Annotated in this window: 211 protein-coding genes and 9 pseudogenes (2 of these 220 only partly in view); 126 read left to right on the top strand and 94 right to left on the bottom strand. The window is 70.7% G+C overall.

The genetic code is table 11. From position 1 onward, the window contains the following. On the bottom strand, window positions 1–610 hold the 5' portion of the coding sequence (locus tag AB5J51_RS03465; protein ID WP_136226590.1) for a dienelactone hydrolase family protein. Its footprint begins 113 nt before the window's first position; 610 of the gene's 723 nt are visible here — the first part of the coding sequence; it begins with the start codon at window positions 608–610; the stop codon falls past the left edge of the window. A 253-nt stretch (window positions 611–863) separates the two neighbouring features. On the opposite strand from AB5J51_RS03465, the gene AB5J51_RS03460 reads away from it, so the two are divergent. The 5 genes from AB5J51_RS03460 to AB5J51_RS03440 all read left to right on the top strand — a co-directional run bounded on the left by AB5J51_RS03460 (window position 864) and on the right by AB5J51_RS03440 (window position 6,163). Beyond that, window positions 864–1,406: a GNAT family N-acetyltransferase gene (locus tag AB5J51_RS03460; protein ID WP_133895638.1), complete on the top strand. Its 543-nt coding sequence runs from the start codon at window positions 864–866 to the stop codon at window positions 1,404–1,406. A 294-nt stretch (window positions 1,407–1,700) separates the two neighbouring features. Next, complete coding sequence (locus AB5J51_RS03455) at window positions 1,701–3,059, top strand: discoidin domain-containing protein (protein WP_369776778.1); 1,359 nt, start codon at window positions 1,701–1,703, stop codon at window positions 3,057–3,059. Then, entirely contained in the window at window positions 3,059–4,303 is a 1,245-nt protein-coding gene (locus AB5J51_RS03450) for an MFS transporter (RefSeq protein WP_369776776.1), read from the top strand. The genes AB5J51_RS03455 and AB5J51_RS03450 overlap by 1 nt, the downstream gene beginning before the upstream one ends. Further along, complete coding sequence (locus tag AB5J51_RS03445; protein ID WP_369776775.1) at window positions 4,300–5,286, top strand: TolB family protein; 987 nt, start codon at window positions 4,300–4,302, stop codon at window positions 5,284–5,286. Before AB5J51_RS03450 ends, AB5J51_RS03445 begins: the two co-directional genes overlap by 4 nt. A 262-nt stretch (window positions 5,287–5,548) precedes the next feature. Then, window positions 5,549–6,163 carry an RICIN domain-containing protein gene (locus AB5J51_RS03440; RefSeq protein ID WP_136226595.1) on the top strand — a complete coding sequence of 205 codons (615 nt, stop codon included), beginning with the start codon at window positions 5,549–5,551 and terminating at the stop codon, window positions 6,161–6,163. A 76-nt stretch (window positions 6,164–6,239) separates the two neighbouring features. Here AB5J51_RS03440 and AB5J51_RS03435 read toward each other — a convergent pair whose 3' ends face one another. Continuing rightward, window positions 6,240–7,235 carry a hypothetical protein gene (locus tag AB5J51_RS03435; RefSeq protein WP_369776774.1) on the bottom strand — a complete coding sequence of 332 codons (996 nt, stop codon included), beginning with the start codon at window positions 7,233–7,235 and terminating at the stop codon, window positions 6,240–6,242. A gap of 207 nt (window positions 7,236–7,442) precedes the next feature. Between AB5J51_RS03435 and AB5J51_RS03430 the strand changes: the two genes are divergently transcribed. Then, complete coding sequence (locus AB5J51_RS03430) at window positions 7,443–8,177, top strand: M4 family metallopeptidase (RefSeq protein WP_369776773.1); 735 nt, start codon at window positions 7,443–7,445, stop codon at window positions 8,175–8,177. A gap of 228 nt (window positions 8,178–8,405) precedes the next feature. Further along, window positions 8,406–9,872 (top strand): multicopper oxidase family protein, encoded by a 1,467-nt coding sequence (locus AB5J51_RS03425; protein WP_369776772.1) that lies wholly within the window; start codon window positions 8,406–8,408, stop codon window positions 9,870–9,872. A gap of 30 nt (window positions 9,873–9,902) precedes the next feature. Here the strand turns inward: AB5J51_RS03425 and AB5J51_RS03420 are convergent, their stop codons facing one another. After that, on the bottom strand, window positions 9,903–10,805 hold the full coding sequence (locus AB5J51_RS03420; RefSeq protein WP_136226599.1) for an NAD-dependent protein deacetylase: 903 nt from the start codon (window positions 10,803–10,805) through the stop codon (window positions 9,903–9,905). Window positions 10,806–11,028: 223 nt separating this feature from the next. Here AB5J51_RS03420 and AB5J51_RS03415 point away from each other — a divergent pair, with 223 nt between their 5' ends. Beyond that, window positions 11,029–11,418 carry a hypothetical protein gene (locus tag AB5J51_RS03415; protein ID WP_369776771.1) on the top strand — a complete coding sequence of 130 codons (390 nt, stop codon included), beginning with the start codon at window positions 11,029–11,031 and terminating at the stop codon, window positions 11,416–11,418. A 211-nt stretch (window positions 11,419–11,629) separates the two neighbouring features. On the opposite strand, the gene AB5J51_RS03410 is transcribed toward AB5J51_RS03415, so the two are convergent. After that, a complete protein-coding gene (locus AB5J51_RS03410) occupies window positions 11,630–12,001 on the bottom strand; it encodes a peptidoglycan-binding protein (protein WP_053787969.1) in 372 nt (123 codons plus the stop codon). A 259-nt stretch (window positions 12,002–12,260) separates the two neighbouring features. Here AB5J51_RS03410 and AB5J51_RS03405 point away from each other — a divergent pair, with 259 nt between their 5' ends. The 4 genes from AB5J51_RS03405 to AB5J51_RS03390 all read left to right on the top strand — a co-directional run bounded on the left by AB5J51_RS03405 (window position 12,261) and on the right by AB5J51_RS03390 (window position 16,345). After that, a complete protein-coding gene (locus AB5J51_RS03405) occupies window positions 12,261–13,460 on the top strand; it encodes a sensor histidine kinase (protein ID WP_133895628.1) in 1,200 nt (399 codons plus the stop codon). A gap of 20 nt (window positions 13,461–13,480) precedes the next feature. Then, complete coding sequence (locus AB5J51_RS03400) at window positions 13,481–14,158, top strand: response regulator (RefSeq protein WP_369780211.1); 678 nt, start codon at window positions 13,481–13,483, stop codon at window positions 14,156–14,158. A gap of 204 nt (window positions 14,159–14,362) precedes the next feature. Beyond that, the gene (locus AB5J51_RS03395; protein WP_369776769.1) at window positions 14,363–14,719 is read left to right on the top strand and encodes a VOC family protein; all 357 of its coding nucleotides are present in this window, start codon (window positions 14,363–14,365) and stop codon (window positions 14,717–14,719) included. A 198-nt stretch (window positions 14,720–14,917) separates the two neighbouring features. Next, entirely contained in the window at window positions 14,918–16,345 is a 1,428-nt protein-coding gene (locus AB5J51_RS03390) for a DUF2079 domain-containing protein (protein WP_369780210.1), read from the top strand. Window positions 16,346–16,382: 37 nt separating this feature from the next. On the opposite strand, the gene AB5J51_RS03385 is transcribed toward AB5J51_RS03390, so the two are convergent. The 4 genes from AB5J51_RS03385 to AB5J51_RS03370 form a co-directional block, all read right to left on the bottom strand. Beyond that, window positions 16,383–18,224 carry a hypothetical protein gene (locus AB5J51_RS03385; RefSeq protein WP_369776768.1) on the bottom strand — a complete coding sequence of 614 codons (1,842 nt, stop codon included), beginning with the start codon at window positions 18,222–18,224 and terminating at the stop codon, window positions 16,383–16,385. Between the two features lie 173 nt (window positions 18,225–18,397). After that, window positions 18,398–19,561: a PIG-L family deacetylase gene (locus AB5J51_RS03380; protein ID WP_053787974.1), complete on the bottom strand. Its 1,164-nt coding sequence runs from the start codon at window positions 19,559–19,561 to the stop codon at window positions 18,398–18,400. Window positions 19,562–20,227: 666 nt separating this feature from the next. Then, window positions 20,228–20,863, bottom strand: a complete 636-nt coding sequence (locus tag AB5J51_RS03375) for a TetR family transcriptional regulator (protein WP_369776766.1) — start codon at window positions 20,861–20,863, stop codon at window positions 20,228–20,230. Continuing rightward, complete coding sequence (locus AB5J51_RS03370) at window positions 20,860–22,389, bottom strand: MFS transporter (protein WP_369776765.1); 1,530 nt, start codon at window positions 22,387–22,389, stop codon at window positions 20,860–20,862. The genes AB5J51_RS03375 and AB5J51_RS03370 overlap by 4 nt, the downstream gene beginning before the upstream one ends. 260 nt (window positions 22,390–22,649) lie before the next feature. On the opposite strand from AB5J51_RS03370, the pseudogene AB5J51_RS03365 reads away from it, so the two are divergent. The 9 genes and pseudogenes from AB5J51_RS03365 to AB5J51_RS03325 form a co-directional block, all read left to right on the top strand. After that, window positions 22,650–23,165: pseudogene (locus AB5J51_RS03365) on the top strand (carbohydrate binding domain-containing protein); the annotation flags it as partial. A 42-nt stretch (window positions 23,166–23,207) separates the two neighbouring features. Beyond that, window positions 23,208–24,305: a chitinase gene (locus AB5J51_RS03360; protein ID WP_369780209.1), complete on the top strand. Its 1,098-nt coding sequence runs from the start codon at window positions 23,208–23,210 to the stop codon at window positions 24,303–24,305. Window positions 24,306–24,586: 281 nt separating this feature from the next. Beyond that, window positions 24,587–26,419, top strand: a complete 1,833-nt coding sequence (locus AB5J51_RS03355; protein ID WP_369776764.1) for an IPT/TIG domain-containing protein — start codon at window positions 24,587–24,589, stop codon at window positions 26,417–26,419. 788 nt (window positions 26,420–27,207) lie between these two features. Further along, a complete protein-coding gene (locus AB5J51_RS03350; protein ID WP_369776762.1) occupies window positions 27,208–28,041 on the top strand; it encodes a PIG-L family deacetylase in 834 nt (277 codons plus the stop codon). Window positions 28,042–28,312: 271 nt separating this feature from the next. Beyond that, window positions 28,313–29,356: pseudogene (locus AB5J51_RS03345) on the top strand (type III polyketide synthase); the annotation flags it as partial. Beyond that, window positions 29,333–30,712: a cytochrome P450 gene (locus AB5J51_RS03340; RefSeq protein ID WP_369780208.1), complete on the top strand. Its 1,380-nt coding sequence runs from the start codon at window positions 29,333–29,335 to the stop codon at window positions 30,710–30,712. The pseudogene AB5J51_RS03345 and the gene AB5J51_RS03340, both read left to right, overlap by 24 nt. Before the next feature lie 35 nt (window positions 30,713–30,747). Then, entirely contained in the window at window positions 30,748–32,622 is a 1,875-nt protein-coding gene (locus tag AB5J51_RS03335; RefSeq protein ID WP_369776760.1) for a cytochrome P450, read from the top strand. Between the two features lie 156 nt (window positions 32,623–32,778). Further along, window positions 32,779–33,318 (top strand): transcriptional regulator, encoded by a 540-nt coding sequence (locus AB5J51_RS03330; RefSeq protein ID WP_053787979.1) that lies wholly within the window; start codon window positions 32,779–32,781, stop codon window positions 33,316–33,318. Beyond that, a complete protein-coding gene (locus AB5J51_RS03325; protein WP_369776759.1) occupies window positions 33,315–34,601 on the top strand; it encodes an MFS transporter in 1,287 nt (428 codons plus the stop codon). Before AB5J51_RS03330 ends, AB5J51_RS03325 begins: the two co-directional genes overlap by 4 nt. A 107-nt stretch (window positions 34,602–34,708) precedes the next feature. Here the strand turns inward: AB5J51_RS03325 and AB5J51_RS03320 are convergent, their stop codons facing one another. Next, the gene (locus tag AB5J51_RS03320) at window positions 34,709–35,227 is read right to left on the bottom strand and encodes a cupin domain-containing protein (protein WP_369776758.1); all 519 of its coding nucleotides are present in this window, start codon (window positions 35,225–35,227) and stop codon (window positions 34,709–34,711) included. 82 nt (window positions 35,228–35,309) lie between these two features. On the opposite strand from AB5J51_RS03320, the gene AB5J51_RS03315 reads away from it, so the two are divergent. Further along, window positions 35,310–35,972, top strand: a complete 663-nt coding sequence (locus tag AB5J51_RS03315; RefSeq protein WP_369776757.1) for a TetR/AcrR family transcriptional regulator — start codon at window positions 35,310–35,312, stop codon at window positions 35,970–35,972. Here the strand turns inward: AB5J51_RS03315 and AB5J51_RS03310 are convergent. Next, window positions 35,884–36,297, bottom strand: a complete 414-nt coding sequence (locus AB5J51_RS03310; RefSeq protein ID WP_369776756.1) for a hypothetical protein — start codon at window positions 36,295–36,297, stop codon at window positions 35,884–35,886. The two genes, AB5J51_RS03315 and AB5J51_RS03310, sit on opposite strands and share 89 nt — an antisense overlap. 70 nt (window positions 36,298–36,367) lie before the next feature. On the opposite strand from AB5J51_RS03310, the gene AB5J51_RS03305 reads away from it, so the two are divergent. Continuing rightward, the gene (locus tag AB5J51_RS03305; RefSeq protein ID WP_369776755.1) at window positions 36,368–36,940 is read left to right on the top strand and encodes a hypothetical protein; all 573 of its coding nucleotides are present in this window, start codon (window positions 36,368–36,370) and stop codon (window positions 36,938–36,940) included. A gap of 130 nt (window positions 36,941–37,070) precedes the next feature. Here the strand turns inward: AB5J51_RS03305 and AB5J51_RS03300 are convergent, their stop codons facing one another. Then, entirely contained in the window at window positions 37,071–37,571 is a 501-nt protein-coding gene (locus tag AB5J51_RS03300) for a GNAT family N-acetyltransferase (protein ID WP_369776754.1), read from the bottom strand. Window positions 37,572–37,745: 174 nt separating this feature from the next. Here AB5J51_RS03300 and AB5J51_RS03295 point away from each other — a divergent pair, with 174 nt between their 5' ends. After that, complete coding sequence (locus tag AB5J51_RS03295) at window positions 37,746–38,219, top strand: hypothetical protein (RefSeq protein ID WP_369776753.1); 474 nt, start codon at window positions 37,746–37,748, stop codon at window positions 38,217–38,219. Window positions 38,220–38,343: 124 nt separating this feature from the next. Here AB5J51_RS03295 and AB5J51_RS03290 read toward each other — a convergent pair whose 3' ends face one another. Then, complete coding sequence (locus AB5J51_RS03290; RefSeq protein WP_136226610.1) at window positions 38,344–38,901, bottom strand: DUF3291 domain-containing protein; 558 nt, start codon at window positions 38,899–38,901, stop codon at window positions 38,344–38,346. A gap of 669 nt (window positions 38,902–39,570) precedes the next feature. On the opposite strand from AB5J51_RS03290, the gene AB5J51_RS03285 reads away from it, so the two are divergent. Beyond that, window positions 39,571–40,896, top strand: a complete 1,326-nt coding sequence (locus tag AB5J51_RS03285; RefSeq protein ID WP_369776752.1) for a cation:proton antiporter — start codon at window positions 39,571–39,573, stop codon at window positions 40,894–40,896. Between the two features lie 531 nt (window positions 40,897–41,427). On the opposite strand, the gene AB5J51_RS03280 is transcribed toward AB5J51_RS03285, so the two are convergent. The 4 genes from AB5J51_RS03280 to AB5J51_RS03265 form a co-directional block, all read right to left on the bottom strand. Then, window positions 41,428–41,802, bottom strand: coding sequence for a hypothetical protein (locus AB5J51_RS03280; protein WP_369776751.1), 375 nt, complete (start codon window positions 41,800–41,802; stop codon window positions 41,428–41,430). Window positions 41,803–41,916: 114 nt separating this feature from the next. Further along, on the bottom strand, window positions 41,917–42,342 hold the full coding sequence (locus tag AB5J51_RS03275; RefSeq protein ID WP_369776749.1) for a hypothetical protein: 426 nt from the start codon (window positions 42,340–42,342) through the stop codon (window positions 41,917–41,919). A gap of 784 nt (window positions 42,343–43,126) precedes the next feature. Then, entirely contained in the window at window positions 43,127–43,558 is a 432-nt protein-coding gene (locus AB5J51_RS03270) for a DUF4232 domain-containing protein (protein WP_369780207.1), read from the bottom strand. Window positions 43,559–43,574: 16 nt separating this feature from the next. Next, window positions 43,575–44,483 (bottom strand): hypothetical protein, encoded by a 909-nt coding sequence (locus tag AB5J51_RS03265; protein WP_369776748.1) that lies wholly within the window; start codon window positions 44,481–44,483, stop codon window positions 43,575–43,577. A gap of 427 nt (window positions 44,484–44,910) precedes the next feature. On the opposite strand from AB5J51_RS03265, the gene AB5J51_RS03260 reads away from it, so the two are divergent. Further along, on the top strand, window positions 44,911–46,656 hold the full coding sequence (locus tag AB5J51_RS03260) for a SpoIIE family protein phosphatase (RefSeq protein ID WP_369776747.1): 1,746 nt from the start codon (window positions 44,911–44,913) through the stop codon (window positions 46,654–46,656). Window positions 46,657–46,665: 9 nt separating this feature from the next. Here AB5J51_RS03260 and AB5J51_RS03255 read toward each other — a convergent pair whose 3' ends face one another. Together AB5J51_RS03255 and AB5J51_RS03250 are read right to left on the bottom strand one after the other, a co-directional pair. Beyond that, window positions 46,666–46,971: a hypothetical protein gene (locus AB5J51_RS03255; protein ID WP_369780206.1), complete on the bottom strand. Its 306-nt coding sequence runs from the start codon at window positions 46,969–46,971 to the stop codon at window positions 46,666–46,668. A gap of 11 nt (window positions 46,972–46,982) precedes the next feature. After that, window positions 46,983–47,882: a carboxylesterase family protein gene (locus AB5J51_RS03250; protein WP_369776746.1), complete on the bottom strand. Its 900-nt coding sequence runs from the start codon at window positions 47,880–47,882 to the stop codon at window positions 46,983–46,985. Between the two features lie 81 nt (window positions 47,883–47,963). On the opposite strand from AB5J51_RS03250, the gene AB5J51_RS03245 reads away from it, so the two are divergent. From AB5J51_RS03245 to AB5J51_RS03230, 4 genes are all read left to right on the top strand, one after another. Further along, window positions 47,964–48,857 carry a LysR family transcriptional regulator gene (locus AB5J51_RS03245; protein ID WP_369776745.1) on the top strand — a complete coding sequence of 298 codons (894 nt, stop codon included), beginning with the start codon at window positions 47,964–47,966 and terminating at the stop codon, window positions 48,855–48,857. Window positions 48,858–48,914: 57 nt separating this feature from the next. Further along, entirely contained in the window at window positions 48,915–49,970 is a 1,056-nt protein-coding gene (locus tag AB5J51_RS03240) for a tartrate dehydrogenase (RefSeq protein WP_369776744.1), read from the top strand. 107 nt (window positions 49,971–50,077) lie between these two features. Next, the gene (locus AB5J51_RS03235) at window positions 50,078–51,265 is read left to right on the top strand and encodes an MFS transporter (protein WP_136226618.1); all 1,188 of its coding nucleotides are present in this window, start codon (window positions 50,078–50,080) and stop codon (window positions 51,263–51,265) included. A 91-nt stretch (window positions 51,266–51,356) separates the two neighbouring features. After that, window positions 51,357–51,581: a hypothetical protein gene (locus AB5J51_RS03230; RefSeq protein WP_199828077.1), complete on the top strand. Its 225-nt coding sequence runs from the start codon at window positions 51,357–51,359 to the stop codon at window positions 51,579–51,581. Window positions 51,582–51,684: 103 nt separating this feature from the next. Here the strand turns inward: AB5J51_RS03230 and AB5J51_RS03225 are convergent. Beyond that, window positions 51,685–52,092, bottom strand: a pseudogene (locus AB5J51_RS03225) (transcriptional regulator); the annotation flags it as partial. On the opposite strand from AB5J51_RS03225, the pseudogene AB5J51_RS03220 reads away from it, so the two are divergent. Next, window positions 52,007–52,786 (top strand): annotated as a pseudogene (locus AB5J51_RS03220) (SDR family NAD(P)-dependent oxidoreductase); the annotation flags it as partial. The pseudogenes AB5J51_RS03225 and AB5J51_RS03220 overlap by 86 nt on opposite strands. Before the next feature lie 65 nt (window positions 52,787–52,851). On the opposite strand, the gene AB5J51_RS03215 reads toward AB5J51_RS03220, so the two are convergent. Then, window positions 52,852–54,558, bottom strand: coding sequence for a CocE/NonD family hydrolase (locus AB5J51_RS03215; protein ID WP_369776742.1), 1,707 nt, complete (start codon window positions 54,556–54,558; stop codon window positions 52,852–52,854). Window positions 54,559–54,652: 94 nt separating this feature from the next. Between AB5J51_RS03215 and AB5J51_RS03210 the strand changes: the two genes are divergently transcribed. Next, window positions 54,653–55,369: a TetR/AcrR family transcriptional regulator C-terminal domain-containing protein gene (locus AB5J51_RS03210; protein WP_053787993.1), complete on the top strand. Its 717-nt coding sequence runs from the start codon at window positions 54,653–54,655 to the stop codon at window positions 55,367–55,369. 110 nt (window positions 55,370–55,479) lie between these two features. On the opposite strand, the gene AB5J51_RS03205 is transcribed toward AB5J51_RS03210, so the two are convergent. Beyond that, entirely contained in the window at window positions 55,480–56,322 is an 843-nt protein-coding gene (locus tag AB5J51_RS03205) for a hypothetical protein (protein ID WP_369776740.1), read from the bottom strand. A gap of 316 nt (window positions 56,323–56,638) precedes the next feature. On the opposite strand from AB5J51_RS03205, the gene AB5J51_RS03200 reads away from it, so the two are divergent. From AB5J51_RS03200 to AB5J51_RS03175, 6 genes and pseudogenes are all read left to right on the top strand, one after another. Next, window positions 56,639–58,522 carry an APC family permease gene (locus tag AB5J51_RS03200; protein WP_369776739.1) on the top strand — a complete coding sequence of 628 codons (1,884 nt, stop codon included), beginning with the start codon at window positions 56,639–56,641 and terminating at the stop codon, window positions 58,520–58,522. Window positions 58,523–58,629: 107 nt separating this feature from the next. Then, window positions 58,630–58,884, top strand: a pseudogene (locus AB5J51_RS03195) (potassium-transporting ATPase subunit B); the annotation flags it as partial. A gap of 402 nt (window positions 58,885–59,286) precedes the next feature. Then, on the top strand, window positions 59,287–61,224 hold the full coding sequence (locus AB5J51_RS03190; protein WP_369780205.1) for an amino acid transporter: 1,938 nt from the start codon (window positions 59,287–59,289) through the stop codon (window positions 61,222–61,224). Between the two features lie 74 nt (window positions 61,225–61,298). After that, window positions 61,299–61,472 carry a hypothetical protein gene (locus tag AB5J51_RS03185; RefSeq protein ID WP_369776738.1) on the top strand — a complete coding sequence of 58 codons (174 nt, stop codon included), beginning with the start codon at window positions 61,299–61,301 and terminating at the stop codon, window positions 61,470–61,472. 228 nt (window positions 61,473–61,700) lie between these two features. Continuing rightward, the gene (locus AB5J51_RS03180) at window positions 61,701–62,135 is read left to right on the top strand and encodes a hypothetical protein (RefSeq protein ID WP_369776736.1); all 435 of its coding nucleotides are present in this window, start codon (window positions 61,701–61,703) and stop codon (window positions 62,133–62,135) included. Between the two features lie 93 nt (window positions 62,136–62,228). Next, a complete protein-coding gene (locus AB5J51_RS03175; RefSeq protein WP_136226626.1) occupies window positions 62,229–62,801 on the top strand; it encodes a YceI family protein in 573 nt (190 codons plus the stop codon). A gap of 224 nt (window positions 62,802–63,025) precedes the next feature. On the opposite strand, the gene AB5J51_RS03170 is transcribed toward AB5J51_RS03175, so the two are convergent. Further along, window positions 63,026–63,925: a GNAT family N-acetyltransferase gene (locus tag AB5J51_RS03170; RefSeq protein WP_369776735.1), complete on the bottom strand. Its 900-nt coding sequence runs from the start codon at window positions 63,923–63,925 to the stop codon at window positions 63,026–63,028. 237 nt (window positions 63,926–64,162) lie between these two features. Between AB5J51_RS03170 and AB5J51_RS03165 the strand changes: the two are divergent. Then, window positions 64,163–64,290, top strand: a pseudogene (locus tag AB5J51_RS03165) (IS701 family transposase); the annotation flags it as partial. A 96-nt stretch (window positions 64,291–64,386) separates the two neighbouring features. Continuing rightward, entirely contained in the window at window positions 64,387–65,151 is a 765-nt protein-coding gene (locus tag AB5J51_RS03160) for an alpha/beta fold hydrolase (protein WP_369780204.1), read from the top strand. A 271-nt stretch (window positions 65,152–65,422) separates the two neighbouring features. On the opposite strand, the gene AB5J51_RS03155 is transcribed toward AB5J51_RS03160, so the two are convergent. The 6 genes from AB5J51_RS03155 to rpmG form a co-directional block, all read right to left on the bottom strand. Continuing rightward, a complete protein-coding gene (locus AB5J51_RS03155) occupies window positions 65,423–66,049 on the bottom strand; it encodes an ATP-binding protein (protein ID WP_369776734.1) in 627 nt (208 codons plus the stop codon). A gap of 112 nt (window positions 66,050–66,161) precedes the next feature. After that, window positions 66,162–66,575: an SgcJ/EcaC family oxidoreductase gene (locus AB5J51_RS03150; RefSeq protein WP_369776733.1), complete on the bottom strand. Its 414-nt coding sequence runs from the start codon at window positions 66,573–66,575 to the stop codon at window positions 66,162–66,164. 349 nt (window positions 66,576–66,924) lie between these two features. Continuing rightward, the gene (gene rpsR, locus AB5J51_RS03145) at window positions 66,925–67,161 is read right to left on the bottom strand and encodes a 30S ribosomal protein S18 (protein ID WP_053788000.1); all 237 of its coding nucleotides are present in this window, start codon (window positions 67,159–67,161) and stop codon (window positions 66,925–66,927) included. A 44-nt stretch (window positions 67,162–67,205) separates the two neighbouring features. Further along, the gene (locus AB5J51_RS03140) at window positions 67,206–68,348 is read right to left on the bottom strand and encodes a GTP-binding protein (RefSeq protein ID WP_053788001.1); all 1,143 of its coding nucleotides are present in this window, start codon (window positions 68,346–68,348) and stop codon (window positions 67,206–67,208) included. Further along, window positions 68,345–68,593: a type B 50S ribosomal protein L31 gene (locus AB5J51_RS03135; protein WP_369776731.1), complete on the bottom strand. Its 249-nt coding sequence runs from the start codon at window positions 68,591–68,593 to the stop codon at window positions 68,345–68,347. The genes AB5J51_RS03140 and AB5J51_RS03135 overlap by 4 nt, the downstream gene beginning before the upstream one ends. A gap of 29 nt (window positions 68,594–68,622) precedes the next feature. After that, entirely contained in the window at window positions 68,623–68,787 is a 165-nt protein-coding gene (gene rpmG, locus AB5J51_RS03130; protein ID WP_133895600.1) for a 50S ribosomal protein L33, read from the bottom strand. A 69-nt stretch (window positions 68,788–68,856) separates the two neighbouring features. Between rpmG and rpmB the strand changes: the two genes are divergently transcribed. Continuing rightward, window positions 68,857–69,093 (top strand): 50S ribosomal protein L28, encoded by a 237-nt coding sequence (gene rpmB, locus AB5J51_RS03125; protein ID WP_369776729.1) that lies wholly within the window; start codon window positions 68,857–68,859, stop codon window positions 69,091–69,093. Beyond that, window positions 69,093–69,398 carry a 30S ribosomal protein S14 gene (gene rpsN, locus AB5J51_RS03120; protein ID WP_369776728.1) on the top strand — a complete coding sequence of 102 codons (306 nt, stop codon included), beginning with the start codon at window positions 69,093–69,095 and terminating at the stop codon, window positions 69,396–69,398. The genes rpmB and rpsN overlap by 1 nt, the downstream gene beginning before the upstream one ends. A gap of 92 nt (window positions 69,399–69,490) precedes the next feature. On the opposite strand, the gene AB5J51_RS03115 is transcribed toward rpsN, so the two are convergent. The 8 genes from AB5J51_RS03115 to AB5J51_RS03080 all read right to left on the bottom strand — a co-directional run bounded on the left by AB5J51_RS03115 (window position 69,491) and on the right by AB5J51_RS03080 (window position 77,372). Further along, window positions 69,491–70,417: a formylglycine-generating enzyme family protein gene (locus AB5J51_RS03115; protein WP_369776727.1), complete on the bottom strand. Its 927-nt coding sequence runs from the start codon at window positions 70,415–70,417 to the stop codon at window positions 69,491–69,493. Window positions 70,418–70,493: 76 nt separating this feature from the next. After that, window positions 70,494–71,897: a sulfatase gene (locus AB5J51_RS03110; RefSeq protein WP_369776726.1), complete on the bottom strand. Its 1,404-nt coding sequence runs from the start codon at window positions 71,895–71,897 to the stop codon at window positions 70,494–70,496. 368 nt (window positions 71,898–72,265) lie between these two features. Beyond that, entirely contained in the window at window positions 72,266–73,162 is an 897-nt protein-coding gene (locus tag AB5J51_RS03105; RefSeq protein ID WP_369776725.1) for an ABC transporter permease, read from the bottom strand. Continuing rightward, a complete protein-coding gene (locus AB5J51_RS03100; RefSeq protein WP_369776723.1) occupies window positions 73,149–73,946 on the bottom strand; it encodes an ABC transporter ATP-binding protein in 798 nt (265 codons plus the stop codon). The genes AB5J51_RS03105 and AB5J51_RS03100 overlap by 14 nt, the downstream gene beginning before the upstream one ends. A gap of 25 nt (window positions 73,947–73,971) precedes the next feature. Then, the gene (locus AB5J51_RS03095) at window positions 73,972–75,084 is read right to left on the bottom strand and encodes an aliphatic sulfonate ABC transporter substrate-binding protein (protein WP_369776722.1); all 1,113 of its coding nucleotides are present in this window, start codon (window positions 75,082–75,084) and stop codon (window positions 73,972–73,974) included. Between the two features lie 262 nt (window positions 75,085–75,346). After that, entirely contained in the window at window positions 75,347–75,418 is a 72-nt protein-coding gene (locus AB5J51_RS03090; protein WP_353962829.1) for a putative leader peptide, read from the bottom strand. Window positions 75,419–75,580: 162 nt separating this feature from the next. After that, window positions 75,581–76,039, bottom strand: a complete 459-nt coding sequence (locus AB5J51_RS03085) for an Rrf2 family transcriptional regulator (RefSeq protein WP_053787727.1) — start codon at window positions 76,037–76,039, stop codon at window positions 75,581–75,583. Window positions 76,040–76,169: 130 nt separating this feature from the next. After that, window positions 76,170–77,372, bottom strand: coding sequence for an acyl-CoA dehydrogenase (locus AB5J51_RS03080; protein WP_369776721.1), 1,203 nt, complete (start codon window positions 77,370–77,372; stop codon window positions 76,170–76,172). 687 nt (window positions 77,373–78,059) lie between these two features. Between AB5J51_RS03080 and AB5J51_RS03075 the strand changes: the two genes are divergently transcribed. Next, a complete protein-coding gene (locus AB5J51_RS03075; RefSeq protein WP_369776720.1) occupies window positions 78,060–78,611 on the top strand; it encodes a winged helix-turn-helix domain-containing protein in 552 nt (183 codons plus the stop codon). Window positions 78,612–78,662: 51 nt separating this feature from the next. Here AB5J51_RS03075 and AB5J51_RS03070 read toward each other — a convergent pair whose 3' ends face one another. Then, on the bottom strand, window positions 78,663–79,232 hold the full coding sequence (locus tag AB5J51_RS03070) for a helix-turn-helix domain-containing protein (RefSeq protein ID WP_136226238.1): 570 nt from the start codon (window positions 79,230–79,232) through the stop codon (window positions 78,663–78,665). A gap of 136 nt (window positions 79,233–79,368) precedes the next feature. Here AB5J51_RS03070 and AB5J51_RS03065 point away from each other — a divergent pair, with 136 nt between their 5' ends. From AB5J51_RS03065 to AB5J51_RS03005, 13 genes are all read left to right on the top strand, one after another. Then, a complete protein-coding gene (locus tag AB5J51_RS03065) occupies window positions 79,369–80,148 on the top strand; it encodes an ABC transporter permease (RefSeq protein WP_369776719.1) in 780 nt (259 codons plus the stop codon). Next, window positions 80,145–80,861 (top strand): ABC transporter ATP-binding protein, encoded by a 717-nt coding sequence (locus tag AB5J51_RS03060; RefSeq protein ID WP_369776718.1) that lies wholly within the window; start codon window positions 80,145–80,147, stop codon window positions 80,859–80,861. Before AB5J51_RS03065 ends, AB5J51_RS03060 begins: the two co-directional genes overlap by 4 nt. 53 nt (window positions 80,862–80,914) lie before the next feature. Further along, complete coding sequence (locus AB5J51_RS03055; protein WP_136226240.1) at window positions 80,915–81,910, top strand: ABC transporter substrate-binding protein; 996 nt, start codon at window positions 80,915–80,917, stop codon at window positions 81,908–81,910. Between the two features lie 29 nt (window positions 81,911–81,939). Continuing rightward, on the top strand, window positions 81,940–83,049 hold the full coding sequence (locus AB5J51_RS03050; protein WP_053787721.1) for an aryl-sulfate sulfotransferase: 1,110 nt from the start codon (window positions 81,940–81,942) through the stop codon (window positions 83,047–83,049). Window positions 83,050–83,208: 159 nt separating this feature from the next. Beyond that, window positions 83,209–84,213, top strand: coding sequence for an amino acid ABC transporter permease (locus AB5J51_RS03045; RefSeq protein WP_136226242.1), 1,005 nt, complete (start codon window positions 83,209–83,211; stop codon window positions 84,211–84,213). After that, window positions 84,210–84,986 (top strand): amino acid ABC transporter ATP-binding protein, encoded by a 777-nt coding sequence (locus AB5J51_RS03040; RefSeq protein WP_369776717.1) that lies wholly within the window; start codon window positions 84,210–84,212, stop codon window positions 84,984–84,986. The genes AB5J51_RS03045 and AB5J51_RS03040 overlap by 4 nt, the downstream gene beginning before the upstream one ends. 75 nt (window positions 84,987–85,061) lie before the next feature. Then, a complete protein-coding gene (locus AB5J51_RS03035) occupies window positions 85,062–86,078 on the top strand; it encodes an ABC transporter substrate-binding protein (RefSeq protein ID WP_369776716.1) in 1,017 nt (338 codons plus the stop codon). Then, on the top strand, window positions 86,078–86,803 hold the full coding sequence (locus AB5J51_RS03030) for a GNAT family N-acetyltransferase (protein WP_369776715.1): 726 nt from the start codon (window positions 86,078–86,080) through the stop codon (window positions 86,801–86,803). The genes AB5J51_RS03035 and AB5J51_RS03030 overlap by 1 nt, the downstream gene beginning before the upstream one ends. Before the next feature lie 154 nt (window positions 86,804–86,957). Then, window positions 86,958–88,175, top strand: coding sequence for an LLM class flavin-dependent oxidoreductase (locus tag AB5J51_RS03025; RefSeq protein WP_369776713.1), 1,218 nt, complete (start codon window positions 86,958–86,960; stop codon window positions 88,173–88,175). A gap of 23 nt (window positions 88,176–88,198) precedes the next feature. Beyond that, window positions 88,199–89,593 carry an NtaA/DmoA family FMN-dependent monooxygenase gene (locus AB5J51_RS03020; protein ID WP_369776712.1) on the top strand — a complete coding sequence of 465 codons (1,395 nt, stop codon included), beginning with the start codon at window positions 88,199–88,201 and terminating at the stop codon, window positions 89,591–89,593. Further along, the gene (locus AB5J51_RS03015) at window positions 89,590–90,681 is read left to right on the top strand and encodes an LLM class flavin-dependent oxidoreductase (RefSeq protein WP_369776711.1); all 1,092 of its coding nucleotides are present in this window, start codon (window positions 89,590–89,592) and stop codon (window positions 90,679–90,681) included. The genes AB5J51_RS03020 and AB5J51_RS03015 overlap by 4 nt, the downstream gene beginning before the upstream one ends. 11 nt (window positions 90,682–90,692) lie before the next feature. Further along, window positions 90,693–91,838, top strand: a complete 1,146-nt coding sequence (locus tag AB5J51_RS03010) for an LLM class flavin-dependent oxidoreductase (protein WP_369776709.1) — start codon at window positions 90,693–90,695, stop codon at window positions 91,836–91,838. 75 nt (window positions 91,839–91,913) lie between these two features. Further along, a complete protein-coding gene (locus tag AB5J51_RS03005; protein WP_369776708.1) occupies window positions 91,914–94,139 on the top strand; it encodes a sulfatase-like hydrolase/transferase in 2,226 nt (741 codons plus the stop codon). A 94-nt stretch (window positions 94,140–94,233) separates the two neighbouring features. Here AB5J51_RS03005 and AB5J51_RS03000 read toward each other — a convergent pair whose 3' ends face one another. Beyond that, a complete protein-coding gene (locus AB5J51_RS03000) occupies window positions 94,234–94,797 on the bottom strand; it encodes a hypothetical protein (protein WP_369776707.1) in 564 nt (187 codons plus the stop codon). A gap of 339 nt (window positions 94,798–95,136) precedes the next feature. Between AB5J51_RS03000 and AB5J51_RS02995 the strand changes: the two genes are divergently transcribed. Then, entirely contained in the window at window positions 95,137–95,991 is an 855-nt protein-coding gene (locus tag AB5J51_RS02995; protein ID WP_199828069.1) for an alpha/beta fold hydrolase, read from the top strand. Between the two features lie 40 nt (window positions 95,992–96,031). Here AB5J51_RS02995 and AB5J51_RS02990 read toward each other — a convergent pair whose 3' ends face one another. Next, on the bottom strand, window positions 96,032–97,306 hold the full coding sequence (locus tag AB5J51_RS02990) for a PucR family transcriptional regulator (protein WP_369776706.1): 1,275 nt from the start codon (window positions 97,304–97,306) through the stop codon (window positions 96,032–96,034). 242 nt (window positions 97,307–97,548) lie between these two features. Here AB5J51_RS02990 and AB5J51_RS02985 point away from each other — a divergent pair, with 242 nt between their 5' ends. After that, window positions 97,549–98,892, top strand: coding sequence for a lipase family protein (locus AB5J51_RS02985; RefSeq protein ID WP_369776705.1), 1,344 nt, complete (start codon window positions 97,549–97,551; stop codon window positions 98,890–98,892). 141 nt (window positions 98,893–99,033) lie between these two features. On the opposite strand, the gene AB5J51_RS02980 is transcribed toward AB5J51_RS02985, so the two are convergent. Then, window positions 99,034–100,074 carry a VWA domain-containing protein gene (locus tag AB5J51_RS02980; RefSeq protein WP_369776704.1) on the bottom strand — a complete coding sequence of 347 codons (1,041 nt, stop codon included), beginning with the start codon at window positions 100,072–100,074 and terminating at the stop codon, window positions 99,034–99,036. 398 nt (window positions 100,075–100,472) lie between these two features. Between AB5J51_RS02980 and AB5J51_RS02975 the strand changes: the two genes are divergently transcribed. After that, on the top strand, window positions 100,473–100,628 hold the full coding sequence (locus AB5J51_RS02975) for a DUF6131 family protein (RefSeq protein WP_168724340.1): 156 nt from the start codon (window positions 100,473–100,475) through the stop codon (window positions 100,626–100,628). Between the two features lie 56 nt (window positions 100,629–100,684). Here the strand turns inward: AB5J51_RS02975 and AB5J51_RS02970 are convergent, their stop codons facing one another. Continuing rightward, window positions 100,685–100,906, bottom strand: coding sequence for a hypothetical protein (locus tag AB5J51_RS02970; protein WP_369776702.1), 222 nt, complete (start codon window positions 100,904–100,906; stop codon window positions 100,685–100,687). A 331-nt stretch (window positions 100,907–101,237) separates the two neighbouring features. On the opposite strand from AB5J51_RS02970, the gene AB5J51_RS02965 reads away from it, so the two are divergent. Beyond that, entirely contained in the window at window positions 101,238–101,606 is a 369-nt protein-coding gene (locus AB5J51_RS02965) for a PRC-barrel domain-containing protein (RefSeq protein WP_053787706.1), read from the top strand. A gap of 312 nt (window positions 101,607–101,918) precedes the next feature. Beyond that, window positions 101,919–102,404, top strand: coding sequence for a DUF6328 family protein (locus AB5J51_RS02960; RefSeq protein WP_369776701.1), 486 nt, complete (start codon window positions 101,919–101,921; stop codon window positions 102,402–102,404). Window positions 102,405–102,475: 71 nt separating this feature from the next. On the opposite strand, the gene AB5J51_RS02955 is transcribed toward AB5J51_RS02960, so the two are convergent. Further along, a complete protein-coding gene (locus AB5J51_RS02955) occupies window positions 102,476–104,908 on the bottom strand; it encodes a SpoIIE family protein phosphatase (RefSeq protein WP_369776700.1) in 2,433 nt (810 codons plus the stop codon). 234 nt (window positions 104,909–105,142) lie between these two features. On the opposite strand from AB5J51_RS02955, the gene AB5J51_RS02950 reads away from it, so the two are divergent. Then, the gene (locus tag AB5J51_RS02950; RefSeq protein WP_136226255.1) at window positions 105,143–105,646 is read left to right on the top strand and encodes a hemerythrin domain-containing protein; all 504 of its coding nucleotides are present in this window, start codon (window positions 105,143–105,145) and stop codon (window positions 105,644–105,646) included. A 110-nt stretch (window positions 105,647–105,756) separates the two neighbouring features. After that, window positions 105,757–105,990, top strand: coding sequence for a hypothetical protein (locus AB5J51_RS02945; RefSeq protein WP_136226256.1), 234 nt, complete (start codon window positions 105,757–105,759; stop codon window positions 105,988–105,990). A 33-nt stretch (window positions 105,991–106,023) separates the two neighbouring features. Here AB5J51_RS02945 and AB5J51_RS02940 read toward each other — a convergent pair whose 3' ends face one another. Further along, window positions 106,024–106,752 carry a VOC family protein gene (locus AB5J51_RS02940; RefSeq protein ID WP_369780203.1) on the bottom strand — a complete coding sequence of 243 codons (729 nt, stop codon included), beginning with the start codon at window positions 106,750–106,752 and terminating at the stop codon, window positions 106,024–106,026. 221 nt (window positions 106,753–106,973) lie between these two features. On the opposite strand from AB5J51_RS02940, the gene AB5J51_RS02935 reads away from it, so the two are divergent. Continuing rightward, window positions 106,974–107,207 (top strand): DUF6479 family protein, encoded by a 234-nt coding sequence (locus AB5J51_RS02935; RefSeq protein ID WP_136226257.1) that lies wholly within the window; start codon window positions 106,974–106,976, stop codon window positions 107,205–107,207. A gap of 99 nt (window positions 107,208–107,306) precedes the next feature. Here the strand turns inward: AB5J51_RS02935 and AB5J51_RS02930 are convergent, their stop codons facing one another. Together AB5J51_RS02930 and AB5J51_RS02925 are read right to left on the bottom strand one after the other, a co-directional pair. Beyond that, window positions 107,307–107,888, bottom strand: coding sequence for a DUF2231 domain-containing protein (locus tag AB5J51_RS02930; RefSeq protein WP_053787701.1), 582 nt, complete (start codon window positions 107,886–107,888; stop codon window positions 107,307–107,309). 131 nt (window positions 107,889–108,019) lie between these two features. Continuing rightward, window positions 108,020–109,780 (bottom strand): SpoIIE family protein phosphatase, encoded by a 1,761-nt coding sequence (locus AB5J51_RS02925; RefSeq protein ID WP_369776697.1) that lies wholly within the window; start codon window positions 109,778–109,780, stop codon window positions 108,020–108,022. A gap of 528 nt (window positions 109,781–110,308) precedes the next feature. Between AB5J51_RS02925 and AB5J51_RS02920 the strand changes: the two are divergent. After that, window positions 110,309–111,279: pseudogene (locus AB5J51_RS02920) on the top strand (phytoene desaturase family protein); the annotation flags it as partial. 46 nt (window positions 111,280–111,325) lie between these two features. Here AB5J51_RS02920 and AB5J51_RS02915 read toward each other — a convergent pair. Next, entirely contained in the window at window positions 111,326–112,450 is a 1,125-nt protein-coding gene (locus AB5J51_RS02915; RefSeq protein WP_369776696.1) for a glutamate--cysteine ligase, read from the bottom strand. A 234-nt stretch (window positions 112,451–112,684) separates the two neighbouring features. Next, window positions 112,685–112,858, bottom strand: coding sequence for a CsbD family protein (locus AB5J51_RS02910; protein WP_078987478.1), 174 nt, complete (start codon window positions 112,856–112,858; stop codon window positions 112,685–112,687). A gap of 459 nt (window positions 112,859–113,317) precedes the next feature. On the opposite strand from AB5J51_RS02910, the gene AB5J51_RS02905 reads away from it, so the two are divergent. The 3 genes from AB5J51_RS02905 to AB5J51_RS02895 all read left to right on the top strand — a co-directional run bounded on the left by AB5J51_RS02905 (window position 113,318) and on the right by AB5J51_RS02895 (window position 116,352). Continuing rightward, a complete protein-coding gene (locus AB5J51_RS02905) occupies window positions 113,318–114,856 on the top strand; it encodes a flavin-containing monooxygenase (RefSeq protein WP_369776695.1) in 1,539 nt (512 codons plus the stop codon). Between the two features lie 633 nt (window positions 114,857–115,489). Continuing rightward, window positions 115,490–115,714 carry a hypothetical protein gene (locus AB5J51_RS02900; protein ID WP_053787698.1) on the top strand — a complete coding sequence of 75 codons (225 nt, stop codon included), beginning with the start codon at window positions 115,490–115,492 and terminating at the stop codon, window positions 115,712–115,714. A 194-nt stretch (window positions 115,715–115,908) separates the two neighbouring features. Further along, complete coding sequence (locus tag AB5J51_RS02895; protein ID WP_053787693.1) at window positions 115,909–116,352, top strand: hypothetical protein; 444 nt, start codon at window positions 115,909–115,911, stop codon at window positions 116,350–116,352. A 118-nt stretch (window positions 116,353–116,470) separates the two neighbouring features. Here the strand turns inward: AB5J51_RS02895 and AB5J51_RS02890 are convergent, their stop codons facing one another. Together AB5J51_RS02890 and AB5J51_RS02885 are read right to left on the bottom strand one after the other, a co-directional pair. Beyond that, window positions 116,471–118,705 (bottom strand): catalase, encoded by a 2,235-nt coding sequence (locus AB5J51_RS02890; protein WP_369776694.1) that lies wholly within the window; start codon window positions 118,703–118,705, stop codon window positions 116,471–116,473. Window positions 118,706–118,762: 57 nt separating this feature from the next. Then, window positions 118,763–119,386 carry a flavodoxin family protein gene (locus AB5J51_RS02885; RefSeq protein ID WP_136226261.1) on the bottom strand — a complete coding sequence of 208 codons (624 nt, stop codon included), beginning with the start codon at window positions 119,384–119,386 and terminating at the stop codon, window positions 118,763–118,765. A gap of 160 nt (window positions 119,387–119,546) precedes the next feature. Here AB5J51_RS02885 and AB5J51_RS02880 point away from each other — a divergent pair, with 160 nt between their 5' ends. From AB5J51_RS02880 to AB5J51_RS02860, 5 genes are all read left to right on the top strand, one after another. Then, on the top strand, window positions 119,547–120,542 hold the full coding sequence (locus AB5J51_RS02880) for a magnesium and cobalt transport protein CorA (protein ID WP_369776693.1): 996 nt from the start codon (window positions 119,547–119,549) through the stop codon (window positions 120,540–120,542). Window positions 120,543–121,014: 472 nt separating this feature from the next. Further along, on the top strand, window positions 121,015–121,428 hold the full coding sequence (locus AB5J51_RS02875) for a phage holin family protein (RefSeq protein WP_053787688.1): 414 nt from the start codon (window positions 121,015–121,017) through the stop codon (window positions 121,426–121,428). Then, window positions 121,425–121,802 (top strand): DUF3618 domain-containing protein, encoded by a 378-nt coding sequence (locus AB5J51_RS02870; RefSeq protein WP_369776692.1) that lies wholly within the window; start codon window positions 121,425–121,427, stop codon window positions 121,800–121,802. Before AB5J51_RS02875 ends, AB5J51_RS02870 begins: the two co-directional genes overlap by 4 nt. Continuing rightward, a complete protein-coding gene (locus AB5J51_RS02865) occupies window positions 121,799–121,957 on the top strand; it encodes a hypothetical protein (RefSeq protein WP_159047219.1) in 159 nt (52 codons plus the stop codon). The genes AB5J51_RS02870 and AB5J51_RS02865 overlap by 4 nt, the downstream gene beginning before the upstream one ends. A 272-nt stretch (window positions 121,958–122,229) precedes the next feature. Further along, the gene (locus AB5J51_RS02860; RefSeq protein ID WP_369776690.1) at window positions 122,230–122,385 is read left to right on the top strand and encodes a hypothetical protein; all 156 of its coding nucleotides are present in this window, start codon (window positions 122,230–122,232) and stop codon (window positions 122,383–122,385) included. A 76-nt stretch (window positions 122,386–122,461) separates the two neighbouring features. Here AB5J51_RS02860 and AB5J51_RS02855 read toward each other — a convergent pair whose 3' ends face one another. The 11 genes from AB5J51_RS02855 to AB5J51_RS02805 all read right to left on the bottom strand — a co-directional run bounded on the left by AB5J51_RS02855 (window position 122,462) and on the right by AB5J51_RS02805 (window position 130,699). Then, window positions 122,462–122,917 carry a GNAT family N-acetyltransferase gene (locus AB5J51_RS02855; RefSeq protein ID WP_053787686.1) on the bottom strand — a complete coding sequence of 152 codons (456 nt, stop codon included), beginning with the start codon at window positions 122,915–122,917 and terminating at the stop codon, window positions 122,462–122,464. A gap of 172 nt (window positions 122,918–123,089) precedes the next feature. Beyond that, window positions 123,090–123,746, bottom strand: coding sequence for an ATP/GTP-binding protein (locus AB5J51_RS02850; protein WP_369776688.1), 657 nt, complete (start codon window positions 123,744–123,746; stop codon window positions 123,090–123,092). Further along, on the bottom strand, window positions 123,733–124,107 hold the full coding sequence (locus tag AB5J51_RS02845; RefSeq protein WP_136226264.1) for a DUF742 domain-containing protein: 375 nt from the start codon (window positions 124,105–124,107) through the stop codon (window positions 123,733–123,735). The genes AB5J51_RS02850 and AB5J51_RS02845 overlap by 14 nt, the downstream gene beginning before the upstream one ends. Beyond that, complete coding sequence (locus tag AB5J51_RS02840) at window positions 124,107–124,523, bottom strand: roadblock/LC7 domain-containing protein (RefSeq protein ID WP_053787683.1); 417 nt, start codon at window positions 124,521–124,523, stop codon at window positions 124,107–124,109. Before AB5J51_RS02840 ends, AB5J51_RS02845 begins: the two co-directional genes overlap by 1 nt. After that, window positions 124,520–126,790, bottom strand: coding sequence for a nitrate- and nitrite sensing domain-containing protein (locus tag AB5J51_RS02835; RefSeq protein WP_369776687.1), 2,271 nt, complete (start codon window positions 126,788–126,790; stop codon window positions 124,520–124,522). Before AB5J51_RS02835 ends, AB5J51_RS02840 begins: the two co-directional genes overlap by 4 nt. A 321-nt stretch (window positions 126,791–127,111) precedes the next feature. After that, entirely contained in the window at window positions 127,112–128,611 is a 1,500-nt protein-coding gene (locus tag AB5J51_RS02830) for a UDP-N-acetylmuramoyl-L-alanyl-D-glutamate--2,6-diaminopimelate ligase (protein ID WP_136226266.1), read from the bottom strand. Window positions 128,612–128,857: 246 nt separating this feature from the next. Then, entirely contained in the window at window positions 128,858–129,010 is a 153-nt protein-coding gene (locus AB5J51_RS02825; protein ID WP_369776686.1) for a hypothetical protein, read from the bottom strand. Between the two features lie 212 nt (window positions 129,011–129,222). Further along, window positions 129,223–129,495, bottom strand: a complete 273-nt coding sequence (locus AB5J51_RS02820; RefSeq protein ID WP_053787680.1) for a hypothetical protein — start codon at window positions 129,493–129,495, stop codon at window positions 129,223–129,225. Between the two features lie 51 nt (window positions 129,496–129,546). Then, window positions 129,547–129,813, bottom strand: a complete 267-nt coding sequence (locus AB5J51_RS02815) for a hypothetical protein (RefSeq protein WP_206310780.1) — start codon at window positions 129,811–129,813, stop codon at window positions 129,547–129,549. 116 nt (window positions 129,814–129,929) lie between these two features. Further along, window positions 129,930–130,118, bottom strand: coding sequence for a hypothetical protein (locus AB5J51_RS02810; protein ID WP_136226267.1), 189 nt, complete (start codon window positions 130,116–130,118; stop codon window positions 129,930–129,932). Window positions 130,119–130,123: 5 nt separating this feature from the next. Next, window positions 130,124–130,699, bottom strand: a complete 576-nt coding sequence (locus AB5J51_RS02805) for a DUF5994 family protein (protein WP_369776685.1) — start codon at window positions 130,697–130,699, stop codon at window positions 130,124–130,126. A gap of 221 nt (window positions 130,700–130,920) precedes the next feature. Here AB5J51_RS02805 and AB5J51_RS02800 point away from each other — a divergent pair, with 221 nt between their 5' ends. Beyond that, window positions 130,921–131,178 carry a DUF5994 family protein gene (locus AB5J51_RS02800; protein WP_369780202.1) on the top strand — a complete coding sequence of 86 codons (258 nt, stop codon included), beginning with the start codon at window positions 130,921–130,923 and terminating at the stop codon, window positions 131,176–131,178. 107 nt (window positions 131,179–131,285) lie between these two features. On the opposite strand, the gene AB5J51_RS02795 is transcribed toward AB5J51_RS02800, so the two are convergent. Beyond that, window positions 131,286–131,486 (bottom strand): hypothetical protein, encoded by a 201-nt coding sequence (locus tag AB5J51_RS02795; RefSeq protein WP_369776684.1) that lies wholly within the window; start codon window positions 131,484–131,486, stop codon window positions 131,286–131,288. 199 nt (window positions 131,487–131,685) lie between these two features. Further along, the gene (locus AB5J51_RS02790) at window positions 131,686–134,112 is read right to left on the bottom strand and encodes a molybdopterin oxidoreductase family protein (RefSeq protein WP_369776683.1); all 2,427 of its coding nucleotides are present in this window, start codon (window positions 134,110–134,112) and stop codon (window positions 131,686–131,688) included. A 287-nt stretch (window positions 134,113–134,399) separates the two neighbouring features. Between AB5J51_RS02790 and AB5J51_RS02785 the strand changes: the two genes are divergently transcribed. From AB5J51_RS02785 to AB5J51_RS02770, 4 genes are all read left to right on the top strand, one after another. Next, a complete protein-coding gene (locus AB5J51_RS02785) occupies window positions 134,400–134,810 on the top strand; it encodes a DUF5133 domain-containing protein (RefSeq protein ID WP_234382295.1) in 411 nt (136 codons plus the stop codon). 11 nt (window positions 134,811–134,821) lie between these two features. Beyond that, complete coding sequence (locus tag AB5J51_RS02780) at window positions 134,822–135,568, top strand: NAD(P)-binding domain-containing protein (protein WP_369776682.1); 747 nt, start codon at window positions 134,822–134,824, stop codon at window positions 135,566–135,568. A gap of 110 nt (window positions 135,569–135,678) precedes the next feature. Continuing rightward, window positions 135,679–135,942, top strand: a complete 264-nt coding sequence (locus AB5J51_RS02775; protein WP_369776681.1) for a hypothetical protein — start codon at window positions 135,679–135,681, stop codon at window positions 135,940–135,942. Continuing rightward, window positions 135,939–137,141 (top strand): enoyl-[acyl-carrier-protein] reductase FabV, encoded by a 1,203-nt coding sequence (locus AB5J51_RS02770; protein WP_369776680.1) that lies wholly within the window; start codon window positions 135,939–135,941, stop codon window positions 137,139–137,141. Before AB5J51_RS02775 ends, AB5J51_RS02770 begins: the two co-directional genes overlap by 4 nt. Before the next feature lie 301 nt (window positions 137,142–137,442). Here AB5J51_RS02770 and AB5J51_RS02765 read toward each other — a convergent pair whose 3' ends face one another. From AB5J51_RS02765 to AB5J51_RS02740, 6 genes and pseudogenes are all read right to left on the bottom strand, one after another. Next, the gene (locus AB5J51_RS02765; protein ID WP_369776678.1) at window positions 137,443–138,831 is read right to left on the bottom strand and encodes a hypothetical protein; all 1,389 of its coding nucleotides are present in this window, start codon (window positions 138,829–138,831) and stop codon (window positions 137,443–137,445) included. Between the two features lie 245 nt (window positions 138,832–139,076). Beyond that, window positions 139,077–140,825 (bottom strand): protein kinase, encoded by a 1,749-nt coding sequence (locus AB5J51_RS02760; RefSeq protein ID WP_369776677.1) that lies wholly within the window; start codon window positions 140,823–140,825, stop codon window positions 139,077–139,079. 199 nt (window positions 140,826–141,024) lie between these two features. After that, window positions 141,025–141,345 (bottom strand): annotated as a pseudogene (locus AB5J51_RS02755) (hypothetical protein); the annotation flags it as partial. An 81-nt stretch (window positions 141,346–141,426) separates the two neighbouring features. Further along, the gene (gene xdhC / locus AB5J51_RS02750; RefSeq protein WP_369776675.1) at window positions 141,427–142,293 is read right to left on the bottom strand and encodes a xanthine dehydrogenase accessory protein XdhC; all 867 of its coding nucleotides are present in this window, start codon (window positions 142,291–142,293) and stop codon (window positions 141,427–141,429) included. Between the two features lies 1 nt (window position 142,294). Beyond that, a complete protein-coding gene (gene xdhB / locus AB5J51_RS02745) occupies window positions 142,295–144,694 on the bottom strand; it encodes a xanthine dehydrogenase molybdopterin binding subunit (protein ID WP_369776674.1) in 2,400 nt (799 codons plus the stop codon). Next, a complete protein-coding gene (locus AB5J51_RS02740; protein WP_369776673.1) occupies window positions 144,691–146,187 on the bottom strand; it encodes a xanthine dehydrogenase small subunit in 1,497 nt (498 codons plus the stop codon). Before AB5J51_RS02740 ends, xdhB begins: the two co-directional genes overlap by 4 nt. Window positions 146,188–146,818: 631 nt before the next feature. On the opposite strand from AB5J51_RS02740, the gene AB5J51_RS02735 reads away from it, so the two are divergent. The 3 genes from AB5J51_RS02735 (at window position 146,819) to AB5J51_RS02725 (ending at window position 154,405) form a co-directional block, all read left to right on the top strand. Further along, entirely contained in the window at window positions 146,819–150,550 is a 3,732-nt protein-coding gene (locus AB5J51_RS02735; protein ID WP_369776672.1) for a S8 family serine peptidase, read from the top strand. Window positions 150,551–150,687: 137 nt separating this feature from the next. Next, window positions 150,688–151,686 carry a TrmB family transcriptional regulator gene (locus AB5J51_RS02730; RefSeq protein ID WP_053787664.1) on the top strand — a complete coding sequence of 333 codons (999 nt, stop codon included), beginning with the start codon at window positions 150,688–150,690 and terminating at the stop codon, window positions 151,684–151,686. A 238-nt stretch (window positions 151,687–151,924) separates the two neighbouring features. Then, window positions 151,925–154,405, top strand: coding sequence for a SpoIIE family protein phosphatase (locus AB5J51_RS02725; RefSeq protein WP_369776670.1), 2,481 nt, complete (start codon window positions 151,925–151,927; stop codon window positions 154,403–154,405). Between the two features lie 112 nt (window positions 154,406–154,517). Here AB5J51_RS02725 and AB5J51_RS02720 read toward each other — a convergent pair whose 3' ends face one another. Both AB5J51_RS02720 and AB5J51_RS02715 read right to left on the bottom strand, forming a co-directional pair. Beyond that, window positions 154,518–155,267, bottom strand: coding sequence for a restriction endonuclease (locus AB5J51_RS02720; RefSeq protein ID WP_369776669.1), 750 nt, complete (start codon window positions 155,265–155,267; stop codon window positions 154,518–154,520). Between the two features lie 4 nt (window positions 155,268–155,271). Next, the gene (locus tag AB5J51_RS02715; protein ID WP_133895542.1) at window positions 155,272–155,460 is read right to left on the bottom strand and encodes a hypothetical protein; all 189 of its coding nucleotides are present in this window, start codon (window positions 155,458–155,460) and stop codon (window positions 155,272–155,274) included. 182 nt (window positions 155,461–155,642) lie between these two features. On the opposite strand from AB5J51_RS02715, the gene AB5J51_RS02710 reads away from it, so the two are divergent. From AB5J51_RS02710 to AB5J51_RS02700, 3 genes are all read left to right on the top strand, one after another. After that, entirely contained in the window at window positions 155,643–156,758 is a 1,116-nt protein-coding gene (locus AB5J51_RS02710; RefSeq protein ID WP_136226278.1) for a mechanosensitive ion channel family protein, read from the top strand. Between the two features lie 89 nt (window positions 156,759–156,847). Beyond that, window positions 156,848–158,431 (top strand): FMN-binding glutamate synthase family protein, encoded by a 1,584-nt coding sequence (locus AB5J51_RS02705; RefSeq protein WP_369776668.1) that lies wholly within the window; start codon window positions 156,848–156,850, stop codon window positions 158,429–158,431. A 47-nt stretch (window positions 158,432–158,478) separates the two neighbouring features. Then, complete coding sequence (locus tag AB5J51_RS02700) at window positions 158,479–160,206, top strand: thiamine pyrophosphate-dependent enzyme (protein WP_053787660.1); 1,728 nt, start codon at window positions 158,479–158,481, stop codon at window positions 160,204–160,206. Between the two features lie 66 nt (window positions 160,207–160,272). On the opposite strand, the gene AB5J51_RS02695 is transcribed toward AB5J51_RS02700, so the two are convergent. Continuing rightward, window positions 160,273–160,536, bottom strand: coding sequence for a hypothetical protein (locus AB5J51_RS02695; protein ID WP_053787659.1), 264 nt, complete (start codon window positions 160,534–160,536; stop codon window positions 160,273–160,275). A 378-nt stretch (window positions 160,537–160,914) separates the two neighbouring features. Here AB5J51_RS02695 and AB5J51_RS02690 point away from each other — a divergent pair, with 378 nt between their 5' ends. From AB5J51_RS02690 to AB5J51_RS02675, 4 genes are all read left to right on the top strand, one after another. Next, window positions 160,915–161,496, top strand: a complete 582-nt coding sequence (locus AB5J51_RS02690) for a ribosome-inactivating family protein (protein WP_240805515.1) — start codon at window positions 160,915–160,917, stop codon at window positions 161,494–161,496. 484 nt (window positions 161,497–161,980) lie between these two features. Beyond that, window positions 161,981–162,634, top strand: a complete 654-nt coding sequence (locus AB5J51_RS02685; RefSeq protein WP_136226279.1) for a 2Fe-2S iron-sulfur cluster-binding protein — start codon at window positions 161,981–161,983, stop codon at window positions 162,632–162,634. Further along, window positions 162,631–163,641 (top strand): xanthine dehydrogenase family protein subunit M, encoded by a 1,011-nt coding sequence (locus tag AB5J51_RS02680; RefSeq protein WP_136226280.1) that lies wholly within the window; start codon window positions 162,631–162,633, stop codon window positions 163,639–163,641. Before AB5J51_RS02685 ends, AB5J51_RS02680 begins: the two co-directional genes overlap by 4 nt. 29 nt (window positions 163,642–163,670) lie before the next feature. Continuing rightward, a complete protein-coding gene (locus AB5J51_RS02675; RefSeq protein WP_053787655.1) occupies window positions 163,671–165,824 on the top strand; it encodes a xanthine dehydrogenase family protein molybdopterin-binding subunit in 2,154 nt (717 codons plus the stop codon). Window positions 165,825–165,894: 70 nt separating this feature from the next. Here the strand turns inward: AB5J51_RS02675 and AB5J51_RS02670 are convergent, their stop codons facing one another. Both AB5J51_RS02670 and AB5J51_RS02665 read right to left on the bottom strand, forming a co-directional pair. Beyond that, on the bottom strand, window positions 165,895–166,353 hold the full coding sequence (locus tag AB5J51_RS02670; protein ID WP_136226282.1) for a hypothetical protein: 459 nt from the start codon (window positions 166,351–166,353) through the stop codon (window positions 165,895–165,897). Window positions 166,354–166,423: 70 nt separating this feature from the next. Continuing rightward, window positions 166,424–167,287, bottom strand: a complete 864-nt coding sequence (locus tag AB5J51_RS02665) for an alpha/beta fold hydrolase (RefSeq protein ID WP_136226283.1) — start codon at window positions 167,285–167,287, stop codon at window positions 166,424–166,426. Between the two features lie 364 nt (window positions 167,288–167,651). On the opposite strand from AB5J51_RS02665, the gene AB5J51_RS02660 reads away from it, so the two are divergent. From AB5J51_RS02660 to AB5J51_RS02650, 3 genes are all read left to right on the top strand, one after another. Further along, window positions 167,652–168,548: a LysR family transcriptional regulator gene (locus AB5J51_RS02660; protein ID WP_369776665.1), complete on the top strand. Its 897-nt coding sequence runs from the start codon at window positions 167,652–167,654 to the stop codon at window positions 168,546–168,548. 115 nt (window positions 168,549–168,663) lie between these two features. After that, window positions 168,664–168,846, top strand: coding sequence for a 4-oxalocrotonate tautomerase DmpI (dmpI, locus tag AB5J51_RS02655; RefSeq protein ID WP_053787651.1), 183 nt, complete (start codon window positions 168,664–168,666; stop codon window positions 168,844–168,846). Between the two features lie 173 nt (window positions 168,847–169,019). Continuing rightward, a complete protein-coding gene (locus AB5J51_RS02650) occupies window positions 169,020–169,400 on the top strand; it encodes a nuclear transport factor 2 family protein (RefSeq protein ID WP_369776664.1) in 381 nt (126 codons plus the stop codon). A gap of 266 nt (window positions 169,401–169,666) precedes the next feature. Here the strand turns inward: AB5J51_RS02650 and AB5J51_RS02645 are convergent, their stop codons facing one another. Further along, the gene (locus AB5J51_RS02645; protein WP_053787649.1) at window positions 169,667–170,005 is read right to left on the bottom strand and encodes a hypothetical protein; all 339 of its coding nucleotides are present in this window, start codon (window positions 170,003–170,005) and stop codon (window positions 169,667–169,669) included. Window positions 170,006–170,394: 389 nt separating this feature from the next. Between AB5J51_RS02645 and AB5J51_RS02640 the strand changes: the two genes are divergently transcribed. The 7 genes from AB5J51_RS02640 to AB5J51_RS02610 all read left to right on the top strand — a co-directional run bounded on the left by AB5J51_RS02640 (window position 170,395) and on the right by AB5J51_RS02610 (window position 178,093). Further along, window positions 170,395–170,700 carry a DUF6247 family protein gene (locus AB5J51_RS02640; protein ID WP_369776662.1) on the top strand — a complete coding sequence of 102 codons (306 nt, stop codon included), beginning with the start codon at window positions 170,395–170,397 and terminating at the stop codon, window positions 170,698–170,700. After that, window positions 170,697–170,957 (top strand): hypothetical protein, encoded by a 261-nt coding sequence (locus AB5J51_RS02635; RefSeq protein WP_053790949.1) that lies wholly within the window; start codon window positions 170,697–170,699, stop codon window positions 170,955–170,957. Before AB5J51_RS02640 ends, AB5J51_RS02635 begins: the two co-directional genes overlap by 4 nt. Before the next feature lie 437 nt (window positions 170,958–171,394). Then, window positions 171,395–171,766: a hypothetical protein gene (locus AB5J51_RS02630; protein ID WP_234382973.1), complete on the top strand. Its 372-nt coding sequence runs from the start codon at window positions 171,395–171,397 to the stop codon at window positions 171,764–171,766. Window positions 171,767–172,651: 885 nt separating this feature from the next. After that, entirely contained in the window at window positions 172,652–174,184 is a 1,533-nt protein-coding gene (locus tag AB5J51_RS02625; RefSeq protein WP_053790947.1) for an APC family permease, read from the top strand. A gap of 15 nt (window positions 174,185–174,199) precedes the next feature. Then, window positions 174,200–175,837: a flavin monoamine oxidase family protein gene (locus AB5J51_RS02620; RefSeq protein WP_369776660.1), complete on the top strand. Its 1,638-nt coding sequence runs from the start codon at window positions 174,200–174,202 to the stop codon at window positions 175,835–175,837. A gap of 881 nt (window positions 175,838–176,718) precedes the next feature. Beyond that, on the top strand, window positions 176,719–177,381 hold the full coding sequence (locus AB5J51_RS02615; protein WP_369776658.1) for a lysophospholipid acyltransferase family protein: 663 nt from the start codon (window positions 176,719–176,721) through the stop codon (window positions 177,379–177,381). A gap of 280 nt (window positions 177,382–177,661) precedes the next feature. Beyond that, entirely contained in the window at window positions 177,662–178,093 is a 432-nt protein-coding gene (locus AB5J51_RS02610; RefSeq protein WP_369776657.1) for a DUF732 domain-containing protein, read from the top strand. 212 nt (window positions 178,094–178,305) lie between these two features. On the opposite strand, the gene AB5J51_RS02605 is transcribed toward AB5J51_RS02610, so the two are convergent. Then, window positions 178,306–179,337, bottom strand: coding sequence for a hypothetical protein (locus tag AB5J51_RS02605; protein WP_369776655.1), 1,032 nt, complete (start codon window positions 179,335–179,337; stop codon window positions 178,306–178,308). 329 nt (window positions 179,338–179,666) lie between these two features. Continuing rightward, the gene (locus tag AB5J51_RS02600) at window positions 179,667–180,698 is read right to left on the bottom strand and encodes a sulfotransferase (RefSeq protein WP_369776654.1); all 1,032 of its coding nucleotides are present in this window, start codon (window positions 180,696–180,698) and stop codon (window positions 179,667–179,669) included. 366 nt (window positions 180,699–181,064) lie between these two features. Here AB5J51_RS02600 and AB5J51_RS02595 point away from each other — a divergent pair, with 366 nt between their 5' ends. Further along, complete coding sequence (locus AB5J51_RS02595; protein WP_369776653.1) at window positions 181,065–181,514, top strand: nuclear transport factor 2 family protein; 450 nt, start codon at window positions 181,065–181,067, stop codon at window positions 181,512–181,514. A gap of 48 nt (window positions 181,515–181,562) precedes the next feature. Here the strand turns inward: AB5J51_RS02595 and AB5J51_RS02590 are convergent, their stop codons facing one another. Beyond that, window positions 181,563–181,865, bottom strand: coding sequence for a putative quinol monooxygenase (locus AB5J51_RS02590; protein WP_053790941.1), 303 nt, complete (start codon window positions 181,863–181,865; stop codon window positions 181,563–181,565). A gap of 165 nt (window positions 181,866–182,030) precedes the next feature. On the opposite strand from AB5J51_RS02590, the gene AB5J51_RS02585 reads away from it, so the two are divergent. The 4 genes from AB5J51_RS02585 to AB5J51_RS02570 all read left to right on the top strand — a co-directional run bounded on the left by AB5J51_RS02585 (window position 182,031) and on the right by AB5J51_RS02570 (window position 185,918). Further along, window positions 182,031–182,528, top strand: coding sequence for a hypothetical protein (locus AB5J51_RS02585; protein ID WP_369776652.1), 498 nt, complete (start codon window positions 182,031–182,033; stop codon window positions 182,526–182,528). A gap of 598 nt (window positions 182,529–183,126) precedes the next feature. Beyond that, a complete protein-coding gene (locus AB5J51_RS02580; RefSeq protein ID WP_369776650.1) occupies window positions 183,127–183,663 on the top strand; it encodes a hypothetical protein in 537 nt (178 codons plus the stop codon). Window positions 183,664–184,015: 352 nt separating this feature from the next. Next, a complete protein-coding gene (locus AB5J51_RS02575; protein ID WP_053790938.1) occupies window positions 184,016–184,246 on the top strand; it encodes a DUF5133 domain-containing protein in 231 nt (76 codons plus the stop codon). A 391-nt stretch (window positions 184,247–184,637) separates the two neighbouring features. Then, entirely contained in the window at window positions 184,638–185,918 is a 1,281-nt protein-coding gene (locus AB5J51_RS02570; protein WP_369776648.1) for a peptide ligase PGM1-related protein, read from the top strand. A gap of 230 nt (window positions 185,919–186,148) precedes the next feature. Here the strand turns inward: AB5J51_RS02570 and AB5J51_RS02565 are convergent, their stop codons facing one another. Continuing rightward, window positions 186,149–186,310 carry a hypothetical protein gene (locus AB5J51_RS02565; protein ID WP_053790953.1) on the bottom strand — a complete coding sequence of 54 codons (162 nt, stop codon included), beginning with the start codon at window positions 186,308–186,310 and terminating at the stop codon, window positions 186,149–186,151. Window positions 186,311–186,776: 466 nt separating this feature from the next. On the opposite strand from AB5J51_RS02565, the gene AB5J51_RS02560 reads away from it, so the two are divergent. Then, window positions 186,777–188,243: an aminotransferase class I/II-fold pyridoxal phosphate-dependent enzyme gene (locus tag AB5J51_RS02560; RefSeq protein WP_369776647.1), complete on the top strand. Its 1,467-nt coding sequence runs from the start codon at window positions 186,777–186,779 to the stop codon at window positions 188,241–188,243. Between the two features lie 379 nt (window positions 188,244–188,622). On the opposite strand, the gene AB5J51_RS02555 is transcribed toward AB5J51_RS02560, so the two are convergent. After that, window positions 188,623–189,036 (bottom strand): ATP-binding protein, encoded by a 414-nt coding sequence (locus AB5J51_RS02555; protein ID WP_053790935.1) that lies wholly within the window; start codon window positions 189,034–189,036, stop codon window positions 188,623–188,625. 289 nt (window positions 189,037–189,325) lie between these two features. Between AB5J51_RS02555 and AB5J51_RS02550 the strand changes: the two genes are divergently transcribed. From AB5J51_RS02550 to AB5J51_RS02525, 6 genes and pseudogenes are all read left to right on the top strand, one after another. Further along, window positions 189,326–189,670, top strand: a complete 345-nt coding sequence (locus AB5J51_RS02550; protein WP_369776644.1) for an STAS domain-containing protein — start codon at window positions 189,326–189,328, stop codon at window positions 189,668–189,670. Beyond that, a complete protein-coding gene (locus AB5J51_RS02545; protein WP_136226295.1) occupies window positions 189,670–190,353 on the top strand; it encodes a response regulator transcription factor in 684 nt (227 codons plus the stop codon). Before AB5J51_RS02550 ends, AB5J51_RS02545 begins: the two co-directional genes overlap by 1 nt. After that, window positions 190,350–191,492 (top strand): PAS domain S-box protein, encoded by a 1,143-nt coding sequence (locus AB5J51_RS02540; RefSeq protein ID WP_369776643.1) that lies wholly within the window; start codon window positions 190,350–190,352, stop codon window positions 191,490–191,492. The genes AB5J51_RS02545 and AB5J51_RS02540 overlap by 4 nt, the downstream gene beginning before the upstream one ends. After that, complete coding sequence (locus tag AB5J51_RS02535; RefSeq protein WP_369776640.1) at window positions 191,489–191,923, top strand: response regulator transcription factor; 435 nt, start codon at window positions 191,489–191,491, stop codon at window positions 191,921–191,923. The genes AB5J51_RS02540 and AB5J51_RS02535 overlap by 4 nt, the downstream gene beginning before the upstream one ends. A 1,101-nt stretch (window positions 191,924–193,024) precedes the next feature. Then, complete coding sequence (locus tag AB5J51_RS02530) at window positions 193,025–193,429, top strand: DUF5133 domain-containing protein (RefSeq protein ID WP_159047416.1); 405 nt, start codon at window positions 193,025–193,027, stop codon at window positions 193,427–193,429. A gap of 7 nt (window positions 193,430–193,436) precedes the next feature. Beyond that, window positions 193,437–193,759 (top strand): annotated as a pseudogene (locus AB5J51_RS02525) (PRC-barrel domain-containing protein); the annotation flags it as partial. 191 nt (window positions 193,760–193,950) lie between these two features. On the opposite strand, the gene AB5J51_RS02520 reads toward AB5J51_RS02525, so the two are convergent. Together AB5J51_RS02520 and AB5J51_RS02515 are read right to left on the bottom strand one after the other, a co-directional pair. Further along, window positions 193,951–194,352, bottom strand: coding sequence for an STAS domain-containing protein (locus AB5J51_RS02520; RefSeq protein WP_369776638.1), 402 nt, complete (start codon window positions 194,350–194,352; stop codon window positions 193,951–193,953). A 78-nt stretch (window positions 194,353–194,430) separates the two neighbouring features. Further along, entirely contained in the window at window positions 194,431–195,120 is a 690-nt protein-coding gene (locus AB5J51_RS02515; protein WP_133895509.1) for an HSP18 transcriptional regulator, read from the bottom strand. 106 nt (window positions 195,121–195,226) lie between these two features. Here AB5J51_RS02515 and AB5J51_RS02510 point away from each other — a divergent pair, with 106 nt between their 5' ends. From AB5J51_RS02510 to AB5J51_RS02495, 4 genes are all read left to right on the top strand, one after another. Beyond that, window positions 195,227–195,661: an Hsp20/alpha crystallin family protein gene (locus tag AB5J51_RS02510; protein WP_030226840.1), complete on the top strand. Its 435-nt coding sequence runs from the start codon at window positions 195,227–195,229 to the stop codon at window positions 195,659–195,661. Between the two features lie 89 nt (window positions 195,662–195,750). After that, a complete protein-coding gene (locus tag AB5J51_RS02505; RefSeq protein ID WP_053790927.1) occupies window positions 195,751–196,146 on the top strand; it encodes a DUF2267 domain-containing protein in 396 nt (131 codons plus the stop codon). A 69-nt stretch (window positions 196,147–196,215) separates the two neighbouring features. After that, window positions 196,216–196,656, top strand: coding sequence for a DUF2267 domain-containing protein (locus tag AB5J51_RS02500; protein ID WP_136226300.1), 441 nt, complete (start codon window positions 196,216–196,218; stop codon window positions 196,654–196,656). A gap of 187 nt (window positions 196,657–196,843) precedes the next feature. Next, entirely contained in the window at window positions 196,844–197,278 is a 435-nt protein-coding gene (locus AB5J51_RS02495) for an ester cyclase (RefSeq protein WP_053790925.1), read from the top strand. An 83-nt stretch (window positions 197,279–197,361) separates the two neighbouring features. On the opposite strand, the gene AB5J51_RS02490 is transcribed toward AB5J51_RS02495, so the two are convergent. Further along, window positions 197,362–197,967 (bottom strand): sigma-70 family RNA polymerase sigma factor, encoded by a 606-nt coding sequence (locus tag AB5J51_RS02490; protein ID WP_369776634.1) that lies wholly within the window; start codon window positions 197,965–197,967, stop codon window positions 197,362–197,364. 76 nt (window positions 197,968–198,043) lie between these two features. On the opposite strand from AB5J51_RS02490, the gene AB5J51_RS02485 reads away from it, so the two are divergent. Together AB5J51_RS02485 and AB5J51_RS02480 are read left to right on the top strand one after the other, a co-directional pair. After that, entirely contained in the window at window positions 198,044–198,874 is an 831-nt protein-coding gene (locus AB5J51_RS02485; protein ID WP_369776632.1) for an alpha/beta fold hydrolase, read from the top strand. Window positions 198,875–199,300: 426 nt separating this feature from the next. Beyond that, on the top strand, window positions 199,301–199,507 hold the full coding sequence (locus AB5J51_RS02480) for a hypothetical protein (protein ID WP_369776631.1): 207 nt from the start codon (window positions 199,301–199,303) through the stop codon (window positions 199,505–199,507). A 797-nt stretch (window positions 199,508–200,304) separates the two neighbouring features. On the opposite strand, the gene gyrB is transcribed toward AB5J51_RS02480, so the two are convergent. The 3 genes from gyrB to AB5J51_RS02465 form a co-directional block, all read right to left on the bottom strand. Beyond that, window positions 200,305–202,356, bottom strand: a complete 2,052-nt coding sequence (gyrB, locus tag AB5J51_RS02475; protein ID WP_369776629.1) for a DNA topoisomerase (ATP-hydrolyzing) subunit B — start codon at window positions 202,354–202,356, stop codon at window positions 200,305–200,307. A gap of 927 nt (window positions 202,357–203,283) precedes the next feature. Then, on the bottom strand, window positions 203,284–204,243 hold the full coding sequence (locus AB5J51_RS02470; protein ID WP_369776628.1) for a hypothetical protein: 960 nt from the start codon (window positions 204,241–204,243) through the stop codon (window positions 203,284–203,286). Window positions 204,244–204,453: 210 nt separating this feature from the next. Then, window positions 204,454–204,921 (bottom strand): hypothetical protein, encoded by a 468-nt coding sequence (locus AB5J51_RS02465; protein ID WP_369776626.1) that lies wholly within the window; start codon window positions 204,919–204,921, stop codon window positions 204,454–204,456. Between the two features lie 673 nt (window positions 204,922–205,594). Here AB5J51_RS02465 and AB5J51_RS02460 point away from each other — a divergent pair. Further along, window positions 205,595–206,332, top strand: coding sequence for a hypothetical protein (locus AB5J51_RS02460; protein ID WP_136227071.1), 738 nt, complete (start codon window positions 205,595–205,597; stop codon window positions 206,330–206,332). Window positions 206,333–206,828: 496 nt separating this feature from the next. On the opposite strand, the gene AB5J51_RS02455 is transcribed toward AB5J51_RS02460, so the two are convergent. The 3 genes from AB5J51_RS02455 to AB5J51_RS02445 all read right to left on the bottom strand — a co-directional run bounded on the left by AB5J51_RS02455 (window position 206,829) and on the right by AB5J51_RS02445 (window position 209,841). Further along, entirely contained in the window at window positions 206,829–207,221 is a 393-nt protein-coding gene (locus AB5J51_RS02455) for a hypothetical protein (RefSeq protein ID WP_369776625.1), read from the bottom strand. Between the two features lie 351 nt (window positions 207,222–207,572). Next, a complete protein-coding gene (locus tag AB5J51_RS02450) occupies window positions 207,573–209,342 on the bottom strand; it encodes a protein kinase (RefSeq protein WP_369776622.1) in 1,770 nt (589 codons plus the stop codon). Window positions 209,343–209,568: 226 nt separating this feature from the next. Beyond that, a complete protein-coding gene (locus AB5J51_RS02445) occupies window positions 209,569–209,841 on the bottom strand; it encodes a hypothetical protein (protein ID WP_369776620.1) in 273 nt (90 codons plus the stop codon). A gap of 148 nt (window positions 209,842–209,989) precedes the next feature. Between AB5J51_RS02445 and AB5J51_RS02440 the strand changes: the two genes are divergently transcribed. The 3 genes from AB5J51_RS02440 to AB5J51_RS02430 all read left to right on the top strand — a co-directional run bounded on the left by AB5J51_RS02440 (window position 209,990) and on the right by AB5J51_RS02430 (window position 212,853). Continuing rightward, window positions 209,990–210,673, top strand: a complete 684-nt coding sequence (locus AB5J51_RS02440) for a hypothetical protein (protein ID WP_369776619.1) — start codon at window positions 209,990–209,992, stop codon at window positions 210,671–210,673. An 840-nt stretch (window positions 210,674–211,513) separates the two neighbouring features. Beyond that, window positions 211,514–212,143: a triacylglycerol lipase gene (locus AB5J51_RS02435; RefSeq protein WP_078988198.1), complete on the top strand. Its 630-nt coding sequence runs from the start codon at window positions 211,514–211,516 to the stop codon at window positions 212,141–212,143. Window positions 212,144–212,466: 323 nt separating this feature from the next. Beyond that, on the top strand, window positions 212,467–212,853 hold the full coding sequence (locus AB5J51_RS02430) for a hypothetical protein (protein WP_053791159.1): 387 nt from the start codon (window positions 212,467–212,469) through the stop codon (window positions 212,851–212,853). 70 nt (window positions 212,854–212,923) lie between these two features. Here the strand turns inward: AB5J51_RS02430 and AB5J51_RS02425 are convergent, their stop codons facing one another. Then, the gene (locus AB5J51_RS02425) at window positions 212,924–213,421 is read right to left on the bottom strand and encodes a GNAT family N-acetyltransferase (protein WP_369776616.1); all 498 of its coding nucleotides are present in this window, start codon (window positions 213,419–213,421) and stop codon (window positions 212,924–212,926) included. 755 nt (window positions 213,422–214,176) lie between these two features. On the opposite strand from AB5J51_RS02425, the gene AB5J51_RS02420 reads away from it, so the two are divergent. Next, window positions 214,177–215,019, top strand: a complete 843-nt coding sequence (locus tag AB5J51_RS02420; RefSeq protein WP_369776615.1) for a cyclopropane-fatty-acyl-phospholipid synthase family protein — start codon at window positions 214,177–214,179, stop codon at window positions 215,017–215,019. A 394-nt stretch (window positions 215,020–215,413) separates the two neighbouring features. On the opposite strand, the gene AB5J51_RS02415 is transcribed toward AB5J51_RS02420, so the two are convergent. Both AB5J51_RS02415 and AB5J51_RS02410 read right to left on the bottom strand, forming a co-directional pair. Next, window positions 215,414–216,601: a hypothetical protein gene (locus AB5J51_RS02415; RefSeq protein WP_369776614.1), complete on the bottom strand. Its 1,188-nt coding sequence runs from the start codon at window positions 216,599–216,601 to the stop codon at window positions 215,414–215,416. Between the two features lie 197 nt (window positions 216,602–216,798). Beyond that, complete coding sequence (locus tag AB5J51_RS02410; protein ID WP_053791163.1) at window positions 216,799–217,743, bottom strand: LysR family transcriptional regulator; 945 nt, start codon at window positions 217,741–217,743, stop codon at window positions 216,799–216,801. A 116-nt stretch (window positions 217,744–217,859) separates the two neighbouring features. On the opposite strand from AB5J51_RS02410, the gene AB5J51_RS02405 reads away from it, so the two are divergent. Together AB5J51_RS02405 and AB5J51_RS02400 are read left to right on the top strand one after the other, a co-directional pair. Then, the gene (locus AB5J51_RS02405; RefSeq protein WP_053791164.1) at window positions 217,860–218,672 is read left to right on the top strand and encodes an inositol monophosphatase family protein; all 813 of its coding nucleotides are present in this window, start codon (window positions 217,860–217,862) and stop codon (window positions 218,670–218,672) included. 48 nt (window positions 218,673–218,720) lie between these two features. Continuing rightward, a complete protein-coding gene (locus tag AB5J51_RS02400; RefSeq protein WP_369776612.1) occupies window positions 218,721–219,365 on the top strand; it encodes an NADPH-dependent F420 reductase in 645 nt (214 codons plus the stop codon). A 1,163-nt stretch (window positions 219,366–220,528) separates the two neighbouring features. Here the strand turns inward: AB5J51_RS02400 and AB5J51_RS02395 are convergent. After that, a complete protein-coding gene (locus tag AB5J51_RS02395) occupies window positions 220,529–220,969 on the bottom strand; it encodes a hypothetical protein (protein WP_369776610.1) in 441 nt (146 codons plus the stop codon). A gap of 130 nt (window positions 220,970–221,099) precedes the next feature. Between AB5J51_RS02395 and AB5J51_RS02390 the strand changes: the two genes are divergently transcribed. Beyond that, the gene (locus tag AB5J51_RS02390; RefSeq protein ID WP_369776608.1) at window positions 221,100–221,255 is read left to right on the top strand and encodes a hypothetical protein; all 156 of its coding nucleotides are present in this window, start codon (window positions 221,100–221,102) and stop codon (window positions 221,253–221,255) included. Window positions 221,256–221,267: 12 nt separating this feature from the next. Here the strand turns inward: AB5J51_RS02390 and AB5J51_RS02385 are convergent, their stop codons facing one another. Both AB5J51_RS02385 and AB5J51_RS02380 read right to left on the bottom strand, forming a co-directional pair. Continuing rightward, on the bottom strand, window positions 221,268–222,389 hold the full coding sequence (locus AB5J51_RS02385) for a sensor histidine kinase (RefSeq protein WP_369780201.1): 1,122 nt from the start codon (window positions 222,387–222,389) through the stop codon (window positions 221,268–221,270). A 5-nt stretch (window positions 222,390–222,394) separates the two neighbouring features. Continuing rightward, entirely contained in the window at window positions 222,395–223,123 is a 729-nt protein-coding gene (locus AB5J51_RS02380; protein WP_136227082.1) for a response regulator transcription factor, read from the bottom strand. Window positions 223,124–223,463: 340 nt separating this feature from the next. Here AB5J51_RS02380 and AB5J51_RS02375 point away from each other — a divergent pair, with 340 nt between their 5' ends. Next, on the top strand, window positions 223,464–224,111 hold the full coding sequence (locus AB5J51_RS02375; protein WP_369776606.1) for a LuxR C-terminal-related transcriptional regulator: 648 nt from the start codon (window positions 223,464–223,466) through the stop codon (window positions 224,109–224,111). 181 nt (window positions 224,112–224,292) lie between these two features. Further along, window positions 224,293–224,324 carry the start of a DUF4255 domain-containing protein gene (locus tag AB5J51_RS02370; RefSeq protein ID WP_369776605.1) on the top strand. Its footprint extends 625 nt past the window's final position, so only the first 32 of its 657 coding nucleotides appear in the window; its start codon is at window positions 224,293–224,295; its stop codon lies beyond the right edge, outside the window.

Raw genomic sequence — 224,324 nt, 5'->3', positions numbered from 1 at the left:
CGAACAGGTCGAGGGCCCGCTGACGGGGGTTCCCTTCGTCGTCCCACTGCAGCAGGAACAGCAGCGGAATGGTGACCTGTCGGGCTTCCTCGCGCTGGGCGCGGGGCACGTAACCTCCGGCGAAGAAGCCGGCGGCCGCGATGCGCGGCTCGACCACCGCCAGCCGAATGCCGACGGCTGTCCACCCCGAGTACCCGACCGGGCCGCCGATCTCGGGCAGGGCAAGGAGGGCGTCCAGGGTGGTCCGCCAATCCGGGACCGCCTTTTCGACCAGCGGGCCGATGAAGGACTCGAAGATCTCGTCGACCGGCTCGCCGGCCTGCATCGCCCGGCGGAGGTCGGCGCGGGCCTGCTCATCGGCGGCGGAACGGGGCCGGTCACCGCACCCGGCGGCGTCGATGGCGGCCACCGCGTAGCCGAACGCCGCGGTTTTCCGGGCCCGGGCCACCAGCCGGGATGCCGCCTTGGGCAGGCCGTTGTTGTGGGCCATGAGGATCAGCGGGGCCGGTGCGGCGGATTCGGGCGTCCACAGGGTGCCGGGGATCTCGCCGAGGGTGAATTCGCGTTCGAGGACGCCGTCGTCGAGGCGCTGCTCGGAAGTGAACTGCATGGTCGTGCCTTTCGGGAGTGCTCTGAACGGCGCTCCCGGACGACCTATCGCCCGACCGTGACCCCGGAGGGGAGCACCCATGTCGATACTGCGTTCACGGGTACCACCTCCTCGTTCTCTCGCACGGCCTCCGGAAAAGTAGCAGTGGTCGCCGTGGTCCGCCAACAGGTTTGCGGAGCCCGGAGCAGAGCGGAGCCGATTGCTCCGCGGATATCCTGCCCAGTCGGCAATCGACCAGGGAGGCCACCCCGCCATGAGCAGCACCACGTCGTCCTTTCCCGATCGCATGGAACTGGCCGGAGAGGGCCTCGTCCTGCGCGACTGGACGGAAGGGGACCTGGCCGCCATGCCCGCGCTGTTCGACGACCCCGACGTCGCGTACTGGACGCCCATCGTCTCGCCCTTCGACGAAGCGGCAGCCCGGGCACGGCTGGAACGGGACCGGAGGATGCGGGCCGAAGGCGCGGTCATCCTGCTCGCCATCACCGTCGACGGTCACGAACCCCTCGGCGAGGTGATGCTGCGGCGCGCCCCCGAGGGCACGGAACTCGGCTACGCGGTCGGACCGGCCCACCGCGGCCGGGGACTGGCCCCACGGGCAGTGCGCGTGATGGCCGCGTATGCCTTCGAGCAGCTGGGCGTGGACCAGGTGATCCTCGAGCTGGAGGCCGAAAACGCCGCCAGCGTTGCGGTCGCCGTGAAGGCTGGCTTCCGCCTGCTCGACCTCCCGTTGATCGAAGGCGACGAGAAGGGGCGGCCCTACGCCTTGCAGACCTGGGCCTTGGACCGCCCCTGACCTCACGGGTGGTCCCGGTCGGACACCGACCGGGGGAGGCCCCCGCCCGTGCCGCCGTGGCCCCCATCCACGCCTGCCGACAGTCGCGTTGAACCACTGGTAGGAAACTTTCCTATCCGCTACGCTCCCCGACGGCGGCTTGGCGCGGTGTTCGATGTCATGGACATGACGTGCTCAGCGAGAGTTCTGACCCGGCCGCCGTGACGCTGTCCCCTGTTCGCCCCCATGGTCCGGGGGCGGCGCTCTCCGCACCGGTGTCCAGCTCTCGCCGTTTCCCAGCCAAGGAGTCCAGGCATGCACCTGTACGCCTCCACCCCACCCCCCACATCAAGCGGCCGACTTCGACCTGCCCTCCTCCTCGCGGCCGTGGTCGCCGTACTCTCGCTCGTCGCCGGCCTCCTCCTCGCCTGGCCCGGCCGGGCCGGGGCCGCCGCCGACCCGCTCATCTCGCGCGGCAAGCCCGCCACCGCCTCCTCCACGGAGAGCTCCTCCCTCGGCGCCGCCAACGCCTTCGACGGCTCCGCCTCGACCCGCTGGGCCAGCGTCGAGGGCAAGGACCCGCAGTGGATCCGCGTCGACCTGGGGGCCGCCGCCACCGTCTCCCGCGTCAAGCTGACCTGGGAGGCCGCCTACGCCAAGGCTTACCGCGTCGAGGTCTCCGCCGACGGCACGAACTGGACCGGGATCGCCGAGGAGAAGGCCGGCAACGGCGGCACCGACGACCTCGCCGGGCTCTCCGGCAAGGGCAGGTACCTGCGCGTGTACGGCACCGCGCGCGGCACGGCGTACGGCTACTCCCTCTTCGAAGCCGAGGTGTACGGCACCGTGGAGGGCGGTCCGCCCCCCGGCGGTGGCGCCTTCACGGTCGTTGCCGCCGGTGACATCGCCGCCCAGTGCACGGCGTCCGACAGCGGCTGCGCGCACCCGAAGACCGCCGCCCTGGCCCGGCAGATCGACCCGAAGTTCTACCTGACGATGGGCGACAACCAGTACGACGACGCCCGGATCGCCGACTTCCGCGCCTACTACGACAAGAGCTGGGGCGCCTTCAAGGCCAAGACCCACCCCGTACCCGGCAACCACGAGACGTACGACCCGGCCGGCTCCCTCGCCGGATACAAGGCGTACTTCGGGAACATCGCCTACCCGCAGGGCAAGAGCTACTACAGCTTCGACGAGGGCAACTGGCACTTCGTCGCCCTCGACTCCAACGCCTTCGACCAAGCCGCCCAGATCGACTGGCTCAAGGCCGACCTCGCCGCCAACGGCAAGAAGTGCATCGCCGCCTACTGGCACCACCCGCTGTACTCCTCGGGCGGACACGGCAACGACCCCGTCTCCAAGCCCGTGTGGAAGATCCTCTACGGCGCCAAGGCCGACCTGGTCCTGAACGGACACGACCACCACTACGAACGGTTCGCCCCGCAGAACCCCGACGGCAAGGCGGCCGCCGACGGGATCGTCGAGATCGTCGGCGGCATGGGAGGCGCCGAGCCCTACCCGATCGAGCAGGTGCAGCCCAACAGCCAGAAGCGCATCAGCGGCCAGTACGGGGTCCTCAAGCTCGACTTCACGGACTCGGGCTACAGCTGGACCTACGTCGCCGCGGACGGGTCGGTCAAGGACACCGGCCCGAAGTACAGCTGCCACTGATGTACCTGGCCAACACCGGCCGCCCGGACGCGCCGCCCCGCCCCCACGGGGCCCGGCGGCGCGTCCCCGCCACCGTCATCGCGCTGGGCGCCGTCAGCCTCGTCACCGACGTCTCCTCCGAGATGGTCACGGCCGTGCTGCCGCTCTACCTCGTCCTGGGGCTCGGCCTCTCGCCGCTCCAATTCGGTTTCCTGGACGGTGTGTTCAACGGAGCCACCGCCCTCGTGCGGCTCCTCGGCGGCCGGCTCGCCGACCGCGGCGGCCGCCACAAGAGGGTCGCCGGCGCGGGCTACCTGCTCTCCGCCCTCTCCCGGCTCGGGCTGCTCCTCGCCGGCGGCGCCACCGCGGGGATCGCCGCCTCGCTCGCCGCCGACCGTCTCGGCAAGGGCGTGCGCACCGCCCCGCGCGACGCGCTGATCTCGCTCAGCGGCCCGCCGGAGTCACCGGGCCGGGCGTTCGGCGTGCACCGCGCCATGGACACCACCGGCGCGCTGCTGGGCCCCCTCGCCGCGTTCGCCGTGCTCTGGGCGACCGCCGACGCCTACGACGCGGTGTTCGCCGTCAGCTTCTGCACGGGCCTGCTCGGCGTGCTCCTGCTCGTCCTGTACGTCCCCTCGGCCGCTCCCGCCCCACGGCTCCGGCCGAGACCACTCCAGCACGCGGCACTTCGTGATCCCGCCTTCCGCCGGATCCTGTACGCCGCCTCCCTGCTCGGAGCCGCCACCATCGGCGACTCCTTCCTCTACCTGCTCCTGCAGCGCGGCCTCGACCTGCCGCCCGCCCTGTTCCCGCTGCTGCCGCTCGGCGCCGCCGCCGGATACCTGCTGCTCGCCGTCCCGGCCGGCCGGATCGCCGACCGCGTCGGGCGCCGGCTGCCGTTCCTGGCCGGACACGCCGCGCTGCTCGGCGCGTACGCCGTCCTGTTGCTCCCGGTGGCCTGGCCGGCCGTGGCCGCGGTGCTGGCACTCCTCGCCGTCTTCTACGCCTCCACCGACGGGGTACTGATGGCGCTGGCCGGCCCCCTACTGCCTGCGCACCGCCGCGCCGGCGGGCTCGCGGTGCTCCAGACCGGCCAGGCGCTGGCCCGGCTGCTGGGCGCCGCGGGTTTCGGGGCCGCCTGGACGTTCTGGGGGCAGGAGCCCGCCCTGTGGGCAGCGGCGCTCACCCTGGCGGGGGCGCTCGCGGCCGCCTGGCGCATTCTGCCCGCCGCCGCACCCGCCCTCGACACACCGGAGGCACCGTGAACCACCGCCCCTCTCAGCTCCGCCGGCTCGCCCTCGTCGTGTTCGCCGTCCTGCTGCTCGGGGGCGGCTCCCTGGGCTACGTACTGCACGCCAGGCACCGCGATCTGCCGCCTGCCGCCGCAGACGGATCGTTCAGCCTGGCCGAACCCGGGCTCTACTACCGGGACTCGGCCACCGGGCGGATCGCCCGCCGCAGCGGCACCGGCGGGCCGCCCGCCACGGGGGGCCCGGCCTGCGAGCGCTTCTACGCCGCGGGGGAGCGCGCCCTGTGCCTGCGCAAGCTGCCCGGCATCCCGGCCCGCACCCAGGCCCTCGTACTGGACCGGCAGCTGCGCGAGGTCGAACGCCTGACGGTACCCGGCATCCCCAACCGGGCCCGCGTCTCGGCCTCGGGCAACGTGCTGTCCTGGACGGCCTTCGCGATCGGCGACTCGTACGCCACGACCGGCTTCTCCACCCGGACCTCGATCCTCGACCTGCGCACCGGCTACCTGATCAAGTCGATGGAGGAGATCCCGCTGACCATCGACGGGACCCGCTACCACGCGCCCGACGTCAACTACTGGGGAGTGACCTTCGCCCGGGACGACAACCGCTTCTACGCCACGGTCTCGACCAAGAGCCGCACCCACCTCGTCGAGGGGGACCTGCACGCCTGGTCGGCGAAGGCTCTGCGCGAGAACGTCGAATGCCCGTCCCTGTCACCGGACAACACCCGCATCGCCTTCAAGAAGAAGGTCTCCGACGACCCCGCCGCACCCTGGCGGCTGTACGTCCTGGACCTGGCGGACCTGCGCGAACACCCGCTCGCGGAGATGCACAGCGTCGACGACCAGGCGGCCTGGCTGGACGACGGGACCGTCGGCTACGCCCTCCCGGGAGGCGAAGGACGCGCCGCCGGTATCTGGTCGGTCCCGGCGGACGGCACGGGCGAACCCCGCCTCCTGGTACCCGGTGGCTCCTCTCCGGCCGCCGCGAGCTGAAAGGAGGCGGCCGGCTGCCGAGTCGGCCGCTCCGGCAGCTCCCGACCGGCTGCGGGCACGCCCCCCCGTGCCCGGCGGTCATGCCGATCAGGTCGAGGGGGGCGGTGCGCACGCCCGCTGGCCGGATCGGCACTCTGACGCGACCGCGCCGGGCTGTGTTGAGCTACGTCCCGGCACGGCCACGCACCGGCACGCACTTCACCGGTGCGTCTTCGGTGTGCCGCCGCACGGCCCTTGTACGCCCGATGAGGTAGGAGAGGTCATGCCCCGTATCACACGATGGACCGCGGTCACTGCTGTCGCCTTCGCCACCGTACTGGCGGCAACGCCCGGTGCCGGCGCGGCCGAAGGACCCGCCGCCGCCGGGGCCGAGGCGGCGCCCCGCCCGGTGTACTGGACCGCGCAGCCGCAGGGTGCGACGGCCGCGGCGCCGCAGCGATTGCTGAACCAGGCCGTTCGGATCACCAACGACTTCGCCAAACGTCCCACCACCCAGTGCCTGGACGTCGACGCGAACGGCGGCGGCAACGGCACGGTCGTCCAGGTCTGGCAGTGCAACGGCTCCAACCAGCAACGCTGGTACCTCTGGAACAACGGCGCGCTCGAGAGCTACCGCTTCCCCGGCAAGTGCCTGGACGCGGACCTCAACGGGGGTGGCAACAACGGCACCAAGGTGCAGATCTGGGACTGCAACAACACCCCGCAGCAGAGCTGGTCGCACCCCTCGGGCGACCGTGCCCTCTACAACGCCCGCTTCTACGGCGGCGGCAACATCGTCATGGACCGTGACGCGAACGTCCTGGGGAACGGCGCCCGCGTCCAGTTGTGGCAGAAGAACTTCCAGTCACAGCAGTGGTGGGACGTGTGGACCGACTGACCCGGTCGCGGGGCGGGGCAGCCCTGCACGGCGTCCGGACGTACGGCGCAGCGCGTCGTCCCGGCCGGGTCGGCGGTCACGGGCTCGGTGGGCCGGGCCGTCGGCGGTGGGGGAGCGGGCGGGTGTAGCGGCGGTGCAGCGCCGCGCGCGCGGCCTCGAAGGCGGTTTCGCCGCAGGAGGCCGGTCCCGCGGCGACGTCGGAGAGGGCATGGATCCGGGTGCGCTCCTCGGCGGCGATGGTTTCGCAGGCCCGCAGTATGTCCAGGGTCGGGGCTCCCGCGTTGACCAGGAGGACGGGCGCGTCGGGTGCGGCGGGCATCTTGAGGGGGAAGGTGACCAGCGACAGAACGGCGAGTCGGTCGCGGCTCTCGGCCCGGGCCCTGACCATGCCGGTGGTGGCGGCCAGGTGCCCGCCGGCCGCCGTCACGTCGTGGAGCAGCCGCAGTGGGCCGGTCTCGGCCGACCGGCGGGAGCGCCGGGGCGTCACGAGCGGGTCCCGGGTGGCGATTTCGTTGCAGGCGAGCTCCAGGCGGCGGGCCACGTGTGGGTCCCGGAGGCCGGAGGCGAGGGCGAGGGCGTGCGGGGCCAGGCGGCCGTCGATCAGCTCGTCGAGCGACAGCAGTTTGAGGGTGCGGGCCCGCAGCAGCCAGGCCACCTCCACCCGGTAGCGGCCGTTGGGGTCGACGGCCTCCAGCTCGAGTCCGCTGTGCCAGCTGACGATGACCCGGTCATGGCGGTCATCCGTGGGGGAAACCTCGACCTGCACGTCCGCCACGGACCAGCGGCGGTTCCCGTACTCGACGAGCGGCAGGCACAACTCCCCACCGGGGGCCAGGGCGCCGGACCGTGCCAGGCCGCTCAGGGTGGTGGTACCGGAGGGACATGAGTGCAGCACGGCGCCGTGGAGGCGAACCGGCAGGAGGCCGCCGGCGAACGTCAGCACCGCCTCCCGGGGCAACCCGGATCCGCATCGGCCGTCATCGGGCTTCCCGAGGCGCAGGGTACTGGTACCGGAGCGGTCCATGGTCTCGGTGTCCGACTCTGCCCGAGCCATCAGGTGCGTGAGATCCATGACGGACCCATACCAGGGCCGAGGCGCTCGCGCAGGACGCCACGCCGGTGCGGGTCGGCCGGCAGGCGCGACGTCGACTTGACGGATCGAGCAGGTGACGGTGCCGCCGCGGCCGGGTCGCCTGTCAGCATGCCGATCATGACTGAGAGTGCATCTGTACGTCCGGTTCGCAGAATATTGGACGGCCGGAACGATCCCGACAGTCCGGTGTCGGCCCGCGAGGAGGGGGGAGCCCCGAGCGGCGACGCGGTGGTGGACGGCGCCTATGACGCCCTCGGCGTCACCTGGGACTTCTTCCGCACGGTGTACGGCCGCAACTCGATCGACGGCAGGGGCGGTCCCGTGGAGGCGGTCGTCCGCACCGGGGAGCCGGGTATGGCCTGGCAGCGGTCGCGCATCCTCCTCGGTGACGGCGGGGTCCCGCCAGTGGAGGCGTTCGCCGAGCAGTTCACGGCCGGCATCATCCACCACACCGCCGAGCTGGAGTCGTACGGTGAGCCCGGCGCGCTCGCCGTCTCGCTCGGGAACGTCTTCGGTGTCCTGGCCAAGCAGTACGGCCTGCAGCACACGGTGCAGGAAGCGGACTGGCTGTTCGGCCGGGGCGTCGCGTCCTCCGACGGAGCCGGCGGCTCACTCAAGGATCCCGCCCGGTTCCACCAGGCGGCCCACATGACCGAGTACGACGACACCTCCGGCGACGACGGGGGTGTTCACGCCAACGCGGGGATCCCGGGCCACGCGTTCTACCTCGTCGCCACCGAGCTGGGCGGCCACGCCTGGGACCGGGCCGGGCGCATCTGGTACAAGGCGCTGATGGAGTACGCCGCCAGGACCACGAACTTCTCCGCATTCCGCTACGCGACCATCGGTGCCGCCCGGGACCTCGACTGGTCGACGGACGTGGTGGCCAAGGCGTGGAGCGCGGTCGGCGTGGAGCGCTGACCGCACTCCACTGGCTCGGGCCCCGGCAGCCGCGTACGGCTGCCGGGGCCCACGTCGTGTTGCCGGTCGTGCCGGTCGTGCCGCTCGGCCGCCCCGATTCGCGGCGTGATACCTGACATTCTCCCGCTTTGGGCAGAGGCCACCCTGCGTGCAGTCAGGATCATGAGGGAGGGCGTTCGACGTGCGAACGCCAGTGCGCACTCCCATCGTTCGCAGGAGGACATTCGCATGGTCACCAGACGTCGCGTGCTCGTCGGCACGCTGGCCACGACGGGCGCGGGCCTGATCACCGGTGCCGGCCTGCTGCCCGTACTGCGCACCGCCACCGCGCAGGCCGCCGACGACGCGGGCCCGGCGGTCGCGCCTGCGCCGTTCACGGTGAAGCTGCCGCCGCTGCCCGTGCTCACCCCGTACTCCACCGAGGGCGGGCAGGACGCGTACCGCATCACCGTCAAGGAGGTCTCGCGGGAGATCCTGCCCGGGGTGCAGACCAAGGTGCTGACCTACGACGGCCACTTCCCGGGGCCGGTGCTGCGGGCGCGCAGCGGCCGACCGGTGTCCATCCGGCACCGGAACACCCTGCAGATGCCGATGGCCGTGCACCTGCACGGCGCGAGCGTTTCCCCCGAGAACGACGGCGCCCCGATGGACACCGTCGCTCCGGGCACCGCACGCACGTACACCTACCCGAACCAGCAGCCCAACGCCACGCTGTGGTTCCACGACCACGCCCACCACATGGAGGCCGAGCACGTCTACCGGGGGCTGTCGGCGGCGTACATCCTCACCGACGACACGGAGCGGGCCCTTCCGCTGCCCTCCGGCAAGTACGAGATACCGATCGCGCTGCGCGACGCCCGTTTCGACGAGAACGGGCAACTGGTCTACGTGATGGACGACTTCCGGGGCCGCACCACGCTGCTCGCCAACGGCCGCCCGAGCCCGTACCTGGAGGTCGCGGCCCGCAAGTACCGCTTCCGCCTGCTCAACACCTCCAACCTGCGCTTCTTCAAGCTGCGTCTCGCCGACGGCGGGCAGTTTGTGCAGATCGGCTCCGACGGCGGCCTGCTGGAGCGCCCCTTCACCACCGACACCGTTTCGCTGTCCCCGGCGGAACGGGCCGACGTGGTCATCGACTTCTCCCGCTACCCGGTCGGCACGAAGATCGTCCTGGAGACCACGATGGGCGGAGGAGCACCCGGCCAGGTCGGCAACGTGCTCCGGTTCGACGTGGTCCGCACCGCCCCCGACCCGAGCCGGGTCCCGGACGTGCTGCGCACCCTGCCCCCGCTGGACGCGCTGCCCAAGCCCGCCGTCGAGCGGAGCATCGTCTTCAGCATGGACGAGGACGGCCGCACCGAGCCGCGCGGGCTGATCGACGGGCTCCAGTGGGACCCGGACCGGATCGACCAGAGCGTCACGTTCGGGACCTCGGAGATCTGGACGGTGACCAACGCCAACAAGCTCATCCCGCACAACTTCCACATGCACCTGGTCCAGTTCCGGGTACTGGAGCGGGGCGGCGTCCCCGTCGGACCGGCCGAGGCGGGCCTGAAGGACACGGTCCAGCTCCTTCCCGGCGAGACGGTGAAGCTGCACGCCACCTTCGACGCGTACCGGGGCACGTACGTCTACCACTGCCACCTGCTGGACCACTCGGCGATGGGCATGATGGCCAACTTCCGCGTGCGGTAGCCGGACCAGGGCCGGGCGGTGACGCCCGCCCTATTCGGCCACCGATCGGTCGTCGACGGGGATGTCCAGGCGGTCGGCCAGGGTGGTGAGGGTCCTCCCCAGGGGGAGCGCGACCCGGGTGACGGCGTGCCGGTCGCCGCGGGTCGGATCGCGGTTGACGATCAGTACGGGTTTCCCGGCCTGGGCTGCCTGCCGGACGAACCGGAGCCCGGACATCACTGTCAGTGAGGAGCCCAGGACCAGCAGCGAGGTCGCCTCACCGACCAGTTCGCGGCAGCGCTCGACCCTTCCCGGCGGAACGGCTTCGCCGAAGAACACCACGTCCGGTTTGAGGATGCCCCCGCACCGCGAGCAGGGCACCACGCGGAAGTCGCGGACCTGGTCGTCGGTGAGGTCGGCGTCACCGTCCGGGTTCAGGCCGGCGGCCACCGGTTCGAAGCCCGCATTGGCCTCCTCGAGCCGCCTGGCGAGCTCACGGCGGGAGCTGGAGACGCCGCAGGAAAGGCACACGACCCGATCCAGCCCGCCATGGAGTTCCACCACGCCCTGGCTGCCGGCGGCCTGATGCAGGCCGTCGACGTTCTGGGTGATCACACCCGAGAGCAAGCCGTGCCGCCCGAACGCCGCCACAGCCCTGTGTCCGGGGTTGGGGCGGGCGCGGCCGAACGTGCGCCAGCCGAGGTGACTGCGCGCCCAGTACCGGCGCCGGGCCGGGGCGCTGGCGGTGAATTCCTGGTAGGTCATCGGGGTATGCCGACTCAGGCTCCCGCCCTTCCCCCGGTAGTCGGGGATCCCTGATTCAGTGGACATGCCCGCCCCGCTGAGCACCAGCACGCCGCCGGTCCTCAGCGCATCGGCGACCGGCTCCGGATCCGTGGTGCCGGGCCGGAGGTCCTCGGTGGGCGTCCAGCTCAGAGTGGGGCGCATGCGCATGCCCCCAGCGTACGGAACGGGCAGGACACCGGCACAGGACCCTGACGTCCGGGTCGGTCTCCGGAGCCGGTAGGACTCGGTGCCGGTCCGGATCAGGGTGCAGCAGAAGCTCAGCGCTCCGCAGCGTCGTCGCGTTCCTCACCCGCCCGCGCGAGGGGCTGCGCCGGGCGTCGGTGATGCGCCGGACAATCGCTGGTCCCCGCTGATCTCGGTGCTCGCGCACATGACGGCCCAGCACAGGCGCAGCCTTCCTTCCCGGCGCCGGGCCATCGGATTCCACTTCCTCGACTACGTGGTCCACACCTGCGACGTCGCCCGTGCCCTCGATCTGCCCTTCGCTCCGGACCCCGACATCCTGGACGCCGCCCTCCCCATCGCGCTGGCCGTCCCCAACGGAGCCGACCGCACGCGGCCGGGCGCCGCCTTCGCCCCGAGCCACCCCGAGCCCACCGACTCCGACACCCTGACCCGAATCCTCCTGCACCTGGGCCGCTCCCTCTCAAGGGGCCCGTCTCTGCGATCACGTGCTTCGCCGGACATGGCGCCGGCCCACGACGGCCCCCAGACGCAGAGCGTGAGACCGGCTTCTTCGACGGCATCGGCTCGTCCGTGAACAACCTGCCGGTTCCAGCAGCGACTCCAGCTCTCCCGCGCAGTTCGGCCAGCGCGGTGCCGTGTGCACCGGCGGCGACAACCCCAACGCAGGCCTGTAGCGGCTGAACCACAGCACGGCCGGGCCCCGGTCCGCGCGCGTCGTACGACGACCGCGCGGACCGGGGCCCGGTCCGTGTCCCCGGGGCCCGGCCGTGACCGGGACCCCCGGATCAGCAGCCCGGGTTCTTCAGTGCGCTCCAGGTCTTGGGGCCGACGATGCCGTCGACGGGCATGTGGCACATGTCCTTCACCCGGCGCTGGAACTCGCGCACGGCGCGGTCGGTGTCGGGACCGAAGTCGCCGTCGACGCCGGAGGAGCCGATGTACACGTTCCAGGTCTTCAGCAGACACTGGGCCTGCCTGACCGCAGCGCCCTTGGCACCCCTGCTGATGGTGGGCTGGGAGTCGGTGTAGTTGCAGCCGCGCGAACCGGTCACCGACGTACCGGAGTTGGTGGCCGCCACGGCCGACGGGGCCAGGGCGACACCGGTGCACAAGGCAGTGGAGGCGACGAGGAGCGCAAGACGCTTGCTGACGATCATGGCTGTTCCGTCCTTCGATCGGCGCGGGCCGTTCCCCCGTAGGTGTCCCCCGAGTGACCCGCTGTCCTGGTGTGCGGGACCGGTGGTCGGCCGGCCCCGTGCTGCCGGGACATGAAGCTACGGGCCGGGACCCGGGCCCGTCGTCCCGTGCCGGATGGATCTCCGCGCCAACCTCCGGCGCAGCGCCACTCCTTCTCCCACTCAGGGTTGAGTACGGGAGTGGGAGGTCGGCCTGCGCCGTCCGGGCTAGGCTGCGGCGATGCGGATCCGCCCCTCCTCCATGGACGCGCTGACAGCCCTCGCGCAGACGGGTGTGGCCGTGCTGCTGGGCCGGGAGGCGGTCGCCCAGGGCTGGCCTCCCCTGGACCTCGCCGCGTACCTGCTCGTCGGGCTGGTGACGGTGCCGGTGGCCGTGCGGACCAAGGCACCGGTGGCGGTCTGCCTGTTCACCCAGCTGATGTGGGTCGTGTACATCACCGCCGGGTACTGGCCGGTGGTCACCTGCTTCGGTCCCATGCTCGCGGTGTACACGGTGGCCGCGCTCTGCCCGGTCCGCACCTCGGCGGCCTGCGCTGCCCTGATGGCGGCGGTCTGGGTCTACGCGGGACTGCTGGGCAACGGCCCCGGCGGTTCCATGGCGACCGTGCTCGCGCAGGCCGTGGTCTTCCCGGCCGTGCTGTGGCGGTTCGGGCTGGTGGCCCGCCGGTCGGCCGAACTGGCCCGCCAGCTGCGGCGCGAGCGCGACGAACGGGCACGCCGCGATGTCGCCGAGGAACGCGCGCGCATCGCGCGGGAACTGCACGACATCGTGGCCCACCACATGTCCGTGATCTCGGTCCAGGCGGGCCTGGCCGGGTACGCGTTCGACTCGGCGCCCCACACGGCCCGGGCGGCCCTGTCCACCATCGAGGACACCAGCGCCGAGGCGCTGGACGAACTCCGCCGCATGCTCAGCCTGTTGCGGGACACCGACCGGGAGCAGCCCGACGGCGGGGCCGGCCCGCAGGCCCCGGACCGGGACGCCCCGATGCCGGGCCTGTCACGGCTGGCGGAGATGACCGAACGGGTCCGGGCCGCCGGCGTTCCGGTGAACCTGCAGGTCACGGGCGATGCGCGCGCCCTGGCCCCTGGCGTGGAGCTGTGTGCGTACCGGGTGACGCAGGAGGCGCTGACCAACGTCCTCAAGCACGCCCCGGGCTCCCGCGTGACCGTGACCCTCGACTACCGGCCCACGCACCTCTCGGTCACTGTGACCGACGACGGCGCGGGCGGGGGCCCCGTTCCGGCCAAGTTGGTACGAGGGAGCGGGAACGGGTTGATCGGCATGCGCGAGCGGGCCAAGCTCTACGGAGGAACGATCAGCACCGGGCCACGCAGCGAAGGGGGCTACGCCGTGTGCCTCACCCTGCCGACCTCCGCCCGGACCGTACCGCCACGCGGGGACGGCCGCCCGGCGTGACGGGATCCGGACCCTTGAGGGTGCTCGTGGCCGACGACCAGTTCCTCATCCGGGCCGGGCTCGTGGGCCTGCTCGAGGTGGCGGAGGGCTTCGAGGTCGTCGGCGAGGCCACGGACGGCGCCGAGGCGGTCGAGCTCGCCGCCCGTACCCGCCCCGACGTGATCCTGATGGACATCCGGATGCCGCGCATGGACGGGATCGACGCCACGGAGAAGATCCTCGCGCAGACCCCGACCCCGGCGCCCCGCGTGCTGATCCTGACCACCTTCGACCTGGACGAGTACGTGTACGGGGCGCTGAAGGCCGGAGCCTCCGGCTTCCTGCTGAAGGACTCCGGCCCCCAGCGGCTACTCGCCGCCATCACCGCCGTGGGCAGCGGGGACGCCCTCTTCGCGCCGACGGTGACCCGGCGGCTCGTGGAGGCCTTCGCCACCCGAGCGGGCCGCGAAGGGGCCGGCGACGCCGGCCGGGCCGGGGCGGCCGGACTGGACGCGCTGACGGGCCGCGAGATCGAGGTGCTGGAGCTGGTCGGGCAGGGCCTGGCCAACGCCGAGATCGCCTGGCGGCTGTTCATCACCGAGGCCACGGTCAAGAGCCACCTCAGCCGGACGATGACGAAGCTGGGCCTGGAGAGCCGGGCCCAGGCGGTGGTGACGGCGTACGAGAGCGGGTTGGTGGTCCCCGGCCGGAACACCTGAGGAGGCGGCTCGTTCGGCGCTTCCCGCGACGGCCGGGGTCAGGCGGGGTTGAGGGTGATCGCGAGCCTCTCGACCTGCGTGTACACGTCCGCCTTCGCGCGCGCCGTGCCTCGGCCAGGCCGGCGGCCAGATCCGCGGTGCCACTCGGTTGCTTCTTCGGCGAGTAGCGGCGGGGCGGCTCAACCGGACTGCTAGCTTGAGCAAATGATCACTGGTGCACACACGATCATCTACGCAGGATATGCCGAGGCGGCACGCGCATTCTTCCGCGATGTGCTCGAGTTCCCGCACGTCGACGCCGGAGCCGGCTGGCTCATCTTCAAGTCCCCACCCGCCGAACTGGCCGTGCACCCGGCCGACCCGCACGCCGACGGCGTCACCGAACTGTTCCTCATGTGCGACGACCTCGCCGCCACGGTCACACAGCTGAAAGCCAAGGGCGTCGAGTTCACCACCGACATCACCGAGCAGCGCTGGGGCTCGGTCACCACCCTGGCCGTGCCGGGCGCGGGCACGATCGGGCTGTATCAGCCGAAGCACGACACCGCCTACGACCTCTGACCCGCACTCCGTAGTTCTGCGGCGCGCTGCATCAGTCGCGAGAACAGGTCGTTACGACGGGGCCACACACAAAGATGCGTTCCCTCGATCCGTACGGGGCGCCTCGATGCGTATGGCTTCGACTTTCAGATGATTGCACCTGTGCAGCCACGAGAACTGAAGCGGGCTCAGGCCCGTCCCCTCATGCTGGTGAAATCGATGGAAAGGGCCTGGCGCAACTGCCCACGAGTTTCCGGGCCGGCGCTGCCGTGGGCCCTGGCAGCGGGATTCTTCGTGGTCTATGCGGCTCTGTCGGTGCGGCAGCACCAGCGGATGCTGACCACCGGCTACGACCTCGGGATCTTCGAGCAGGCCGTGCGTTCCTACGCCGAGGGCCATCTGCCGGTCTCCGCTTTGAAGGGACCCGGCTTCAGCCTGCTGGGTGATCACTTCGCTCCGGTCCTCGCCACCCTGGCCCCCTTCTACCGGCTCTTTCCTACTCCGCTGACGCTTCTGGTCGCCCAGGCGGCGCTTTTCGCGGTGGCCGTGGTGCCGCTGAGCCGCTGGGCCCACCAGGCCCACGGCACGACGGCTGCCCTGGTCGTCGGTCTGGGGTACGGGGCGTCTTGGGGCATTGCTTCGGCTGTGGGCTTCGATTTCCACGAGATCTGCTTCGCCGTCCCGCTGATCGCCTTTTCGGTCACCGCCCTGGGCAACGAACGATGGCGGGCTGCCGCCCTGTGGGCCGCACCTTTGCTTCTGGTCAAGGAAGACCTCGGCATCACGGTCGCGGCGATCGGTACCTACATCGCCTGGAAGGGCCCCCGCCTCCTCGGCCTGGCCACCGCCGCAGCGGGGATCGCCGGCACCCTGCTGGAAATCCTGGTCGTCATCCCGGCCTTCAACCCCGACCACACCTACGCCTACTCGGGCTTCCTGGACCAGACAGCCGGTGGAGGCTCCATGGCCGGCCTCCTGCACCTGCCGCTCGACCTCATCACCCCCCAAGCCAAGGCCACCACTCTGGTCCTCCTGCTGGCCCCCACGGCGTTCATGGCGCTGCGCTCACCCCTGATCGCCCTGGCGCTGCCGACATTGGCCTGGCGCTTCCTGTCCAGCAACCCGGCCTACTGGGGCACCGACTACCACTACAGCGCCATCCTCATGCCCATCGTCTTCGGGGCCTTCATCCACGCTCTCAGCCGGTGGGCACCCGGACAGTCGGCCAACGACCGCCTCACCGTGCGAGCCGCGCTGGCCATCAGCGCCGCCACCACCCTTCTGCTCGTGCCCCAGTTTCCGCTTTCCAGGATCATCGATGCGGCGGCCTGGCGGACACCTGCACGCGCAGCCGCCGCACACCGTCTCATGGCCCGGATCCCCGACGGAGCGACGGTCGCCGCATCCAACCGCTTGGTCCCCCAGCTCACCGACCGGTGCACGGTCGCCGTGTTCGGCTTCCCCGGCATCCCCCTGACCTCCGACTGGATCATCGACGACACCCACGCCCCCATGGGTTGGCCCCTGTCCCCCGAGGACGAAACCCAGACCCTCCAGGCCGCGCGCGACGCCGGCTACCGCACCGTCGACCAGCGCGAGGGATACGTCCTTCTCCACCGCCCCAGCACCGGACGAAGCGATCCCTGAGCTGCACCGGCCCACCGCGGACCGCGAAACAGGCGCGCTACCGGAGCGGCGGAGTGGGCAGAGGGGTACCTTGTCGGGCGCGCAGCGTCATGACTGCCAGGGCGTCCGTCCAGCCGAGCGGCGCGACGGACGAGGGGTTTCCCGCGCCGTTGACCGTCTCGGGGAACTCGCCGAGCTCGTTGCGCTTGGCGAGGACCCAGTCCAGCACCGCGTCCGCCCGGCTCGTGTCGCCCAGCTGCGCCCAGGCCAGCGCGAAGAAGCCGGTACTGGCGGTCCAGGCGTACGAACCCCAGGGCGCATCAGGGTCATTGCCCGGGACCAGGCCGCCGTTCGGCAGGAGCAGGGCGCGGTAGGTGGAGACCAGGGCGGCGGGCAGATCGGCCGGGGCCTCGTTGAAGGGCGGCGCCATGAAGGCTGCCGCGCTGTCCCTGCCGTGGTCGCCGTCGATGGTGCGCGGGTAGCCCAGCGGCGCGAAGTACCGGGCGATCGCGGTCGAGAGCTTCTGGGCCGCGGCGGTCCACTTCGCCCGGTCGGCGTCCTGCCCGAGGAGTCCGGCGAGGTCGGCGGCTGCGTTGAGTCCGGCGAGGAGCGGCGCCGCGGTACCGATGTTGGTGGTGCCGGTGGGCAGTTCCCAGTAGTCGGGGGAGGCCGGCGGGAGCCCGTTGGAGCCGAGGGAGGCAGCGGACCGGTCCGCTGCCTTGCGCACCATCGGGTAGAGGGCGTTCAGCCGCGCGTTCCGGTCGGCAGCGGGCGCTGCCCGGTACCACTGCCAGGTGGCCCAGGGCACCCAGCCGTTGGAGTCGAGCTGCCAGGGGCGTGCGTCCGGCGGGCCGCTGCCGTCCAGTTTCGTCCGGGCCTCCCACGTCCCGTCGGCCCGTTGCGTGCGGGCGTCGTACTGGAGGATGCGGTACGCCTCTTCGTCGTGGCCGGTGGCCGCGAAGGCCGTCGCCACGAACGCACCGTCCCGGGGCCAGGAGTACTCCCAGGGCGGGGACCAGGCTGCCGCCGAGGCCCCGTTGGGCTGGAGGAGGGCGCGCATGGACAGCAGTGCACGTCGTGCGGCGCCCCGTTGGGTGTCCGTAGTGCCGGGGATCGTACCCGCGGCCAGCCAGCGCTCGCTCTCGGCGATCTGGGAGAGTGCTCCCGGGTCGTTCGCGGGGACCACGACGGAGGTCCGTGCCCCGGCGGGCAGGTACCGCCAGCGGCCGGACGGCAGGCGCAGCACGTTGCTGCCACCCACATAGGACGCTCCGACGGCGAAGGCGGGCAGCACGGCCTCGGTGGAGCTGAGGTTGCCCAGCAGTCCCGAGGTCCGGGCCGCGAGTGCCGTGGTGGGGACGTAGCACTGCTCCGTCTCGCCGCACCGCTCGCTGCCGGTGGGCTCGACGTAGAACGCGAGCCGGGAGGCGTAGGCGTGCCAGCCACCCCAGTACGTCTTGTCGTAGTTCCAGCTGGTGAGGGAGCCCGGCACCGAGGAAACGGTTCCGTACCAGGCGATCGGCTTGTTCTCCGTCGTGGTCGCCTGGAGGTGGAGGTAGTAAGTGGCTCCCGGGGTGACGGCGGCGTCCACGGGGAACTCCAGCCACCCTGCGCCGGCTCCTCCCAGGGAGGCCAGGTTGATGGTCCTGCTCGCGATGGAGGAGGCGCCGTCCGCCTTGTTCCTGCGGATCTGCGCTGTGATCTGACCGGTGGCGGCGCCGCTGGCCACGTACGCGCTCACCCGGGTGATGCGGCTGTTCCCGGTGGTGAAGGCCTGGGCTGCCGCGTTGTTCGTCGCCTTGACGCTGAACAACGCCGTGCCGTGCAGAGACTGCCCGTCGTACGACGCGGCCGCGACGGCCCCGGGCGCCGCTCCCCCCAGTACTGCCACGGCCATCACGGGCGCCAGCATCCCAGCCACCGGAATGATCAATGCCTGTGCCCTTCCGAAGACGTGAGGCACGGAAGAGCCGCACCATCGGAACAGCATGTCATCGGGCGACCGCCACGACGGTGAGCGCTCGGCGCTCCCACCCGGATGGCTCAATCATCCAGCCGTGCGGGCGTCCCGGGTTACCAGAGCCAGCGCAGCTCGGGCTGATGGGGGAAGCATGCCTGCAGGGTGAGGCGGGGTGAGAGTTCCGCCAGGTCGTCCTGGTGGAGGCAGCGCTCGCCCGACCCGATCCTGCCGTCGGCGTCGCGCCACCAGGTCTGGCCGCTCGAGCCGTTGCAGGGTGCCACGCCCAGAGCGGCGGTGAGGCAGCCGTCGGACGCGGCGGCCTTGATGCTGCCATCGACGAAGGTCCACCGCTGGGCGGGGCTGCCGTCACAGTCCTCCGTCGTCACGGCGGCCTTGGGCCGCCCGACGCCGAGCGTCAGGCACCGCTCGACGGCGACCCGTTCTGCGGTGCGGCCGATGACCGACATGACCTCCCCGGGACCGGGCTGCCGGTGCATCCTGCGGTGCTCCCTTTCCATCCACTGCTGATGGCTCCGGCTCAGTGTGATGCGGGACGGGCAGGGCAGTGTGATGCATCCCGCGTACGCGGCGTAGGCCTCGTACGCGGCCTTCTTGTCGCGTCGCTGCCGCGGTGTCAGGTTCGCCGGCAGCAGCGGCAGACCGTAGCCGACGTACGGCGTGACGGCAGGACGGGCGGGGGATCGGAAGGCAGCCCTCCGAAACAGCCGTCCGGTGATCTCGTGATCGCTGTGATCGGCCGGATTCGGCGGGCCGACCCCGAACGTAGCGCTGTCGTAGTCCAGCGTCAGAACGTGTTCCGCCTTGCGTAGGGTGAGCACCCCGGACAGGACGGAGGCCAGCTCAGCCTCCGTGTAGGGCCTGGTCCCGTCCACCGGTCTCATGGCGGCGGACTGCCCCCGGAACAGCTTCAGCAGGCTCTGCCGCCCGTACCGCGGACTGCCGACACCCCTCGGGAACCCGTCGGGCAGTCGCAGGAAGACCAGCCGTACGTCGGGGCGGCCGGCCAGGACGTAGGACACCAGGTCACGCCCACGCACCGTGAGATCCGCCCGGAACCAGTGGTCCGCGGCGCCTGCCATACGTGCGTATGCCGCCCGCAGACCCCGCTCCCGACGGCGTACGTAGGAGTCGCCGCCGGTGAACGGGCGCCCGGCGTCCCCAGCCGTCAGATAGACGGTGCCGACGAAACACCGGGCGCGTATGAGCCGTTGAACCTCTGGGCTGATGAAGAGGAGGTCGTCGTCCTGGTGTGCCACTCCCGCCAGCGTGGGCCGACACCCCGCGTCCGGCTCCACGCCCCGGCGGACCCCGGCGCTTGCCGCGCCGTGCGCATGCCCGTTCCCGACCGGCAGGGTCGAAGCGATCGCGCCGAGGGCCAGCCCCAGAGCGACCAGACGCGCCCGCGAGCGATACCGCTGGACCCCTCGCGGTGCCGAGCAGGGGGAGCGGCCCGACCCCGCACGCCTCCTGCTGTCGAGCGGCTCAGACCTCACCTCGGATCCCTTCGGCTGACGCGTGGCACGCCGTGCCGCGAGCGGCACCTCGAGCCTGCCGGGCCGCCTGCGCCCGATCCTACGAATGAGCGTGCGATGGCTGCGACACGAGTGGGCCGACCGGTGGACGAGGCGGAACACGGCCCGTGCCCTCCCGCGTCACTCCTCGACCACGTCGGCGGCGGTTTCGAATGCGCGTGGTACGCGGTGGCCGCGACCACCGGTCAACGGCGTACTCCACGTCGGCTGTGAGGACGGCCTGGACGCAGTATCGGTCTGAGCTCGACCATGTCGGGGATCTTTCAACCGTCGAGGTGGGCCGCTGACGGCCCGTCAGGACTTCAGCCGAGGACTCCCATGCTGGTCCACGCCTCCGTCGGCGCGTACGTCGGCGCGCCGATGGGGCCGACCGCGGGAGGCGGGGCCGTCTCAGGGGCCGTCGATGAGCCGCTGGAGGCCGGGGGCGTAGAGGTCCGCCAGGCGTTCGGCGCCGGCGTGCGAGCCGGCGCCGTCGGGGCGGTGCAGGCTCAGGGTGGCGCCGAGGCCCAGCAGCTGGCCGGCGATCAGCTCGGCCCGCAGCTGTGTGTCCGGGCCGGTCAGGGCGGCGGCCAGGCGGTCGGTGACCTGTTCGCGGAAACGCGCGCGGAGCAGGGTGCGCTCGTCCTCGATGCCCAGCGAGAACACGACGCGCAGCAGCGGGTCCCCGCGGAGGCGGTCCCGTAGCGCGACCATCGTCAGGACCAGGTGCCGGCCGAGGGCGGGGGGCGCGGCAGCGAACAGTTCGTCGGCGGCCGCCCGGAAGTCGGCGACCGTGTTGAACAGGGCTTCCTTGCTGCCGAAGCGTTTGACGATCAGCGACGGGCTCACCCCGGCGTCGGCCGCGATGCCGCGCATCGTGACCTCGGCGTACGGCCGCAGCGTGAACGCGCGGCGGGCGGCGCGGACGATGGCCTCGCGTCCGGTCTCGGCACTTGCCTCCCCGCCTGCCTCCCCGCCCGTCTCCGCGCCGGCCTCCGCGCCGGCCCTGGCGGACGCGGTGGTGAGGGAGTCCTCGGTGCTGTTCATGCGCTCTCCCGGGCGGCGGTCACGGACGCTGACACCGTGACCGTACCGTCCACGCGGCTGCGCAGCGGACCCCGGCCGGCTCCCGTACCGTCCGACGGCAGGAACAGTGTGGCGACGAGGGCGGCGAGCGCCGTCCCCGCGGCGATCAGGAAGATGAGCAGGTAGGCGTGCAGGGTCGGTGCGGTGCGCCCGCCGACGACGAAGGTCACGTGGGCCAGGACGGCGGCGACCACGGCGCTGCAACAGGCCTGGCCGACGGAGCGCATGAGGGTGTTGAGGCCGTTGGCCGCGGCCGTCTCGCTCACCGGTACGGCCCGCAGGACGAGGGCGGGCAGCGCCGAGTACGCGATGGCGGTGCCGGAGGCCACCACGGTGGCACCGGCCACGATCAGCCAGAGACTGTGGCTGGTGAAGAAGCGGACCACGTAGCCGACGGCCATGACGACGGCGGCCAGCGCGAGTGCGGTGCGCGGCCCGTAGGCGGCCGAGATCCGTGCCGAGACGGGGGAGAGGACCACCATGGCCAGGCCGCCGGGCAGCAGGCACAGGCCGCTCACCACGATGGATGCGCCGAGGCCGTACCCGGTGTTGGTGGGCTCCTGCACCATCTGCCCGGTGACCAGGGAGTTCGCGTAGAACGCGAAGCCGATCAGCAGGGCCGCCACGTTGGTGAGCAGCACGGCGGGCCGGGCGGAGACCCGCAGGTCGACCATGGGGGAGACGGTCCGCAGCTCGAACCAGCCCCACAGCAGGCCCACGGCCACGGAGGCGCCGACCAGGCCGAGCGTGCGCGGGGAGGTCCAACCCCAGTCCGGGCCCTGGGTGATGGCGAGGAGCAGTCCGACGAGGGTTGCGGCCAGTCCCAGGGTGCCGGGCAGGTCGAAGCGGCCGTGCGAACGCACCGGCGACTCGGGGACGATCCACAGCACCAGCAGCAGATCGAGGAGACCGAGCGCCGCCGAAGCCCAGAACATGGTGTGCCAGTCGAAGTTCTCCATGACCACCGCGGCAACGGGCAAGCCGATCGCCGCACCGATGCCGAGCGTCGAGCTCATGAGGGCTATCGCGGAGAGCACCCGGTCGGCGGGCAGCTCGTCGCGGATGATGCTGATGCCCAGGGGGATCACCGCGAGCGCCGCTCCCTGGAGGGCCCGGCCGGTGATCAGCACACCGATGTCGGAGCTGACCCCGCAGAGCGCGGATCCGAGGGTGAGTACGCCCAGTGAGGCCAGCAGGACACGCCGCTTTCCGTACATGTCGCCGACGCGGCCGAGTACGGGAGTGAAGACGGCGCCGGTCAGCAGCGTGATGGTGACCAGCCAGCCCGCGGCGCCCGGGCTCGCCCCCGTCAGGTCGGGAACGTGCGGCAGCAGCGGGACCACGAGGGTCTGCATGACGGCGACGACCATGCCGCAGAAGGCGAGGACGGGCATGACGAGCCCGGGGTGACGGCTGTGGGGGGCGGTCGGCGCGGGGGAGGGGACGGCGCCTGGGGTCGGACCGGATGCGGGTATCGCGGCGGGCATGGTGCTCCAAGGGCGCGAAGGGAGCGGGACACACGGGGTGCACACTCGTTCACCCCCAGGGTAAACGATTGTGCACCCCCGGGTCCGCCGCCTTCGGGGTCCGGCTGTCCGGGGCAATGGTCCAGACCTATTGACGGGACTTGTCGACGCTCCTACGATCCGGTCCGGCGCAGCCCCACATGTCCCCACCTCACCCAGGCCGGGCGTCACGCCCCCACGCGTCGTCATGCCCATGACACCCGGCGGGAAGGGAGCACAGCATGTTCCGTCGAAGGTCGCGTACTTCACGTACTTCACGTACATCGGACGGTCTCCCCCCTCGTCCCGATCCCGGCGCGGCCGTCCTGAGGCGCGTTCTCGCCGCGGTCAGCGCCACTGCCGTCATCGCTACCGGCCTTGCCGTGGCCGGCTCCGTCACGGCCGGGGCCGCCACCACCAACCTGGTGGCCAACTCAGGCTTCGAGAACGGGCTGACCGGCTGGACGTGCCCTGGCGGTGCCGCCGCGGCCGTCGGCAGTCCGGTCCGCTCCGGCACCTCCGCACTCAGGGCGGCACCGACCGGTCAGGACACGGCCCAGTGCACCCAGACCATCAGCGTGCAGCCCAACTCCTCGTACGACCTGAGCGCCTACGTCCAAGGCAGCTACGTCTACCTGGGCGTCACCGGAACCGGCATCACCGGCGCCCCGTCCACGTGGACGCCGAACAGCCCGGCGTACAGCCGGCTCGGCGTCGCCTTCACCACCGGGCCGAACGCCACCTCCGTGACCGTCTACCTGCACGGCTGGTACGGGCAGCCCGCGTACCACGCGGACGACGTGTCGCTCAGCGGCCCCGGCGGCCCCGACCCCACGCCGACCGCCACGCCGCCGACCGCCACCCCACCGACCAGCGCCCCGCCGACCACCGCCCCGCCCACCACCCCACCGACCAGCGCCCCGCCCACCACCCCGCCGGGTGACACCTGCCCCACCAAGCCCAGGCCGTCAGGAAAGGTCCTCCAGGGCTACTGGGAGAACTGGGACGGCGCCTCCAACGGCGTCCACCCCGGCATGGGATGGATCCCCATCACGGACAGCCGGATCGCCGCGCACGGGTACAACGTCATCAATGCCGCCTTCCCGGTGATCCTCTCGGACGGCACCGTCCTGTGGCAGGACGGTATGGACGCCGGCGTCAAGGTCTCGACCCCGGCCGAGATGTGCCAGGCCAAGGCGGCCGGGGCGACCCTGCTGATGTCGATCGGCGGCGCCACCGCAGGGATCGACCTGAGCTCAAGTGCCGTCGCCGACAAGTTCGTGGCGACCGTCGTGCCGATCCTCAAGAAGTACAACTTCGACGGCATCGACATCGACATCGAGACCGGCCTGTCCGGAAGCGGCAACATCAACACGCTGTCCGCTTCCCAGTCCAACCTGATCCGCATCATCGACGGCGTCCTCGAGCAGATGCCGGCCGGCTTCGGTCTCACCATGGCCCCCGAAACCGCGTACGTCACCGGCGGAAGCGTCACCTACGGATCGATCTGGGGCGCCTACCTGCCGATCATCAAGAAGTACGCCGACAACGGCCGTCTGTGGTGGCTGAACATGCAGTACTACAACGGCAGCATGTACGGCTGCACCGGCGACTCCTACCAGGCCGGCACCGTCCAGGGCTTCACCGCCCAGACCACCTGCCTGAACAACGGCCTGACCATCCAGGGCACCACCATCAAGGTGCCCTACGACAAGCAGGTGCCCGGCCTGCCCGCCCAGCCCGGCGCGGGCGGCGGCTACATGGCGCCGAGCCTCGTCAGCCAGTCGTGGAACGCCTACGGCGGCTCGTTGAAAGGACTCATGACCTGGTCGCTCAACTGGGACGGCTCACAGGGCTGGACCTTCGGCGACAACGTCAAGACGCTGCAGGGTCGTTGATGTCCAGCTGACTCCCCGCGGCCCGTCACCTGCCTCTCGCGGCACCGGAAAGGACGCGATTCCCCATTTCTCCCGCGCCCCGCGCCGCCCGCTGCCATGCTTCGGCCGGTATCGCCGGGCCCCGCTCCGCGAGCGGAGCGGCCAGGCGGCGATACCGGCGAACGCCTGTGGCGCCACGGGGAACGGCGCGCCGGTTCGTCGTGCCGGAGTGCCCGGCAGCGGCTTCCCGGGAGACTTCGCCTCCGGCCGCCGCCGGGTGGAACTGAGAGGGGGAGACGTCGATGTCATCGAGAGCGGTACTCCAGGGACCGAGATCCCGCTGGCGCGACCGGCTGCTGGTCGTGGCCGCGTCGTCCGTGCTCGCCGCGGGCGGCCTGACCGCCCTGGCGCTTCCGGCGGAGGCCGAAGGGGTGTGCGCCGCCCCGGTCGTCGCGGACGGCCTCACCACGATCACCTGCACGGCAGGCGGTTCCGGAAGCCTCACCGTGCCCGAGGGTGCCACCGGCGCCGTGGTCACCCTCGACGGCGCCGGAGGCGGCAACGCCTACGACGGCACACCCGGTGGCAAGGGCGCGCACCTCGTGGCGAAGCTCCCCACGACCCCCGGGCAGACGTTCAACGTCACCGTCGGCCGACGCGGCGCCAACGCCGCGGCGAACCCGCAGTTCGGTGCGCCCGGCTCGGGCGGCGCCCTCGTCGCGGTGACCACCGCCTCCAACGCCCCCTTGCTGACTGCGGGTTCAGGCGGCGGCGCGGGCGGCCCCGGCATCGGCTCCCCGTCCTACCGGGGCGGAGCCGGCGGGGACAGCGGCGGCGCGGGAGCCGACGGCAACGGCCTGGTCCCGGACGCACAGGGCGGTACGGGCGGCGGCCCGGGCACCGCCACCGCCGGCGGAGCGGCGGGTACCGGAGGGCCGGGCACGGACAACGAGGGCGCGAACGGCTCTCCCGGCGCCTACCCGAACGGCTCGGGCGGCTCCGCCGCACAGGGCGTCTACAACCCGACGGGCGCCGGAGGGCGCGGCGGCGCCGGGTACGGCGGCGGCGGTCGGGGCGGAGCCGGCGGCCGGTACGGAACCACCGGCGGAGGAGGCGGCGGTGGGGGAGGCGGATCCAGCCTGGTCTCCGGCACCGTTCCCGGCTCGCCGGTCACCCTGACCGAGGGAGCCAACGCCGGGGACGGCCGGATCGTGTTCACCTTCCTCCCGGACGCGCCCACGGTCACCGGCATCAGCCCGGACACCGGCCTCGCCGCGGGCGGCACGCCGGTCACGCTCACCGGCACCAACCTGACCGGCGCCACCCTCGCCTTCGGCCCGGGCAACCCCGCCACCGACGTCACGTGCACCCCGAGCTCCTGTACAGCCACGGCCCCGGCCGGCACCGGCACGGTCGACGTCCGAGCCACCACGCCCGGTGGCACCAGCGCCGCATCCCCGGCCGCCCGGTACGTCTACCTCCCCGTACCCGTGGTGACCTCGCTCAGCCCCACCTCGGGCACCACGGACGGCGGAACAGTCGTCACAGTCCACGGCACCGGCCTCGGCGGGGCCACCGCGCTCATCTTCGGCCCCGGCAACCCGGCCGGCGCCCTGTCCTGCACCGCCACCACCTGTACCGCCACTGCACCCGCACACGCCGCAGGTCCCGTCGACGTGCAGGTCACCACTCCCGGCGGCACCAGTGCCGCGTCCCCCGCGGTCCGCTACACCTACCAGCTCCCGCCCGCCGACATCGACGTGGACCTGGCCGCGCAGCCGGGCCTGAGCCTCCTCGTCCCGTACCTCACCTACACCCTGACCGCCCACAACACCGGCCCGGGCACGCTCACTTCGGCCACCCTCACCGCGACCCTGCCGCCGGGCTCCTCGGCCACCTCCCTCCCGTCGGGGTGTACCGCCATGGGGGCCACCGTGACCTGCGCCTACGGAACCATCGCCGCCGGCGCCGCCTCGGCCAAGACCTTCCGGGTACCGCTGAGCCTGCTCTCGCTGGGCCGCGTCTCGGTCACCGCCACCCGCACGGTGTCCGCCCCGGCCGACCCCAACCCGCTCAACGACAGCGCGACCGCCACCTGCACGGTCGTCTCCGTCCTCCTGGCCACCTGCCCCTGACGCGCCACGGACCCGGGCACGGCGCCGGAGGCGAACGACGCTCCGCGCGGTCGTGCCCGGGAGGCGGGGCTGCGGGGCCGGGTCCCGCCGCCCGGTGGGACCCGCCCCATCCCGACTGAGCGCCCCCCCGACCGGGGACTGCACCCGGCTCCTGGGCTCCGGCAGCGGCCAGGGAGGCGGAATGAGGCCGTGCCGGGCGATCCGCCCGCTCGGACGGCTCAGCGGGTGAGGATGACACGCCGACGGACCCAAGGGCCGCTGATCGCGGCGGAAAGCAGGAAATCCGCGACATCGGCACGGTTGATCCTTCCGCTGATGCGTCCGCCATGAGCGCGCCCATCACCAGCTTCGACGCCCCGGCCTGGAAGAGGGACTGGCGCCGGGCGGTGCCGCCCGAGCCGAGGGCCGAGAGCCAGACGAGACGCTCCACGCCGGCTGCGGCCATGGCTTCCAGGACGGGACCGGCGTGCGGGTGGCGAGAGTGGACTTGAAGTCCCTGCCCGGTTCGAGGGCAGGGGACCGGCACACCGGATCGTTTCGCCGCTGCACAACGTCTGGCGCTGGCCCTGTGCGGTTCTCCGCGCCCAGGCGAGCCAGGTGGGGGTGCACGGGCCGAAGCAGCCGCGCCGGGAATAGCCCGTCCGGCCGGCATCGTTGCATCGACCGGGGGTCTGGCGCTGCACGGGTGGGAACAATGTCATCCGCCCCGGCAGGATCCGGCCTCCCGGGATCGCGGAACGCCCGCCGCGCACTCGGACCAACACACGTCTCTGCAGGAGGACTCCTTCATGACCGACCGGCCCCTGACACTCATGGCCGTGCATGCCCACCCCGACGACGAGGCCACCGGAACCGGAGGAGTCCTCGCGCGGTACGCGGCAGAGGGCATCCGCACGGTTCTCGTGACCTGTACCGACGGCGGTTGCGGTGACGGGCCGGGGGGTGTCAAGCCGGGTGATCCCGGGCACGATCCGGCGGCCGTGGCCTTGATGCGCCGACAAGAACTCGAGGCGAGCTGTGCCGTCCTGAACGTCAGTGACCTGGAGATGCTGGACTATGCCGACTCCGGGATGATGGGCTGGCCGAGCAACGACGCCCCCGGATCCTTCTGGCAGACCCCCGTGGAGGAAGGCGCCGCCCGGCTCGCGGCCCTCATGCAGCACTACCGGCCCGATGTGGTCGTCACCTATGACGAGAACGGCTTCTACGGCCACCCCGACCACATCCAGGCCCACCGCATCACGATGGCGGCGCTCGAGATGACCGCGCTGACACCGAAGGTGTACTGGACGACGATGCCGCGCTCGGCGATGGAGCGGTTCGGCAAGATCATGCGCGAGTTCCAGGAGGACATGCCGGAGCCGGATCCTGCCGAGGCTGCCGCGCTGGCCGAGATCGGCCTCCCCGACGATGAGATCACCACGTGGGTGGACACCACCGCATTCAGCGGTCAGAAGTTCGACGCGCTGGCCGCACATGCCAGCCAGGGCGAGAACATCTTCTTCCTCAGGATGGGCAGGGAGAGGTTCGGCGAGTTGATGGGCGTGGAGACCTTCGTACGGGTCAAGGACGCCACCGGCGCGGCCGTGCCCGAGAACGACCTCTTCACCGGCCTGCGCTGACCCGACGGGGAAGTCGCGGGCGGCCAGAAGGCCGAGGTGCTTGAGCGTCCAGGAGCCGCACGTGCGGAACCCGGGAACGCCGGGGTGACCCGGTCGGACGGGTGTCTGTGAACAGCGGCGTTCTCCTGATGACACTTTTGTGTACTGCTGAACACTATCGGACCGGTTCGCGCTCACGGGCTGCGACGATGGGTCGAGGCTGTTCGGCCGCCCGCCCGGAACGCGTCACACACGCCGGGGCGTCTCTTCATCACCGCTGGGATGCGTGTTCATGGCTGTCTTATGCCGTCCTGCCGTCGCCGTGCCCGAGTACGTCATCACCGCAGAGGAGACGCTCGGCCTGGTGCGCACCGTGCACCAGGGCCATCCCCAACTGGGGCTCGCCCTGCGGTTGATCGAGAACACCGGCGTGGGTAAACGGCATCTCGTGCAGCCGCTCGAGGACACCCTGCGCCACCCGGGATTCGAGGCCCGCAACAAGCTGTACGAGGCGCAGGCGAAAGCCCGGGTCCCGCAGGTGGTGCGGGAGGCGCTGGCGAGCGCCGGGCTGTCGGCACGTGACATCGATCTGATCGTCTACGTATCGTGCACCGGCTTCATGATGCCCTCCCTCACGGCGTGGTTGATCAACAGCATGGATTTCCGGCCGGATACCCGGCAGGTGCCGATCGCCCAGCTCGGCTGCGCTGCGGGAGGCGCGGCCGTCAACCGTGCTCACGACTTCTGTGCGGCCTATCCGGGTGCCAACGTGCTGATCGTGGCGTGCGAGTTCTGTTCGCTGAGCTACCAGCCGACCGACCTGGGCGTCGGCACGCTGCTGTCCAACGGTCTGTTCGGCGACGCCGTCGCCGCGGCCGTGGTGCGGGGCGAGGGCGGCACGGGAATCCGGCTGGAGCGCAACGGCTCCCACTTGGTGCCGGGGACCGAGGACTGGATCGCGTACGCGGTGCGCGACACCGGATTCCATTTCCTCCTCGACAAACGGGTTCCGGGAACGATGGAGGCGCTGGCTCCGGTCCTGGCCGGCATGGCGGGGCAGCACGGCTGGGACGTTTCCCGGCTCGGCTTCTACATCGTGCACGCGGGTGGCCCCCGCATCCTCGACGACCTCTCCACGTTCCTGGGCGTCGCGCCGGAAGCCTTCCGTTTCAGCCGCGCCACGCTCACCGAGTACGGGAACGTCGCCAGCGTCGTCGTGCTGGACGCCCTGGCCCGCCTGTTCGACGAGGGCGGTGTGGAGGAAGGCGCCCAGGGCCTCCTCGCGGGCTTCGGCCCGGGCATCACGGCGGAGATGGCGCTCGGCCACTGGACGTCGGCGAAGCAACCGGTGCTCGTGGGGGCGGCGGCCGGCGGTGCCCGGGCCGTGGAAGGGCGGGCCCCCGCCGTCCCAAGGGCACGGCAGGGTGGCAGAGCCGCACTGCCGACGCCCGCTCCCGCCCGCGCTCCCGCGTCCGTTCTGCCGGCGGCCCGGACGGCCGATGCGCAGCGCGTGCACTTCTGGTCCCCGCCGGACCTGCCGGGGCTCACCTTCGACCCGCTGCTCGCGCGCCTGCTGCACGAGGAACCGGTGGCCCGGGTGAAGCTGCCCCACGGCGACGGCCACGCCTGGCTGGTGACCCGGTACGACGACGTACGGTTCGTGTCCATCGACCCCCGCTTCGGCCGCCGGGCCGTCATGGGCCGCGACGTCACACGCCTGGCACCGCACTTCATCCCGATGGACGGGGCGGTCGGCGTCTGCGATCCGCCGGAGCACACACGGATGCGGCGCGTCGTCGCCCGCGCGTTCACCTCCCGGTCGCTGGGTCGGCTCCGCGCGTACGGGCAGCACGTGATGGACGCTCTGCTGGACCGCATGGAGGAGCACGGCGGCCCGCTCGACCTGGTGGAGTACCTGAACCGGCCCTTCCCGCTGGCCATGGTGGGTGCGTTGATGGGGGTGCCGGAGGAGGACCGCCCGCAGATGGCGCAGTGGACGGACACCATCCTGTCCGCCGCGCGGGGGCGGGAGGCGAGCGAGCGGGCGAAAGCGGACATGGCCGCGTACTTCCGCCGCATGTCGTCCGGCCGCACGACCGGCCGGGATGACGACCTCGGGGGCGCGCTGGCGGAGGCCGTCGGCGAAGGCGTGCTGAGCGCGGACGAGGCCGCCGGACTCGCCGTCCTGGTCCAGATCGGCGGCGCGCACGCCGTACGCAACAACAGCGCCAACATGGTGTACGCGCTGCTCACACACCCGGCGCACCTGGCCCGGCTGCGCACGGAGCCGGAGCTCGTCCCCCAGGCCGTGGAGGAACTGCTGCGCTACATCCCGCACCGCAACGCGGTCGGTCTGGCACGCATCGCCCTGGAGGCCGTGGAGGTGGGCGGCGTGCTGATCCGCGCGGGCGAGCCGGTCTACGTCTCGTACCTCACCGCCAACCGCGACCCGGACGTGTTCGCCGATCCGGACCGGCTCGACTTCGACCGGGTGAACAACCCGCACGTCTCCTTCGGGTACGGCCCGCACTTCTGCCCCGCCTCCACACTGGCACGGATGGAGTCGGAGATCCTGCTCCGGTCGCTGTGGGACCGCTTCCCCCGCCTGCGCCTCGCCGTACCGGAGGGCGAACTGGCGTGGGAGCAGGGGGCATTGATCCGCGGCCCCGAGAAGCTGCCGGTGACGTGGTGACCCGGCGACCGGACCGATACCCGAGGGAGACAACCGTGTACGAGTGCGACACCGTCCGCACCGAGGGCCTGATCGTGCCGCCCGGCGGTGGCCGGACCATCAAGACAGCCGCGCAGGAAGTGACGTTCAAGGTGACGGGCGCCCACTCGGCCGTCGCGTCCACCTTCGAGGTGACGGTGCCACCCGGCTTCGACGTCGGTGCCCACGCCCACAGCCGCAGTGAGGAACTCTTCTACCTCATCGAAGGCGAACTCGATGTGATGGCGTTCGAGCCGAAGGTCCGGACCCGGGACGACTGGCGGGAGTGGGAGTCCCCCTCCGGCAGGCGACACGTACGGGCCACGGCCGGCACGATGATCCTGGTGCCGCCCGGATGCCCGCACGCCTTCGCCAACCCGACCGGCAGCCCCGCCAGGATGCTGCTCCAGGCAGCTCCACCCCCGGACCACGAGCGCTACTTCGAGGAGCTGCTCGAGCTGCTGAACAGCGGCGGCGAGATCGACCAGTCGGCCGTGGAGAGGCTCCGGATCCGCTACGACATCGAACAGCTCACCCCCTTGCGGCACATCCCGCCACAGGCTGTTCCGGCACCGGCCGTCCCCGCGTCGGCGGCCTCGCAGGAGGCCGCCCCGGTGAAGGAAGCCGTACGCCCGCCGACCGCCGAAACGGCCGCTGCGCTGCCGCACGCGAGGAGCGGGGAACCCCTTGGCCCCGCCGGCCCGACGACCGTGCACTACTGGCCGGTGGAACACCTCGACGCCCTCGACTTCGACCCCCTCCTGCACCGGCTCGTCCGTGAAGAGCCCGTCGCGCTGGTCCGGATGCGGTACGGCGAAGGCCACGCCTGGCTGGTGACCCGCTACGAGTACGTCAAGGAGGTGACCTCCGATCCGCGGTTCAGCCGTGCGCTCACCGTCGACCGTCCGGTGACCGGCATGACACCCCACAACGTCGCTCCCGCCCGGGGCATCGGCCGCACCGACGCCCCCGACCACACGCGGCTGCGCCGCCTCGTCGCGCAAGCGTTCAACCGCAAGCGTGCGGCCGCCCTGCGGGCCGAGACCGAGGCGACCGTGGAACGGCTGGTCGACACCATGATGAGCCGCCCGGCACCGGCGGACCTTGCCGAGTACGTGAGCGGACCCCTGCCCGAACGGGTCATCGGCAAGCTGCTGGGCGTCCCGCGCGCGGACCTCGGACGACTCCAGCAGTGGCGGGCGGTCATCCTGTCCACCGATGTCCCCGTGACGCAGACCAGCACGGTCAAGTCCGATATCGCCGCCTACTTCCGGCAGTTGGCCGACCACCGGCTCCGAGAACCGGGCGACGACCTGTTCAGCGAACTCGCGGCCGCCGAGGCCCGCGGAGACCTGAGCAGGGCCGAGCTGGTCTCCCTGTCGGTCATGATCGTGCTCAACGCGCTCGACCAGGTCCGCAACCAGTGCACGAGCATGGTCTACGCCCTGCTCACGCACCCGGAGCAGCTGGCGGCGTTGCAGGCGGACCCCGGGCTGCTCCCCTCGGCGGTCGAGGAGCTGCTCCGGTTCATCCCGCAGCGGTGCGGTGTCGGCATGCCGCGGATCGCCACGGAGGACGTGACGGTCGGTGGCGTCACCATCCCGGCAGGGGACGCCGTATACGTGTCCTACCTGGCCGCCGACCGCGACCCGGCGGTCTTCACCCATCCCGACCGGCTCGACCTCACTCGTACCGAGGCACCGAACCTCGCCTTCGGCCACGGTCCGCACTACTGTCTCGGCGCTGCGCTCACCAGGATCCAGTGCCACGCGGTGCTGTCGACGCTGCTGCGCAAGGCGCCGGGGCTGCGGCTTGCGGTGCCGCCCGAAGAGGTGCGCTGGCGTCGGGGCACCATCAACCGGGGCCCGGAGGCGCTCCCGCTGGCCTGGTGAGGCCAGAGCCCGGCGGTCACCACGCTCTGTTCCGGAGCGCCTCACGTCCTTTTCCGGCCCGTACGGCGCCGGTTCCCACGCCTGGGGGCCGGCGCTTCGGCATGAGAAGCGAAAATCCCCTTGCCCAATGGTCAAGAGTCGTTGACCATTGGGGGCATGCCTACCGATGATCTTCCCGAGACGTTCCACGTCACCACCGACGAGCAGCTGCGCGCCGTTTCGAATCTCACGCGGCACCGGATCATGGCCGTCCTCCGCTTCGAGCCCGCGACGATCACGCAGATCGCCGAGCGGGTGGGCCTTGCGAAGGGGAGTTCCAGCTACCACGTACGGCTGCTGGAGCGGGCCGGCCTGGTGAAGGTGGTACGGACGCGGAAGGTCCGGGGGGTCACCGAGCGGTACTACGCAATGGCCGCGCGGGCCCTTGTACTGCCGGATCCGGGCGAGGGAGGGCCGGATGTGCTGATGCGGCATGCGGTGGCGGACCTGGAGGCAGCGCCGGCCGATGGCGAGCGGCACGTGCGGATGGCGCACCTGCGGCTCACCGAGGAGCAGTTCGCGGAGCTGGGGGCGCGGCTGCAGGCGCTGGCGGACGAGTACCGAGAGCTGTCCGATCCGTCGCTGCCGGACGCGTCTCTCGTCTTCGCACTGTTCCACCCGGCATCGCGCGCGCAGGCCGAAGGGGACGCCAAGTGACTTCAGACGTTCGGAAGGTGCCGACCGGTTTCGGGCGGCTGTGGACTGCGCAGACGGTGTCCTCGCTCGGTGACGGGGTGACGCATGCAGCGCTGCCGCTGCTCGCGTTGACGTTGACGCGGGATCCCATGGCGCTCGCCGTCGTCACGGCCGCCGGGACGCTGCCGTGGCTGCTCTTCGGGGTGCTCGGCGGCGCGCTGGTGGACCGCTGGGACCGTCGGCGCACGATGTGGGTCACGGACGCGGCGCGTGCGGTGCTGCTCGCGATGCCGGTGGCAGCGGCCGCGCTCGACGTGCTGAGCATTCCGCTGCTCGCGGCCGTCGCCTTCCTCCTCGCTCTCGGCGGACTCTTCTTCGACACGGCCGCCACGGCCTATCTGCCGGATCTGCTCGGCCGCGACCCCGCGCTCCTGGAGCGCGCCAACTCCCGCCTGCGCGGCACCCAGACCGCCGCGTCCGGGTTCGCCGGGCCGCCTGCGGGCAGTGCCCTGCTCGCGCTCGGGCGGGCGGTCCCGCTGCTCGCCGACGCGGTCTCGTTCGCGCTCTCCGCACTGCTCGTTCGGTCGCTGCCTGCCGCACCCCGGCCCGTACCGCAGGCCCGTGAGTCGCTGTTGCGGCAGGCGCGGGCCGGCGCCTCGTACGTATTGCGGGATCAGTTGCTGCTCGGGCTCGCGCTGCGTCCCGCGGTCGGGAACATCGCCTTCCTCGCGGTGGAGACCGTACTCGCCCTCTTCGCGCACGACCGTCTCGGCATCGACACCTTCGGCTTCGGCCTGCTCCTCACGGCGGAGGCCACCGGCGGTCTGCTCGGCGCGGGCATCGCCTCCTTCCTCGGCCGACGACTCGGCACCGGCGCCGCGCTGACCTGCACGGCCGCGGTCGAGGGACTCGCCATCCTGGGCCTGGCCGCCGCCCCGAACCCGTACGTCGCCGGCCTCGCGCTCGCCATCTGCGGAGCGGGCATGGGCGCCACGATGGTGCTCGGCCCCTCCCTCAGGCAGGCGATCGTCCCCGCCCGTCTGATGGGCCGGGTCGCCTCCACGTCCCGCATGCTCGGCATGTGCGCCGCCCCCTTCGGCGCCTTCCTCGGCGGCTGGCTGGCCACCACCTACGACGTGCGCACCCCGCTCTACACCGCAGCCGGCCTCCTCCTCACCATGACCGCCGTCACGTCGACCATGACCAGGAACCGCCGGGTCGAGGCGGCGCTGCGTGCCGCCGCTGCGGCCGACGATCGAGATCACCGGGAATCCCGCGATACCGTTCAGGAGCGTGCCATGTAGGGCTCCGTGAGGTCGTTGAGCCGGTGCTGAGCCCGGCTCGGCGTTCCTGGCCTCGACCGCGAGCAAGGGACGTCGGCCGCCTGGTCCCGTGGAGCCCCGCGCCTCGGTCAGAGGCCTGGCGGGGGCGTCAGGCCGAACCTGGAGATGACGTCGGGCAGCCAGGCGGGCCGCCCGAGCACGAGCCCGTACTTGGCGGCGAGCACCGGTATCGCGTCCTCGGCCGGCGGCTGCCCGTCGGCGAGCATCTCGGCCACCTCGCGGAAGAAGTGTTCGAATCCGGCCGGGCTGATGATCTCGATCATTCGGGCGGGGACGGACCCGGCGTTCCACATCGTGTGCAGTTCCCCGCGCGGCTTGGTGATGTAGCCGCCGGCGCCCAGAACGGTTTCACGGTCGCCGGAACGGAACCCGATCTCGCCTTCGGTGACGATCGAGTACTCGTCCTCTCGGGTGTGCAGGTGCGGCGGCACCAGTGCCCCGACCGGGAAGGGGTGCTCAACGACGGAGACTGCGCCGCCGGTGTCTTCCCCCCATAGCTTGAAGGCGACGCCGATCGAGCCGAGGAAACCCTCGGAGCCCTCTCCCGGGTGAACGATGGTGAGCGGCGGGGCCAGCGGCTCTGTCATGGCGATCACTCCTCGACAGAATTTGGAGATACACTGGTGTTCTCTTAAAAAGTCTCCACCGCATACGCCAGGACGTCAACAATTGGGTGATCAGCAGCGTTCGACGACACCGCGTGGCTATGAGATGCGCAAACGCGCCGAGGATGTCGGCCGGACGCGGCAGCGCATCATCGAAGCCGCCGTGCATCTGCACGGCACGGCCGGCCCGGCGTCGACGAGCATCGCAGCGATCGCCGAGCGTGCCGGCGTCACCCGGCTGACCGTGTACCGGCATTTTCCGGATGAGAAGGCCCTGTTCGAGGCGTGTTCAGGGCACTGGCTGTCGCGGCAGCAGTTGCCCCGGCCCGAACGGTGGAGTGCGTTCGAGAGTCCGCTCGAGCGGCTGACGGCCGGGCTCGCCGACCTCTACCGCTTCTATCGCGCGGGCGAGCAGATGCTGACGCTGGTCATCCGCGACCAGCACGCCGTACCCGAGTCGGTCCGCGACGCTCGAGCGGAGATGGGCCGAAAGTACGTCGAGGTGCTGGCCGGTGCCTGGTCTGAGGCCGACGCCCCGCTCCGGCGGGCGGTGATCGGGCATGCCGCTTCGTTCTCGACGTGGCGCTCTCTGTGCCGGGAGCAAGGGCTCACGGACGACGAGGCGGTCGAGGCCATGGTCACGCTGGTGGAAGCGGTCGACGCAAAGGTTGGTTGGCCTCCCCCAGGTAGCTCAGGGCTTGGCGGAAGTCCTCGAGGGCGGGCTTGAACTCGCTGGTGGCGGTGTGGAAGGTCGATCGGTCGATCAGGATGGCGGCCAGTGTTCGCGTTCCTTCCGCCGGGTCGTGCTGAGACAGTCGGCGGGCCAGGCTCACTCCGTCGTCGAACAGGGAGCGCACTTGATCCGCGAACAGGTGGGTGCGGTTCTCCCAGTAGCCGGCGGAGCGGATGGTGAGGACCCGATGCAGGCGGACCAGTTCGGCCAGGTGTTGGTCCGGATCTTCGGCGGCTCGCGGAGCGAGGGCGTCCACCTCTTCGCGGAGGGCATGACGGCTGTCCAAGTAGCGCTGCCTGACATCGGGCGACCACTGCATGGGCGCAGCCCCCGAGGGCGGACGCGGTCCATCGGGCGCAGGCCGATCGCTTCCGGCGCCGGAGAAGGCCGTGGGCGTCGAGCATCTGTGCGTACCCGATGAGCGAGTTGAGATGGCAGGCTGCCGGGTCGCCGTCGTGCGCGGCTTCGGCCGCTTCCATGTTGACGAGTGTCTCGAACGCGGCGAGTGCTTCGCCGGAGCGACCGGCGTCATGGAGAGCGGCGATCCACGCCAGGAGCGACCAGGCGAGAGCCCCGCTGCGGGGCGCGTCGGGCAGGATCGCTGCGACCAACGCGAACATGGCATCGGCGGCCTCGGCATACCGGCCTTCCTCGGAGAGTCCGGCAGCCCACTCATGCAGCCCCATGACCACGGGATCTCCGGACAGTTCGGCCTGTGCACGGCTGATGGCGAGCATCTCGGCGCGCATGGCGAGTCCGTCGGCGCGTCGGCCTATTGTGTACAGCTCTCTCTGGCACGTGTTAAGGGCGTCGTACAGAACGTCCGCGCGGGCCGGTTCGGCCGGATCGATGGACCGCGCCGCGGCCACCGCTTCCTCGCACAGCGCCAGAGCGGATGCATGCCTTTTCCCGGAGCCGGTGTCGTAGCTCAGACGTTGCAGGGCCTTGGCCAAGAGCGGTAGGTACGCGGCGGGGCTGACCTGAGCGAGCACGCGGTAGGCATCGGCTTCCTCGCGCGGCGTGCGGCGTCCCGAGGCGAGCAGCACATTCCGCGCTCGCACGATGTCGTCCTGATCGACTTTCCCCAGTGATTCACAACGGGGATTCTGGGTGCCCCGGAGAGGGCCGAACAAGGCTGGCTCCCTGTGCTGTTCCTCCTACGAAAACATCATCTGACCTGTCATGATGGTGTGACATCACTTTCCCTCGGAGTGTCGCCGTGAAGGCGGCTGAGGACGACGGGCTGCACTCGCCACTGCACACCACCCGTCCCGCCGAGATCGGACGAGCCGCACACCACGATCCGCCGCCGCCGGTCGATGACCCGGCCGTTCTCGAAGTCGCCCCCGGCATCCGGAGCGGTCGCCGACACCACCAGGTGCGAAGGGCGCCATGCCGTTCGTAGAAGGCGATGGCGCGGGTGTTGGCGCGCAGCACTTCCAGGTAGACCGGCCTGGCGGGGTGCTCCTCGGCGGCCCAGGCCAGGGCGTGCACCAAGAGCCGGCCGCCGGTCCCGAACCCGGTGCGCCAACTTCCGGCGCGCAGCGTCGCAACCTCGATGGCATCGCCCTTCTGGCCCTTTCTGATCTCCATGCGCCCAGCCTCGCCCATGACCAAGATCGAGGCCGTAAGTGGGATGTGCCAGGGCAACTCGGGTGAACCTCCGACCGTGCCACCGCAAGGTCCCGCTCTCGGGCAAGGCGTACTCCTAGGCTCCGGATGGGTGTCAGCCGACCGGCATCCACAACACGGAAGAATGGAATCCCCATGCGTATTCGTACCGCAGCCGTCGCCCTCGCCGGAGCCCTCGCGCTCACTCTCCCCGTCGGCGCCCAGGCGTTCGCCGACGACGGTCAGTCCTTCAACTATGTCTTCCTCAAGGACGGAGAGAGCCAGCAGGCGCAGATCAGCGACTTGACCGAGGGCACGTGTCACGAGCTGGCGGTCACCGACGGCGCCGTCCAGGAGATTGCCAACGACTCCGACATGGTCGCCCTGCTCTTCGACAACGCCACGTGCAGCGGTGAGCCGGTCGTAGCCGCCGGCCCGGGTGAGAAGGTCGGCGACATCAAGGCTGTCGCCGTGGCCTTCGAGCGCGCCGAGCGCGCCGAGCCGGCCGAGCCCGCCGAGCACTCCGAGCACGCCGAGCACGCCGAGCACGCCGACGGGGCAGTGATGCCCGGAAGCGACGAGGATGAGGACGAAGACCTCTTCACGAGGATCTTCTCCGCCAAGGGCTGACGCCGCCCGCAGTGCCGGCCCGGAACCCACGGGGTTCCGGGCCGGACGTGCAACGAGCGCCGTAACAGCACGCGGAAGAGATCCTCAGCGCCTTGGTGCTCGGCTCCGTCATCAGGCTTCCCTGTCAGCGAACCTCGTCGCTCTTCGGCCCGATGCCTTTGATCCTGGTCGGAGTTCCCTCCGGGGCGAACGAGTGGTGGAAGGTGAAGGCGTGCGGCGCGGGGCCGTGGTCATGGAGGTGTTCCAGCCTGGAAACCCCGTCCTGCCAGGTGGGTATCACGCCGTCGGAGACCCACCAGCACACGTAATTCGGGAGCCCTGTCCTCTCGAACCAGTCGTAACGCCTGTTCAGCGCCTCACGGTGCAGACCGGTGTAGATGGCGTCGAAGGCGGGGCGCAGGCCGGTCCAGAGTGAGAGCGTCGCGGCCAGGGCGGTGGTTTCCACCGTACGGCCCTTGCCGTACCAGGTCGGTACGGCGAACTCTCCCCATGCACCCCAGTCCGCCTCGAAGAGCATGCCCCGGTCACCGCCTGCCGCTTCAGCACGCGCGAGGTATCCGGGGTGCTCACTGATCTTCCGGTAGACGGACTCACCAATGTCGTAGAACTCGCGCGTGAGAGGTGCGGGATCGGCGAGAGGTGACTTCAGGACGCCGAATGTGTACAGCGCAAGATGGGGCAAGTGTCTCTCCCTGGCTGGGGGTGGCTGGTGTGGACCCGGTTCGGCGGCTTGCCCATGGGGACGAGGATTCGTGGGGCGTGACCACTCATGCCGTCGCGGGTGGCTCAGCGTGAAGGAACTCCTGTGCGACCGTGGGCGGTCGGCGAAGACCAGGTAAACGTAGCCGCCTCTGCGGGCCATGTCGAAGTTGCGTTTTCCCCGTCCAAGTGGCCTTCTTGCACCGGTCATCGCCCGGGAGACGGGGCTGCATGCGGACGCCGTGCGCCGCTCATCACCATCACCATCACCATCCCCGGCCCGGCCCGGCCCCGGCTTCCGGCTGACGGCCACCTGGGTGATGGACCTCTACGCCCACCTGGCAGGGCGAACAGCTCGGCGATGATGAGTACGTGATCAGCGCGGACGAGAAGACCTGCATCCAGGCCCGCCGCCGCTGCCACCCCACCCTCGCCCCGGCAAAGCCAGGGATCCTCGAGTCATCCTCCGGTGGCAGTGCAGCGTGGCTCTTCGTGGAAGGCGCACAGTTTCTGAGAAGCCCCGTGAACCGCAACCCGGTTCACGTACCCCCCACCACCCGGTGACCGCACCAGGCCCTCGCCGGGCACCTGACTACCCGCACACGCTGCCCCAACGGGTCGAAGGACAGCCCGCCTTACGGAGACGGACCGTATGAACACCCATCAGACCACCTCACTCCTCCTCGGCCTCGCCGCCATCGTGATCCTGGCACGCGTACTCGGCGCGTTGGCCCGGCGGCTCGGACAGCCGGCGGTGATCGGTGAGGTCCTCGCCGGCATCGCGCTGGGACCCACCCTGTTCCACGGCGCCATCTCCGACGCCCTCTTCCCCGTGTCCATCCGGCCACTGCTCAGCGCGCTGGCCGCGGTCGGAGTCGCGGTCTTCATGTTCATCGTCGGCCTCGAGTGGGACGCCAAGCTGATACGCGGCAGCGGAAGCCTTGCCGTCGGAATCTCGTTCAGCTCCATCGTGGTGCCCTTCGGCCTCGGTACGGTCCTGGCCCTCTACTTGATGAACGACTACGGCACCGACAACCAGACGGCGTTCATGCTGTTCATGGGCATCGCCATGTCGATCACCGCGTTCCCGGTACTGGCCCGCATCCTCACCGACCGGAACATGACACGCACCCCGCTGGGCGTGGTGGCCCTGGCCTGCGCCTCCATCGACGACGTCCTGGCATGGTCGGTCCTCGCCGCCGTGGTCGCCATCAGCGGCTCCGCAGACGGCGACCAGTGGCGCATCCTGCTCGCGATCCCCTACCTGCTCGGCATGCTCTTCGTCCTGCGCCCGCTGCTGCAGCGCTACGTCGCCCGCCGGCCCGCGCTGCGGCTCACCCCGACCGTGTTCGGGTGCATCATCGCGGGCCTGCTGCTGTCCGCCGCTGCCACCGAGTGGGTGGGTCTGCACTACATCTTCGGCGCGTTCCTCTTCGGCGTGATCCTCCCGCGCACCGGCACCGAGCAGCTCCGGTCGAAGGTGCACGAGCGCCTGGGGGAGATGAACGGCACGCTGCTGCTGCCGGTGTTCTTCCTCGTCGCCGGCCTCAAGGTCGATCTGTCGGGGCTCAACATGGACGGGCTGGGCGCTCTGGCGCTGATCCTCCTGGTGGCCGTCGGCGGCAAGTTCATCGGCGCGTTCACGGCCGCCCGGCTGAACCGGATGCCGGTACGGCAGTCCGCTGCCCTCGCCACGCTGATGAACACCCGGGGCCTGACCGAGCTCATCGTCCTCAACGTGGGCCTGCAACTGGGCTTCCTCGACAAGGGGCTCTACTCGCTCATGGTCGTCATGGCCGTGGTCACGACCGCGATGGCCGGTCCGCTGCTGAGCTGGCTCCTCGGCAAGCCGTCGCGCAACAACCTGACCGAGACGCCCGAAAATCCCGAGGCATCCGAGGCATCCGAGGCACCCGGAGCACCCGAGAAACTCGAGGCATCCGAGCGCACGGCCGCAGCGGTACGCACGAGCGTCTAGAGGGGCCGGCCCGAGCCGACACGGTACTCGGACCCTGTGGCAGGAGCCACTGACCGGCGCAGCAGTGCAGGCCGCCACCCTCGCCGGGTGGCGGCCCGCACTGCTGCACTGCTGCTGCACTGCTAAGCGTTCTGGCCGTCAGCGACGGTGCGCTGAGCACGGAAGTTCTCCCGGTAGGCGTCGTGCACCGCCGGTCCTGGTATTTGAGCAGCGCCTCGTCGTTGCTGACGAGCCCGCTCACCGTGCAGGGGTGGCTGCCGGTGAAGACGATCTTCTGGTCGGGGAGGCCCTTGTAAGTCCGCTCGATCAGCAGGTACTTGGAGTGCGTCGCCGTACGGCCTTGCGCGTCGTCGTCCAGCTTGTGACGTGTGATCCCGCCGAACTCGGTCGGCTTGGCGAGCTGGTCGGCGATTGCGGTGCCGCTGTTGTCGAGCTTGCGGTACACGATTTCGACGTAGCAGCCCGCTTCGTCGAGCTCCCACAGCTCCTCGGTCACCTCGGCGCGAGTGATCTGGTGCATGGCGATCCGGATCACCGTGCGGCCGTCAGCCGTGCCGTAGTAGCCCGCCGAGTTTCCGTGGCATACCGGCTGGCCGCTGACGGGATCGTCCACCGTGTTGTTGAGGACGACGTCCGAGCCGGACCGGGGGAAGGAGTACGCCTTCGCCTTCCCGGCCTGCCCGCATGATGCTTGAGGCTCTCGCTGTCCAGGATCACCTCGACGTTCACCCCGCGCAGGTGCGCCGCACTCAGCCGCCCCGCGAGCCAATCCGATCCGAGGACGTACATCGAAACCTTGATGCTCGACCCGGGTACGGCGCCGTCGATCAGGCGGGAGATGTGCGTGAACACCGCTTCCTGCCGGGCCGGGTCGGTCGGGTCGTTGAAGGTGGCACCGGTGGTCACGAGTGGCGCCGTGCAGGGCGTGCGGGCGCCGGAGAGGTGGTGGGCCTCTCCGGCGTCTGCTGTGTCGGGCGGCTCCCGGGGAGTGTTCCCCGGGGGCTGTGGGGTTGTGGGGTCTCACTTGCCGAGCTTGGCCTTGAGTTCGTCCTTGAGCTGGTCCGTGATGGTCTGCTTGTTCACCTGGCCGCCCGTGCCGGTGCCGTTGCCGCCGACGGCGGTGGCGTCGCCGGTGTTGATGGCGTCGGCGCTGGCGTCACCGCCGGTGGCGTTGCCGGTGGTGACCTCGCACCCGCCCTCGCAGTTGCCGACGCCGGTGCTGGCGTTGCCGCCCGTGGCCTCGCCGCCGACCGTGGTGTTCTCGGCGTTGGCGTCGCCGCCGGTACCGATGCCGTCGGCGCTGTCGTCCTGGAGGAGGTTGACGGCCTGCTGCGGGGCGGCGGTGGGCGCGGCCATGGCGGTCGCGGGGAGGGCGATGCCGCCGCCGACCAGTGCCAGGGAAGCTCCGGCCAGAACGATACGACGGGTCGGGAAACGCTCGAACATGGGAAATCTCCATTCGGCATGAATAAGGTTTGGTGAGCCGCCCCGCAGAATAGGCCGGGGAAATTCCTGGGCCTGTTGTTTCTCCGGTGCTTTCCCGTGGGGGCGTACTTCAAATAAACCCTGCCTGGGAGCGTGCGTCATGCCCCTTGAGTACGTGGCTTGACGCCAAGAGTCGATCTTGATAGAAGAGCGGACGGCCGGTGCTGCCTCGCCCGGATGCATACCGGCGGCGCGGCGGCCGTCGGCCGTCGCCGCGGTGAGTCGACGTGTCATGGGGCTGTCCCGCCACCGCCTGCAGCCGCCCGGCCATGCCACCCGGTTCCGAGGGCCATCAGCCCCCGGGGTCCACGTACGGAGCGGGGCCGTGCCGCGGCCGCCGTTCCGTAGCTCGGCGGACCTCCCGAAATCCGGGGTTGCGCCACGAACGGCCATCCCGGAGCCGGGACCGTAATCGCACATGCGTACGATAAGCGGCCTCGCCGTCATAGTGGGATCTTGTGCCACTCACGTTCTTGGCTGCGGGACGGCTGGCGCATGATCTGTATGCCGCCGCGAGCCAGAACACGGGGCCCGGCCTGGTAGGCGCCGGGATCTCCCGGGTCCTCGCCCCCCTCCTGTCCCATGACGGGCTCAGCCTGGTGGCCACCGACCCGGCAACGGGACTCGGTCCTCCGGAGATCCCCGCACAGGCATGCGTGCGGACGCCTACACCGGCGTGTTCGCCGGCATCGTCGAGGTCTACCCCGTCACCGATAAGCCCGTCATGGGAGGCGCGGTCATGGCATCACGAGGGTTTCGTCGTCGAATAGGCCGTGACCGTGGCCTTGTTGTCGCACAGGGCGAAGACTCCGTCGTCGAGGCCGGTCTGGTGCGCGCCCGCGCCCGGGACCCCGACGACGAGCGTGGGGTACGAGGCGGGCGTCGCGCCGGACTCGCAGTACCCGTCGGCCTCGCCCTGCACGTTGACGAAGGTGAGCTTGGTCCAGGCGCGGGCACCCGGGGCCAGGGACACCGTGGCCGCCGAGCCGCTGTGGGTCGTGGCGAGCGGTGTGTTCTTGTCGGGGGACCCGTTGCCCGCACCCGCGACGGTGGGGAATCCCTTCAGCGTGCAGGCGCTCTTCGAGACGTTGGTGACGGCGACGGCGGCGGCGCCGGTTCCCGTACCCGGCGGCCGGACGGCAGCCTGGCGGGCTTCCGTGACCTTCACATCGTCGATTGCGCAGGGCTTTGCCTTACCACCGGACGCGGTGGGGGAGACCGAGACGGCGGGCTTCGCCGAACCGGTGCCGCCGGAACTGCTGCCGCCCGAGGCGGCCCCGGGAGCCGGTGACTGCACGGACTGCGTAGGCCCGTCGGCCGCCTCGGCCTCGCCGGACGGCGTGCAGCCCGTCATCAGGGCGGTGGCCGTCGCTGCGACCACCAGCGCGGCCGCGGCCCGTCGGACACCTGCTGTGTACTGCATGGGGAACCTCCCAAGGATCGCCACCGGTCCCGCGCCGGCCCGCACGCCGAGGGACACGGCGAAGCGCCCGGCAGGAGTTCCCGCGGGTACAGCGCTGTGCCGCTCCGGTGACACAACCATGACGTACCGGACCCGCCGCCGCCCGGAGCCGAGCGGTGAGCAGCAGTTCCGTCATGCGTTCGTACGTGGGATCACCGGTTTCCTTGCGCAGTGGCTCGATCCAGCGCAGGTAGACGGTCAGCGCGTCGGCCGGTTGCCCGTCCCGGATCCGGTCGGCCAGGGCCAGCCACTGATGCCGGTCCGCGTATCCGTCGGCGGCGGCATGCCAGGCGGCCTCGAGGTCGGCATCGTCCATGAGCGCGTCCACCAGCACCGAGCCGCCGTACCAGCGGTCCTTCATCGGCTGGTCGGAGGCCCTCAGTGCCTCCAGGGCGGCCGCGCGCTCGGTGCCCTCCCAGGTTCCGGCCGTGCGGGCCGCGGTACGAAGATGCCGGTAGGCGGCCAGGGACGGACGGGCCCGCAGCGCATCCCTGCGGACCGTCACCGCATCGGCCAGGCGGCCGGCCCGCGCGTACCGGTCGCAGACGAAGGCGACCAGCTCGTCATCCGGCCCCCAGTCGGACTCGGCCTCCCGTATCCCGCGTTCGGCCCACTCCAGGGCCTCGGCCGTGCGGCCCACCCCCTCCAGCTCCCGGGCAGGGCCACGGGTCCCCGGACGAGGACCCGGGTCGCCGGGCCTCTGCTCGGGGAAGATACTGAAGGTCACGGTGCGTGGAGGCGACATGCGTGAACCCGAGCATCGTGGCCCGAGGCCGGCCTCGGTGCCCGTCAGCGAAACGGCAGCGGTCGTACTGGACGACGCAGGCGTGGTCGTCGCCTGTTCTCAAGGGGCTGTGACGCTGCTCGACTGCTCGCCGGGTCAGACCTGTGCGCCCCTTCTGGGGCTGGTGCCGCGAGCCGGAACGGACGGGGGACCGGCCGGGCGCCTGGTGACCATTCCGGATGGTGATCATGCGGGCCAAAAGGTCGCCCTGACCTGCACCGTTGTCCGGCTTGCAGCTCGCAGCCCAGGCGATCTCGGCGCTGACGCGCAGTGGCTCGTCCTGGTGACGCCGGCGCAAACTGCGGCGCAGGCAGCCGAGCGAGATGCGGGGCGACGCCGGACGGGGCTGTCCCACGCCGCCGCCGAGGGCATCGGCGCCTCGCTGGACGTGATCGAGATGGCCCAGACCCTCGTGAATCTGCTCGTGCCTGATTTCGCCGACCTGGCGACCGTGGACATAGCCGAGCAGGTGCTGGTGGGCGACGAGCCCCCGCACCTTGACACCAGCGGCGACGTGCGCCTGCGCCGGACCGCTGCCGCGCAGAGCCCGGAGATATCCGCCGAGGACCTCCTGGCGGTGGGGGAAGCGCTTCCCCCTGTAACGGACGGTACGTTGATGCGTCCCCTCATGAAGGGGCTTCCCGTGGTGGTGCCGGACGTCGCCATCCTGCACGCCGAGCTCGGCGTGGATCCGGAGAGCCTGGCGCTGTTCGTCCCGAGCGGGGCTCACTCCTCCATCGCGGTACCGCTCTACGCGCGAGGTCTGATCCTCGGCTGCGTTACGGTCTGGCGCAGCCAGTTGCCTTCCGCGTTCGGCGACGAGGACGCCGCCCTGCTGCAGGACGTCGTCTCCAGGGCCGCGCTCGGCGTGGACAACGCGCGCCGCTACACCAAGGAGCACCTGTCGGCGGTCGCCCTGCAGCGAAGCCTGCTGCCTCGCTCGGCCCTGGACTCCGCCGCCGCGGAGACGGCGGGCGTCTACCAGCCGGCGGGCGGCGGCCTGGGAGTGGGCGGGGACTGGTTCGACGTGATCCCCCTGCCGTCGTTGCGCGTGGCGTTCGTCGTCGGGGACGTAGTCGGCCATGGCCTCGATGCCACCGCGGCCATGGCGCGGCTGCGGACCGCGGTGCAGACCCTCGCCGACCTCGATCTGGATCCGGGTGAGCTCCTCACGCACCTGGACGACCTGGTGCTCGGTCTCTCCGGCGAGGAGATGACCGGCGCCTCCCGCTCCGAGACGGCTGTGCTCGGAGCGACGTGCCTGTACGCCGTCTACGATCCGGTGACAAGGGGGTGTGTCGCTGCCACGGCGGGACATCCGCCGCCGGCCATGGTGTCGCCTGGTGAGGAGCCGGTCTTCGTAGGCTTGGTGCCGGGACCGCCTCTGGGAGTCGGCGGAATGCCCTTCGAGGTCACGGAGTTCGGTGTACGGCCCGGCAGCATGCTCGCGTTCTTCACGGACGGACTCGTCGGGAGCCGCGGCGGCGACATCGAGGAAGGAATGGGCAGGCTGAGGAGTGCGCTCGCCGGCGCGAACTCGAGCCGGCCCCTGGGCGAGATCGGCCAGAGCGTCTTCGACAGCGTGCTTCCTCAAGAGCCCTCCGACGACGTCGCCCTGCTGCTCGCCCGCACCCACGCCCTCTCGTCCGACCAGGTCGCCGAGTGGGAACTCGAGGCCGACCTGTCCCTCGTCGCGTACGCCCGTGAGCTGGTGGTGGGCCAGCTGTCCAGCTGGCAGTTGGACGAATTGAGCTTCGTGACGGAGCTCATCGCCAGCGAGCTCGTCACGAACGCGATCCGTTACGCAGGGGGACCGGTCAGGCTCCGGCTGATCCGCGACCGGGTGCTCGTCTGCGAGGTGTCCGACCCCAGCAGCACGCAGCCGCGCCTGCGCCGTGCACGGGACACGGACGAGGGCGGGCGTGGCCTGTTCCTCGTCGCCCAGCTCACCGAACGTTGGGGCTGCCGGTTCACCCGTACCGGGAAGACCATCTGGACGGAGCAGCCCATGGACGGGCCCCTCGGCTAGGTTCCTCCGTCAGTTCGGGGCGAGATGGGAAACGGCCGCGGTGACGGCGTCGAAGCGCATCGTGGTGCGGGACTGTCGGTGGTACCGGTCCCAGCGCGGCATGGTGGGATGGTTGGGGTCGCCGGTGCGTATGAACGAGATCCATGCCTGGTGCACGGTCCTGGCGAGGCCGTCCCTGATCCTCGTGTCCATTCCCGCCAGGAACGGCGCGTGCGACCACTTGTCGAAGTTGTCGAAGACGAACTCGTACGCCCAGACCGGACGTCCCCGCGCCGCCCGCGACTCCGCGAACGCCAGGGTGGGCTTCCTGAACAGCTCGTCGGTGGTCAGGTCGATGAGGACGTCGACGGGCCGTGCGCCCGGGCGGGCGGCCTCATACGCCGCGTAGGCATCGCCGCGCCGTCGCCGAAGCTGTCCCGCGCCCGGTGGAGCACCTGTTCCTTGGTCGCCGACGCGTACGTCTCGCCCAGCGCGAAAGTGAAAGCCGACTCTTCCCCGGTCCAGCCGATGAGGACGTCGATGTCGGCGCCGGGACCGTCGAGCAGGTTGTCCACGGGTTGCCGCGCCGCCGTCCCGCTGTCGAGGACCGGCATGAACGGCGCCGTCCAGTGTCCCCATTGCATGGTGGCCGCGAGGAGTCCGGCCGTGGCCTCGACCAGCCGTGGCCACGGCACCGTCCGTAGCTCGTCCACGTCCTTCGCACCGACGGTATCCAGAGAGGCGGCGGTGCGGGCACGGGACTCGTCAGGTGTGGCCAGGGGCATGGAGAGCGGGACGCTCTGGAGGATGGCCCGGCGGAACAGAGGGCCGTCACCGCCGTGGCCGGCGAGTGCCGCGGTGGAAACGGCACCGGCGGACTGGCCGGCGACGGTGACGTTGTCGGGATCGCCTCCGAAGGCGGCGATGTTGTCCTGGACCCACCGCAGCGCGGCGAGTTGGTCGGTCAGCCAGACGTTGTGGTGCTCCGCGCCGTCGTCCGATGCGCAGGACACGAGGCCGAGCGGTCCGAGCCGGTAGTTGAGGTTCACCACGACCAGGTCGCGGTCGTGGTCGAGTCCGGCGGGGACCGTGGCGTGATCACCGGTGACCACGTGCACCACCCGGTGCAGTTCATCGAACCGGACGCGGCGTGCCTCTCCGACGCCGACGGTGTGCAGGCCGCTGCCACTCGGCGGGCATTCGTCGAGCGGTACGCCGACACGGGAACGCTCGTGATCGGCACGCACTTCCCCGCCCCCACGGCCGGCCTGCTCCGGCGCGGCGGGGAAGGAGCCGTGCGTTTCGTCGCGGACGGCCTACGCTGAACCGTGGACTTCCGGCAGCTGACGTACTTCCTCGCCATCGTGGACCAGGGTGGTTTCAATCGCGCCGCTGCGGTGCTCTACGTGTCGCAGCCGTCCCTGTCACAGGCCATCCAGGGCCTGGAACGCGACCTGGGCAGCCCACTTTTCCACCGGATCGGCAGGAGGGTGGTCCTCACCGACTCCGGTGCCGCCCTGGTTCCGCGGGCACGGGAAGCCCTGCACGCCCTGGAGCTCGCCAGGGCCAGCGTCGGTGCCGTCCGTGAACTGCGCAGCGGGCGCCTGGAGATCGCCGCGATGGCCTCACCCACGATCGAACCCCTCAGCACCATGGTCCAGCGCTTCACCGAGCGCCATCCGGCGGTGTCGCTCGGCCTGCGCGTGGCCCTCACCCGCGAGGACGTGGTCGAGATGGTGCGCACGGGACGCTGTGAACTCGGACTGCTGACGACCTCGTCGCCGCTGCCGAGTCGGGACGTCGTCCCGCACCATGTCGGAGAGGACCGGCTCGTCCTGGTCACCCCGATGGACGGCCCCTTCCCGGCCGGACAGGCAGTTCAACGCGAACAGCTCGAAGGGCATCGGCTGATCGTCGGGCAGCGGGGGACCGGGATCCGCGCCTACGTCGACGACCTGCAGGCGCAGGGCATCGACGTCCGCATCGCGGTGGAGACCGAACACCGCATGGCCTTCCTGCCGCTCGTGCTCGGGGGCGTGGGGCTGGCGGTGGTGACGGAATCCTGGGCCGACCTGTCCCAACGGGCCGGAGCCCTCGTCCTCGACCTGGAACCGACCTCCCTTCAGCACAACATCCTGGTCAGCCGCAAGACGCAGCCGACCCCGGCTGCCAGCGCCTTCCTGGACATCGCCGTCCCGCCGGCTCATAGGGGCAGCCTATGAGGGACATCGGCCATACGTGTTGGACCCGGACCAGGTGCGATTGCTGGAATTCGAGCCATGACGAACCACAGCATCGCCCTCATCCCCGGTGACGGCATCGGCACCGAAGTCCTCCCGGCGGCACGCGAGGTACTCGACACCGTAGGGAAGCGCCACGGAATCACGTTCAGCTACGAGGAGTTCGACTGGTCCTGCGAACGCCACCTGCGCCTCGGCTCGATGATGCCCGAGGACGGGCTGGAGCAACTGCGCCGTCACGACGCGATCCTCCTCGGCGCCGTCGGCTACCCCGGTGTGCCGGACCACGTCTCCCTGTGGGGGCTGCTCATCCCGATCCGCCGGGCGTTCGGCCAGTACGTCAACCTCCGCCCCATCCGCGTTTTCGACGGTCTTCCCAGCCCCGTCCGCGCGGCCGTGCCCGGCGAGGTGGACTTCGTGGTCGTCCGGGAGAACACCGAAGGCGAGTACAGCGAGATCGGCGGGCGGATGAACCGCGGGTGTCCCGATGAAATGGCAGTGCAGCAAGCGGTGTTCACCCGGGCGGGAGTGACCCGGCTCCTCGACTTCGCCTTCGGGCTCGCCGAACGGCGTGGCGGTCCCCTCACGTCTGCGACGAAGTCCAACGGGATCGTGCACACCATGCCGTTCTGGGACGAGCTCGTGGCCGAGCGCTCCGCCGAGCACCCCACCGTCGAGTGGAACCAGGAGCACATCGACGCGCTGGCAGCGAAGTTCGTCCTCGACCCCGCCCGCTTCGACGTCGTCGTCGCGTCCAACCTCTTCGGGGACATCCTCAGCGACCTGGCGGCGGCCGTGGCCGGCGGCATCGGTATCGCTCCGTCCGCCAACCTCAACCCGGAGGGCGAGTACCCGTCCATGTTCGAGCCGGTCCACGGATCAGCCCCCGACATCGCCGGACAGGGCATCGCCAATCCGATCGGCGCGATCTGGTCCGCCGCCATGATGCTCGACCACCTCGGCCACCCCGGGGCCGCGGCGGACATCACCGACGCCATCGCCCGCGTCCTGGCCACCACCCCGGTGCGCACACGTGACCTCGGCGGTTCCGCCTCCACCGCCGAGTTCACGTCCACCCTTCTGCGCCACCTCTGACGGGGCGCGGAGGGCAAGCGCCGCGGACGGGGCCGGAGCCGTCCTGGACGCCGCACCGTCGGCATGCCGCGCCGCCCGCGATGCCGGGCGCCGTTACCGTCGACGCCATGGACGGTGATCGCGGGCGCTGGCGCCAGTGCTACCTCGGCGGGGTGGTGTTCGCCGTGTGCATGGCCGGCACCACCCTGCCCACCCCCCTCTACGGCCTCTACCAGGAGAAGTTCGGGTTCTCCGAGCTGCAGGTGACGGTCGTGTACGCCGTGTACGCCTTCGGCGTCATGGGGGTCCTGCTGCTCGCGGGCAACGCCTCGGACGTCGTGGGCCGGCGGCCGGTCCTGCTGACGGGCCTCGGACTCGCGGCGGCGAGCGCCGGCTGCTTCCTGTGTGCCACCGGGCTGGGCTGGCTGTACGCGGGCCGGCTGCTGTCGGGCCTGTCCGCGGGTCTGTTCACCGGGGCCGCCACGGCCTACGTCATCGAACTGGCACCGCGGGACGGCTCCTCCCGCGCCACGTTCGTGGCGACGGCCGCCAACATGGGCGGGCTGGGCTGTGGTCCCCTGCTCGCCGGTGTGCTCGCCCAGTACGCTCCCTGGCCGCTGTACCTGCCGTTCGTGGTGCACCTCGTCCTCGTGGCCGGTTCGGCCGCCGTCTTGCTGCGACTTCCCGAGACGGTACGGGAGCGGCAGTCGCTCGCGGCAGTACGGCCGCAGCGGCCCGCTCTGCCCGCGTCGGTGCGGCAGGTGTTCGTGCCCGCCGCGACCGCCTCGTTCGTGGGGTTCGCGCTGTTCGGAGTGTTCACGTCGGTCAGCCCGGCGTTCCTCGTCGAATCCCTGGGCGTGCACAACCGGGCCGTGAGCGGGCTGATCGTCGCGCTGGCCTTCTTCGCGTCGACCGCCGGGCAGCTGGCCGTCGGCCGCATCGGGGTCGGCCGGTCCCTGCCGCTGGGCTGCGCGGCACTCCTCGCCGGGCTGGTGCTGCTCGCGGGCGCCCTGTACTGGGACCTGCTGGCGCTGGTGGTGCTCAGCGCGCTCGTCGGCGGCAGTGGACAGGGCCTGGCCTTCCGCGGGGCGCTCTCCGCGGTGGCCGGGGCGTCTCCGGCCGACCAGCGCGCTGCGGTCATCTCGATGCTGTTCGTGGTGGCGTACGCGGGCATCTCGGTACCGGTGATCGGCGTGGGCGTACTGACGGGCCCTGTCGGCCTGGAGGGCGCCGGACTGGTGTTCCTCGCCTGTATGACCGTCCTGGTTTCGACCGCGGCCGTCTATCTGCTCCGCCATCCCGTGCGCGAGGCGTAGCGCACCGCCGCCCCGTCCGCCACGCCGGGCCCGGACGGAAAAGTCGAACACAGACCCCACGGGGCGGTGCCGTCGCCCCTACAATCGGCCGGTGAGCGAAGTGAGGTGCACGTACTGCGGCACGATCGGCCTTGAGCAGGGCTTCGTCGAGGACAACGGCGAGGGCTCCCGCGGCTATGCACGCTGGATCGCCGGGCCGCTCGAGCGCGGTCTGTTCGGCGGCGCGAAGAGAATGGGCCGCCCCCGCCGCCAGATCGATGCGTACCGCTGCCCGAACTGCGGTCACCTGGAGCTCTTCGCCACCCAGTCCGTCTGAGTCGGCGGGAGTCAGAGCGTACGGAGCGCGGCCTCGGAAGGTGAGCCGGTTCGACGGGGTACAGGCCGAGGGTCTGTTCCGGGGCGCCGGACGGGGTGAACGCCTCGAATCCCGGTGTGAGTTCGCCGGCGAGCGGGTGGCGGTGGCGCTTGGCTCCGTACGCGGGGCGGTACACGTCCTGGTCCGCCCAGAGGCGGCGGAAATCGGGGTCGGCGGTCAGGCCCTCGACGATGCGGGCGAGCCGGGGGTGCTGCGGGTGGCGTCCCGCGTACAGGCGCAGCATGCCGACGTTCTCGCGGGCGGTCGCGGGCCACTCCACGTACAGCTCGCGGGCCGCCGGGTCCAGGAACATGAAGGAGGCCATGTTCCACTCGCCCGCCGGTACCTCGTCGAAGCCCGGGTAGGAGGCGCGGGCCAGCCGGTTCATGGCCAGCACGTCGAGGCGGTGGTCGAGGATCAGCGCGGGGTTGCCGGAGATGTTGTCCAGGACGTGCAGCAGGCCGGGGCGCACCGACTCGGGGGCCGCGCGGGACCGCGGCCTGGCGGGCTTTGCGAGGGCGCAGACCGGGGACGCGGCGTACGCCGGGCGGGCGGGGCAGGCCCGCCGCCTCCGGGGTGATGCGGGCGCGGCGGGAGCGCAGGAAGGCCCGGAGATCGTTCTCGGTCATGGGCCGGACCCTGGCCGACGGGGTCGGCGTGAGGGGGTACGCCGTACCCCCCGTACGCCGTGCCGGGGGTACGGTTCCCGTCTGTCTGCCACGGGCTTCGCGGCGCTGGGAGTAAGACGCCGAGATGCTCGACCGGATGATCGCCACCAACACCGCGGCGCGTTCCTGTCGATGAAGCGCGAACTCCGGCACATGGTCACGCAGGGGTCCGGCGTCATCGTCAACATGGCCTCGGGCGCGGGACTGGTCGGCGTCACCGGCTTCTCCGGGTACACCGCCACCAAGGCGGCCGTGATCTCCATGACCAAGAGCACGGCGCTGGAGGCCGCGCAGCACGGCATCCGCGTCAACGCGGTGGCACCCGGCCTGGTCGAGACCCCGATGATCGCCTCGATGGACCCGGACACCGAGCCCATGAAGTCGATCGTCGCCGCCCACCCACTGGGCCGGATCGCCAGGGCGGAGGAGATCGCCGACGCCGTGGTGTGGCTCGGCTCCGACCGGGCGAGCTTCGTCACCGGCGCGGTGATCCCGGTCGACGGCGGCTACTGCGGTGGCCCGGCTCTCCCCTCTCGAGGGAGCCGGGCCGCCGGTCCGGCTGGTCAGCCGCTGTCCGCAGGGCCGGGCCCGGAACTGTGGGCATGCACGGTCAGCATCAGCACCGAGTCCGCGTGGAGCGTGATGTGCACCGGTGTGAAGGTGGTGGCGTCCACCGCCGACTCCCCGTTGCCGGGATTGCGGGCGTATCGCGGATGGGCGCCTCCGCTGATCTGCCAGCGCATGCGGTGGCCGACGGCGACGCGGTGGGCGGTCGAGCTCATCGGCACGGTGATCTGCGACGGCTCCTGCCCGTCCGTCCGCAGGCGGCCCAGCCCGTCGCAGATGTTGACGGAGCGGCCCTGCGCGTCCACGTCGCACAGGCGGGTGAAGACGTCGGCGTGACCGGTGTCCGTGGAGATGCTCAACCGCGCGGAGATCGGGCCGAGGACGTCCACGGGCTCGGTCAGCGGGGGACCGGTGAACGTCAGTACGTCATCCCGGGCCTCCAGGGTCCTGTTGTCGCGCGGACCGGCGGTACGGGAGAGGAGAGGGCCGCCGAGGGAGGGGGTCGGGTCCTCCGGGTCGTAGCGGAACGACGTCAGCGGTGCGGAGTCCGTAGGAGACTGCCGGGTGAGATGGCCCTGCGCGGTGGGGAACCACGGGCTGACCTCCGCGGCCGGCGGCCAGTCGTCGAGGTTCCTCCAGGCGTTCTCGCCGCCGATGTGCAAGCGCACCCGCGTGGGACGCAGGCCGGAGGGATCGGCACACAGGTGGGCGCGCAGCCAGGCGAGGCTCTCGGCGAACACCTCGGGCCAGCCCTGTTGCAGGGCTGAGGTGTGGGTCCAGGGGCCGACGAGCAGGGAGGTCTCGCAGCCGGCGGCACGCAGCCGGTCGTACTGCTCGAAGGTCTGGTCGGCCAGCGCGTCGTGCCATCCGGTGATCAGACTCGTGGGCACGCGGAGCCGCCGTGCCGTCTCCGCCAGCGACGCGCCCCGCCAGTACGGGTGCTCGGCGTCCGGGTGTGTCATCACCTCGTCCAGCCAGGGCACCCGCCCGAGGGCCGAGGCGTACGCCCCGCGCAGTGGCTTCGCGGTGGTGACCTCGCGCAGCCGGCGCTGCAGTCGCAGAGTCGCCTTCAGGAACGGTCCCGTGCCCTGGTGCTGGTAGGTCATGCCCACGCCGACGGCGAGGGCGGTCTCCAGGTGCAGCGCACCGTCGGTGTGGAACAGGGCGTGGGGGTCGTGCAGGCCCACCTGCACCACCATTGCCTTCAGCTCCGGCGGCGGGTCCAGGGCGAGGGCCCACTGTACGTAGCCCAGGTAACTGGGGCCGATGGTCCCGAGCGTTCCGTTGAACCAGGGCTGCTCGCGCAGCCAGGACACCGTGGCACGGCCGTCGACGGCCTCGTTGCGCCACAGGTCGAACGCACCCCCCGAACCGCCGGTGCCGCGGCAGCTCTGCAGGACCACGTGGAAGCCCTGTTCGGCGAAGAGCATGCCGTACATGGGGGACCACGGCAGGCCCCTGCCGTACGGCGAGCGCACCAGGAGGGTGGGGAAGTCGCCCTCGGTGCGCGGGAAGTAGTGGTCCGTGATCAGCGGGCTGCCGTCGGCGGCCGGCACCACCAGCCCGGGCTCCCAGCCGACATCGTGCAGTTTGGCCGGGAGACGGCGCCATGTCGCCCTCATCATCCGTGCGGACAGCGGCGGTTTCCCGGCAGGCGGTGCCCAGGTCGGCCTCGCCTCAGGACCGTGCGTGGGTGACGTCATCGTTCCCCTCCTTGATTTACGTACAGTGTACGAGAATAGAGCATGCTTGACTGGGGTCCGCAAGGGCCGCCGATCAAGGAGAGGAGCGTGGACCGTGCCCCTAGAAGGCAGTGCCACCGCCCCGGGTGTCGACCCGCAGCAGCTCTGGCTGGGCTCTGACCAGCCCCGTAGGGGCCGCAAGCCCGCCTACAGCCGAGAGGCGATCACCGCGGCGGCCGTGGCCCTGGCGGACTCGGAGGGGCTCGAAGCGGTCACCATGCGGAAAGTCGCCGAACGGGTCGGAGCCGGAGTCATGTCGCTCTACAGCTACGCGCCCGACAAGGAGACGCTGCTGAACCTGATGGTCGACCACGTCAGCGGCGAACTGCCCACCGCACACACGCTCACCGGCGACTGGCGCGCCGACCTGAAGTCGATCGCCCACCTCCAGCGCGCCCACATGCTGCGGCACCCCTGGCTGCCCGCCGCCCTGACCACCCGCCGCGTCCCCGGCCCCCACACCCTGGCCTTCCTGGAGCACGCGCTCGCCGCCCTGCGGCCCGCCGGACTGGACGGTGCGGCGAAGCTGGAGGTCTTCGCCCAGCTCACGGCGTTCGTGGCCGGCCACGTCGCTCACGAGATGGCGCAGGCCGCGCTGGCGCAGTCCCCGGACCGGGCCGCAGCCGAAGCCCGCTACCTCGCGGTCGTCGCCGCAGACGGCCACCACCCGGAACTCGCCGAGGCCCTCGCGGCCCCTGGCCGCCCCCTCGCTCCGGAAGCCACCTTCAGCCGGTTCCTGAACCGCCTGATCGACGGCCTCGACACCGACTGACTCCCGCGACGCGGCCCGCGAAATCTCGGCCCTTCTCAGCCCCTGACCCGCCGTGTCTTGGGCGCTTGCGCCATCCCGCCGTCCGGCTGACCGCAAGGCGTCGCTAGGTGTCAGTACGCGCCGAAGGACCAGAAGACCCCGACCTCGTCGCCGGACACGGCAATGAGGCCAAGTTCTTCGAACAGGTCGATGCCGTTGATGTACTCGCCTGTGATGAACCCGTGGACCCTCGTCCCTTTGAGGCCGGCCTGGACGAAGTCCGGGGCGGGGTCCGAGGCCGCGTCCCGGGCGTTCGTCCAGAATTGGGGGGCCGGGCCGTAGCGGTCCAGCAGGAACCGTGCGTCGGCCAGCAGGGCGTCGCGCTCCGGCCGGCTCCGGACGGGCCGGTCGTCTTCCCACTCCTCCGCCATGACGGCGAGCGCGGTGACGGCCCCCGCCGGCTCCAGCTCGTGCAGGCGGTCCTGGAACCCGGCGGCGGGCGGCGGCTCGAAGGGGTATGCCGGCACGGCGTGGCGGGCATTGTTGGTGCGGTCGGAGTCGATCCGCAGCCAGCCGCGCGGGTCGGGGACCTCGCGGTGCATCAGGGCCAGCACGTCCTCGGCCCAGTCGTCGTGCCGGCGTGGACCGGTGGCGAGGAAGACGTACGGGTCCTCCAGCAGGCGCAGGGCCGCCGCGTTCCAGGGGCTGCGGCGCCGCCGCAGCTCCATGAGGGTGTTGCCGGCGCTGCGGGCGAACACGTCGGCCGGTGAGCGCGGGATGCGGGCCAGCTCCGCGTACCCCCACCTCAGGAGTTCCGCAGCCGCACCGTCCGCAGTGGCCCCGGCCGGCTCGCGCGGTACCTCGGGGACGACGGCCCGGTTTCCCCGCTGGAGTTCGCCGGCTGCCCGCCACAGGTCTTCCAGGTGGGCGTCGAGGAGGTCGAGGGCGATGCGGTCGTCGTCTGCCGTGCTCATGGGGCAACCCTAGGTCGTCTCTACCGGATCTTGCCCCCCCCAGCGGTAGTTGCGGGAGACGCGGGCTCGACCGGCGAGATCCGAAAGAGACGGCCCAGCCGTCCGAGAGGGCCGCGAGGCGCTGCCCCCACAGGCCCCGATGACCGCCTCCGGCGAGCGGCCGCCCTCGGTCAGGCGGGCGGTTCCCGGGAGGCTCGACGTCAAAGGCGCGTGAATACTGGAGCGGCGGCCGTATGGAAACCGCCAAGAGCACTGGCAATCCAGCCATGGCATTCCGATGCTGTCCTCACTTTGTCCAACGGAGGAACAGCGAAAGATGTCCATAGACATGGGAAAGCCGAGCACGGCAGGACGGGCCCCGGGCACGGAGGAGCCTCCTGATACCGGCGTACGGGCGCCCGCGGCAGACGATCGCCACCGGCTGACCGCCCTCCAGGGCCTGGCCGCGCTGTCGCTGGACGCGATGGCGTCCGTGGCGTACGGGCCGGAATCGATCGTGCTCGTCCTGGCCGCGGCCGGTGCGTACGGCATGGGCTTCACCCTCCCCGTCACCCTGGCGATCGCCGCCTTGCTGGCGGTGCTCGTGGCTTCGTACCGGCAGGTCATCGCCGCGTTCCCGGCCGGCGGCGGCTCGTACGCCGTGGCCAAGAAGCACCTCGGCCGGCGCACGAGTCTGGTCGCCGCGGCTTCGCTGATCCTGGACTACGTGCTGAACGTCGCCGTGTCCGTCACGGCCGGAGTGGCTGCCCTGACCTCGGCGTTCCCCGAGCTGTACGGGGAACGGGTGTGGATCTGCCTGGGCGTCCTCGTTCTGGTCACCGCGGTGAACCTGCGTGGGGTCGTGGAATCCGCCAAGGCGTTCCTCGTGCCCACCGCCGTGTTCGTCGGGTCGATCCTCGCGATGGTCGCCGTCGGGCTCTTCCGCGACGGTCCCGTCAGCACCGTCACCGCTGCCGGGCACGCCTCCGCGCTCGGCGAGGGCGCGACCACCATCGGCGCGCTCCTGCTGCTGAAGGCCTTCGCCGCCGGCTGTTCGGCACTGACGGGCGTCGAGGCCGTCGCCAACGCCGTACCGTCCTTCCGGGCGCCGGCCGCCCGCCGCGCCCAGCGCACCGAGGTCGCCCTCGGCGCCCTGCTCGGCGTCATGCTCATCGGCCTGTCGATCCTGATCGGGCGCTTCCATCTCCAGCCGGTCGAGGGCGTGACCGTGCTCGCCCAGCTCGCGGACGCCTCCTTCGGGCACAACGTGGCCTTCTACGTGGTCCAGTTCGCCACGATGGTGCTGCTCGCGCTGGCCGCGAACACCTCCTTCGGCGGTCTGCCGGTGCTCATGAGCCTGCTGGCCCGCGACAACCACCTGCCGCACGTCTTTGCGCTCAAGGCCGACCGCCAGGTCCACCGCCACGGCGTACTCGCCCTGGCCGTCGTGTCCGCCATCCTGCTGGTGTTCTCCGGCGGTGACACCAACACCCTGGTCCCGCTCTTCGCGATCGGCGTCTTCGTCGGCTTCACCATCTGCCAGGTCGGCATGGTCCGCCACTGGTACGGGGAACGGCCGCGCGGCTGGCAGGCGAAGGCGGCCCTCAACGGCTTCGGCGCCCTCCTGACCGGTGCCTCGGCCGTCGTCGTCACCGCCACCAAGTTCACCGAGGGCGCCTGGCTGGTCGTCGTCGCCCTGCCGCTGCTCGTTCTCGGCTTCGAGAAGATCCACCGTGCATACACCGAGATCGGCGAACGTCTGGAGCTCGGCCGGATTCCCCGGGCCCCGCAGCGCTCCCGCTCCGTGGTCGTGGTTCCCGTCTCCGGTCTGTCCCGCCTGACCAGCCAGGCCCTCACCGCTGCCGGCTCGCTGGGCGATGAGGTTCTCGCCGTGACCGTCACCCACCCGGCCCCCGAGGACCGCCAGACCACTGAAGCCCTCAGACGGGACTGGGAGTTGTGGAAGCCCGGCGTCGAGCTGATCGAGCTCTCCTCGGAAACCCGCTCGCTCGGCCGCCCCCTGGCGGCGTACGTGCGGAAGCTGGCGCAGATCCACCCGGACGCCCAGGTGACCGTCCTGATCCCGGAGACCGAGCCGGCCCACCTGTGGCAGCGGCTGCTTCAGAACCAGCGCGGCTCCGTCGTCGCCCACGCGGTCCGCCGCGACACCGACGCCGTGATCTGCCGGCTGCGCTTCCGCATCACGGCAGACGCACGCTGACGTGCCTTGACGCACCTCTGACGGCGGCTTGACACCTCTCGTGCGCCGACGTCAAGAAGGTGCCAATTCCCGCGCCCACATGCGCACTTCCAGCGGAACGGGCCGCAATGGTGGACGAGTCGGCCGTCACCGGTGAATCGGCGCCCGTGTCGAGGGAGTCGGGTGGCGACCGGTCCGGCGTCACGGGCGGTATGACGGTGCTGTCCGACGCGATCGTCGTACGGGTCACCTCGCGCCCGGGGCACAGCTTCATCGACCGGATGATCGCCCTGGTCGAGGGCGCCACCCGGCAGAAGACCCCGAACGAGATCGCGGTCCTGTTCGCCCTCCTCGTCACTCTCATCCCCACCACGATCGGCGCCCTCCTGTCGGCGATCGGCATCGCGGGCATGGACCGGCTCGTCCAGCGCAACGTCCATCCCGCTGCCGGGCGTCACCACATCAAGCCGGCGGACGCCGCCCAACTGTCCTCGCTCGCCGACGAAGCGCCCGAGGGCAGATCCCTCGTCGCCCTCTACGGCCTCGGCGGCCCGGTCCTGCCCTTCGTCGGCATCAAGCTCATCGACCTGCTGGTGTCCACCGTCCCCGGCCTCGGCTGCGCTGCCTCGGGTGAGCTGCTACCCACTACGCCACAGGTGGCACTGTGTGCGTTAAGGACGCGTCAGGGTTTGCCCGCTCGCGTGCATGAGCGATCAGCCTGCGTACGCTGGCTCAGCCGTCGATGTCGACGGCTGATTCTTTGCGTACGACAGGAGCACCCCACGATGGCCACCCCTGCCCGCTCCTCGCGCCTGCGCGCGTGGATGCTGGAAGGCTTGACCGCCCAGACGAGTTCGCCCGCCGCCAAGGAGGCGGCGGCCCAGCCCCACGGCCGGCCGTGGTGGCGCGTCATGTGCCTGACCGGTCTCGACTACTTCTCCACCCTCGGCTACCAACCCGGTATCGCGTTCCTCGCGGCCGGCCTGCTGTCGCCGCTGGCGACCATCGTGCTCGTGCTGCTGACACTGTTCGGCGCGCTCCCCGTCTACCGGCGGGTCGCCGAGGAGAGCCCGCACGGCGAGGGTTCGATCGCCATGCTGGAGCGGCTGCTCACCTTCTGGAAGGGGAAGCTGTTCGTCCTGACCCTCCTCGGGTTCGCGGCGACCGACTTCCTCATCACCATCACCCTCTCCGCGGCGGACGCGACCGCGCACATGGTGGAGAACCCGCACCTCACCAGCACCCTGCACGGCCACGAGGTACTGATCACCCTGATCCTGATCGCGCTCCTGGGCGGGGTGTTCCTGAAGGGGTTCAGCGAGGCCATCGGCGTGGCGGTGGTCCTGGTCTTCGCGTATCTCGGCCTGAACGTCGTCGTGGTGGCGGTCGGGCTGTGGAACGTGTTCACCGAACCCCAGGTCATCACCGACTGGACGACCGCGCTGACCGCCGAACACGGCAACCCCTTCATGATGATCGCCATCGCGCTCGTCGTGTTCCCGAAGCTCGCGCTGGGCCTGTCCGGCTTCGAGACCGGTGTGGCGGTCATGCCGCACGTCCGAGGCGAGCCCGACGACACCGAAGCCAAGCCCGCCGGCCGAATCCGCGGTGCCAAGAAGCTGCTGACCACGGCCGCCGTGATCATGAGCATCTTCCTGATCTGCTCCAGCCTCATCACCACCCTGCTGATCCCGGCCGACCAGTTCCAGCCGGGCGGCGAGGCCAACGGCCGCGCCCTCGCCTACCTCGCCCACGAATACCTGGGCTCCGCGTTCGGCACCGTCTACGACATCTCGACCATCCTGATCCTCTGGTTCGCCGGCGCCTCCGCGATGGCCGGCCTGCTGAACCTGATGCCGCGCTACCTGCCCCGGTACGGCATGGCCCCGCACTGGGCCCGCGCCCTGCGCCCCATGGTCATCGTGTTCACGCTGATCGCGTTCCTCGTGACCTGGATCTTCAACGCCGACGTGGACGCGCAGGGCGGTGCGTACGCCACCGGTGTCCTCGTACTGATCACCTCGGCCGCGGTCGCCGTGACCATCGCGGCGCGCCGGGCGGGGGAGCGCGGCTGGACGATCGGCTTCGGCATCATCTCGGCCGTCTTCATCTACACGACGGCCGTCAACGTCGTGGAGCGGCCGGACGGCGTGAAGATCGGCGCCTGCTTCATCGGCGGCATCATGGCGCTCTCCCTCTTGTCCCGACTCGCCCGGGTATTCGAGCTGCGCGTCACGGACATCGAGTTCGACGACATGGCGCAGCGGTTCATCCGCGACACCGCCAACCGCACGATCCGGTTCATCGCGAACGAGCCCGACAACCGGGACTTCGAGGAGTACCGGCAGAAGAAGGCGCAGATCCGCGCGGACAACGACATCCCGGCCGAGGACGACGTGATGTTCGTCGAGGTCACCGTCCTGGACGCGTCCGAGTTCGAATCCGGCATGCGCGTACGCGGCGAGGTCCTGCACGACCGCTACCGCGTCCTGACCCTGGAGAGCTCCAGCATCCCCAACGCCCTCGCCGCCCTCCTCCTCCACGTCCGCGACGAGACCGGCCAGCGGCCGCACATCTACTTCGAGTGGACCGAGGGCAACCCGATGGCCAACTTCTTCCGCTTCTTCCTCTTCGGACAGGGTGAGGTGGCCCCCGTGACCCGCGAGGTCATTCGCGAAGCCGAACCGGACCGCGCCCGCCGCCCCCACGTCCACGCCGGCTGACGCGGCGCAGGGACCCCGACAGGAATCCCGCCGGACCCTCGCCATGGCGAAGGTCCGGCGGGATTCTCACTACTGTGCACACGCGCTCGCGCCCAGACCGCCAAATCCGTCAGACCGTACTGGCCCTCGGGGCGGCCGGACTGACCGTCATCGCCACCGGCGCCGCCCTGGACGCCCTGTGGCTGCTCGGGATCGGGGTCTGGGGCGTCATCGCAGCGATGGCCACCGAGCTCGTCTACCGGCCGTAGCCGAGCACTCCACAGGATCCGCTGGATCTACGAGGTCGGCCCTAAGGCCCCGCACGGTGCTGGTCACGCTCTAGGCCGGCGTCGAGGCTCTGGAGGTCATCGGCCCCGTGGCCGTACTGGCCGGGGCCCGGGCTCCGGAGGCAGCGGGTGGGGGAGAACCGGCCCCCGTTTGACATGCTTCGAACGGATGGCAAGGTGGTATCCGGGGCCAATGTTGGGAGGCTCGGCATGGCATCCGGTTGGGCACGATGTTCCGCAGCACGGCAGCTTCCACTCAGGCTCACGGTCGGCGCGTTCTTCCTGAACTCCGGCTTCTCGAAAATCGGTGCGGACGAGGCCACCGCCGAGGGTCTGCAGCAGTTCGCCGCCACGACCTACCCGTTCCTGGGCAAGCAAGACGCCCAGAAGTTCGTCCGGCTGCTCTCCGCAGGGGAGCTCGCGATCGCTACGGCACTGCTCCTGCCGGTCGTTCCAGCTGCTGTTGCCGGGGTTGCGGTGACCGCCTTCTCCGTCGGCACCCTCGGGCTCTACCTGCGTACGCCGGGGATGCGGGAGGAAGGCAGCCTGCGCCCGACCGAGCAGGGAATCGCGCTGGCCAAGGACGTATGGATGCTGGGTATCGGCGTCTCCCTCATCGCCGAGGGCGTGAACGAACACCGGTGACGCACCACGCGCAGCCGGCCCCCACGACTGCCGTACGCGCTCCGTGACCGCCATTGGACCCGTCCTGGTTGCAGGGGTGAGACAGGGGCGCACATGGCCATGAGCAAATGGTTCTTCGAGCCCGGTCATACCGCGGCGGAGTTCCGCGCCAGGCACATGATGGTCACCTACGTGCGCGGGCATCTCAAGAACGTGCACGGCTCGCTGGAAGTCGATCCCGACGAGCCGGAGACGGCGCGCGTCGAGGCGACGATCGACGCGACCCAGGTGTACACCGGGCAGCCCCAGCGCGACGCCCACCTCCGCAGTGCCGATTTCTTCGACGTCGAGCACCACCCGACCTGGACGTTCGTCGGGTCGCGTATTCATCAGGTGAGCGGAACCGAGTTCGAGGTCACCGGCGACCTCACGGTACGTGGCGTGACGCGCTCCGTAACCTTCGACGTCACCTACTTGGGACAGTGGGATACCCCTTGGTGGGAGGAAGGGCGGGACCTCGGGCCCAGGCGCCGCGCCGGATTCACCGCCACGACACGTATCAACCGGCATGACTTCGGTGTGAGTTGGAACGATGTGGTCGACCGTGGCGGAGTGGTCGTCAGCCCCATGGTCGATGTCACGGTCGACCTCGAGGCCGTCCTTGAGCCCATCGAACCGGCCGCCTGAGCACGACCGGTCGGGCTGCGAGCCGAACGGCTCTATGGCGGGCGGCTATCGCTGAAGCCGGTAGCGGGTCTTGGACGATGGTGCGTGAGGTTCCGCGTAGGGACCGAACCCCAGCTCCGCCTCCCGCGCCCGCTGTCGATCACACTGTTGGCCGGCATGCCGCCGGGCGCCGGCAAGCGGTGCGGACCTGCCCTCGGACCGGACCACTCACCGCGTGACACCCCCTAGGCCGCTTGGCCCGCCGGGTGGAAGTTGATGCACTCACTGATGACGGGGAAGCCGGCCTTGGCAAAGTTCGCGGCCATGGGGAAGCTTCCCTGGTTCGTCGCTCCGCTGATGAACTCCGCGCCCTGCTCGACGAGGAGGTGGGTGCACTCCGCGAGGAGGTCGTATGCGTAGCCGCGGCCGCGCTGTTCCGGGACGATTCCGATGAAGCCGATGGCCGGGCCGGATGGGTTGTGGGCCGGGATGTGGATGCCGGCCAGGTCGCCCTCCGGCGTGCGTGCGATCTGCCACCACTCCCGCGGGGAGGGGCACCAGCGGAAGAAGTCGAGCTCCTCCTGGGCGGCCTGGTCGAGGCCGCCCTCCGCGATGGCCCTGAACGCGTGGGCGTCCAGGGTGACGGAGTGGATGCGGCGCAACGCGTCGAAGAACACGGTGTCGTCGGGTTCGGCGCTGAAGCGCAGGCGTCCGGGCCGCTCGGGCAGACCTCGCTCCGGGGTCCAGCGGTACAGGAAGCGTTCCACCAGGAGTTCGTACCCCGCGGCTCGTGCGGCGGCGAAGCGCGCCTCGGCGCAGGCGCGCAGGTCGGTCTTTTCCCGCCAGCCGCCGGGCAGGTTGATCTCGAGTTCGACCTGCCAGGGAGCGGAGCGCAGGAGCTCGGCCCCGGCCTCCTCCTCGCCCCCGGCCACGTCGAACCAGTTGATGTTGACGGGCTCCGAGTCGTCGGGGCCGCCCCACCATGCGCCGCGTGCGACGACCTCGCCGTCGCGCAGGGCGACGCGCTTCCAGTCGGGGCGGAACCGGGTACGCCGATGGCCTTCACGGGCGCCCAGGGGGTCGGGGTGTGCGTCGAAGAGATGAGCGTCGCTCGCGGAAAGCGCGCGGACGACCGGATCGGTCATGGATTCCTCCGGGATACAGGCTGCTTGGAGCGCTCCCGGTCAGAACAGACGAACCACGCCGGGACAGCGGAAGAGGGAGCGCTGGAAAGGTGTGAACTGCACGGCACTCGCCTCCTCCCGTCTTGTCAGGGCGTGAAGCCACACGGTACGTGGTCTTCCGCGGGGCCGTCCACGGATTGTCGATCGCGGACTGGGCCGGGGGCCAGCCGGCACGGCATACAGCATCTGCTGTGCCGTTACGCCGGCGCCCGGGGACACGCGGCGGTGGACCGGGAGCTGTACGTCCCGCGCTGCTGGACGCGCGCCCGGACCGCTGCCGGGCGGCAGGGCTCAACGAGGAAACCGTCTTCGCGACCAAGCCGGAGCCACGTCCTGGCGGTGGCCCGCTCGGCCAAAGCGTGCCGCATCCCAGACACGAAGGTCACGATCCACAGCTGGGGTACTGGCCTAGGGTCTGTCGCATGACTCTTGCTTACGATGCATCCGGAGACGGCCCCGCGCTGGTACTTCTGCACTCCGCGGTATGCGACCGGAGGATGTGGGACTCACAGTGGTCGGCACTGGTCGAGGCCGGATACCGGGTGGTGCGTTGCGACTTCCGGGGCTTTGGCCAGTCTCCCTTGCCGGACCGGCGCCACAACGATGCCGAAGATGTACTGGACCTGCTGGACTCCCTCGGCGTCGAGCAAGCGGCGCTGATCGCCTCCTCGTACGGTGGACGTGTTGCCGTGGAGATCGCCGCGCGCCGTCCGGACCGGGTCTCCGCCATGGTGCTGTTGGCTTCCGGGCTGCCCGGGCATGAACCCACCGATGAGCTGCGCGCGTTCGGCGAGCGGGAGGACTCGCTGCTCGAGGCGGGTGACATCGCGGGGGCGGTGGAGCTGAACGTGGACACATGGCTGGGGCCGGATGCCGAGGAGGCGGTCCGGGACGCGGTGCGTGAGATGCAGCGGCGTGCCTTCGAGGTGCAACTGGCCGCCCCCGAGGGAGCCGGGCGGAGTGGGGTGGAGATCGACCTGTCAGCGGTCAAGGCACCGTGTCTCGCTCTTTCGGGCGGCCTCGACCTGGCGGACTTCCGGCAGATCGCGGCCCGACTGCCGAGGCTGTTCCCCAACACCCGGCACATTGAACTGCCCTGGGCCGGCCATCTTCCCAGCCTGGAGCGGCCTGGCGCTGTGACGGACTTGCTGATCGGCTTCCTGCGCGAGACGGTTCCCGCCGGCTGAGCGGGCGCCGCCTGGCCAGGCTCATCGAGTTGTCGGTACGTCGGCTGTTCTGCGACAACAGCGGCTGCGCGCGGGTGACGTTCGCCCGAGCAGGCCGCTCGCGCGGTGGCCGGCTGGGGCTGTGCTGGGCATCGTGGTCAGCCGGATGGCGGTGCTGCGCGTGGTGATGGCGCTGCCCGCCGCCCGCTGCCCGCCGCCGACCACAGACCGCGTCGGTCGTCACAGCAAGCTGATCACTGTGGTGAGAGGCCGGTCACCATCGCCGAATCCGTCAGTCATTGCGCCGGTCATCCACCCGAACCTCCAGATGTGGCCAGACCGTGGCCAGGCGCGAAAGGTCGCGGGCCGCCGGCACGGTCACCGAACCCAACGACCCGTCCGGCCTGAAATGGACCAGCGTTCCGGTCGTGCCGTCGACCTCGACGGGCTCAAGATCGGTGACGGGGACGCCGTTTTCGTAGCGCTGAGTCCAGGCCCCGTTGAGGCGGCGGTTGGTGTGGGCGAGCCACTCGCTGAGCGCTGCAACCACGGACATGCCGCGCCGAGGATGGCCGTCAGGCAGCACCTCGACCCGCGGGAAATCGAAGAACCGGAGATCCTTCGTGGCCATGACCGGCTTCTTCACACTCCGGCCGTTCTCGTCCACCCGGGTGTCAGTGCCCCGTCCGTCATCCTGGACGGACACGGAACCGTCGGGATGGAGAACGACGACGCTGTGTCCCCCACCCTTGCTTGACGCTTCGTCGGCGGCATAGGCAAGTACCTCAAGGACGAGGTGCCAAGGTCCATCCGGAGCGAACTCCGCGGGACTGCGTCGGATCTGTGCCAGGTGATCCGCATCAATCACGCCGGACCAATCGTGCGTCGTGTTGACCCAGGAAGCCCTCGATATGTCCATCAGGCAAGTATCCCGCTGCTGAGACGTCCGCGTCTTCGGCATCTCGGTCGACTACGGCGAACCGCAATTCCGGGCTGCGCCACGACACGCTGCGACGGTCTTCCGGTACGCCCTAGCCGGCGACGACCCCCGTGTTCTGGCAGGCGGTCAGCAGCCAGCGGCCGTCGGCTTGCTTCGAGATCACGTACAGCGGGGCGCCCTCGCTCTCCTCGTCCGGTGCCAGGTAACGCTGTCGGACCTTGACCGCCGCGACGTCGGGACGAATGAAGAGCACGTGGGCCACCTCGTAGGTGACCTCGCCGTCCCAGCTCGCCGCGGGGAGGACCTTGCGGGTGAACTCCGCGATCGCGTCGAGGCCGATGAGGACCTTGCCGTGGGCGGTCGTCCAGATCGCGTCCGGGTGGAAGAGGCCGAGGAACTCCTCGGGGTCCTTGTTCTGCTGGGAGTGCTCGACGGTGGCGACGAGCCGCCTGATCGCTTCGATGTCTGCCGCGTGCGATGTGGATTCCGTGGTCATGTGGATCATCGTCACACCTCAGGCATGATTGAGGTCAAGCGTTTGTGATGGGGATTCTTGACAACGGCGGTGACCGCGCTTCCCTGATGACCGCGCCACAAGCCATCTGCTGTCCGGCTGGACCGGCGAAATGGAGTGCGACGCGCCTCAGCCGATCCACGGGTTCGCCCAGTTCATCGCCGTGCGGCTGGTCGGCCGAGCGGGGGGCCAGGGGCGCTGGCCCGCGCCGGCCGGCGGGAGGAGGCCCGGCTCGCCTTCGAGAAGGTGCTCACCTACGGCGGTCGACCGCACTGGGCTGACGCGGCATCGCAGCCGGGACGGCGGCCCGAAGACCGCCGACGCGCGCATCGGCCAAGCCTCACCTGCTCCCGTACGGGAGCAAGGCCATCTCGCGGGCGTTCTTGATCGCGGTGGCGAGCTGCCGCTGCTGCTGGGCGGTGACGCGGGTGACCCGACGGCTGCGGATCTTGCCGCGGTCGGAGACGAACTTCCGCAGGAGATCGGTGTCCTTGTAGTCGATGTACGTGATCTTTGACGCGTCCAGTGGGTTCGGGCGGGACTTGAGTGGCTTGTGGGGGGTCTGGCGGCGAGCCATGTGCGTTCCTCAGGGGGTGGTCGGGTTGTCGGGTTGCCGGTTGGTCAGGAGACGGGGTCGAGGAGGGGGCCGAAGGCGGCCGGGAGTCTGCGCCATGCCTCGGGTCCCGCCGCGTACTCGGCGTCGGTGAGGAGGCAGGACTCGAGGAGTCGCTCCAAGCCGTGGCGGTCGAGGCCGGGGGAGGTGAAGACGAGGTGCTGGCAGCAGTCGCCGTGTTCGGGATGCCAGTCGAGTGAGGCCGCCGCCCTGCGCATCGGGGGGACCAGTTCCCAGGCGGCGTCCGGCAGGGACGCCAGCCAGGGGCCGGCGTTCTCCACGCACAGGGCGCCACCCGCAGCGTCCCAGGCGAGCAGGGTGTCGGGGCGGTCGGCGAGCCAGAAACGGCCGCGGCTGCGGGCGGCTGCGCAACAGAGGTCTTCCAGCGCCTCGTAGAGGCGTTCGGGGTGAAAGGGCCGACGGCGGTGCCACACGAAGGTGGTGACTCCCGCCTCGTCGGCTTCCTGGGGGAGCAGCGCGCAGGCCGGGTGCTGGGCGGCGGCCGCCGTCTCCGCGTCGAAACCGGCGAAGGCCAGTCGGGCGAGTTCGCCGGACGAGGCGGGTACCTGCCGGGCGGTGGGATGGAGCTGGGTGAGGAGGGCCCGATCCTCCTCATCGGCCTCTTCGCTGTCGACGAGGGCGAGCACGGGTGCGTACTCCAGCTGCCGGGCCCAGGTGTCTCCGACGGTGCGCTGGTCGGTGGCGGCTGCCGCGAGGCCCACCTCTGCCAGGTCATCGCCGTTGACGAGGTACGGGAGTACGAGCGCGGGGTCGACCGCGGTGATCACGGCGGTGAGGTCGAGTACGCCGGCGCCGTGCGCGGTGACGACCTCGGCCGTCGCCTTGGGCTCCACGGAGTCCCAGAGCTCGACGACGGCCAGCCGGGTCAGGCCGCTGTCGGCCAGTCGTGCCAGTTCGGGGACGAGGTCCTCGCGCAGCGCGCAGCAGGCACAGTCGTTCACGAGGGGTGCCGTGCCCCGGGACAGCTCGCCCGAGGCGTCGCGCACCACGCGCCGCACTGTGCCCTGTGCTGCGGTGGACAGGTCGTGGTGGAGGGCGACGCTGTCGGGGACGGCGTGCAGCAGCCGGTCCACGACTTCCCTGCGGGCGTCGCAGTGGAGCCCGCCGACGATGACGACGGGCAGGGTCATGCCGCGCTCCCGTAGCGGCGCTGGAAGCGCTCGACGCGCCCGGCGGTGTCCAGGACGCGGGCGGTGCCGGTGTAGAAGGGGTGGCTCTGCGAGGAGATCTCCACGTCGATGACGGGGTAGGTGTTGCCGTCTTCCCACTCGACGGTGTTGGTACTGGTCGCCGTGGACCGGGTGAGGAAGGCGAAGCCGGCGGCCTTGTCGCGGAAGACGACGGGGCCGTAGGCGGGGTGGATTCCGGGCTTCATGACGGTGTCCTTCAGGCAGGGAGCGGGGGTCAGCGTTCTTCGCGGAAGTCGACGTGCCGGCGCACCACCGGGTCGAACTTGCGCAGCACCATGCGGTCCGGGTCGCTGCGCCGGTTCTTGCGGGTGACGTACGTGTAGCCGGTGCCCGCGGTGGAGCGCAGCTTGACGATCGGGCGTACCTCGTTGCGTGCCATGCCGCTACTATACGGGAATGGAAATCGTTTCCAATAACCGTTTCGGTTCAGAGAGAGGCAGGTACCACCGTGTCCGCCCATTGCCAGCTCACCGGCGCCCAGCCGGGCTTCGGCAACAACGTCTCCCACTCGCACCGGCGCACCTCCCGCCGCTTCGACCCCAACATCCAGGCCAAGCGCTACTGGCTGCCGAGTGAAGGCCGTCATGTCCGCCTGACGCTGAGCGCGAAGGCGATCAAGACCATCGACACCATCGGCATCGAGGCCGCGGTGGCCCGGATCCGCGCGCGCGGGGTGAAGGTCTGATGGCGAAGAAGAGCAAGATCGCGCAGAACGAGAAGCGCAAGGCGACCGTTGCGCGGTACGCAGCCCGGCGTGCCGAGTTGAGGGAAGCCCTGCGGCGGCCGTCGTCGACCGAGGCCGAACGGCGCGCGGCGCTGGAGGAACTGCGCAAGCAGCCCCGCAACGCGAGCGCCACCCGCGTGCGCAACCGGGACTGCGTCGACGGCCGGCCCCGCGGCCATCTGCGGAAGTTCGGCCTCTCCCGCGTCCGCATGCGAGAACAGGCGCACGCCGGCTTCCTCCCCGGAGTAACCAAGTCCTCCTGGTAGCGCCCGCACGTCCGGCGCCGGCGCGTGGCCCCGTCTCCCGTGGGATGCGGGGCCTTCGCGTTGTGTCCCCTGCCTCAATCGGCTTGAGGTCGTCAGGACTGCCGTGTCGGCCCGGCGGCCTTGCCACTGTCCGCGGCCACGCGGAAGCCGATGTTGCCGGTGGAGCTGTCGGGCGTGTTGGAGCTGCGGGCAGCGACGCGGTAGCGGTTGCAGTACGAGTCGTGGCAGAGGTACGAGCCGCCGCGCATCACACGGCTGGTTCCGGGCGCGAACCAGTCGGCGCACCACTCCCATACGTTGCCGACGACGTTGTAGAGCCCGAAGCCGTTGGGGCGGAAGGACTTCGCCGGTGCCGTGGCCTCGTAGCCGTCCTCCGCGGTGTTGCGGGTGGGGAAGTCGCCCTGCCAGATGTTGCACATGTGCCGGCCGCCGGGGGTGAGGTCGTCGCCCCACGGGTAGCGCCGCTGCTCGAGCCCGCCGCGGGCCGCGTACTCCCATTCGGCCTCGGTGGGCAGGCGGGTGCCGGACCACGCGCAGTACGCCTGCGCGTCGTTCCAGGAGACGTGGATGACGGGGTGGTTCTGGCGCGCGGTGACCGACGAACCGGTGCCCTCGGGGTGCCGCCAGCTCGCGCCGGGGACGGCCCGCCACCAGGGGACGGCCGCCACGTGCGCAGACATGGCGGCGACGTCTTCGGTCAGGAAGCCGCCGAAGACGAAGGAGAAGCCGAAGTGTTCGGCTTCGGTGACGTGGCCGGTGGCTTTGACGAAGGTGGCGAACTGGGCGTTGGTCACCGTCGTGGGCGCGATGCGGAAAGGGTCGACGGCGACCTCGCGTACCGGGCCTTCGCCGTCGGCCGGGAAGGAGTCCGGATCGTCGGTCCCCATGAGGAAGCGCCCGCCCGGCAGGTCGATCAGCCGGCGGGCGGCCCGCTCGCCGGCCGCGACAGGTGGCCGCGGCGCCAGGGAGAGCGCGACGGGGGCGGCGTCGCCGTGTCCGGGGGTGCAGCAGGAAAGCATGACGGCTCCGTCGGTATGAGGTGGGGGGGGGCGGGTGCCCCGCGGGTGATGCCGCGGGGCACCCGGCCGGGTACCGCTAGGCGGTGCGGTCGGCGGCGAGTTGCGCCGCCAGGGCGGGGATGCCCAGGTTCTGCTCGTCCGCCGGGGTGGCCTGGTACAGCTTGTTCGTCAGCTGGTACGGGTCGTCCGCCAGGTCGTAGTACTCGCGGAACTTCACCTGCCCCGTGCCGGACACGGTGCCGTTGCCGTCGGTGGTGAGGTCGTAGTACTCCGTGTACTGCTCGTTCTGGGACACGTACGAGGCCCAGGTGGGCGGGCCGCCCGCGGTCGTGCCCTGCTGCCACCACTCGACGAGCAGGTGGTCGCGGCTGTACGAGGAGAGCAAGGACCTGCCGTCCACCGAGTGGCCGGGCGTGATGCCGGCCGCGTCGAGGACCGTGGGGGCGATGTCGATGTTCGCGGTGATGCGGCTGTCGGTGGTTCCCGCGTCCAGGCCGCCGGCCGGCCAGGAGAGGTAGAACGGCACCTCGTGCGCAGGGCGGTAGGGCACCGACTTCTTGGTCCAACCGTGGTCGGCCCAGGTGAAACCGTTGTCGGCGATGTAGATGACCAGGGTGTTGTCGAGCTGTCCGAGCGCCTGGAGCTTGTTCTTGAACGCCTGGACCGTGTCGTCGACGGTGAGCAGCGTGCGCAGCTGTTCCTCGCGGACCTGCTTCCCGTCGGCCAGGGTCCCGGTCGCGTTCCGGATGTACGCCGGCTTGTCACTGCGGTCGTTCTCCGGGACGGAGGGCCTGCCGTTCCAGTCCGGGACGGCCGTGCCGGCGTACTTCGCCTCGGGGGTCCGCGGGCCGTGGGAGGCGTACGGGGTGACGTACGCGAACCAGGGCCGGGAGTCGGCGGCAGCCTTGTCGAGGAAGCTCAGCGTGCGGTTCTTGATGATGTTGGTCGTGTAGCCGTTGATCGTCTGAACCGTGCCGTTGACGTTCCACTGCGCGTCGACGTAGCCCGGCTGGAGCAGGGCGAATTCCTCGAAGTGCGGCGGATTGTCGGACAGCGTCCAGGAGTTGAGCCACTTGCCGAACAGGCCGGTGCGGTAGCCGGCCTCCTTCAGGTACCGGGGCAGCGTGGTGCCCTGGTCCAGCCGGTACGAGGCCTTGTTGTTGCGGACACCGTGGTGGTGGGCGTAGCGGCCGGTGAGGACCGACGACCGGGAGGGCGAGCAGAGCGGGGTGGTGACGTGCCCGTTGGTGAACTTGACGCCCTGGTCGGCCAGCCAGGCCGTGGTCTTCGGCAGCGCCCATTCGGTGTGCTTGGGCTGGTCGTCCGTGACGATGAGCAGGATGTTCGGACGGGTCGCGGCAGCGGCGGGAGGGGCGGCCGCCACCTGGGCGATCGCCGGAACCGCCGCGGCGGCCGCGGCGGCCGCCGTGCCGGCGAGGAATCCGCGGCGGCTCACCCGCGGTCTGCTGTTGTCGCTCATGGGATGTCTTCTCCTGGTTCCGCAGCTCGTACGGGTACGGCAGATCAACTGCCGTGAAGGGATGGAAGAGAGACGAGGATCAGGCATCGACCGGCCGGCCCCTTCGGGGTGGACCGGTGCGCAATGCCAGGTGGGGATCCCGTGCGAAGAGGCGACGTGTGGTTACCGTCGCGCCCGGGCGATCGGACACAGTGCGCTCGCCAGCCTGCCCAGATCGAACGGCTCTCCCGGGGTGACCCGGCCGTGCTCGTGCAGGCACCAGCACGGCCAGGCGCCGGGCTGCCGGTCGATGAGCTGCTCGCGGCGCAGCACCCTCCGGCGCCTGCCGGAGGGTGCTGCGGCCGGTCAGTGCCGAGCGCGACCGCTGATCAGCTCTTGACCAGCAGGCCGCGGCTGCGCAGTACGTACCGCTCGACCGGGCTGAAGATGAGCAGGTCGATGGCGATGCCGACGACGAGGATGAGGATGATGGCGAGGAAGACGCCGGGCAGGTCGATGTTGTTGCGGCCGTTCTCGAGGAGCTGGCCGAGGCCCAGGCCCAGGTCGGGGGAGCTGGCGATGATCTCGGCGGCCATCAGGGAGCGCCAGGAGAAGGCCCAGCCCTGCTTGAGGCCGGCGAGGTAGCCGGGGAGTGCGGCCGGCATGACCACGTGCCGGGCGCCGCTGAGGCCGGTGGCGCCCAGGGTGCGGCCGGCCCGCAGGAACAGCGGCGGGATCTGGTCGATGCCGGAGACGAGGCCGTTGGCGATGGACGGGACGGCGCCGAGCAGGATGACGGTGTACATCATCGCGTCGTTGAGTCCGAACCAGAGCACGGCCGGCGGCACCCAGGCGACCGAGGGCAGCGACTGCAGGCCCTGGAGGATCGGGCCGATCGCGGCGCGGACGAACTTCACCCGGGCGACCAGGAGTCCGAGGGGGGTGCCGATGGCCAGGGCCAGCAGGAAGCCGAGCAGACCGCGCGAGACGCTGGTCCAGATGACCTCCAGCAGCGTGCCCTTGAGCCACATCTCGGACAGGCTGTCCCACACCGAGGACAGTGCGGGGAGCTTGGTCTCGTCGGTGATCTTCAGCGAGACCAGGACCTGCCAGACCAGCAGGACCAGGCCGACGGCGAGGAACGGCGGCAGGACCTTCTTGACGAGGACCTCGCGGACCGGGGTGCGGTGGGTCTGGACGGCGTCGAGCGCGTCGAGGCCCGCCTCCAGGCCCGCCAGATCGTCATGCTTGGCCGTGGCCTTGGGTGTGGTGTCAGTGCTGGCCATGGCGGCGGATCTCCCCACGCAGGTGTTCGGTGATCTCAAGGGACAGTTCCGCGACGTCCGCGTCCTCGATGCGGCGCGGCTGCGGGATGCCCACGGTCCATTCCTTGGCGACCCGGCCGGGCCGTGAGGAGAGCAGGACCACGCGCTGGGCGAGGCGGACGGCCTCGCGGACGTTGTGCGTGACGAAGAGGACGGACACGTTTGTTTCGGCCCAGATGCGGGTGAGTTCGCCGTGCAGGACGTCCCGGGTGATGGCGTCGAGCGCCGCGAACGGTTCGTCCATCAGCAGGAGCCGGCTGTCCTGGGCCAGGGCCCGGGCCAGCGCGACGCGCTGGCGCATGCCGCCTGACAGCTCGTGGACCCGCTTGCCGTAGGCGCCGCCGAGCCGGACCAGCTCGAGCAACCGCTCGGCCTCCGGCTTGCGCTCGGCCTTGGCCACCCCGCGCAGGCGCAGGGCGAGTTCGATGTTCTTGCCCGCGGTGAGCCACGGGAAGAGGGCGTGCTCCTGGAACATGAGTGCCGGTCGGCCGGCCGTCTCGATCGTTCCGGCGGACGGCTTGTCGAGTCCGGCGACCAGGTTGAGCAGGGTGGACTTCCCGCACCCCGAGGCACCCAGGATGGTGACGAACTCGCCGGGCGCGACATCGAGGCTGATGTCGTCCAGGACGAGCTGCGATCCGGCCGGGCCGGAGAAGGACTTCGAGACGTGCGCGATGCGCGCGGCGTGCGACACAGCGGTGGTGTCCTCGGCAGCATGGGCAAGCGTGATGGCCATGGTCGTCACCTCCTGGGATTGCTGGAGTGCGGGCTTACTTGGCGCCGAGACCGGCGTCGGAGACCTCGGGCTTGCCGGCGGCCTTGAGGACCTTGTTCAGCAGCGTCAGGTCGTAGATCCCGGCGAGGTCGGGCTGTTCGATGAGCTTGGCCTTGACCGCCCAGTCGGACTCGGTCTTCAGTGTGGTGGCCAGCGGGTCGTCGGTGACGAGGATGCTCTTCCACGCCGGGTCGATGACCTTTGCGTCGAGGGGCTTGCCGCCCTCTGCCGCGAGCTTGGCGTTGGCGGAGGCCTTCGCCTTGTCGGGGTTGGCGTTGATCCACTCGTTCGTCTTCACCGTGCCGCGCAGCACGGCCTCGACCACGTCCGGGTGCTCCTTGAGGAACTTCTGGGACACGATGACGTTCGTGATCACGAACTTCTTGTCGGGCCACAGGTCGGTCTCGTCGAGGAGGACGGATCCGCCGTCGGAGACGAGCTTGGAGGCGGTGGGCTCCGGTACCCAGGCGCCGTCGATCGAACCCTGCTTGAAGGCGTCCGGGGTCACCTTGTTGTCCGTGCGGACGACGGAGACGTCACCCTTTCCGGACTCCGGGTCGACCGTCCAGCCCTTCTCCGCGATCCAGTTGAGGAACGCGACGTCCTGCGTGTTCCCCTTCTGCGGGGTGGCGATCTTCTTGCCCTTGAGGTCGTCCAGGGTCTTGATCTTGTCCGGGTTCACGACGAGCTTGACGCCGCCGGAGGCGGAGCCGGAGATGATCCGCAGGTTGGAGCCCTTGGACTTCACGTAGCCGTTGATCGACGGCGACGGGCCGATGAAGCCGATGTCGAGAGAGCCACCGTTCAGGGCCTCGATCTCGGACGGGCCGGCATTGAAGGACTGCGGCTTGATCGCGGTGGCGCCCAGCTCCTTGGCGATCAGGCCCTCCTGGAGGCCGACCAGGGCGGTGGCGTGCGTCAGATTCGGGAAGTACCCGATGCGGACCTCGGACGCCGAGAGCTTCTTGGCGTCGGCGGCGGGGGCGGCGGACGTCTTCGCGTCGTCCTTCTTGGCCTCGGAACCGTAGCCGCAGGCGGTGAGCAGGAGGGGAAGCGTCGCTGTGACGGCGATGGCGCGCAGGGTGGTGATCGGTCTTGCGGCAGACACGGAGGTGTCCTTTCACGGGATGGCGTTCAGGGGGATACGGAGATGGGCGACGCGAAGCAACGGCACACACGGCACCCGCTCCCGGCCGTTGCCGGCGGGATCGCGGCCGCAGACCGAGGAACGGAGAGGTGTGTGGTCGGACGACCGCGCTGGAAGGTGCGTGGTCAGTGAGGTCGGCCGAGGGGCCCGCCCGGCCGACGGAGAGCGAAGTGGGACGGCGCCCAGCAGTGCAGTACGTGCGGAGGCGACCCGGCGAAGGGTCTCAGCAGGGCTGACAGATGGCGCTGGACGTACGGACCAGGTCGATGTGTCGGCGGGAGGTCAGAGGCAGCATCCGGCCTGCGTGGTGCTCTGTTCGCACGGTGACCTCCCCGATTCCTAGTTTTCCCACCTGGTTGGTAGGCATCTTGGCAGAGGCGGAGACCCGCCCCAAGAGGCTGACCGCATCGTGGACGTCAAGATCTCGCGATGTGAGAACGTGCAGGTGGGGCGGGGGTCAGGGATTGGTCCAGGCCCCGGGGGTATCGGTCAGCGCCGATACGTCAGAGGGCAGGTCGGACGACGCGACGTCGGCGAGTGTCACGCCGTCGAGGATCTCGCGCACGTTGGCCCGCAGTGCGATCCACAGGGGGAGCAGCGACTCGGCGGGGCCGGTGTAGGACAGGTCCGGCGGGCGGACTCCGCGCACCGAGACGAGCGGTCCGTCCACGACGCGGATCACATCCGCGATGCTGATGGACCCGGCGGGCTTCGCCAGCCGGTAGCCGCCGTTGCCGCCGCGCTGGCTGAGCACGAGACCGCCTCGGCGCATGTCGTTCAGGATGCCCTCGAGGAACTTGTGGGGGATGTCCTGGGCGTCGGCGATGGCTTCGGCCTTCACCGGCCCGTCATCCTGTGCCGCGGCAAGCTGCAGTGCGGCACGTACCGCGTAGTCCGCCCTGGCTGAGATCCGCATAAGGTCATTATCCGGCATGGATTCGGCCGGCGTCGGTCGCGGGTGGCCGCAGGCTGCCGGGCGGGCGGCCGCGCCCGGCAGCCGGAGGGATCAGGTGGCGGATCCGCGTCCTGAAACGGTGCGCTGCGGGTCAGTGGAAGGCCGCAGCCACCGAGCGGTGGGAGCCGTTGAGGTAGTGCTCGCCGATGGAGCGCAGGCGGTGAGCGACCGGGCGGTGGGCCGTCAGGACGCGGGCGTTGCGCCAGAACCGGTCCAGCCCGGGGGCATCGGCGAGCTCGAGCACCCGGGCGGTGATGTGCAGGGTGGCCTTCGACATCACGGCCTCGGCCGTGGCGACCAGGGCGGCGACGCCCGCGGGTACCTCGGCATCGAGCTGCACGCCCGTGGCGAGGGCGTGCGCCATCACCTCCGTCGCCCGGTCTGCCACGGCGGTGGCCGTCTGAGCGGCAGAGGCGAGTTCCCCGTACGTCAGGAAGAGGTCCGGGTCCTCACCGGGCAGCCGGTGCGCGCGGCTGCCCCTGCTGAGGTCGCGTGCTTCGGTGAGGGCGCCCTCGGCGATGCCGAGGCCGACGTGGCACAGGGCGAGCCGGAGCGCCGGCTCCGCGAGCGCGGTGAAGGGCGCTGTCGACTCCTCGTCGTGCGGCCGGCGGCCCAGTACCTGCCCCGGCGTGATGGTGACCCTGTCCAGGACGACCTCGCCGGCGCCGGCGACCCGCTGCCCGAGGCGATCGTGGGCGGGTTCGACGGTCACGCCCTGTGCGCCGGGTGGCACGCGTACGACGAGGACGTCACCGGTTGCGGCGCAAACGGCGTCCACCACGATCTGGTCGGCTGCGGCCACCGCCGTGTCCACGGACCGGCGCCCGTTCAGCAGGTAGCCTGCGGCGCGCGGCCTCAGCGTGAGGTCCGGTCCCTCGGTGTCGCCGCCCGGGGCGGGAGTGCGGATCGCCCCGGTCCACAGCCATCGCTCGCGCACCGACTCCTCTTCGAGGGCGGTCGCGTGTTCGTGACTCGCGTAGAAGCGTCCGCTCCAGGCGTGTACGTAGTGGCGGGCGAGTACGTCGCCGACAGAGCTGTCCGCTGCGGCGATCTCCCGTATGACGGCGCATCCGGTACGCCAGTCCGCCCCGCGGCCGGGCCCGGGCGGGGTGAGGGCTGCCGGCAGGCCGGCTTCCCGCAGCCGGGCGGTCTCGTCGGTCGGCGGCTTGCCGGCCTGATCGCGGGCGATGGCGTCCGCGGCGAGGTCGTCCGCCACATCGCGGGCGATACGCAGGAGCGCGCGCCGCCGCTCGTCGGTGGATCGGTGGCCGGTGGGGCCGGGTGTCGTCCGCATGGGTGTCACCGGCAGGCCCCGGTGCCGCTGTGGGGCGCGGGGGCTGGGCGGCGGACAGCGGTGCCATGGGGGCTGGCGGTGGTCATGTCGGCTACTCCGGAACGTTGTTGGGAGGCGTCGGCCCGTTGCCGAATCCCCACCTTTCCCATCGGATTGATAGGGATACTTGCCCGAAGCGGCCTTCCGGGCAAGAGCGTGACCGTATCGTGGACAATTCGATCTCGGGATGAAAGACCCTGCAGGTCAGCGGTCGGCTTGCGGGGTTGGTCGCAGTCGACCCTCTGTCAGGGGGTGCGTGCCCTCCGGGGGTTCGCCCGAGGTTTCCTATGTAATCAGTAGGGAACTATTGACGCGTGCCCGCCGCGCACTTCACGATGTGGCCATGTCCCCGTCGCAGCCGTTGCTCGTACGCCGCAGGCACGTTGACTTCCGTCTCGTCGCCAGCGCCATCTGCCGACCCGTTTAGGGCTTCTTCGACAGGGCATTTCCTCGACGCGCGCCGGTGTGCCGGCTGCCGCTCCTCTCTGTGCTCCGCGCTCTCGTGACCCCGGCCCTTTGAGCCGTACGGTCCGCCCGGCGTGCGACGCGCCGACCTTCCCGGTCGGCTCCGTCACGGAGACCCCGAGCCCTGACGTGCCCGAACACCCGGCATCCGTACATCGATCCGCGCAGCCGAAGGGGCTCATCGTGACCACCGCAATTCCCGCACCCGTCCTCCGCCGTTCCCCGGCCCCGCGCCTCCAGCTGGTCGGCGACCGTCCGCCCGGTGTCTACGTCGACGGGAGCCATGGCGGCCGCGTCGGATACCTCGTGTTCCTGCCGGCGGACGTCGACCCGGTGGCGCTGATGAACGCGCACGGCATACGCCCGGAGATCCGTTCCCTCGAGCCCGGGACGCTTCCGGCTCCCGAGCCGGAACCGGCTCCGCACCCCGACGCCGTTCAGCGCGACGACGGCATCCGGGTCGACCGCGCACGTCGGCTGGTCGAGGTCGACGGCCGCGAACTCGAGCTCACCTACCTTGAGTTCGACCTATTGGCCCACCTCGTGTCCCATCCGTACACGGTCCACACGCGTGATGCCCTCATCTCGGGCATCTGGGGTTATGGGCACATCGGCGACGGCCGTACGGTCGACGTCCACGTAGCCCGACTGCGCCGCAAGCTCGGTCCCGCCTACCGGGACCGCATCTCCACCGTGCGCCGCGTCGGCTACAAGTACGTTCCCGACCACCAGTAGCCCCCGGGCCGGCCGGGGGCGGAACCCCTGCCGCCACCGGCGGTGGGTTCCTCAGGCGTTCGCGATGACCAGCAGGGTGCGGGCGGCGGCCGGGCCCGTCAGGCGGCAGCGGTGCGGGACTTCACCCCGGTGGTGGGCGCTCTGGCCGGCGCGCAGGGTCAGCGGTTCCTCGCCCTCGACCTCGAGGACGATCTCGCCCTCCAGTACGTAGAGGAAGTCCTCGCCGGGGTGCTCGAACCAGCCGCGCTCGCCCTGGCCGGGCTCGAAGTGGTGCTCGTAGGCCTCCATCAGCGCGCTGCGCCCGCCGGGGATGAGGACCTGGGCGATCTGCCCGGCGGCCTCGCTGACGCGGATCACCTGTGGGTCGCTCTCGTGGCTGACCGCACCCGGCCGGGCGGGCGGGCGCAGGAAGGTTCCCGGAGTGACGTCCAGCGCCTCCGCGATCCGGTAGATCGAGCTGAGACTGGGGGTGGCGAGGCCGCGTTCGAGCTGGCTGAGGAACGGCTGGGAGAGGCCGGAGAGCGTGGCGAGGACGGCCATGGAGACGCCGCGCTGTTTGCGGCAGCTCCGGATCACCCGTCCGACCTCGATCGCCTCGGGCGTGGGTTCAGGTCGAGACACGCACGTGAACGTACCTCATCACCGATCAAGCACCGGGGGCCCCGGCGAGGTTTCGTGCTGCCGCAACACTCCCGTCATAAGCGTGGTCAATTATTGACCTCACTTATGAACGAGGAACCGAACGAGGAGCCGCCCCGTGCACGCCACCCCTTCACCGCCCGGCCGCAGCATCGGCCGCCTCGGCCCGGCCCTGGGCGCGGCAGGCGCCGTGCTCGCGCTGTGGTGCCTGCTCGCGGGGTCCGGTGCGGTGGCCCCTGGGCTGCTGCCCACGCCCGGTGAGACCGCGGCCGCGCTCGCGGACAGCGCCCGCAGCGGCATCCTGGCCGCTGATCTCGGCGCCAGCCTGGCTCGCGCAGGGCAGGGTTTCGTGCTCGGCGCCCTCGTGGGCGGCGCGCTGGGCTTCGCCACCGGCTATCTGCCGAGGCTGTCCGCCGCCGTCACCCCGGTGATCTCCTTCCTGCGCCCGATCCCGGCCATCGCGCTGGTGCCGCTCGCGACCGCCTGGTTCGGCATCGGGGAGACCGCCAAGCGCCTGCTCATCGCGTACGCCGTGCTGCTCGCCGTCTGGCTGTACGTACACGACGGGGTGTCCCGGGTCCCGGCGTCCCATCTGCGGGCTGCCCGGTCGCTGGGGGCGCCGCTGCACCGGCGGTTCACCGAGGTGCTGCTGCCCGCCGCCGCGCCCGCACTGCTCGCCGCGTTGCGGTACGGGGCCTCGGTGGCGCTGCTCGCCCTGGTGGCGGCGGAACTGGGCGGCGCGGACAGCGGGCTGGCATACCGGCTCCAGGTGGACGGCCAGTTCCTGCGCGTGGACCGGATGTTCGCGGGGCTGCTCGTGCTCGGGCTGCTCGGCGTGGCCGTCGACCTCGTACTGGCCGCGGTCGGTCGCCGGTTCGTGCACTGGAGCGACTCATGAGCCTGGGAGTACGACTGGAGGGCCTGTCGGTCCACTACGGGGCTGGCCCGGTGCTGGAGCGAACGGATCTGGAGCTCCCGGCAGGCTCGTTCACGGCGCTGCTGGGGCCCAGCGGGTGCGGCAAGTCCTCGGTTCTCAACCTGGTGGCCGGCTTCGTGCGGCCCACCGAAGGGCGGGTGACGGCGGGTTCCGCTCCGGTGGGCGGCCCGGGCCCGGAGCGGGGCGTGGTCTTCCAGTACTACGCGCTGTTCCCCTGGCGCACCGCCCGCGGCAACGTCGAATTCGCGCTCAAGCGGCTCGGCCTGCCGCGTCCGGAGCGCCGCCGGCGCGCCCTCGCGGCACTGGCCGAGGTGGGCCTGGCGGACGGTGCCGAGAAGTACCCGGCGCAGCTGTCCGGCGGCATGCAGCAGCGCGTGGCACTGGCCCGCGCGCTGGCCGCCGAGCCCGAAGTGCTGCTGATGGACGAGCCGTTCGGTGCCTTGGACGCACTGACCCGGACCCGGATGCAGACCCTGCTGCGGGAGCTGTGGCAGCGCCGCGGAACCACCGTCCTGTTCGTCACGCACGACATCGACGAGGCACTGGCCCTCGCCGAACGGGTCGTCGTCCTCGGCGGGACTCCCGGGCGTGTGGTGGCCGACCACACCGTGCCCGCCGGGCCGCCCGACCCGGACCTGCGCTCATTGATCTCACGTCACCTCGGCTCCGACTGAAGCCCCCGAACTCCTCCCTGCTCCCACCTCCGTTCCCGGAAGGACCCCCACCCATGCCCAGACCCCGTGCAGTGGCCGCCCTGTTGACGGCGGCCCTGCTCTGCGCGCTCACCTCTGCCTGTGCCGGTGGCTCCGGCGCTGCGGACGGCGGCCGCCCCGCCGTTTCCCTCGCCGGGAGCGACCACCTCGGCGGCGCGCCCGTCTACGTGGCCCAGGAGCGCGGGCTGTGGTCCGCCGAGGGCATCGACGCCACCGTGACCACCCGGCCCAGCGGGCGGGACGCGCTGGGCGCCGTGCTCGGCGGTCAGGCTCAGCTCGGCGTCGTGGGTGACCTGCCCGCGGTGACGGCCGCGCTGAGCGGGCGCGAGCTGCGGATCGTCGCCGACCTGTCCCGGTTCTCCGACTGGCGCCTGCTGACCCGGACCGACCGCCAGGTCACCGGCTTCGCCGCGCTGAAGGGCCGCAAGGTCGGGGTCCCACAGGGCACGAACGTCGAGTACGCCTTGTCACGGATGCTCGCCTCGGTGCAGCTGACGGCCGCTGATGTGACCGTGGTGAACCTCGCCCCGAACCAGGTCACTTCGGCGCTGGCCCGCGGCGACATCGACGCCGGGGTCACCTTCCCCAGCTTCTACGCCGCCGCCCGTGCCACCCTCGGTGACCGCTACGCCGAGCTCCCCTTCACCGGCTACACGGCACGGACCCTGCTCGTCGCGGGTCCGGCGGCGACCGAGGAGACCACTACAGCCGTGCTCCGGGCGCTGCTGAAGGCCCAGCGCCAGATCGCCGCCGACCCGGCCGCCGCGCGAGAGGCCGTACTCGCCCAGTCCAAGGGTGCGCTCCAGGCCGACTACGTGGACGCCTACCAGCCCCGCTACGGCTACGGCGCGTCCCTCTCGCCCGAGCTGCTGGCCGAGTTGGAGCAGGAGGCCGGCTGGGCGAAGGCAGCCCAGGGCCTGCCGGGCTCCGCCGACCGCGCCGTGCTGCTCCGGCACCTGCACACGGCGCCCCTGACGGCCGTCGACCCGGCCGCCGTCACCATCCACTGACCACACCCACATCCTCACGGGAGATCCTCATGACCATCGACCAGAACACCCTGCGCCGCCGCGGCGTCGGCCTCATCGCCCATGACCCCGCGCGCAGTTACGGCGGCCTCACCCTCTACACGCCCATCACCAGTGCCGGCGAGATCCACCTCGTCGACATCGAGGGCCGTCCCGTCCACACCTGGAACTCCCCGCACCCGCCCGGCCGCCAGGCACAGCTCCTCCCGGGCGGCAACCTCTTCTACGCGGCCAAGGACACCAGCAGCCCCACCCTCTTCCCCATCTGGGACGTCTACCACGGCGGCATCTTCCAGGAACTTGCCCCCGACTCCACGGTCCTGCGCGAGGTCCGGCATCCCTTCCACCACCACGACGCCTCGATCCTGCGCAACGGCAACCTCATCGTCACCGTCGTCGAACCCCTGGACCCGGCCGACGCGGCCCGCATCCGGGGCGGCATCCCCGGCTCCGAAGCCCCGGGCGGGGTGATCTACGGGGACGTGGTGTACGAACTGACCTGGGAGGGGGAGGAGGTGTGGCGCTGGGCTGCCATCGAGAACCTCGACCCCGAGGAGTTCCCACTCAACCCCCACTTCGCCCGCGAGCACTGGCCCATGGCCAACACCGTCAACGAACGCGCCGACGGCTCGATCGTGCTGGGCTTCCGCAGCGTGTCCTCCACCGTGGCCGTCGACCGCGCCGACGGGTCCGTGCTGTGGCACATCGGCCCCGACGTCCTGGCGCAGCAGCACCATCCGCACGAGCTGGCGGGCGGGAACATCCTGGTCTTCGACAACGGCACTTATCGCGACACCACTTCCGTGCCGTACTCGCGGGTGCTGGAGCTGGACCCGAGCACGGGCAAGGAGGTGTGGTCGTACGAGGACAACCCGCCGCAGAACTTCTACAGCCCTTACATGTCCAGCGCGCAGCGGCTTCCCAATGGCAACACCTTCATCGCCGAGGGCTCCTTCGGACGGCTCTTCGAGGTGACCCCCGGCGGCGAGGTGGTCTGGGAGTTCGTGGTCCCGCAGTTCCGGTCCTTCGGCGAGGGCGTCGGCCTGGAGTCCTCGGCCGGCGCCCAGAACTCCGTCTTCCGCGCCTACCGGTACTCCGCCGACGAGCTCCCCTGGCTGTGAACGACAGCCCGGTTCATTTCACCGGAAGGCGTTGTGTGTACGGCGGATGAAATTGCCGCACCCTTTTGCGGATTCCGATATCAGGGCCGTTGACAGCCCTTCTCCGGGCTGCCTAGCTTACGCCGCAGATAACGACATCGGCGGCCTCTTCACTTCGGCATGACGGCTGCTTTTCGATTCTTCGATCCATCGAATGCTGCTGGAGTGTCCTTGACCGAATCACTTGTCCTCGCCGCGCCCCCGGGACCGCCGGCGCCGGCGGAGAGGGTCCTCCCGCTCCGCCGGCCCGGGCGGTGGATCGCCACCGCCGTCGTGCTGGTCCTGGTCTCCCAGGCCGCCCACGGGCTGCTGACCAATCCCTTCTACCAATGGGACCGGTTCGCCTACTGGTTCGCCAGGCCGGTCATCCTGGAGGGCCTGCTCATCACCCTCCAGGTGGCCTTGTACAGCGCGGTCCTGGGCCTCGCGGGCGGCATCCTGCTCGCCCTCGGCAGGCTCTCCGCGAACCCCGTGCTCCGGTCGGTGAGCTGGACGTACATCTGGCTGCTGCGCTCCGTGCCGCTGATCGTGGTCCTGCTCTTCCTCTACAACCTCAGCGCCCTCTACCCCACCCTGAGCATCGGTGTGCCCTTCGGGCCCGCCTTCTTCACCTTCGACGAGTCGCGGCTGGCCACCGACATCGTCGTGGCGGTCGTGGGACTGAGCCTGAGCGAAGCGGCGTACGCGGCCGAGGTGGTACGGGCCGGTGTGCTCTCCGTCGACCAGGGCCAGCACGAGGCGGCGGCTGCGCTGGGACTGCCCAAGCGGTACCAGTTCGCCCGGATCGTCTTCCCCCAGGCGCTGCGCTCCATCGTCCCCGCCTACGTCAACCAGCTGATCGGGCTGGTCAAAGCCACCTCGCTGGTCTTCTACGTATCGCTGCTCGACCTGTTCGGCACGGTGCAGAGCCTGGGCAGCACCTACTCCGGCGACGTCGTGCCGCTGCTGCTCGTGGCCACCTTCTGGTACGTGGTCCTCACCAGCGTCCTCTCGGTCGTCCAGTTCTACGTCGAGCGCTACTACGCGCGCGGCGCGCTGCGCACCGTACCGCTCACCCCCCTGCAGCGGGCCCGGACGGGCCTGCGCGATCTCGGGGACCGCTTCCGGAAGGAGACGGCGCGATGACCACCGCCATGCGGGCCGCCGCGATCGAGGTCCACGACGTGCACAAGTGGTACGGCCGCCGGCAGGTACTGGACGGGGTGAGCCTGACGCTGCGGCCGGGCACGGTCACCGCGGTCCTGGGCCGCTCCGGCTCCGGCAAGTCCACCCTGCTGCGGGTCATCAACCACCTCGAGAAGCCCGATGCCGGATACGTCAGCGTCGGCGGCGAGCTGATCGGCGTGCAGCGGCACGCCGGGCGGCTGAAGGAGCTGGGCGAGCGGGCGATCCTCGCCCAGCGCGGGCGGATCGGCTTCGTCTTCCAGAACTTCAACCTCTTCCCGCACCTGACCGTGCTGGACAACGTCGCAGCGGCCCCGGTGGCCACCGGCAGGCTGCCGCGGCCGCAGGCCCGGGCCCTGGCGCGCGAACTCCTGGAGCGCGTCGGGCTCGGCGACCGGACCGGCGCCTATCCACGACAGCTGTCCGGCGGCCAGCAGCAGCGTGTGGCCATCGCCCGCGCCCTTGCGCTGCGGCCGGGAGTCATCCTCTTCGACGAACCCACCTCCGCGCTCGACCCCGAACTCGTCGGCGAGGTGCTGTCCGTGATCAAGGACCTGGCCACCGGCGGCACCACGCTGGTCATCGTCACGCACGAGATCGGCTTCGCCCGCGAGGTGGCCGACGAGGTCGTCTTCCTCGACGGCGGCCGCATCGTCGAACAGGGCCCGCCCGAGCAAGTCCTGGACCGGCCCGCCCACCCCCGTACGCGGGAGTTCCTGAGCAAGGTGCTCTGACTCCGCCGCGTCCCGCCCCCTTCACCCCCGCAACCGCCCGCCCCACCCAGCCCTTCCGAACCGAAAAGGAACACCATGCAACGCCGACGCTCCCTGCGCACCAGATTCGTCCGAGGCCTCGGCGCCGCCACCGCCACCGTGGCGCTCGCCTCCGGACTCACCGCGTGCGGCGGTGACGCCGAGGCCACCGGACCGGGCTCCGACAAGGTCACCGTCGGCGCGGTGTCCAACGGCGCCGCCCAGCAGGCCGAGCTGTCCGTCCCGGTGGTCGAGTCCCTGCGCGCCCAGCTGCCCGCCGATGTCCGCGAGCGCGGCGAACTCGCCATCGGGGTCGGCGCGCTGCCCGCCGGCTTCCCGCCGCTGGCGTACGTCGGCACCGACCAGAAGACCCTGACCGGCGCGGAACCGGACCTCGGCCGCCTGGTGGCCGCGACGCTCGGGCTCAAGCCGGTGGTGAAGAACTCCACCTGGGAGAACCTCTTCGTCGGCATCGACAGCGGCAAGGTGGACGTGGCCTTCACCAACGTCACGGTCACGGAGGAGCGCAAGAAGAAGTACGAGTTCGCCTCCTACCGGCAGGACAACCTGGCCTTCGAGACGCTGAAGGACAACCCCTGGAACTTCGCCGGCGACTACCGCAACCTCGCGGGAAGGACGGTCGCGGTCAGCTCCGGGACCAACCAGGAGAAGATCCTGCTGGAGTGGCAGAAGAAGCTCCAGGCAGAGGGCAAGGACATCACCGTCAAGTACTTCCCCGACGCCAACAGCACCTACCTGGCCCTGAGCGGCAAGAAGATCGACCTCAGCTTCGGCCCGAACCCGTCCATCGCCTACCACATCACCCAGACGGCGAGCGGCAATGCGCCCACCCGCAACGCGGGCTCCTTCTCCGGCGCCGGCGAGTCCCTCCAGGGCCTGATCGCGGCGACCGCGAAGAAGGACAGCGGGCTCGCCAAGCCGGTGGCAGAGGCGATCAACCACCTGATCAAGAACGGCCGGTACGCGCAGCTGCTCGCCGCCTGGAACCTGTCCAACGAGGCCGTCACCACCTCGGAGGTCAACCCGCCGGGCCTCCCGGTGACCAACTCCTGATGTCCCCGCACGTCCTCGACAACCCCGCCTGGGCCTCGTTGTCCGGTGAGCACGCCGCCTTCGCCGAGCGGGCGGCCCGGCCCGGGGCCCGCCTCTCCTCCTCCCGTGCCGCCCGCTATCCGTCGGACGTCTCGCCGTTCGCCGCCCTCGCGGACCCGGCGGACCCGGAGTCGTGGGCCGACCTGCGCAGGCTGGTCGGCGAGGGCGGGATCGCCGCGCTCGGCGGCGTACTGACCCCGCCCGACGGCTGGGAGACCGTCGGCTCGGTCCCCGGCGTCCAGCTGGTCGACACCTCGCTGCGCGCCGAACCCGCCCCCGAGGCGGTCCGGCTCGGCCCCCGTGACGTACCCGAGATCCTCGCTCTGATCGAGCTCACGAAGCCCGGTCCGTTCCTGCCCCGCACCGTCGAGCTGGGCACGTACCTCGGCATCCGGCACCGGGGCAGGCTGATCGCGATGGCCGGAGAGCGGCTGCGGCCGCCCGGCTGGACCGAGATCAGCGCGGTGTGCACGCATCCCGACCACCGGGGCGGGGGACTGGCGACGCGGCTGGTCCGTGCCGTGGCCGCGGGCATCCGGGAGCGCGGTGACGTCCCGTTCCTCCACACCGCCGCGAGCAACACGAAGGCGATCCGGCTGTACGAGTCGATCGGCTTCAGCCTGCGCCGCCGTCCGTCCTTCATGGCGGTCCGTGCGCCCGGCAACACCGCTGCCAACTTCTCTTAATATTCAGGTCATTGTATGCCACCGCTATCCGGCGTAGCGTCTCGAACAGATATCGCTGACGGGCTTGCTCATCGCCCTCTCATACGTCCTCATATTCGGCGAAGCGTATCGGCCTCATTTTTCGCACGGCCGATATAGGAAGGCGTTATTCGACGTGTCCTCATCCCCGCCCGCATCCGGTTTCACATCAGCATCCTCCGAATCGCTGCACCTCGCCGTCGCGCTCGACGGCGCGGGCTGGCACCCTGCCGCCTGGCGCGAGCCGGATGCCCGGCCGGGTGAACTCTTCACGGCCCGCTACTGGGCCGATGCCGTGGCCGAGGCCGAAGCCGGACTGCTCGACTTCGTCACCTTCGAAGACTCCCTCGCCCTCCAGTCGTCCTCGGCCGACGGGCCCGACGGGCGCACGGACCAGGTCCGCGGGCGGCTGGACGCGGTACTCACCGCCGCCCGCATCGCTCCGCTGACCCGGCACATCGGACTGGTCCCGGCCGTGACCGCCACCCACACCGAGCCCTTCCACATATCCAAGGCGATCGCCACCCTGGACCACGTCAGCCGCGGACGTGCGGGCCTGCGCATCCAGGTGTCACAACCCGGCTACGAGGCCCGGCACTTCGGACGCCGCGCGGTCCCGCTACCCGATACGGAGTCCTACCAGGAGGCCGCCGACCACATCGAGGTGATCCGGCGGCTGTGGGACAGCTGGGACGACGACGCCGAGATCCGGGACGTGGCCACCGGCCGGTTCATCGACCGCGACAAGCTGCACTACATCGACTTCGAAGGCCGTCACTTCAGCGTCAGGGGGCCGTCGATCACCCCCCGCCCGCCGCAGGGGCAGCCCGTTGTCTCCGCGGCCACCACCGCGGCCGGTGGCGGGGGAGCGGCGTACGGCCTCATCGCCCGGTCCGCGGACGTCGGGTACATCGCCGCGGCCGACGCCGACGGGGCCCGCGCCGCGGTCACCGAGATCCGGCAGGCCCGGGAATCCGCCGGGCTCTCGGCGCAGCCGCTGCACCTCTTCGCAGACCTCACCGTGTTCCTGGACGAGGACGCCCCGGCGGCCGACGCGCGCCGCAGCCGCCTGGACGCGCTCGCGGGTGCCCCGTACAGCAGTGACACGGCGGTCTTCGCCGGGACCGCGGCTCAACTCGCGGACCTGCTCCAGGACTGGCGGACCGCCGGTTTGTCGGGCTTCCGGCTGCGGCCGGGCGCCCTCGCCCACGACCTGCCCGCGATCACCCGCGGGCTGGTACCGGAGCTCCAGCGGCGCGGAGTCTTCCGCCGCGCGTACGAGGCGGACACCCTGCGCGGACTGCTGGGCCTGGAGCGCCCGGCCGGCCGCTATGCCGTCCACCCCGCCGCCTGATCCCGGACCCGTAAGGACCCGTCATGAGTAGCAAACCGCTCAAGCAGATCCATCTCGCGGCGCACTTCCCCGGCGTCAACAACACCACCGTGTGGAGCGACCCGGCGGCCGGCAGCCACATCGACTTCGACTCGTTCGTCCACTTCGCGCAGACCGCCGAACGCGCCAAGTTCGACTTCCTCTTCCTCGCCGAGGGGCTGCGGCTGCGCGAACAGGGCGGACAGATATACGACTTGGATGTCGTCGGCCGTCCCGACACCTTCACGGTGCTCGCCGCCCTGGCGGCCGTCACCGAGCGCCTCGGGCTGACCGGGACGATCAACTCCACCTTCAACGAGCCCTACGAGGTGGCCCGCCAGTTCGCCTCGCTGGACCACCTGTCCGAGGGCCGGGCCGCCTGGAACGTGGTCACCTCCTGGGACGCCTTCACCGGCGAGAACTTCCGGCGCGGGGGATTCCTGCCGCGTGAGGAGCGCTACTCGCGGGCCAAGGAGTTCCTGGCCACCGCGACCGAGCTCTTCGACTCCTGGGACGGCACCGAGATCCTCGCCGACTCCGATTCGGGCGCCTTCCTGCGGGACGCGCGCGCCGGGGCCTTCGCCCACCAGGGGCAGCATTTCGACATCGAGGGCCACTTCAACGTGCCGCGCAGCCCGCAAGGACGGCCGGTGATCTTCCAGGCGGGTGACTCCGACGAAGGCCGCGAGTTCGCCGCCTCCTCCGCCGACGCGATCTTCGGCCGGTACGGGACGCTCGACGAGGGCCGGGCGTTCTACGCCGACGTCAAGGGCCGGCTGGCCGCGTACGGGCGCAGCCACGACGAGTTGAAGATCCTGCCCGCCGCCACCTTCGTCCTCGGCGACACCGATGCCGAGGCACACGAGCTCGCTCACGAGGTGCGCCGCCTCCAGGTCAGCGGGCAGACCGCGATCAAGTACCTGGAGCACGTCTGGAACCGGGACCTGTCCGGCTACGACCCGGACGGCCCGCTGCCCGACATCGATCCCGAGACCGGCGAGAACACCGTCGCCCTCGGGCGGGCCAGCGTCCGGCAGTTCCGCGACCCGCTCGAAACCGCCCGGCAGTGGCGCGCGCTCGCCGAGGCCAAGAACCTCTCGATCCGGGAGCTGGTCATCGCCACCACCTCCGGCCAGACCTTCGTGGGCTCCGCGGCCACCGTCGCCGAGCAGATCGACACGCTGGTGCAGGCGGACGCGGCCGACGGCTTCATCCTGGTCCCCCACATCACCCCGGGCGGCCTGGACGTCTTCGCCGACACCGTCGTCCCGCTGCTGCAGGAGCGGGGGGTCTTCCGCACCGAGTACGCCGGCACCACCCTGCGCGACCACCTCGGGCTCGCGGTGCCGGAGGCCGCGGTGCCGCAGGCGCCTACCGGCAGGCAGGCCGCGGGCGCATGAAGTTCCTGGCCATCACCCTGATCACGGACTCCGCGGACCCGGTGACGGGCGCCCCCACACCCACCCGTCAGCGATTTCGCGAGGTGGTCGACGCCGCGCTGCTCGCGGAGGAACTCGGCTTCGACGGCTTCGGGGTCGGCGAGCGCCACGAGCGGCCGTTCCTGTCGTCCTCGCCGCCCGTGGTGCTCAGCCACATCGCCGCGCTGACCCGCCGGATCCGGCTGTTCACCGCCGTGACCACCCTGAGCCTGCTGGACCCGGTGCGGGCGTACGAGGACTACGCGACGCTCGACCACCTCTCCGACGGCCGCCTGGAGCTGATGATCGGCAAGGGCAACGGCACGGCCCAGCGCGAGCTGTTCCACGTCACCCCCGAGGACCAGTGGGAACGCAACGCCGAGGGCTACGAGCTTTTCCGGCGCATCTGGCGCGAGGACAAGGTGAGCGCGGAGCCGCGCTTCCGCCCCTCGCTGGCCGGCGCCGAGGTGCTGCCGAGGCCCTTCCAGCCGGCCCTGCGGGTCTGGCACGGCAGTGCGACCAGCAGGGAGTCCGTCGATCTCGCGGCGCGCTACGGAGACCCGCTCTTCTCGGCGAACGTCACCCACCCGATCGGTCCGTACGCCGAACTGATCCGCCATTACCGGGAGCGCTGGGAGCACTACGGGCATGATCCGGCGCACGCCGTCGTCGGTGCGGGTACGGCCGGCTATCACGCGGCCCCCACCTCGCAGCAGGCAGTGGCGGCGTACCGGCCTGCGTTCGCCCGGTACCTCGCCTTCCACAAGCAGCAGGGTGTGGATCCCGTCTTTGCGACGCTGGAGGACTTCGTCGAGCGGAGCTCGGCACTGGTCGGCAGTCCCCAGCAGGTGATCGAGAAGGTCCACCGCTACCACGAGGCCTTCGGCCACACGGCACTGCACCTCCAGGCGGAGCCGGGCGGGCTCGCCCCCGCGGAGCACCGCGCCTCCCTCGAACTCTTCCAGTCCTGGATCGCCCCGGTACTGCGCCGCGAGATCCCCGACCCTTCCTTCCCCGACCCTTCCCCGCCCGACCCTTCCCTGCCCGACCCTTCCCTGCCCGACCTTTAAGGAGCCCGGCCATGTCCGGCATCCCCCTCGGGGTCCTCGACCTCGTCCCGGTCCCGTCCGGTTCCACAGCCGCCGAGGCCCTGCACCACAGCATCGATCTCGCCCGGCAGACGGAGGCGTTCGGCTACGCCCGCTACTGGTTCGCCGAGCACCACCTCAATCCGGGGGTCGCCGGGACCTCCCCGGCGGTCGTGCTCGCGCTGACCGCCTCCGCGACCTCGACCATCCGGCTGGGCTCCGGCGCCGTCCAGCTCGGGCACCGCACCGCGCTGTCCACGGTCGAGGAGTTCGGCCTGATCGACGCGCTGCACCCCGGTCGCCTGGACCTGGGCCTGGGCCGCTCGGCCGGCCGTCCGCCGCAACGGACGTCACAGGAAACCCCGTTCGCGGGGTACACCCCGAACGGGCTCCGCATCCCGGCCCGGTTCTCCTTCGCGCACCTGCTGGGTCATCCGCGGGTCGCGCTCCAGCAGAGGCTGCTGAACCTGCCCGGAGCCCAGCCGCAGGACTACGCCGAGCAGGTGGACGACCTGCTCGCGCTGCTGCGGGGCGACTACCGCTCCCCGGAAGGAGTGGAAGCACATGCCGTCCCGGGCGAGGGGGCCGACGTACAGGTGTGGATCCTGGGCAGCAGTGGCGGGGTGAGTGCGGAGACGGCGGGCCGCAACGGGCTGCGGTTCGCGGCCAATTACCACGTCAGTCCCGCTTCTGTGCTGGAGGCAGCCGACGGCTACCGGGCCGCCTTCAAGCCGTCGGCCGACCTGGACCGGCCGTACCTGACGGTGTCCGCCGATGTCGTCGTCGCCGAGGACGACGCGACCGCACGCGAACTCGCCACCGGGTACGCGCCCTGGGTGCGCAGCATCCGTACCGCCGAGGGCGCCATCCCCTTCCCCACGCCTGCCGAGGCGCGTGCCCTGCCCTGGACCGAGGCGGATCGCACACTCGTTGCCGACCGGGTGGAGACCCAGTTCGTCGGCTCGGCACGGACCGTCGCCGACCACCTGGAGCGGCTCCAAGAGGCCACCGGGGCAGATGAGTTGCTGATCACCACCATCACGCACGACCACGCGGACCGGGTGCGCTCCTACCGTCTGCTGGCCGAGGAGTGGCAGCGTCGCTCCGGCGCCGACCGAGCCGCCGTCACACGTTCTTAATGCCATGTGCATGGCCATCGGGCGGGTGCTCTCCGCATGATCGAATCCCGTCCCGCGAGAGCCAAGGAGCCCCCGATGTCCACCCGCCGCCACTTCCTCGCCGGGTCCGCAGCCACCCTGGGCCTCGCCGCGCTCCCCGCCGCGCCGGAGGCCCGGGCGACGGCTCAGGCAGCCCGGGCCGCCACCACCGCCGGTACGGCGACTCCGAACCTCGTGGTGATCCTTGCCGACGACCTCGGCTACGGCGACCTCGGCGCGTACGGCCAGAAGCTGATCACCACACCGCGGATCGACCGGCTCGCCGCCGAGGGCCTGAGGTTCACCGACGCCTACTCGACGGCGGCGGTCTGCGCGCCTTCCCGCTGCTCGCTGCTGACCGGCCTGCACACCGGGCACTCCGCCGTCCGGGCCAATCCCGACGGCGCCCCCGGCGCGCTGAAGGCCGGTGACACCACCTTCGCCGAGGTGCTGCGAGCCCGCGGCTACCGGACCGCGGTGATCGGGAAGTGGGGCTTCGGGCCGGAGGAGGGCGACCAGCCCAGCCATCCCAACCCCCGTGGTTTCGAGGAGTTCTACGGATACATCGACCACGGGCACGCGCACGAGTACTACCCGCAGTACCTGTGGCACAACGGCGCGAAGGAGACGATCGCCGCCAACGCGGGCGGCGCGAAGGGCGCCTACGCCCCCCAGCTCATCGAGCAGCGCGCGCTGGACTTCATCGCTGACCACGCCGCCGAGCCCTTCCTGCTGTTCCTCACACCGACCGTGCCGCACGCACCGAGCGACATCCCTGACGTCGGCGCCTACGCCTCCCGTACCTGGACCCAGCAGAACAAGGGCCACGCCGCCCAGATCACCTACTTCGACACGCTCGTCGGGAAGGTCACCGACCGGCTGCGCGCGCTGGGCATCGCCGAGAACACCGTCGTCCTCGTCACCAGCGACAACGGCCCGCACGAGGAAGGCGGGGTCAACCCCGACCTATTCGACGCGAACGGCCCGCTGCGCGGCTACAAGCGCAACCTCTACGAGGGCGGCATCCGCGTTCCGCTGATCGCATGGGCACCGGGCCGGATCGGAGCGGGCACCACCGACCGCCCCACCTCGCTCACCGACGTACTGCCCACCCTGGCGGAACTCGGCGGCGCACCCGCACCCGCCGACATCGACGGACTGTCGGCCGCCCCGCTGCTCGCCGGAAGCCCGAACGCGGCACGCCACAACCACCTGTACTGGTACCGGGACGAACGCGGCGTCACCAGCCGCGCCAACACCGAGGACGGCGGCCGCGCCACCTGGCTCGCCGAGGCCGTACGCAAGGACGACTGGAAGGCCGTGCGGTTCGCGCCCGTCAGGGACCACGCGTTGCCCGACGCGCAGTGGCAGGTCGAGCTGTACGACCTCGCCTCCGATGCCGGCGAGCGGCGCGACGTCGCCGCCGCCAACCCGTCGGTGGTGACCGGCCTGGTCGCCCTCATGCGTTCCTCGTGGGTGGACACGTACGTCCGCAAGCCCTTCGGAGTCCGCGCGCAGGTCCAGGGGCCGGCCGTGCCCGGTCAGGCCTTCACGGTCACCGCGATCCTGGGCAACGGGTCGGGCAAGCCCTGGACCCGCGCACTCCTCGCGCTGCGCGCCCCGGCAGGCTGGCAGGTCCAGGCGGCCACCGCGACCGGCCAGGACCTGCTGGGCGCCGGAGCCACCCTGACCACGTCCTGGCGGGTCACCCCGGCCGCGACGGCCACCCCCGGCACGCGGTGGCCACTGACCGTCGACGGCACCGCGGAGTCGCCGACCGGGCCGCTGCGCTACTCCGCCACGGAAGGGGTTTCCACGGTGCCGCCGGCGCCGGTCGCCGACGCCTACCTGAGCGATCTCGAGTGGGTGTCGGCCACCAACGGCTGGGGTCCGGTGGAACGAGACCGGTCCAACGGGCGACAGGCGGCCGGGGACGGCGCGCCGATCTCGTTCGGCGGCGTGACCTACGCCAAGGGCCTCGGCGTCCATGCACCCTCCGAGATCGTCTACCACCTCGGCGGAACGGCAGACCGCTTCACGGCGCTCGTCGGCATCGACGACTTCTCGACCAACCAGGCCGCCACCGGCGCGACGAAGGCCTCGGTGCGGGGCGACGGGAGGGTGCTGTTCACCAGCGGCAAGCTGACCGGCGCGGGCGGTCCCGTGCCGGTGGATCTCGACGTGCGCGGGGTGAAGCTGCTGCACTTGGTCGTCGAGGACGCCAACGCCAACTCGGCGTTCGACCACACCTCCTGGGCCCTCGCCCGGGTGACCGTGCGCTGAGCGGGAGGCCCGCTTCAGGGCCGGCTGCAATGATGCGTTCGGTGATCTCCGCCGCGCCGTCACCGGAGGCCGATGCGGGCATCGAAGGCGGCCATCAGGGGCGCAGGCCGGCTTGCCTGAGCGCCACCCGGGACAGCTCGCCGATGACCTGCTCGTCTGCCCGGCGCCAGGCAGCGGCGAGACCCTCCGGCGGAACGGCGACCGTTGCGAGGTCCCTCACCGGCCCCGTCAGGGCACGCAGGGCAAGCAGATCAGCACCGCCGGGAGTGTCGAGAAGGCCTCGGATCCGAGCACTGCGCCGGATCCAACGCACGCGCGGGGGCAGCCAGAGTGCCAGCACGATCGCCACCGAGACGACGATCAGGACCCATGCGGTCAGGTCGGCCACCCGGCCCACCGCGTCCTGCATCGACTGCCCGGCATCGGAGAGCCCGTTGCCGGCCTCGGCGGCGGACTGCAGCGGTTTCTTCAGGATGCCCCCGACCAGCGGCACGTTCGAGGCCGCGTCCCCCGCATCGCCGAGACCGGAAGCAAGACTGCCGCCCGCGTCCTCCACCGTCCGCCCGGGCTCGGCCAGCAGCATGATCCCATCGTGGACAGCCAGCGCGAACCACACCGCGACCGCCACCAGGACCGCGGCGATGAGGTCGGCGAGCACCTGCCGGCAACGGCCTGCTCGAGTCTGGGCGTAAAGACGCATCGGCGTGCTCCTGTTCCGGCGCCATCAGCGGACGAGACCGGTCCCCGACCGGATGAGGGGCGACAGCCGTGGCAGCGAGCCACGGCCCACCTCCGACCGTACGCGCCGGCCGCCCCGTCCGGTCCTCTTCACATGCCGATTTCACTGCCACGTTCACCTCGCAGGGGCCGGCTCTCCGCAGGGACTCCGGTTGGGTATGGCCGGGCGTCCTGTGCCACCGAACCTTGATCATTGCCATCGAGCTTTGATGATCATTAGGTTTATGCCGTCGAAGTGTGAAAGAAAGTGAGCAGACAGATGCAACCGACACTCGTACTGGTTCACGGAGCCTTCTCCAACTCCTTCTCCTTTGCGCCGCTCCAGGCCGAACTCGGCCTTCTGGGACACCGTTCGGTCGCGGTCGACCTGCCCGGCCATGGTTTCGAGGCCACCTACACGCGCGCCTACCAGACGCCGCAAGATCCCGAAGGGCTCGCCACGGCGCCCGGCTCGATCAAGGGCGTCACGCTCGCCGACAACGCCGCGCACCTGATCGGGATCCTCGAACGGGCCAAGCAGAACGGGCCGGTGGTCCTCGTCTCCCACAGCCGCGGCGGCATGACGGCCACGGCTGCGGCCAACGCGCGGCCGGATCTGATCGACCGCATTGTCTACGTCTCGGCCTGGTGCCCCGTCGACCTCGACGTCAGTGACTACTACGCCGAGCCGGAGATGGCCACGGTGGATGCCGCTGCCCTGGGCCTGGCGCTGGCCGGGAACCCGGCCGAACTCGGTCTGCTCCGCGTCAACTTCCGCACCGCGAATCCGGACGCCCTCGCGGCCTTCAAGGCGGCTTTCCTCGCCGACGGAACCGACGAGCAGTTCCTGACCTTCCTGAACACCTTCCAGCCGGACGAGAACCTGGACGTCGGTACCTCCGCCGACCGGGCGCAGGCCGAGACCTGGGGCCGCATCCCGAAGACCTACGTCCGCCTGGCCGACGACGCCAGCCTGCCGCTCGCCCTACAGGACCGGCTGATCCGGGAAGGCAACGCACTGACGCCGGACAACCCGTACGACGTCCGCACCCTTGAGGGCAGCCACCTGAAGTGGCTGATCGACCCGGCACCAGCGGCCCGAGTCCTGAGCGAAGTTGCAGCTCTGACGGCCTAAGGGCCGGCAGAAAGGGCGCGGCCCGAGGGGCCGGGTGGTGTCAGCCGGAGTCGGGCTTGCCCTGCCGTACGGCGTCGTGGGCGGCGAGAGCAGCGCGCAGCGTCAGGGCATCGGCACCGCGGGCAGCGTCCAGTCCGGTGAACTCGGTCGCCTTGCGCAGGCGGTAGTCGACCGTGTTCGGGTGGACCTGGAGCCGGGCGGCGGCCCGGCGCCGGTCGAGGCTGCACGCGAGGAAGACGCGTAACGTGACGAGCAGCTCCGGGCGCGCATCGAGCGGGTCGAGCAGCGCGGCGAGGCCGTCCCTGGCCGGGCTCGGGCGGCTCAGCTGGTACTCGAGCAGCACATCGTCGAGCAAGTACAGTCCGGGAGCTCGGCCGGACGCCTCCGCCACCTCCCGCACCTCGGCGGCGAGCCGCGCGGCCTCTGCAACGCCTTCCGGTGCTGCGGCCACAGCCGCAGCCAACAGCTCGGCGCCGCACATCCGGCCGAGTTGGTCGACCAGCCGGGAGAGCCGGTCCCGGTCCGTACGGCCGAAATCGGCGGCCGGCGTCTCGTACGGGATCAGTACCAGCCCGCCGTCACCGGACAGCACGGACAGCGGAACACCCCTCGTCTGGCGCTGCAGTTCGTTGCGCAGCCGCCGGAGTTTGCGGCGGGCGGCGACCGAATGGTTCACGCCGGGCACCAGCTCGTCCGGGTGCGGTCCCACGGTGATGCTCAGCACCAGGTAGCAGGGCGGCAGACGGATGCCCGCACGGTCGGCCGCGACCTGCGGGCTGCCGCCCTCCAGCAGCCGGGACAGCAGCGCCTGCAGGGCGACCTGCTCGTCACTGAGCGCCGTCTGCCGCTCCTGTACGTACCCGGCTGCGACCTCACAGCTCACCAGCCGCAGATACGCGAGCAGTTGGCGCTGGACCGACAGTACGTCGCCCAGGTCACCCGGTTCGGCCGCCGAAAAGACCTGGGCGGCGCACTCCTCCGCACCCAGGTGATAGGCGCCGACCACGGCCTCCAGCGGCACGCCCTCGTCGGCACGCCGGGCCGAGGACTCGCGGATCGCCGCCGCCTCGGCCAGCCCCGGCATTTCGCCGGTGCGCAGGACCGTGGCGAAGCTCCGGATGCCGCGGGTCACCTGCTTGGCGATGTCACCACCGAGGTGTTCCGCCGACAGCGTTCCGTAGACGGGCAGCCGCTCGACGAGCCGGACCATCACCGCACGTTCCAGCGCCCCGGCGGCATCCTGAAGCCGCTTGTGGACCGGCACACCGCCGAACTGCGGCACCGAGTCCCGTCCCACCGCGTTGGATCCGGTCACAATCCACCTCGCACATCTCTGTTCCCCACCCCGGAGACGCGGCCGCCTGCCGGCCCCATGATGTTTCCGGGACATCACCTACTGGTTGGTAACACGACTGGCCGGTGGATGGCCAGATGTGGCAGACCCCGGTCGCATCCTTCAAGCAATCCCCTGCCGGGGGCCGCCCGCCCCGGCCTGACGCGCCGATGCCAGCGACCTCGTGCCGGTGCGTCAGCCCCCACCCAGGAATCGAGGCCCGCATGTCCAAGGCAGCCGTTCGCCTGATCTCCGTCGCTGTCGCCACCGCCGCGGTCATGACCGCCGCACCGGCGGCCACCGCCGCCCCGTCCTCGCCCGCAGCAGCGACGTCGACGCCAAGCGACCCGTTCTACGCCTATGGCGGCAGCGAGCCCCTGTCCGCGTTCGCACCGGGCGCCGTGCTGAAGACCCGGACGCTGCAGTACCACCTCGTCGGCATCTCCACGCCCCTGAAGGCAGTCCAACTGCTCTACCGCACCACCGACGCCCAGGGCCGCCCGGCAGCCAACGTGACCACGGTGGTGCGCAGCCCGACCGGTGACCGCAGCAAGGCGGTGTCCTACCAGTCGTTCTACGATTCCCTCAGCCCGGAGGACGGGCCCTCCCGTGCGATCGCCGGCAACGTCTCCCTGGGCGGCCTCATCCCGAACGTCGAAGCCGTCTTCCTGGCGCCACTGCTGGCGCAGGGCTACGACGTCGTCATCCCGGACACCGAGGGACAGCAGGCGCACTTCGCTGCGGGACCGGAGTACGGGACGAACACATTGGATTCGATCCGTGCCGCAACCAAGTCGGCGCAGACCGGACTGAATTCCGCCACCGCATTCGGCCTCATGGGCTACTCCGGTGGTTCCATCGCAACCAACTGGGCCGCTGCGCTGGCGCCGAGCTACGCGCCGGACGTCCAGCGCAAGCTGGTCGGCTACGCCGAGGGCGGTCTGCTCGTGGACCCGGCACACAACCTGAAGTACGTGGACGGCTCACTGGTGTGGTCGGGCGTCATCCCCATGGCGGTCATCGGCGTCTCCCGCTCCTACGGCATCGACCTCACGTCCTATCTCAACGGCTACGGCCTGGAGGTGCTCAAGGAGCTGGAGCACGGCTCCATCCTCGACGCCCTCGGTCACTACCCCGGACTGACGTGGAAGAAGATGGCGAAGTCACAGTACGCCGACCCCAACTCGATCCCCGCGTTCGTGGAGGCGATGAACAAGCTCAACCTCGGCTCGGCCGCCACCCCCACCGTCCCCGGATTCATCGCCCAGGGCAACGCGGGCGTCCTGGAGGGTACCTTCGGCAACCACCCGGGAATCGGTACGGGCGACGGCGTCATGGTCACCGGGGACGTGCGGGCGCTCGCCCGGCAGTACTGCGCCACCGGCAACTCTGCCGTCAAGTACGGCCAGTACGAGCTGCTCAGCCACACGGGCGCGTCCGTGGTCTGGGCGTCTGCCGCGCTGGGCTGGCTGGGTGACCGCTTCGCGGGCAGGCCGGCCCCGTCCGACTGCGGCCGGATCCCCGCGGGCAATTCACTGGCACCGGAGGAGCCGGCGCCGCTGTCCTGACGTCCGTGCGGGGTCCTGCCGCGCCGAACCCGCGCGGCAGGACCCCGCACGCGCCACCGGACCGGGCACGCGGCCGCGGCGGCGGCCGGACCGTACGGGCGACGAGCGATCGGTGCGAGCGGCGCTGAACGCGCCGGGCCGTCAGGTCATGAGCAGCAGCCGCGTGTTCGACACCAGCTTCCGGTTGACGCTGGTGCTCTGCACGAAGATCGTGAAGTCGTCATTGTGGTCCGGCTTGACGCGCACTTCCGTGTCGGGCAGGCCGAGCAGGGCCCGGGCCTCCGGTCCCGTGTACACGCGATCCGTCTTCTTCTCCAGCACCGCGATCTGCTTTCGCGCCTGGATCTTCTCCGACTTGCTCAGCTGGTAGAAGGCGCAACCGGTACGGTAAGTGTGCCCGCACTCGATGACCCAGTCCCGGATCGCCGCTTCGCGAGCCACGGGAATCAGCTGGTACTGCGACAGATCCACCGGGGTGAGACCGGCTTCCTTGATGCTGTCCTTGTTGACCGCTTCTGCGCCCGTGGAGAAAACCGCCCGCGACCCCCGGATGCCCTTGGCGCGGCCCACCATGAATTTCTCGGTGGCCTCCCGGATGACCTGCCCGGCCTCTTCCAGACCCTGTGTGCTCGTGGCGTCCCAGATGGCGATGTTGTCCTTGGGGAAGCCGCACTGCATGGCCTCGCGCTTGCCCATCTGGTCCGGTACAAGGACGGCCAGAGTCCAGTTGTCCTCCCGGGTCTCGATCATCGTGGCCACTGCTCGCACCAGTTCACGCGGGTCCCGAGTAGGGGCATCGGGGCAGCGGTGACTCGCGTTCTCCTGTCCGTCGGTCAGTACGAACGTCAGGAAGCTGTGGTCGCCGTAGAGCTGAGCCGTCTGTGCCAGCTCCCGCTGTGACTTCAGCGTGGCCGCCAGCAGAGCCGTCATTCCGCCGACGCGGTACAGCTGCTTCAGGGACGGCATGCGCAGCACGTCCTTGTCGTAGATGACGCACTCCGCCTTGTCCGAGAAGACGTACACCGTGACGCGGGTTTCCTGGTCCAGTTCCTGCGATCGGCGGGCCAGGTACGCAATCTGCTGGTCCGCGACTTCGACGACCTTGCGACTCAGCTGCGACATGGACGAACTGGCATCCAGCACGAGAGCAACGTGATTGATGTAGTTCTGGATTCCGGACATGACCGCTCCCCCTGTTTTCCGACTTGATGCTCCGATCTTCCCACCCACCACTGACAATCGATCTTGGGCTCCGGGGGAGGCAGGCTCGGTCCGAGTCCCCGTGGCCGGATGGGCGTTTTGGCCATGGGCCCGAGGCAGTACGACCTCCTGGGGCCCGGCGCCCTCGCATCAGCAGCACGACCACCGCCAGGCCGGCGGCGATCCGCCCCCACCACGGGCGCTGCGAGCCGCCCGGCCGATGCAAGAGGTTTCCATGCTCTGGGCGCCCCGTGGACGCGGCTCCAGAACGTCCGGCCTACGCCACCGATAAGAACGGCGTTCCCGGGTAGACGCCCCGCTGAGGCACTGCGGCGGATTCAACTGCTCCGCCGAATTCCCAACACGAGAATGGGGCAACCATGGTTTTCGCCGGGCTTATCCTCCTGCTCATCGGTCTTCTGACCGGAATCTCCATCCTGTGGACCATCGGGGTCATCCTGCTCGTGGTGGGTGCGGTGTTGTGGGTCCTGGGCTCGGTCGGGCACGCGGTCGGCGGCCGACGCCACTACTGGTAGCCGCAGGGCCGGTGGCGGTCGGCCGGGCGGCGGAGCGTCGCCCGGTCTGCGGTACGTCAGGAGTGCGCTGTCGTGTCGGTCGTCCCCGTGGGGCGGGCCCCTCGATGGAGGGGGCCCGGCCCACGGGGCTGCGCCGTGGGAAGGTGGACGCCGTCGTCGTCGCGGTACGCCCGTACGCCGAGGCGGGATCCAACGAGGTCCTCGACCGGATCAGCGGCGACCGGCAGCAGCCGCTCCTGGTGGGAAGCGGCGAGCGAAGCCGGGCGCCAAGTCCCCATGCACGCCATCCACCGGGCGATCGGCCTGCCCGGCGAGGACCTCCCCGACCACGTCCTGGGCGAGGGCCGCGACCGCAACGGCGACGGGTTCTGCCGGCGTGAACCTGACCCGGGCAGCGTCCGCGCGGGTGGTGATGGTGCGTCGGGCCACCGGCAACCGGGTTCGGGAATCGGGATTCCAGCCCGGGGAATGAAGTCGCAGGGGTCGGGGCAGGCGGAGTTCAGGCGGAGATCGAAAACCGCCCGGCACGACGAATGGAAAAAGGGCAGGGCGGCACGGAATTCCCCTGCAGTCCGCTGTCCACCTGTTTACCGGAGGAGTTGTTCTCGCGTGACTGAGCATGTGTGGAGTTACAAGTCGACCTCGGGCCACCTGGCCGGTACCGACCTGACCGGCTACAAGGTCGAGGCGACCGACGGCAGCATCGGCAAGGTGGACAAGCACTCCGACGAGGTCGGTGACGCCTACCTGGTCGTGGACACCGGAGTCTGGATCTTCGGCAAGGAGGTTCTGATGCCGGCCAGCACCGTCGTCAGCATCGACCCGGAGGAGCGGAAGGTATTCGTCGACCGGACCAAGGGCCAGATCAAGGACGCCCCCGAGTTCCACCGGGACGAGCACCTCGGTGACGCCCGGTACCGAGAGGAACTGGGCACCTACTACGGCACCGGAGGCCCCTTCGGAGCCCCGCCCGCCTGACCCCCTGACCGCCTGACCGCCTGGGGCGTCGGTGGGCCCGAACTCCTCGAGTTCGGGCCCACCGGCGCGGAACCGGGCGATCCGGACTTCGCCGTCGCCCAGGTCAAGGAGATCCCTGCCGGGCCGAGAGGGCTGACCGGAGCCGGCCGGGGGCAGCGCGGCGGGCGGGTTGAACGCGGTGCAAGCGCCGAACGCCTCCGGGGCGGTCCGGCCGAAGCGGGCGTGACGCGCACGACGGCCCCGCGCCCGCCGGAGCATGAGGCGGCGGCCCCGGGGTAGGCGCGGGCAGACCGGACGTTTCAGGGAGGCGGCATGCCGGATGCTCGCGGGGCCGGACGGGACGAGACCGCGGAGGAACGCGCGGACCGGCAGTGGCAGGAGCTCATCCAGGAGATCCGCGTCGCCCAGACCGGCGTCCAGATCCTCTTCGGATTCCTGCTCACGGTCGTCTTCACCCCCACCTTCCACGGGCTTGCGCAGACCGACAAAGCGATCTACATCGTGACCGTGGTACTGGGCGCGCTCGCGACGGGTGCGCTCATCGGGCCGGTCGCCTTCCACCGCGTCGTCTCGGGCCGACGGATCAAGCCCGAGGCGGTCGCGTGGGCCGCGCGCCTGACACTCACGGGCCTCGTCCTGTTGCTGGCCACCTGTACCGCAGCCCTCTTCCTGGTCCTGCGGGTCGCGACCCACAACGCCGTCGTGCCGTGGCTCGTGGGAGGCGTGCTGGCCTGGTACCTGCTGTGCTGGTTCGCACTGCCCCTGTGGGCGCGGATCCGCTACACCGCCGAGAACTGACCGCCGGGCGCGGAGCTCAGTGGGAGTCGACCTCCACCCACACGGACTTGACCGGGCCCGCGACCGCCGGATCACGAGTCGTCCGGGACGTGGATGTCCAGGACGCAGATGTCGTCGCGGTTGCCCGGGCACAGCGCGGCGAGCGTACGGGCGAGGGTTTCGCCCCGCCCTTCCCGGAGGAGCCGCAGGGCGGTCGCGGCGAGCCGGTCCAGTCCGACGTCGAGGTCCTCGCCCGGTTCCTCCACGAGTCCGTCGGTGTAGAGCAGCAGGTGGTCGCCGGGCATCAGGTCGATGACGGCCTGTCCGTAGGAGGCGTCGAAGGTGGCGCCGAGGAGCGTGCCCGGAGGCTGCTCGAGGAAGCTCGCCCGGTCGCCGCGGACCAGCAAGGGGGGCGGGTGACCTGCCCGTACCCAGATCAGGCGCCGGTCCCAGGGCTGATACCGGGCCATGACCATGGTGGCGCTGGCGCTGCCGGACGGATCCGAAGCGGTATGGAGCAGAAGCGTGTTGAGTCGGCGCAGGACGTCGGGCAGGGGCGAGCCGGTGATCGTCATGCCCTTCGTGGTGAACCGCAGCTGGGCCATGGTGCCGACGGCCGGCAGACCGTGGCCGGCCACGTCGCCGACGACGAACAGGGCACTTTCATCGGGTAGTTCGATGGCGCTGTACCAGTCGCCGCTGACGTTGACCCCCCGGTCCGCGGATACGTAGGCGACGTCGATGCACAGACCGGCCAGCTCCAGGGACTGCTCGGGAATCGGCAGCAGCGTCTCCTGGAGGCGAGCGGCGAGGGCCCGTTCGGCCTGGAGCATGCCTCGCTGGAGGAGGACGGCGCGCTCGCTCTCGAGCAGCGCGAGCTCGGCGCCGCGCTGCGCGCTGAGGTCCTGGAAGAAGCCGTGCACCTCGACAGGGGTGCCGTCGGCGTCCGTCTGGGCCTCGGCGACGATCCGCAGGTGTCGCACGCCGTGCGGGGTGGCGATACGGAACGGCTGGTCCAGAGCCTCCCCCTCGCTCAGCAGTCGCTCGACGGCCGCATCCAGGCGCGGAAGGTCGTCGGGCAGGAGGTGCCCCGGCAGTTCCTCGAGTGCCAAGGGCCCGTCCTGGGGATCGCGGTCGAAGATGGCATAGACCTGATCGGACCAGGTGATGGTGTCCGTCGTCAGGTTCCAGCCGGCCCAGCCGAGGTTGCCCAGCCGCTGCATGTCGGCGAGCCGCCGGGCCTCGCGCTCGCTGGTGTCGTGGCGGACCCAGGACACGATCAGCCGGTCTCCCAGCCTGGATGCCCGGACCGAGTAGACGGACCGCCGCGGGACGCCGGCGATCACCTCCTCATAGGTGAAGGGCTCTCCCTCGTACCCGGTTCCCGTGGTGAGGGTCTCCAGATAGCCGTCCCACAGTGACGTGCCCGCCACGGTCGGGTACGTCTCCAGGATCCTGCGGCCCACGAGTTCCTTGCCGCGCCGCCCGGCGACGTCCACCGACTCGGGCGCAGCCGCGTCGATGCGGTAGTCCTCCACCTCGCCCGCCTCCGAGCGCAGCGGAGTGATCAGGATCGCGGGTCCGGCCAGCGCGTCCAATATGCGCTGGACGGACGCCACGTCGATGCCGCCCGGGGTTCCCTCGGCGTCGGCGTCGCGGGGCGGCTGCGCCACCCCCAGCGGGCCCGCGCACAACCGGGCCGCGCGCCGCAGCAGCGCCCGGGTGTCGGCCGTGAAGGGGCCCCGCTGCGTGCGCAGGAAGCCGATGGCAGCCGTCGGGGGCCCGTCGGCGGGTACGGGGAGCCAGGCGCGCGAGGGCCACCGGTCCGGCGGCCCCGCGATGAGCAGGTGGCGGCGGGCGTCCTCGGCCGGGTCCTCCAGCCACAGGGCCCGGCGCCCGGCGATGGCCTGGTGGGCGGCGACGCCACTGAGCGGGGGGATGTGGCGCCACTGCTCGGCGAGCTCCTCGTCGATGCCGGCGTGGCCGGTCAGCTCCAGGCTCCCGGCGGAGGCCAGGGAGTAGATCATCACCGCGTCCACGCCGACGTCCCCGCCGAGCACGGTCCGCAGCAGTTCCGCGATGCCGTCACCCCCGCGGGCCGTCGCCAGGCCGTCGGCGAGCCGGGCCAGGAGCGGGCGCGGCGCGGCGCCGCCCACGAGATGGCGTCCGGCGCCGGAGACCCGCTCCTGGCCCGGCTCGTTCCCTGAGACGGCGCCCGCGGGGGCTGTGGGCGGGTCGGAGGGTGCGCGTCGGGGCGGCGGGTGCGGGTGTATCCGCCCCAGGACGAGCCAGCACTCCTCCAACAGGGTGCGGCCCCGCTCACCGGCACGGCCGAGGAGCATCTCGTAGGCCGTGTCGGCGGACACGCCCGCCTGGGCCATCAGCACGCCCTTGGCCCGCTCTACGACTGCCGTGGTCGCGGCGACGCCTTCCAGGTCCACGATTTCCGATCGCAGCCTGGCCACCACCTTGGCGAGCGCCAGCACCTCGGGTGCGGCGTCCTCACCCGCGGCGTCGCCCTTCATGCCTAGAGCATGGCACGTCTGTGTACGGCGCTGCTTCTCCAACCGGCTCCGGCTCCTGCTCACCGGCAGGCTGGTCCGCCGGCGCCTGTGTCGCCCCGTCCTGCCCGCCGGGGCCTCGCCCGGGCAGACGGCCTGGATACACGCACGGGCGGCGCCGACCACGGCAGCCGGGGTTTGAACTCACCGGCGCCGAGCAGGCGCCGAAGCGAAGACCGAGAGCAGGAGGTATGTGGAATGGCAGCGGACAAGCAGGAGAACCAGGACGTCGTCGCCGTGATCCTCAAGGACCACCGCACGATGGAGGACCTCTTTCGACGGATGCGCAGTGTGGAGGAGGACCGGGCAGACGCCCTCGCGAAGTTCTCCGCCCTCCTCATCGCGCACGGAGAGGCCGAGGAGGCGGAGGTCTACGGCGCGCTGAAGAGGTTCAAGGACGTCGACAACGAGGAGGTCGAGCACGGTACCGAGGAGCACGCCGAGGGCAACGAGGCGCTCCTGGCGCTGCTCGAGGTGTCCGAGGTGGGTTCCGACGAGTGGGACGCGCGCCTGGAGGACCTCGTCAAGGCGGTCTCCCACCACCTCGACGAGGAGGAGCGGACGATCCTCAACGGCGCCCGGGAGAACGTGCCCGACGAGCGGAGGGCCGAGCTCGGGGCGGCGTTCCTACGGGAGAGGCAGCGGCAGCTCGAGGCCGACTGCGGCAGCATCGCGAACGTGCGTGCCGTCGTACGGGGATGACGACGACGGCGAGACGGCGCAGGGCGCGATGGTCCGGATCCGGCGCGAGGTACGCGGCCGTCGGCACGAGCTGGACCAGCTGAGGAGCAGCACCACCGGAGGAGGACGAGATGACGGCTCAGGAGAAGTCACCGGGCCGACCGCGCACCACCCCGTCGGAGGCAGTGGGGGAGAGCGGCGATCGCGAGGCCCGGGAACAGGCGGACGACGCCGTCGCCCGGCGACCGGGCAGGGAGGACGCGGACGCCGGCGGTCATGTGGCCAAGCGGCAGCGTCCCGGCATCGGCCGCGAGGAGCAGGCGCGCCCGGACGGCCCGCGGCCGTCGGGCGCCGAGGAGAACTGAGAACGGCGCATCGTCCCACCGTGACCTGCGGGCTCAGCCCGGCGGTGCGTAGACGGTGAACAAGGCGCCCTCCAGATCGCTGAGGGCGACCCACCGGCCGGCGTCGGAGGTCTCGACCGAGGACATGATCCTCCCACCGGCGCCGGTCGCCGCCTCCACGGCGGCTTCCAGGTCGGGGACCCGGAAGTGGACGTGCCAGCGCGGACGGACCTGCGGGTCGGGATCCTCGTCCACCGCACCGCTGCTGATCTGCGCGACGACGTCGTTGCCGTGGCGCAGGACGACGTTGTCCTGCTCGTAGGCCACCACGCAGCATCCGGGGTGTTGGCCGGCCCAGTCCAGGACCTCCCCGTAGAAGATGGCGGCTGCGAAGGCGTCGCGCGTACGGAGTTCCAGCCAGGCGGGGGCGGTGCCGCGGCCCACTCTCCAGTCCCGGATGACCTCGCCCTGCCAGAGTCCGAAGACCGCCCCTGCGGGGTCCGCGGCCAGGGCGGCACGGCCCGTACCGAAGGACAGCGGGCCCACCGCCACGGTGGCGCCGCGCTCACGGATGCGTGCGGCGGTCACATCGGCGTCGTCGACGGCGAAGTACGGCGTCCAGGCGGCGGGAAAGGACGGGCCCCCGGCGAGAGCCCCGATCCCGGCGACCGGAGCGCCGTCGCGGAACGCGATGGAGAGCCCCTCGCCGAGCCGGCTCCGGTGGAAGGTCCAGCCCAGCACGGCACCGTAGAACCGTTGCGCGGAGGCGGGGTCCCGGGTCAGCAGGCTCACCCAGCAGGGTGCCCCACCGATCTCATGGCTTGACGTGGACACAGATTCCAGCCTGCCTCATTCGCTACTCGCCTGGTGCGGGACACCCTCACCGTAGTGCCGTCGGGAGGCTACGGCCGCCAGGCGAGGCACCCGCGCGCCGACCAGCCGGATCCTTGCCCCGTCCGGGCAGGCTGCCCGGTAAACCTGCCGATCACGGGTAGGCGCCCGTCATGATTGCTACCGAGATCCTCGCGGTCGAAGGCCAGGGCGCGCTCTTTCTCATCCTCGCAGGAGTCGGCGTTGTCGTCCTCCTGATCGGCGCCTTCTGGTACGGCAGCCGGCGTAGTGCGCGGCGCATGGCGCCGGCCCGGCCGGCAGAGCAGAACCCCGTGGCGCAGCGGCGCCAGGACTCCTGGCAGACGCCGGACGATGACGCGGGCGGGCAGGGGGCGCCTCGTCCTTGAGGCCCACCGTGGAGCGGGGCGCGGCGCCGCCCGAGGACAGGAACCCGTGACGACCGCTGCCCCGTCCGGATGCCGGCCACGGTGGACAGCGTTACGGCACTAGGTTGCGGGATGTGCTCCGACGGCCTGCCGATAGGCCACGTGCCCGCCCAGCGCACCGGAGACGGCGACTGCCGTCAGCCCGCCCCATGACCACATCCTGCCCTTCGTCGAGCGGCCGCGGAGCCGAGCCGTCAAGGACGTGGCGTAGCAGGCCACCGCAGCCACGTTGGAGACCGCGTGCGCCAGCCCGACCCGGGCCTGCTCGGGCGGCAGGTCCGCCCAGTCCACCCAGCCGGCGACCGCTGCCGGGGCGACCCCGGCCAGCCCGACGGCGGTGAGGGTCGTTGCCGCGCGCTGTGCACCCGGTACGACGTCCAGTACCGCGGCCGACAGCCAGCAGCCGATCGGTACCTGCACCAGCACGGGATGCACAGGGTGGCCCAGCGGCCTCCCGCGCAACAGATCACGCATCCCGCCCAGGGGGAGCGAGCGGATTCCGCGCTGGAGAAGCCCGATCACCGGATCGGCCACCGTCGTGCGTTCGAGCCGGTCGAGGGCCTTCAGCCAGCATGCGGATGCGGTGTCGAGTGCCGCGGGGTGTCCGGCCGTCGTCGGGGTATCGAGGGTGTGTGCGTCCATACATGACGCCTACCCGGCATTCGGCCGCCATCCCGGCACGGCCTCGACTGCACCCGAACGGCCTGCCTGCCAACGGGGGAGTCGCGGTTGTGTGCGTGGACGCGTCGGAGAAGGTCACACTGGTTGCGCCGTTACGGAACGCGTAGTGCCAGCACGACCACGTCGTCTCCAGGACCCGGGTCCGTCGGCCGGCTGCTGATCAGGCGGAGGAGTTCGGCCGGCGGACTGTCACCGTGGCGGGTGAACAGGGCGACGAGGTGTGCGATGGAGGCGTCGATGTCGTCGCCGCGGCGTTCGATGAGCCCGTCGGTGTAGAGCAACAGCGTGGAGCCCGCGGGTAGGTTGCGCCGGTGCTCGGTGCGGTGGAACGGCCCGAGGGCGGGGTGGAGGAGGACGTCGTGCTCCACCAGGGCGGTCACGCGGCCGTCGGGAGTACGGAGCAGTGGCGGCGGGTGGCCGGCGTTGGACCAGGTCAGCGTCCATCCGGCGCCGGCGCCGGCGAGTTCGAGGCGCGCGTGGACCAGTGTGCCGCCGGCGTCGATGGGCAGGACCGAGCACGCTGCATCGAGGGCGGTCAGAGCAGTGGCGGGGCTGTACGGGGGGTGGTCGAGGGTGGCCTGCCGCAGCATGCTGCGGATCTGGCCCATCACGGCTGCGGCCTGCATGTCGTGGCCGGTGATGTCGCCCACCGTGACCATGAGCGCTCCCGGCGCACCGCCGGGTGAGGCGGGCGGCAGGTGATAGGCGTCGTACCAGTCCCCACCGATCATGTCGCCGTCCGCGGACGGCTGGTACACGGCGCTGATCTCTACGTCGTCGGCGACGGGAAGGTCGGTGAGCAGCGCCTCCTGGAGCTGGCGGGCGACGGAAATCCGCTCGTCGAGGTACAGGGCCCGTTCCACCGCCTGCGCGATGTAACCGGAGGCGGCGGTGAGCGTGGCGCGCTCCGTGATGCCCACCTCGTGCTGCTTGGCCCAGCAGATCGCGAGGACCCCCAGCAGGGTGCGGCTGCCCCAGAGCGGCAGGCAGAGCACCGTGGTGAAGCCCATGCGGTCGGAGAAGCGGACCGCCTCGGGGCCGTAGTCGGCCACGAGCGCCTCGCGGTCGGGTACGAAGACCGCCCGCCGTTCCCGCATGGCCCGGGTGCTCGGAAACGCCGCGCTCATCGGCAGGGAGAGGACCTCGCGTTCCACCGAGTGCACGACGTCCGGGTCGGGAACCCGGTGGAGTGCGTCTTCGTCGGCGACGAGCAGACCGACGTACGAGGGCTTCCCTGCGCCGACGAACAGGTCCCGCAGCCGTCGTCGGACGTCCTCCAGCCCCGAAGTCCGGGCCAGCTCCTCCGACACCCTCAGCAGCAGCTCGGCATGGTCCAGTCCGGCCTGGGCCTCCTGCTCCAGGCGCTGCGCGTCGCTCCGGGCGCGCTCGGCGGCGGCCCTTGCGGTCTCCAGAACTTTCTGTGCGGACCTGCCGTGCGCGGACAGGATGCGCAGGCGCAGCTCGGCGGAGCAGGCCGCGGCCAGATCCTCCAGGTCGGACAGCTCGCCGTCACCCCAGTCACGGGGCTCGTGGGCGATGGCGCACAGGCAGCCCAGGACGAGCCCGTCGGCATCGGTCAGCGGCATTCCCGCACATGCGATGAGCCCGAGCTCCGCGATGGCCGGGGTGGTACGGAACCGGTCGTCGGCGCGGGTGTCGGGCACGGCCAGTGGCTGCCCGGAGGCCATCACGTGGCGGCAGAACGAAGGCGACGGCGGCAGCGTGCGGCTCTCCGCCCAGGGCTCCGGCAGACCGATCAGTCCGGGCAGGATCTGCCGGTCCTCCTCGACCAGGGAAACGAATGCGACCGGCACGCGGAGCAGCCGTGAAACCAGCCGGGCGAACCGATCCATCCCGGCATCCGCAGCTGCTGAGAGACCGGCCAGCCTCAAAGCCCGCCACTGTGCACTGCCCGGGTCCGCTCCGGGCACCCGGTCCTGCTTCGGCATCTGCCCTCCGGTCCCACCGTCCCGAAGCCCTCAACGGAATCGTAGGACAGGGGCATGGTACCGCCGGTCATCTGCCTCCCTTGGGGGCCGCCCCGGTCCGCGGCATCGATTTCGTGCAGGCAGCTCCGCCTCGGGACGGTGACCGGTTGACGGTGGGGGTGGGCCGCCGAAACCGCCCGCCGGTCGATCGGCAGGGCAGCCCCTACGGAAGGCGTCCCGCACGCAGGGAGGCCGTGTGCTCGCGGACCCGTTCGGGCGTCGGGTACGCATCGGTGTGCCCGAACTCCGGCGGTTGAGGGGGGCTGGGCGGAACCCTCCACAACCCCGGGACGGAAGCGCTGCTCCAACTCCGCCACCGGGGCATGCTGGCCCGCCTGGCCAGGATCGTGGAACAGGATCGCGCAGGCGCAGGCGCAGGCGCAGGGGCCAGCCTTGCCTGACGCAGTGGTGATCGGCGCCGGTCCCAACGGGCTGGTGGCCGCGAACCTGTTGGCGGACGCCGGATGGAGCGTGGAAGTCCTGGAGGCGCAGACGGAGCCCGGAGGCGCAGTCCGCAGCGACCGCGGCGTCCATCCCGACCACGTCTCGGACTTCTTCAGCGCCTTCTACCCCCTGGCCGCCGCCTCCCCGGTCCTCGCCCGCCTCGACCTCGCCGCCGAGGGCCTGCGCTGGAGTCACGCCCCGTCCGTGCTGGCCCACCCGCTGAAGGACGGCAGGTGCGCCGTACTGGAGCGCCGGGTGGAGGCGACCGCGGACGGACTGGAGGCGTTCGGGGCGGCCGACGGCGGTGCCTGGCGCAACGTGTACGGCGTATGGAGCCGCGTCGGTCCGGACATGGTCCGGGCCCTGTTCACCCCCTTCCCCCGGTCCGCTCCGGGCTGCGCCTGGCGGCCAAGCTCCGGGCCGCCGGCGGACTGCGGCTGGCACGGAACCTGGCCCTGCCGGTGCGCCGCTTGGGCGAGGAGGAGTTCGCGGGGGAGGGGGGACGGCTCCTGCTGGCCGGCAACGCCCTGTACGCCGACCTGGCCCCCGAGGCCGTCGGCAGCGGCGCCTTCGGCTGGCTGATGTCGATGCTCGGCCAGAGCCACGGATTCCCCGTCCCCGTCGGCGGGGCCGGCGCCCTGACCGCGGCGCTCGTGAGCCGCCTCCCGCGTCGCGGGGGCGTCCTGCGCTGCGGGGAGCGCGTCACGTCCGTCGTCGTACGGGGCGGCCGGGCGGTGGGCATAGAGACGGCCGGTGGTGACACCGTCCGCGCCCGCCGGGCCGTGCTCGCAGACACGTCGGCGTGGACCCGATTCGCCTCGCAGATCGCCCTGGGACAGGTCCCCGACGAACCGTTCGCCCTGTTCGGCCAAATGACCACGGCGGATCCCAGCCGTTCGCCCGTCGGCACGGTGTCGTCAGAGCAGCGTCGTCCGGCCGCGCCGGCCGGTGTTCCCGAGCCCGCGCTCAAGTGGGGGAGCCGCCGGTCGTGATGCGCGCGCAGTGGGTGACCACGGCGGCGAGGCTTCCCTGAGTACGCAAGAGCTCGCGCTGGATGCGCGCCCCGTTGCCCCGTTCCAGCAGACCGGCGATCCCTGCCTGAACCCGTTCTTCGTCTCCGTGCTCGAGCAGGGCTTCCCGGACATGGGCGTACAGGACCCGCACGGCTTCCGCCGCCGATGTCTCCTTCATGGTTTCGGGATGGAGAAGGGGTCCGTCCAGACCTGACCGGCCGGCCCGCCATGCCGCCAACCTGAGCAGGTTCGTGCCGATGCGGGCGGGGGGCTCGCCGTCGCGCCAGGCCCGGGCAGCGGTCTCTACGAGGGCGCGCACCAGGGCGGCGAGGAGCACGGGTGTCGATGCTTCGAGGCATACGTCCGCCACCCTGACCTCCACGGTGGGATAGGAGGCCGACAGCCGGGCATCGAAGTAGATCATTCCCTCGTCCTGCAGCACGCCGGTGCCGAGCATGGCGCGGACCTGCTCGTGGTAGCGGTCGGCGGACCCGAAGACGTCCACGGGGCCGGCCGAGGGCAGGCGGTTCCACACCCGGCTGCGGTAACTCGCGTACTTGCTGTCCTCTCCCTGCCAGAAGGGGGAGTTCGCGCTCATCGCGGTCAGCACGGGAAGCCAGGGACGGATCCTGTCCAGCACCGCGACGCCTTCCTCGTCCGACTCGACCGATACGTGGACGTGGCAGCCGCAGGTCAGCTGTTCCTGCGCAGTCAGGCCGAGCTGCCGGCCCAGCCACTCGTACCGTGTCCCCGCATTCAACGAGGGCCGGGCGGGCAGGGGCGAGGTGGCCATGGCCGCCACGAGCGCGCCGGCGGATGCGGCGTGCCGGCGGGCCTCGTCGCGGCAGCGGGTGATCTCACCCTGGAGTTCACCCATTTCTGTCACCGGCTTGGTTGCGAACTCCACCTGCTCCTTCTGTAGTTCTTTCTCGAAGGAGTGCCCCGGCGCGCCACCACCCTGTGGTTGCTGCCCGACTGACCGGTCCGCGGCCGCCAGTACGGCACCGGACACGGCCAGGGGCTCACCACTGCGGGCGTCCACCAGCAACAGCTCTTCTTCCACACCCACGCTTCGCATACCGCCGCCCGTCGTTCCCACGTTCAGGTGTCCCCGCGCCTGCCCACGACGCCACGCAGGTGGTGCGGAACACGTGGGGCCCGACCGGGGTGGCCTCCCCGGCGAGGCCCTGGGACTGGGTGCCTGCTTCCTCACGTGCCGAAGGCGTGCAGTGGCGAACGGGCCGTCGTTCGTGCGCCGTGCGCCGCGGCCCCGCGCGCGTGGGTCCGGGACCACGGCGACACCGTTGGCGGGTCAGCCCTTGAAAATGTCCTTCATCTTCTCCTTGGCCTGGCGAGCATCGCCCTTGGCCTTCTCGGCGCGCCCTTCAGCGGTCAGGCTTTCGTTGCCCACGGCACGGCCGGCCGTCTCCTTGAGCTTGCCCTTGGCCTGCTCGGCCTTGGCCCGGCTCTTCTGGTTCTTCGACACAGCTGATCACTCCTGAAGGATGGGGGCAAACCGTACGCCTTGCTTCTGACCGCGATTCCGGCTGCCAAACAAGCCGGACGGCCGGACGTCGAGTCGTACCCCCCACGTGCGTGTGCGCTACTACCGGGACCGCGGACGCGGCAGCAGCTCGAAGAGGACGAGCACAAGCCGTGCGGTCCGGCGTTGCAGGGCCAGGATCCGCCGACTGCCGCCCAGGTGGGCGGCACGCAGGTGCACGCAGCTGCACGGGCGGCAGGCACTGCTGGCGACTGCGGTCAGGCTTCGGCGAGCTCGAACACCGGGGCGCAGACCTCGGTCGGCAAGATCACTCATATGAGCCATGCGCACGCCGCACACCCCCGCGCGATGACGCAGACACCTAGCATCGGTCGCTCTGGGTGACTGTCGAGAACGGCCCGGCACTTGCCGGGACGCTCCCGATGCAGGGAGGGAGCAAGCGTGACCAGTGAAAGTTCCGGCGGCCGCCGCCAGGCGGAGGTGGTCGTCATCGGGGCCGGCCTCTCGGGTGTGGCCGCCGTGATCGCACTGCGCCGGGCCGGGATCGACGACGTCGTGGTGCTGGAGAAGTCCGACCGTCTCGGCGGGACCTGGCGCGACAACACCTACCCCGGATGCGGGTGCGACGTGCCCGCGATGCTGTACGAGTACTCCTTCGCCCCCCACCCCTGGAGCCGGTGCTTTGCCGGCCGGTCCGAAATCCTCGACTACCTCCGGACCACCGCGTCAACCCACCGGGTGGACGAGGCGATCCGTTACGGCGCGGAGGTGGTGGACGCGCGCTGGCAGCCGGAGGCCAGCCGCTGGAACCTGGAGACCACGGAGGGCGCCTACACGGCCCGCGCTGTCATCGTCGCCACCGGCCCATGGCACCGGCCCCGCCATCCCGACATCCCCGGCCTCGACACCTTCCCCGGCCCGGCCTTCCATTCCGCCCGCTGGAACCACGACGCCGACCTCACCGGTCGCCGCATCGCGGTGGTGGGCACCGGAGCGTCCGCCGTGCAGTTCCTGCCCGAGATCCAGCCGCGGGCCGCGCACGTCGACGTCTTCCAGAGCACTCCCCACTGGGTGCTCCCGAAACCCGACTACCCGCTCCCCGCCCGCCTGCACCGTTTCCTCGGACTCCACCCGACAGCCCGCCGCGCACTGCGTGGCCTGCACCACTGGACTCAGGAAGCCGTCGGCCTCCCCCTGCGCCACCCCCGCCTGCTGCGGCCCCTGGAAGCCGTGGCCCGCTTCCATCTGCGCACTTCCGTACCGGACCGTGCCCTGCGCCGGGCACTCACCCCCGACTACCGACTCGGGGCCCGCCGCCTGATCACGTCCGACGCCTACTATCCCGCCCTCGTCAGGCCCAACGTCCGGCTCCATCCCACCAGGGCAGCTGCCGTGGTGGGCTCCCACGTCATCGGCGCCGACGGCACCCGTACCCGCGCCGACGTCATCGTTCTGGCCACCGGCTACCACGTGGGCGAGGTCCCCCTGGCCAGCAGGCTGTACGGCATCGGCGGCACCACGCTCGCCCGGACGTGGGCCGACGACCGCCGCGCCTATCTGGGCACCAGCGTCAGCGGCTACCCCAACCTCTTCCTCCTCGTCGGCCCGAACCTGCTCACCGGCACCACCGCAGTACCCACCGTCCTCGAAGCCCAGCTCCGCTACGTCGCGACTGCCCTCACCCACTTGCGCACCAACGGGTACGCCGCGCTCGACGTCCTTCCCGAAGCTGAGGAATCCCATCAGCAGGCCCTGCACGAGGCACTGCGCACCACCGTCTACAGCCCCGCGAACGGATCCGGGTACTACTTCGGCCTCCCGGGTGTCAACACCTTCTGCTGGCCCTGGTCGACCGCCAGACTCGTCAAGCGTCTGCACGCCTTCTCCCCGGACGTCTACACCTGGACGCTGCCGGGGGTGCTGCCGGCACCGCGCGCCGCGCAGGACGGCCTGCCGGCGGCTCCGTTGGGCAGGCCGTAGTACGGGCCAGGGCGCCAGTGCGGGACGCACGGGCCGACGCCACCGCCCCGCCGGCCGAATGAGGGCCGTCCGCAGGCCGGGCATGGCCGGGACGGCCGCGGCAGATGAGGCGAGGCCTGGCGGCGTCGCCCAGTAACCGGCGCGGCGGCCGCGGTGGTGCCGGGCGCCCGCGCGGCAGCCGATCCCCATGCCGGAGCGCATGCTGTGCAGTGCGCCGGGCTGCTGCCGCGGGGGTCCGTTGCCCGGGGGCGGCGGTATGAGCGCCGTCGTCGGGGGTTGGCCGGAGGGGCCCGGGTTCCCGGCCGGGGAGAGGACCGGGTACCCGGGGCGTCCGGGTTCCGTACGGATCCGGGCGGCAGCCCGTCGTGCGGGCGGGCCGGCCGCTGACGCCGGGGAGGGTCGCCGTGCGGCTGAGGCCCGCTCCGGAAGGTCCCCACCCGCAGGTGGCACCTTCCGGCATCCACGCGTGTATCCCGGCTGCCTTCCCCCAAACGCTCTGCCGGCAGGCTTTCTGAGGAGACGTCACGAGCTGCGGAACTCTCGAGACGCGCGTACGGAGCCACAGCATCGGTGTTCGGCAGGCAGGGGTGAACCCCGGAGGCCGTACGGGCCGGCCCGCCGCATTCTGGTCGTATGACGGACCAGACGGAGATCGTTGTCCACCCCGTGTCGCCGCAAGGCGGGCGCAAGGTCACCGTGCACGCGCTCGGCGTGGACGCGGACCTCGGCCGGGCCTTCACGCCCGCAGACGTCTCGGAGTTCCTGCGCCGGGTCGGCCTGGAGGACGTGGACCTGTCCGAGGACGGGCCGATCCGGTGGGAGGGAGGCGGCCCCGAGGTGTGGACCAGCGGCATCTGACGCCTTCGGGCATCCGGTCACGAGCGGAGCGGCAGGGCCGCGCTGCCGGATGGAGACCATCCCAATGGCGGCGGCCCGCCAGGCGGCCGCCCCCGTGGTGGGCCGATTGCCGTATGGGGCGCAGCAGCCGCCGTCCTTGCTCCGCACGGCTCAACCGATCGCTCGGCGAAGCGCCTTTCGGGAAGAAGGGCACCATGGACAGCAATCGCGAGATGGACCCGGAGCACCAGGTGCCCGACGGCGTCGACGAGAAGACACTGCGTGCCCTGGGCGCGCTCTCGAAGGCGCTGGAGACGACGGAGCGGGCCCGCGGTCACCTCTACGGATTCCACCAGCTGACCGGGACCGCGGACTTCGAGCTCGGCGACGCCGTCCGGCTCCTGCGCGAGGCGGGCCACGAGGAGCAGGCCGCCCGGGTCGAGCGCGAGCTCGTGGGCCGCAACGTCATCCCGGATCATTGGACGTTCCAGATCATCGAGGCCTACAACTCCACCTACCACCAGCCCTTCGCCGCGATCGAACGCGCCATCGTCGAAGAGCTGGCCGGCGGGCGCGAGCACCTCCTGGAGGCCCGCCTCAAAACGATCCGTCGCACCCACCACCATCCGGACCACACCGCGAAGCCGCCCGCCTCCTGAAACGAAGGTCAGCCGGGGCGCTCCTGTTGCGAGGTGCGCTCCGACAGCCTGTCGATGGGCCACCTGTCCGCGCCGCGGCGGTGACGGCAGCCTCCCAGCGGACCGGATTCGGCGCAGGTCAGAGAGCTGCGGGGAACCGGTCCCAGGCCCGGTGCTCGCCCAGCGCCGTCGTGAGTGCTGTCAGGACCCCGGTTGCGGTGTCGGCGACGGCGATGCCGGGTTCGGCTGCTGTGATGCCGGCGGTTTCGAGGAGTCGCTCCGCGCCGTTCCAACCGCCGATGGCCTTGCCATGTCGGTACGCCTCGGTGAGGAGCAGCAGTACACGCGGGTCGGGGGCCTCCGGGGGCTGGGCCGTGCCCGCCTTGGCGTCGCGGGCACCGTACGCGTCCGCGCCTGCCTGGGGCGCTCCGGCCAGCAGGAGGGCGTCGAATTCGACGGATCGGGCGGTGGCGAAGGTTCGCTGAATGGTGATCGGGGGGTCGTCGCCGTCAAGGGTGCCGCCGGTCGGGGCGATGACGAGGGGCACTATACCGGCGTCCAGGGCGGCCTGCCGCGCGGTCCTCACGCCGTCCAGGTCGGCTGAGGCGTCGGCGACGATGCCGATCACGCGGCCGTCGGTCGGCCAGGTCCCGCCCATCTGGGAGAGGGCGGGGCTGGGTTCGACTGCGACGAGCGGGACGGTGGCGGCGGGGGCCGGCAGTCCGAGGCCCGCGGCGACCTGTTCGCACAGCTGCGGATCGATGTTCGCCAGCACCTTCAGGGTGCGTTCTTTGATCGCCTGTTCGTAGCACTCGTTCAGTTCGAAGGTGTAGGCGGCGATGATGTGCTCGCGCTCGGGCGGGGTCATGCTCAGCCAGAAGAGACGCGGCTGGGTGAAGTGGTCCGAGAACGAGGCCGGTGCCTCACGGACCTTCGTCGCCTCGGGAACGGTGACGGGTACTTCGATGAAGGCGGCCGTGTCGGCTCCGGCGAGGAAGGGGCAGCCGCCGTCGAGGCTGTTGGGCCGGTAGGGGGCGACGCCGGTGTGGACGGCGCTCTGGTGCATGCCGTCGCGCAGCATGTCGTTGACCGGGGCGTGCGGCCGGTTGATCGGGATCTGGCCGAAGTTCGGCCCGCCGAGTCGGCTGATCTGGGTGTCGAGGTAGGAGAAGAGCCGGCCGGCGAGCAGCGGGTCGTCGGTGACGTCGATGCCGGGGACCAGGTGGCCGGGGTGGAAGGCGACCTGCTCGGTCTCGGCGAAATAGTTCTTGGTGTTGGCGTTCAGGGTCATCAGCCCGATGGGCTGAACGGGTGAGAGCTCCTCCGGCACGATCTTGGTGGGGTCGAGGAGGTCGATGCCTTCGAAGGTCTGTTCCGGGGTGTCGGGGAAGACCTGGATGCCGAGTTCCCACTGGGGGAAGGCGCCGGCCTCGATGGCGTCGTAGAGGTCGCGGCGGTGGAAGTCGGGGTCCGTTCCGCTGATCATCTGTGCTTCCTCCCAGACCAGGGAGTGCACGCCGAGCTTCGGCTTCCAGTGGAACTTCACGAGCGTGCTCTCGTCGGCCGCGTTGACCAGCCGGAAGGTGTGTACTCCAAAGCCCTCCATCATCCGGAACGACCTCGGGATGCCCCGGTCGGACATGTTCCACAGGGTGTGGTGGGTGGCTTCGGTGTGCAGGGAAACGAAGTCCCAGAACGTGTCGTGCGCGCTCTGCGCCTGCGGGATCTCGCGGTCCGGGTGGGGCTTTCCTGCGTGGATGACGTCGGGGAACTTGACGGCGTCCTGGATGAAGAACACGGGGATGTTGTTGCCCACCAGGTCGAACGTACCTTCGTGGGTGTAGAACTTCGTCGCGAAGCCACGTGTGTCGCGCACGGTGTCTGCCGAGCCGCGTGAGCCGAGGACGGTGGAGAACCGGACGAACACGGGTGTCTCCACGTCCTTGGCGAGGAACGCGGCCTTCGACACCTCGCCGGCCGTTCCGTAGCCCTGGAAGACGCCGTGAGCGGCGGCACCACGCGCGTGGACGACCCGCTCCGGGATCCGCTCGTGGTCGAAATGCGTGATCTTCTCGCGCAGGTGGTGGTCCTGCAGCAGCACCGGGCCGCGTGCTCCGGCCTTCAAGGAGTGATCGGTGTCGGGCAGACGCGTGCCTTGGGCCGTGGTCAGGTGGGCGCCGCTCTGCGCCACGCGCGCCTGGTCCGCCCCCGTCGCCTGCCCGGTCGGACCCACCGTTTCGGGGCCGTCCTGGTCGGGCTTCGGGGGAAGGGGTTGCGCGGGCTCCGTCGGCTCGAGCAGAGGCGGTGACTTCGGGCCGGGCTTGCCCGGCAGCTCGTTCTTGGCGGTGTCGGGTGAGGACTGCTGCTTCGTCATGATCGTTCTCCTTGTCTCCGGTTCGGAAGGCGCTGTGCGGAGGGACGGAGCCGTAGCTCAGCTCGCCGGGTACGGCGCGGCCTTGAGGCGGCGGGCGAGGTGGGCGGTGTTCGCTGCGAGGGTGGCGGTCGTGGCCGCGGTCTTCTCGGGGGTCTTGTCGAGGTCCTGGTAGTCGGTGCCCTGCATGGCCTCGCCGACCCAGTAGGTGACGGCGTTCGGCGCGAGGGAGAACCCGACGTCGTTCAGGCCCTGGAAGAGGTCGGCGCTGACCTTGTGCGCGCCGTCCTCATTGCCCACGACACAGACTGCGGCGACCTTGCCGTAGGTGAGCATGCGGCCCTCGTCGTCGGTCTCGGAGATCTCCGCGTCCAGCCGCTCCAGGACCCGCTGGGCGATGCTGGACGGATGTCCGAGCCAGATCGGCGTCGAGAGGATCAGGATGTCGCAGCCCAGGATCGTGTCCCGGATCTCCGGCCAGGCGTCGCCATCGCCCACGGCGGTCTTCACACCGGGCTTCACGTCGTGGTCCGCGATCCGGATGGTCTTCCCGGTGACGCCGTGCTCGGCGAGGGCGGCCATGGTCTGCTCGGCCAGCAATTGGGAGCTCGACGGAGCGGGGGAGGGGGACAGGGTGCAGACGAGCGCGACAGCGCGAAGAGGGGTGTGATTGTTGGGGTCCATGGTGTCCGGCTACCCGCACACCTTGCTTTGATGTCGCACGCGATGCGATTCATCCCCTTTGGGTCGGTCGGCGAAGATGCGGAAGCCGCGGCAGCGTGCCCCTGCATCCTGGTGATGGACCGATGCGCATGGGATCGGAGTTCTGAAGCATGCGCGGCGTATGGAATGCGTGGTGTACGAGGAGCGGTCGGGCCGGTCGGAGACGGTCGAGTGCGGCCTTGACGACGAGGCCTGTCGACTGGTGCTGAAGCGGTTGCGCGGGCTGGGCGACGGCGAGTTCGGCTGGGTCCGTCTGGTCGACCCGGCCGAGGGCGAGCTTGTGCAGTTGGCCGAGGAGCTGGGCCTGCACCCCCTGGCCGTCGAGGACGCGGTTCAGGCGCGACAGCTGCCGAAGCGAGAGCGCATCGGCGACGTGCTGGCCGTTGCGCTGAAGACCCTCTGGTACGTCGAGGAGGAAGCGGCGGTGGAGACCGGCGAGTTGATGCTCTTCGTCGGGCCCCGCTACGTGCTCACCGTCCGGCACGGCGAGGTGGATCCGGCAGCTGACGCAGCCCGCAGGCTGGAAGCAGACCCGTCCACTCTGCGCTTCGGCCCCCTGTCGGTTCTGCACGCCGGGCTGGACGTCGTCGTCGATGCCTACGGCGAAGCCGCCGAGACCGTGCGCGCTGCGCTCGACCGGTTGGAGGACCGTGTCTTCTCGTCCTCCCGCGTCGACCACACCGAGGACATCTACTCCTTGAAACGAGAGGTCCGCGAGTTCCGGGACGCCGTACAGCCGCTGGTCCCCGTCCTGACCGGCCTGCTGAGCGGCCTGGCCGAGGAAGGGCGTCCGTCGAAGGTCCTGCCCTACTTCCGCGACGTGTCGGATCACCTCCACCGCACCGACACGGAGGTGCGGACGCTCGACGAACTGCTCAACTCGGTTCTCGATGCCCAGCAAGCCAGGGTGGGCACCTGGCAGAACGACGACATGCGGCGCATTTCCGCCTGGGCCGCGATCTTTGCGATCCCCACCATGGTGGCCGGCGTCTACGGAATGAACTTCGAGCACATGCCGGAGCTCGGCTGGAGCTACGGCTACCCGCTCGCCGTCGCCCTCATGGCGGTGGCGTCAGGCCTCCTCTACCGCTCGTTCCGCCGCAACGGCTGGCTCTAGGAAATCGGATCCGGGAGCCGCGCCCGCGGATGGGAACGTTCCGAGTGCCGACAACCAGCGGAACGCCGTGGCGGGCCCGAGCGAGCTGGTCGAGGAGCGGGCCCCGAACCATCCCTCGGAGCTGCCCGCACGCTCCTGGAGGGCGGTCCTGCGCGGCACGGCCGAATGGGCGATGTGGTCCGCCTCCGGGTACGTGGCCGCGTCGACATGTCTGAGGGGCCCCGTTGTGGCCCCCGCGACACCCGCGCCGGGAGCGACCAGTATGGAGGAGTGGGGGGCGTAAGGACCGCTGGGGCCGGCCGCGATTTGCGGCATCACGGCTTTCCGCCGTTGCGCGACAGTGATCACCGGCAGAGAGGGCGCACCGCGGCATGACGCCGGTGAGCGTCGGGCGCGGGCGTGGGTGCTCGGTCGTTTACCGGGTAGGCGCGCCACGACAACGGCGTGCGCATCGCAACAGGGGAGACTCCTCATGAGCACGATGGAGCGGCAGACCCACAGCACCGATGAATCCGTGAGCGTGCTGGTTTCTCGCGCTTCCCAGCAGATTTCGGAGCTGGTCCGCGACGAGATGCAGCTGGCTCGGGCAGAGATGACGCAGAAGGGGAAGCGCTTCGGGAAGGGCGGCGGCCTTGTCGGCGCGGCGGGCCTGATCGGAATCCTGGCAGCTCAGGCCCTGGTGGCAACCTGCATCGCAGCCCTCGCGCTGGTACTCCCGGTGTGGGCATCGGCCCTGATCGTCGCGGCGGTGCTGGCGGCGGTTGCCGCAGTGATTGCCGTGGCCGGGAAGAAGCAGATCGCTGAGGCCGGAGCCCCCGTTCCGGGGAAGACCATCGACAGCGTCAAGGCCGACCTGGCCGAGATCAAGGAGAAAGTGCAGCGATGACCAACGAACCTCGAACCGACAGCGGCACACCCACCCCCGACGAGCTGCGCGAGCAGATCGAGCGCACCCGTGACGAACTCGGGCAGACCGTCGAGGCGCTGGCGGGCAAGGCCGACGTCAGGGCACAGGTGAAGGAGAAGGCGGCCGGTGTCAGAGAGCAGGCCGCCGAGAAGACCGCGCTGGTCGCCGACCAGATCTGCGGGAAGACCCAGCACGCCGCGCAACTGGTGAAGGACACGACACCCGAGCCGCTCCTCGACAAGGCCGGCCACGTCGCGAGGACGGCACGCGCGAACCGTACGCCGCTGCTCGTGGCCGGCGCCGCTCTGGTCGTCGTCTTCCTGATGGTGCGGCGCAGCCGCGGACGACGATGAAGGCGTCCGAGATCGCCTACAAGCCCGTCCTGCTGGAGGACCGCCTGGCGACCTACCGCCGCGAGGCCTGGGACCAGGGGCTCAGTGCGCTGGACACGGGCGATGGCGCCGAGGAGGCGGCTCCCGCAGCGACTGGGGGCCGAGCAGCGGGGTAGGCGCGAGGCCTGAGGGAGAGCTGGCTCCGGCACCCCGGCCCGTTCGACGAAGGGCCCCTTCATGTCTTCCAGGGTGGCTGCACCGGTCTCCGGCGTGGATCGTGGACGGTCGACCCTGCCGCAGGGCAGGTGCGGTCTGACGGTGGGGGTGGAGGAGGAGTTCCATGGCCGGTTACGGCGATGTCGCCTACGGCTGGGCGATGGAGGACACCACCTGATTCTGCAAGCTGCTCGCAGACCCCGGCACCGGGCGCCTTCTCGGCGCCCACCTGATGGGCAGTGCCCTCAGGCCCCCACCCTCATCCAGCCCCTCGTCCTGGCAGCGACCCTGGGCATCGGACGCCATCACCCTCGGCAAGCCCCCGTACTGGATCCACCCCGCGCTCACCGAGGTCGTGGAGAACGCCCTCCTCGACCTCGGCCCGTGAGCCCGCCCGCCGAGGGCGGCCAGCGGTTGACCGAGCCCAGCCTGCCCGACCCGGCCGGCCCGGCGCGGATCGAGGGTCAGAGGCCGGGGGCCATGTCGTACGTGACCCACATCGTGCGGGTGGCCACCTGGTCGTACCTCGACCGCGCGCGGTGGTTGTCGTCCGCGGTGATCCAGCGGACCACGCTCCAGCCGTGCGCGGCCGCGAGCTCGCGCAGAGCGCCGAGCAGCTGGTCGCCGGCGCCGGATCCGCGGTGCTCGGGGGCCACGAACAGGTCGTCGAGGAAGCAGCCGACCGTCGCGGAGAGCGGTCGGGAGAACGGGCGGTAGTGGGCCAGGCCGACGAGCCGACCGGCGGAGTTCTCGGCGACCAGGGCGCTGACCTCATGGCCGGGGTCGAGCACCCAGGACCACACGGTGGCGGCCGCTTCCTCGGTCTGCTCCACCTTGTAGAAATCGGCGTAGCCGCGGTAGAGGGCGCGCCACTGGGCGAAGTCCTCGGCCCGCACGGCGCGCACGATGATGTCGGACATGTGACGGGGCTCCCGTGATCGAAGGAATGGGGGGGGAGGAGCATGGACGCTCCTGCTCAGGTCCAGGGAATCGATCATGCTGGAACCGGGTGGGGGAAGGCAGTTGCCGGGGCGGAGCAAAGCGGACCGCCGGAGCGCCATGGTGTACGGGTGGCCCGGTGGGCCGGGGCTGCTACGGCTGTGACAGGGAAGCACGAAGTGCGGACTCGTGCCTGTGCGGGCCCGGCGGCCGAGTGCTCGCCGCGGTCCGCGCCTGGGCGATGACGACGTCGAGGAGGTTCAGCAGGGCGCCGCGGGCGTCCGTACGGGAGCGGGCGTCGAGCAGGAGGACGGGCGTGGCCGGGTCGCGCAGGTGCAGTGCGGCGGCGATCTCCTCGGCGGTGTACGGCTGCTCGCCGTGGAAGCAGTTCGCGCCGACGACGAAAGGCAGTCCCCGGCTCTCGAAGAAGTCGATGGCGGGGAAGCCGCGGTCCAGGCGCCGCGTGTCGACGAGTACGAGTGCCCCGAGGGCCCCGTTCAGCAGGTCGTCCCACATGAACCAGAACCGCTCCTGGCCGGGTGTGCCGAACAGGTAGAGGACGACTCCGGCGTCGGCGAGGGTGATCCGGCCGAAGTCCATCGCGACGGTGGTCAGTGTCTTGGACTCGATGCCGTCGAGGTCGTCGACACCGACTCCCGCGCTCGTGAGGCGCTCCTCCGTGCGCAGCGGCTCGATCTCGGAGACCGCCTCGACCAGGGTCGTCTTGCCGACTCCGAATCCACCGGCAATGAGGATCTTGACGGGGGACGCTTCCTGGACGGGCGCATCGGAGGTGTCATATCCGGGCAAGGTTGTCCCTGATTTTCATGAGCAGGTGGACATTGGTGGTCTCGGCCCCCTCCAGAGGCGGCCGATGGCGGATGAGCCCGCGGTCCGCGAGTTCGCCGAGGAGGAGCGTCATCGGAGTGAGGCGCATGTGCATGCGCGCGGCGATCTCGGCGACCGCCAGCCCGCCCGACGGCGCGCACATGGCCAGGACGGCCCGCCATTCGGTGGGCAGGCCGCTGAGGGCCTCGTCCTCGGTGACCGCCGCCACGATCGTGGTGTCCATGGTGAGGACGGTCTGCGGAGCCGCGGCTGTACGTCCGTCGGTCAACGCGTACAGCCGGGTCCGGCGGAGGCTCCGGCCACGCTGCGGCTCGTCCGGCATTACGACGTCGACGCCGGTGTCGGCAGCGGGGTGCGCTCGGGGGTGCCCAGCCATTCGCCGAGCGCCTGGGCGGTGCGTACCGCCTCGCCTCCCAGCTCCCCGAGCCGTGCCTTGCGGGAGGTCACCACGATGAGGGTGCTGCCCTCACCGCACCCGACGATGCAGAGGTACCGGTCGTTCATCTCGACCAGCTGGCGGATGACCCCGCCGCCGCCGACCTCCCTCGATATCGCCTTCATCGTGGCGGCGATCCCGGAGGACGCGGCCGCGATGCGCTCCGCCTGGTCCCGCTCGAGCAGGTAGGCGCTGAGCTTGATCCCGTCGTTGGACAGGAGCACGGCTCCCTGGATGCCGGCGATCCTGCTCAGGTTGTTGTCCAGGACGCTGTAGATCATGTCGTTGGCTGTCGTGGTCATGGCTGATCCTGTCTGAGCTCTGCTTCCACTGTCCGGGTTCCTTCTTCGTAGTCCGCCCAGGCGTCGGCCACCTCTTCGGGTGTCGCCGCGTCCCGGCCGGCGTCCGGCTCCGGGGCGCGCGGCCCGCGGAGTTGCCGGGTGAGGTGGGTCTGCGGGACGCGCTCGGGCAGCGGCGGGCGCGCGCCGTCACCGGGTCCGGAGCGAGCGGGCAGCGCCTGCTCGGTTCGCAGCCGTACGGGCATGGGGGCGGCGGCTTGCCGGACCTCGGGGGCGGGTGCCCGTACGGCGGTGAGTACGGCGGCCGGCTCCGGATCCCGGTCGGTCGCCGGCCCGGGCTCCGCCGCAGGCACCGGCCCCCACTCGCCCTCCCGTTCGGTCGGCACGAGCAGCTCGCCCGGCAGGATCACCACGGCCGCCGTCCCCCCGTACACCGAGCGCCGCAGCGTGACCCGGGCCTGGAGCTGGTCGGCCAGGTGGCCCACCACGAAGAGGCCCAGCCGGTGCGCGTTCTCCGCGAGGACGGAGTACGGCGGCGCCGTGTGCAGTCGCCGGTTCATCTCCTCGTACCCGGCGGCCGCCACGCGCGGGCCGCGGTCCTCGATCTCGATCGACAGCCCGTCCGCGGCCAGTTCGGCGCGTACGACCACCTTGGACCGCGGCGGCGAGAACCGGGTCGCGTTGTCCAGCAGCTCGGCCAGCAGGTGGCTGATCTGACTGATCACGTGCGGCTGCACGCTGGCCTCGTCCAGCGCATGGCGTTCGATCCGCCGGAAGTCCTCGACCTCCGCGGCGGCTTCGCGCAGCAGGTCGGCGAGGCGCATGGGGTCGGTGTGCGGGTCCGGGATCTCGCCACCGGCGAGGATGAGGAGGTTCTCGATCTGGCGTCGCATTCCCACCGTCAACTGGTCGGACCGCATCAACTGGGCCAGGAGCGCTTCGTCGTGACCGAAGGCGTCCTGGATGTCCTCGGTCAGGCTCAGCTGGCGGCTGACGAGGTTTCCGGTGCGTGAGGCGATTCCCGAGGCGAACAGGCCGAACCCGTGCCGCTCGGCCGCGAGCTGCCGGTGTCCGTCGACGGACACGGCGACGACGCGGGCGAAGGCGTCGCTGATCCGCCCGACCTCGTCCTGGTGCCCGGCCACGGCCGGCAACGCCTCTGCGTCCACGGCCTGCCCGCGCTGGAGCCTGGCCACCACCTCGGGCAGCGTCTGCTCGGCGATGGCGACCGTACGGGTGTGCAGGCGGTTCAGCCTGCGCAGCACCGACCGCGTGGTGAGGACGACGACCCCGGTGACCAGCAGGAGGGTGCCGCCGCTGCCCCCGACCAGCCAGTACACCTCGGTCTCCAGCTCGGCGGCCTTCGCCTCGGCGTGCGCGAGCACGCTCCGCGACCGGTCCGCGTTGAGGGCGGCCAACTGCGGCGCGAACGCGTCGTGCGCGGCACGCCAGCTGCCGACATCGGCCGGCAGCTTCACTCCGGTCGCGGTGTCCTGGTGGTTGCTGACGACCGCATTCTCGATGCGGATCTTGGTGCGCCAGGCATCCGAGGCGGTGAGCTTGTCGTACGAAGCCTGTTCGGCGGGCGACAGGTACGGCACGATCCAGGTGTCGTACAGGTACCGGTGGGTGCCGAGGGCATCGAGCAAATCGGAGAAACCGGTTGCTGCCAGTTCCTTGGAAGGCCCGGCCAGCGCGAGGAGGGCGTCCTCGCGCGCGACCATCTCTCCCGCGGAGAACAGGGCCACGGCGGGCCTGCTCTCCTGGGCGAGTTCCGCGTCCTCCGCGTGGCCGAATTCATACTGGTACGCGCGGATGATGTCGTCGATCACGCCGGTGTAGTAGTCGACCACCTGTTCGGCGCTGCCGCTGTGGGCGTCCGCGCGCTTGCGGAACGCAGCGAGCTGGTCGAGCCGGGCGCCCACCTCGTCGAGGTGGCCGTCGCTCTGCCCGGAAGGCTGCGCAGCGCCGCTGCTGCTGCCGGAGACCTGCCTGACCTCCGCCGCTGCGCGGTCCGTTGCCGCCCGCTTCTCGCGGAGGTCGTCGTCGGCGACGGAGGTCCCCGCCCACCGCGCCGCCGTCATCGCACGCTCCGCCTGCAGCTGAGTCATGAGCCCGACCAGCGGTACGCCGATCCGCTCGCCGGCTTCCACGTCGGTGCGCAGGTGCTCGGACTGGGCCAGCAACCGCTGGGCGGTCACGGTCACCTGGGCAGCCATCGCCACGGTCGGGACGACGGCCAGGCAGACCAGCATCGTACGGAGGCGCACGGTGCGGCGGCGCCGAACGGTCGACGGCGGCGGGCTTGGTGGACCTTCGGGTTCCATCGGAGACATCGGTCCTCGGGAGCGGCAGAACGGGGGATGCACCACGGACGGTTGAGCACAGTCCTCGGGAGGAGGCATGGGGGAACTGCCAACGCGGCCCGTGGGGCGAGGGCGCAGATCGATCATATCCAGCCAGTCCGAATAAACGGAGAGCTTACTTCCCTGCTTGTGCGTGGTAAGGGTGCCGCTGCGTCACCGGCGCCGAGATGTCACCGGCCCGAAGCGGTGGTTGTGCCGGCTGCCCGCAGCGGACGGTACAGCCAGTCAGGAGGCGGGGTCGGCCCCGGCGAGGTCGCGTACGGTCGCCATGTCACTGAAGGGGAGGAGTTCCTCGCCCACGATCTGGTGCGGTTCGCTGCCCTTTCCGGCGATCAGGACGATGTCGTCGGGCCGCGCGGCGGCGAGCGCCAGCCCGATGGCCCTGCGCCGGTCGGCGGAGCGTTCGTACGGGGTGCCGGTGCCCGCGATGCCGGGGGCGATCTGGTCCAGGATGGCCTCGGGGTCCTCGGTGCGGGGGTTGTCCGAGGTCAGGACGCACAGGTCGGAGTGGGTTCCGGCGATCCGGCCCATCTCGGCCCGCTTGGTGGTGTCGCGGTCGCCGCCGCAGCCGAAGACGGTGATGACCCGGCCGCGGGCGAAGCCCCGGATGGCCGTGAGGACTTTGTCGAGGGAGTCGGGCGAGTGCGCGTAGTCCACGATCACCGACGTGCCGGCGGGGGTCACGAAGCGCTCGAACCGCCCCGGTACGGGCGGCATCTGCGCGAGCGCGGCGACGAGTCCGGCCAGGTCGTGCCCCAGGACGCGGCAGGCCGCCACGGCAGCCAGCGCGTTGGCCACGGAGAACCGCCCCGGGACCGGGACGGCCGCGGGGTACGCCCGGCCCGCATGGTGCAGGGTGAACCGAGTGCCGGAGGCGTCCGCGAACAGGTCCGCGCCGCGGAAGTCGGCCTCCGCGTCGAGTCCGTACGTGGTCACCGCGCCCGGCATCATCGCCCGGATCCTGGCTCCCACGGCGTCGTCCACGTTGACCACCGCGTGCCGGCAGAGCCCCTGGAACAGCCGGAGTTTGGCGTCCGTGTAGTGGCCCATCGTGCCGTGGTCGTCCAGGTGGTCCTGGGTCAGGTTGGTGAAGACGCCGACGTCGACGAACGTGCGGTCCATCCGGTACGTCTGCAGCGCCATCGAGGTGGCCTCCAGCACCACGCTGCCCGTCGCCCGGTCGCGCATGCGGCCCAAGAGGTACTGGAGGTCGGGTGACTCCGGAGTGGTCAGCACCGAGGGCGGCATCGGGATCACCTCGTCGCCGATCCTGCTGCCCGCCGTTCCGATGACGCCCACCGAGGCACCCTCGGAGATCCTCAGCAGCGACTCGACCATGTACGAGATGGAGGTCTTCCCGTTGGTCCCGGTGACCGCCACCACGTCCATGTGCCGCCCCGGCTCGCCGAAGTAGCGGGAGGAGGCGACGGCGGCGGCCTTGCGGGTGTCGGCCACCCTCACGACGCACACCGCGGGCGGTAGCTCCCGCTGCGGGGGCGCGGCGGCGGCTCCCGCCGCGTCGACGAGCACGGCCACCGCCCCGCGCGCGAGCGCCGCGCCGATGGCGGCGGGTCCGCCTCCGCGGTGGCCCGGTACGGCGATGAAGAGCGAGCCCGGCACGACCCGGTCGACGTCGAAGGTGGTGCCCGCGGTGATCCGCGTCGATGCGGCGTCACCCTGGATGACGTGGTGCTCATGGCCGGTCAGTAGCCCGCTCAACTTCACGGTGGTCCCTTCGGGAGCGGCGGCGGCCCGGCGTGCGGCCCGCGCCTGGCGGCAGCGCCGACGGATCGCCGGTACTGCGGTGGTGATGGGTGAGGGGCGAGGGGGCGCCCCCGGGCGACGGGACCGGGAGGGTCGGGGCCGCGGTGGTCCGGCCGGGAGGCCGGTGGTGGGCGGGGTCGTCCCGGGAAGGGGTACGGGAGGGGCCCGGATGAGGTGGGGCGGCGGGGGGACGGCGGCGGGGAGGCGCTAGCCGTGGCCGTGCAGGGCACCGCGGCCGACCGCGGGGGCCTGGCCGTCGACGGCGGTCCGGTAGCTGACGCCCGTCCGGTCCGCACGGACCGCACGCACGGCGGGAGCGGCCTGCGGCAGGCACTCCTCCGTGACGCGTGTGCGGTTCATGGGCCGAGTGTACGGGCGCCCGCGCACCCCGGGCGCCACGCCGGGGGAGAACACCCATTCCCCCGCCGCCTCGGCCCGGGGGCGGGCTTCGTCGGCTGAATACCGCCACTGCCCGATCATGCGACGCAAGAAGCGGGTACCGGGCCAACGGAACACCGATCACCTGAACACCGATCGCCTACGACCACTGACCAGGACTCCGGACCTCTCCTCTAGGCCGTCTCTTCTTCCTCGGCCTCCATCCGCCGGATTCCCTCGTGGGTGAGGGTGACCATCGCCGGCGTGTTGCCCGGTTCCCAGTCGACGGTGATCAGTCCTTCGCCCGCCAGGTAGGTGCAGGCGGCGGCCAGGTCCTGTTCCGGTATGTGGAGGTCGCGCCGCAGCTTCGCTCCGGTGGTGCCGAGGAGCCGGTTGCCTTCGACGGCTTCGTACAGGACCCGGAGCACCTGTTCGCGGTAGGTCTTGCGTTCCCGCAGTGTGGCCATGACCGCGTCCTTTCCTGTGCGGGAGCAGGCTCCGGGGCCCGCCGGGGCTTCTCAGGTCTCGTCGGAGTGCGCGCCGGTGCCGACGGGGGTCCTGCTGGTGGCCAGCCAGGTGCCGGCGGGGCCGGAGGTTGTTGCCGTGTCCACGGTGAGGTGGAGGCGGGTGCCGCCGTCGAGGCCGGGATAGCTGCGCTGTTCTGTGCCCGAGAAGCAAAGGCGAAGCGCCTCCGCGACTGCTCGGGCGGCTTCGGGCGAGCGCGCGATGATCCGTACCTCGGCGTGCCCGAGCGATGGCAGTGTCTGGGTCTCGATGTACTTCACGTAGACGTGGTTCCTTTCGGGGTGGGCTTGGTTCCCTTCGGGTGGCCGCCAGGCCGGCTGGGTCGGGGCGCCGCGGCGCCCCGACCGCTACCCCCGGTCGGAGGAAGGTTCGTACCTCACCGGTCGGCATCCGTGGGGTGGGTTCGACGACCGGTGTCGTCCGGCAGGCCGGGAGGTCTCGGCAGGGGGTCGCTGAAGTGGTAGGCCGTGATCCGCGCGTCGTGCTGAGCGTTGAGCAGGTGGATCCAGCGCATTCCGATGGCGATCGCGAGGATGATCACCGCGATGAGGACGATGGTTTCCACGGAGTTCACCTCAGGCCGTTCGAGGGCAGAGGGAGGGCGCTTCGTCCCATAGGCTGCCCGAAGGGGGACATGCAGGCCCCTCCCTCACCCTCCCAAGTTGCTTCCCGGCGGCGGGCGTCGCGGATGCCGCGCCCGATGGCGGTTTCGTTGTCCATCAGGACTTCGGCGGTGAGGACGCTGCCCGGGACCGCCGCGGCGGCCATCAGGCGGGCCGCAGCTGCGGGTGCGGTCTCGGGCGGGATCACGAGGAGGTCCCAGCGGCCGACGGTGTAGGAGAGCAGGATCAGCTTGTCGGGGTCCTGTTCGGTGAACCAGCCCACGTGCAGCGTGCGCCCGTCCATGGCAACCGTGTGCGGTACGACAGGCCAGAGGGTGGGGTTCACGGTGACGCGGGTGACGCGTCCCCAGGGTTCCTCCAGCGCGGCGGCGAGCGGTGGAAGCTCGGCCTCGAGGTCGCGGGAGTAGGGCCACCAGGCCCCGTCCAGCTGGCCGGCGAGCGTGGTCTTCGGGGTGAGGGACAAGCGAGCCGGGACTTCTGCGGCGAGGTCGCGGGGCTTGGTCCGGTCGAGGGTGGTGGTCATGATGCGGACCTGCCCCCGGGCTGCCTGTCGGCAGCCCGGTTTTTAGGCGATCGCCGGAAATGACACCCGCGTGAAAGCCGGTGTGCGAAGTACTCCCGGTGCATTCACTGTACGCCTGATCGAGGGGCAAATGGCCGGTGTGACCAGGTATTTTCCGGCGGAGCGCGGTGGAGAGCGGCTGTGCGGGCGGCGGGCTCGCGTACCTCGTCGGCCGGTCACCGGTGCTGACCTGCGACGAGGCACGGCTACACCCCGTCCTCATCACTCGCGCCCACAACGACCACTTCGCGCTGCTGGTGGTCCCCCCGGACACCACCGCGGACGCCGCCCGCGAGGCGATGGCTTGCGCCGTCCGCGCCGACAACATCACGCAGGCCGCTCAGATCCTCATCGCCGCCACACCCGAACCCGCGGACGGCGGCTCCGCCGACATGGTCCGCAAACGGCCAGGGCGTCCTCGGCGACCTCCTCCATCGTGAAAGCGCCGTCGGCGTCCATCGCCTCGCCGTACCCGCGGCAGTCCAGGAATGCGTAGCCGAACGCGTCCCCGTTCAAATGCTCGCGCATCGGGTCGAAGCCGGACCGCTCAAAGCTGCTCGTCGTGCAGGTCCTCTTCGCGCAGCAAGTCGTCCTCGCGGCGGCGCGAGGTCTCCTCCTGGCCCTGCTTCTGTCCCCGTTCGCGGGACTTCTTCCCCGGCTGGGGGTGCGCGGGGTCTCCGGGGCGCTGGTGCCCCTGTGCCTCGCGGCCCTTGCCCGGCTCCTGACGCTTGTCCGGCGTACTGCCCATGACAGCGACTCCTCTTGATGCGTGGGGTACGGATTCCTCTCGGCTCACGCTCACACGCCCAGTGCCGGTCCGCACCATGTCGACTGCGAAGCGAGGCACACGAGTGACGACCGTCCCCGATGTGGCGGCGTGGGGGTGTGCCGAGCGGGCGCAGCGTCGTAGCGGTGGTGCGCGGGGGACAAGGTTATGGCCGTGCCTCTCAGGGCGGTGGCACCGGGTGGCCGGGGGGAGTCGCCGGCGCCGAGGCAGTGGTCGTGGGAGCCGGTGCGGGGCCGGAGAGGCGGGCGACCGGTTGGAGGCAGGCGGCGCCGGTCTTGAACAAGGGCTGCTTGGAAGCCGGATCCCAGGTCGTGGGGGTGAGCTCGTTGGCCGCCCGGCGATGGCCGTCCGCCTCCGGAGCGTCCCAGTAGCCGTAATGGAACGGCAGGAAGAGGACACCTTCCCGGATGCCGGTGATGCGAGCCCTGGCCCGGACGGTTCCTCGCCGCGTGGACACCTCCGCAAGGTCCCCTTCGCTGATCCCGGCCGCCGCCGCGTCGGCCGGGGAGACTTCGATCCACATGTCGGGGGCCGCGGCACGCAGTTCCGGCACGCGGCCGGTGCGGGTCCGGGTGTGGAACTGGTACAGCGTGCGGCCGGTGGTGAGCCACAGAGGGTAGTCGGCGTCGGGCTGTTCGGGTGGTGGGACGTAGGGGGCCGTGCGCAGGACCGCCTTGCCGTCGGGATTCAGGGCCCGGTAGTCGTCCTCGTCGTACGGGGTGCCCGTGAGGAGGTCGCGGCCGTAGGTCTCGCAGTCTTCCGGTCTGCTGCGGAAGTCGCCCCGGGTGTAGAGGCGTTCGGTCCCGTCGGGATGTTCGGCGGTGCAGGGCCATTGGATGCCGCCGCGCTCGCGCAGCAGGGCGTAGCTCAGTCCGCTGTAGTCGCAGGGACGACCATGGCTGCATTCCTTCCACGCCTCGAAGACCTCCTCGGGGCCGTGCCATGGGAGGAGGGGTGCGTCCGAGGCGTTGCGCAGGTCCATGCGGCCCGCGAAGTCCAGGAAGACGTCGAGGTCGGGCCGGGCGTCGCCGGGCGGCTCGACCGCTTTGAGGGAGAGGTGGACGGTGCGGTCGGCGTTGGTGAACGTGCCGGTCTTCTCCCCCCAGCCGGCGGCGGGCAGCACCACGTCGGCGAGGGCGGTGGTCTCGGTCGGGAAGAGGTCCTGGACGACCAGGAAGAGGCGGTCCTGACCGAGGATGGAGCGGATGCGGTCGAGTTCGGGCAGCGAAACGGCCGGGTTGGTGCCGGAGACCCACAGCATGCGCAGGGAGCCTTCCTCGGCGAGGCGGACCATCTGCATGACGTGGGTGGGCGGGCCGTCGTGCGGGATGCGGTCGGGAGCGACGTTCCAGATCTTCGCCAGTTCCTCGACGTGCCGGGGGTTGGCCCAGTTCCTGAAGCCGGGCAGGTCGCCGTCCGCCCCGCATTCGCGGGTGTTCTGGGCGGTGGGCTGCCCGTTCATCTGCAGGACGCCGCAGCCGGGCCGTCCGAGCATGCCGCGGATCAGGTGCAGGTTGTTGACCTGGACGGCGGCCGCGGTGGCCTGGTGGGACTGGTACAAGCCTTGCAGGACCGTGGAGAGCAGCCGTCCGGCCTGGCCGAGCAGGCGTGCGGCGGTACGGATCTGCTCGACGGGTATCCCGGTGGCTTCGGCGGCGGCCTCGGCCGGAAAGCCGGCCACCTGACGGGCGAGGCGGTCGAAACCGGTGACGTGCGCCTCGATGTACGCGGGGTCGGTCCAGCCGCCGGCGATCACCTCGTGCAGGAGGCCGTTCATGAGGGCGAGGTTGGTACCGGGCCTCGGTTGGAGGTGGATGGTGGCGGCCTCGGACACCGGGCCCGGCCGGGGATCCACGCACAGCACGACGGGCGGCTCGGGACCGGCGAGACGGTCCAGGATCCGGCTCCACAGCACGCCCTGCGTCTCGGCCATGTTGTGCCCGAAGAGGGCGATGGTGTCGGCGTGGTCGATGTCGCCGTACGAACCGGGTTGGCCGTCGCAGCCGAACGACTCCTTGAGGGCCTCGCCGGCGGTGGCTGTGCAGAGTCTGGTGTTCCCGTCGAGGTGCTTGGTGCCCAAACCGCCGCGGGCGATGAGCGCCAGTGCGTAGTACTCCTCCAGGAACAGCTGGCCGCTGGTGTAGAAGCCGATCGAAGAGGGGCCGGGACCGTCGAGGAGCGCGCGGGTACGGTCGGCGATCCGTGCCATCGCGGTGTACCAGTCGGTCTCCCGCTGGACGCCGTCCTCCCGGATCAGCGGCCGGGTCAGACGGTCCGGCGATGCGATGGCCTGCCAGCCGTAGAGGTCCTTGACGTCGAGGCGGCCGCGGTTGACCCGGTCCCCGGCCACCCCGCGGACTCCGACGAGGCGGCCGTCCCTGACGGCCAGTTCCATGGCGTCCCCGTTCGAGTGGAGATTCGAGGCCGTGGGCACCCACCGGTCTACACGGGCAGCGCCGCTGCCGTCGGCTCCTGCGGTGAGGTACGAGTCGACGCGTACGGGCCAGGGTTCGCCGGCGCCGTAAGGGGTTCGGCTGCCCCACGGGTCGGTGATGCGGTCGGCAGCCGGCCGGGATTCCTTCTCCATGGCCTGCACCTGCCCCTTTCCGGTACGCCCATACCGGCGGGGCGGGACGGAGGTGGGGGCGCGTCCGTTCCGGTTATATAGGGGCAGCGCACCGTGCTTACGACCAGCCCAACCGTGGGAATACCTTCTATGCGTGTGTCTGCGCACTCCTCTGCCTTGGATTGAAGGGGTCTCGTATGCCTCCGGTTGGAAGTCAGTCCCCGCCCCCGCCCCCGCCCCCCGCAGTCGACCCCTCCGGCGGCCCTCGTATCGGTGCTCCGACGACCGCATGGGCCGTGGGGATGCTGATGGCCGCGACGCCGTGCACGGCCCGTGACGCGCGGCGGATCCTCGAGGTAGCCGCCGACCTCGCCCGCACCACTCCCGACGCACTCGCGGCCGCCATGGTGGCCGGGACCCTCGGCACCCCCGTTCCCGTGCACGTCGAGCGGGCGGTGCGCCGCGCGATGGACGCGGGACGCAGCCCCGTGCCGAGCGCCGGGCGGGGGAGCGTGCTCACTCCGGCCCGGGCCAGGACCGAGGAGGTCCTGACGCGGCTGCGCGGATGCCGCGCCCGCCTCGCGGCCGCGCCCCAAGACCCCGCGGCCCTGCGGGCCATGGACGACGCCGGCTACACCCTGTGCGTCCTCATGGGCAGAGCCACCGTGCACGAGGCCGTCCTGGCAGCGGAGGCGCGCCTGTTGTCGTCGGCACCGTAGCGGCGGACGGAGTGGCGGCGGGGAGGTCGACCCGTTCCACCACCGAGCACCCCATCGCCGCCAACGAGGTCATCGTGCTCAGCCTCACCGACTACGAGGCGGTGTACGCCGTACTGGACGGGGTCGACCGCGCCGTCCTGGCCGTCCTGGTCCTGGTCAACCTCAGCTCCGACACCCCGCGCCGCGCGCAGGAGGCCGCCGACTGGGCGCGGGAGCGCGGCACCGTCCAGCTCACCGGCGGAGTGCTCGTGCCGCCCTCCGGAATCGCCCGCGCCGGCTCCTCCGCCTTCTACAGCGGCCCCCGCGAGGTCTTCGAGGCCCACCGCCCCACCCTCGAAGTGCTCACCGCCGCCGACCACCGCGGCGAGGACCCCGGTCCCGCCGCGCTCTTCCACCAGCTCAACATGGTCATGTTCTGGGCCGCCCTGAGCTCCTACTGGCAGACCGTCGCCCTGGCCGACGCGCACGGCATCAAGGCTGCCGACCTCCTCCCGACCGCCGTCGGCGCCCTGGACATGGAGCAGTTCCTGGAGTTCTACGCACCCCGCATCGACGCGGGCGACCACTCCGGGGATGTCGACCGGCTCGCGATGGGGCTCGCCGGCGCTGAACACGTCCTGCACACCGTCCTCGACGCCGGCGTCGACGGAGCGCTTCCCGCCGCCGTCGTCGACCTCTTCCGCCGTGGTGTCGAGGCCGGGCGCGGCGGCGACAGCAGCTCCAGCCTCGTGGAGGTGCTCAAGCGGCCCGCCGTCTGAGCCTGCTGTCCAACGCCGTCCGCTCCCGAGCCCCGTCCTCGCTTCCAGAGCGCTGCTCATGGACCTGGGAGCGGAGCTCATCGCGATTGTCCCGGGGCGGGGCGGTGTCAATGCCGCACAGCACAACGACCGACCGTATTGTGCGTGACGCCTTGTCAAGAGCCGTTGACGAAACCATCGATACGATCATCGATGGCAGGTGTCCGAAGCAGGACTTCGGCGTCGACAGCCCGGCCCCGGCCGAGTTGGTGACCGGCCTCGAAGGGCGGCTGCCCGTCGTCATCCCGGACGAGGAGACCGGCCGCGCTCACGCGGTCGCGGAGCAGCGCGCTCTCCTCGCCCGCCTCGCCCCGAGCGGAACGGACCCATCGTGAGCCCTCGTCAGATCGAGCCCAAGCAGCGCGGATTCCTCATCGTCAACTCCCACCCCGAGGGAGCCGCGCAGACCGTGCGCCGGACATGGGAGGCGATCCCTTCCCGCGCCGACGGCCGAAGGCCCGTCGCCCTCATCCTGGGACACTCCGCCGGCTACGGGCTCGCCACCCTCCTGGCCGGACTGCGCCGGCACGGCATCCGCGGCATCGGCGTCGCCTACGAGGCCGCCGACAACGGGCGCCGCACCGCGACGGCAGGCTGGTACCGCACTGCGGCGGCTGCCCAACTCGCTGCTGAGGGCGGCCACGACATCCGCTTCGTGAACACCGACGCCTTCGCCACGGACGCCAAGACGCAGGTCATGGACCTGCTGGAGCAGCACTACGGACCCGTCGACCACCTCATCTACAGCCTCGCCGCACCCCGCCGTACCGACCCCGCCACGGGCACGGTCCACCACTCGGTGATCAAACCCCTCGGCGCCGCCTACGAGGCACCCGCACTCGACTTCTCCGGCACCGACCCGAAGGTCACCCGAGCCCGGATCGAACCCGGAACCGAGAGCGAGACGCGAGCGACGGTCGCGGTGATGGGCGGCGACGACTGGGCCCTTTGGGTGCGCGCCCTGGCCGCTCGCCGGCTCCTCGCCGACAAGTTCACCACCGCAGCCCTCACCTACGTCGGCTCGGAGGTGACCGCACCCGTCTACCGAGAGGGCACCATCGGTGCCGCCAAGGAACACCTGGAGCAGACCGCCCTCGACCTGAACAGCTCGGCCGCACTCAAGGAGCAGGACGGCCGCGCCTTCACGGTCGTGGCCGGCGCCGCCGTCACCCAGGCATCCAGCGCGATCCCCTCCATCGCCCTCTACACCGCCTTCCTCCGCACCGTTCTCGGCGCGCAGGGCTTCCGTACGACGGCCGAGCAGGCCGTGGACCTGTGGGACCAGCTGGAGGGCCGCACCCCGCTGCTCCTCGATGCGGCGGGGCGGATCCGGCTGGACGGCTGGGAACTCGACGACCAGGTCCAAGGCCGCGTCCGGGAACTGTGGGCGGATCCCGAGCGCGGCCTCGAAGCAGCCCGGGCCGGCGCGGACTGGTTCATGAGCCAGGTCCGGGAACTCTACGGCTGGGGCCTCGAAGGCGTGGCATACGGCCAGCCGGTCGAGACCGAGGTTGCCTGGCCCGCACCTCGGTAGACCGTACGCGGGACGGGCCTACGAGATGGCCCCGTGACGGCACGACCACGGGGCCGACCGGCACGGGGCACTGCCGGTCGGCCCCGCCGTGCGACGGAGGCGACGCCGATTCCGTACGGGGCGAGGTGCACGGCGACGGACCGGCCCAGCGTGTGCACCGCCGCGCCCTGCCCCATCATCCGGCCAGCAACGATGAGTGCGCGCCGTCCGGGGTGGACAGGTCGCCTCCGGCGAGCACGTGCCCCGTACCGACAAGGGAGCCGAGGTACCGACGTCAAGGGTGGACCGCCTCCACGGATCGTCAGCCGGTGCAGCCCGGGACCGCGCCGGCAGGGCTGCAGTTGTTCGGCCGGTTTTCGCGGATGACGTCGCCGTTCAGGGTGAGGATGCCGGACGCCTTGAAGATGCCGCCGCCGTCGCCCGCCCGGTTGTGGGTGATGGTGTTCTCCTCCAGCGTGGTGGTGCCCAGTCCCGTGGTTCCCCCGGCGTGATAGAGGCCGCCACCCTGAGCGGTGCCGCCCTTCGCGGTGACCGTGTTGCGCAGGACCTTGTTCCGCTTGGCTGTCAGGGTGCCGCCGTCGGGGTTGTCGAGGCCGCCGCCCTGGGCCGTGCCGTTCAGTGCATTGGCGGTGTTGCCGGTGATGTGGCTGTCGGTCAGGTCGAGTGTGCCGAAGGGGCCCATGCGGATGCCGGCACCGCGCGCGGTGCCGTTTTCGGCGACTACCCGGTTTCCGCTGATCTTCACACCGCGCACGGTCATCAGGGAGTTGTTCGCGATGCCGCCGCCCTGGGCGATCCCGTGTGGAGCGTCCGATGTGTTGTCGCTGATGGCGCCGCCGGTCACCGTCAGTCTGCCGGGCTCCGGAATGCCGTTGGAGACCGTGGCACGCGCGATTCCGCCCGGGGCGAAGGAACGGTTCTTGCTGATGACCGTGTTCTGGATGGTCGTCTCGGCGAAGCTGATGATGCCGGCTCCGAAGGCAACGCTCTGAGTGTCCTCCGTGACGGTCGCAGTGTTCCCGGTCAGCCGTGAGCCGCTGACGGTCAGCGGACCGTCGTTGGCGATGGCACCGCCCGCGGCGAGACCGCCGATGGCGCTCCCGCTGTAGATCACATGGTTTCCGGTCACCTCCGTCTCGCTCACGCTTCCGGTGCCGGGGTTGTCGATGCCGCCGCCCTGGGCGAACACGTCGGACTTGGACGTATTGCCGACGAACTTGCTGCGGGTCACCCTCATGGTTCCGGAGTTGGAGATACCGCCACCGCAGGCCACGCCCGGGGGGTCGGGAAAGGCAGGGCAGTCCGTGGCGAAGCCGCCGCTGATCGTCGTGCGGGTGAGCGTGAGGTTTCCCGTCGGACCGACGAAGAGGATCCGGAACTTCGGCACCTTGCTCCCGCGTTCCTCCCGCCTGATGGTGGCCCCGCGCCCGTCGACGGTGATCTCACTGGTGATCACCGGCAGCCCGTTGCCGGGGTTCACGGGGTCCGGCGATGTCAACTTGTACGTGCAGTTGTGCGCCAGCTGGAGCGTGTCCGGCCCCGGCGAGCCGTTCGCTGCGTTGATCGCCGCGACGAGGTCCGGGACGGAGCAGCGCACCTGCACCGTGGCGGCGTGAGCGGCCGGGGCGGGGACCGCCACCAGCGCGCCCGCCACGAGGCCGAGGACGGCCGAGACATGCCGACGAGACATCGGGGACTCCTCCTTCTGCTGCGTACGGCCGGCTTTCAGGGGACCGCAACCAGCCGAGCCCAGCCGACCACGCGCACACGCCGTCGGCTTCCCGGCGTGATCCGTACGGGCGGGCGGACAGCCCGTACGGAGCATGAAGACGCGCGAACGGGCCAAGGCGAGTGCAGGGAGCCGCCCTGCAGGGCGCGTCCAACGCCGTCGCCCTCGCCCGTCGTGGTCACCGGGCTCCTGAAGGCGGCGGGAGGCTAACACGCGGGGGAGGAGCCCTTCTGGCCGGTGAGGTCGCGGTTGTACAGCCACCCGGTGGTGTTCGTGCCGTCCACGCGCACGTACGTCCATTGGTTGCCGTACGAGTTGACGGCGTAGCAGTGGTACCAGAGCTTCGTGCCGTCCTTGACCAGCGCGCCGGCGGGGCAGTTCTGGTACGGCGCGGCCAGCAGGTGGTGGTCGCCGGAAATGTAGCCGTAGGTGCCCGGCTTCGGGTCCTTGTGGGTCCAGCCGGCGCAGCCCGTCGGTACGGGGCTCGGCTGGGCCGGGGCGGGCGAGGCCGCCGTCGGGGAGGGTGGTGCCGTGTTCGGCTTCTTCGAGGCGGCGGCGGACGGCTTGGCCTGGGGACCGGAGCCGGAGGGAGAAGGCCCCGGGGTGTCCGCGCCCGGCTGGCCGCCGGCCGCCGGGGAGTCGCCACCGGACACGGGCGTCGGCGCCACCGCCCGCACGCCGCCGGCGTCGCCGCCCCTGGTCACGGCATAGGTGACACCGCCGGCGGCGAGTACTGCGACGGCCGCCGCGGCTATCGCCATACGGCTGCGGCGGCGCGCCCGGTCCGCGGCCTCGGAGTCCCGTGTGGCGGTCGGCGGCTGGCCCGGCGGGGGGAATCCGCTCTGGGGAGCCGGGACATGGGGTTGCAGAAGCGATACGGCGCCCACGCCGCCCTCGGTCCCGCCACCAACGACCGGGGGCGGCCCGAAGCCGACTGGCGGCCCCACGACGGACGGCGCCGTCGGGGTCGGCATCCCGGCGGCGGGGCCCGGCTGCGCGGTGTGCGCTCCGGCGGCGGGGCCCGGCTGCGCGGGGTGCGCTCCGGCTGCGGGGCCCGGCTGCGCGGGGTGTGCTCCGGCCTCGCCCGCCGCCACCCGCTCCAGCATCGCGCGGGCCTGGTCGGCGGTGGGCCGGCTCGCCGGATCCTTCGCCATCAGCGCCATCAGCACCGGGGCGAGCGGCCCTGCCCGCCGTGGCTCGGGCAGCGGTTCAGCGACGATCGCGGCCAGCGTGGACCACACCGAGGTGCGGCGGAACGGCGAGACGCCCTCCACCGCCGCGTACAGGGTCATCCCGAGGGACCAGATGTCCGAGGCCGGGCCGGGTTCCCTGCCCTGCGCGCGCTCCGGCGGCAAGTAGTCGAGCGAGCCGACCAGCTGACCGCTGCGGGTCAGTTTCGCCATGGCCGCGTCGTCGGAGGCGTCCATGGTGGCGATGCCGAAGTCGGTGAGCACGACCCGGCCACCCCGCTCCAGCAGCACGTTGCCCGGCTTCACGTCCCGGTGCAGGACGCCCGCCCGGTGCGCGGCGTCGAGCGCGTCCATCAGCTGGGCGCCGATCGCGGCGGCCTCGTACGGATCGAGCGCGCCGCGCTGCGCCACCACGTCGTCGAGCGAGGGTCCGTCGACGAGTTCCATGACGATGACCGGCAGGCCCTGCTCTTGGGTCACGTCGTGCACGGTGACCACCCCGGTGTGCCGGATGCGGGCGGCCGCCTGCGCCTCGCGCTCCATCCGGGTGCGCAGGCCCGCCAGTTCGGACTCGCTCGCGTCGGTGTAGGCCCGCAAGACCTTGACGGCGACCTCCCGGGCGAGCAGTTCGTCGACGGCCCGCGCGACCACTCCCATGCCGCCGCGGCCGACCACGGAGGTCACCCGGTAGCGCCCGCCGAGCACCTTGCCGACCAGGTCCCCGTCGTTCTCTTGACCCTCTTGACCCTCTTGGCCCGCTGGCACCACATGCTCCGTTCCACGACCGGTCATCCGTCCCGGTCGACGATCTGACGAGGCACAAGCGTAGATGCATGATCGGCGGGCAGGCCGCCGCGGCCGGCGCCCGCGCCCTGGCCACGCTCCGGTTCGTGGGCAGATGCGACTTCCCGTCTTTTCGCGTCGCCGGACGGTCAGCGTGGGCGGACCGGAGAGGGCCGGGGCATGCGTGGCCGCCCCAGTCCTGGCCGCCCATGCTGTGGATGCCGAAGCCCTGGCCCAGCGGTGTGGAGGCGGGCTCGAGGGGCCACCCGTGCTGCGCCATGCCCCAGGCGTAGATCCGGGCGAGAGCGTCCACCTGCTGCGCGGTGAGCGGCCGACGCGCGAATCCCGAGGTCTCCACCGAGAGCCACGACGGGTTTCCGGCGGCCTGCGCCCAGGCCCCCTCGTCCTGCGTTTCCGCTCGGCCGGGCCCGGGGTCCCAGCCGACGCGGACGTCGACGACGACGACGAGAGCGGTGGCGAAGAGTCCGCCGCCGCAGGCCATGGCGGCGCGGCGCGACATCGGTCGCGGCTTCGGTTTGCGGTGGGTCACGCGAGCGGCCCGGGTGTCCCGGCCCGTGCCGTCTCACGCGCCGCCGGCGACCGGAGCGTACGGCACCGCGGCAACGGGGTTCGGCACTGCCCGCCGGCTGTCCTGTTCGAAGGACCGCAGCAGGTCTGCCGCGACGCTCACCGCGATCGTGGCGGGTTCCTTGCCGGTGATGCCGCCGATGCCGATCGGGGTCTTGATCCGGTCGATGCTGGCGGCATCGTGGCCGCCCTCGGTGGCCAGGCGTTGCCGGAACCGCGCCCATTTGGCGGACGAGCCGATCAGCCCGATCGAGCCGAGACCGGCGGTGCGCAGGGCGGCGTCGCACAGTGCGGCGTCCTCGGCGTGATCATGGGTCATGATCAGGACGTGGGTGCCGGGTGGCAGCTCCGCGAGCACCTCCTCCGGGAGCAGCGGGGTGTGGTGCACGTGGATCTGCGCCACCGCATCCGCGAGCACGCCGAGACGTTCGTCGGTGAGCATGTCGGGGCGCGTGTCGATCAGGTGCAGGTCGAGGTGGTGGCGGGCCAGGATGCGTGCCAGTTCCAGTCCGACGTGCCCGACGCCGAAGACCGCCACCGCTTGGACCACCGGCAGCGGTTCGAGCAGTACGGTGACGGCTCCGCCGCAGCACTGTACGCCGTGCCGGCCGGTGACCTTGTCGTTGAGGGCGAATTCCATCAGCTCCGGCTCCGGAGCGGCCGTGCCGTTCAGCTCGCGCGCCCGATCGATGGCCACGGCCTCGATGTTGCCGCCGCCGATCGAACCCCAGGTCTCGGTCCGTCCCACGACGAGTTTGGCGCCGGCCCGGCGGGGGGCGTGGCCGCGCACGGTCGCGATGGTCACGAGCACGCCGGGTTCCCGGCGTGCCCGCAACCGCGCGACCGCGGCGACCCAGCTCATGTCAGGCATTGCTCAAAGCGCTTGCGCCGGCGGGGGCCCGGCTGTCGTCGGGGGCGTGACCGTCGCGCCGCACGCCCCCCTTGCGGGCTGCTTCGATCGCCCAGTACACCGCCTCCGGTGTCGCGGGGGAGGCGAGCTCCACGCTGACTCCGGAGGGCCCGAACTCCCCGGCCGCCTGCCGCAGCGCTTCTCGCACCGAGAAGGCCAGCATCAGCGGAGGCTCACCCACCGCCTTGGACCCGTACACCGCACCCTCCTCGGTGGCGTTCTCCAGCAGCCTGACGTTGAACTCCTCGGGCATCTCCGAGAAGCTCGGCAGCTTGTACGTGCTCGCGGCCTGGGTCAGCAGCCGACCGCGGTTCGGCCCGTCGCCGGCGTCCCACCGCAGGTCCTCGAGCGTGAGCCAGCCCGCGCCCTGAACGAAACCGCCCTCGACCTGACCGATGTCGATCATCGGGGAGAGACTGTCGCCGACGTCGTGCACGATGTCCACCCGCCGGATCCGGTACGCGCCGGTGAACCCGTCCACCTCCACCTCGGTCGCGGCGGCGCCGTAGGAGAAGTACTTGAACGGCGAGCCCTGGAACGTCTTCGCGTCCCAGTGCAGGCCCTCGGTCCGGTAGAAACCGGCCGCGGACAACTGGACCCGCTGGAAGTACGCGGTGCGCACCAGGTCGTCCCAGGCCAGTGCCTTGTCGTTGCCGAGGACGCGTGCGACGCCCTCGACGATGCGCACGTCCGAGGCGTTCGCACCCAGCTGGGTTCCGGCCACTTGCAGGAGCCGCCAGCGCAACTGCTCGCAGGCGTTCTTCACCGCCGCGCCGTTGAGGTCCGCCCCGGAACTGGCGGCGGTTGCGGAGGTGTTGGGCACCTTGTCGGTACGAGTCGGGGCCAGCCGCACCTTGTGCAGCGGAATGCCCAGCGTGGTCGCGGCCACCTGCAGCATCTTGGTGTGCAGGCCCTGCCCCATCTCGGTGCCGCCGTGGTTGATGAGGACCGAGCCGTCCTTGTAGATCAGCACCAGCGCGCCGGCCTGGTTGAAGGCCGTGAGGTTGAACGAGATGCCGAACTTGATCCCGGTGATCGCGAGCGCCCGCTTGGTGTTCGGGTGCGCGGCGTTGAAGGCCGCGATCTCGCTCTTGCGATCGGCGATGCCGGCGTCGTTCCGGACCTGCTGCCAGACGGTGGAGATCCGTTCGGGGTGGAGGACAGGCTGTCCGTACGGCGTCGATTGACCCTGCCGGTAGAAGTTGCGTTCGCGCAACTCCATCGGATCCAGGCCGAGCAGCGGCGCGCAGCGGCCCATGATGTCCTCGATCACCAGCATGCCCTGCGGTCCGCCGAAGCCGCGGAAGGCGGTGTTGGAGACCTTGTTGGTCTTGGCGATGCGACCGGCGATGCGCGCGTGGGGAATCCAGTAGGTGTTGTCGATGTGGCACAGGGCGCGGGCCACCACGGGCTCGGACAGGTCCAGGCTCCAGCCGCCGTCCGCGGTCAAGGTGGCGTCCAGGGCCTGGATGCGGCCCTCGGCGTCGAAGCCGATCTTCCACGTCGCGTGGAAGCCGTGGCGCTTGCCGGACATGGTCAGATCCTGGGTCCGGTTCAGCCGCACCCGAACCGGCCGACCGGTCAGTCTGGCGCCGAGCGCGGCGACGGCCGCGAACCCGTGCGGCTGCATCTCCTTGCCGCCGAAGCCGCCACCCATCCGCAGGCACTGCACGGTCACCTCGTGACTGTGCAGGCCGAGCACGTGCGCGACGATCTCCTGCGTCTCCGAGGGATGCTGGGTGCTGCTCTGGACGAACATCTGCCCGCCCTCGTCGACGTGGGCCAGCGCAGCGTGGGTCTCGAGGTAGAAGTGTTCCTGATCGGAGAACTGGAACTCACCGGTGAACACGTGGGCGGAGTCGTCGAAGCCGGCCTCGACGTCGCCGGTCAGCATCAGGGGCCGGGCGCCGTGAAAGCTGTTCGCCGCGATCGCTTCCTGCAACGTGATCACGGAGGGCTGTTCGTCGAGTTCCACCTCGACGGCCGCGGCGCCGAGCCGGCCCGCCTCCAGGGTCTCGGCGAGCACCCAAGCGACGGCGTGGCCGTGGAACATGACCTCATCGGGGAACAGCGGCTCGTCGTGCTTCATACCGGCATCGTTGACGCCGGGAACGTCGGCAGCGGTCAGCACGCGGACCACACCGGGCACGGCGAGCGCGGGCTCGGTGCGCAGCGCGGTGATCCTGCCGTGGGCCTTCATGACCTGGACCGGGTAGGCGTGCAGTACGTCCTTGGTGCGGTGGACCAGGTCGTCGGTGTAGAGCGCGGTACCGGTGACGTGCAGGTTGGCGCTTTCGTGGGGCATGGAAACGCCGACGACGGGCATTTCGGGGCGCTCGGACAACTGGCTCATGACGACACCGCCTCGGTGGTTTGCGCGTACAGCTTCAGCAGGCTCTGGCCGAGCATCGCGGAGCGGTACCCGGCGCTGGCGCGGTGATCGTCCATGGGCGTGCCCTGGGCCTGCAGCACCTGGGACGCGGCCTCGACGGTCTGGGCCGCCCACGGCTTGCCCTCCAGGGCCGCCTCGGTGGCGAGGGCGCGGATCGGGGTGGCGGCCACGCCGCCCAGGCCGATGCGTGCCTTGCGCACGATCCCGTCCTCGATGTCGAGCGCGAAAGCGACCGCCACGCTGGAGATGTCGTCGAAGCGGCGTTTGGCGATCTTGTGGAAGGCCGCGACGGGCGACAGCGGCAGGGGGATGCGCACCGCGCGGATCAACTCGCCGGGACGGCGCACGCTCTGCCGGTAGCCGGTGAAGTAGTCGGAGAGGGGGACCTCGCGCTCGCCGTCGGCGTCGGCGAGTACCACCGATGCCTCCAGCGCGAGCAGTACCGGCGGGCTGTCACCGATGGGGGACCCGGTACCCAGATTGCCGCCGAGGGTCGCACTGTTGCGGATGAGCCGGGAGGCGAACTGCGGGAACAGCTCTGCCAGCAGCGGGACGCTGCCGTCGAGGCGGCGTTCGATCTCCGTGAGGGTCTGCGCCGCCCCGATCTCGATGTGGTCGGATTCGACCCGCATCTCCCGCAGTTCGGGCAGACGGTCGACCGCGACCACACAATTCGCCCGGCGGGAACGGATGTTCACCTCCACACCCCAATCGGTGCTCCCGGCGACGACCACCGCGTCGGTCCGCTCGCGCAGCAGCTGCAGCGCATCGGCCAGGGTGCTCGGCCGCAGGAACGCGCTCTCGCCCCGGGTGTATGCGGTGGAGACCGGCTCGGGCGGGGACTGCTCGCGACGCTGCGCCAGGGGGTCGTCCTCGGCGGGCGCACCGACGGCGAACGCGGCGTCGCGGATCGGGCGGTAGCCGGTGCAGCGGCACAGGTTTCCGCTCAGCGCGTGCAGATCGAAACCGTTCGGACCGTGCTCGGTGCCGGTGCCGGTGCCGGTGCCGGTGCCGGTGGTGGTGGTGGCGTCGGCCGGGTCCGGGTGCGCGCAGCGGTCGGGTCGGTAGTACTCGGAGGCCATGCTGCAGATGAATCCGGGTGTGCAGTAACCACATTGGGAACCGCCGCGGACGGCCATCTCCTCCTGCACGGGGTGCAACGCGGCCGGAGTGCCGGACTCGCCGGCGGTGGCGAGGCCTTCGGAGGTGATGACCTCCTGACCGTCGAGCGCCGCGACCGGGACCAGGCAGGCGTTGACCGCCACCCAGTCAGTGGGCTTGTTCACCCCGGGACGGGCCACGAGGACGGAACAGGCGCCGCATTCACCCTCGGCGCAGCCCTCCTTCGTGCCGGTGAGGCCACGCTCGCGCAGGAAATCGAGCACTGTGGTGTGGGGTGCAGCCGGTGAAATCGGTGTTTCTTTCCCGTTGACCGTGATCCGCGCCGCTACCACGTCGCAATCGCATTTCGGCGCGCGGTCGATGTGAGTGTCCAAGTCGCCATTTCTGGAGCTTTCTCTTCCGGTGGTCGCAGCTCGAGAACCGAGCGCGACGAATCGGCACGCAACGAGGTGCCGTGGATGGTGACAGAGAGGGGAAGGTGCCGGGGCCGCAATCAGGCACGCCGGGAAGGGGCTGCTCAGCAGCCGTGTGCGACACGACCGGGAGCCCAGGCGATCTGGTGTGCGAGGCGAAGCAGTTCGGAGACGTTCGACATCCGGTTTCGCCCCCTTCCAGTAGCAGCTCGCGAGTCGGTGCGGTCGAAGTTACGTTGCCGCAAGTTCATCGGTCAAGCGGATGTGGGTCGATTCCATGAACGCAGGCCACTTCGTGTGGCGGATATTCGTACGCGAAACCAGTCGTGTCGTCGTGTCCGCCGAAGGCGCCGGAACGGCTGCGTGCGCGGAGGCGGTGGCAGCCGTACCGGCCGAGGATCCCTAGATCGCGGCCGTTGTCGGTCCGGGTGCACGGACCCATCTCCACGACCACTATCGCGCGGTTCACGGCTGACAAGCATTCGCCATGGCGAGGACTTGCCTTCGTGACGCCTTCACGACGGCAGTCACGGGCCGATAGACCCTTGGCATGTACTCCCCCTCTCACACTTCCGCCTTCCGGCGCAGGCGCTGGCAGCTGATCTCGGCGGCCACCGCAGTGCCGCTGCTGGCGTCGGGGCTTGCGGTCCTGCAAGCGCCCGCACAAGCCGCTCCGAGCAAGCCCACCGTTCCCGCCAAGTCCTCGGCGACCCACAAGGTCACCCTGGTCACCGGCGACGTCGTCACGGTCACCACGATGGCCGACGGCAAGCAGACCGCCGACGTCGACCGGCCCGACCGTGCCGTCGGCGGCGTGAAGGTCCAGCAGATCAAGGGAGACCTGTTCGTCATCCCGGACGAGGCGGCGCCGCTGCTGGGCACGGACAAGCTGGACCGACGGCTGTTCAACGTCACCGACCTGATCGAGATGGGTTACGACGACGCGAAGTCGGACTCGGTACCGCTGATCGCGACGTACACCCAGCCGAATTCCCGCGCGGCCTCCGACCCGACGGCCCCCCGGGGCAGCAAGCTGACCCGCCAGCTCAAGGGCATCCGCGGTGCCGCGCTCACCACCGAGAAGCGGCAGGCCCGTACCTTCTGGACCGACGTCGCGCTGCAAGGCAGCACGACGTTGGGTGCCGGCATGACGAAGCTGTGGCTCGACGGTCGCGTGAAGGCCAACCTGAAGGAGAGCGTGCCGCTGATCGGCGCGCCCGAGGCCTGGGCGGCCGGGTACACCGGCAAGGGCGTCAAGGTCGCGGTGCTCGACACCGGTATCGACGTCAACCACCCCGACTTCGTCGGCCTGATCGACGGCACGGCGAGTTTCGTGCCGGGTGAGGCCGTCACCGACGTCAACGGGCACGGCTCGCATGTCGCCGGCACGATCGTCGGTTCGGGCGCCGCCTCCGGGGGCGACAACAAGGGCGTCGCCCCCGGCGCCGACCTGTTCGTCGGCAAGGTTCTCGGCGGTGTGGAGGGATCCGGCCAGGACTCCTGGGTCATGGCCGGCATGCAGTGGGCGGCAGAGTCCGGTGCGGACGTCGTCAACATGAGCCTCGGTGACTCCTACCCGACGGACGGCAGCGACCCGATGTCGCAGACGGTGGACGCGCTGTCCGCGCAGTACGGCACGCTGTTCGTCATAGCCGCCGGCAACTCCGGCCCGGAGAGCATCTCCGCCCCCGGTGCCGCCGCCTCGGCGCTGACCGTGGCCGCCACGGACAAGCAGGACCGGCTCGCATCGTTCTCCAGCACCGGCCCGCTGGCCTACTCGGGCGGTATGAAACCGGACATCGCGGCGCCCGGCGTGGACATCACGGCGGCCCGTTCACAGGAGATGACGGGCGGTGGCGAGGGCTTCTACCGCACCCTCAGCGGCACCTCGATGGCCACGCCGCATGTGGTCGGAGCGGCCGCGGTCCTGGCCCAGCAACACCCCGACTGGACCGGCGCGCAGCTCAAGGAACACCTCATGAGCACCGCGAAGGGCCTGGACGGCGGATACTCGCCGTACGAGGTCGGCACCGGCCGTCTCGACGTGGCCGCCGCCGTGCGCACCCCGGTCCGCGGCACCGGATCGCTCTTCTTCGGCAACCACACATGGCCGCACGAGCCGAGCGACGCCGCCGTCACCAAGGACGTGACCTTCACCAATACCGGTTCCGCCGATGTCACCCTGAACCTGGCGCAGACCGGCGGCGGCCCGTTCACGCTGGGAGCCACGAGGGTGACCGTCCCGGCGGGCGGCACCGCCGCCGTCCCGGTGACCGCGGACCCGAAAGCCGCCCCGGCCGGCCGGCACGCCGGCTACGTGACGGCCACCGACGCTGCCACCGGCCGGCCGGTGACCCGCACGTCAGTGGCGTTGCTCAAGGAGGAGGAGCGCTACGACCTGAACATCAGGCTGGTCGGCCGGGACGGCAAGCCCGCCGCCGGATGGGTCACGGTCAACCTGGCCGGCGACTTCTGGCCATGGTCGCTCTACGTCGACGGCTCGACCACCATGCGCATGGCGCCCGGCACGTACACCGCCGCGGGGTACCTCGACGTAGCGGGCGAAAAGGCGGACCGCTCGGGTCTGGCCGTGCTGGTCGACCCGGAGACCGTGCTCAAAGACCGTTCCGTGGACGTGGTGCTGGACGCGAGCAAGGCACGCCTGCTGCAGACCGAGGCGCCGGAGCGCACTGAGGACCGACAGCGCAAGGTCGACTTCAACGTCCACTACAAGGGCCTCGACCCGTTCACGGACTACCGCAGCGCGTACGTGCTGCCGCCGATGTACGACGACGTCTACGTCGCGCCGACGGAGCCCATGAAGCAGGGCGAGTTCATGCTGACCACCCGGTGGCGCAAGGGAGAGCCGCAGCTCGGCCTGAGCACGCCGGGCGGCCGGCTCCGGTTCGACGCACTGGTGCAGGCAGGCAGCGCCCTGGGCACCGCCACGGACACGCTGGACGTCGTCTACGCGGGCAACGGCGCGACAGCTGCGTACAAGAAGGTCAAGGCCAAGGGCAAGGCCGTCGTCATCGACCGCAGCGACGGGGTCTCGCCCCAGGAGCGCACCGAGGCCGCGGTCGCGGCCGGTGCGAAGGCGCTGATCGTGGTCAACGACGGTGTCGGCGGTCTGATGGAGTACGTCGGCGAAGCGGCCATCCCGGTCGCCACCGTGCACCGTGACGAGGGCGATGCCCTCATCGCGACGGCCAAGGCGGGCATCCACAAGCTGACCGTCAAGCAGACCGAGTACACGCCGTTCGTCTACGACCTCACCCGGGAGTACCCCGGCCAGGTTCCGGACCGGGCCCTGGTCTACAAGCCGACCAAGGGTGACCTCGCCCGGATCGATGCCCGCTACTACTCGGCCACGGACGGCCGGTCGGCGGAGGGCTACAGGTCCGACTTCACCCTCAGCCCGTCGGTCAACTTCCCCGAGCGCGAGTGGCACCCGGGCACCCGCACCGAGTGGGTGACCCCGGGCCAGGTCTGGAGGGAGTTCCACGCGCAGGGTGTCGACACGGCCCTGCCGTGGGTGATGGTGTCGGGGGACAACACGTACGCCAAGGGCAGCACCACCCGGCTGGACTGGTTCGCACCGGCGACGCGGCCCGGCCAGAGCGAGTCCTTCGGCGTCTACAACTCCCGCTGGCAGAACCACATGACCTGGAACGTGCAGGCGTGGGCTTCAGCCAGCGACAACATGCGGCTGGGCGGCTTCCTGCAGTGGGGTGAGACGCCGACCCACCTGCAGGTCTTCCAGGGCGACAGGTTGATCCACGACAACCCGTCCAGCACGGACATGCAGTGGGTGGAGGTGCCGGCGGGCAACCTTCCCTACCGCGCCGTCCTCGACGCAGAGCGGCCGGGTGACCTCTTCCGGCTGTCGACGCGCACCCACACCGAGTGGACGTTCATGTCCGACACCGTCGACTCGGACTTCTTCGAGTCGTTCCCGGTGCTGAACCTGGACTACGAGCTGGATTCGGACCTGCACGGCGACGTCAAGGCCAACGCAACCCAGGAGATCGCGCTCAAGCCGGTGTCGTTGGGCCTCGGCACCGTGCCGGGCACCATCACGACGGTGAAGCTGGACGTCTCGTACGACGACGGCGCCACCTGGCAGAACGTGACCGCGACCAAGGGCGCCGGCGGCAGCTGGACGGGTTCGTTCAGGACGGCCAAGAAGCCCGGTGGCTTCATCTCGGTCCGCGCGAGCGCCCAGACGGACAGCGGCTTCAGCGTCAAGAACGAGATCATCCGGGCGTACGGCCTGCGATGAACCGCACCGTCGGGCCCCGGGGCGGTGACTCCCCGGGGCCCTCCCGCTCACACCTGCTCCCACCAGGGACTATTCAGGGCCTGCCGCCATGGCGCATACTCTCCCCGCTGCGGCAAGCGGAAGAGAGTCGGTCGCCGATGCTGGATGTCCTGGGCCTCGAACCCGACGACGAGCGCGTCTACCGGGCGCTGCTCGGACGGCCGAACTCCACCGCGATCCTGCTGTCCGACCAGCTCGACCTCCCGCATGCCCACGTCGACAAGGCCTTGTCCCGTCTGGTCGGGTGGGGACTGGTGACGAGGTCGGCGGACGAGCGGTTCACCGCCGCGCCGCCGGCCATGGCCCTCGGCGCTCTCATCAGCCAGCGCCGGGACGGGCTGCGTATGGCCGAGCACGCCCTGGTGACCTTCGCCGAGGAGCACCGAGCGGCGATGACCGGGAACAGCATCAACGATCTGATCGAGGTCGTCACGGGCGTCGACGCCATCCGCCATCGCTTCCTCCAGGTGCAGCAGGCAGCCCGTACGCAGGTACGGTCCTTCATCACCGCACCGTTCGTCGCCCTGCCGCCAGACGAGAACACGGCCGAACCCGTGGCCCTCGGCCGTGGAGTGCAGTTCCGGGCGGTACTGGACCGGGCCGTTCTGGCAGAACCGGGCATCATCGACGACGCGATCGATTCACTGGGCAAGGGTGTGCAGCTCCGTGTCGCCGACCAGCTGCCGATGAAACTCGTGCTGGCCGACGCCGACCTCGGCCTCGTCCCCCTTGCGGTCACACCGGACGGGGAGCCCGGCGCCGTGCTGCTGCACCGCAGCGGCCTGCTGGACGCGCTGGACGCCCTGTTCGAGACGGTATGGCGCACCGCCCACCCGCTCGCGCTGTCGGCCACACGCGGAGAATCCGAAGCCCCCGTCGAAGTCGGCCCGCAAGGACCGACCGAGCTCGACCGCAGGATCCTCGCGCTGCTCCTGGCCGGCCTGACGGACTTGACGGCCGCGGCACAACTCGGTCTGTCACCGCGCACGCTGCACCGGCGCCTGCGTCATCTCATGGACATCGCCGGAGTCCGGAGCCGGATGCAGCTCGGCGCCCACGCGGTCCGAAACGGCTGGGCGGAGCCCCTGCAAACGTGACCGGCCTCGCGGGAGCCGTCCAGGCCGACGCGGTTGCCGTCCTCACCGGCCCCGGCGGGGCGGGCCCGCCGAACGTGGGGGCAGACGGTGGACGACGCTCTGCCGACGCACGGCGCCGCGGCGATACTGAAGGTGAGCCGACTGCTCAAACCCTGATCTCTGATCACTCTGGGTAGTCACCGCGGCAATCCGCTGTGCGGTCCGTTCGGCAGGTCGAGCAGGTCGGAGGGTGGCAGCGATGGACGCACCGGCGCCGGGATCGGGTGAGGTACCCGAGGACCCGTTCGCGCTGCACAACTCTGCTTCGGCGGTTCTTGACGCCCACGGCAGGGTCGTGGGCTGGAGCGAGCGCGCACAGGAGCACCTCGGCTACCTGCCCGAAGAAGTGCTGGGCCGCATGGGTTTCGAGTTCTTGTTCGACTCTCGTGACCGTGAGGCGGTCCGGGATGCAGCGGCCTCGTGCGAGCGCGACCGGGGCTGGTCCGGCGTCCTGCCCGTCCTGCACCGCAGCGGGCGGCGGGTGGAGCTGGGATTCCGAGCCCGCGCCGTCATCCGTGCCGGCTCGGCCCGCGAGTGGTTCCTCGTCGTCGCCCCGGCGGAGGAGGTGCTCCAGTGGGAAACGGACCGGTCGGTCCTGGACGGTCTGTTCCGGCGCTCCCCGATCGGTCTGTCCGTCCACGCCCCCGATCTGAGCATCCTGCGGATCAACCGGGCGCTGGCCCGGTTCACGAATCTTTCCGCGGCGGACATCCGGAGCCGACGCATCGGTGACTTCCTCATCGGTCCGGACGTGGAGATCATCGAGTCCCGGCTGCGACGGGTGCTGGCAACGGGCGCCCCCCTGATCTTCACCGAGCAGCCCTGTCGCCTGAGGAGTGACCCCGACCACGAGCGGGTGGTGTCGGTGTCGGCGTTTCGGATGGAGGACCCCTCAGGCGGGATCCTCGGAGTCACCCAGCTGGTGGAGGACGTCACCGACCGTTATCGGGCCCGGCGGCGGCTCGCCCTGCTCAACCGGGCGAGCGCCCGCATCGGGACCACACTGGATCTCGCCCAGACCACCCGGGAGCTGGCCGAGGTCGCCGTCCCCGACCTCGCGGACGCCGTCTCGGTGGACCTGCTGGAGTCGGTCGCCCAGGGCGACGAGACCGCCGAGGAGGCGGGCGGACCGGTCCGCAGAATGGCCGTCCAGTCGGTCGTGGCTGACGCGCTGCGGGTGATGTACTCCGCCGGAGAGGTCTTCCACTTCGACCCTCGTACTCCGCAGGCCAGGTGCCTCGCCAAGCAGCAGCCCATCCTCGAACCAGTGCTCCAGAGCAGCCTCGGCTGGTACTTCCAGGATCCGGAGCGCACACGGCGCGCCCTCGACCTGGACGCTCACTCACTGATCGTCGTACCGCTGACGGCCCGCGGTCGGCTCCTCGGCCTGCTCAGCCTGTGGCGGGCCGAGCGGCCCGAGCCGTTCGAGGAGGACGACCTCACGCTCGCAGAGGAATTCGCCGCGCGGGCCGCCCTGTGCATCGACAACGCCCGCCGTTACACCCAGCAGCATCAGGCCGCATTGACATTGCAGCGCAGCCTGCTGCCGCAGGAGTTGCCCGATCACAGCGCGGTCGAGGTCGCCCACCTCTATCTGCCGGCCGATCCCGCCACCGGCGTCGGTGGCGACTGGTTCGATGTCATCCCGCTTTCCGGAGCACGCGTCGCCCTCGTCGTCGGCGATGTCGTCGGCCATGGTCTGCACGCCGCGGCCACCATGGGCCGCCTGCGTACGGCCGTGCACACCCTGGCCAGCCTCGACTACGCTCCGGACGAGGTCCTTTCCCACCTGGACGACCTGGTCAACCGCCTGGCAGATGAGCAGGAGCCTGCCGACGGACGCTCGCGGGGCCAGCAGATCGTCGGTGCGACGTGCCTCTACGCGGTCTACGATCCCACCTCTCGGCGCTGCACGCTGTCCCGGGCGGGCCACCTGCCCCCCGCCGTGGTGACCTCCGACGGCACGGTGAGCCTGCCCGACCTTCCCGAGGGGCCACCGCTGGGGCTGGGCGGACTTCCGTTCGAGTCCGCCGAATTGGAACTCGCCGAGGGAAGTCTGCTGGCGCTGTACACGGACGGCCTGGTCGAGACCCGTGGCCTCGATCTCGACGAGGGACTCGAGCGGCTGCGAGAAGCCCTGTCCCGGCCCGGCCGTTCGCTGGAGGAGACCTGCACGGACGTACAGAACGCCCTGCTGCCGGAGCACCCACCGGATGACGTCGCACTGCTCCTGGCCCGCACCCGCGTCTTGGCGCCGGAGCAGGTCGCCTCCTGGGAACTGCCCGCAGAGCCGACCGCCGCCGCCCGGGCACGGCACCTGACGGAGACCACGCTGACCAGGTGGGGCCTGGGGGAGCTGGCCTTCACCGCCGAACTGGTCGTCAGTGAACTGGTCACCAACGCCTACCGCTACGGCGGCGGCACGCCGGTGACCCTGCGGCTCATCCGCGACCGCAGCCTGATCTGCGAGGTCTCCGACAGCAGCAGCACCGCTCCGCACCTGCGACGGGCGCGCACCACTGATGAAGGCGGCCGCGGCCTCTTCCTGGTGGCCCAGCTCACCGAACGATGGGGCACCCGCTACACCCGGGACGGCAAGACGGTCTGGACGGAGTTCCCCCTCGCCACAGCAGCGGAGGGGCACTCCGTGGTTGTGGCGAACCTTGCACTCAATGGGTGACACCAGGCAAGTCGCAGGCAAATGGGCTCCGTCGGCATGAGGCGTCCGACTCGGGCTCCACATCGCCCCGTCCGGCCTCCCCTCCGCGCCCGGCGTCCGGGTCGGTCTCCGCTCAGGGGCCGGCCCGGACGCCGTCGGGGGAGCCGTCGGAGTGGACAGGGTCCACTTCCCAGGGCGGTGGCCGTACGCCCGGCTCGGTCCAGGCCGCCAGGGCCTCGCCGTCGACACACACGATGCCGCACGTGGCGGCGTACTCGAGGGCAGGCGCGGTGAAGTAACCGGTAGTGACGATGATCGCGACGTCGGCGTCGTGGACGGCGAAGCACGTCCCGCCGAACCGCTGCAGGTCCTGCGAGCCGACCCGGTTGTCCTCGGCGTAGTGCTTGCACTGCACGATGACGCGCAGCCCGTCCGGGGTCGTGGCGATCACGTCGGCGCCCAGGTCGCCCGCACCGCCCACCACTTCCACCGGGGTGCAGCCGTCACGTACGCAGAGAGCGGCGATGGTGTGCTCGAAGCCGTCGGCATCGGCGGCGGCATGGTCCAGCGCGTCGGCTCCCACATCCGGCAGATCCGTCGCGGGCCGCACGCCCGTCGCGGAGCGCACGCCCGGGTCGGGCGGTGCCGTGGGGCGACGCCTGACGGGGGACACGCTCCACCTGGCGAACGCCACGCCCAGCAGCAGCACCACCGCCGCGGTCACCGGCAGGACCGGCATCCGCGTCCCGGCCGCCGAGGTGGCCTTGACCAACACGGCCAGTCCGCCCACGGCCGTACCGGCGAGCCCCACGGCGAGCACCAGATCGCGCCCGAGCCCCGGGCCGCGCTGCGGGACCCCGCTCCCGTTTTCCCTCGATGCCATGGGCTCAGCGCCTACGGCCCCGGCCCCGCCCGCGGGCCGCCCAGCCGTGGCCGATACCGGCGACGTGGAGCGCGAGCGCGGCGAGACCGATCAGCATGAAGTTGGTGGAGCTGAACACTTCGTTGGTGCTGATGGTGGCGGCGTTGATCAGGAACGCGATGACGAACAGCACTGCGGCCGTGATGCCGAGCATGTCCATGCCCCCTTCGGTCGGTGACGGCCGTGTTCCCCGTGAGGGCCGGATCATGAGTGGCTGCTCCAGCAGGATTTCGCTGTACCGCGGAGAAACGGAAGGGAACCCGTACCTCCTGTGTCAGCTCCCTCCCAGTGGGCAGGGGCGTGGACGTCCATGTCACCTACATCCGTCGAGGAGATATGAACAGCGCTCTTCGTGTGCTGACCGTCCTGGGCGGCTCGATCCTGCTCGCCCTCGCGGCCGGTTGGGTCGTCGACCTGCTGCTGCGCCGAGCCGACGCACGCCACCCCGAAACACCCCTGTGGAACCTGCTGCGCCGGTGTCGGCACGCCCTTCTGATCGTGCTGCTCGCCGCGCTGCTCAGGGGCGCCTACCGGCAGATCGCGTGGCCGCCGCTGCACGACCACGCCGCCACTGTGGGCCGGGTGCTCTCGCTCACCCTGATCGGCGCGGGGGCCTGGCTGCTGGTGGCCGTGGCCTCCGCCGTCGTCGAGTCGGGGTACGCCCGCTACGCCACCGCCACCCGCGACCCGGCCCGGCTGCGCCGCGTCCGTACCCAGGTGACCCTGATCATGCGGGTCGTGACGGTCCTCGTGGCCGTCATCGCGATCGCCGCGATGCTCGTCACGTTCCCGAGCTTCCGCGCGCTCGGCACCTCCGTGCTGGCCTCCGCCGGAATCATCGGAATCGTGGCCGGCGTCGCCGCCCAGTCCACCCTCGGAAACCTCTTCGCGGGCTTCCAGATCGCCTTCGGCGACATGGTGCGCATCGGCGACACGGTCGTCGTCGCGGGGGAGTGGGGGGTGGTCGAGGACATCACCCTCACCTTCCTCGCCGTACGGACCTGGGACGAACGCCGCATCACCATGCCCGTCTCGTACTTCACCACCCGCCCCTTCGAGAACTGGTCACGCGGTGGCATCCAGATGACCGGCACCGTCTTCCTCCACTGCGACCACCGCGCCCCCGTGGACCTCATGCGGGACAAGACCGAGGAGATCCTGCACAACTGCAAGGAGTGGGACGGCCGCGGCTGGGACCTCGCCGTCACCGACACCACGCCCTCCACCATCGTGGTGCGGGTCATCGTCACGGCCAAGGACCCCGACGACCTGTGGACGGCGCGCTGCGCCGTGCGGGAGCAACTGGTCGCCTGGCTCGCGGAGAAGCACCCGGACGCCCTGCCGCGCATCGTGCTGGACCCGGCACCGGCTCCGGTACCCGGACAGGCATCGGGACGGCCGCCCGCGCCGGACGCCGCCGGAGCATCCGGATCCGCGCCCGCCCGGCCGTAGGCGGCGGGGTGAACCGCGTCTCCCACGCGCGCGCGACTCCGACAGCCCCGGGAACGCTTGGCGCGCGGTCGTCGGGACACAAGCGGGATGTGCTGAAGACACTTGCCCTGATCCTGCCCGGCGCCGCAGCGGCGCTCGCCGCGGCCGCCGCCGTCCTCCTCTCGCCCTGGTGGTGGGCCGTGGCCGGCCCCTCGCTGCTGCTCGTCCTGGTGGCCTCGTACGACCTCCTGCAACGCCGGCATTCCATCCTGCGGAACTACCCCCTGCTCGGTCACCTCCGGTTCGCCCTGGAGGCGCTGCGGCCGGAGATCCAGCAGTACTTCATCGAGCGGAACGTCGACGGCAGCCCCTTCGACCGCGACACCCGCAGCATCGTCTACGAGCGGGCCAAGGGCACCGACGCGGAGGAGCCGTTCGGCACCGAGCTCGACCTCCACCGGCCCGGCAGCGAATACCTCACCCCGTCCATGGCCCCGCACCCGGTACCGGCCGATCCGCCCCGGGTCCGGATCGGCGGACCCGACTGCACCGAGCCATACGACATGTCCCTGCTCAACGTCTCGGCGATGAGCTTCGGCTCCCTGTCCGCCAACGCCGTCCTCGCCCTCAACACCGGCGCGCAGCTGGGCGGCTTCGCCCACGACACCGGCGAAGGCGGCGTGTCCGAGTACCACCTGCGCCCCGGCGGGGACCTCGTCTGGGAGATCGGCACCGGATACTTCGGGTGCCGCACCGACGACGGGGGCTTCGACGAGCGGCAGTTCGCCGAGAAGGCCGCACACCCGCAGGTCAAGTGCGTGTCGCTGAAGATCAGTCAGGGCGCCAAGCCGGGCATCGGCGGCGTCCTGCCCGGTGCCAAGGTGAACGCGGAGATCGCACGGGTGCGCGGAGTGCCGCAGGGGGAGACCGTCGTCTCGCCGCCGTTCCACCGCGTGTACTCCACCCCGCGCGAGCTGGTGCGCTTCCTGGCCCGCATGCGGGAGCTCGCCGGCGGCAAGCCCGTGGGGTTCAAGCTGTGCGTCGGATCGCGCCGTGAGTTCCTCGCCGTGTGCAAGGCCATGCGGGAGGCGGACGTCACCCCCGACTTCATCGTCGTCGACGGCGCGGAGGGCGGCACGGGCGCGGCGCCCCTGGAGTTCGCCGACCATGTGGGCCTGCCGCTCGGCGACGGCCTGATGAGCGTCCACAACGCCCTCGTCGGCTCCGGTCTGCGCGACCGCATCCGGATCGGAGCCTCCGGAAAGGTCGCCACCGGCAGCGACCTCGTCAAACGCCTGGTCCAAGGCGCCGACTACACCAACTCGGCCCGCGCCATGATGTTCGCGATCGGCTGCATCCAGGCCCAGCGCTGCCACACCAACACCTGCCCCGTCGGGGTGGCCACCCAGGACCAGCGGCGCGCCCGGGCCCTGGACGTCGGTGACAAGGGGCAGCGCGTACGTCGCTACCAGGAAGCGACCGTCAAGAGCGCGCTGCAGATCATGGCGGCCATGGGCGTCGACGACGCGCGCGGGCTGCGCCCCCACATGCTGCTCCAGCGGGTGGACCCGCACACCGTCCGCTCGTACGCCGAACTCCACGCCTGGCTCGCCCCCGGAGAACTGCTCGCATCGCCGCCCGAAAGCTGGGCAGCCGACTGGAAGGCGGCCGACCCCGACCGCTTCACCCGCTGAACCGACAGCTGAACCGGCCGCTGAACCGGCAAACGAAGGGCAGTCCCGTGGCACGCACCGTCGCCCGCGTCATCGTCGACGCACTCGAGGAACTCGGCGTCCAGCACGTCTTCGGCGTCGTCGGAGACGCGTTGAACCCGCTGACCGAAGCGATCCGTACATCCGTCGGCCTGAACTGGGTCGGCTGCCGCCACGAGGAGGCCGCGGCCTTCGCCGCCTCGGCGCAGTCCCAGCTCTCCGGGACCCTCGGGGTGTGCATGGGCACGGTGGGACCCGGATCCGTGCACCTGCTCAACGGTCTCTACGACGCCGCCAAGAGCCGCACGCCCGTCCTGGCCATCTGCGGCCAGGTCCCCCTCGCCGAGATCGGCAGCGACTACTTCCAGGAGGTCGACAACGATCTGCTCTTCCGCGACGTCGCCGTCCACCGGGCCACCGTCACCTCCCCGGACCAGATGCCGCGCCTGCTCGAATCGGCCGTACGCGCCGCTGTGACCCGGGGCGGAGTGGCCGTCCTGACCGTCCCCGGCGACCTGGGCGACCAGGAGCTGAGCGACGACCGGCCCACGCGCTTCGCCCTCGACCGCGCCGTCACCCGGCCCGACGACCCTGCCCTCGCCCGGGCCGCCGAGCTGCTGAACGCCGCCTCCCGGGTGACCCTCCTCGTCGGCCAGGGCGCCCGGGAGGCCCGTACCGAGGTCCTGCGGACCGCCGAGCTGCTGGCGGCGCCCATGGTGCTCACGCTGAAGGCGAAGGAGGGGTTCGAGGACGACAACGCCTTCCAGGTGGGCCAGACCGGCCTCATCGGCAACCCCGCCGCCGCCCATGCCCTCGACAGCGGGGACGTGCTCTTCATGCTGGGGACCGACTTCCCCTACCGGGAGTGGTACCCGAAGGACGTCAAGGTGATCCAGGTCGACTCCCGCGAGGACCACCTGGGACGCCGCACCCCCGTGGACGTGGGCCTGGCCGGTGATGTCGGGGCCACGCTGCGGGCGCTGCTGCCGCTGTTGAAGGCGGTCCCGGACCGTGCACACCTCGACGACGCCCGGGAGCGTTTCCTCCGGTGGCAGGAGGGACAGCAGCGGCTGGCCGACCCCGCGCACGAGCACCGCTGGACCGGGAAGCTCCGGGCCGCCCTGGACAACCGCGATCACGCCGTCCGCCCGGAGGCGCTGGCCGCGGCGGTGGACGCCTACGCCGACGCCGACGCCGTCTTCACCTCCGACACCGGCATGGCCACCGTCTGGCTCTCCCGCTTCGTCACCATGCACGGCGACCGCCGCCTGATCGGCTCGTACAACCTCGGCTCGATGGCCAACGCCATGCCCCAGGCCCTCGGTGCCCAGCTGTGGGCGCCCGACCGGCAGATCGTCGCGCTCTGCGGGGACGGTGGGCTGAGCATGCTGCTCGGCGACCTCATGACCATCAAGACGTACCGGCTGCCGGTGAAGCTCGTCGTCTTCGACAACCGCCGCCTGGGCATGGTCAAGCTGGAACAGGAGCAGGCTGGCCTGCCCGAATTCGGCACGGAACTCGACAACCCCGATTTCGCCGCGGTTGCCACGGCCCTCGGTCTGACGGGGATCCGGGTAACCGACCCGGCCGAGCTCCACGAGGGCGTACGCCGGGCCTTCGAGACGCCGGGGCCGGTCCTGCTGGACGTGCTCACGAACCCGGAGGAAGTGGCCGTGCCCGGTAAACCGACCGTGGCCCAGGGCTGGGGTTTCGCCGTGGCCAAGGCCAAGGAGCTCCTGCCGGGCCGCGAGGGCTGACGGCCACCGTAGGGGCGACGGCGTCCGTCACGCCGTGCGCGGCATCGCTCACCTGCGCAAACCTCGTCAGCCGTCGCGTTCCTCGGTTCCGGCCACGTAGGCGACGAGCGCGCCGGCGAGCACGGCCCAGGCCGCTGCGACGGCTCCCGCCGTGGCCCAGGCGAGGAGGCCGAGCAGCAGGCCGGTGAGGGCGCCGGTGGCGAGGGCTCGCGGGTTGGTGAGGAACCTCCAGTGCTTGCGTCCGCTGCCGGGCCGGCGGACTTCGGCGACTGCCGTCCTGATGACGAGGGCAGCCACCACCATGGCGATGCTGAGCAGGGTGATCGCCATGGCGTCTCCGATGCGGTCAGTGGTGCTTTGTGGCGTCTTGTTCTGCCTCGTCGCGTTGCTGGACGTCGGGCAGGCCATCGGCTTCCGCGTCGATGTTCTCCTGCCCGTTGGGATGACTGTAGTGACATCGAGTGACGTTTGGCCTTGACGGGCGCTGCCCACCGGAATCACGCGCTCAATTCTTAGCATCAGAGGCCAAGTATTTCCCCGGCCGCCAGCAGGACGACTACAAAGGACGGAACCGATCCGAACCCTGCGATGGGGATGACGTCGAAGGCGGTGGATGCGTATGCGTGAATGCAGCAGGATCGAACCGATCGCGGTCAGATTACTTCAGGGAAGGTCGATTTCCGGCGGCCTCCCCTGATGGGGGCAGCAATGCTGACACCCGTGGTGTTTTCCCCGGCGCACGCATCAGCGGACGAGTATCGGCTCCTGACGTCGACCATCCGGTCGAGGGCGGAGGATGCGCAGGGATTTTTCGGCGGGGCCTCGCGACGGCCGGGGGAAATGGCCTACCTGCCCCTGCGCATTCAGCTGCGAGGTTTGTCCATCGAGCTCTACATCGAGCTCCGCTTGCACGACACGGGCATGCGCATCGTCGGATTCCGCAACACTTTCGAGAACGGGCAGGTCCCGCCGGAAGCGTGCGTGCGCCACGTCAGGGACTCCGTTTCGCCACCGGGGATCCGCCGGACCGAAGCCCTGCCGTTCGGTGGAGACCGCTCCGACCTGGAGATGGCCGCCGCCGTGCGGCGTCTGGGGATCTTCCTGGGGCGCCGGCCCCTGGGCGACGCGGTGATCTGGCTGCACCGGAACCGCGATCCGAAGTGCACGGCACATGGAATGCTCGTGCTCTCGGAAATGATCTGCGAGGCCGCCCGATTCCCGGCTCTGGCCGATGCGATGTCGCGTATCTGGCTGACCGGCGGACGGCTGTCGGCCGCGGCAGCCGCCTGAAGTCCCATGCCTGGGCATCAATCCACAGGCAAGCGTCGAAGAAAGGAGCAAGCCCCCCGCCAGGAGCTCGTTTCCATCCCGTCCGATCCGCGATTCCGGTCCTGAGGGCCACGTAACAGGATCGAATGCTTTCACGCGGAACCTTTCATCGCCATGTCCGCAGACAGGAGGTGTCCTATAGGCAGACCCATCATGAGTGCTGACACCGGCACATCGACTCGTTGAAGCAGGCGGCCGCCCCTGGGGATGAAAAGGGGCGGCCGCTCGCCGTTCCCGGCAGCGACTCCGGTTCACGCCCCCGCGCCGTCATCGTGTACCCGATTCGCGCCATGGGGGGGGCAGCCGCTCTGCGCCGTGACACCCGACCGCGTGGGCCGTACGGGGGAGGTCGGCGGGGGCGTACGGCGCGCTCGGGCGTGCGAGGGGCCAGGCTGGGCACGCAAGGGGACATTCCCACCTCGAACGGACGTCAAGGGAGCTCGTTGTGGCTCACGCAACCGACCCGCCCGCCCACCGGCCTGCCCCCGATGGCGGCCCCGGACCGGCGCCGCGCACGCCGGACGACGCGCCTGCCGGAGCCGCCCGCTCCCGAGTGACCCTCCGCGTCAACGGTGTCCACCACGACCTCGACCTGGACCACCGGGTCACGCTCCTCGACGCCCTGCGCGAGCACCTGGACCTGACCGGCGCCAAGAAGGGCTGCGACCACGGGCAGTGCGGTTCCTGCACCGTCCTGCTGGACGGCCGGCGCGTCAACGCCTGCCTGCTCCTCACCGTGGCCCTCGACGGCTGTGAGATCACCACCGTCGAGGGCCTGGCCGGCCCCGACGGCGCCCTCCACCCGCTCCAGCGCGCCTTCATGGAGCACGACGCCTTCCAGTGCGGCTACTGCACCCCCGGCCAGCTCTGCTCCGCGGTCGGCGCGCTCCGCGAAGCCGCCGCCGGCCACCCCTCGCACGTCACCGCCGCCGCGACCGCGGCGGCCTCCGGCCCCGCCGTGCTGACCGCCGAGGAGATCAGGGAACGGCTCAGCGGGAACCTCTGCCGCTGCGGCGCCTACCCCGCGATCGTCCGAGCCGTCGCCGAGGCGGGAGCCGAAGCCGCGGCCACCGCGACGGGTGCGGGGATGACCGCATGAAGCCCTTCGCCTACGTACGCGCCGCCAGCCTCCAGGAGGCGGCCGCCGCCTACGCCGCCCACCCCGGCTCCCGCTATCTCGCCGGCGGCACCAACCTCGTGGACCTGATGAAACTGGGCGTCGAGACCCCCGGCGCCCTCATCGACGTCTCCCGCCTGCCGCTGGGGGAGATCCGCGAACTCCCCGACGGCGGCTTGCGCGTCGGCGCCGCGGTCCGCAACAGCGACCTGGCCGCCGACCCGCTGGTGCGCACCCGCTACCCGCTCCTCAGCCGGGCGCTGCTCTCCGGTGCCTCCGGCCAGCTGCGCAACGTCGCCACCACCGGCGGAAACCTGCTCCAGCGCACCCGCTGCGGCTACTTCCAGGACCTCTCCAAACCCTGCAACAAGCGCGAACCCGGCAGCGGCTGCGGGGCCCGCGACGGCCTACACCGCGACCACGCGGTGCTGGGACACTCCGAGCACTGCATCGCGACCCACCCCTCCGACATGGCCGTGGCCCTCGCCGCGCTGGACGCCGAAGTCGAGCTGTACGGCGAGGCGGGAGCCACCCGTACCGTCGCGGCCACCGAGTTCCACCGGCTGCCCGCAGACCGGCCCGAGCAGGACACCGTGATCCGCCCCGGGGAGATCATCACGGCGGTGATCCTGCCCGCCGGCGCGCCGGGCGCCGTCTCCCTCTACCGCAAGGCCCGCGAACGCGCCTCGTACGCCTTCGCCCTTGCTTCGGTCGCCGTGGTCCTCGACCTCGACGACGGCCGCGTTCGCCGGGTCGCCCTCGCCTTCGGCGGCCTCGCCCACCGGCCCTGGCGTGCGACCACCGCCGAGGCCCGGCTGACCGGCGCCGTACCGCGCCCCGACGCCGTCCGCGCGGCCGTCGAAGCCGAACTCGCGCTGGCGAGGCCCCTGCGCGACAACGCGTACAAGATCCCGCTCGCCCGCAACCTCGCCTGCGACGCCATCGCCGAGCTCGCCGGCACGCACCCCGGTTCCCCCGCCACGCCGTAGCGGCGCCACCGACCAGGAACAGGACCACGATGAGCCCGACCTCCGCCACCCTCGCAACCACCGCCACCTCCGCCGCCGCTCTGGGCGCCTCCGTCCCACGGCGCGAAGGCCGGGAGAAGGTGACCGGCGCCGCCCGCTACGCCGCCGAACAGCACCTGCCCCTGCGGGCCTACGCCTGGCCGGTTCCCGCGACCGTTGCCCGCGGCCGGATCACCGCCGTCGACACCGCCGACGCCCTGGCCCTGCCCGGCGTACTGAGCGTCCTCACCCCCTACGACGCCCCCCGCCTGGGCCCCTCCGACGACCCCACCCTGCAGGTCCTGCAGGACCTGCGGGTGCCGCACCGCGGCTGGTACGTGGCGCTGGCCGTCGCCGACAGTCTCGAGGGGGCGCGGGCCGCCGCCGACGCCGTACAGGTCACCTACGAGGCGGAGCCGCACGACGTCACCCTGCGCGAAGGGCATCTGGGCCTGTACACCCCCGAAGAGGTCAACGGCGGCTACCCCGCACACCGCGAACAGGGCGACCCCGACACGGCGTTCGCCGACGCGCCCGTACGCGTCGACGTCCGCTACTCGGTTCCGCCGCTGCACAACCACGCCATGGAGCCGCACGCCGCCACCGCCGACTGGGACGCCGAACGCGGCCACCTCACCGTGTACGACTCCTGCCAGGGCACCACGATGGTGCGCAACGTCCTGGCCGGGCTGTTCGGGCTACGGGAGGACCAGATCACCGTCCTGGCCGAGCACGTCGGCGGCGGATTCGGCTCCAAGGGCACACCGCGCCCCCACGTCGTCCTCGCCGTGATGGCCAGCCGGCACTGCGGACGCCCCGTCACGCTGTCCCTGCCCCGGCAGCACATGGCCGCCACCGTCGGCCACCGCGCGCCCACCTTGCACCACCTCCGGCTCGGCGCCCGCCCCGACGGCACCCTCACCGCCCTCACCCACGAGGTCACCACGCACACCTCGCAGGTCCGCGAGTTCGTCGAACAGGCCGCCGTGCCCGCCCGGGTGATGTACGCCGTCCAGGACAGCCGCACCACCCACCGCGTCACTGCGCTCGACGTGCCCACGCCCTCCTGGATGCGTGCCCCCGGCGAAACCCCGGGCATGTACGCCCTGGAGTCGGCGATGGACGAGCTGGCCGACGCCCTCGGCATGGACCCCGTCGAGCTGCGGGTGCGCAACGACCCGGCCACCGAGCCCGACAGCGGCCGCCCGTTCAGCAGCCGCCACCTCGTGGAGTGCCTGCGCGAGGGCGCACGCCGGTTCGGCTGGGCCGGCCGCCGGCCGCCCCGCCGCGAGGGGCCGTTCCTCATCGGCGCCGGCGTGGCCGCCGCCACCTACCCCGTCTACATCGCCCCTTCGGGCGCCCGGGCCCACGCCCGCCCCGACGGGAGCTACCTGGTCGAGGTCAACGCCACCGACATCGGCACCGGCGCCCGGACGGTCCTGGCACAGATCGCCGCCGACGCCCTGCACGTCCCGCTCGACGCCGTCTCGCTGGCCATCGGCAACAGCGCGCTGCCTCCCGGCCCCGTCGCCGGCGGCTCCACCGGAACGGCGTCCTGGGGCTGGGCGGTGCACGACGCCTGCACCGCGTTGACGGGCCGGCTGGCCGGGCACCAGGGGCCGCTGCCCGCCGCCGGGCTCTCCGCGTCCGCCGACACCACCCAGTCCGCGAAGCAGAAGTCCCCGTACGCGCGCCACTCGTTCGGGGCGCACTTCGCCGAGGTCCAGGCCGACACCGTCACGGGTGAGGTGCGCGTCCGCAGGCTGCTCGGCGTCTTCGCCGCCGGCCGCATCCTCAACCCGCGTACCGCCCGCTCCCAGCTCATCGGGGGGATGGTGATGGGCCTGGGCATGGCGCTGACCGAGCACAGCGGGCTGGACCCGGCGTTCGGCGACTTCGCGGAGCGGGACCTGGCCGCCTACCACGTGCCGGCGAACGCGGACGTGCTCGCCCTCGAGGCCCACTGGATCGACGAGCACGACAAGCACCTCAATCCGATGGGCAGCAAGGGCATCGGGGAGATCGGCATCGTCGGCACCGCCGCCGCGATCGGCAACGCCGTGTGCCACGCCACCGGCCGGCGGCTGCGGGAACTGCCCTTGACCCCCGACCGGGTCCTGGCCGCCCTCGACACCGGGACGGAGGCCGCGGGCCGCACCGGATGACAGCCGGACGCGCCCCGGCCATGGCCGACCGGTCCCGCATCCGCGCGCCACCAGGCGGCAGCGCGTACGCTCAGCGCTCCACGTCCTCGTCGGTGAGGAAATGGACCTGGCGCCGTTCGGCGGGCGCCAGGGGGCCGAGATGGAGCAGGTCGGGGTCGTCTCGGACCTGTTGCCAGAACTCCGCTTCGGTCGCTGCGGTCCCGAGGACCATCCACGGCGCGCCGTACTCCGTCCTCGCCGCCCATATCCCGAGCTGACGGCCACCAGAGCCGAGGAGGTCCTCCCCGACCGGTTCCTCCTGCATCTCAGCGACCAGGTTCGACGTGTGCTGGTGTGGACACTGGGTCTGCAAGCGCCGCTGCTCCCACCGAGTGCACAGATGTTCCGTCGCCGAGTCGGCGACGTCGTCGGCGGCATCCAACGCCCCTTGATCGGCGTTCGGTGCAGCGGGCCGGACAACACGCACCAGCAGTTCGTGCCCGCAAGGCTGGTAGCTGAAGAGCCTGAAGATCTTGATTTGAGCGCCCACGGGACCATTGTGCCCTCATACGGCAGCCACTCCCTCGGCTGCCCCGGGCACCACCATGGTGATCTCGAGGTCAGCTTCCGGGGGCGTGGGCCTCGCCGTTGAGGTCGCTGATCAGCCAGGCGAGCATCGCGGGAGTGGCGTCGAAGTGGCCGCCGTGGCCGGCATCGGCTTGTCTGATCAGCGTCGCGGTCGGCATGCGTGCGGCGAGCCACTCGCCGTGCGCTGGGGGCACCAGGGTGTCGAGGCCACCGTGCCAGATCCGCGTCGGGACCGTGATGTCTGCCGGGTCGAAGCCCCATTCCGTACCGAAGATGGCGGAGACGTCGTCCACCCAGCCGTCGAGCCCCGGCCGGACCGCTTCGGCGAACGCCGCGCCCATCATCGCGCTGATCTCCGGTCGGGAGAGGACGGTCTGTTCGATCTCCGGCAGCGGCGGGAAGTCGGCCGTTCCGAGATTCGCCAGGTGTTCCGTGACGGCCTGCCTCCCGGTCAACGCCACGGCGGCGCTGTGGCGGTTTCCCTCGCTCATGCCGGCGGTCCAGTCCAGCCCGGCGGCGTCACGCGGGGCCGGGCTCGCCAGCGCCCCCAGCCGCGTCACCCGTTCGGGATGCCGGGCGGCGAAAGCCATGGCGTGCGGGCCGCCTCCGGACACCCCGAACACCGCGAAGCGGTCCAGGCCGAGTGCGGCGGTGATGGCGGCGACGTCAGCGGCGGCATCGATGACCCGACGCCCCGGCTTCGGTGTGGAGCCGCCGAACCCGGGCCGGTCATAGGTGATCAGCCGGACGCCGAGCTCGTGGAACAGGGAATCGTCGGGGTATCGGGCCAGTCGGCTCATCGGGCTGCCGTGCAGGTAGACGACCGGTGTCCCGGTGGGGTCGCCCCATTCCTCCACTGCCAACGTCCGACGGTCGTCGGTGATCAACTCGCGCATGCGGCAAAGCTAGCCCGGTACTGATCGACGGCCAAAGCTTTTCATCCACAGCGCAACATCGCCGTACTGCCATGTGTGCGGGCGATGTTGAGGGTGAGGGCTGACCACAGGACATGCGAAGCCCGCTCGGCGCGCGCGGCACGCAGGGCCGGCAGTGAGTTCGGGAACGTGCTCGGCGTGTCGTCCACTCGTGGATCACGCAGCCGCCATCCTTCCCGCGCAACGCCTCTTCCCTCCCCTCACGGCGACCTCGGTCATTTCCCCGTGGCCGCTGTGGCCACGAAGCACTTGGCGCCGTTCCTGGCCGCGACCGCCTGCGTGCTCCGCCGGATGGTCGTCTGACCTCGACGGATACAGTCGGCAGATGGAACTGCGGCAGCTGAGCTACTTCGTTACCGTGGCCGAGGAACTGCACTTCGGCCGGGCCGCCGACCGGCTGCACATCGTGCAATCGGCGGTCAGCCAGCAAGTGCGGCGGCTGGAAAGGGAGCTGGGGGCCGATCTCTTCGACCGCTCGCCACGCCACGTTCGACTCACCGGCGCGGGGGAGCGGCTGCTGCCCGAGGCCCGGGCGGTGCTCGCCGCCGCCGAACGGGCCAGGGCCGCCGTCCGGGAAGGTGCCGGCCTGCGCCTGCGCCTGGGTTCCAGCACCGGCCTCGGTGAATACCTGGACCGGGTGCTCGGCGACCTGGCCGTCCTCGCCCCCGAGACCGCGGTCCAGCTGGTTTCGGCCCCCACCCGCGACCGCCTGGAGCAGGTCGCGGACGGCCGCCTTGACGCCGCGTTCATACGTTCCCTGGAGCCCGCCCCGGGGGTGCGGATCCTGCCGCTGTGGGAAGACCCCCTGGTAGCAGCCCTCCCGGCGGCGCATCCACTCGCCCGCGAGACGGAACTGGCCATCTCCGATCTGGCTGGCCTGCGGCTCTGCATAACCGCCCGCCGCAACAACCCGGCCCTCGTCGACCTGGTCGTCGGAGCCTGCCACTCGGCCGGCTTCGAGCCGTTGCCCGGACCGGTCAGCGGCTCGCTGCAGGACACCCTCGCCACCATCGGTGCCGGTCCCGTACCGATGTGGACCGCGGTGTACGCGGCCCACGCACGCGTGCTGCTCAGCCCCCGGGTCGCCTTCCGCCCGTTCCGTGCCCCCGGCCTGGCCCTGCCCATCGGCCTGGCCGTCCGGCGCGAGACCCCGCCCGCTGCTCTCGAGGTACTCCTGAAGGCACTCACACCACTCCCGACCAGCAACGATCACGAGAGCTGATCGTTGCGGTCGCGGTCTGCTCCTTGGTCGGGCCGCACGGATCCGATGGACTGGGGTCATGCCGGTGAGTGACCCGGAAAGGCCGGGAAGCCGCCGCTGGCAAGGGAGTTCGATCATGCCCATCGTCACCGTTCAGCAGGGTCCCCGCGATGTCGAGCTGAAGCGCGAGCTCGTCAAGCGGGTCACGGACGCCTTCGTCGACGCGTACAAGATCCCTGCCGAGACCGTCCAGGTGTGGATCCACGAGGTCCCGGCGGACAGCTGGGGCGCGGCGGGCAAGCTCGTCGCCGACAAGTAGGACCGCCCGTACGGGATCTCCGGAGACGCGGCGGGACGACCGGCAGCCGCACAGGGTGCTGCTGCCGGTCGGTGGCGTCGGGTCCCTGCGTTTCGGGGGCGTGCTCCACTTGCGGCGGGCTGGTGCAGTGGAGCCGCGAGGGTCGACGTCCGCAGCTGTACTACGGTCACGTCATGAGCGACTCAGAGAAGAACAAGTCCAGCGCCATGGCGTTCTACGACCTGATGTTCAACCAGTGCCGCCCCGCCGAGGCCATCGACCGGTACGCCGGCGACACGTACATCCAGCACAACCCGCACGTAGCCGACGGCAAGCAAGCGTTCGTCGACTACTTCGAACGCATGGCCGCCGAATACCCCGGCAAGCACGTCGAGTTCAAGCGCGCCGTTGCCGAAGGCGACCACGTTGTCCTGCACTGCCATCAGACCTGGCCCGGCGAGGAGTACGCAGGCATCGACATCTTCCGCTTCGACCAGGACGGCAGGATCGTCGAGCACTGGGACGTCCTGCAGGTCGTCCCACCCACCTCCCAGAACGACAACACCATGTTCTGAGGCCGGCCGGCTCCTCGCCGCTACCATCCTCCTCTCGTGTTGCTGCTCCTCGACACCCAAGCGGCTTATCACCTTGCAGAGGGGCGCCCGATCGACGCCTGTTGATGCCGGAGCAGGTGGGCGCGCCGTGGTACGGGATATCAGAAGCCAAATGGACCCATGTCTGTCACCGACCGCCCTTCGGGACGGAGCCGCCCCACAAGCCAGGGCCACCCGCTCGTTTGGGCCGGCCCGGTCGACGGGAGTGTGGCGACGAACGGACGCCGTCACATCCCGGGTATGTCGTAGCCGGGGTCTGGATGCTGACGGGGGGTCCACCACTCGGTGAGACCCCACCCTCCGAGCGCGAGCGCGGCCAAGGCCGCGACTGCCGCAGCCCACGGCGGCACCCGCCTGATGGCCAAGGCCCAGGAGAGGAGCGGCAACAGCGCGCCGCCGAGCAGGATGAGCGGCAGGTCGACGAAGACCACGCTCAGATCGCGGGCGTGGCCCTCGAATCCCCCGTCGATACTGAACGCCGCCCGTGGTGCCCAGATGGCCAGCCCGGTCGCTGCACCGAGGCCGGCGAGGACGTATCTGGCCCGACGCTCGCCTCTCGGCTCCATGCCGGTCCGCCGTAGTGTGTTTTCCCTCATGCACTCTGGACGTGGAAGCCCGACGCACGGTTGCAGGGGCGGGCCAGTGCCTACCTGCCGTCGTGGGCAGGTGAACGTTGGTTGATCCGGCAGTAGCTGTCGAAGCCCCTCCAGGTCAGGGCGGGGTCCGCCCGCGGAATCAAGTCGAGCAACTCCGCAGGCACCCGCCCGAGAGGCCGACGGCGACAGCCTGCGCTCCGGTCCCTGACCGTCCATCATGGGTGTGTCTCCCGCGGCTGATTCGATGCTGCCCCGGAAGGAGGAAGTCGCCTCTTGTGGCGGCGGCAGCGGGTAGGACGAACGAGGCCGCTGGGCCCTTGACTTCGCTAGGGTGTCGAACAGGATCGTTGGAGGACGCCATGAGTGCTCAGCCCGAGTACGCACCCGCCCCGCCGCCCGTGCCGGCCCCGGCCGCCGCGGCCCAGTTGCGCGAGCAGCTGCGTGTCGACCGCCGTGCCGAGCAATGGGTGCCGGCCTTCGAGCGTGACTGGGCCAAGGCCCTGGAAGACTCCCGTCACTCGTACTCACTCACCCCGCTGCACGACGTCGTCCGTACCTGGCAGATGCGCGTCGCCTCGGCCCCGGCCGTCGACGCGTACACCGACTCCGGTCGTGACGAGAGCGGCTTCGTCGCCCTCGAGGACGTCCTGCGGAACCGCCAGTGACCAGTACGCCCTGGACGGTGCGAATATCCCCGCACACGGCGAAGACGCTCACCGACCTTCCCGAGCCCGCGACGCAGATGATCCGGGATGTCCTCGACCTCGCGACCCGCTCCCCCTGGGGCTGGCCGCAGTGGGATACCGGTGATCCCGAGGGCGAGGACATCCGGGCCGCCTCCATCGGACAACTGTCCGTCGTCTACGTGATCAACCAGCTCACACGGCACCTGTCCGTCCTGGCCATCGTCTGGCTCGGCTGACCGCCGGTCCAGAGACGGCCTGGAGAACGCGCAGCATCCGCACGGCCCACTGCCGTACTGGCGGTCCGCTGCGGCCCACTTGGCGTCCCGCGACACCGCGAGGCGCCGGCCTGCCGGAGGCCCCGCCGGAAGGCACGGGTTTGCGGCGCGTTCCGCAGGCGTATCCGCTCGGTACGAGCCGCGGCGACCGGGCCTGTCAGCGTCACGCAGTACCCCACGATCAGCGTCACGTGATTCGGCTCCATCGGAGATCTTGTGACGCCTGACGCGAATCCTGGTACTCGACCTGCCATGATGCACCTGTGTTCGATTTTGGCATTGAGGGATATCACCCGCTCTGGCTGAACGGCCCAGGCCTCGTGGCGCGGACGCACGGGCCTCGCCTCCACGCGCTGAGAGGCCGTCCCCTGACGAGGGTCTGGATGGTGTGGGACCTCGTGGACGATGAATGGTTCCCTGACTGCCCAGTACTGCTGGACTTCGATGGTGTGCAAGTGGAGATCAATCACCAGAAATTCGATGACCTCTCCCTGACCTGGAACACGATCAACCCCTCCCGTCCGGTCACCTGGACCGGGTTCGACCTGGAGTGGCGGCCTGATGTGCTGCCCGACTTGCAGACGATCCGCGGAATGACGCTGCAGGGTGCCGAACTGCTCGAATGGAAGGTGGACAACATCGCCGGCAGCACCACGGACGTGAGCTTCGTCTTCGCCGACGCCCGACTGACGGTGTTCAACGCCCTCGATGAGAACGGCCTGACCTTCGCTCCCCCTGGCCCGGACCAGCGGGTGCGTCCGTGCCCCTGAAGTATCAACGCCTTGCGGCTCACACCGCCTGCCGGCGCCCGACGCCTGCTGCCCCGTTCCCGGCCTTCCTCCAACAGGAATTCTTCACGCCCCTGCACCTGCGCATGACGTTGTCCCCTGCGGTGGATGTTCCCGGCAAGGCGAAGTCGTACGACGAGAAGGACGGCTCCTTCACTCCCAATTCATCCCCCTGGAAACAGTACGGAGACGGATCCATCCAGACCACCCCTGGAGAGTTCGTCCGCTGGGCCGACAATTACCGCACTGGTCACATCGGTGGCACGGAACTGCTCGCCGGGGTAACGCAGGGAGCGGTGAGCGTGGGCGACGTCCTGCGCCCGCGTGGCATCGAAGAAGGGCGCTACGGGGCCGGAATCCTCCTTCTCCCAAATGACGCGTCGGGGCCGTCCTGCCCGCCTACGGCTCCCGGAGCAGCGTCGCACCCTGGCTGTCCATGAATCCGACGGCGCGGTCGCGCACCCCGCAGGATGCACGGCAGTTGCCGGCCCGTCGTCTCCTCCAGGCGCTCGACGTCGCGTTGTCGTCCTACGCTGAAGGGAACGCCGCCCGCTGGGCGCGAAGCCGTAACTCCGACTCTGCGTCGCGTACGTGGACCAAGCCGTCCCAGCGCTGACAAGGACGGCCCCGCTCCACTCGGCGAACTGACGCAAGGGCGGCGGCCCGTGAGACCACCCCCCTGCCCGGGAGAGCCGCTCGGCCGCTACCGCCGACGGCCCCGGGGGCCACGGGGGTCACGGGATCGCCCCATGCCCGTCCCACTCGACAACTCGTCGTATCTGCATGGCATTTAACCGGCCGACTGCCGATTGTGGCGCACGTCACGCGGGGTGAGAGTGAGCGCCCTCACGACAGGAACGAGGATCTATGAGCACGGATACCGGCACGGGCGGCGGCGCACCCCAGGTGCAGCGGCTCAAAGCCAATTCGGTGGGCCTGGTGGGCGTCGTCTTCATGGCCGTGGCCACCGCCGCCCCCATCACCGCGATGACCGGGAACCTCCCCATCGCCGTGGGCTTCGGCAATGGGACCGGCGCCCCCGCCGGCTACCTGTTCGCGACCGCAGTACTGACCGTCTTCGCCGTCGGCTACGTCGCCATGGCCAAGCGGATCACCGCGGCCGGCGCCTTCTACGGGTACATCTCACACGGCCTCGGCCGGATCGCCGGGATGGCCTCCGGCATGCTCGCGGTCCTCGCCTACATCGTCTTCGAGGCCTCGATCGTCGGTGTCTTCTCCTACTTCACCAAGACCACCGTCCACGACCAACTCGGCATCGACCTGCCCTGGATCGTCTACGCAGCCGCCATGCTGGCGGTCACCGCCGTCCTCGCGCATTTCGACATCAACCTCACCGCCAAGGCGCTGGGGGTGATGCTCGTCGCCGAGATCGCCGTCCTGTTCGCCGTCGCAACCGCCGTACTGGTCGCGGGCGGCGGCCCGGACGCGATCCCTCTCGAGCCCGTGAACCCGAAGAACGCCTTCACCGGAACCTCCGCCGGACTCGGGCTCTTCTTCGCGTTCTGGTCCTGGGTCGGCTTCGAATCCACCGCCATGTACGGGGAGGAGTCCCGCGACCCGAAGCGGGTCATCCCCAAGGCCACCCTGATCTCGGTCATCGGCGTCGGTCTCTTCTACATCTACGTCTCCTGGATGACCATCGCGGGTAACGGCCTCGCCGAGTCGGTGGAGCTCTCCGCCTCCGCCAGCCCGCTCGACCTGTTCTTCGCGCCCACCCGGACCTTCATCGGCGGATGGGCCGTGGACGCCTTCCAATGGCTGCTGCTCACCGGCTCCTTCGCCTGCGGCATGGCCTTCCACCAGTGCGCCGCCCGCTACCTCTACGCCATCGGCCGCGAGGGCTTCCTGCACCCGGCTCTGGGCCGTACGCACGTCAAGCACGGGTCCCCGTACGTCTCCTCCGTGATGCAGACGGCCATTGCCACCGGCCTGGTCGCGCTGTTCTGGCTGACCGGACAGGACCCGTACATCCACCTGTACACGCTGCTCGCGATCCTCGGCACGATGGCGATCCTCATCGTCCAGACGCTGTGCTCATTCGCCGTGATCGGCTACTTCCGCAAGAACCATCCCGAGGACCGGCACTGGTTCCGAACCTTCACGGCTCCGCTGGCCGGCGGCATCGCCATGGCCGCCGTGGTCGTCCTGCTGCTGGTCAACATGCGGACGGCGGCCGGGCTGGCCGCCGACTCGTTCTTCTTCACGCTGATCCCGTGGATCGTCGGGGTCGTCTTCTTCGGCGGCCTCGGACTCGGCCTGTGGCTCAAGTACAAGGCCCCCGAGCGCTACGCGATCATCGGCCGCGTCGTCCTGGAGGACGCGACCGAACGCACCGACGAGCTCACCGGCACCCCCACCCCCTCCGCCGCGAACATCTGACGAGGAGCCACCACCATGGCCCGTACGCCACTGATGCACGAGCTCCGTCGGCTCGCCGCCGAACACGCCGCCGCCCGCCGGCTCGGCCTGCCCGTGGCCGAGGTCCGCGGCTCCACCCGCCGCCAGCTCCTGGGCCGGGCCGCCGCCCTCGGGCTCGGCTCCGCCGTCGCCTCGGCGGCGGGCGCCTCCGCGAGCGCCCGTGCTGCGGAGGCCCTGCCCGAGAAGAAGCCCGTCACACCCGCCCGCGTGGCCGTGGTGGGCGCCGGGATCTCGGGGCTGACCGCTGCCCTCACCCTCCAGGACGCGGGCGTCGCCTGCACGCTCTACGAAGCCGATCCGAACCGTGTCGGTGGCCGGATGTGGAGCCAGCGCTCCCTGTGGGCGTACGGGCAGACCTCCGAGATCGGCGGCGAGCTGATCGACACCAGCCACAAGAAGATCCTGGAGCTGTGCCGCCGCTTCAACCTGCCCGTCGAGGACTTCCTCGGCGGCGGGCCGAACGGCGCCGAGGAAGTCCTCCGGTTCAACGGGGTCTACTATGCGCGCAGCCAGGCGGACGAGGACTTCAAGGCCGTCTACCAGGCGCTGCACCGGGACCTCCAGGCGGCCGGCGAAGTCTCCTGGAACTCTTCGACCCCGGCGGGGACCGCGCTCGACAACATGACCCTGTACGAGTGGATCGAGACCCGGATCCCCGGCGGGCACGGCTCACAGCTGGGCCGCTTCATCGACGTGGCGTACAACGTCGAGTACGGGGCCGACACCGACCAGCAGTCGGCGTTGGCGCTCGTCCTGCTGATGGGCTACCAGCCCAACCCGGGCAACTTCAACGTCTGGGGCCTGTCCAACGAGCGCTACCACATCACCGGCGGCAACGACCAGCTGCCGAACGCCATGGCCCGGGCCCTGCCCGCCGGATCGCTCGTCATGGGCCGCGAGCTGGTCGCCGTACGCGTCTCCGCCGACGGCACCCAGACGCTGACCTTCAACGACGCGGGCGCCACCCGCACGGTCGTGGCCGATCACACCGTACTGTGCCTGCCGCTGCCGATCCTCCAGCGGATCGACATCACCGCGGCCGGCTTCGACCCGTTGATGAAGAACCTGCTGCGGGACGCCCGCATGGGCTACTGCACCAAGCTCAACATGCAGTTCACCAGCCGCCCTTGGCGCGGCAGCGGCCCCTGGCCAGGGGTTTCCGCCGGCGATTGTTTCACCGACAGCGATGTCCAGCAGACCTGGGACACCACCAGGGTTCAGCCGGGCAACGGGGGCATCCTCCTCCAGTACGGTGGCGGAAGCCTGGCCGGCTCGCTCACCCCCGGCAGCCCCTTCGCCACCGATTCCGACCCCTACGTACGTGCCCTCGCGAGCCGGATGCTCACCGGGATCGACGCCTTCTTCCCCGGCACCAAGGCGGCCTGGACCGGTCGGGCGCAGCTGTCTGCCTGGCACCGCAACCCGTACTCGCTCGGCGCGTACTCGTACTGGCCGACCGGCTACCTGCACAAGTACGCCAAGTACGAGGGCACCGCGCAGGGCCGCATCCACATCGGCGGCGAGCACTGCAGCTACGACTTCCAGGGCTTCATGGAGGGCGGGGCGACGGAGGGGGAGCGGGCGGCCAGGGAAGTGATCGCCGCCCTGACCTGACCTGCCGTCACCCGGCAGACCCACAGGGACGGGCGGCAGGTGCGGGACGTGGGGCACCGGCGGCCTCGGCCTGGGCTGGTCCTGCGGTGAGCCTGAGCACTGGTGTGACTGGGGGCCGGTCAGATGCGCGACCGCCGACACCCGCAGGCCCCCAGCCACACTTGCCACCTCTCCCGCACCGCGATCCCACGTCCCGAGAAGGCTCGGCGCATTCCAGCTGATCCCGCCGACAGGGTGGTTTCCTGTGATGGCCTGGGGCGTCCCCCGCGGCATCCCGCCGTACGTGTGACGCGGACCCGGTGGCATCGGGTGTCCTTTCCTCGTGTTTGGATCGGCGCTGTTTCGTTGGGTGCGTTCGGGTGGGTGATCTCCATACCTGGTCCGGTGGCTGGTGGGCGGCGGCTGGGGGTGGGCGTCGTCGGTGTGGTGACTGCTTGTGCCGTCGCGATGTCCGGGTGTACGCCGTCGAAGACGGATGCGAAGGCGCACGCGCCCGCGCCATCGACCGCGCCGTCACCCACGGCAACGTTGGTCATTGCGAGGGAGCAGGCCGAGAAGGTCTTCAACACCTACACCTGGGAGCAGTCGCAGTTCCGTAAGCCCGGAGGGCAGGACGGCATCGCGTCGGTCGCAACCGATCCGCTGCTGTCAACTGCCTCCAGCCGGCCTTGCTTTCAGCTGAGGGAACAGCCGACCGACGCATGGGCGGCCTTCCGCAAGCCTGCGACGGACGCACCCGCGCCGGCCGCCGGCGACCAGGCGGGCGCCGGCACCCACGCTGGGTACGGTGGGCACGCCAAGATGAGTAGGAAGACTCACGCTCCAGCGGCACCGGTCACCCGACGATGAGGATCACCACTGTCGAGACCGGGAGATCTTCCATGCTCAGCAGCATTGCCGACATCCTGGTGCCCGCATTCGGGCGCCTGTCGGTGACCACCGACACCGATACCGTGCTTGCGCCGGGCAGCATCATCGCCGCGAACCACACTTCGCTCGCGGATCCGGCCATCGTGCTCGCTGCCCTGCACCGCCTCGGCGCCGAGCCGGTCGTGATGGCGGCCGCCGGCCTCTGGCGCGTTCCGCTGCTCGGCCGCGCCCTTGCCGGCGGGGGCCACATCCCGGTGTTCCGCGGGGACGCGCGGGCCGCGGCCGCTCTCGACGCCGCTACGGATGCTCTTGAACAGGGGCGGCTGGTCCTTATCTACGCGGAGGGTGGCCTGCCACGCCGTACGGACGCCGCCGAGGCCGCCCCCGGTACCTTCCGAAGCGGCCTCGCCCGCCTCGCCGAGCGCACGGGCGCGCCTATCGTCCCCGTGGGCCAGGCCGGCGCCCGGCGCATCACCTCCGGCAGGGTCGCCAAACAGCTCGCGGGGCTCGCCACCGCACCGCTGCGTCGTCCGGACCTGCACGTGCACGTGGGAGCTCCGCTTCAGCTGATCGGCGACCACCAGGTGTGCACGACGCGGGCCCGGACTGCGGTCACCGGCGCCTGGCGGACCGCGGCCGCCCACCTCGGCGAGCCCGCGGCGCTCGCTGCGTAGTCCGCAGCGCCCACCAGCCGCCGTGCCGTTCAGCCGCCCGGTAGGCAGCACCGAAGAGTTTTCTGCGATCTCCCAGCGACTCGAGGACGACTGATCAAGCTCCCGGCCGCCGAGTGCGAAGTGGCCGGCCCGTCAGGCCACGCCTACGTCCCGCTCGACGGCCTGCCGGGCGCGCGGCGAGTCTGCGGCGGGGTGATCAACGGGGAGCCCCTCCCGCGTACAACCTCCCGTCCCGCCCGCGTGTCACACAGGCGACACGTACACGGGACGAAGGGGAACCATGAAGCGCACGACGGCCATCGCCGTTCTCGTCGCGGCCACGCTCGCCGCGTCGCTGACTGCCTGTGGGGACAGCAGCGACGACAAGGCCGCACCCAGCACGCCGCCGACCGCCACCACGACCGCGCCCAAGCCCGCGCAGTCAGCGACCGCATCGGCCGGCAAGCCCGTGAACGGCATTCCGCCGAAGCCCACCGGCGCAGAGCGCGAGGCGTACCTCGCAGCGATCAAGGCCGTCGCGCTGAACGCTGCCGCGGATCCCGACAAGGCGATCGACGCAGGCCGCAACCAATGCTCCGCACTCAACGGCGGGGCTCAAAACGTAGACCACTCCGCCGCACAGCGCTTCGGCAACGATGCCCACCCGCTCACCGACGGTCAGGGCAAAGCCATCAACGTCGCATTGCGTGCGACCATGTGCCCCGCGTCCTGACACACCCTGGTGAGAGCACCGCTCCTGCTGAGAGGCCGTTGTCGTACCGATCGCGGGGTTCGTCGACCGAGCGGGAGTCCTGCTCGGGTGATCGCGGTCGGTGCCGGGCTGCGAAAGCCCAGTCGGCCTGACGGGCGATCTTGCGTGCTTTGACCGGGACCGCCGCGGCTGCTCACTGATCGCCGGCGGGAAGCTGACATTCCGGTACCCGGCTACTTGGGCCTCTCCGCTGCCGTGGCGCTGGCACAGACGGGGTGGGTGCGGGCGGCATAGGAGCGGGCGGCCACGACGAGGCCGAGGCCCAGACCGGCGAATCCCAGGCCGCCGAACTCGACCATCCAGGTGATTCCCGAACTGGTGGTGAACGGCGGGGACGGCTTGATCTTGGGCAGCACGCCGACGGCCATGAGCGGGGCCATGACGATGAGGACGGCGCCGTACATCGCCAGGGGGATGCCGGTCAGCCAGGCGGGGATCAAGGGCAGCAGGCGCGGGACCCGTCGTCCGGACAGGACCAGCGTCCAGCGGGGGAACACCTGCCCCCACGCGTACAGCAACCCCAGGAGCAGGAAGACCCCGACCATCGCGGCCAGCACGGTCACGTCGATCCCCGCCGACGCGGTTGCCTTCGACGGCCCCGACGCGCCGGCGCTCGTCGTCCTCTGCCAGTCATCGCCCTCGACGCCGAGCGCGTTGCCGCCCAGCGTCCAGATGGTCTTGGCTCCCGCCCACGGCAGAAGTCCGCCCATGAGCAGGTACACCGCGACGCGGGTCCGCCTCGGGGCTCGGGAGGCGGCCGGGTGGGCAAGCGGGCCGTCGGCTGCGCCGGCGTGCGGCTGCCCGCACCGCGGGCAGTCTCCGCGCAGCCGTCGGCGGTACGACAAACCGACGAGGAACAGGAGGGCGGCACCGGCGGTGTTCAGCAGCACCTGGGCCAGTCCGGTGGCGCTCTCGACCCCCGAGAGCGTCGCAATTGCCACGAAATGGATCGGCAGCCCGGCCATTGCCACGACGAACACCGGGAGCGCCACGATCAGCGCCGTCGCCACCACAACCCGGCCGAGCTTGGCGAGAGTTCGGGTGCTGGCCAGGCAGGCGCCGCCGGCCAGGAGCGCGAGGGCCGCCAGGAAGAACTGGACCCCCGGCGCGTACGCGGAGTGCTCCTTCCACAGCACGGTGGTGCCCGTCACCGCCCAGGTGACCTCGACAGCGGCGTACAGCACGCTCCACACTGCAGCGATCATGGGCGCCCACACAGGCCACCGCCGCCACCACAACATCCGCCCCGGGCTTGCGGTCGGTGGCTCAGGAACGCCACTTAGCTCCGAGTTCGCAGGAACAACCACCGTGACCCCCGTATGTCCGGATTGCCGACGCTCCAAGATTCCGGGTCACCGGCGCTGCTCACATCCATCCCACGGATCATCGGGCTTCCCCCGCCCGGGGGAAGCCCGATCATGAGTGTCAGCCCTGCCGGAACTGTCGCGATCGTGTGCAATGGGCGCGAGCGGCACGTCGTCGACACGCTCCAGAGGTATACCGGCCGTCGCGCGGCGGTTGCGTGGCGGCGCTGTCACCCGTGTGCGTTGGTCAGGGCCCGCTCCCCGGGGGCACATCCTTCCCGCAGCGCGGCGAGTTCGGCCGCGGGCAGCCGCCGGGAAGTGCCCCGCCGGCCGCCGTCCAGGCGCGAGGTCCCGGTGTCGAGCCATCGCGGGAGCGGCTCGACGCCGATGAAGTCTGCCAGGCGCGTCAGTTCCCGGCGGGGGTCCTCGAGGAGGTCCTCGTAGGAGAGCGTGGTCCGCATCGGCGCGGGCACGTCCTCGAGAAGGGCCACACCCCGCACGACGAGCTCCGACCACAGCGCGGCGAAGCCCGCCGCCGGCAGCTCACGGTCCAGTACCAGTGCGGAGTCGAACCGCTCGGTCAGCAGCGGCGACAGCTCAGGCGGCAGGGAGCGGACTTGTTCCTCGGTCAGGTCCTCGACGCGCTCGGCGCCGCTCCGGGCGAGGATCTCCCGCAGCAGGAAGATCAGCCGGTAGCCCGTGTGTCGGCTCATGGACAGGGCGCAGTCGGGCCCGTTCCTGAAGAGGTGGACGAAGCGTGCCTGCGGGAAGGTCCTCCGCAGCAGCGGTACCCGCTCCAGCGAGTAGCCCGACCGCTCGACCGCGGCCGTACGCCCGAACCGCTCGCACAGCAGGTCGAACAGAGCCTCGTAATGTCCGGCGGCGGTGCGCCCGGGCCATCCGCACACCTGCTTCTCCAGTGCGTCGAACAGGCCGTCCGGATCTTCGGTCAGGTGCGGGAGGACCATCAGGGACAGGGCGGGAATTCCGGTCGTCTCGGTCGCGAAGCGCCCGGGACGGCGCGTGTAGAGGAATTCCGGCATGGGTACTCCGTTGCGGATCATCCGCTCGAACAGGGGATTGGGATCGGCCAGGAGGCGCCAGAACTCCCCGCCGTCGAGGAGGCCCTCGGGCAAGCCCCGGCTCTGCACCGACGACAGCAGCTCGTTCAAGCTGAGCACGTCCGGATGCGCGTTGAGGATGCCCGACAGCGCGGTCGACCCACTGCGCCCCGTACCGACAACGAAGGTCAGAGCACGCATCTCGTCAATCCCTTCGACGAACCGTTCCGGTCCGAGGACACTTCCCCCGATGAGGCGCGGTATCCACGATGCGGAGCCCGGCCCGCGCCGCACGAAGGACCGGGAGACCAGCTTGTTCCTCTCCGAGGATCTCGCCGTCGACGCGGACGCGGCCTCCGCCCTGGATGTCTGGGGAGGGGCGATCGCGCGTGGGAGTCAACTCTTCCACCCTGGTGGTGGCTGTCAGGTCCGAAGGAGGGTACGCCCGGCCACTGCTGGACGCTCATTACCCCCGGGGTAATCGACCGCCCTGACCTCTACCGGCAGGATCAAGCACGCCGACGGGTACCCCCGCCGGGATCCGGCCGCAGCCGCGAGGAGAGTCCCATGTCCGCCAAATCCACGGCCAGTTCAGTCACCATTGCGAGTTCCGTCGCCGAGGCCACCCGGGCCGTCGTACAGGAGTTCCTCGCCGCCCGGGCGGCCGGGGACACCAGGCGACTTGTCGCGCTTTTCGCCGACGAGGTCGACTGGTTGCTCGCCGAGAACCCCGCCGCCCCGTGGATCCGCCCGCGATCCACCGCCGCAGAATGCGCCGCCCAGTTCGCGGAGTTGATGGAGCACACCGTGCCGGAGGATGCGCGCGCCTCCGTCGATACGCTCCTCGTTGACGGCACCGACGCGGTCTTGATGGGGCGCTTGGCGGGGACCGTACGCCTGACGGCGAAGTCCTTCGAGGGCCCGTTCGCGTTGCGCCTCACCGTCGAGGACGGCCGGATCACCCGGCACCATCTCTACGAGAACAGCGCGTCGATCGCCGAGGCTTGTACTCCGTGAGAGTGCGGCGCTCCCGGTCGGCCGCACGGTGCGCGGCTTCCGACCCGATCAGGCCAGGGGTTCGGCGACGAGCTGGATGACCTCTGCGGGTCCCGCTCGGAACGCCGGGCTGGCTGCGTCGGCTTCGATCATGTGGGGAGTGGCGTCGTGTGCGGCAAGCGCTTCCTTTGACGCCCACCGCTCGATGAGAACGAAGCGGTCCGAGGTGCCGCTCACCTGGTGCATGTCGTACTGCAAGCATCCCGGTTCGGCCCGCACGATCGGTGCGAGACGCTCGAACGCACTGACCTGTTCCTGGCCGCGGCCCGGGAGAGTGGTGATCAGGACGACGAGTTGTATCGGCTGCGACATGTGCCAAAGCCTACCTACTGTCGTGATCAGCACGTTCGTCGGGTACGCGGTCACTCAGAAGAAGGCAGCCCATCAGCTATCGCGGACGGAGTCGCCACCCTCGACCACATCTACGCAAGCCTCCCTCCCACGGCGCCGACTGGGGGCGCAGGGCAGAATGCCGCTGTGAAGTCCACGGGGGATCTGGCCGAGCTGGAAGCGCGCATGGCGGAACTGTCCACGCCGACGCGGGTGTACGTGGCGGCCGGGCGGTTCACCGAGCCGGAGCCCGACCTGCCGGAGCTGGCGGCCCGGATCCGTGCGCTGCTGGCCGAGGTCGCGGCCGACGAGGCCTGGCGGCGCTTCGTCCCCGGGTACGCCCCGCCGTCCGTCCCGCAGATCTGTGCCGCCCTGGAACCGTTGGAGACGCACGAGGCCGCCGCGTTCCTCGCCGGGGTCGCGGCCGTTGACCTCGTATGGCCGGACCACCGGCACATGTCTGCCGAGGCCGCCGAGTGCGTGGCGGAGCGGGTGGTGTCCCTGCTCGGGTCGGAGGGAAGCTGGTGGACCAACCACGACGCCGGGTGCGGCGCCGTGAACGGGCTCACCCCGCTGTTCGACAGCCTGCTCGCGGGGACGGACGGCGAGCACTTCGCCTTGGCCCTGCAGATCGCCGATGACTGAGCGGCCCGCCCGCCGGCTCCCTGGGAGGGTGAACCGCAGACACGCGGCACATCCGACACGGCCATGGCCAACAGCCGCGCGGCCGCGACCGACGAGCTGGCCCAGGCGCTGCAATGCGCCCGCTTCCGTCCTGCTGAAACGGGCACCGGATGCAGCGGCACTCGCCAGTCACGGCGCGCATGCCGTGCCGGCCTGCCGCGGTCCCCAACGGGGGCTGGACGTGGCCGGCCCGCGCACGACTCGTGGGCCAACTCGAGCGGCCGTGGCGTGCACCGTTGGAGGACGGCCAGGGCGTCCTCGACGCGGCCGATGGAGTGCGGGCTGAGCGACCTGCCGGTCGGCAGCATCGACGGCCGTGCGGACAGGCGCAGGACGTCGACCACCTGGCGCATCCGCCCTCCCCGGGGCGGTCGCCCGTCGTTCGGCGGGGCCGATTTCGCGCCACGATGATCATCCGGATGGCTGGGACCGTTCTGGGCTGTGCCGGGATGGAGCGCGCGGGACAGGCTGCGGTTCCCATCCCAGTGAGACCCTCGTGCCCTCGGCGGGTGAACCGGCCGTGGGCTCCGCGGTTTCCGGACCGGGTCATAATCTCGCCATGAACATGCTTGCTCTGCGGGTGTTGTTGGCGGTGCTGCTCGTCGGGACCGGTCTGAGCGGATGTTCCCTCCTCCCTCCGTTCGAGACCTGCGAGGGAACCGAGTCGGCCGTGGCCGAGCTCGACGAGCTGCCCGTGCTGGCGTCGCGTCCGCAGGGGGCCGTGCCCGTCGGCGGCGGCCCGTGGGCCGGGTCCTCCTGCGTCGACGACACCGCGGGTGCCTGGCTCACCGCGCAGCGGCTGTACGCGTACGGGGGGACCAGGGAGGAAGTGCTGCAGTACTACGGCCGGGAGGCGCGGGCGGCGGGATGGCGTCCGGTGCACGACCTGGACATGGGACCCGACGGCCGGATCGCCGTCTTCTGCTTCGAATCCGCCGCCCGGCCGAGCATCACTCTTGCCTTCGAATCACCCGAAATGCTCCGCGAGATCTACGGCGTGGAGCCGGACCCGGGGGATGTGCTCGGCGTGGACGCCCGGACCTGGTTCTCGTGGTCCGCCGAGGCGGCGCCCGACGGTTCGCGCACGAGCTGCTAAGGGCTGTCCCGTAATCCCTGGCGGATCAGCGCACGGCGTCAGATGCGGTGCATCGCAAGGCGGAGGGCGTCCGCATACTGGGCGTATGCGGACGTTCCGACAACGCAGCGAGGCGCCGTAGCTGTCGTCGTGCGCCCGCCGGGGATTACGGGACAGCCCTTGCTACGGGCCCTTACCCGTATGGACTCAGGTTCGCCAGGGACCGGAACCAGCCGCGCCCGAGCAGGGCAAGGCATGAGCGTCTCGACCCTCGTGAGCGGCCAGAGGGCGAGCAAACCACGGCGGGGTTCAACGGTGATCGGCAGGGTAGGCGACGGCCACCTGATGGATCCGCTGGCGAAAGGCAACCCCCATGTTGATGGCTCACCCCGCCGTGCTCCCCGGCCTCGTCGACCGCTACTGGGCGCTGTCCGTCCTCGATGCCGCGGAAGGCGACTCGCCCGTGCGCAAAGAGATCGAGGCCGTCGAGCGCGCCCTGTGCGTGGCCACCGGTACGACGGACGTGCACGCCGGCCTGATCGCCGCCCGCCACCATTTGCCGGGCACGGGCACCCTCGACGACTCAGTGCTCGCCTCCAGCTGATTGCGTTCAGCCGTGAGCAGGTGCCAGGCGCCGTCACGAAGAGGGAGGCACGGGATACGGGGATCCTCGGGCACGCCCCGGTCTGAGAGCGGACGGTTCGGCGTGGACCGGCCCGGTCGGCGCTGCCCAGGGCGATAGGTACCCGCTTGAGGTCACCCGCTCGGCTGCGAAGGCGTGCCGATGCCGTTGGTACGACAGAGGCTGAATCCATGTCCGCCGAGCTGATCGCCTACTCCCCGAACAGCAGGGCTGGTGGGGTGTCCGCCATGACGGCGTCGCCATTGGAGGACACGGCCGCCTGCTTCTACGCCCCGCCGCGCCTGGCCGGGGCTGAGAGGGGTGACCCCAGACTGAACGGAGACGGCCGTGCGGCGACCATAGGAGCAGAGCGGTGACTGAGACGGGCCCGATCGTTGTGTTCGCGAACTTCCTCTCGGACCTGGCGGTGGATCTCAACGAGGGGCAGATCCTGATGCAGTGGGCCCAGCAGGCGCCGCGGAAGGCATGGCTGCTCCGGCCGGGGGACGTACTGGTCACTCCCGTGCCCCTGAGCCCGGAGTTCTTGCGTTACGTGTACGGCCTGACAGGGGTTTCCCCGGAAACGGTGGCGGTCGTCGAGGTGCCCCCTGCCGGCGCCGTCCCGCTGGCGCAGGCGGTGCGCGAGGCCGGACTCGTCGAGCACGTCCGGGCACTCGCCGGAGACCGGGGTGCGGCGCTGCTGCCGACGGCGTTGGACGCGTCGACGATCGAGTTCGCCCGGGAGATCCGCCTCGCGGTCCATCCGTACCCCACGATCGAGGCCGCCGAGGCCGCTCTGAAGATGACCATGCTGCTCAACACGAAGACCGGATTCCGCGAAACGGCCGCGCAACTGGGCATGCGGCTGCCGACGGGACGGGTGTGCCGACGCCTGGAGGTCGAAGGCGTGGCCCGCGAGCTTCTGCGGGACCACGAGCGCGTAGTGGTGAAGCCCGATCGCTCGGCAGGAGGGCACGGGATGCGCTTCGTGTCCCGTGACGACCTGAGCAGCGGGGCGATCCTGGCGCTCGAGACCGTCGGCGGACCCGAGGGCATGTGGGTGGTGGAGGAGTGCCTCGACGTCGCCGAATCGGTCAGCATCCAGCTGGAGGTCACCACCTCCGGGGCACACGCGCTCTTCAGCGGAGTGATGCGTACGGCTCAGGGCTCCTTCACCGGGTACGCTTCCCCGCTTCCGCCGTCCTTCGCACATGTGGCCGACGAGCTCGAGGAGTGGGGGACGGCCCTGGGACGCTACCTGGCCGACCACGGCTACGTGGGTCCCTTCGGACTCGATGCGTTGGTGGACGAGGGCGGCGCCGCGTACGCGAGCGAAAGCAACATCCGCCGTACGGCCACCACCACACCGCACACCATGGTCACCCGGTTGACTGCGGGATCGGCCAACCCGGATCCGGCATGGTCGGTGTCGAAGGGCTGGACGCGGAGCCCCATGGGTTTCGAAGGAGCCCTTGCCCGGCTGCGCGCATCCCGCCTTGCGTTCGATGTGGAGCGTGGCGAGGGTGTGGTCCTCTATGCGGACGCGCCGCCCGACGGGCACTCCTGGCGGTACGCGGTGATCGCCAGGAGTACTGGAGCCGTGGAGGAACACGAAGCCGCGTTGGCTCAGGCCTTCCAATTCGAGGGCGGTTGAATCTCATTGGGCTGCGGCCGTAGTACGTGACCAGCTCCTCCCGGTACCCGGCACCGCCGAGTACGTGTCCCGGTGGAACTGGAACTCGGGGGCGTTCTCTCGATATCTGCGTTCAGTGCTTACGAGTTCACGAGAACTTTCCGATGCGACATGGCGGTGGCCGGTCAAGCCCGGGAAGGGGGTGACCGGCCACCGCCATGCAGTGTCGGAACTGCGCTGTTGTCGTACGGCTACCAGCGATACCAGCGGCCGCTACCACCCTTCGGTCGGGCGACGAAACCGATCAGCCACAGAATCAGGACCGCGATGGCCACCCACCAGAGTATCTTCAACGCGAAACCCGCACCGAAGAGGATCAGGACCAGCAGGAGAACGAGAAGCAGGGGAACCATGGTTATCAACCTCCGAAGCGTCACCTGCCCGACTGCAACCGGGACATGTATTCGATTCGTGTTTGTTTCCCATCCTGCTGGCCGGGAAGGAGACCCGCCCGTATTCCCCGGTAGCCCGTGATGAAGTTCCGCCGGAGTTCTGTCGGGCCCGATACAAGTGGGGAGACTGCCTTACGCTGCGTGGCCCTATCGACCATCGGGGTCGCTGCGGGGCCCGTCGCCGCGCAGAGCTCCTGGCGGACAAGGCCCCCGAGCCGTTGCTGGAAAGGGCCGGCCAGGCCGCGACGGTCGCGCGCGCCAACCGCACGCCGCTCCTCGTCGTCGCGGGCGCTGTGATCGTCGCGCTCGTGCTGGTGCGTCGTAGCCGTGGGCGTCGCCGATGAAGGCCTGCACGGTCCCTACGAGCCGGTCGGCCTCGCCGTCGGCGGGCTGTTTTTCACTGGCTGCGGCCGGGCAGGCGAGGAGCATGAACCAGTCGAAGGCACCGGTCCTCGAGGCATTGGCCGCCTACCACGCCGGCGGGCAGACACCGTTCACGCCTCCGGGTCACAAGCAGGGCAGGGGTACTGACCCCCGCGTACGCGCCGTGCTCGGTGACGCGGTGTTCCGCTCCGACGTGCTGGCCACCAGCGGGCTGGACGACCGTACGTCCTCCCACGCCGTGCTGGAGGCGGCCCAGGCCCTGATGGCTGAGGCGGTCGGCGCCGACCGGGCCTTCTTCTCCACCTGTGGCAGCTCCCTGTCGGTGAAGTCGGCGATGCTGTCCGTAGCCGGCCCGCACGAGAAACTGCTGGTGGGGCGGGACGCCCACAAGTCCGTCGTCTCGGGCCTGATCCTCTCGGGCATCCGCCCCGTCTGGGTCGACCCGCAGTGGGACGCCGAACGCCACCTCGCCCACCCGCCGTCCGCCGAGGCCTTCGAGGCGGCCTTCGCCGAGCATCCCGACGCCCGCGGAGCGCTGGTGACCACGCCGACCCCCTACGGCACCTGCTCGGACCTCGCCGCCATCGCCGAGGTCTGCCACGAGCGCGGGCGTCCCCTGGTCGTCGACGAGGCATGGGGCGCCCACCTGCCCTTCCACCCCGACCTGCCGACCTGGGCCATGGACGCCGGCGCCGACGTGTGCGTCACCTCCGTCCACAAAATGGGGTCCGGCCTGGAACAGAGTTCCGTCTTCCACCTCCAGGGCGATCTGATCAAACCCGAGGTGCTCAAGAGCCGCGAGGACCTGCTCGGCACCACCAGCCCCTCCGTCCTCATGTACGCGGCCCTGGACGGATGGCGTCGGCAGATGGTCGAACAGGGAAGGGTCCTCTACGACGACGCACTCGCCCTGGCCGAACAGGTCCGCACCCGCATCTCCCGCATCGACGGCATGCAGGTGCACGGCCGTGAGGACTTCTGCGGGCCCGGCAAGGCAGCGGACATCGACCTCCTGCAGATCGTCATCGACGTCAGCGCGTGGGAGGTCACCGGCTACCGGGCCGCTGACTGGCTGCGGGAGAACCACCGGATCAACCTCCACATCGGCGACCATCGCCGCATCAGCGCGCAGTTCACCCACGCCGACGACGACAGCACGGCCGAGACCCTGCTGACGGCCCTGACCGACCTGGCCGCGCACGCCGGCGAACTGCGCACGGGACAGCCCGTTCACGTCCCGCCGTCCTCCCGGCTGAGGCTGGAACAGGCGGTCCTGCCGCGCGATGCCTTCTTCGGTGCGACCGAGCAGGTGCCCTGGGAGAAGGCGGACGGAAGGATCGCCTCCGAGATGCTGACCCCCTACCCTCCGGGCATACCGGCGGCGCTGCCCGGCGAACGCCTCACCAAGGACGTACTGCGCTACCTCCGCTCCGGAGTCGAGGCCGGCATGGTCGTCCCGGACGCGGTCGACACGAACGTCGAAAGCGTCCGGGTGCTTCGCGAGGACTGACACAGGCGACGACGAGGTACCACCGCGACCGGCTCGGGGTCAGAGCCCTGCGGCCGCCTTCATGCGCAGCCGGGCCCCTGCCCGGGCGGACAGCGCGGCGTCGGTGAGGACTTCGGCCCCCGTGCAGGCCATAGCCTCGGCGGCCACCGGCATCACCGGGCGGCCCTGACCCGAGCCGGCCGCTCGTGCGAACGCGGGGGTGTGATCGGATTCGGATGCGCGCCCGGCTGTGCCCGCATGCGTGTCCCAACTCCGGCAGTCCTGCCAGGACGAGCGAGCGCCAGGCGCCGGGCAGGCAGCGGGTGGTCACGCGCTCAGTCCCACGCGTGACCGCCACCCCCGCCCTGACCGGCATTCCGGTCCGTCACAGGGCCTGGGACTACCAGATCAGCTCTGCGTGAACGGCCTTGCCGTCGCCATCGTGGCGGGCGACGACGCGCACCCGGCGTGCGAGGGCCTGGACGATGCCCCACCCGCGACCGCCGGTCCGGTCGGGAGTCCGGGAGTACGGGCGGCGTGGGCTCGTGTCCCGCACGGTGATCTCGATCCCGCCAGGAACCAGGCCGAGTTCCAGGACGAAGGGGCCGGGAGCGTGGCGGACGGCGTTGGTCACCAGTTCGGAGACGACCAGCAGGACGTCATCGTGAAAGGTGCTGCGCGCGGGCGGGGAGTGGTGGCGAAGGAAGGCGACGGCGGCTTCCCGTGCTTCGGCGATGCAGCCGGGCGCGCCGTCGAAGTCCAGGCACTCCTCCGCATGACGGGCGTCGTGCGGAATGGCCGACGGGAGCTCCATCCCCACCCCCCTTCCACTGAATGCCTACGGCTCGGGTACCCCACCGCTGCCCGGTAGCCCGAAGGGCTGTCGGGGCCCTGTCCCTTGGCGCTTTCCCCAACAGCAGGGTACCCAGCCCGATTGAAATGTTCACGGGTTCGCGCCGCCTGCCGTCGCGCGCTTTCAGGCCGAATCCGGCCACGAGATGGTGACCCGTCAGGAGAACGGGTTTTCTTCTAGTGCAGATTCACTATCCTTGGCTGGTGCTCATTACCCAGGCTGGGGGCTGCACCATGAGAGAAGACGCAACGTGACCGGCCCGGTGTTCCAGGTCAGCACCGCACTCGACGCCAATGTGGCAGGGCTGCGGCTGGTCGGCGCGTTGGACCTGGACGGTACCGCGCAGTTGCTCGCCGCCGTCGACGACTGCTTCGCGCGGCGGCCCGACCGCGTCGTGCTCGACCTGTCGGGCCTGCGGTTCTGCGACTGTGCGGGGCTCAACGTGCTGCTTGAGGCCAAGGCCACAGCGGATAAGATCGGCACCGAGCTGCGCTTGGAGGGCGCCCGCACGCAGGTCGCCCGACTGTTCGCTCTCACTGGCGTCGACGAGCTGTTCGCCGGCGGCGTGCCGCGTCTACCACCGAGGACCCTGTGATGCCTTCGACACCGCGGACCACAGCGGATACCGTGCCGCGCACCGCCGGGGGACGCATCACCATCCTGCTCGTCGAGGACCACGACATGGTGGCCGAGGCGATCCGGCTCGCCCTTGACCGCACCCACGACCTGGAGGTGGTCGGCCGTAGCCTGTGCTTGAAGGACGCGCTGGCCGACGCGGCCCGGCTGCGTCCCGCCGTGGTGGTGCTGGACCGGCGACTGCCCGACGGCGACGGCATTGCCGCCATCACCGCGCTCAAGGCCGCCGCACCCGGCACCCGGGTACTGGTGCTGACCGGCGAAGGCACACCGGCGGTGGCCGCCCACGTCGCCGAGGCCGGTGGCTCGGGACTCATCCTCAAGGTCGACAACCTACGCGAGCTCCAGGACGGCGTACGCCTGGTGGCGGCGGGTGAAGTGGCCTTCAGCAAGGGACTGCTCAGCGGAGCGCTGGACCGGCTGGCCGGCAGGACCGTCGACTTGGGCGCGACCCTCACCCCGCGCGAGCGCGAGACCCTCTGCCTGCTCGGCGACGGCCTGGGCACAGCCGAGATCGGTCAGCGGCTGGGCGTCGCCCTCAACACCGCCAGGAACCACGTCCAGCGGGTCCTGGAGAAGCTCGGCGCGCGCTCCCAACTGGAGGCGGTCGCCGTGGCACGCCGTGAGGGCCTTCTCCCATGAACCGTGACGACCGCGCCGAACGAAGTGGCGCCCTCGCTCCGACCGAGACGGCGTTCACCCTGCTGGTCACGAGCGTCCTCGACTACGGCATCTTCATGCTCGACCCCGGAGGCCACGTCTCCAGCTGGAACGCCGGAGCCGAGCGGATCAAGGGTTTCCGTGCCGCAGACATCATCGGCCAACACTTCTCGGTCTTCTACCCGCCCGAGGACATCGCTGCCCGCAAGCCCCACAAGGAACTTGAAACGGCCATCGCCGACGGCCGGCTGGAGGACGAGGGCTGGCGCATCCGCAAGGACGGCTCCCGCTTCTGGGCCAACGTGGTGATCACCCCCCTCTTCGACGAGTCCGGGGAACTGCGCGGCTTCGGCAAGGTCACGCGGGACATGACCGAGCGCCGCGCCGCCGAGCAGGCGCTCACCGAACGCCGCCGCCTGTTCACCCACCTCGTCCAGGCCCAGGAGTTGGAACGCCGTCGCATCGCCTGGGACGTGCACGACGACTCCATCCAGGCCATGGTCGCCGTCGGCATGCGTCTACAGCTCCTCGCCGACCAGGTCGGCGAGCCCTACGCGCGTGAACTCTCCCTGCTGGACGCGTCGGTGCGCGAGGCGGTGAGCCGCCTGCGCAACCTCACCTTCCGGCTCCAGCCGCCCGGCATCGACCGGCACGGCTTGATCGAGTCGCTCTCCCAGCACCTCAACGACGTGGTGGCCGGGAGCTGGGGTCTTGAGCCCACCCTGGAACACGACATGGAAAAGGAACCGGCCCCCGAGACCGCGATCACCATCTTCCGCATCGTGCAGGAGGCACTGCTGAACGTGCGCAAACACGCCCGAGCGCGAACCGTACGGGTCAGCGTCACCACCGAGAACCAGGGGCTGCAGGTCCAAGTGGCCGACGACGGCACCGGCCACGCGGCGGGCGCCCACAGGCTGCAGGAGCACTTCGGGCTGATGGAGATGCGGGAGCGGGCCGAGACCGCCGGCGGCTGGTGGACACTGCGCAGCGAGCCCGGTACCGGCACGACCGTGGAGTTCTGGGTGCCCGACCTGCCGACGGGCGAGCTGGACGAACCGCTGCCCGGTGCACCCGTCAGGAGCTTCGACTCCCTGATCGCCCCCCAGGGGCTGTCGTGACCCCGCCGGCCGCGCCCAGCGGTCCCCTGCGGGTGCTGCTCTGCGACGACAACGACATGCTGCGCGCGGCGCTGGCAGAGGTCGTCGGGTCCCAGCCCGACCTCGCCCTGGCCGGCAGTGCGGCCAACGCCGACGAGGCGATCCGGCTCGCCACCGCCCAAAGGCCGCACGTCGTGGTGCTCGACGTGCGCTTCCCCGGCGGCGGCCCGTACACCGCCGAGCAGATCCTCCGCGCCGTTCCCGGCGTCCGCATCCTGGCGTTCTCCGCATACGGGGACCAGGGCCCGCGCACCGAGATGGCTGTCGTCGGCGTCGCGGGATACCTCGTCAAGGGCATCACCAACGCCCGGCTGCTGGCCGAGGTCCGGGCCCTGGGAGCCGAAGCCCTCAAGGAGACTCCCTCCGTCGCCGAAGGGGGAGCCGACGCATGAGGGCGGGCCGCGGTGAGGGCTGGTTGCGCTGACGCGAACGCCCCGCCCGGGGTGTGCGAGCGACGGGGCCTCCGCGTGGGCGCGCAGCGTCATGTGCGCAAGTCGTCGAAGAACTTCGGGACATGCTCGGCGGCCCAGCCATGCAGGGCCGCTTATGGTTCGACGCCGAATGAGGGCGAGGCCGCCGAGGTCAGCGCCTGCCTCGAAGGCGCCTGAACATTCCGCGGGCCTGTTCCCGCTTGCGCGGGTCGGAAGCCGCACGCCGCACCGAAGCGATCGTCCGCTGACCCTGCGGGCTGCGACTGAACTGCTTGATCTTTGCGAATAGTCCGGACATACGCCCTCCCGATGTGGCCCAGCGTGACGCTACGCCGTGTGCCCCGGGGCTCGTTCTCCAAACTGCGCGGTGCCGCCGCGCACGGCGCGACGCGGCACCTCTGCCGGACGGCCACGCCTCTTTCGACGCGGCCGCGGGGCGCCCTCCGCTGCACGAGGGGGATGGCCCGGTCAGTTGCGGGCGGGGCCGCGCCCGCAGGCGCTGAATGCCCCCGGGCGCCGCAGGCACCCCCCAGCGCCCTGTCCGGCATGCGCCGATTTGGTATATACGTCCTGTTTTTCGTGTATTTCTTGACGTGCGTAGGTCGGGGGCTGAAGATGCTGATGGGAAGCAGTGGCAGCCCCAGAACGTGTGGGGAGGCGGTGATGACCGCGACCTTGAACGCCAGCTGGCCGGACACCCCGGAAACCGTCGCTCTGGAGATCGGGGTGACGACCGGCCGTCCGTCGGGGACGGTTCACGTCTGCGTGAGCGGCGAGTTCGACTGCGACAACGCCGCAGTCCGCCGCGAAGACCTCTTGGCCGCCCTGCGAGTCGGCCCGCGCCTTGCTGGTCACCGCCGCCGGCCGTCCCGTCGAGCGCCTCCTCCACCTCACCGCCACGCGCTTCCTGCTCACCTGACCGTGTCCGCCGGAAAGCAAGTGATCTCCATGACCGCGTCCATACCTCTCACGGGGCCCGAAGCCGGTCGCCGTCACGCCCCTGAAAGCCCCGGCCCCGCCGTGCGTGACTCCCAGGCAGTCCCGTGGGCGGTGGGCACGCTGATGGCGACGACCCCGGCCACGGCCTACGAGGCCGAGTGCATCCTGTCCGCCGCGGCCGCCCAGGCCGGCCTGCCCGAGACCGTCCTGGCCGCCGCGATGCGTGAAGCCCTCCGCGGCGCACCGGTACCCGCTCGCGCCGAGCGGGCCCTGCGCGAGGCCGTCCAGGCCAGCCGTATCCAGGGCACCGCATTCCAGGCCTCCGGCCCCTACCTGCTCCCGCTGCGGACAGACGCCGAGAAGGCTGTGGGACGCTTCTTCGAAGCCCGCCTGCGTCTGACCGCAGCCCCGGCCGACCCGGAGGCCCGCCGCGCCTTCGAGGACGTCCTGTTCACCCTGTGCGTCCTCATGGGCCGGCCCTCAGCGCCCCAGGCGCTGCACGAGGCCATCCAGTACACCGAGAGCTGACCCCGCGATCCCAAGGCCTTGCCGGCAGGGGCCGCCGCCCGGCACCGACATCGTCGGCTACAAGGTCGAGGCCACGGACGGCAGCATCGGCAAGATCAGCAAGCATTCCGAGGAGGTCGGCGCCTCCTACGTCGTCGTGGACACCGGGGTATGGATCTTCGGAAGCACGTGCTGCTGCCCGCCGGGACGATCAAGATGATCGACCTGGGGGAGGAAAAGGTCTACGTCGACCGGACCAAGGACCAGATCAAGGACGCTCCCGGGTTCGACGAATCCAAGCACAGCGGCGAACCGTCCTACCTGGAGCAGTTCGCCCGCTACTACAACCAACCGCACATGCAGCACGGGCATGCGTGGCGCGGGGTCCCGCGCCGTGCGCGCGGTGCGGCGTCACTGGCTCCGGCGGTGTCCAGGGCTGTGCGCGGGAAGCGGGACCCCGGTGCCGGACGGCGGGGCAGCGGTCTCCGCGGTCGGGTCGATGCGGGGGCGTGCCCATCGCTGTCCGCGCACCACCAGCCTGTCTATCGAGGGGGTCCGTCCGAGCATCCACTCGGAGGGCGGCCGACGCTCGTCGGCGGGTCCTGATCCAGGGGGAAGAGGGACAGGGCGCCCGTCAGCTCAAGGAGGCGCAGGAGCTGGGAATTGGGGGCGGCGAGGCGGATCACGGTGCCGGTCTCCTGCGCTGAGCGTCGCGCCGTGAGGAGCGCGTTGAGCCCCGAGGAGTCGCAGAAGGTGAGGAGGCTGCAGTCGACCGCCACGGGCCTGGTGGGGGAGGCGTGGGTGAGTGCTTCGGTGAGGGCGAGCTGCAGGGCGGGTGCTGTCTCGATGTCTATCTCGCCGGCGGGCCGGACCGTGACCGTGCGGTCCTGGACCTCTACGGCGACGCCGTTGCCGCCGGCGTCCCGGGGCGGATGTTCACCCATGGTGGATCACTCCTTGGATCTACGAGCGGGGCCGCTTGGGGCGCCCGTCGGCCAGTCGGTGGTTCTCGGGTTTACGAGTCACGTGCTGCGCTGGTCATGGGTGTCCTGTCGGAGCTGGTCGGTGTGTCGGGTCAAGGCATCGATGCGTTCGGCGAGCTCGGCGTCCTCGGGCCGCAGATGAGTCCGGGTGTCGGACAGCGGCCGGACGAGGCGGGCAGCGTCATTGTCGGCGAGGGCCGCGTTCAGGTCGTCGACGGCACCCTGGGCGCTGGCGGGAAGGCCGGCGAGGGCAGTGATCTGGCCCGCGAGCCGGCGCAGGTCGGCCGCGTTGTCGCGGGCCCAGGCGGTCACGGTGCGGTCGGCGGCGCGCATGTCGCGGGTGGCCTGGACGCGTTCCTCGCCGGTGGTTCCGGCGGTGCCGGGGCGCAGGCGCAGGTATCGGCGTTCGGCGGCCTGGCGGCTGGCGACCCCGAGGGGGCCGGCAAGGTCGGCCCAGCTCGCGCCCTGGCCGCGCGCGGTTTCGATCAGGCCGCTCTCCCAGCCCGCGAGCTGTTCGCGGACCTCACGCAGCATGAGCAGGGCGGCGAGGGCCGGGTGCGGGCCCGAGGCCAGTACGGACGCCGCTCGGGCCGTCGGTGTACTTCCGGGGTCCTCCTGCGCGCTTCTCACGGCCTGGTCGATGGTCTCCAGCGCCGCGGCGGCGGCCAGGAAGGAGACCTGCGGGGTCGGTGGGGTGGTTTCCTTCACAGCGCTCTCCGACTCTGTCATCCTTCAGGTGACACCTTGCTTGTCATCGTTTCGATGACATGTTACAACGGAAGCACGTTGAAGCGCATTGGCAGTTTCTGCCTGAACCAACTGGAGGTGTTTCGCGATGTTGATGCGCACCGACCCGTTCCGCGAGATGGACCGCATCGTCCAGCAGCTGTCGGGTGCGTCGGGTACCTGGTCGAAGCCGTCCGTGATGCCGATGGACGCCTACCGTCAGGGCGACGTGTACGTGATCGCCTTCGACCTCCCCGGAGTGAGCACCGAGGCGATCGACATCGACGTCGAGCGGAACATGCTGACCGTGAAGGCCGAGCGCCGGCCCGCGGAGAAGTCCGACGGCGTGCAGATGGAGCTCTCCGAGCGGCCCCTGGGTGTCTTCTCCCGCCAGATCATGCTGGCTGACACCCTCGACACCGAGCGCATCGAAGCCGACTACGACGCCGGTGTCCTGACCCTGCGGATCCCGATCGCCGAGCGTGCCAAGCCCCGCAAGATCTCCATCGGCGGCGAGTCCGGCCGCAAGCAGATCTCCGGCTGAACAGCCCGGCACCAGCGGCGGAGGACGGGGACTGACCCCTCCGCACCCCCTCCTCCGCCGCCCCTTCCCCCTCCCTCGGAGGTGACGTGATGTCGATGCGCGGGGAGGCGTTCCTGGACCACGTCCAGGAACGCGGCGAGTACCAGTCTCGGGAAGAAGCCGAACGAGCGGCCCGCGTCGTCCTGGCCCTCCTGGGCGCGCACCTGGTCGGCACCGTGCGGGCCGAGCTCGCCGCCCGGCTCCCGGAAACGTACGCCCTGATCCTCCTGAACCCGCTGCAGGCCGCCGAACCGCTCTCCCCCGAACGCTACGTCCGCGCGACCGCGGCCTGGATCGAAGGCGCCACCGAGAAGACGGCCCTGTGGGACATCGGCGCGGTCCTGTCCACCGTGGCCGCCGCAGCGGGAGACGCCCTCATGCGCGAGGTCCTGCTCCAGCTCCCGCCCGGCTACGACCTCCTCTTCGGCCGCCCCCAGCCCACCTGACCGCCCGCCGTCACCGGCAGGAAACCGAACCCTCGAAGAGACCTCGAAGAGAAAGGCAACCGCAGCACCATGTACGACCAGCCTCGAGCGAACCCGTCCCGTGCGGCCATGACGTTCGACCAGATGCTGGAACGCGTGCGCTACGAAGGCGCCTACCCCACCCGCGAACGCGCCGCAGATGCCGTCCACAACGTCCTCGCAGCCCTCGGCCGCCAGCTCACCGGAGACGAACGCGTCGACCTCGCACAATGCCTGCCCATCGAGGCCGCCCTCACCCTCACCGCCCAGATCCCCGACACCGAACAGCTCACCGGCTGGGGCTTCGTCAAAGACCTGGCCGCCCGCACCGGCGGCACACCGGCCACCACCCGCTGGGACACCGGGGCCGTCCTCGCCACCGTCACGCGCCTGGCCGGCCCCGACCTCCTCGCCCGGATCCTCCACCAGCTCCCGGGCGGCTACGCCCTCCTCTTCGGGCAGGCAGAACTACGGCAGCCCCAGCCCGCCTGATTCTGTCCCGGCGTACCGCATCAGGCACGGTTCGTCCCCTTCGCTCTCGCTGTGAGTCACTTGCACGACTGCTTCTGGGTGAAGGTCCATCGTGGCCTGGCGTGCCGAGGATGTGACCAGGGAAGCCGGGGGTGACGATTCGGTTCGTGTGCCGTTCCGGCGATGCGAGTGAGCGCAGAGGGGTCCCGTGTCCACTGAGGAGAACAAGAGGCTGGTTCGCCGCTTCTACCAGGAGATCGACGCGGGCAACGTGGATGCCATGGACGAGCTCGTGGCCGAGGACTACCTAGACCACTCGCCTCCGCCCTTTCCAGGGTTCGCACCCGGTCGCGAGGGACTCAAGCAGGCGTTCCGTCTGTTCTGGGAGGCGACACCCGGAACCCACGAGATCGAAGACCAGATCGCGGAGGGGGACAGAGTCGTGACCCGGCTGACGGCCCGGGGAGTGCACGAGAGGGACCTCCCGGGCATCCCTGCCACCGGCAGGCCGATCACGATGACCGGGACGGTGATCCACCGCATCGAGAACGGCAAGCTCGCCGAGAAGTGGTCGGACAAGGACGTCCTCGGCTTCCTTCAGCAGCTCGGCGTCATCCCGACGCCCGGCGGGGCATCGGGATGAGGCAGGCCGGCCCGGCCAGCCGGCACCGACGACGCCGGACCCGGCGGCCTGGTCCTCGGCGGGGGAGTGCGGCTGGCGGGGTGCTATTCGGCGGCCCGGAGCCGGTCGCGTTGGAGCCGGTGGGCGAGGGCGCGGCGTACCGAGGCAGGTGCGGTGGCGGTGCTCGGGGCCGGCGAGGGGACGTCCAGTGCGCGGCTGATCTCGTCGTACGCATCGCGGTAGCTGCCGGGCATGTCCGCCCGGTGCAGCAGGAGGTCCTCTTCGAGGAGGCGTCGCAGTTCGTCGACGTGCCGCGGGGTGAAGCGCTTCCTGCCCCGGGCGATGGCGTTGACGTGGCGTGTACAGCGGGCGGTGTCGTGGAAGTTCTCGGAGATCTCCTCCGCGAGGCCCCATAGCCGCCCCTCCAGCCACGGCGTGTCGTGCTGGTCGAGGGAGAGCCTCATCGGGGGGAGCGGATCGGCCGAGCGGTACTTCGCCATCTGCTTGGAGACGGCGGGCTGGCTCATGTCGGTGAGCCGGGCGATCTTCTCCTGAGTCCATCCCAGGCCGACGAGTACCTTGATCATTTCAGCGCGGAGCTGTCTCATCTCCTCGCCCGCCCGGATGACCTCGTTCATCTCGGCGAGCATCCGCCCGGCCTGTTCCTCGGTCAGCGCCGCGGGGTTCTGTACGTCCTCTTCGCCTGCCATGGCTCGGTTATACACCCTGGACGCCACGGATATAACCAGGTTGTATAACCCGGTTATCGATGGCAGGGTGCGCCTCATGCCCACCTTCCACACACCTGACGGCACCCTGCTCGCCTATCGAGTCCTCGGAGAGGGCGACCCCGTCGTGTGCATCCCCGGCGGCCCTGCCGACTCGCGCTACCTCGGCGACATCGGCGGCCTGTCAGCGCACCGCCGGCTGATCGTCCTGGACCTGCGCGGCACCGGCCGGTCCGCGATACCTGCGGACGCCGCTTCCTACCGCTGCGACCGCCTGGTCGACGACGTCGAGGCCCTGCGGGAACACCTGGGCCTCCCGCAAATGGACCTACTCGCCCACTCCGCCGGCACGAACGTCGCGACGCAGTACGCGGCCCGCTACCCGCAGCACCTCAGCAAGCTCGTACTCGTCGGCCCCAGCACCCGAGCCGTCGGTATCGAGATCACCGGGGAGATGCGGCGCGAACTCGCCCGGCTACGGAAGGACGAGCCGTGGTTCCCAGCGGCATACACCGCCCTGGAGGCCCTCACCACCGGTGCAGGCGGCGACCCGGAGGCGATCGCACCCTTCTTCCACGGCCGTTGGGACACCGCGGCCCAGCAGCACCACACGGCCAGCCGACCCGACAACCAGGAAGCCGTCGCCCTCTTCGGAACCGAGGGCGCCTTCAGCCCGAAAGCCACTCGCGCGGCACTCGCCACCTGCCAGGCCCCCACCCTGCTGCTCGCCGGGGAGTTCGACGTGAACAGCCCTCCGGAGTCGGCAGCCGAGTTCGCGGGCCTCTTCCCTCATGCCGCACTCGTCGTACAGCCAGGGGCGGGCCACTACCCCTGGCTCGACGACGGCCACTGGTTCGTGGCGGCGATAGCCCGATTCCTGGGGCGATGACTCGCCCTGCTTCCCCAGCGCACGCCGGCGTCGCGCCATTCCTGACGGGCGGCCTTGCGCTGCAAGCCGCCGCCTGGTGCGACTTCTTCAGCACCAGCGGCTGAATCTGGACGCGATGGGGATGTGCCGGGGGCCGGCGGGCCTCCGGCCGCGGCCGCCGGCCGACGCGCCGTGCGGTGTGTCGCGGGCGGCTGCCGCAGGGGGCCGCGTCCGGTGCGTCATGAGCCCCCAACGGGGTCTCGGGGGTCTCGCTCGGGGCTCCGGCCAGGATCGTGGCGACCTCTGCCAGGCGCCTACCCAGCGGCCGCTGCGAAAGGTCGTAGAGCAGGCTCGCGGGGCGGACCAGATCGGTCACCCACATGATGCGAAATGTCACTGTGCGTGTCAGTGTGGGAGGGAGCCTTCAGCGCATAGAGGAGTTTCGTCATGGGCGGTAAGCAGGACAAGCGCCAGGACCCGCGCAAGAGCCGTGAGGAGCAGGAGCGCATGCGTCCTGTGGGGCAGGATCCCGTCCACCCAGGTACCCGCGAGGAGCGCTCCGGCAAGATGAGCCCCGAGGAGATGGCCCAGCGCCGCCTGGAGCAGATGCGCCGTGAGCGCGGCGATGACGAAATGCGCGAAGACGAGTTCTGACCTCATCAGATCGGTCTTTGCGCCCCCGTACACAGGACCCGGCCGGGCCCGTAGTCACCATCACCGGCCGGGTCCTGTCATGTGGCCGGGCCAACGGGCCAACGGGCCGACGCGGTCGTCGGCCGCCGCTGCCGCAACCGCGAGGCTGGTGTCGGAGCGGCCGTAGTCCTCCTGCCGGGCGGCAGGTTGGCACGCCTCCGCCGGAGAGGGGCCGGGGCCGGCCCGACCGCGGCCTCTGGCTTGTGGTCCCCGGTGCAGCGGTGGGGGTGGCCTCTACGGTCGTGCAGGGCGGGATGGACGGAGACGCATTCCGGGACGGCGGGGGAGTGGGGTGAGCAGCAGGGACGGGGCCGGCGGCAGGTGCCCGTCACCGTGCCGTAGCCGGGCCCGAGACCGCCCCGGATGCTGACGCAGGCCGCGGGCCGCGGAGCCAGTGCCGGGCCCCGGCGTGCGGGACCCGCTGGCCTTTGAGCCGAAGTGCGACGGCACCGGGCGATCCTGTTCACACCGGCTGGACCAGGCGGCCGGATGTTGTTGCAGACCCGGCGCGGCCTCACCAGGACCGGTTCCCGGACCTGGTGGGGGCCGCGGAGCAGCTCCCCGACGGCCTGGTCCTCGACGGCGAGCCGGTGGGGGACGCGGAAGCGGGCCGGTTGTCGATCGAGGCCCGCCCTCGCTGGCGAACGCGATATCGAAACGGCCCGCCTCCGCACTGGGCATGTCCTGTGCCGAAGCCGCCCTCTACCTGTAGAGGTCCGTGGTGGCGGGGCTCGGTTCGGCGGTCAGCGGAGGCCGACTCAGATGTCGAGGAACCGAACGTCCTTGGCGTTGCGCTGGATGAAGGAGCGCCGTGCCTCGACGTCCTCGCCCATCAGCACCGAGAACAGGTCGTCGGCCTGGGCCGCGTCGTCCAGGGTGACCTGGCCGAGCACGCGGTGGTCGACGTCCATGGTGGTGACGCGCAGCTCCTCGGCGTTCATCTCGCCCAGACCCTTGAAGCGCTGGATCGAGTCTTCCTTGATCCGCTTGCCGTTCTGCTTGCCGAGCTCCACCAGCGCGTCGCGCTCGCGGTCCGAGTACGCGTACTCGAAGTCGTCCCGGCCCCACTTGATCTTGTACAGCGGCGGGCGCGACAGGTACACGTGACCAGCCTCGACCAGCGGCCGCATGAAGCGGAACAGGAAGGTCAGCAGCAGGGTGTTGATGTGCTGGCCGTCGACGTCGGCGTCCGCCATCAGGATGATCTTGTGGTAGCGGAGCTTCTCGATGTCGAAGTCCTCGTGCACACCGGTACCGAACGCGCTGATCAGCGCCTGGACTTCGGTGTTCTGGAGGATCTTGTCGATACGGGCCTTCTCGACGTTCAGGATCTTGCCGCGAATCGGCAGGATGGCCTGGTACATCGGGTTGCGGCCGGACTTCGCGGAGCCGCCGGCCGAGTCGCCCTCGACGATGAAGATCTCGCACTTGGTCGGGTCGTTCGACTGGCAGTCGGACAGCTTGCCCGGCAGCGAGGCGCTCTCCAGCAGACCCTTGCGGCGCGTCAGGTCACGGGCCTTGCGGGCCGCGACGCGCGCGGTGGCCGCCTGGATCGACTTGCGGACGATGTCCGCGGCCTCGACCGGGTTGCGGTCGAACCAGTCGGACAGGAGCTCGTACGTCACGCGCTGGACGAAGGACTTGGCTTCGGTGTTGCCCAGCTTGGTCTTGGTCTGGCCCTCGAACTGCGGCTCGCCCAGCTTGACCGAGATGATCGCCGTCAGACCCTCGCGGATGTCCTCGCCGGCGAGGTTGTCGTCCTTCTCGCGGAGCAGCTTTTTGTCGCGCGCGTACTTGTTGACCAAAGCGGTCAGGGCGGTGCGGAACCCTTCTTCGTGCGTACCTCCGTCATGGGTGCGGATGGCGTTCGCGAAGGAGTAGACGCCTTCGTTGTAGCCGGTGTTCCACTGCATCGCGATCTCGACGGACATTGTCCGCTCGGGGTCGGAGCCTCCGATGGAGATGACGGTGGGGTGGACGGTCTCGCCCTTGCGGGAGTTGAGGTGGGTGACGAAGTCGGCAATGCCTTCCTCGTAGTGGTAGGTCACCGTGCGGGCGGGCCGGTCGGTGTCACCGTCGGCCGATTCGGCGCCGGTGGTGGCTCTTGCCGAGGCGCGTTCGTCGGCGAGTGAGATGGTCAGGCCCTTGTTGAGGAAGGCGACTTCCTGGAAGCGCCGGGAGAGGGTCTCGAAGGAGTAGGCGGTGGTCTCGAAGATGCTGTCGTCAGCCCAGAACGTGATGGTGGTGCCCGTGACGGTGGTGGCTTCGTGCCGGGCGAGCGGAGCGGTGGGCGCGCCGGCTTTGAACTCCTGACTCCACCGGTAACCGTCCTTGCGCACCTCCGCGGACACCCTCGTCGACAGGGCGTTGACGACGGAGAGGCCGACGCCGTGCAGGCCTCCGGAGACGGCGTAGCCGCCGCTGCCGAACTTGCCGCCGGCGTGCAGCACGGTGAGGACGACTTCCAGGGCGGGCCTGCCCTGGGAGGCAACGATGTCGATGGGAATGCCGCGGCCGTTGTCGGCGACCTGGAGGCCACCGTCGGCGAGGATCGTGACGGCGATGGTGTCGGCCACGCCGGCCAGCGCCTCGTCCACGGAGTTGTCGACCACTTCCTGCACCAGGTGGTGCAGGCCGCGTTCGCCGGTCGATCCGATGTACATGCCCGGTCGTTTGCGGACCGCATCGAGCCCGTCGAGGACGCTGATGGTATTGGCGTCGTAAGACGGCGTCGGCGCCGGGCTCTTGCCGGCGAGCGAGGCGGGAACGGCGGCCGGGGCGGGCACGGTCGGGTTGCCGGGATCGGTCACGAAAGACTCCTTCAGGGCAGCACAAGCCGCGCTCCCTCATGGAGCGGGCGTGTGGAGAGGGGGATGCAACAGGCAGTGCGGAGTGGCCGGACGTGGTCATGGATGGATGTCCGGCTCCGGGGCCGACATCCACTCCATCCTATTTCCCGTCAGCGTGTATGCCATGGTCTATCGGCCCTTCAGGTCGCTTAGATGCCTCCGTGGGGCGATGCGAGATAGGTGGCCTATCCCCCCTGCGTGAGGTGCGTGTTTGGCGCTCAGGTGGCCGCACGAGGCCCCGAGGGGGCTTCGTGCAAGAAGGGTCGCGGGGGCAATTGAAAAACCCTGTCGACGGCGCGGCAGACCGGACTCGCCGAGGGCTGGGGCAGGGCTCTCCTGGCGGGGCCGTCCGCCTCTGAGGGCTCGACGCCGCCATCGCCACCTGCGGGCCTGACCCGCGCCGCGCCGCTTCGGCGGGCGAGCCCGTCGTTGGGCCGCCGAAGCGGCTCACCTCGCAGATCGTGCTCACCGCGCGTCTCTTGTCGGGCCGAGCGGGCCGGTGGACGTCCTCGGGCTGCTCGGTGTCCTCGAGTAGCCCGAGGAGCACTGTCAGCGCGCGTGGTTCGTCTTCGCTGATGAGTTTCGGGCACGGTTCGGTGACGCAGTCGAGGAGCGCGCTCAGTAGGTCCCCGGTGTTCCGTACATGCCGGGGACAATGCTGTGAGTACGTCTCGTACGACGAGGACGCTGCTCGCCCGAGCCGGGCGGTGGTGCCGCACTCGACTGGCCGGCAGTACCCGAGGCGCTGTCTTGCGCTCGCAGGTACGTGATGACGACCCCGACCAGGTCACCCGTTGTGCGAGACCTGCAGAACCTGCGGTCCGTCGGCTGAGCCCGCAACAAGAGCTTGGGTCTTCTTCCGCGGAACCCGGCCGCGCGGCCGGGCCGTCAACGCCCCAGCGCGTTGCGGACGGTCAGCCCGTGGTGGCGGCGCAGTCGGTGCATCTCCCACCAGGACAGGGCCGTGACGGTGATGGGGGCGCCGAGGATGAAGACCGCCCGGGCGCCCGCCGGGACCTGCGGGTAGGCGCCTGTGACCAGGTCCAGGAGCGCCATCTCCCACACCAGGGTGCCGGCGAGGATCGGCGGCACCACCTCGTGGATGTCGGCGGTGCGGAAGACGTGCACGAGCGACAAGCCGATGCCGTAGAGAGCGAAACCGATCGACCACAGGCACAGCACCCCGATGATGATCTTCCCCGGCAGCCCGACAGCGTCCCGGAGCCCCGCCAACTCCGGCGCCATCGCGAGCGCCGAGGTGCCCATGGACGCCATGATGGCCACCACCGCGCCGAGCGAACGCAGGGCCCGTCGCAGGTAGACGCGCCGCAACGCTCCCCGGGCGGCTGCCACGAACGCGCCGACCACCACGGGGAAGGTGCAGACCAGCACCAGAACGCTGGACCAGCTCTGGTTGAAGCGATCGTCCGCCACGGCCTTGACGTCGTCGGCGCTGACGACGGCGTTGTAGGTGACCATCAGGCCTACCCAGGCCACGAGCCCCAGCGCGGTCCGCCACAGCTGGAGCTTGCGGACCTCCGGATCGTTCACGATCTCTGGACGCGAAGGGCGGAAGGCCAGCTGGGCGGCGTAGAACGGGTTGTAGATGCCGCGCAGGATCTTCCGCCCCCGCGACGGCTCGACGCGGGGCGGCGGGACCGGCGGATGGGCCCAGGCGTACGGGTACCCCTGCGGCGGGACCGGCTGCGCGTACGGATACCCCGGCGGCGGGGCGTAGGGGGGTCCCGGCGGCGGGACCGGGGAGCCCTGGCCCGCCCACCCCGCCGGCGGCGGACTGCCCGCCCCGCCCACCGGACCCCCGTACCCGCCCCCGCCGTAACCGCTCACGCCACGCCCCCGCCGTCCTGCCCTGCCGAACCCACGCATCGTAGTCGCCACGAACCCCACGAAGCGTTCCACCGTCGGCCCGTGATGGACCGACATTTACCTCCGGCGGGCCGTGGAGCGTGCCTCCAGGGCCGTCCGTTCCGCCCGCATGTGGCTCGGCGAAGCACGGCGGTGACGGGGTGGTGGCCAATGATCGTGCCAGATACGGGCCTATCCGTACGGATTGAGGGCCCAGAAGCGGAGGGTGTCGCTGCGACGGTCGAACCACAGTTTGGTGGAGTAGCCGCTGCCGTCACGGTCGAGCTCGTGGGAGCGGACCCACTGTGGGTTCTCCGGCCCCTCGCCCTTGAGGGGCTTCTCGAACCATGAGGAGAAGCCATCGGCCGGTCCCTCGGAGACGAAGGCGTGGGTCGCTGTCAGCTCGGCAAGTTTCCCCGGTGTCAGCCGGGCGAAGCCCGAGATCACCAACTCCGGCGACGGTATGCCCCGGTCGTCGTTGTCCCGGCTGCTGACCCACTTGGCGTCGCTGAGCGGACCCAGCAGCGGGAAGGCCCGCTCCAGCGGTGCGGTGTCGGTGTGCCAGTCCCGCTTGGTCTCGTTCGACACCTGGCGCAGGACCCACCAGGCGGGTAGGACCGCCAGTCCCGCCCCGATCCCGATCACCTTCCGTCGCTCCAACGCGATCCCCCTCATGCCGGACTTCGAGGGCACCCTATCTGGCTCGTGCACGTCACCGGACGACCTGTTGATCACGACCGACTACGTGATAGGTGCCCCAAGAGGCTGTGGGTCTTGCGGGCGGCGTGTGCCCGCTCCGGTGCCCCGCTCGACAAGCCACGCGGCCCTGCCCGTGACGTCGAGTACGTGTAGCGCTTGTTCGGGGACTCCGCAGCTCCGGGTCCCGCCGCCGGCTGACCGAGACCATCCCGGACGTGGTCATCACAGGGACGTAAAGCGCCCGTTCATCCCTCGTGGGACGCCTTGGCCGTCCCCGACCGCAGGGCAGCGGGCTGTCTCGTACAGGGGGCGCAAGGGGTTATCGGGGGAAAGCGGGTATTCCGGGGCATTGTATTGCCCCAGTCTCGCGGAATCCTCAACTCCGAATTGGCGGATTCTTTAATTCCGTGCCTTTGGCGGTCTGCGGAGTCGTCTTAACTCAGATGATCCTCAAATGATTTGAGATCGATTGACGTGCTGCGGCGCTCTCGGGCACTGTTTGTGAGGCGCGACCGAGGGGATCGAAAAGGCGGGCGCGCAACACGGGGGGCAAGGGCCTTGGGGTACACGTTTGTGCATCTCTCCCTTTCTTTCCCGAATTAATCGAGTGGAAGCTAAGAGGAGAGAATCCAGCATGCGCTCCGTTATCAGAAAAGGCCTCACCACCACTGCCGGCGTCGCTCTTGCCGGAATAGCCCTGGCGATGCTGCCCGGCTCGGCTCAAGCCGACGACGGCCTGGTCTCGCAGGCCTCGCGGGTCGCCAAGTACCAGGCCTACCTCGCGATGAAGGTGGCTCAGGGGGACGAGCAGGCCAAGGAGACCGCGCAGGGATTCTCGGCCCTTTCGAGCACCCAGAAGACCCGGTTCCTGGACCTGCTCGAGGACCGCTCCCTGATGAAGCAGCTCTTCGAGGACGCCGAGTCCCCGGCTGCGGCGGGTATCACGCGGTCGGTGCTGGCGGGCGGCGATGTCGTGGTCGAGCGCGAGTCCGCCGGCGGCGGCGATGATGCGTCCCCCAACTCCAGTGTCGCGCTGAGGGCGGCCGGCTACCGCGACATGTGGGCCTCGTACTCGTACACCGACAAGTTCATGGGCGTGAAGGTCTCGCGGGTCTCGGTGCGAACCAACTACCAGGTCAAGGGCAAGGACACCACGAAGGTGTACCCCGGCAGCGCCTCCCACTACCTCTTCGTGCCGGGGTGCGACTTCTCCCACAGCCCTGTGAAGGAGTGGATCTCCTCGCCGCCGGCCGACAACGCCCAGAGCGAGACCATTTGGACGGCGTCGTGCTGGGGCAGCTCCTGGGACGAGCGCGAACGTGTCTGGGGTGACTACCGGGGCTTCGTCGGCGGTTACCTCAAGGACGAGTAGACCCGATCCTGGGCCGCGCGGGCAGGGAACGCTTCACGACCCCGCCCGCAAGCCCCAGCCGATTGCAGCGGGGAGCGACCATGGGCAAGGCCGGGAATTCCCGCTGGAGCCCTGACTCGGCGAGTTGACGCCCCGCTCACCAAGGAGGTGTTGTGTTCGAGGCTATGGGCTTGGCCCGCTGATCCCCGTTCTGTTTTCGTTCCTCATCGTTTGTGCGGTGGGCGGCCGGTTCGGAAGAAGAGTCACACGCGTTCGGCTGGCGACGATTGATTGATCGGTTTGGCTGCGCTGCCTGAATGGTCGTTCGTGAATATCCCTGCCTCTCGACAGAGGTGGGGACATTCGCATGAAGGCGGGTTGTGTGCCGTGACCCTGAGGTGCGTCTGACAGGAGTGTGCTCGTGAACACCTCGTCAGCCGTGAATTCGCCCGGGCTCGGGGGAGCCACCGCCGCAAGAGCTCCGCGCGGACCGGACACGTGAGGCGCGCAGGCTTCGTCAGCCGGTCGGTTGCAGCGGGTCGGGCAGGGCGCGCGCGTGGACACATGCGATGTCGGCCGGGGTGATGGGGATGCGCATGCGACGCAGCAGGTTGCGTGTGGTGCGCAAGGTCAGGGTGCTGCGCCAGGTGGTGCCTGGGTGGCGGGATCGCAGGTGGGACAGGGCGCGGGTGGGCAGTCCGCTGGAGAGGAAGTGTTCGTCGATGTCGACGCCGGTGATCACACCCTCTCCGCAAGTCGTGCAGAGCCGGTAGTGGATCTGGCCGACGACCTTGCGGCCGTGGACCAGGAGCAGGCACTCCTGGCCGGGGCCGGGGTCGCCGGGGATGCGGGTGGAGAGGAACTCGATGTCGCGGTACGCGAGGATCCTGCGGCGTAGCCGCCTGCCCAACCCTTCGCGGCGCCCATGCCTTGCTCCGTGCGGTGGCGTCTCGGTGGCGGAGGCAGGGGCGGGACGGAAAAGAGCGCTCGTGGGACGTGCGTGGTCTCCGGACATGCACCGCGTGTGCCCAGGCGGCTGGTCCTGATGCACCCGCGGCAGAACGCCCCCGGCTCCAGGAGCATCATCGGGGTCCCAGCGGTTTGAGACAGTGCGGCGGGGGAGGCCCACCACAGGCGGTTCGTCTCGGCAGACCCGCAGCTCCCGGACCACGAAGACGGGAAGGCCGCCGAACGGGCGCGCCAACGGAGTGTGCCAGTGTGCCTGGTGGAGCCGTACCGCGACTCGCTGCAGCGGCTCCCGTCATGAATGCCGGCAGCGGCCGCCGGGGGAGTCGGCCGGCGGGGTGCACTGGTACGCATAGTCGCCCTGGTCGTTACTGAGGTAGCGGCCGATGCACTCGTTGGCGGTGGTCCGGCCCTTCTGTGCGCAGAAGGTGAGTGCCGCCCGGCCGTCGGCGAACGGGCCGGGGGCGTAGACCACCCAGTAACCGGGTTTGAGGGAGGCGTAGTCCCGGCTGCGCAGCACCCGGGCCTCCGGGGCCGTGGCGTGGATGGCCGCCAGCCGCTGATCGCGTACGGCGGTACCGGTGCTCTCCGGCTCGGAGTAGAGCTGGGCGATCCAGCGGCCGGCTCCGGGTGCCGGGTCGTCGCCACCGGGCACGATGGCCGCCGGGGTGCTCGGCGGCATACCGGCCGGGGTGTCCGTGGCGCCCGGCGCGCCGGCGGTACCCGCGGTAGTGCCCGGAGTGGGGACGGGGCCCGTCGACGGTGTGCCGGTGGAGCCCGGTGTGGGGGTTGCCGAGGGTGACCCCGGGCTCGTGGAGACCACAGAGATTGTCGGCGAGGCCGTGCCCTTACCGTCCGTGCGGCCGCCCGCGCCCGGTGCGAACAGGGCGTGCCCGCCGATGCCGAGCAGCGCCAGGGCCGTCACGGCGGCCGCTGCGGCGAGCGCGGTGGCCTTTCGTCGGCGGTCCGGTCCGGTCTCGTGCGGGCCGCCGCCGTTCAGGGGGCCGAGGGTCGGCAGTGCGTCCCTGGGGGTGGTCTCGTGCGGCGGGAAGGGCACGGAAGTGGGCGGTGGTGTGGCCGCCGGCGCAGGCGCGGGCTGGTCCGGCCGAGGAGCCGGGCCCGGCGGCGGCGGCGACGGCGGCGGGCCGAACCGGCCGGCGGACGGCGGGCGGCCGGACACGGGCGAGGCATCGGGAGGGGAGCCGGGCGCCCGGTCGAGGCGGGTGGGCTCCGGCGGTACGGCGCGGCCGGTGCCCTCGGCGACGGCGGCCAGCAGACGGTCCAGCCGTTCCGCAGCGGGCCGCGCGGCCGGGTCGCGGACCAGTAGCTCGGCCAGTACGGCGGCCAGCGGCCCGGCCCGGCGGGGTGCGGGCACCGGCTCGTCGAGGACCGCGGCCAGCGTGGCCAGGGTGGTGGCGCGGCGCATCGGGCTGACACCCTCCACGCACACGTACAGCATCATGCCCAGCGACCACAGGTCGGAGGCGGGCAGGTCGGCGCCGCGGATCCGCTCGGGCGCCAGGTATTCGGGGGTCCCGATGACCTCCCCGGTCATCGTGAGAGAGGCGGCGTCCTGGAGGGCGGCGATGCCGAAGTCGGTGAGCACAGCCGAACCATCCGCCCGCATCAGCACGTTGGCGGGTTTCACGTCCCGGTGGCGGATGCCTGCCGCGTGCGCCGCTCGCAGCCCGGCGAGCACCTCGCGGCCGGTCCGGGCGGCCTCGGCGGGCGACAACGGTCCCTGCTCCAGACGCTGGTCGAGGGAGTGGCCGGGCAGCAGCTCCATCACCAGCCAGGGGTGCTCGCCCTCGTCGACGATGTGATGGATGGTGACCACGTTCGGATGGCTGATCCGGGCCTGGGCGCGGGCCTCGCGCAACACCCGCTCCCGCAGCACCCGCCGGAATTCCGGATCGTCCCGCCCGGCCGCCGACCGTACTTCCTTGACGGCCACTTCACGATGAAGAGCACGGTCCAGCGCTCGCCAGACCGTGCCCATCCCCCCGCTGCCGAGCCGATCAACCAGCTCGAACCGTCCGCCGATCACGTCCCCTGGCGCGCTCATGCCGCAAGGTTAGGGCAGCGGTGGACGCGGTGCCCCGGGCTCCGCGGTATGCCGTCCAGTGACCGTCCCCACCGGCAAGGTGGCTCGTACTCCGCGTACTCATGCGGGGTCGCTGGTGGGCGCGTGACGAGCAAACCGAAGGAACCCGCGGACAGAGCCACTTACCTCGGGGCCCCAAGCGGGCCCCACCGATTGCTGGGCATGGTGTGGGCTGGTGCGGGCTGAGTCAGCCCGCCCTCGCCAGGACCTTCACCGAGCCCAGGAAGCCCTTCTCCACGGCCGTGCCGTCCGTCCCGATTCCGTTGGCGGACTTGCTGCTCAGCACACGGCGCCGGTGGCCCGGCTTGTGCTCCTGCACAGCCAGTTTGCCCAGATCCCCTGCGGGCACAACGCCGGGCCGGCGCGTGCAGCTGCGCCCCGACGGGAGGTCGGCCTCGAATGCCTCGGCCTCCTTCACGACGCCGTGGAAGACGAGCGTGCGTCGGAAGTCCTCCCGCACCGACGCCTGTAGCAGGGCGGTCTGGAGAGCGGCGAACCGGTCCCCGCGGACCCCGGCCGAGCGGCCCTCCGAGCCCAGGAGCTGGGAGGTCGGGCATACGGAGCAACGAAACAGACGATGGTCCGCGCCCTCCGGGCAGAGTAGGGGAATGGAAGACCCCGAGACGAGGCCGGTGGAATCTCATAGGAGACAACGATTCGAGATCGTGCACAAGTGGTCTGCTACGGCGGCAGCTGTCGTCGCGCTCGTTATTTCGCTCTACAATTTCGCCGAGTTGCACCGTCAGCCAAGCATCGAAATGACGCTTCCTCATCTATTCCGTCTCGAAAAGCTTGGCGATGGGGTGCGGTTCTATGTGCGGCCGACCGTGTCTACCAGGTTCAAGAGCGAGGACGTCGAAGTAATCACTGAAGCGCGCTTGCAGCTCACTCCGACCGATGCCAATTCTATTTCTAAGCGGCCGGTCTTCTATTGGAGGGAGAGCGTCGAGTGGTATTACGACCCGGATTCGGACACCGTCAATAATCGCTGGAGCGGCGATCCTGCCCCGTTTATCGTAAGCCAGGACAAGCCTCAACAGCCGTCCTTCGAGTTCCGGGCCAGCGGCTGGATGTATCAGGCGGGCCGGTACGAAGGCTCCCTTGTATTGCTACGTTCGGGGGATCGCGCTCCATTGATCAAGAAGTTTTGTCTGATCATTTCTGCAGCGGCCGTCAATGAACTGCAAAATCCACAGCCGCCGGACCAGACGATCCGCTTCTTCCGCAACGACCTGCCCAAGTTCGCCTCGTCCGGCAGCGATGCGGGCTGCTACCGGAGGGACATGGATTAGAGACCGCTTCCGAGCAGGTAGGGGTGGGTCCATTGATCGGTTTATCGCACGCTTCCTCTGGTCAGCGGGGCATGCGGCGCTCCAGCTCGCATGCTTTGTCGCGCATTCCCGCAATCCAGGCTCCGCCTTCCGTCGGGCGGACATCCCTGTGACTGCGGAAATCTGCACGTTTCGAGCGCGCTGTCCGGGGTGGCTCGGAACCGCGCCCAGTCCACTTTCGATGCGGTCAGGCCCTCCGCCACCTTCTCCGAGCAGAGCTGGGCAGCTGCACCTGGAGTACCTCGAGAACGACAACAACACCACCGACGGAAAGTGACCCTCCGTATGCGGAGACCCTGGCGGCAGCATTCGCGTGCCACAAGTGCCCTCGTGGGTCCTCAGGTTGAGCCCGGGCGCCACCCGATGTCGAGTGGCTGCCGTCAGGTCGTAGCCGGCCGTACGGTAGGCACGGGTTGCGGAGTTGAGCACCGCGTACGTCTCGCGCCTGCGCTGCAAGTCGCCCTCGTCACGTTGCTGCTGGAGCTGGAGATCCGCGCGCTCCGCCGCCTCCGCCAGTTCCTGACGCCGCGCACACTGGGCGAGCAGCGGCGCCTTCCTGGCGGACGGCGCCGAAGGGAGGCCGCCAGGCCGGCGCCTGTCGAGGGCGCGTCGTCAGGATCCGCGGGCGGTGCCCCCGACGCACCTGGTGCCCGGCGAGCTGTCACGTTTCTGCGGTGAAGCACTGCCCCCGGGCGGGTGAGTGAGCCGATCAACCCTGGTGGTTTCAACCGCCGGGCACGCTACAAACCTCACGTGATCAGGAACCTGTTGCGGAGCTTGCTCGCGCTCCCCCTCGTACTCATGCCTCTCCTTCCCGCCCCCGCTTCCGCCGCCGACCGGCAAGACGACCGCCCCGATCCCGTCGTCTTCGTCCACGGCTGGAACTCCGACGGCTCCACCTGGAACACCATGGCCGGCCACTTCCGGGCCGACGGCTGGCCAACCACCCACCTCGACCAGTGGACCTACAACGCCACACAGTCCAACGCCACGACCGCAGCCCAGCTAGCCGATGAGATCGACCGTGTCCTGGACATCACCGGCGCCACCAAGGTCGACGTCATCACCCACTCGATGGGCGCCCTGCCTTCCCGCTACTACCTCAAGAACCTGGGCGGAACTTCCAAGGTCGACGCCTGGGTCTCCCTGGCAGGACCCAACCACGGCACCGAAACCGCACGCTGGTGCGGCGGCGCCCCCTGCATCGAGATGCGGCCGGGATCCGACTTCCTCAACGCCCTCAACTCAGGTGACGAAACCCCCGGTTCCCCCCGCTACGCCACATGGGGGTCGCCATGCGACATGCTCATCAACCCCAAGAGCAGCGTTGCCCTCTCCGGTGCCGTCAACAGCACGACCGGCTGCCTCAGCCACAGCGAGCTGCAGAGCAGCCGGGCGGTGTACGGCGAGGTCAAGACGCACGTTCGCTAGGTCAGGCTTTGCCGCACGCGGCGTCCGGGCCTCCGGGGCGGCCCAGGTTCTCGGGGAGGTCGATGGTGTGGCCGTCCTTGGAGGCGGGCACGTTCACGCCTTGTCCGCCGGCATTGCGGCGACGTTTCCGACCGGTCCTGCCGGTGCGGGCTCAGCAGTCGTCGGCCGCTGGCCCGTACGCGATGCGCGGCGTAACTCCTGATCTTGCCTGGCGTTGATCTTCCCGGGCCCTCGCATATCGGACGACGCGATCTGTCTGGCCTTGAGGGACAGGATCCAATGCCTCCATGTGAGGCCGGGAAGAATGCTTGAGGTCGCTTGCCGTGTACTCCGTTACGAAGAAGATCGCTGCAGGGGTCGGAACAGCCGCCGCCGCACTCTGCTGCGTCGTCGCCGCCGGACCGCCCGCAGCGGCTGAGGGCAAATGGTGTAACAACTCTGTCTGCATCGAGACCTACGACCATGGCACCTACCTGGGCAGGGTCGAGGTGTCGGTCACCAACACCAACCAGCCGAACCGCATCCACGCCCGCGTGTGGACCACCAACGGCTGGAGCGCCAACACGAAGGTCGAGGACGTCGCCAAGTTCAGGACCTACCGGGACCAGGCATACCCCCAAAGGCACTTCCCGGCGGGCACGCGGCTGTGCGCGGAAGGCTTCCGAGGGGGCTCCAGCGTGGGGCTGGCCTGCGTCACCATCACTGAATGACCCGCCCCTCACACCGGCGCCGCCAGGATCTTGCTCGATGTTCCACCGACTCGAAGCGTCGGGCTCCTCCTTACCCTCGCACGTCGAATGAGATCCATACGTCGGGCGGCAGATCGGGCCGAGCTGGAACAGGCCTGCGATCCTCCGCCCATCCGTCAGCTGCGATCTCGGCCGCGACGCGGCGCCAGAAGTGCGCTGCGGCCATGTTGGCGTCCTGGAAGGCGACTTCCCACGGGCCCGGGTGCTTGGCGACCACCTCCTGAACGGCCCGTAGCCCGATCCCGGATCTCCGGGCCCCACGCACCACGAAGAAGCTATTGAGCACGCGCGTGTGGCCGGCCAGGCCGCGGACGAGAGCCAGACCGACGGGGTGTTCGCCCCGCATCAGCAGGTACGGCGCCCAATCGGTGTCGTCGAAGGCTGCGTGGAGCCATTCGCTTCGGAACGTCCCGTCCGGGTTGGGAAGCAGGTCACTGAACTCGGACAGGTCATGGCGGAACATCAGCCAGAGGCGTTCCAGCACGGAACGGTCGGCTTCGTTCGCGAGGCGCACAGATACGTCAGACATGAAACCCCTTTACGGGAACGACGAACAACGGGTGGCACCGCATGCCGAATCTGTGGTCATACGGCGGCACGAAACATGACACCTACGCGGGCGGGCACACCGGCGGGAAGGACAAGGCGGGCCAGGGCACAAAAAAAGCCTCTCGGTCGGATACGCATCCGGCCCGAAAGGCTGACAGCGTGATCTTAGCAGGCGCACTGGCGAGACCGGCTGGCAGGGCACCGCCGATCGACGGTGCGGACTGCCCACTGCGGAACCGGGCTTGGAGGGAGGACGGTCCAGGTTGTGCTTCCGGGCTGGTGGGCCCGGGCTTGGTTGCCCCGGCCGGGCCGCGAGGAGGTGCTGTTGGGCGGCCTCGACGTCGTCGTAGGCCAGGTCGAGGCGGAAGACGGGTTCGTCGGACGGCCAGTTCCGGGCCTTGAAGCTTTCGGCGGTGTAGAAGACGTACGTGGTGGTGCCGTCGCTGATCACGGCCGGGCTCGCCGTAGGCGATGACGAAGGTTCGTCGCAAGACCCGCGCAGGCCGATGCAATGGCCGAAGACGGGAAGGGCGGGCCCGTCCGCGTACCGCAAGGGCCTGCAGGTCGATGACGTGGGCGCCCACCTGGAAGGCCACGGGGGCTGGTACCGGGGCGAGCCCGGCGAGCGGGGTGGCTGGTTTGGTGTTCCTGACTTCTTGTAGGACGCCGGGCTAGCGTCATGCAGTGATACCTGCGTGGCTTTGGGCGGGCGAATCCGGACGGCGGGGTGGCGGCGTGAGTCTTGAGAGTGCGGCGAGGGCTGAGGTGGCGGCGCGCCGCTACTACGGAACGGCTGATGTCGACGCCTTCTACGCCGAGGTGTGGGGCGGCGAGGACATCCACACCGGTGTGTACGCCGACCGGAACGAGTCGGTCGCGGTGGCCTCCAGGCGGACGGTGGAGCTGGCGGCGGCGAAGGTCGCCGGCCGTCTCGGTCCGGGGCACACGGTGCTGGACCTGGGCTCCGGATACGGCGGTCCGGCCCGGTACCTGGCCCGGACGTTCGGCTGCAGGGTGGTGGCGCTGAACATCAGCGAATCGCAGAACCAGCGCCACCGTCAGACCAACGCCGACCGGGGTCTGGACGGGCTCATCGAGGTCGTCACGGGATCCTTCCAGGACATCCCGTACCCCGAAGACCATTTCGACGTCGTCTGGTCGCAGGAGGCCTTCTGCCACAGCGGCGATCGCGAACAGCTCCTCGGCGAGGCCGTCCGCGTCCTGAAGACCACGGGTGAAATGGTCTTCACCGACCTCATGGCGGCTGACACGGCCCCTCCGGAGGCGCTGCGCGGCGCGGTGGCCCGCCTCGAGGTGGAGGGGTTCGCCACGCCCGCCTTCTACCGCCGGACGATCACCGGACTCGGTTTGACCCGCTTCGACTTCGACGACCGCAGCGACCAGATGCTCACCCACTACCTCCGCCTCACCGAGGAGACCGGGCAGCGCGCGAAAGAACTCGCCGACGTCATCCACCCCGCCTATCTGCAGGTGATCCAGGAGAATCTTCCGCTCTGGGTGGAGGCCTGCCGGGAAGGCCTCACGAGCTGGGGAATCTTCCACTGCCGTCGCCCCTGACACCAGCGGTCCGACGGCTCGCGGCCGGTACGGAACCCACCCGGGGACGGTGGTCAGGCGGAGTTCGGCGCCGTGCCTGATGCAGGCGCCAAGCCACTGGCGTCACGACGACGCGGCGCGGGTCCGGGCCGCGGCCGCTGGCCGGTCAGGTGTTGGCGCTGATGCACAGCATTCGCACATCATCGGGGTGAAGGTCGGCTCGTCGAAGGAAGTCGAGGGAGCTTCCGGGACCGAAGGCGCGACGGACCATTCCGGCGTCGACGCGCACGCGGTGCCCTGGGCATACGTCGGGTAGACGACGGCGCGCCAAGTCACGGCTTATCACTCCACCTTGGCGGTGCGTGGTCACTCCAACACTTCGAGGGCGTTGTGGGCTGCCAGGGGTTCGGTTCCGTCAGCCCACCGCCCTGTCGGTCGGGGCGAGGCCGGGCGCGCCGGCGGCGGCGAGGCGGGTGGAGACCAGGGTGACCTCGGCATCGGCGGGTAGGGCGTCAATCGGGGTTCTGGGGTCGAGCGGGCGGGGGGCCGTCTCGCCGGGCAAGAGGTACTGCCAGTTCAGGCGGCGGGTGACGATGCCGGTGATGGGGTGGTCGCGGTAGTACCGGACCCATTCGCCCCACGGCCAGGAGCGGGTGGTCATGGCGGGGTCGGTGAGTCGCCGGGTCTCTTCGTCGGCCGTGGCCTCGATCCGGCGGGCGACGTTACGGGCGATGGTGATGCTGTCGGTGAGGCCCGATTTGGCGTAGTGCCGGGGCAGGGGGAACGGCGCCCGGGTGGGCACGGGACCGTCGGCGGCGTCGAGCCAGGTGAGGGTGACGCGGCCGTCGGCACCCAGGGTGACGAGGGTGTCGGTCCATGTGTTGATCCACTCGGCTCCGGTGCCGGGCGGGGCCATCCGCAGGGCGCCGTCGGGGCCGAGGCCATGGCGGGGTACGGTGCGTTCGGCGAGGCCATCGGCAGGGATCCGGCGCCGCTTGGCCGCGCGTTTCACGGCGCGTACCAGGGTCGGGCGCGCGGGTGTGGACGTGGGAACGGCGCTGTACAGGACCCACAGGTGCTCCATGGCGTCGGGACCGGCCAGGTCGCCGAGGGCGGTGAACGCGGCGCCGGCCAGAGCGTTGTCGGGGAGATACCACGTATCCATGGCCTGGGAGTTCTTGCGGCCGACGAGGGCGAGGTCGACGCCGACCCCGTCGTCCGCGCGGAGTTGGCCGGCAGCGAGGAGGAAGCCCACGGCCAGGCCCTTGGTGCGGGCCCGGACCGCGGCCCGGGTTCGTGGGTCGAGGGGGCTGTCCGCGCGGTGGGCGAGGACCTGCGGGGTCTCCTCGTGGAAGGAGCCGTCCCGGGCCAACTCCCGGACGGCGTCGCGGACGAGGCTGTCGGCACCGGTGGTCTTCAGATGGGCTTTGACCTGCCGCTTCCACTCGCCGTTCACGGCGTGCCTATGGTTCCACCACTCGGGGGTGGTGCCCAGGTGCAGGACGAGGGCAACCAGCTCGGGCGGGAGGGCGTTGAGCCGGTCGCGCACGCGCAGGCTCCATGCGTTGTCGGAGGCGAGCAGGGCGGCGACGGAATCGATCATAATCCCGATCCTGGCACGTCTCTCCGACAGACCCCCGGCAGGTGCCACCGGAGCCCTGGTGGACCTTGCGCATCCGAGCCGCGTGCCCGGGCCTCGGCGACCTGCCGGGTCGCGCTTGCGGCCACGGTGCGGCGCCAGCGGTCGGCAAGGTCGCCGGGCGGTTGGCATCCGGAGGTCGGGACCGCCCCATGTATCCGTTACTGACTGGTCTGGTTGGTGAGGGGCCGTTGAGTGGCGGTCGGTGCCGTGAATAGTGCCTGGACGGTTTCGGTGGCCAGGTCTCGTAGCCAGGTGTGGGCGCGGTCGTCGTCGTAGCGCTGGTGCCACAGCAGGTACAGGGGGACGTCGGGCAGCGGCAGGGGCAGGGGCAGTGTGGCCAGGCCGAGTTGGTCGCGCGCTGTGCGGGTGACGGCGTCGGGGAGGGTGACGACGAGGTCGGTCTCGAGGGCGAGTTGTAGTGCGAAGGCGGCGGTGGGCCCGGCAGCGGCGACGCGTCGTTCGAGGCCGCGTGTGGTCAGGGCGTCGTCGATCGGGTCGCGCAGGCTGCCGCGTCGCGAGACGGTGAGGTGTTCGGCGGCTGCGTACCGCTCGAGGCTCAGCGGGCCTTCGGTGAGCGGGTGGCCCGGTCGTACGGCGACGACGAGTCGGTCCCTGCCGACGAGCCGGTGGCGGATGTCGGGGAGCGCCGGAGTGCTGGAGCTCGATTCGAGGTCGACCTCACCCCGGCGCAGCTCGGCGTCGTCCGTTGCGGGTTCGGCGGACAGGCGGAGCCGGACGCCAGGAGCCTGGCGGTGGACGGCGGTGATCAGGGCAGTGCCGGAGGCTGCGGTGAGGGCGTCGTGCCAGCGCACGGTGAACACCCGCTCGAGTGCCGCCAGGTCGAGTTCCTGCTGCGCGGAAAGAAGTTGGTGGGCCTGCTGCACGAGGGTGTGTACCTGGGCGCGGATGGCCAGCGCCCGGATGGTGGGGACCATGCTGCGGCCGGTGCGGACCAGGATCTGGTCACCGGTGGCCTTGCGGATGCGGCCCAGGGAGCGGCTCATCGCCGGTGCGGTGACGTGGAGGCGTGCTGCCGCGCCGGCGACACTGCCCTCTTCCAGCAGGGCGTCCAGGGCCGTGAGCAGGTTCAGATCCAGTTGCATGGCAGTAACTCTACAAGTGACAAGCATGCACTTGTTGTTAATCGTCGAGCCGCCTACTTTCGAAGTGCGGGGGCGAACAACCGCCCCGCTTCTACCGATTCCCCAGGGAGCCCGCCATGAGCACGGCCATGCCTTTCGACGCCGACGCGACGCTGCTGTCCGACGTGACCGCTGCGGTGAAGGCCGCCGGCGTCACGCTGCGCGACCGCTACACCTCCCACGCCCGGGGCGTGAGTCTGGACGAGGTCGTCGGCGAGATCCACGCCAACGACGACGCGGTACTGGATGTGCTGCGCGAACCCCTGCTGCGGGCCCGGCAAGGGTCGCAGTGGGCCGAGGACGAGCTGGCCGGCGGTGCGCTCCCGCCCGGGGAGTGGTGGGTCGTCGACCCCGCCGAGGGCAACATCAACCACGTCCACGGCCTGGAGGACTGGGCCGTCACCGCCACCCTGGTCAGCGACAACCTGCCGGTACTCACCGTCGTGCACCTGCCGCTGACGGGCGACACCTACACCGCCGTCGCCGGCGGCGGTGCCCGACTCAACGACCGGCCCCTGAAGGTGTCCGCCAAGACCGACCTGGGCGCCGCCCTCATCGGCACCGGTCAGGCCAAGCCCGGCGAGGACGAGCGCACCTTCCGGCGGATCGGTGACTCCGTCACCGCCATGCTCATCAACGGCCTGGTCGTACGCGTGTCCGTTCCCGCCACGATGCAGCTCATCCACGTCGCCGCCGGACGCATGGACGCGTTCTGGCAGTTCTCCGACGTCCGCTCGGGCCTGGTCGCCGGCGCCCTGCTGGTCTCCGAGGCCGGAGGCACCGTCACCGACCTGGCGGGCGAACCCTGGAACACGGGCAGCCGCGACTTCCTGGCCGCCGCCCCCGGCATCCAGGCCGCCGCCCTCAAGGTCCTCTCGCCGATCGCCTGACCGGACACCTCCACCGTTCCCACCCGATACCGCAAGGAGCATCACCGCATGACCACCATCGGCATCCTGGGCGCCGGCCGCGTCGGTACCAACCTCGCCAGCAAGCTCTCCGCAGCCGGACACCACGTCACCCTCGGCACCCGGAACCCCGAAGACACCACCGCCCGCACCATTGGGCTCGCCCCGCGGATCGCCTTCGCCGACCACCGCACCACCGCCCGCACCACGGACATCGTGATCAACGCGACGCCCGGCGACAGCTCCCTGGACCGCCTCACCGACCTGCGCGCCGAGCTCTCCGGAAAGATCCTCATCGACGTCTCCAACGCAACCCGCGACACAGCCGAGGGCCTGCCGGGCGACCTGTGCTACCCCGGCAGCAGCCTCGCCGAGAGACTCCAGGCCGCCCTCCCCGACACCCATGTGGTCAAGACCCTCAACACCATGCTGTTCACGGTCATGACCGCCCCCGAAACCCTGGCAACCCCACCGACCGCCTATCTCTCGGGCGACTCCGAACACGCGAAGAAGACCGTCTCCGGCCTGCTCGGCGACCTGGGCTGGCAGCCCGAACGGATCGAGGACCTCGGCGACATCACCACCGCCCGCGCCACCGAGGCCATGATCCTGGTCGTGCCCCACATCATGCGCCGGCACGGCTTCAAGCCCTTCGCCGTGTCCGTCGCCCGCTGACCGCCAAGAGCGGGTCAGACCAAAACCAGGTGGCGGGGGGCGTGCGAGGCGGATGGGTGCTGGCCGGGACAACGCCCGCTGGGCTGGCCCGGAGCTGCGCCTGGTCGTGTGTACCAGGTCGAGGACTGGGGGTCTTGCGCAGGGCGATCAGCCCAGCTGGCGTCTCTCTGAAGCCACAGGCATCGGCTGCCGCCCGCCGCGCCGAGCAATGGGCCCCAGCCGAAGTCATCCGAGACCGGCATCGGCACCACACTGTCGTCAACGCGCGGAACTCCACCCGCACATCCAGCACTTGGTGGCGGCCGCCGAGACGCAGCTGCCGCAGGGCCTGGTCCTTGATACTGCTCGCGTAGGGATCGACCATGGTGGGCCGGTAGTTCGGGGTTTGGATCAGACGGTCGGGCGCGTCGTGGCGGGCATACCGTTTGACGGTGGTTCAGGGCCAGGCACAGCTGGCGTGCGCATTCCAGCAGGTTGGAGGCCGGCATCGAGCATCCCGTGGACCTGCCGCCAGCGTTCACGGGTGCTCGCGGCCCCGTTGCCCCTCGCGCAGTGGTGGTCTGTGCTTGGTAGGAGCTGTGGGTGCCGGCCTCCTTCCAGACCGTCTCGAGCAAGCCACGCCAGAGGTGCCAACGGTCTGCAACTTGCACGATCTCCGGGCATTGACGACTGCTGTTGGGCGTCGCTGATGCCGGACGACTGACTGTAGGCGGCGGACTTCCCGGAAGTGGTGGAATGTCGATACCTCGTCTGGCATTTCCTGACCGTTGAGACGCGCCACGTACACGCTGCCTGACGTGGGCAGGAGTTCATCGAGAGGTAGGCCACCGCCTGGCGTGATGACATGCATCCAAGGGGCGATGTGGATCGCCGACGTCTCTTCCTGCATCAATCCACCCAACGGGGGGCTTCTGCCCACAATGTACGTCTGATAGTGAGTCGGAGTGTAGTAGGCGGACCCGTCGCTCCCGAACACCCAGTGTTCGCCGCCCGGCGCAGGATTGCAGAGCCCTCGCTCAGGCGGGCAAGGGCTCTGCTTGCGCGGTGTTGCTGGGCTCGCGCCGTACCGAACGGCCGGACCGCCGCTGGTAGTTACCCAAGTATCACCCTCGAGGCGGCCGATGGCCTTGAAAGGAGGACCTGCCGTTGTGGGCGCGGGTGGGTCAGCCAAGAGCAGGGGGCATGAGGTCAAGGATCAGCAGGTTCCCCCAGTCGTTGGTGAAGGTGGCACGCATGCCCTCGTAGTGCACGCTGACGAATGGGTTGGAATGAAACATGACGGCGACCCACCGCAACGATGAGTCGGCGTTGAGACGGGCGAGGTAACCGATGTTGCCCATCCCACCACCCCCGCCGGACATCCATCCTGCTCCGTCCGGCAGCGGGTCCTCGAAGTAGGTGGTCACCTCATCGATGTTGTGCCTCTCAAGGGCCTGGGCCACGTCGAACGGCTCTCCGATACGAAAAGGAATCGGCTGCGCAGCGTCCGGGTGGTACGCCCCCGGGCCGTCAACATGCAACTCCAAGCCAGTGTCGTCCGACCGGTACAGACCGTTGCAAAGCGGTATTTCCCCGGCCTTCCAGAGCCCCTCGACCTTTGCCATAACCCACCCCCACCGTCAATTACCGAAGTTCCGAAGTCTGGCTGCGTGCACGGCTGGCTGCGCCATGCCCACATAACCCAGTCCGCCAGGTTCCCCTACCTGCCCCAATGACCGGGCTCTGGCAAGAGGTTTGCCGATCAGGTGGGCGCTGGCCAACCCGAACATCGGCGAGCGTGTAGTCCTGGCGGCGATGCTCGAGGTCGACGCCGACCTGCTGGCCGCCGTACGCGACGGCACCCTTCCCGAGCCGTCGCTTTCCGGTGCGGGGAAGGCGGCGACGGCCTGACCGGCTCAGCGTCTAGGCACCGGCGAGGGGCAGGGTCACCTCGAAGCAGCAGCCGTCGGCCACGTTGCGTACGCTGGCGCGGCCCGCGTGCGCCTCGACGATGCCCCGTACGATCGCCAGGCCGAGGCCCGCACCGGCCGGAGGCTTGAGCGTCTCGGTGCCGCGCCAGCCGGTGTCGAAGACCCGGGGCAGGTCCTGCTCGCGGATGCCGCCGCAGCCGTCGGTCACCGAGAGCACCACCGTGTCCTCCTCCCCGGACTCCGCGGAAATGGCGACCGTGCCGTCCGCCGGCGTCCGGTGGAGGGCGTTGCTGAGCAGGTTGCACAGGACGCGCGTCATCTCCTTGCCGTCGACCTCGATGGGCAGCGGCGCGACCCGCTCTCCGACGAGCCGCACGCCGCGCTGCCGGGCGAGCGCCTCGACGCCGGCCACCGCGTCGCCGACCAGGTCGTACGTCGAGATCCGCGTCGGCATCAGTGAGAGGGCCCCCGCATGGATGCGGGAGAGCTCGAAAAGATCGCCCACCATGGTGTTCAGCCGCTCGGCCTCAGTCCGGATCTGGCGGAAGTACCGCTCGGGGTCGGCGGCCACACCGTCCTCCAGGGCTTCCGCCATCGCCCGCACTCCCGCCAGTGGAGTCCGCAGGTCGTGTGAGATCCATGCAACGAGTTCCCGCCGAGAGGTCTCCAACGCCCGTTCGCGTTCGCGTGACTCGTTCAACTTGGCGCTGGTGGCAGCCAGTTCCCGGCTCAGCGCGGCCAGTTCCGCGGTCCCGGCCTCCTCCGGCGCATCGAACGAGCCATCGTCGCCGAAGGAGCGCGCCGCCAGGGCCAGAGCCGTGCTGCGGGCGACCACCCAGCGACCCAGTACGAGTGCCAAGGCGAAGGAGACGACAGCGGCCACGGCGACGACCGTGGTGACCACGGTCAGGTCATGCGGCGAAAGGAACATTGCCCAGGCGACGGTGAGCGTCCCGGCGAGCATCGTCGTCAGGGAGGCCGCCGCGACAACGGCCAGTGAGACTGCCGCCGACCGGTGTCGTACCGCACGGAGGACCGCGGCCCCGAGCACACCGGCCGCCGCCGCCCCGGCCAGGGCGTACAGGGCGATGAGGAGGATGTCCTGCTCCCGCATCGTGGTCATCCCTTCTCCTCGGAGGAGTCGAAACGGTAACCCACACCCCAGACGGTTTGGATGAGCCTCGGGTTCGCCGGATCTGCCTCGATCTTGGTTCGCAGCCGTCGCGCATGAACCGTCACGGTGGACAGGTCACCGAACTCCCAGTCCCATACCTCTTGCAGGAGCTGCTCCCGGCTGACGGCCCGCCCCGGATTGCGCATCAGGTACACGAGGAGATCGAACTCGCGCAAGGTGAGGGAGAGCTCGGCCCCTCCCCGGACGGCTCGGCGAGCGGCCGTGTCGACCACCAGGTCCGCAGCCCTCAGGACGGTCCCGGTCCCGGTCCCGGTCCCGGGCCCGACCGCGGCGGCCGTACGGCGGCGCAGTACGGCCTCCACCCTCAGTACGAGTTCGCGGGGGCTGAAGGGCTTGGTGACGTAGTCGTCGGCGCCGACTTCCAGGCCGAGCACACGGTCTTCCTCCTCCCCCCGCGCCGTGAGCATGATGACGGCGGGCGCCGGCGAGCCCTCGCGCAGCGCGCGGCACACTTCGATGCCGTCCATTCCGGGGAGCATCAGGTCCAGGACGACGAGATCGGGCCGCCCGCGCGAGGCGCACACCAGGGCCTCGTGTCCGTCGTCGGCCGTGTCGACGACGAAGCCGGCGTTCTTCAGATAGCCGGTGACGACTTCAGTGACCGTCGGGTCGTCATCGACGACAAGTATCCGACGCGGTGGTTCAGGCTGCATGCCGTCAGCCTCGCACGCCGCTCCGGGCGACGTGACGGCGCACCCGCCATCACTGGCCGGGAACGGACGATGTCCCGGCGGGGGTCCCGGCTCGTGTGGTCCGGGACGTCCGCGTAAGTGATCCGTAAGCGGCGGATCCCTACCGCGCCGGAGCCCGACGGTCAACCATGAACGAGACATGACCCGGTCGGGGAGATCGGCTCCCGACGCGCGGGAATCGACGGGTGACCAGAGCCGACCACCCACGCGGACGCCGGACTGAGCGCGGCGTGGCGAGCTGACATAGGGGGATGAGGTGCACAGTTCGTTCCGAAGCAGGGGCGCAGCTGCGATAGGGCCCGTGGCCACGGGAACGGCGGGTCCGGATCAACGGATCCCGGTCGTGGTCCACGCGGCGGATCCGATCTCCCGCGCGGGGGTGGTCAGCCAGCTGCGGCCGCACCCGATGATCGACCTTCGTGACGAGGCGGAGACCGGGCCCGGGACCGTGGCGGTGCTGATCGGCGAGACGCTGGACGAGACCGTGTTCACGCGGCTGCGGCGGGTGGTGCGCGGTGAAGGGGCCCGACCCGTCCTCGTGGTGAGCGCCGTACGGGAGGCCGAACTCCTCGATGTCATCGAGTGCGGTGTCGGGGCCGTCGTCTGGCGCCACGAGGCCACAGCCCACCGCCTGCTGCAGGCCGTGCTCGCGGCCTCGAGGGGTGACGGCGACCTCCCCGCCGACCTGCTGGGCCGCCTGATGAGCCAGGTGGGCACGCTCCAGCGATCCGCCGCCGGAGGTGCCGCCGCGCCCGCGATGGGGGTGACGGCACGTGAGGCGGATGTCCTGCGGCTGGTCGCGGAGGGGCTGGACACCGCCGAGATCGCGGGCAAACTCTCCTACTCCGAACGCACCGTAAAAAACGTCATGCACGGGCTCACCACCCGTCTGCACCTGCGCAACCGTGCGCATGCCGTGGCCCATGCACTGCGGGAGGGCTACATCTGACCTCAAAGGGCAACGGCACAGGGCCGCCCGGACGCCCGGGTCCGCCCCGCCGCCGTCCCCTGAGTGCTTGTCGGCGGGCCGCGGTGACGAGAAGGATCGGCAGCACCCGTCCGGCGATCGCGGCAGGCGGCCCGGCGGCACCGCGGCACAGCGATACCTCAGGCAAGGCGGGAGCGCGACGATGATCCACGAGGTGGACGAAATCCTGGAACG

It is taken from the genome of Streptomyces sp. R33 (assembly GCF_041200175.1).
Lineage (GTDB): Bacteria > Actinomycetota > Actinomycetes > Streptomycetales > Streptomycetaceae > Streptomyces > Streptomyces katrae_B.
The sequence above is the reverse complement of the archived record's forward strand: the minus strand, read 5'-3'. Positions and strand labels throughout refer to the sequence as shown.

What these genes read in the sequence shown, in the direction of transcription:
- AB5J51_RS02505 (WP_053790927.1), top strand. Translation starts at nt 195,751, where the DNA reads ATGTCGATGCGCGGGGAGGCGTTCCTGGACCACGTCCAGGAACGCGGC.
- AB5J51_RS02950 (WP_136226255.1), top strand. Translation starts at nt 105,143, where the DNA reads ATGGCAGCGGACAAGCAGGAGAACCAGGACGTCGTCGCCGTGATCCTC.
- AB5J51_RS03405 (WP_133895628.1), top strand. Translation starts at nt 12,261, where the DNA reads ATGCGGATCCGCCCCTCCTCCATGGACGCGCTGACAGCCCTCGCGCAG.
- AB5J51_RS02410 (WP_053791163.1), bottom strand. Translation starts at nt 217,743, where the DNA reads ATGCAACTGGATCTGAACCTGCTCACGGCCCTGGACGCCCTGCTGGAA.
- AB5J51_RS02795 (WP_369776684.1), bottom strand. Translation starts at nt 131,486, where the DNA reads ATGGGCAGTACGCCGGACAAGCGTCAGGAGCCGGGCAAGGGCCGCGAG.
- AB5J51_RS02875 (WP_053787688.1), top strand. Translation starts at nt 121,015, where the DNA reads ATGAGCACGATGGAGCGGCAGACCCACAGCACCGATGAATCCGTGAGC.
- AB5J51_RS02645 (WP_053787649.1), bottom strand. Translation starts at nt 170,005, where the DNA reads ATGGAGCCGAGAGGCGAGCGTCGGGCCAGATACGTCCTCGCCGGCCTC.
- AB5J51_RS03180 (WP_369776736.1), top strand. Translation starts at nt 61,701, where the DNA reads ATGGCATCCGGTTGGGCACGATGTTCCGCAGCACGGCAGCTTCCACTC.
- AB5J51_RS03060 (WP_369776718.1), top strand. Translation starts at nt 80,145, where the DNA reads ATGAGCCTGGGAGTACGACTGGAGGGCCTGTCGGTCCACTACGGGGCT.
- AB5J51_RS03215 (WP_369776742.1), bottom strand. Translation starts at nt 54,558, where the DNA reads ATGACGTCACCCACGCACGGTCCTGAGGCGAGGCCGACCTGGGCACCG.
- AB5J51_RS02610 (WP_369776657.1), top strand. Translation starts at nt 177,662, where the DNA reads ATGAAGCGCACGACGGCCATCGCCGTTCTCGTCGCGGCCACGCTCGCC.
- AB5J51_RS02680 (WP_136226280.1), top strand. Translation starts at nt 162,631, where the DNA reads ATGAAGCCCTTCGCCTACGTACGCGCCGCCAGCCTCCAGGAGGCGGCC.
- AB5J51_RS03005 (WP_369776708.1), top strand. Translation starts at nt 91,914, where the DNA reads ATGTCCACCCGCCGCCACTTCCTCGCCGGGTCCGCAGCCACCCTGGGC.
- AB5J51_RS02840 (WP_053787683.1), bottom strand. Translation starts at nt 124,523, where the DNA reads ATGACCACGACAGCCAACGACATGATCTACAGCGTCCTGGACAACAAC.
- AB5J51_RS03190 (WP_369780205.1), top strand. Translation starts at nt 59,287, where the DNA reads ATGGCCACCCCTGCCCGCTCCTCGCGCCTGCGCGCGTGGATGCTGGAA.
- AB5J51_RS02395 (WP_369776610.1), bottom strand. Translation starts at nt 220,969, where the DNA reads ATGGCAAAGGTCGAGGGGCTCTGGAAGGCCGGGGAAATACCGCTTTGC.
- AB5J51_RS02690 (WP_240805515.1), top strand. Translation starts at nt 160,915, where the DNA reads ATGCTGACACCCGTGGTGTTTTCCCCGGCGCACGCATCAGCGGACGAG.
- AB5J51_RS02955 (WP_369776700.1), bottom strand. Translation starts at nt 104,908, where the DNA reads ATGAAGGGCGACGCCGCGGGTGAGGACGCCGCACCCGAGGTGCTGGCG.
- AB5J51_RS02710 (WP_136226278.1), top strand. Translation starts at nt 155,643, where the DNA reads ATGAACAGCGCTCTTCGTGTGCTGACCGTCCTGGGCGGCTCGATCCTG.
- AB5J51_RS03310 (WP_369776756.1), bottom strand. Translation starts at nt 36,297, where the DNA reads ATGCAGTGGTCGCCCGATGTCAGGCAGCGCTACTTGGACAGCCGTCAT.
- AB5J51_RS02590 (WP_053790941.1), bottom strand. Translation starts at nt 181,865, where the DNA reads ATGTCGCAGCCGATACAACTCGTCGTCCTGATCACCACTCTCCCGGGC.
- AB5J51_RS03450 (WP_369776776.1), top strand. Translation starts at nt 3,059, where the DNA reads ATGTACCTGGCCAACACCGGCCGCCCGGACGCGCCGCCCCGCCCCCAC.
- AB5J51_RS02805 (WP_369776685.1), bottom strand. Translation starts at nt 130,699, where the DNA reads ATGACCACCACCCTCGACCGGACCAAGCCCCGCGACCTCGCCGCAGAA.
- AB5J51_RS02405 (WP_053791164.1), top strand. Translation starts at nt 217,860, where the DNA reads ATGAGCACGGCCATGCCTTTCGACGCCGACGCGACGCTGCTGTCCGAC.
- AB5J51_RS02865 (WP_159047219.1), top strand. Translation starts at nt 121,799, where the DNA reads ATGAAGGCGTCCGAGATCGCCTACAAGCCCGTCCTGCTGGAGGACCGC.
- AB5J51_RS03300 (WP_369776754.1), bottom strand. Translation starts at nt 37,571, where the DNA reads ATGGAGATCAGAAAGGGCCAGAAGGGCGATGCCATCGAGGTTGCGACG.
- AB5J51_RS02565 (WP_053790953.1), bottom strand. Translation starts at nt 186,310, where the DNA reads ATGGTTCCCCTGCTTCTCGTTCTCCTGCTGGTCCTGATCCTCTTCGGT.
- AB5J51_RS03455 (WP_369776778.1), top strand. Translation starts at nt 1,701, where the DNA reads ATGCACCTGTACGCCTCCACCCCACCCCCCACATCAAGCGGCCGACTT.
- AB5J51_RS03105 (WP_369776725.1), bottom strand. Translation starts at nt 73,162, where the DNA reads ATGGCCAGCACTGACACCACACCCAAGGCCACGGCCAAGCATGACGAT.
- AB5J51_RS02425 (WP_369776616.1), bottom strand. Translation starts at nt 213,421, where the DNA reads ATGTCTGACGTATCTGTGCGCCTCGCGAACGAAGCCGACCGTTCCGTG.
- AB5J51_RS02435 (WP_078988198.1), top strand. Translation starts at nt 211,514, where the DNA reads ATGCCTCTCCTTCCCGCCCCCGCTTCCGCCGCCGACCGGCAAGACGAC.
- AB5J51_RS02440 (WP_369776619.1), top strand. Translation starts at nt 209,990, where the DNA reads ATGGAAGACCCCGAGACGAGGCCGGTGGAATCTCATAGGAGACAACGA.
- rpmG (WP_133895600.1), bottom strand. Translation starts at nt 68,787, where the DNA reads ATGGCACGCAACGAGGTACGCCCGATCGTCAAGCTGCGCTCCACCGCG.
- AB5J51_RS03205 (WP_369776740.1), bottom strand. Translation starts at nt 56,322, where the DNA reads ATGAGCACGGCAGACGACGACCGCATCGCCCTCGACCTCCTCGACGCC.
- AB5J51_RS03395 (WP_369776769.1), top strand. Translation starts at nt 14,363, where the DNA reads ATGATCACTGGTGCACACACGATCATCTACGCAGGATATGCCGAGGCG.
- AB5J51_RS02845 (WP_136226264.1), bottom strand. Translation starts at nt 124,107, where the DNA reads ATGCCGGACGAGCCGCAGCGTGGCCGGAGCCTCCGCCGGACCCGGCTG.
- AB5J51_RS03150 (WP_369776733.1), bottom strand. Translation starts at nt 66,575, where the DNA reads ATGATCCACATGACCACGGAATCCACATCGCACGCGGCAGACATCGAA.
- AB5J51_RS03425 (WP_369776772.1), top strand. Translation starts at nt 8,406, where the DNA reads ATGGTCACCAGACGTCGCGTGCTCGTCGGCACGCTGGCCACGACGGGC.
- AB5J51_RS02890 (WP_369776694.1), bottom strand. Translation starts at nt 118,705, where the DNA reads ATGACGAAGCAGCAGTCCTCACCCGACACCGCCAAGAACGAGCTGCCG.
- AB5J51_RS03020 (WP_369776712.1), top strand. Translation starts at nt 88,199, where the DNA reads ATGAGTAGCAAACCGCTCAAGCAGATCCATCTCGCGGCGCACTTCCCC.
- AB5J51_RS03440 (WP_136226595.1), top strand. Translation starts at nt 5,549, where the DNA reads ATGCCCCGTATCACACGATGGACCGCGGTCACTGCTGTCGCCTTCGCC.
- AB5J51_RS02930 (WP_053787701.1), bottom strand. Translation starts at nt 107,888, where the DNA reads ATGGACGCACACACCCTCGATACCCCGACGACGGCCGGACACCCCGCG.
- AB5J51_RS02785 (WP_234382295.1), top strand. Translation starts at nt 134,400, where the DNA reads ATGGCCGCGACGCCGTGCACGGCCCGTGACGCGCGGCGGATCCTCGAG.
- AB5J51_RS03200 (WP_369776739.1), top strand. Translation starts at nt 56,639, where the DNA reads ATGTCCATAGACATGGGAAAGCCGAGCACGGCAGGACGGGCCCCGGGC.
- AB5J51_RS03435 (WP_369776774.1), bottom strand. Translation starts at nt 7,235, where the DNA reads ATGGATCTCACGCACCTGATGGCTCGGGCAGAGTCGGACACCGAGACC.
- AB5J51_RS03030 (WP_369776715.1), top strand. Translation starts at nt 86,078, where the DNA reads ATGTCCCCGCACGTCCTCGACAACCCCGCCTGGGCCTCGTTGTCCGGT.
- AB5J51_RS03320 (WP_369776758.1), bottom strand. Translation starts at nt 35,227, where the DNA reads ATGACAGAGCCGCTGGCCCCGCCGCTCACCATCGTTCACCCGGGAGAG.
- AB5J51_RS03135 (WP_369776731.1), bottom strand. Translation starts at nt 68,593, where the DNA reads ATGAAGCCCGGAATCCACCCCGCCTACGGCCCCGTCGTCTTCCGCGAC.
- xdhB (WP_369776674.1), bottom strand. Translation starts at nt 144,694, where the DNA reads ATGAGCCAGTTGTCCGAGCGCCCCGAAATGCCCGTCGTCGGCGTTTCC.
- AB5J51_RS02725 (WP_369776670.1), top strand. Translation starts at nt 151,925, where the DNA reads ATGGACGCACCGGCGCCGGGATCGGGTGAGGTACCCGAGGACCCGTTC.
- AB5J51_RS03175 (WP_136226626.1), top strand. Translation starts at nt 62,229, where the DNA reads ATGGCCATGAGCAAATGGTTCTTCGAGCCCGGTCATACCGCGGCGGAG.
- AB5J51_RS02735 (WP_369776672.1), top strand. Translation starts at nt 146,819, where the DNA reads ATGTACTCCCCCTCTCACACTTCCGCCTTCCGGCGCAGGCGCTGGCAG.
- AB5J51_RS02400 (WP_369776612.1), top strand. Translation starts at nt 218,721, where the DNA reads ATGACCACCATCGGCATCCTGGGCGCCGGCCGCGTCGGTACCAACCTC.
- rpsR (WP_053788000.1), bottom strand. Translation starts at nt 67,161, where the DNA reads ATGGCTCGCCGCCAGACCCCCCACAAGCCACTCAAGTCCCGCCCGAAC.
- AB5J51_RS02380 (WP_136227082.1), bottom strand. Translation starts at nt 223,123, where the DNA reads ATGCAGCCTGAACCACCGCGTCGGATACTTGTCGTCGATGACGACCCG.
- AB5J51_RS03415 (WP_369776771.1), top strand. Translation starts at nt 11,029, where the DNA reads ATGACGGCCCAGCACAGGCGCAGCCTTCCTTCCCGGCGCCGGGCCATC.
- AB5J51_RS02960 (WP_369776701.1), top strand. Translation starts at nt 101,919, where the DNA reads ATGCCGGATGCTCGCGGGGCCGGACGGGACGAGACCGCGGAGGAACGC.
- AB5J51_RS02540 (WP_369776643.1), top strand. Translation starts at nt 190,350, where the DNA reads ATGAACCGTGACGACCGCGCCGAACGAAGTGGCGCCCTCGCTCCGACC.
- AB5J51_RS02995 (WP_199828069.1), top strand. Translation starts at nt 95,137, where the DNA reads ATGCAACCGACACTCGTACTGGTTCACGGAGCCTTCTCCAACTCCTTC.
- AB5J51_RS02665 (WP_136226283.1), bottom strand. Translation starts at nt 167,287, where the DNA reads ATGCGCGAGTTGATCACCGACGACCGTCGGACGTTGGCAGTGGAGGAA.
- AB5J51_RS02605 (WP_369776655.1), bottom strand. Translation starts at nt 179,337, where the DNA reads ATGATCGCTGCAGTGTGGAGCGTGCTGTACGCCGCTGTCGAGGTCACC.
- AB5J51_RS02480 (WP_369776631.1), top strand. Translation starts at nt 199,301, where the DNA reads ATGGGCGGTAAGCAGGACAAGCGCCAGGACCCGCGCAAGAGCCGTGAG.
- AB5J51_RS02625 (WP_053790947.1), top strand. Translation starts at nt 172,652, where the DNA reads ATGAGCACGGATACCGGCACGGGCGGCGGCGCACCCCAGGTGCAGCGG.
- AB5J51_RS02580 (WP_369776650.1), top strand. Translation starts at nt 183,127, where the DNA reads ATGAACATGCTTGCTCTGCGGGTGTTGTTGGCGGTGCTGCTCGTCGGG.
- AB5J51_RS03460 (WP_133895638.1), top strand. Translation starts at nt 864, where the DNA reads ATGAGCAGCACCACGTCGTCCTTTCCCGATCGCATGGAACTGGCCGGA.
- AB5J51_RS02520 (WP_369776638.1), bottom strand. Translation starts at nt 194,352, where the DNA reads ATGGGTGAACATCCGCCCCGGGACGCCGGCGGCAACGGCGTCGCCGTA.
- AB5J51_RS02555 (WP_053790935.1), bottom strand. Translation starts at nt 189,036, where the DNA reads ATGGAGCTCCCGTCGGCCATTCCGCACGACGCCCGTCATGCGGAGGAG.
- AB5J51_RS03235 (WP_136226618.1), top strand. Translation starts at nt 50,078, where the DNA reads ATGGACGGTGATCGCGGGCGCTGGCGCCAGTGCTACCTCGGCGGGGTG.
- AB5J51_RS02545 (WP_136226295.1), top strand. Translation starts at nt 189,670, where the DNA reads ATGCCTTCGACACCGCGGACCACAGCGGATACCGTGCCGCGCACCGCC.
- AB5J51_RS02935 (WP_136226257.1), top strand. Translation starts at nt 106,974, where the DNA reads ATGATTGCTACCGAGATCCTCGCGGTCGAAGGCCAGGGCGCGCTCTTT.
- AB5J51_RS03035 (WP_369776716.1), top strand. Translation starts at nt 85,062, where the DNA reads ATGCAACGCCGACGCTCCCTGCGCACCAGATTCGTCCGAGGCCTCGGC.
- AB5J51_RS02510 (WP_030226840.1), top strand. Translation starts at nt 195,227, where the DNA reads ATGTTGATGCGCACCGACCCGTTCCGCGAGATGGACCGCATCGTCCAG.
- AB5J51_RS02595 (WP_369776653.1), top strand. Translation starts at nt 181,065, where the DNA reads ATGTCCGCCAAATCCACGGCCAGTTCAGTCACCATTGCGAGTTCCGTC.
- AB5J51_RS03340 (WP_369780208.1), top strand. Translation starts at nt 29,333, where the DNA reads ATGGCGCTCGGCCACTGGACGTCGGCGAAGCAACCGGTGCTCGTGGGG.
- AB5J51_RS02860 (WP_369776690.1), top strand. Translation starts at nt 122,230, where the DNA reads ATGGGCAGTGCCCTCAGGCCCCCACCCTCATCCAGCCCCTCGTCCTGG.
- AB5J51_RS02820 (WP_053787680.1), bottom strand. Translation starts at nt 129,495, where the DNA reads ATGGCCACACTGCGGGAACGCAAGACCTACCGCGAACAGGTGCTCCGG.
- AB5J51_RS02980 (WP_369776704.1), bottom strand. Translation starts at nt 100,074, where the DNA reads ATGTCCGGAATCCAGAACTACATCAATCACGTTGCTCTCGTGCTGGAT.
- AB5J51_RS03140 (WP_053788001.1), bottom strand. Translation starts at nt 68,348, where the DNA reads ATGACCCTGCCCGTCGTCATCGTCGGCGGGCTCCACTGCGACGCCCGC.
- AB5J51_RS02530 (WP_159047416.1), top strand. Translation starts at nt 193,025, where the DNA reads ATGGCGACGACCCCGGCCACGGCCTACGAGGCCGAGTGCATCCTGTCC.
- AB5J51_RS02450 (WP_369776622.1), bottom strand. Translation starts at nt 209,342, where the DNA reads ATGAGCGCGCCAGGGGACGTGATCGGCGGACGGTTCGAGCTGGTTGAT.
- AB5J51_RS03110 (WP_369776726.1), bottom strand. Translation starts at nt 71,897, where the DNA reads ATGAGCGACAACAGCAGACCGCGGGTGAGCCGCCGCGGATTCCTCGCC.
- AB5J51_RS02695 (WP_053787659.1), bottom strand. Translation starts at nt 160,536, where the DNA reads ATGGCGATCACCCTGCTCAGCATCGCCATGGTGGTGGCTGCCCTCGTC.
- AB5J51_RS03080 (WP_369776721.1), bottom strand. Translation starts at nt 77,372, where the DNA reads ATGCGGACGACACCCGGCCCCACCGGCCACCGATCCACCGACGAGCGG.
- AB5J51_RS03115 (WP_369776727.1), bottom strand. Translation starts at nt 70,417, where the DNA reads ATGCTTTCCTGCTGCACCCCCGGACACGGCGACGCCGCCCCCGTCGCG.
- AB5J51_RS03410 (WP_053787969.1), bottom strand. Translation starts at nt 12,001, where the DNA reads ATGATCGTCAGCAAGCGTCTTGCGCTCCTCGTCGCCTCCACTGCCTTG.
- AB5J51_RS03170 (WP_369776735.1), bottom strand. Translation starts at nt 63,925, where the DNA reads ATGACCGATCCGGTCGTCCGCGCGCTTTCCGCGAGCGACGCTCATCTC.
- AB5J51_RS03155 (WP_369776734.1), bottom strand. Translation starts at nt 66,049, where the DNA reads ATGGACATATCGAGGGCTTCCTGGGTCAACACGACGCACGATTGGTCC.
- AB5J51_RS03350 (WP_369776762.1), top strand. Translation starts at nt 27,208, where the DNA reads ATGACCGACCGGCCCCTGACACTCATGGCCGTGCATGCCCACCCCGAC.
- AB5J51_RS02825 (WP_369776686.1), bottom strand. Translation starts at nt 129,010, where the DNA reads ATGAACCGCACACGCGTCACGGAGGAGTGCCTGCCGCAGGCCGCTCCC.
- AB5J51_RS02880 (WP_369776693.1), top strand. Translation starts at nt 119,547, where the DNA reads ATGGAATGCGTGGTGTACGAGGAGCGGTCGGGCCGGTCGGAGACGGTC.
- AB5J51_RS02675 (WP_053787655.1), top strand. Translation starts at nt 163,671, where the DNA reads ATGAGCCCGACCTCCGCCACCCTCGCAACCACCGCCACCTCCGCCGCC.
- AB5J51_RS03390 (WP_369780210.1), top strand. Translation starts at nt 14,918, where the DNA reads ATGGAAAGGGCCTGGCGCAACTGCCCACGAGTTTCCGGGCCGGCGCTG.
- AB5J51_RS02970 (WP_369776702.1), bottom strand. Translation starts at nt 100,906, where the DNA reads ATGGGGACTTGGCGCCCGGCTTCGCTCGCCGCTTCCCACCAGGAGCGG.
- AB5J51_RS02385 (WP_369780201.1), bottom strand. Translation starts at nt 222,389, where the DNA reads ATGCGGGAGCAGGACATCCTCCTCATCGCCCTGTACGCCCTGGCCGGG.
- AB5J51_RS02620 (WP_369776660.1), top strand. Translation starts at nt 174,200, where the DNA reads ATGGCCCGTACGCCACTGATGCACGAGCTCCGTCGGCTCGCCGCCGAA.
- AB5J51_RS03085 (WP_053787727.1), bottom strand. Translation starts at nt 76,039, where the DNA reads ATGCGGATCTCAGCCAGGGCGGACTACGCGGTACGTGCCGCACTGCAG.
- AB5J51_RS02765 (WP_369776678.1), bottom strand. Translation starts at nt 138,831, where the DNA reads ATGTCTCGTCGGCATGTCTCGGCCGTCCTCGGCCTCGTGGCGGGCGCG.
- AB5J51_RS02500 (WP_136226300.1), top strand. Translation starts at nt 196,216, where the DNA reads ATGTACGACCAGCCTCGAGCGAACCCGTCCCGTGCGGCCATGACGTTC.
- rpsN (WP_369776728.1), top strand. Translation starts at nt 69,093, where the DNA reads ATGGCGAAGAAGAGCAAGATCGCGCAGAACGAGAAGCGCAAGGCGACC.
- AB5J51_RS02870 (WP_369776692.1), top strand. Translation starts at nt 121,425, where the DNA reads ATGACCAACGAACCTCGAACCGACAGCGGCACACCCACCCCCGACGAG.
- xdhC (WP_369776675.1), bottom strand. Translation starts at nt 142,293, where the DNA reads ATGAGCTGGGTCGCCGCGGTCGCGCGGTTGCGGGCACGCCGGGAACCC.
- AB5J51_RS02720 (WP_369776669.1), bottom strand. Translation starts at nt 155,267, where the DNA reads ATGGCATCGAGGGAAAACGGGAGCGGGGTCCCGCAGCGCGGCCCGGGG.
- AB5J51_RS02490 (WP_369776634.1), bottom strand. Translation starts at nt 197,967, where the DNA reads ATGGCAGGCGAAGAGGACGTACAGAACCCCGCGGCGCTGACCGAGGAA.
- AB5J51_RS02885 (WP_136226261.1), bottom strand. Translation starts at nt 119,386, where the DNA reads ATGGACCCCAACAATCACACCCCTCTTCGCGCTGTCGCGCTCGTCTGC.
- AB5J51_RS02945 (WP_136226256.1), top strand. Translation starts at nt 105,757, where the DNA reads ATGACGGCTCAGGAGAAGTCACCGGGCCGACCGCGCACCACCCCGTCG.
- AB5J51_RS02975 (WP_168724340.1), top strand. Translation starts at nt 100,473, where the DNA reads ATGGTTTTCGCCGGGCTTATCCTCCTGCTCATCGGTCTTCTGACCGGA.
- AB5J51_RS02560 (WP_369776647.1), top strand. Translation starts at nt 186,777, where the DNA reads ATGAACCAGTCGAAGGCACCGGTCCTCGAGGCATTGGCCGCCTACCAC.
- AB5J51_RS02615 (WP_369776658.1), top strand. Translation starts at nt 176,719, where the DNA reads ATGCTCAGCAGCATTGCCGACATCCTGGTGCCCGCATTCGGGCGCCTG.
- AB5J51_RS02915 (WP_369776696.1), bottom strand. Translation starts at nt 112,450, where the DNA reads ATGCGAAGCGTGGGTGTGGAAGAAGAGCTGTTGCTGGTGGACGCCCGC.
- AB5J51_RS03370 (WP_369776765.1), bottom strand. Translation starts at nt 22,389, where the DNA reads ATGCCCGCCGCGATACCCGCATCCGGTCCGACCCCAGGCGCCGTCCCC.
- AB5J51_RS02715 (WP_133895542.1), bottom strand. Translation starts at nt 155,460, where the DNA reads ATGCTCGGCATCACGGCCGCAGTGCTGTTCGTCATCGCGTTCCTGATC.
- AB5J51_RS02985 (WP_369776705.1), top strand. Translation starts at nt 97,549, where the DNA reads ATGTCCAAGGCAGCCGTTCGCCTGATCTCCGTCGCTGTCGCCACCGCC.
- AB5J51_RS02925 (WP_369776697.1), bottom strand. Translation starts at nt 109,780, where the DNA reads ATGGATCGGTTCGCCCGGCTGGTTTCACGGCTGCTCCGCGTGCCGGTC.
- AB5J51_RS03240 (WP_369776744.1), top strand. Translation starts at nt 48,915, where the DNA reads ATGACGAACCACAGCATCGCCCTCATCCCCGGTGACGGCATCGGCACC.
- AB5J51_RS02900 (WP_053787698.1), top strand. Translation starts at nt 115,490, where the DNA reads ATGACGGACCAGACGGAGATCGTTGTCCACCCCGTGTCGCCGCAAGGC.
- AB5J51_RS03010 (WP_369776709.1), top strand. Translation starts at nt 90,693, where the DNA reads ATGTCCGGCATCCCCCTCGGGGTCCTCGACCTCGTCCCGGTCCCGTCC.
- AB5J51_RS02660 (WP_369776665.1), top strand. Translation starts at nt 167,652, where the DNA reads ATGGAACTGCGGCAGCTGAGCTACTTCGTTACCGTGGCCGAGGAACTG.
- AB5J51_RS03050 (WP_053787721.1), top strand. Translation starts at nt 81,940, where the DNA reads ATGACCATCGACCAGAACACCCTGCGCCGCCGCGGCGTCGGCCTCATC.
- AB5J51_RS02650 (WP_369776664.1), top strand. Translation starts at nt 169,020, where the DNA reads ATGAGCGACTCAGAGAAGAACAAGTCCAGCGCCATGGCGTTCTACGAC.
- AB5J51_RS03285 (WP_369776752.1), top strand. Translation starts at nt 39,571, where the DNA reads ATGAACACCCATCAGACCACCTCACTCCTCCTCGGCCTCGCCGCCATC.
- AB5J51_RS03355 (WP_369776764.1), top strand. Translation starts at nt 24,587, where the DNA reads ATGTCATCGAGAGCGGTACTCCAGGGACCGAGATCCCGCTGGCGCGAC.
- AB5J51_RS02460 (WP_136227071.1), top strand. Translation starts at nt 205,595, where the DNA reads ATGCGCTCCGTTATCAGAAAAGGCCTCACCACCACTGCCGGCGTCGCT.
- AB5J51_RS03045 (WP_136226242.1), top strand. Translation starts at nt 83,209, where the DNA reads ATGACGGCTGCTTTTCGATTCTTCGATCCATCGAATGCTGCTGGAGTG.
- AB5J51_RS02575 (WP_053790938.1), top strand. Translation starts at nt 184,016, where the DNA reads ATGTTGATGGCTCACCCCGCCGTGCTCCCCGGCCTCGTCGACCGCTAC.
- AB5J51_RS03275 (WP_369776749.1), bottom strand. Translation starts at nt 42,342, where the DNA reads ATGTTCGAGCGTTTCCCGACCCGTCGTATCGTTCTGGCCGGAGCTTCC.
- AB5J51_RS03295 (WP_369776753.1), top strand. Translation starts at nt 37,746, where the DNA reads ATGCGTATTCGTACCGCAGCCGTCGCCCTCGCCGGAGCCCTCGCGCTC.
- AB5J51_RS02415 (WP_369776614.1), bottom strand. Translation starts at nt 216,601, where the DNA reads ATGATCGATTCCGTCGCCGCCCTGCTCGCCTCCGACAACGCATGGAGC.
- AB5J51_RS03040 (WP_369776717.1), top strand. Translation starts at nt 84,210, where the DNA reads ATGACCACCGCCATGCGGGCCGCCGCGATCGAGGTCCACGACGTGCAC.
- AB5J51_RS02790 (WP_369776683.1), bottom strand. Translation starts at nt 134,112, where the DNA reads ATGGAGAAGGAATCCCGGCCGGCTGCCGACCGCATCACCGACCCGTGG.
- AB5J51_RS02485 (WP_369776632.1), top strand. Translation starts at nt 198,044, where the DNA reads ATGCCCACCTTCCACACACCTGACGGCACCCTGCTCGCCTATCGAGTC.
- AB5J51_RS03420 (WP_136226599.1), bottom strand. Translation starts at nt 10,805, where the DNA reads ATGCGCATGCGCCCCACTCTGAGCTGGACGCCCACCGAGGACCTCCGG.
- AB5J51_RS02515 (WP_133895509.1), bottom strand. Translation starts at nt 195,120, where the DNA reads ATGACAGAGTCGGAGAGCGCTGTGAAGGAAACCACCCCACCGACCCCG.
- AB5J51_RS02730 (WP_053787664.1), top strand. Translation starts at nt 150,688, where the DNA reads ATGCTGGATGTCCTGGGCCTCGAACCCGACGACGAGCGCGTCTACCGG.
- AB5J51_RS02600 (WP_369776654.1), bottom strand. Translation starts at nt 180,698, where the DNA reads ATGCGTGCTCTGACCTTCGTTGTCGGTACGGGGCGCAGTGGGTCGACC.
- dmpI (WP_053787651.1), top strand. Translation starts at nt 168,664, where the DNA reads ATGCCCATCGTCACCGTTCAGCAGGGTCCCCGCGATGTCGAGCTGAAG.
- AB5J51_RS02640 (WP_369776662.1), top strand. Translation starts at nt 170,395, where the DNA reads ATGAGTGCTCAGCCCGAGTACGCACCCGCCCCGCCGCCCGTGCCGGCC.
- AB5J51_RS02895 (WP_053787693.1), top strand. Translation starts at nt 115,909, where the DNA reads ATGGACAGCAATCGCGAGATGGACCCGGAGCACCAGGTGCCCGACGGC.
- AB5J51_RS03160 (WP_369780204.1), top strand. Translation starts at nt 64,387, where the DNA reads ATGACTCTTGCTTACGATGCATCCGGAGACGGCCCCGCGCTGGTACTT.
- AB5J51_RS03375 (WP_369776766.1), bottom strand. Translation starts at nt 20,863, where the DNA reads ATGAACAGCACCGAGGACTCCCTCACCACCGCGTCCGCCAGGGCCGGC.
- AB5J51_RS03330 (WP_053787979.1), top strand. Translation starts at nt 32,779, where the DNA reads ATGCCTACCGATGATCTTCCCGAGACGTTCCACGTCACCACCGACGAG.
- AB5J51_RS03055 (WP_136226240.1), top strand. Translation starts at nt 80,915, where the DNA reads ATGCCCAGACCCCGTGCAGTGGCCGCCCTGTTGACGGCGGCCCTGCTC.
- AB5J51_RS02855 (WP_053787686.1), bottom strand. Translation starts at nt 122,917, where the DNA reads ATGTCCGACATCATCGTGCGCGCCGTGCGGGCCGAGGACTTCGCCCAG.
- AB5J51_RS02775 (WP_369776681.1), top strand. Translation starts at nt 135,679, where the DNA reads ATGCCGCACAGCACAACGACCGACCGTATTGTGCGTGACGCCTTGTCA.
- AB5J51_RS03015 (WP_369776711.1), top strand. Translation starts at nt 89,590, where the DNA reads ATGAAGTTCCTGGCCATCACCCTGATCACGGACTCCGCGGACCCGGTG.